200 protein-coding genes and 1 tRNA gene (1 of these 201 cut by a window edge) are annotated in these 230686 nt (G+C 60.2%); 101 read left to right on the forward strand and 100 right to left on the reverse strand.

All coding sequences use genetic code 11. The features are described from left to right. Positions 1-868, forward strand: partial view of a sigma-54-dependent transcriptional regulator gene (locus tag M5B44_RS11475; RefSeq protein WP_248739221.1) — the 3' portion only. The gene continues 461 nt to the left of window position 1, outside the view; only the last 868 of its 1329 coding nucleotides appear in the window; its start codon lies beyond the left edge, outside the window; its stop codon occupies positions 866-868. A 165-nt stretch (positions 869-1033) separates the two neighbouring features. Further along, positions 1034-2353 carry an MFS transporter gene (locus M5B44_RS11480; protein ID WP_192552272.1) on the forward strand — a complete coding sequence of 440 codons (1320 nt, stop codon included), beginning with the start codon at positions 1034-1036 and terminating at the stop codon, positions 2351-2353. A 63-nt stretch (positions 2354-2416) separates the two neighbouring features. Here the strand turns inward: M5B44_RS11480 and M5B44_RS11485 are convergent, their stop codons facing one another. Then, on the reverse strand, positions 2417-3175 hold the full coding sequence (locus M5B44_RS11485; protein ID WP_119427823.1) for a hypothetical protein: 759 nt from the start codon (positions 3173-3175) through the stop codon (positions 2417-2419). Positions 3176-3522: 347 nt separating this feature from the next. On the opposite strand from M5B44_RS11485, the gene M5B44_RS11490 reads away from it, so the two are divergent. Together M5B44_RS11490 and M5B44_RS11495 are read left to right on the forward strand one after the other, a co-directional pair. Next, positions 3523-3840: a hypothetical protein gene (locus M5B44_RS11490; RefSeq protein ID WP_114885136.1), complete on the forward strand. Its 318-nt coding sequence runs from the start codon at positions 3523-3525 to the stop codon at positions 3838-3840. A gap of 136 nt (positions 3841-3976) precedes the next feature. Then, a complete protein-coding gene (locus M5B44_RS11495) occupies positions 3977-4606 on the forward strand; it encodes a flavin reductase family protein (protein ID WP_114885139.1) in 630 nt (209 codons plus the stop codon). Between the two features lie 6 nt (positions 4607-4612). Here the strand turns inward: M5B44_RS11495 and M5B44_RS11500 are convergent, their stop codons facing one another. Further along, positions 4613-4855: a hypothetical protein gene (locus M5B44_RS11500; protein ID WP_065258578.1), complete on the reverse strand. Its 243-nt coding sequence runs from the start codon at positions 4853-4855 to the stop codon at positions 4613-4615. A 43-nt stretch (positions 4856-4898) separates the two neighbouring features. Next, on the reverse strand, positions 4899-5252 hold the full coding sequence (locus tag M5B44_RS11505) for a putative quinol monooxygenase (protein WP_085709576.1): 354 nt from the start codon (positions 5250-5252) through the stop codon (positions 4899-4901). A gap of 335 nt (positions 5253-5587) precedes the next feature. Between M5B44_RS11505 and M5B44_RS11510 the strand changes: the two genes are divergently transcribed. Next, complete coding sequence (locus M5B44_RS11510; RefSeq protein WP_248739222.1) at positions 5588-6529, forward strand: AraC family transcriptional regulator; 942 nt, start codon at positions 5588-5590, stop codon at positions 6527-6529. 112 nt (positions 6530-6641) lie between these two features. Here the strand turns inward: M5B44_RS11510 and M5B44_RS11515 are convergent, their stop codons facing one another. The 6 genes from M5B44_RS11515 to M5B44_RS11540 form a co-directional block, all read right to left on the reverse strand. Continuing rightward, positions 6642-7697 (reverse strand): ABC transporter ATP-binding protein, encoded by a 1056-nt coding sequence (locus M5B44_RS11515; RefSeq protein WP_248739223.1) that lies wholly within the window; start codon positions 7695-7697, stop codon positions 6642-6644. Between the two features lie 16 nt (positions 7698-7713). After that, positions 7714-8562, reverse strand: coding sequence for an ABC transporter permease (locus M5B44_RS11520; protein ID WP_248739224.1), 849 nt, complete (start codon positions 8560-8562; stop codon positions 7714-7716). Continuing rightward, on the reverse strand, positions 8559-9467 hold the full coding sequence (locus M5B44_RS11525) for an ABC transporter permease (RefSeq protein WP_007960163.1): 909 nt from the start codon (positions 9465-9467) through the stop codon (positions 8559-8561). The genes M5B44_RS11520 and M5B44_RS11525 overlap by 4 nt, the downstream gene beginning before the upstream one ends. Positions 9468-9538: 71 nt before the next feature. After that, positions 9539-10642 (reverse strand): ABC transporter substrate-binding protein, encoded by a 1104-nt coding sequence (locus M5B44_RS11530; RefSeq protein ID WP_085730221.1) that lies wholly within the window; start codon positions 10640-10642, stop codon positions 9539-9541. Positions 10643-10858: 216 nt separating this feature from the next. Continuing rightward, positions 10859-12307 carry an aldehyde dehydrogenase family protein gene (locus tag M5B44_RS11535; RefSeq protein WP_248739405.1) on the reverse strand — a complete coding sequence of 483 codons (1449 nt, stop codon included), beginning with the start codon at positions 12305-12307 and terminating at the stop codon, positions 10859-10861. Then, a complete protein-coding gene (locus M5B44_RS11540; RefSeq protein WP_248739225.1) occupies positions 12307-13944 on the reverse strand; it encodes a 5-guanidino-2-oxopentanoate decarboxylase in 1638 nt (545 codons plus the stop codon). Before M5B44_RS11540 ends, M5B44_RS11535 begins: the two co-directional genes overlap by 1 nt. A gap of 139 nt (positions 13945-14083) precedes the next feature. On the opposite strand from M5B44_RS11540, the gene M5B44_RS11545 reads away from it, so the two are divergent. Next, positions 14084-14962, forward strand: coding sequence for a LysR substrate-binding domain-containing protein (locus M5B44_RS11545; protein WP_248739226.1), 879 nt, complete (start codon positions 14084-14086; stop codon positions 14960-14962). A gap of 53 nt (positions 14963-15015) precedes the next feature. Here M5B44_RS11545 and M5B44_RS11550 read toward each other — a convergent pair whose 3' ends face one another. After that, the gene (locus M5B44_RS11550; protein ID WP_248739227.1) at positions 15016-15630 is read right to left on the reverse strand and encodes an NAD(P)-dependent oxidoreductase; all 615 of its coding nucleotides are present in this window, start codon (positions 15628-15630) and stop codon (positions 15016-15018) included. A 46-nt stretch (positions 15631-15676) separates the two neighbouring features. Next, positions 15677-16555 (reverse strand): MBL fold metallo-hydrolase, encoded by an 879-nt coding sequence (locus M5B44_RS11555; RefSeq protein WP_096818389.1) that lies wholly within the window; start codon positions 16553-16555, stop codon positions 15677-15679. Between the two features lie 114 nt (positions 16556-16669). Here M5B44_RS11555 and M5B44_RS11560 point away from each other — a divergent pair, with 114 nt between their 5' ends. Beyond that, positions 16670-17575, forward strand: coding sequence for a LysR family transcriptional regulator (locus tag M5B44_RS11560; protein WP_085709566.1), 906 nt, complete (start codon positions 16670-16672; stop codon positions 17573-17575). 92 nt (positions 17576-17667) lie between these two features. Beyond that, entirely contained in the window at positions 17668-17844 is a 177-nt protein-coding gene (locus M5B44_RS11565; protein ID WP_167443786.1) for a hypothetical protein, read from the forward strand. 9 nt (positions 17845-17853) lie between these two features. Here M5B44_RS11565 and M5B44_RS11570 read toward each other — a convergent pair whose 3' ends face one another. Continuing rightward, positions 17854-18750 (reverse strand): helix-turn-helix domain-containing protein, encoded by an 897-nt coding sequence (locus tag M5B44_RS11570; RefSeq protein WP_248739228.1) that lies wholly within the window; start codon positions 18748-18750, stop codon positions 17854-17856. Between the two features lie 178 nt (positions 18751-18928). Here M5B44_RS11570 and pobA point away from each other — a divergent pair, with 178 nt between their 5' ends. Both pobA and M5B44_RS11580 read left to right on the forward strand, forming a co-directional pair. Further along, positions 18929-20122, forward strand: a complete 1194-nt coding sequence (pobA, locus tag M5B44_RS11575) for a 4-hydroxybenzoate 3-monooxygenase (RefSeq protein ID WP_248739229.1) — start codon at positions 18929-18931, stop codon at positions 20120-20122. Positions 20123-20201: 79 nt separating this feature from the next. Continuing rightward, a complete protein-coding gene (locus M5B44_RS11580) occupies positions 20202-21719 on the forward strand; it encodes an MDR family MFS transporter (RefSeq protein WP_248739230.1) in 1518 nt (505 codons plus the stop codon). 43 nt (positions 21720-21762) lie between these two features. Here the strand turns inward: M5B44_RS11580 and M5B44_RS11585 are convergent, their stop codons facing one another. The 4 genes from M5B44_RS11585 to M5B44_RS11600 form a co-directional block, all read right to left on the reverse strand. Beyond that, positions 21763-22608, reverse strand: coding sequence for a cache domain-containing protein (locus tag M5B44_RS11585; protein ID WP_248739231.1), 846 nt, complete (start codon positions 22606-22608; stop codon positions 21763-21765). Between the two features lie 132 nt (positions 22609-22740). Beyond that, on the reverse strand, positions 22741-23595 hold the full coding sequence (locus tag M5B44_RS11590) for an ATPase (RefSeq protein WP_248739232.1): 855 nt from the start codon (positions 23593-23595) through the stop codon (positions 22741-22743). Between the two features lie 105 nt (positions 23596-23700). Then, positions 23701-24693, reverse strand: coding sequence for an NAD-dependent epimerase/dehydratase family protein (locus M5B44_RS11595; RefSeq protein WP_085709559.1), 993 nt, complete (start codon positions 24691-24693; stop codon positions 23701-23703). Positions 24694-24747: 54 nt separating this feature from the next. Further along, positions 24748-25641 (reverse strand): LysR family transcriptional regulator ArgP, encoded by an 894-nt coding sequence (locus tag M5B44_RS11600; RefSeq protein ID WP_065258594.1) that lies wholly within the window; start codon positions 25639-25641, stop codon positions 24748-24750. 96 nt (positions 25642-25737) lie between these two features. Between M5B44_RS11600 and M5B44_RS11605 the strand changes: the two genes are divergently transcribed. The 10 genes from M5B44_RS11605 (at position 25738) to M5B44_RS11650 (ending at position 39588) form a co-directional block, all read left to right on the forward strand. Continuing rightward, positions 25738-26139, forward strand: coding sequence for an ACT domain-containing protein (locus tag M5B44_RS11605; RefSeq protein ID WP_248739233.1), 402 nt, complete (start codon positions 25738-25740; stop codon positions 26137-26139). A gap of 5 nt (positions 26140-26144) precedes the next feature. Further along, positions 26145-26747 (forward strand): LysE/ArgO family amino acid transporter, encoded by a 603-nt coding sequence (locus tag M5B44_RS11610; protein WP_085709557.1) that lies wholly within the window; start codon positions 26145-26147, stop codon positions 26745-26747. A 176-nt stretch (positions 26748-26923) separates the two neighbouring features. Beyond that, positions 26924-27520: a superoxide dismutase gene (locus tag M5B44_RS11615; protein ID WP_016773431.1), complete on the forward strand. Its 597-nt coding sequence runs from the start codon at positions 26924-26926 to the stop codon at positions 27518-27520. Positions 27521-27874: 354 nt separating this feature from the next. Continuing rightward, a complete protein-coding gene (locus tag M5B44_RS11620; protein WP_085709556.1) occupies positions 27875-29926 on the forward strand; it encodes a putative bifunctional diguanylate cyclase/phosphodiesterase in 2052 nt (683 codons plus the stop codon). 192 nt (positions 29927-30118) lie between these two features. Continuing rightward, the gene (locus tag M5B44_RS11625) at positions 30119-31462 is read left to right on the forward strand and encodes an imelysin family protein (RefSeq protein ID WP_085709555.1); all 1344 of its coding nucleotides are present in this window, start codon (positions 30119-30121) and stop codon (positions 31460-31462) included. A gap of 154 nt (positions 31463-31616) precedes the next feature. After that, entirely contained in the window at positions 31617-33044 is a 1428-nt protein-coding gene (locus M5B44_RS11630; RefSeq protein ID WP_248739234.1) for a di-heme oxidoredictase family protein, read from the forward strand. Between the two features lie 26 nt (positions 33045-33070). Then, complete coding sequence (locus M5B44_RS11635; RefSeq protein ID WP_248739235.1) at positions 33071-34135, forward strand: imelysin family protein; 1065 nt, start codon at positions 33071-33073, stop codon at positions 34133-34135. Positions 34136-34149: 14 nt separating this feature from the next. After that, positions 34150-35250, forward strand: a complete 1101-nt coding sequence (locus tag M5B44_RS11640; protein ID WP_248739236.1) for a DUF1513 domain-containing protein — start codon at positions 34150-34152, stop codon at positions 35248-35250. A 146-nt stretch (positions 35251-35396) separates the two neighbouring features. Beyond that, positions 35397-36545: an efflux RND transporter periplasmic adaptor subunit gene (locus M5B44_RS11645; protein WP_085730202.1), complete on the forward strand. Its 1149-nt coding sequence runs from the start codon at positions 35397-35399 to the stop codon at positions 36543-36545. A gap of 13 nt (positions 36546-36558) precedes the next feature. Then, positions 36559-39588 (forward strand): multidrug efflux RND transporter permease subunit, encoded by a 3030-nt coding sequence (locus M5B44_RS11650; protein ID WP_248739237.1) that lies wholly within the window; start codon positions 36559-36561, stop codon positions 39586-39588. Positions 39589-39655: 67 nt separating this feature from the next. Here the strand turns inward: M5B44_RS11650 and M5B44_RS11655 are convergent, their stop codons facing one another. The 5 genes from M5B44_RS11655 to colR all read right to left on the reverse strand — a co-directional run bounded on the left by M5B44_RS11655 (position 39656) and on the right by colR (position 43380). Then, a complete protein-coding gene (locus M5B44_RS11655; protein WP_114885184.1) occupies positions 39656-39883 on the reverse strand; it encodes a hypothetical protein in 228 nt (75 codons plus the stop codon). A gap of 2 nt (positions 39884-39885) precedes the next feature. Next, complete coding sequence (locus tag M5B44_RS11660) at positions 39886-40599, reverse strand: lipopolysaccharide kinase InaA family protein (RefSeq protein ID WP_119427800.1); 714 nt, start codon at positions 40597-40599, stop codon at positions 39886-39888. A gap of 4 nt (positions 40600-40603) precedes the next feature. Beyond that, positions 40604-41272: a class I SAM-dependent methyltransferase gene (locus tag M5B44_RS11665; RefSeq protein WP_085709742.1), complete on the reverse strand. Its 669-nt coding sequence runs from the start codon at positions 41270-41272 to the stop codon at positions 40604-40606. 124 nt (positions 41273-41396) lie between these two features. Further along, on the reverse strand, positions 41397-42707 hold the full coding sequence (locus M5B44_RS11670; RefSeq protein WP_248739238.1) for a sensor histidine kinase: 1311 nt from the start codon (positions 42705-42707) through the stop codon (positions 41397-41399). Further along, positions 42697-43380 (reverse strand): two-component system response regulator ColR, encoded by a 684-nt coding sequence (gene colR, locus M5B44_RS11675; protein ID WP_085709546.1) that lies wholly within the window; start codon positions 43378-43380, stop codon positions 42697-42699. Before colR ends, M5B44_RS11670 begins: the two co-directional genes overlap by 11 nt. Positions 43381-43583: 203 nt before the next feature. On the opposite strand from colR, the gene M5B44_RS11680 reads away from it, so the two are divergent. Together M5B44_RS11680 and M5B44_RS11685 are read left to right on the forward strand one after the other, a co-directional pair. Continuing rightward, on the forward strand, positions 43584-45533 hold the full coding sequence (locus M5B44_RS11680) for an LTA synthase family protein (protein ID WP_248739239.1): 1950 nt from the start codon (positions 43584-43586) through the stop codon (positions 45531-45533). Between the two features lie 52 nt (positions 45534-45585). Beyond that, a complete protein-coding gene (locus tag M5B44_RS11685; protein ID WP_248739240.1) occupies positions 45586-46329 on the forward strand; it encodes a phosphatase PAP2 family protein in 744 nt (247 codons plus the stop codon). Positions 46330-46405: 76 nt separating this feature from the next. Here the strand turns inward: M5B44_RS11685 and groL are convergent, their stop codons facing one another. From groL to M5B44_RS11705, 4 genes are all read right to left on the reverse strand, one after another. Further along, complete coding sequence (groL, locus tag M5B44_RS11690) at positions 46406-48052, reverse strand: chaperonin GroEL (protein ID WP_248739241.1); 1647 nt, start codon at positions 48050-48052, stop codon at positions 46406-46408. Between the two features lie 51 nt (positions 48053-48103). After that, a complete protein-coding gene (locus M5B44_RS11695; protein ID WP_011335724.1) occupies positions 48104-48397 on the reverse strand; it encodes a co-chaperone GroES in 294 nt (97 codons plus the stop codon). Between the two features lie 259 nt (positions 48398-48656). Further along, the gene (locus tag M5B44_RS11700) at positions 48657-49133 is read right to left on the reverse strand and encodes an FxsA family protein (RefSeq protein WP_248739242.1); all 477 of its coding nucleotides are present in this window, start codon (positions 49131-49133) and stop codon (positions 48657-48659) included. Between the two features lie 65 nt (positions 49134-49198). After that, entirely contained in the window at positions 49199-49930 is a 732-nt protein-coding gene (locus tag M5B44_RS11705) for a HugZ family protein (protein WP_248739243.1), read from the reverse strand. Between the two features lie 162 nt (positions 49931-50092). On the opposite strand from M5B44_RS11705, the gene M5B44_RS11710 reads away from it, so the two are divergent. Next, positions 50093-50851, forward strand: a complete 759-nt coding sequence (locus tag M5B44_RS11710) for an SDR family oxidoreductase (protein WP_011335726.1) — start codon at positions 50093-50095, stop codon at positions 50849-50851. Positions 50852-50919: 68 nt separating this feature from the next. Here M5B44_RS11710 and apbC read toward each other — a convergent pair whose 3' ends face one another. Further along, positions 50920-52014, reverse strand: coding sequence for an iron-sulfur cluster carrier protein ApbC (apbC, locus tag M5B44_RS11715; protein ID WP_248739244.1), 1095 nt, complete (start codon positions 52012-52014; stop codon positions 50920-50922). A gap of 155 nt (positions 52015-52169) precedes the next feature. On the opposite strand from apbC, the gene metG reads away from it, so the two are divergent. The 8 genes from metG (at position 52170) to M5B44_RS11755 (ending at position 59205) form a co-directional block, all read left to right on the forward strand. Further along, the gene (gene metG / locus M5B44_RS11720) at positions 52170-54221 is read left to right on the forward strand and encodes a methionine--tRNA ligase (protein WP_248739245.1); all 2052 of its coding nucleotides are present in this window, start codon (positions 52170-52172) and stop codon (positions 54219-54221) included. A gap of 131 nt (positions 54222-54352) precedes the next feature. After that, the gene (locus tag M5B44_RS11725; RefSeq protein ID WP_248739246.1) at positions 54353-54922 is read left to right on the forward strand and encodes an electron transport complex protein RnfA; all 570 of its coding nucleotides are present in this window, start codon (positions 54353-54355) and stop codon (positions 54920-54922) included. Further along, positions 54919-56139 (forward strand): electron transport complex subunit RsxB, encoded by a 1221-nt coding sequence (gene rsxB / locus M5B44_RS11730; RefSeq protein ID WP_248739247.1) that lies wholly within the window; start codon positions 54919-54921, stop codon positions 56137-56139. Before M5B44_RS11725 ends, rsxB begins: the two co-directional genes overlap by 4 nt. After that, on the forward strand, positions 56126-57109 hold the full coding sequence (locus M5B44_RS11735; protein WP_248739248.1) for an RnfABCDGE type electron transport complex subunit D: 984 nt from the start codon (positions 56126-56128) through the stop codon (positions 57107-57109). The genes rsxB and M5B44_RS11735 overlap by 14 nt, the downstream gene beginning before the upstream one ends. Beyond that, positions 57106-57711: an RnfABCDGE type electron transport complex subunit G gene (locus tag M5B44_RS11740; RefSeq protein ID WP_248739249.1), complete on the forward strand. Its 606-nt coding sequence runs from the start codon at positions 57106-57108 to the stop codon at positions 57709-57711. The genes M5B44_RS11735 and M5B44_RS11740 overlap by 4 nt, the downstream gene beginning before the upstream one ends. After that, the gene (locus M5B44_RS11745; protein ID WP_248739250.1) at positions 57708-58289 is read left to right on the forward strand and encodes an Rnf-Nqr domain containing protein; all 582 of its coding nucleotides are present in this window, start codon (positions 57708-57710) and stop codon (positions 58287-58289) included. Before M5B44_RS11740 ends, M5B44_RS11745 begins: the two co-directional genes overlap by 4 nt. Then, complete coding sequence (nth, locus tag M5B44_RS11750; RefSeq protein WP_085709532.1) at positions 58286-58924, forward strand: endonuclease III; 639 nt, start codon at positions 58286-58288, stop codon at positions 58922-58924. The genes M5B44_RS11745 and nth overlap by 4 nt, the downstream gene beginning before the upstream one ends. 107 nt (positions 58925-59031) lie before the next feature. Next, positions 59032-59205: a PA3496 family putative envelope integrity protein gene (locus M5B44_RS11755; protein ID WP_167443787.1), complete on the forward strand. Its 174-nt coding sequence runs from the start codon at positions 59032-59034 to the stop codon at positions 59203-59205. An 87-nt stretch (positions 59206-59292) separates the two neighbouring features. On the opposite strand, the gene M5B44_RS11760 is transcribed toward M5B44_RS11755, so the two are convergent. Continuing rightward, a complete protein-coding gene (locus tag M5B44_RS11760) occupies positions 59293-59919 on the reverse strand; it encodes a response regulator transcription factor (RefSeq protein WP_085730184.1) in 627 nt (208 codons plus the stop codon). Positions 59920-60254: 335 nt separating this feature from the next. On the opposite strand from M5B44_RS11760, the gene M5B44_RS11765 reads away from it, so the two are divergent. Beyond that, positions 60255-60812 (forward strand): hypothetical protein, encoded by a 558-nt coding sequence (locus M5B44_RS11765; protein WP_248739251.1) that lies wholly within the window; start codon positions 60255-60257, stop codon positions 60810-60812. Positions 60813-60996: 184 nt separating this feature from the next. On the opposite strand, the gene M5B44_RS11770 is transcribed toward M5B44_RS11765, so the two are convergent. Together M5B44_RS11770 and M5B44_RS11775 are read right to left on the reverse strand one after the other, a co-directional pair. After that, positions 60997-62214: an argininosuccinate synthase gene (locus M5B44_RS11770; RefSeq protein WP_007963976.1), complete on the reverse strand. Its 1218-nt coding sequence runs from the start codon at positions 62212-62214 to the stop codon at positions 60997-60999. A 129-nt stretch (positions 62215-62343) separates the two neighbouring features. After that, positions 62344-63252, reverse strand: a complete 909-nt coding sequence (locus tag M5B44_RS11775) for a flagellar protein MotY (RefSeq protein ID WP_248739252.1) — start codon at positions 63250-63252, stop codon at positions 62344-62346. Between the two features lie 160 nt (positions 63253-63412). On the opposite strand from M5B44_RS11775, the gene pyrC reads away from it, so the two are divergent. Together pyrC and rnt are read left to right on the forward strand one after the other, a co-directional pair. Continuing rightward, on the forward strand, positions 63413-64459 hold the full coding sequence (gene pyrC / locus M5B44_RS11780; RefSeq protein ID WP_047296199.1) for a dihydroorotase: 1047 nt from the start codon (positions 63413-63415) through the stop codon (positions 64457-64459). After that, positions 64456-65130, forward strand: coding sequence for a ribonuclease T (rnt, locus tag M5B44_RS11785; RefSeq protein WP_085709496.1), 675 nt, complete (start codon positions 64456-64458; stop codon positions 65128-65130). Before pyrC ends, rnt begins: the two co-directional genes overlap by 4 nt. Positions 65131-65204: 74 nt before the next feature. Here the strand turns inward: rnt and M5B44_RS11790 are convergent, their stop codons facing one another. After that, complete coding sequence (locus M5B44_RS11790) at positions 65205-65807, reverse strand: peroxiredoxin (RefSeq protein WP_007963972.1); 603 nt, start codon at positions 65805-65807, stop codon at positions 65205-65207. A 291-nt stretch (positions 65808-66098) separates the two neighbouring features. Between M5B44_RS11790 and M5B44_RS11795 the strand changes: the two genes are divergently transcribed. Next, complete coding sequence (locus tag M5B44_RS11795) at positions 66099-66317, forward strand: bacterioferritin-associated ferredoxin (RefSeq protein ID WP_003227725.1); 219 nt, start codon at positions 66099-66101, stop codon at positions 66315-66317. Positions 66318-66517: 200 nt separating this feature from the next. Continuing rightward, positions 66518-66994, forward strand: coding sequence for a bacterioferritin (bfr, locus tag M5B44_RS11800; protein WP_114885214.1), 477 nt, complete (start codon positions 66518-66520; stop codon positions 66992-66994). A 106-nt stretch (positions 66995-67100) separates the two neighbouring features. Here bfr and grxD read toward each other — a convergent pair whose 3' ends face one another. The 3 genes from grxD to M5B44_RS11815 form a co-directional block, all read right to left on the reverse strand. Further along, positions 67101-67442 carry a Grx4 family monothiol glutaredoxin gene (grxD, locus tag M5B44_RS11805; RefSeq protein ID WP_039765841.1) on the reverse strand — a complete coding sequence of 114 codons (342 nt, stop codon included), beginning with the start codon at positions 67440-67442 and terminating at the stop codon, positions 67101-67103. 97 nt (positions 67443-67539) lie between these two features. Continuing rightward, a complete protein-coding gene (locus M5B44_RS11810; protein ID WP_248739253.1) occupies positions 67540-69645 on the reverse strand; it encodes a molybdopterin oxidoreductase family protein in 2106 nt (701 codons plus the stop codon). A 137-nt stretch (positions 69646-69782) separates the two neighbouring features. Further along, positions 69783-70073, reverse strand: a complete 291-nt coding sequence (locus M5B44_RS11815) for a hypothetical protein (RefSeq protein WP_085730176.1) — start codon at positions 70071-70073, stop codon at positions 69783-69785. Positions 70074-70466: 393 nt separating this feature from the next. On the opposite strand from M5B44_RS11815, the gene argF reads away from it, so the two are divergent. Continuing rightward, complete coding sequence (gene argF / locus M5B44_RS11820; protein WP_085709493.1) at positions 70467-71387, forward strand: ornithine carbamoyltransferase; 921 nt, start codon at positions 70467-70469, stop codon at positions 71385-71387. Next, entirely contained in the window at positions 71384-72493 is a 1110-nt protein-coding gene (locus M5B44_RS11825; RefSeq protein WP_248739254.1) for an ABC transporter ATP-binding protein, read from the forward strand. The genes argF and M5B44_RS11825 overlap by 4 nt, the downstream gene beginning before the upstream one ends. A 44-nt stretch (positions 72494-72537) precedes the next feature. On the opposite strand, the gene M5B44_RS11830 is transcribed toward M5B44_RS11825, so the two are convergent. Together M5B44_RS11830 and ybaK are read right to left on the reverse strand one after the other, a co-directional pair. Further along, entirely contained in the window at positions 72538-73320 is a 783-nt protein-coding gene (locus tag M5B44_RS11830) for a PhzF family phenazine biosynthesis protein (protein WP_248739255.1), read from the reverse strand. 89 nt (positions 73321-73409) lie between these two features. Further along, complete coding sequence (gene ybaK / locus M5B44_RS11835; RefSeq protein ID WP_085709490.1) at positions 73410-73880, reverse strand: Cys-tRNA(Pro) deacylase; 471 nt, start codon at positions 73878-73880, stop codon at positions 73410-73412. Between the two features lie 361 nt (positions 73881-74241). Between ybaK and M5B44_RS11840 the strand changes: the two genes are divergently transcribed. From M5B44_RS11840 to M5B44_RS11905, 14 genes are all read left to right on the forward strand, one after another. Continuing rightward, positions 74242-75093, forward strand: a complete 852-nt coding sequence (locus M5B44_RS11840) for an MIP/aquaporin family protein (protein ID WP_248739256.1) — start codon at positions 74242-74244, stop codon at positions 75091-75093. Between the two features lie 78 nt (positions 75094-75171). Next, complete coding sequence (gene glpK / locus M5B44_RS11845) at positions 75172-76674, forward strand: glycerol kinase GlpK (RefSeq protein ID WP_085709488.1); 1503 nt, start codon at positions 75172-75174, stop codon at positions 76672-76674. A 95-nt stretch (positions 76675-76769) separates the two neighbouring features. Beyond that, positions 76770-77525 carry a DeoR family transcriptional regulator gene (locus tag M5B44_RS11850; RefSeq protein ID WP_085709487.1) on the forward strand — a complete coding sequence of 252 codons (756 nt, stop codon included), beginning with the start codon at positions 76770-76772 and terminating at the stop codon, positions 77523-77525. A 199-nt stretch (positions 77526-77724) separates the two neighbouring features. Further along, complete coding sequence (glpD, locus tag M5B44_RS11855; RefSeq protein WP_248739257.1) at positions 77725-79260, forward strand: glycerol-3-phosphate dehydrogenase; 1536 nt, start codon at positions 77725-77727, stop codon at positions 79258-79260. Between the two features lie 342 nt (positions 79261-79602). After that, positions 79603-80529 (forward strand): glutamate/aspartate ABC transporter substrate-binding protein, encoded by a 927-nt coding sequence (locus tag M5B44_RS11860; RefSeq protein WP_085709739.1) that lies wholly within the window; start codon positions 79603-79605, stop codon positions 80527-80529. A gap of 192 nt (positions 80530-80721) precedes the next feature. Continuing rightward, positions 80722-81468 carry an amino acid ABC transporter permease gene (locus M5B44_RS11865; protein WP_085709477.1) on the forward strand — a complete coding sequence of 249 codons (747 nt, stop codon included), beginning with the start codon at positions 80722-80724 and terminating at the stop codon, positions 81466-81468. Then, the gene (locus M5B44_RS11870; protein ID WP_248739406.1) at positions 81468-82139 is read left to right on the forward strand and encodes an amino acid ABC transporter permease; all 672 of its coding nucleotides are present in this window, start codon (positions 81468-81470) and stop codon (positions 82137-82139) included. The genes M5B44_RS11865 and M5B44_RS11870 overlap by 1 nt, the downstream gene beginning before the upstream one ends. Continuing rightward, positions 82136-82870, forward strand: coding sequence for an amino acid ABC transporter ATP-binding protein (locus tag M5B44_RS11875; RefSeq protein WP_085709475.1), 735 nt, complete (start codon positions 82136-82138; stop codon positions 82868-82870). Before M5B44_RS11870 ends, M5B44_RS11875 begins: the two co-directional genes overlap by 4 nt. 65 nt (positions 82871-82935) lie before the next feature. Then, positions 82936-84849, forward strand: coding sequence for a sensor histidine kinase (locus tag M5B44_RS11880; protein WP_248739258.1), 1914 nt, complete (start codon positions 82936-82938; stop codon positions 84847-84849). Then, positions 84846-86174, forward strand: a complete 1329-nt coding sequence (locus tag M5B44_RS11885; RefSeq protein WP_102620771.1) for a sigma-54-dependent transcriptional regulator — start codon at positions 84846-84848, stop codon at positions 86172-86174. Before M5B44_RS11880 ends, M5B44_RS11885 begins: the two co-directional genes overlap by 4 nt. A gap of 20 nt (positions 86175-86194) precedes the next feature. Continuing rightward, entirely contained in the window at positions 86195-86524 is a 330-nt protein-coding gene (locus M5B44_RS11890) for a GlpM family protein (RefSeq protein ID WP_167443801.1), read from the forward strand. 121 nt (positions 86525-86645) lie between these two features. Beyond that, the gene (locus tag M5B44_RS11895; RefSeq protein ID WP_248739259.1) at positions 86646-87566 is read left to right on the forward strand and encodes an arginase; all 921 of its coding nucleotides are present in this window, start codon (positions 86646-86648) and stop codon (positions 87564-87566) included. Then, the gene (locus tag M5B44_RS11900) at positions 87563-87937 is read left to right on the forward strand and encodes an EamA family transporter (RefSeq protein WP_085730163.1); all 375 of its coding nucleotides are present in this window, start codon (positions 87563-87565) and stop codon (positions 87935-87937) included. Before M5B44_RS11895 ends, M5B44_RS11900 begins: the two co-directional genes overlap by 4 nt. 31 nt (positions 87938-87968) lie before the next feature. Beyond that, positions 87969-88352 (forward strand): EamA family transporter, encoded by a 384-nt coding sequence (locus M5B44_RS11905; protein ID WP_371856504.1) that lies wholly within the window; start codon positions 87969-87971, stop codon positions 88350-88352. A gap of 45 nt (positions 88353-88397) precedes the next feature. Here M5B44_RS11905 and M5B44_RS11910 read toward each other — a convergent pair whose 3' ends face one another. Further along, positions 88398-89264, reverse strand: a complete 867-nt coding sequence (locus M5B44_RS11910; RefSeq protein ID WP_248739260.1) for a fatty acid desaturase family protein — start codon at positions 89262-89264, stop codon at positions 88398-88400. Positions 89265-89331: 67 nt separating this feature from the next. Further along, positions 89332-90093 carry a MipA/OmpV family protein gene (locus M5B44_RS11915; protein WP_248739261.1) on the reverse strand — a complete coding sequence of 254 codons (762 nt, stop codon included), beginning with the start codon at positions 90091-90093 and terminating at the stop codon, positions 89332-89334. Between the two features lie 218 nt (positions 90094-90311). Here M5B44_RS11915 and M5B44_RS11920 point away from each other — a divergent pair, with 218 nt between their 5' ends. From M5B44_RS11920 to M5B44_RS11945, 6 genes are read left to right on the forward strand one after another with little or no spacing between them, the layout of a single operon-like run. Further along, positions 90312-91025 carry an HAD-IB family phosphatase gene (locus tag M5B44_RS11920; RefSeq protein ID WP_248739262.1) on the forward strand — a complete coding sequence of 238 codons (714 nt, stop codon included), beginning with the start codon at positions 90312-90314 and terminating at the stop codon, positions 91023-91025. After that, the gene (locus M5B44_RS11925) at positions 91018-92412 is read left to right on the forward strand and encodes an aspartate aminotransferase family protein (RefSeq protein WP_085709465.1); all 1395 of its coding nucleotides are present in this window, start codon (positions 91018-91020) and stop codon (positions 92410-92412) included. Before M5B44_RS11920 ends, M5B44_RS11925 begins: the two co-directional genes overlap by 8 nt. Next, positions 92409-93290, forward strand: a complete 882-nt coding sequence (locus M5B44_RS11930; RefSeq protein ID WP_134827970.1) for an alpha/beta hydrolase — start codon at positions 92409-92411, stop codon at positions 93288-93290. The genes M5B44_RS11925 and M5B44_RS11930 overlap by 4 nt, the downstream gene beginning before the upstream one ends. 42 nt (positions 93291-93332) lie before the next feature. Continuing rightward, positions 93333-94460, forward strand: a complete 1128-nt coding sequence (locus tag M5B44_RS11935) for a GNAT family N-acetyltransferase (protein ID WP_248739263.1) — start codon at positions 93333-93335, stop codon at positions 94458-94460. A 6-nt stretch (positions 94461-94466) separates the two neighbouring features. Next, on the forward strand, positions 94467-96242 hold the full coding sequence (locus tag M5B44_RS11940) for a sensor histidine kinase (RefSeq protein ID WP_114885259.1): 1776 nt from the start codon (positions 94467-94469) through the stop codon (positions 96240-96242). Next, entirely contained in the window at positions 96232-97620 is a 1389-nt protein-coding gene (locus tag M5B44_RS11945) for a sigma-54-dependent transcriptional regulator (protein WP_248739264.1), read from the forward strand. The genes M5B44_RS11940 and M5B44_RS11945 overlap by 11 nt, the downstream gene beginning before the upstream one ends. Before the next feature lie 37 nt (positions 97621-97657). Here the strand turns inward: M5B44_RS11945 and M5B44_RS11950 are convergent, their stop codons facing one another. Continuing rightward, complete coding sequence (locus M5B44_RS11950) at positions 97658-98323, reverse strand: DsbA family oxidoreductase (protein WP_114885263.1); 666 nt, start codon at positions 98321-98323, stop codon at positions 97658-97660. A 251-nt stretch (positions 98324-98574) separates the two neighbouring features. Between M5B44_RS11950 and M5B44_RS11955 the strand changes: the two genes are divergently transcribed. Next, on the forward strand, positions 98575-100908 hold the full coding sequence (locus M5B44_RS11955; protein ID WP_248739265.1) for a hypothetical protein: 2334 nt from the start codon (positions 98575-98577) through the stop codon (positions 100906-100908). Positions 100909-101015: 107 nt separating this feature from the next. Here M5B44_RS11955 and M5B44_RS11960 read toward each other — a convergent pair whose 3' ends face one another. Next, positions 101016-102050 carry an alpha/beta fold hydrolase gene (locus M5B44_RS11960; RefSeq protein WP_248739266.1) on the reverse strand — a complete coding sequence of 345 codons (1035 nt, stop codon included), beginning with the start codon at positions 102048-102050 and terminating at the stop codon, positions 101016-101018. Between the two features lie 207 nt (positions 102051-102257). Here M5B44_RS11960 and M5B44_RS11965 point away from each other — a divergent pair, with 207 nt between their 5' ends. Continuing rightward, complete coding sequence (locus M5B44_RS11965) at positions 102258-107783, forward strand: dermonecrotic toxin domain-containing protein (RefSeq protein WP_248739267.1); 5526 nt, start codon at positions 102258-102260, stop codon at positions 107781-107783. A 43-nt stretch (positions 107784-107826) separates the two neighbouring features. Here the strand turns inward: M5B44_RS11965 and metE are convergent, their stop codons facing one another. Beyond that, the gene (metE, locus tag M5B44_RS11970) at positions 107827-110139 is read right to left on the reverse strand and encodes a 5-methyltetrahydropteroyltriglutamate--homocysteine S-methyltransferase (RefSeq protein WP_248739268.1); all 2313 of its coding nucleotides are present in this window, start codon (positions 110137-110139) and stop codon (positions 107827-107829) included. A gap of 111 nt (positions 110140-110250) precedes the next feature. Between metE and metR the strand changes: the two genes are divergently transcribed. Both metR and M5B44_RS11980 read left to right on the forward strand, forming a co-directional pair. After that, entirely contained in the window at positions 110251-111168 is a 918-nt protein-coding gene (gene metR / locus M5B44_RS11975; protein ID WP_096818509.1) for a transcriptional regulator MetR, read from the forward strand. A gap of 135 nt (positions 111169-111303) precedes the next feature. Continuing rightward, positions 111304-112809 carry a hypothetical protein gene (locus M5B44_RS11980; RefSeq protein WP_248739269.1) on the forward strand — a complete coding sequence of 502 codons (1506 nt, stop codon included), beginning with the start codon at positions 111304-111306 and terminating at the stop codon, positions 112807-112809. A gap of 40 nt (positions 112810-112849) precedes the next feature. Here the strand turns inward: M5B44_RS11980 and M5B44_RS11985 are convergent, their stop codons facing one another. From M5B44_RS11985 to M5B44_RS12000, 4 genes are all read right to left on the reverse strand, one after another. After that, positions 112850-113365, reverse strand: a complete 516-nt coding sequence (locus tag M5B44_RS11985) for a GNAT family N-acetyltransferase (RefSeq protein ID WP_248739270.1) — start codon at positions 113363-113365, stop codon at positions 112850-112852. Positions 113366-113367: 2 nt separating this feature from the next. Next, a complete protein-coding gene (locus tag M5B44_RS11990) occupies positions 113368-114006 on the reverse strand; it encodes a LysE family translocator (protein ID WP_248739271.1) in 639 nt (212 codons plus the stop codon). Positions 114007-114029: 23 nt separating this feature from the next. Further along, a complete protein-coding gene (locus tag M5B44_RS11995; protein ID WP_248739272.1) occupies positions 114030-114464 on the reverse strand; it encodes an NUDIX hydrolase in 435 nt (144 codons plus the stop codon). Positions 114465-114536: 72 nt separating this feature from the next. Then, the gene (locus tag M5B44_RS12000; RefSeq protein WP_248739273.1) at positions 114537-115892 is read right to left on the reverse strand and encodes an HD domain-containing phosphohydrolase; all 1356 of its coding nucleotides are present in this window, start codon (positions 115890-115892) and stop codon (positions 114537-114539) included. 248 nt (positions 115893-116140) lie between these two features. On the opposite strand from M5B44_RS12000, the gene M5B44_RS12005 reads away from it, so the two are divergent. Genes M5B44_RS12005 through M5B44_RS12025 form a run of 5 tightly spaced genes read left to right on the forward strand, consistent with a single transcriptional unit; the run spans position 116141 to position 124065 of the window. Further along, entirely contained in the window at positions 116141-118015 is a 1875-nt protein-coding gene (locus tag M5B44_RS12005) for a putative bifunctional diguanylate cyclase/phosphodiesterase (RefSeq protein WP_248739274.1), read from the forward strand. Further along, positions 118012-119886: a putative bifunctional diguanylate cyclase/phosphodiesterase gene (locus tag M5B44_RS12010; protein WP_085709450.1), complete on the forward strand. Its 1875-nt coding sequence runs from the start codon at positions 118012-118014 to the stop codon at positions 119884-119886. Before M5B44_RS12005 ends, M5B44_RS12010 begins: the two co-directional genes overlap by 4 nt. A 41-nt stretch (positions 119887-119927) precedes the next feature. Beyond that, entirely contained in the window at positions 119928-120851 is a 924-nt protein-coding gene (locus M5B44_RS12015; RefSeq protein ID WP_248739408.1) for a cytochrome-c peroxidase, read from the forward strand. Further along, a complete protein-coding gene (locus M5B44_RS12020) occupies positions 120851-122665 on the forward strand; it encodes a DAHL domain-containing protein (RefSeq protein ID WP_248739409.1) in 1815 nt (604 codons plus the stop codon). The genes M5B44_RS12015 and M5B44_RS12020 overlap by 1 nt, the downstream gene beginning before the upstream one ends. Then, a complete protein-coding gene (locus M5B44_RS12025; protein WP_248739275.1) occupies positions 122662-124065 on the forward strand; it encodes an ATP-binding protein in 1404 nt (467 codons plus the stop codon). The genes M5B44_RS12020 and M5B44_RS12025 overlap by 4 nt, the downstream gene beginning before the upstream one ends. Here M5B44_RS12025 and M5B44_RS12030 read toward each other — a convergent pair whose 3' ends face one another. Both M5B44_RS12030 and M5B44_RS12035 read right to left on the reverse strand, forming a co-directional pair. After that, positions 124066-125391, reverse strand: coding sequence for an APC family permease (locus tag M5B44_RS12030; RefSeq protein ID WP_248739276.1), 1326 nt, complete (start codon positions 125389-125391; stop codon positions 124066-124068). Between the two features lie 117 nt (positions 125392-125508). Next, on the reverse strand, positions 125509-126330 hold the full coding sequence (locus tag M5B44_RS12035) for a carbon-nitrogen hydrolase family protein (RefSeq protein ID WP_248739277.1): 822 nt from the start codon (positions 126328-126330) through the stop codon (positions 125509-125511). A gap of 125 nt (positions 126331-126455) precedes the next feature. Between M5B44_RS12035 and M5B44_RS12040 the strand changes: the two genes are divergently transcribed. Together M5B44_RS12040 and M5B44_RS12045 are read left to right on the forward strand one after the other, a co-directional pair. Further along, the gene (locus M5B44_RS12040) at positions 126456-127256 is read left to right on the forward strand and encodes a helix-turn-helix transcriptional regulator (RefSeq protein WP_085709445.1); all 801 of its coding nucleotides are present in this window, start codon (positions 126456-126458) and stop codon (positions 127254-127256) included. A 37-nt stretch (positions 127257-127293) separates the two neighbouring features. Continuing rightward, positions 127294-128913, forward strand: coding sequence for an FMN-binding glutamate synthase family protein (locus M5B44_RS12045; protein ID WP_248739278.1), 1620 nt, complete (start codon positions 127294-127296; stop codon positions 128911-128913). Positions 128914-128950: 37 nt separating this feature from the next. Here the strand turns inward: M5B44_RS12045 and M5B44_RS12050 are convergent, their stop codons facing one another. The 3 genes from M5B44_RS12050 to M5B44_RS12060 all read right to left on the reverse strand — a co-directional run bounded on the left by M5B44_RS12050 (position 128951) and on the right by M5B44_RS12060 (position 132551). Further along, a complete protein-coding gene (locus M5B44_RS12050; RefSeq protein WP_248739279.1) occupies positions 128951-129325 on the reverse strand; it encodes a GtrA family protein in 375 nt (124 codons plus the stop codon). A 108-nt stretch (positions 129326-129433) separates the two neighbouring features. Continuing rightward, on the reverse strand, positions 129434-130939 hold the full coding sequence (locus M5B44_RS12055) for a glucosyltransferase domain-containing protein (protein WP_248739280.1): 1506 nt from the start codon (positions 130937-130939) through the stop codon (positions 129434-129436). Positions 130940-131132: 193 nt separating this feature from the next. Beyond that, entirely contained in the window at positions 131133-132551 is a 1419-nt protein-coding gene (locus M5B44_RS12060; protein WP_085709436.1) for an amino acid permease, read from the reverse strand. A gap of 496 nt (positions 132552-133047) precedes the next feature. Between M5B44_RS12060 and M5B44_RS12065 the strand changes: the two genes are divergently transcribed. Both M5B44_RS12065 and M5B44_RS12070 read left to right on the forward strand, forming a co-directional pair. Next, positions 133048-136191, forward strand: coding sequence for a transglycosylase domain-containing protein (locus tag M5B44_RS12065; protein ID WP_248739281.1), 3144 nt, complete (start codon positions 133048-133050; stop codon positions 136189-136191). A 150-nt stretch (positions 136192-136341) separates the two neighbouring features. Further along, positions 136342-141363, forward strand: a complete 5022-nt coding sequence (locus M5B44_RS12070; protein ID WP_248739282.1) for an NEL-type E3 ubiquitin ligase domain-containing protein — start codon at positions 136342-136344, stop codon at positions 141361-141363. Between the two features lie 54 nt (positions 141364-141417). Here M5B44_RS12070 and M5B44_RS12075 read toward each other — a convergent pair whose 3' ends face one another. The 7 genes from M5B44_RS12075 to M5B44_RS12105 form a co-directional block, all read right to left on the reverse strand. Then, positions 141418-142671, reverse strand: coding sequence for a hypothetical protein (locus M5B44_RS12075; RefSeq protein WP_248739283.1), 1254 nt, complete (start codon positions 142669-142671; stop codon positions 141418-141420). 44 nt (positions 142672-142715) lie between these two features. After that, positions 142716-143219 carry a CS1 type fimbrial major subunit gene (locus tag M5B44_RS12080; RefSeq protein WP_248739284.1) on the reverse strand — a complete coding sequence of 168 codons (504 nt, stop codon included), beginning with the start codon at positions 143217-143219 and terminating at the stop codon, positions 142716-142718. A 113-nt stretch (positions 143220-143332) separates the two neighbouring features. After that, positions 143333-143833: a fimbrial assembly protein gene (locus tag M5B44_RS12085; protein ID WP_248739285.1), complete on the reverse strand. Its 501-nt coding sequence runs from the start codon at positions 143831-143833 to the stop codon at positions 143333-143335. 15 nt (positions 143834-143848) lie between these two features. After that, positions 143849-144592 carry a molecular chaperone gene (locus M5B44_RS12090; protein WP_248739286.1) on the reverse strand — a complete coding sequence of 248 codons (744 nt, stop codon included), beginning with the start codon at positions 144590-144592 and terminating at the stop codon, positions 143849-143851. Positions 144593-144636: 44 nt separating this feature from the next. Beyond that, entirely contained in the window at positions 144637-145857 is a 1221-nt protein-coding gene (locus M5B44_RS12095) for a hypothetical protein (RefSeq protein ID WP_248739287.1), read from the reverse strand. Positions 145858-145861: 4 nt separating this feature from the next. Next, the gene (locus tag M5B44_RS12100) at positions 145862-148384 is read right to left on the reverse strand and encodes a TcfC E-set like domain-containing protein (RefSeq protein ID WP_248739288.1); all 2523 of its coding nucleotides are present in this window, start codon (positions 148382-148384) and stop codon (positions 145862-145864) included. A gap of 103 nt (positions 148385-148487) precedes the next feature. Next, complete coding sequence (locus M5B44_RS12105) at positions 148488-148982, reverse strand: CS1 type fimbrial major subunit (protein WP_248739289.1); 495 nt, start codon at positions 148980-148982, stop codon at positions 148488-148490. Positions 148983-149477: 495 nt separating this feature from the next. Between M5B44_RS12105 and M5B44_RS12110 the strand changes: the two genes are divergently transcribed. Next, the gene (locus tag M5B44_RS12110; protein ID WP_102620803.1) at positions 149478-150053 is read left to right on the forward strand and encodes a PadR family transcriptional regulator; all 576 of its coding nucleotides are present in this window, start codon (positions 149478-149480) and stop codon (positions 150051-150053) included. Then, on the forward strand, positions 150050-150835 hold the full coding sequence (locus M5B44_RS12115; RefSeq protein WP_248739290.1) for a siderophore-interacting protein: 786 nt from the start codon (positions 150050-150052) through the stop codon (positions 150833-150835). Before M5B44_RS12110 ends, M5B44_RS12115 begins: the two co-directional genes overlap by 4 nt. Positions 150836-150937: 102 nt before the next feature. Here M5B44_RS12115 and M5B44_RS12120 read toward each other — a convergent pair whose 3' ends face one another. Together M5B44_RS12120 and M5B44_RS12125 are read right to left on the reverse strand one after the other, a co-directional pair. After that, a complete protein-coding gene (locus M5B44_RS12120; protein WP_248739291.1) occupies positions 150938-151576 on the reverse strand; it encodes a Pr6Pr family membrane protein in 639 nt (212 codons plus the stop codon). Position 151577: 1 nt separating this feature from the next. Next, a complete protein-coding gene (locus tag M5B44_RS12125; protein ID WP_007956650.1) occupies positions 151578-151808 on the reverse strand; it encodes a VF530 family DNA-binding protein in 231 nt (76 codons plus the stop codon). 300 nt (positions 151809-152108) lie between these two features. On the opposite strand from M5B44_RS12125, the gene M5B44_RS12130 reads away from it, so the two are divergent. The 11 genes from M5B44_RS12130 (at position 152109) to cmoB (ending at position 166095) form a co-directional block, all read left to right on the forward strand. Beyond that, complete coding sequence (locus tag M5B44_RS12130) at positions 152109-153470, forward strand: carbohydrate porin (protein ID WP_248739292.1); 1362 nt, start codon at positions 152109-152111, stop codon at positions 153468-153470. Between the two features lie 92 nt (positions 153471-153562). Then, complete coding sequence (locus tag M5B44_RS12135; RefSeq protein WP_114885323.1) at positions 153563-155974, forward strand: glucose/quinate/shikimate family membrane-bound PQQ-dependent dehydrogenase; 2412 nt, start codon at positions 153563-153565, stop codon at positions 155972-155974. Between the two features lie 166 nt (positions 155975-156140). Further along, a complete protein-coding gene (locus M5B44_RS12140) occupies positions 156141-157367 on the forward strand; it encodes a hydroxymethylglutaryl-CoA reductase (protein ID WP_248739293.1) in 1227 nt (408 codons plus the stop codon). 4 nt (positions 157368-157371) lie between these two features. After that, complete coding sequence (locus M5B44_RS12145; RefSeq protein WP_248739294.1) at positions 157372-158427, forward strand: mevalonate kinase; 1056 nt, start codon at positions 157372-157374, stop codon at positions 158425-158427. Further along, positions 158424-159425: a diphosphomevalonate decarboxylase gene (gene mvaD, locus M5B44_RS12150; RefSeq protein WP_248739295.1), complete on the forward strand. Its 1002-nt coding sequence runs from the start codon at positions 158424-158426 to the stop codon at positions 159423-159425. Before M5B44_RS12145 ends, mvaD begins: the two co-directional genes overlap by 4 nt. 314 nt (positions 159426-159739) lie before the next feature. Continuing rightward, positions 159740-160114, forward strand: coding sequence for a DUF6124 family protein (locus M5B44_RS12155; RefSeq protein ID WP_065258705.1), 375 nt, complete (start codon positions 159740-159742; stop codon positions 160112-160114). Positions 160115-160725: 611 nt separating this feature from the next. Continuing rightward, a complete protein-coding gene (gene lon / locus M5B44_RS12160) occupies positions 160726-163149 on the forward strand; it encodes an endopeptidase La (protein ID WP_248739296.1) in 2424 nt (807 codons plus the stop codon). Positions 163150-163273: 124 nt separating this feature from the next. Beyond that, positions 163274-163666 carry a protease inhibitor I42 family protein gene (locus M5B44_RS12165; protein WP_248739297.1) on the forward strand — a complete coding sequence of 131 codons (393 nt, stop codon included), beginning with the start codon at positions 163274-163276 and terminating at the stop codon, positions 163664-163666. 2 nt (positions 163667-163668) lie between these two features. After that, positions 163669-164313, forward strand: coding sequence for a lysoplasmalogenase (locus M5B44_RS12170; RefSeq protein ID WP_248739298.1), 645 nt, complete (start codon positions 163669-163671; stop codon positions 164311-164313). Between the two features lie 121 nt (positions 164314-164434). Then, complete coding sequence (gene cmoA / locus M5B44_RS12175) at positions 164435-165142, forward strand: carboxy-S-adenosyl-L-methionine synthase CmoA (protein ID WP_219737186.1); 708 nt, start codon at positions 164435-164437, stop codon at positions 165140-165142. Further along, positions 165139-166095 carry a tRNA 5-methoxyuridine(34)/uridine 5-oxyacetic acid(34) synthase CmoB gene (gene cmoB / locus M5B44_RS12180; protein WP_248739299.1) on the forward strand — a complete coding sequence of 319 codons (957 nt, stop codon included), beginning with the start codon at positions 165139-165141 and terminating at the stop codon, positions 166093-166095. The genes cmoA and cmoB overlap by 4 nt, the downstream gene beginning before the upstream one ends. Before the next feature lie 122 nt (positions 166096-166217). Here cmoB and tadA read toward each other — a convergent pair whose 3' ends face one another. Next, positions 166218-166715: a tRNA adenosine(34) deaminase TadA gene (gene tadA / locus M5B44_RS12185; protein ID WP_248739300.1), complete on the reverse strand. Its 498-nt coding sequence runs from the start codon at positions 166713-166715 to the stop codon at positions 166218-166220. After that, a complete protein-coding gene (locus M5B44_RS12190; protein ID WP_248739301.1) occupies positions 166715-168091 on the reverse strand; it encodes a multicopper oxidase family protein in 1377 nt (458 codons plus the stop codon). The genes tadA and M5B44_RS12190 overlap by 1 nt, the downstream gene beginning before the upstream one ends. A 264-nt stretch (positions 168092-168355) precedes the next feature. On the opposite strand from M5B44_RS12190, the gene M5B44_RS12195 reads away from it, so the two are divergent. Continuing rightward, entirely contained in the window at positions 168356-172684 is a 4329-nt protein-coding gene (locus M5B44_RS12195; RefSeq protein ID WP_248739302.1) for a membrane-targeted effector domain-containing toxin, read from the forward strand. A gap of 81 nt (positions 172685-172765) precedes the next feature. On the opposite strand, the gene guaA is transcribed toward M5B44_RS12195, so the two are convergent. The 4 genes from guaA to M5B44_RS12215 form a co-directional block, all read right to left on the reverse strand. After that, positions 172766-174343, reverse strand: coding sequence for a glutamine-hydrolyzing GMP synthase (guaA, locus tag M5B44_RS12200; protein ID WP_085709414.1), 1578 nt, complete (start codon positions 174341-174343; stop codon positions 172766-172768). A gap of 99 nt (positions 174344-174442) precedes the next feature. Next, the gene (gene guaB / locus M5B44_RS12205) at positions 174443-175912 is read right to left on the reverse strand and encodes an IMP dehydrogenase (RefSeq protein WP_085709413.1); all 1470 of its coding nucleotides are present in this window, start codon (positions 175910-175912) and stop codon (positions 174443-174445) included. A gap of 115 nt (positions 175913-176027) precedes the next feature. After that, positions 176028-176576: a sugar ABC transporter ATPase gene (locus tag M5B44_RS12210; protein ID WP_248739303.1), complete on the reverse strand. Its 549-nt coding sequence runs from the start codon at positions 176574-176576 to the stop codon at positions 176028-176030. 73 nt (positions 176577-176649) lie between these two features. Continuing rightward, positions 176650-177417, reverse strand: a complete 768-nt coding sequence (locus M5B44_RS12215; protein WP_248739304.1) for a sulfite exporter TauE/SafE family protein — start codon at positions 177415-177417, stop codon at positions 176650-176652. A 100-nt stretch (positions 177418-177517) separates the two neighbouring features. On the opposite strand from M5B44_RS12215, the gene M5B44_RS12220 reads away from it, so the two are divergent. The 4 genes from M5B44_RS12220 to leuA all read left to right on the forward strand — a co-directional run bounded on the left by M5B44_RS12220 (position 177518) and on the right by leuA (position 182665). Next, the gene (locus M5B44_RS12220) at positions 177518-178405 is read left to right on the forward strand and encodes a LysR family transcriptional regulator (RefSeq protein ID WP_248739305.1); all 888 of its coding nucleotides are present in this window, start codon (positions 177518-177520) and stop codon (positions 178403-178405) included. Between the two features lie 10 nt (positions 178406-178415). After that, on the forward strand, positions 178416-179795 hold the full coding sequence (gene xseA / locus M5B44_RS12225) for an exodeoxyribonuclease VII large subunit (RefSeq protein WP_248739306.1): 1380 nt from the start codon (positions 178416-178418) through the stop codon (positions 179793-179795). A 3-nt stretch (positions 179796-179798) separates the two neighbouring features. Then, a complete protein-coding gene (locus tag M5B44_RS12230) occupies positions 179799-180620 on the forward strand; it encodes a peptidoglycan DD-metalloendopeptidase family protein (protein WP_248739307.1) in 822 nt (273 codons plus the stop codon). 365 nt (positions 180621-180985) lie between these two features. Then, a complete protein-coding gene (gene leuA, locus M5B44_RS12235) occupies positions 180986-182665 on the forward strand; it encodes a 2-isopropylmalate synthase (RefSeq protein ID WP_085709408.1) in 1680 nt (559 codons plus the stop codon). A 99-nt stretch (positions 182666-182764) separates the two neighbouring features. Here leuA and M5B44_RS12240 read toward each other — a convergent pair whose 3' ends face one another. The 21 genes from M5B44_RS12240 to trmJ all read right to left on the reverse strand — a co-directional run bounded on the left by M5B44_RS12240 (position 182765) and on the right by trmJ (position 201488). Then, positions 182765-183556, reverse strand: a complete 792-nt coding sequence (locus M5B44_RS12240; protein ID WP_248739308.1) for an amidohydrolase — start codon at positions 183554-183556, stop codon at positions 182765-182767. Next, a complete protein-coding gene (locus M5B44_RS12245) occupies positions 183544-184692 on the reverse strand; it encodes a pyridoxal phosphate-dependent aminotransferase (RefSeq protein WP_248739309.1) in 1149 nt (382 codons plus the stop codon). The genes M5B44_RS12240 and M5B44_RS12245 overlap by 13 nt, the downstream gene beginning before the upstream one ends. Positions 184693-184809: 117 nt before the next feature. After that, complete coding sequence (gene der, locus M5B44_RS12250) at positions 184810-186282, reverse strand: ribosome biogenesis GTPase Der (RefSeq protein WP_248739310.1); 1473 nt, start codon at positions 186280-186282, stop codon at positions 184810-184812. 140 nt (positions 186283-186422) lie between these two features. Beyond that, a complete protein-coding gene (gene bamB / locus M5B44_RS12255; protein ID WP_248739311.1) occupies positions 186423-187574 on the reverse strand; it encodes an outer membrane protein assembly factor BamB in 1152 nt (383 codons plus the stop codon). After that, positions 187567-188208 carry a tetratricopeptide repeat protein gene (locus M5B44_RS12260; RefSeq protein WP_085734102.1) on the reverse strand — a complete coding sequence of 214 codons (642 nt, stop codon included), beginning with the start codon at positions 188206-188208 and terminating at the stop codon, positions 187567-187569. Before M5B44_RS12260 ends, bamB begins: the two co-directional genes overlap by 8 nt. A gap of 41 nt (positions 188209-188249) precedes the next feature. After that, positions 188250-189539, reverse strand: a complete 1290-nt coding sequence (gene hisS / locus M5B44_RS12265; protein ID WP_085709403.1) for a histidine--tRNA ligase — start codon at positions 189537-189539, stop codon at positions 188250-188252. Positions 189540-189561: 22 nt separating this feature from the next. Continuing rightward, the gene (gene ispG, locus M5B44_RS12270; RefSeq protein ID WP_007956680.1) at positions 189562-190671 is read right to left on the reverse strand and encodes a flavodoxin-dependent (E)-4-hydroxy-3-methylbut-2-enyl-diphosphate synthase; all 1110 of its coding nucleotides are present in this window, start codon (positions 190669-190671) and stop codon (positions 189562-189564) included. A gap of 3 nt (positions 190672-190674) precedes the next feature. After that, on the reverse strand, positions 190675-191709 hold the full coding sequence (locus M5B44_RS12275) for a helix-turn-helix domain-containing protein (RefSeq protein WP_248739312.1): 1035 nt from the start codon (positions 191707-191709) through the stop codon (positions 190675-190677). After that, on the reverse strand, positions 191709-192467 hold the full coding sequence (gene pilW, locus M5B44_RS12280; protein ID WP_134828012.1) for a type IV pilus biogenesis/stability protein PilW: 759 nt from the start codon (positions 192465-192467) through the stop codon (positions 191709-191711). Before pilW ends, M5B44_RS12275 begins: the two co-directional genes overlap by 1 nt. A 12-nt stretch (positions 192468-192479) precedes the next feature. Next, positions 192480-193628 carry a 23S rRNA (adenine(2503)-C(2))-methyltransferase RlmN gene (gene rlmN, locus M5B44_RS12285; RefSeq protein ID WP_119427715.1) on the reverse strand — a complete coding sequence of 383 codons (1149 nt, stop codon included), beginning with the start codon at positions 193626-193628 and terminating at the stop codon, positions 192480-192482. Between the two features lie 28 nt (positions 193629-193656). Then, positions 193657-194082, reverse strand: coding sequence for a nucleoside-diphosphate kinase (ndk, locus tag M5B44_RS12290; RefSeq protein WP_003227894.1), 426 nt, complete (start codon positions 194080-194082; stop codon positions 193657-193659). An 88-nt stretch (positions 194083-194170) separates the two neighbouring features. Next, positions 194171-194371, reverse strand: coding sequence for a Fe-S cluster assembly protein IscX (gene iscX, locus M5B44_RS12295; protein WP_085709399.1), 201 nt, complete (start codon positions 194369-194371; stop codon positions 194171-194173). Between the two features lie 14 nt (positions 194372-194385). Then, entirely contained in the window at positions 194386-194727 is a 342-nt protein-coding gene (gene fdx, locus M5B44_RS12300; RefSeq protein ID WP_041071821.1) for an ISC system 2Fe-2S type ferredoxin, read from the reverse strand. Next, positions 194727-196592, reverse strand: a complete 1866-nt coding sequence (gene hscA / locus M5B44_RS12305; RefSeq protein ID WP_085734097.1) for a Fe-S protein assembly chaperone HscA — start codon at positions 196590-196592, stop codon at positions 194727-194729. The genes fdx and hscA overlap by 1 nt, the downstream gene beginning before the upstream one ends. A gap of 51 nt (positions 196593-196643) precedes the next feature. Continuing rightward, the gene (hscB, locus tag M5B44_RS12310; protein WP_169431784.1) at positions 196644-197165 is read right to left on the reverse strand and encodes a co-chaperone HscB; all 522 of its coding nucleotides are present in this window, start codon (positions 197163-197165) and stop codon (positions 196644-196646) included. A gap of 8 nt (positions 197166-197173) precedes the next feature. Continuing rightward, the gene (gene iscA, locus M5B44_RS12315; protein WP_003227904.1) at positions 197174-197497 is read right to left on the reverse strand and encodes an iron-sulfur cluster assembly protein IscA; all 324 of its coding nucleotides are present in this window, start codon (positions 197495-197497) and stop codon (positions 197174-197176) included. Positions 197498-197525: 28 nt separating this feature from the next. Continuing rightward, the gene (gene iscU / locus M5B44_RS12320; RefSeq protein WP_003227907.1) at positions 197526-197912 is read right to left on the reverse strand and encodes a Fe-S cluster assembly scaffold IscU; all 387 of its coding nucleotides are present in this window, start codon (positions 197910-197912) and stop codon (positions 197526-197528) included. A 101-nt stretch (positions 197913-198013) separates the two neighbouring features. Then, a complete protein-coding gene (locus M5B44_RS12325; protein ID WP_085709396.1) occupies positions 198014-199228 on the reverse strand; it encodes an IscS subfamily cysteine desulfurase in 1215 nt (404 codons plus the stop codon). Positions 199229-199278: 50 nt separating this feature from the next. After that, positions 199279-199770, reverse strand: a complete 492-nt coding sequence (gene iscR, locus M5B44_RS12330) for a Fe-S cluster assembly transcriptional regulator IscR (protein ID WP_007956690.1) — start codon at positions 199768-199770, stop codon at positions 199279-199281. Positions 199771-199938: 168 nt separating this feature from the next. Then, positions 199939-200715 (reverse strand): serine O-acetyltransferase, encoded by a 777-nt coding sequence (gene cysE / locus M5B44_RS12335; protein ID WP_085709395.1) that lies wholly within the window; start codon positions 200713-200715, stop codon positions 199939-199941. A gap of 2 nt (positions 200716-200717) precedes the next feature. Next, positions 200718-201488, reverse strand: coding sequence for a tRNA (cytosine(32)/uridine(32)-2'-O)-methyltransferase TrmJ (gene trmJ / locus M5B44_RS12340; protein WP_007956692.1), 771 nt, complete (start codon positions 201486-201488; stop codon positions 200718-200720). Between the two features lie 145 nt (positions 201489-201633). On the opposite strand from trmJ, the gene suhB reads away from it, so the two are divergent. Then, the gene (suhB, locus tag M5B44_RS12345) at positions 201634-202452 is read left to right on the forward strand and encodes an inositol-phosphate phosphatase (protein ID WP_085709393.1); all 819 of its coding nucleotides are present in this window, start codon (positions 201634-201636) and stop codon (positions 202450-202452) included. Between the two features lie 115 nt (positions 202453-202567). Here suhB and M5B44_RS12350 read toward each other — a convergent pair whose 3' ends face one another. From M5B44_RS12350 to queA, 6 genes are all read right to left on the reverse strand, one after another. Further along, positions 202568-203116, reverse strand: a complete 549-nt coding sequence (locus M5B44_RS12350; protein ID WP_085709392.1) for a glycine zipper 2TM domain-containing protein — start codon at positions 203114-203116, stop codon at positions 202568-202570. A 121-nt stretch (positions 203117-203237) separates the two neighbouring features. After that, the gene (gene secF, locus M5B44_RS12355; protein WP_085709391.1) at positions 203238-204152 is read right to left on the reverse strand and encodes a protein translocase subunit SecF; all 915 of its coding nucleotides are present in this window, start codon (positions 204150-204152) and stop codon (positions 203238-203240) included. 9 nt (positions 204153-204161) lie between these two features. Beyond that, a complete protein-coding gene (secD, locus tag M5B44_RS12360; protein WP_248739313.1) occupies positions 204162-206030 on the reverse strand; it encodes a protein translocase subunit SecD in 1869 nt (622 codons plus the stop codon). 64 nt (positions 206031-206094) lie between these two features. Further along, entirely contained in the window at positions 206095-206430 is a 336-nt protein-coding gene (gene yajC / locus M5B44_RS12365; protein ID WP_065257675.1) for a preprotein translocase subunit YajC, read from the reverse strand. Between the two features lie 43 nt (positions 206431-206473). Beyond that, positions 206474-207589, reverse strand: coding sequence for a tRNA guanosine(34) transglycosylase Tgt (gene tgt / locus M5B44_RS12370; RefSeq protein WP_248739314.1), 1116 nt, complete (start codon positions 207587-207589; stop codon positions 206474-206476). 14 nt (positions 207590-207603) lie between these two features. Further along, a complete protein-coding gene (queA, locus tag M5B44_RS12375) occupies positions 207604-208668 on the reverse strand; it encodes a tRNA preQ1(34) S-adenosylmethionine ribosyltransferase-isomerase QueA (RefSeq protein ID WP_248739315.1) in 1065 nt (354 codons plus the stop codon). Between the two features lie 108 nt (positions 208669-208776). Here queA and M5B44_RS12380 point away from each other — a divergent pair. Next, a tRNA-Leu gene (locus M5B44_RS12380) sits at positions 208777-208861 on the forward strand. Positions 208862-208864: 3 nt separating this feature from the next. Here M5B44_RS12380 and M5B44_RS12385 read toward each other — a convergent pair. Next, entirely contained in the window at positions 208865-209326 is a 462-nt protein-coding gene (locus M5B44_RS12385; RefSeq protein WP_248739316.1) for a hypothetical protein, read from the reverse strand. A gap of 18 nt (positions 209327-209344) precedes the next feature. On the opposite strand from M5B44_RS12385, the gene M5B44_RS12390 reads away from it, so the two are divergent. Further along, positions 209345-209917 (forward strand): hypothetical protein, encoded by a 573-nt coding sequence (locus M5B44_RS12390; RefSeq protein ID WP_248739317.1) that lies wholly within the window; start codon positions 209345-209347, stop codon positions 209915-209917. A gap of 514 nt (positions 209918-210431) precedes the next feature. Here M5B44_RS12390 and M5B44_RS12395 read toward each other — a convergent pair. Further along, positions 210432-214178: a zinc chelation protein SecC gene (locus tag M5B44_RS12395; protein WP_248739318.1), complete on the reverse strand. Its 3747-nt coding sequence runs from the start codon at positions 214176-214178 to the stop codon at positions 210432-210434. A gap of 94 nt (positions 214179-214272) precedes the next feature. Then, the gene (locus tag M5B44_RS12400) at positions 214273-215955 is read right to left on the reverse strand and encodes a hypothetical protein (RefSeq protein ID WP_248739319.1); all 1683 of its coding nucleotides are present in this window, start codon (positions 215953-215955) and stop codon (positions 214273-214275) included. A 303-nt stretch (positions 215956-216258) separates the two neighbouring features. Between M5B44_RS12400 and M5B44_RS12405 the strand changes: the two genes are divergently transcribed. Then, positions 216259-216588, forward strand: coding sequence for a hypothetical protein (locus M5B44_RS12405; protein WP_085709387.1), 330 nt, complete (start codon positions 216259-216261; stop codon positions 216586-216588). A gap of 7 nt (positions 216589-216595) precedes the next feature. Here M5B44_RS12405 and M5B44_RS12410 read toward each other — a convergent pair whose 3' ends face one another. Beyond that, positions 216596-217342, reverse strand: coding sequence for a hypothetical protein (locus M5B44_RS12410; protein ID WP_248739320.1), 747 nt, complete (start codon positions 217340-217342; stop codon positions 216596-216598). Between the two features lie 121 nt (positions 217343-217463). On the opposite strand from M5B44_RS12410, the gene M5B44_RS12415 reads away from it, so the two are divergent. The 3 genes from M5B44_RS12415 (at position 217464) to M5B44_RS12425 (ending at position 220678) form a co-directional block, all read left to right on the forward strand. After that, the gene (locus tag M5B44_RS12415; RefSeq protein WP_248739321.1) at positions 217464-217826 is read left to right on the forward strand and encodes a hypothetical protein; all 363 of its coding nucleotides are present in this window, start codon (positions 217464-217466) and stop codon (positions 217824-217826) included. Between the two features lie 116 nt (positions 217827-217942). Next, positions 217943-218686, forward strand: a complete 744-nt coding sequence (locus tag M5B44_RS12420) for a hypothetical protein (protein WP_248739322.1) — start codon at positions 217943-217945, stop codon at positions 218684-218686. Positions 218687-218758: 72 nt separating this feature from the next. Further along, positions 218759-220678 carry an alkaline phosphatase D family protein gene (locus M5B44_RS12425; RefSeq protein WP_248739323.1) on the forward strand — a complete coding sequence of 640 codons (1920 nt, stop codon included), beginning with the start codon at positions 218759-218761 and terminating at the stop codon, positions 220676-220678. Between the two features lie 309 nt (positions 220679-220987). Here the strand turns inward: M5B44_RS12425 and M5B44_RS12430 are convergent, their stop codons facing one another. Beyond that, entirely contained in the window at positions 220988-222160 is a 1173-nt protein-coding gene (locus tag M5B44_RS12430; protein ID WP_248739324.1) for an aspartate aminotransferase family protein, read from the reverse strand. A 102-nt stretch (positions 222161-222262) separates the two neighbouring features. Between M5B44_RS12430 and M5B44_RS12435 the strand changes: the two genes are divergently transcribed. Both M5B44_RS12435 and M5B44_RS12440 read left to right on the forward strand, forming a co-directional pair. Beyond that, the gene (locus tag M5B44_RS12435) at positions 222263-223168 is read left to right on the forward strand and encodes a LysR family transcriptional regulator (RefSeq protein WP_248739325.1); all 906 of its coding nucleotides are present in this window, start codon (positions 222263-222265) and stop codon (positions 223166-223168) included. An 85-nt stretch (positions 223169-223253) separates the two neighbouring features. Further along, positions 223254-223769 (forward strand): DUF6622 family protein, encoded by a 516-nt coding sequence (locus tag M5B44_RS12440; RefSeq protein WP_248739326.1) that lies wholly within the window; start codon positions 223254-223256, stop codon positions 223767-223769. An 18-nt stretch (positions 223770-223787) separates the two neighbouring features. On the opposite strand, the gene msrA is transcribed toward M5B44_RS12440, so the two are convergent. Genes msrA through msrB form a run of 3 tightly spaced genes read right to left on the reverse strand, consistent with a single transcriptional unit; the run spans position 223788 to position 226878 of the window. Continuing rightward, entirely contained in the window at positions 223788-224492 is a 705-nt protein-coding gene (gene msrA, locus M5B44_RS12445) for a peptide-methionine (S)-S-oxide reductase MsrA (RefSeq protein WP_248739327.1), read from the reverse strand. A 15-nt stretch (positions 224493-224507) separates the two neighbouring features. Further along, positions 224508-226316, reverse strand: coding sequence for a cytochrome c biogenesis protein DipZ (locus tag M5B44_RS12450; protein ID WP_248739328.1), 1809 nt, complete (start codon positions 226314-226316; stop codon positions 224508-224510). Between the two features lie 43 nt (positions 226317-226359). After that, a complete protein-coding gene (gene msrB, locus M5B44_RS12455; protein WP_248739329.1) occupies positions 226360-226878 on the reverse strand; it encodes a peptide-methionine (R)-S-oxide reductase MsrB in 519 nt (172 codons plus the stop codon). 151 nt (positions 226879-227029) lie between these two features. Here msrB and M5B44_RS12460 point away from each other — a divergent pair, with 151 nt between their 5' ends. The 3 genes from M5B44_RS12460 (at position 227030) to M5B44_RS12470 (ending at position 230088) form a co-directional block, all read left to right on the forward strand. Then, entirely contained in the window at positions 227030-227746 is a 717-nt protein-coding gene (locus M5B44_RS12460; protein WP_248739330.1) for a response regulator transcription factor, read from the forward strand. After that, positions 227743-229263 (forward strand): sensor histidine kinase, encoded by a 1521-nt coding sequence (locus M5B44_RS12465; protein ID WP_248739331.1) that lies wholly within the window; start codon positions 227743-227745, stop codon positions 229261-229263. Before M5B44_RS12460 ends, M5B44_RS12465 begins: the two co-directional genes overlap by 4 nt. 120 nt (positions 229264-229383) lie before the next feature. Next, positions 229384-230088, forward strand: coding sequence for a hypothetical protein (locus tag M5B44_RS12470; RefSeq protein WP_248739332.1), 705 nt, complete (start codon positions 229384-229386; stop codon positions 230086-230088). A gap of 69 nt (positions 230089-230157) precedes the next feature. Here M5B44_RS12470 and M5B44_RS12475 read toward each other — a convergent pair whose 3' ends face one another. Continuing rightward, positions 230158-230649, reverse strand: a complete 492-nt coding sequence (locus tag M5B44_RS12475) for a RidA family protein (RefSeq protein WP_248739333.1) — start codon at positions 230647-230649, stop codon at positions 230158-230160. Positions 230650-230686: the final 37 nt, after the last annotated feature.

Consider the following 230686-nt stretch of genomic DNA (forward strand, 5'->3'; position numbering starts at 1 on the left):
GCGCCGGCAGGTGCTGGATCTGGCGACGCTGCCGGTCAACGTGCTGATCCGTGGCGAGACCGGCAGCGGCAAGGAGCTGGTCGCCCGCTGCCTGCACGACTTCGGCCCGCGCGCCGACAAACCCTTCGTGGCGCTGAACTGCGCGGCGATCCCCGAGCAATTGTTTGAAGCCGAGTTGTTCGGGCATGAAAGCGGCGCGTTCACCGGAGCCTCCGGCAAGCGCATCGGCAAGCTGGAATACGCCGACGGCGGCACGCTGTTTCTCGATGAAATCGAAAGCATGCCGCTGGCCCAGCAGGTGAAACTGCTGCGGGTGTTGCAGGAGCAGAAGCTCGAGCGGCTGGGATCGAACCAGAGCATTCGGGTGGACTTGCGCATTGTTGCGGCGACCAAACCGGATCTGCTCGATGAAGCCCGGGCCGGGCGTTTTCGCGAAGACCTGGCGTATCGCCTGAACGTCGCCGAATTGCGCCTGCCGCCGTTGCGTGATCGTCGGGAAGACATTCCGTTGTTGTTCGAGTCCTTCGCCCAGAGCGCCGCCCAGCGCTTGGGCCGGACTTTCCCGCCGCTCAGTGGCGCGCAATTGAGCCACCTGCTGAGTCATGACTGGCCGGGCAACGTTCGCGAGTTGGCGAACGTCGCCGAACGGCAGGTCTTGGGACTGGATGAACCGGTGCAGGGCATCGATCCGGGCCAGTCGCTGGCGGCGCAGCAGGAGGCGTTTGAAGCGCAGTGTTTGCGGGCGGCGTTGACCCGGCACAAGGGAGATGTGAAAGCCGTACTTGAAGAGCTGCAACTGCCGCGTCGCACGTTTAATGAAAAGATGCAGCGACATGGACTGACCCGGGAAATGTTCGTACCTGAATGAGCGGAAATCCGCTCATTCATTCCGGTCCATCGGCAAAATCCCGCTCAACCCATCTCCCCACCCCCTCTAAACCGGCCCTCTCCCCGTTGGCACAGCTCCTGCTATAGCCCCCGCAGGCTGCGTTTCAACGCGCTCCACAAAAACAATTAAACGAAGGATCCTTCAATGGATAACTCCAACGCCCTGCCTCTTGGGTCGGCTGCCGTGCCGGTCAAAGAACGAACCACCGCCAGTCGCATCAAGTCGATCTTCAGCGGTTCCGTCGGCAACATGGTCGAGTGGTACGACTGGTACGTCTATGCCGCCTTCTCGCTGTACTTCGCCAAGACCTTCTTCCCCGCCGGTTCCACCACCGCCCAGTTGATGAACACCGCCGCGATCTTCGCCGTGGGCTTTCTGATGCGCCCGATCGGTGGCTGGCTGATGGGCCTGTACGCCGACAAGGTCGGACGTAAAAAGGCACTGATGGCCTCGGTGTACCTGATGTGCTTCGGCTCCCTGCTGATCGCCCTGAGCCCGAACTACGAAACCATCGGCATCGGCGCACCGATCCTGCTGGTGTTCGCCCGTCTGCTGCAAGGCCTGTCGGTCGGTGGCGAATACGGCACCTCGGCCACTTACCTGTCGGAGATGGCAACCAAGGAACGTCGCGGCTTCTTCTCCAGCTTCCAGTACGTGACCCTGATTTCCGGCCAGCTCATCGCGCTGGGCGTGCTGATCGTGCTGCAGAACATGCTGACCACTGAACAGCTGTACGCCTGGGGCTGGCGTATTCCGTTCGCCATCGGCGCGCTGTGTGCAATCGTCGCGCTGTACCTGCGTCGTGGCATGGAAGAAACCGAGTCGTTCACCAAGAAAGAGAAGTCCAAGGAAAGCGCCATGCGCACCTTGCTGCGCCATCCGAAGGAATTGCTCACCGTGGTCGGCCTGACCATGGGCGGTACGCTGGCGTTCTACACCTACACCACCTACATGCAGAAATACCTGGTGAACACCGTCGGCATGAGCATCTCCGACTCCACCACCATTTCCGCCGCCACGCTGTTTCTGTTCATGTGCCTGCAACCGATCATCGGCGGCCTGTCCGACAAGATCGGTCGTCGTCCGATCCTGATTGCCTTCGGCGTGCTGGGGACGATCTTCACCGTGCCGATCCTGATGACCCTGCACACCATCCAGACCTGGTGGGGTGCGTTCTTCCTGATCATGGCGGCGCTGATCATCGTCAGCGGCTACACCTCGATCAACGCCGTGGTGAAGGCCGAGCTGTTCCCGACCGAAATCCGCGCCCTGGGCGTCGGCCTGCCGTATGCACTGACCGTGTCGATCTTCGGCGGCACCGCCGAATACATCGCGCTGTGGTTCAAGAGCATCGGCATGGAAACCGGTTACTACTGGTACGTGACCGCGTGCATCGCGGTGTCCCTGCTGGTGTACATCACCATGAAAGACACCCAGAAACATTCGCGCATCGTCACTGACTGATCGCAAAAAAAACGCGCGAAGGTGCAAGACCTTCGCGCGTTTCTTTCCTGTCCGATTTCCCGATCAGGACAACTCGGCAACGCCCTGTTTGCCGCCATAGCGCTTCTGCGCATAAGACGCGCCCACAATCATCACCAGCAGAATCCCCGCCAGCACCGCCGACGAACCGATGGTGCCGAAGTCCAGACCGCCCTTCTCATGGGACTTGGTCATCAGGTCGCCCAGGGTCGCGCCAAACGGCCGGGTCAGCACGAACGCCACCCAGAACAGCGCCACCGACGAAATCTTCGTGAAGTACTTGAGCAGTACCACCACGGCAATCGCCGAGCCGATCAACAGCGCGCCACCGGCAAAGCCCAGGCCCGAATCGTCCGCCAGGTAATCGCCGAGCGCGGTGCCCAGGGTGTTGGAGAACAGAATCGCCATCCAGTAGAACATCTCGCCGCGAAAGCTCTGCACCTTGGTGACGTTGAGCGAGTCGCCGCTCAGGCGCCACGCCGCGAAGATCGCCAGCAGGATCGCGATCAGGATCATGGAACCGGTGGCGTAGCCCAGCTCCAGCGTGCGGTCCATGAAGTCGGACATGGTGGTGCCGGCGGTGCTGGTCGACAGGATCACGATCCAGTACAGCAGCGGCTTGTAAGTCTTGGACATCAGTTGCGTGACCAGCGTCAGGACGAACACGCTGATCAGGATCAGCGAGCTCATGGCGTAGCCGACGTTCAAGGTCATCGACAGCAAATCCCCCGCGGTTTCCCCCAGGGTCGTCGCGCAGATTTTCATGACCCAGAAGGCCAGGGTGATTTGAGGCAGTTTGTTCATTGCAGGTAAAGCTCCAGTGTGTGACGGCCGGTTCTTGGTTTTCTGGCCGCCGGCAGACTGGCGTTACGAGGGTGAAAAACCGGTCGGGAATGTATGAAAAATCTGTCACACACGCCAAAAGCGGCGATTAATCACCGGTTAATGCCCCTGCCGCATCCTGCACTTACCTGATCGATTGACTGCGCGTCGCTCGCTCCCACGACGAGACGAATTGAATGCCTCGCCCTTAACATCAAGTTAATCGATTGTTTTTAGCATTATTTTGCGCTTTTTAATCAATTTAGTTGGCGTAGCATGAACCCCATGCAAGACACACCGCCAACGAATATCGAATCTGGAGAACGACCATGAAAACCAAACTGATCCTCGCCCTGACCCTGTCCGTACTGGCCGCCAACACCTTCGCCGCCGATGGCTCGGACAAAACCAAATCCGCCGATTTCATCAACGGCGCCAGCGCCGCCATCGAAACCAGCCACTCCGGCGCCTACGCTGCCGATGGTTTCGATAAAACCAACGTCGGCAAAGCCGTTGCTGCCGATGGCTTCGACAAGACCGGCACCGCCGCTGCCATCGCGGCTGACGGTTTCGATAAAACCGGCACTGCTGCTGCCATCGCTGCCGACGGTTTTGATAAAACCGGTACCGCCGCTGCCATCAGCTGATCAGCTGATCAGCAGAATGCAGACACCAAAGCCCGGCGATTGCCGGGCTTGTTCATTTCCAAAGGTCGGCATTTGATCTTCGCGGACCGGACTTGCACTATTGACCGCTTATAAAAGCCTTCAGGAACACCCCGCCATGCCCGATGACATCCATTTCTACGAACCGGCCAACGGCCATGGTCTGCCGCACGATCCGTTCAACGCGATCGTCGGTCCGCGTCCCATCGGCTGGATTTCTTCGCAGGATGCCGAGGGCAAGCTGAACCTGGCGCCCTACAGCTTTTTCAACGCGTTCAACTACATTCCGCCGATCATCGGTTTCTCCAGCGTCGGGCGCAAAGACAGCCTGAACAACATCGAGCAGACCGGCGAGTTCGTCTGGAACCTCGCCACCCGCCCGCTGGCCGAGCAGATGAACCAGAGCTGCGCCGCCGTCGCGCCCGAGGTCAACGAGTTCGAACTGGCGGGGCTGACGCCGGTGGCGTCGAAGGTGATTGCCGTGCCGCGCGTGGCCGAAAGCCCGGTGTCCTTCGAGTGCAAGGTCACGCAGATCATTCAGTTGCAGCGCGCCGACGGCGAGACGGTGCCGAGCTGGCTGGTGCTCGGCGAAGTGGTCGCCGTGCACATTGCCAAATGGCTGTTGAAGGACGGGATCTACGACACCGCCGCCGCAGAACCGATTCTGCGTGGCGGCGGGCCGGCGGACTACTTCCAGCTGGGGCCGGAGGCATTGTTCAAGATGTGGCGCCCGGGCGCCGTCAAGTAAACGGAGTTACCAGATCAGCTCGGCGTCATCAGTGACGCCCTTGAGCTTGTCCAGCTCATTGATGGCCGCTTCATCGGCGGCAATGGCGCCAGGGAAGACCTGGTCATTCAACAGTTTGTGAAAGCGTGGCGCACCGCCGTCCACCAGGGCCTTGACCGCGATTGCCGCGAAATAACCCTTGTTGCTGCCCAATTCGACGGGGACTACAGCGGAAACCGCTTCGAAGTGTTCGAACTCTTTACGTGCCATGTCGCAGGTCCTGGCTCAGTCAGATAGGCCGGCCATTAAACCCTCAACCGGCGAGTTTGTGTATCGGCGCGCAACTCTGGCCCAGCGCCTGCGCTGCCGACACGTCTTTAAACGTGTGGAAATCCAGGCTGTTGACCACCAGGTCCTGCACCAGCTCGGCAAACACTTCCATCGACGGGCTGCTGAAATAGGCGGTCATCGACTGCTGGTTATTCCAGAAACCGGAAACCAGCCACAACTCCGGATCACACTGTGAATGCTGCAGGGAAAAGCTCAGGCAACCGGCGGCGGCGCGGGACGGCTCGATCAGTGCGCTGAGGCGCATGCCGAGTTCCGCCGAGCGCCCGGCGCGCGCTCGAACGAAGGCCATATGACTGACGGGAATCTGCTTGGACATGTTCAACCCTCCCAGGGAGTCGCGTGGCAGCCGGGGACGGGCTGCGACAGGATCCAAGGTTAAGGGCCGGGCAATGCTCGCCGTTAGTCGATTCCTGCCGTCGCGTTGCACAATCCTGCGAGACTGTCTTTCAGACCTGTAACAGATCGTGAATTGCTGTCACCGTCCTGTCACACCGGTTTCGAGCAAGTTTTCCGGGAGGCGCCCTGTCATGTCTGGACGGGCCAGCAACGCCATGCAGGATCAGGCAAGCATTTCGCAGGATGTGTCTACCGCTTGCGCTTGCACAAACTTATGCTCTGCTCCCATTCCATCCCTTGCCGAGGAGGCTGTGCATGACGTCATTCGATCGTTTTCAGGCGCCGCGCGATGCCGACATGGAAGCCGACATGGAAAAGCAGCGCGAGGAACTGGCGGCGATCATTCGCCGCAACACCTCCGAAGATGGCAGTTATGCCACCGCCGTCGGCTCGCTGTTCATGTCGCGCCACACCAAATCCCACGATTTCGCCCCGGTGCTCGCGCAACCGGCGCTGTGCATCATGGCCCAGGGTCGCAAGGAGGTACGGCTGGCTGACGAGTACTTCAATTACGATCCGCTGAATTATCTGGTGGTCTCGGTCTCGATGCCGTTGAGCGGTCGGGTGGTGAATGTCTCGCCCGAGGAGCCGATCCTCGCCGTGCGCCTGGATATCGACCCGGCGGAAATCACCGCGCTGATCGCCGATGCCGGCCCGATGGGTGTACCGACCCGGCCGACCGGGCGCGGTCTGTATGTGGAAAGGATCGACAGCGCGATGCTCGATGCGGTGTTGCGCCTGGCGCGTCTGCTCGACACGCCGAAAGACATCGCCATGCTCGCACCGCTGATCCGCCGGGAAATCCTCTATCGCCTGCTGCGCAGCCCGCAGGGCCATCGGCTGTACGAAATCGCCATCGCCAACAGCCAGAGCCATCGCATCAGCCAGGCGATCAAATGGCTCAACGGCAACTTCGAACAGCCGTTGCGCATCGATGACCTGGCGAAAGAAGTGAACCTCAGCGTCTCGACCCTGCATCACCGTTTCAAGGCGATGACGGCGATGAGTCCGTTGCAGTATCAGAAGCAACTGCGCCTGCAAGAGGCGCGGCGCCTGATGCTGGCTGAAGGGCTGGAGGCATCGGCGGCGGGGTATCGGGTGGGGTATGAAAGTCCGTCGCAGTTCAGCCGCGAGTACAGCCGGTTGTTCGGCGCGCCGCCGTTGAGGGATCTGGCGCGGTTGCGGCTGACGGTCTGATCCGATTTTTTATAGCGGCCGCTGGCCCCATCGCGAGCAGGCTCGCTCCCACATTGGATCGGCGTACAACTGAACCTGTGGGAGCGAGCCTGCTCGCGATGGGGCCTTTGATTCAAGCACCCAACACCCGACATGCCTCACTCGGCAACGTCACCGAAACCGGATGCCCGATCCCCAGCCCGATGCCCTGACACGGCGTGCTCAGCGCCGTGAAGGTCACCCCGGAACATTCCACCGTGGTCTCGATGGTCGCGCCGATATCCCGCACGAACGTCACCTTGCCCAGCAGGCGATTGCCCGCCGTGGCCTGGGGCGCCGACAGTTGCAGGTCTTCGGGGCGGATCAGCATTTTCACTTTCTGCCCGACCACGATGCTGCTGCAGATCGGCACCTGCAGGGCATCGCCGCCCGGCAGTACGACCTTGCCATCGCCCAGCGCGGTGGCCGGGAAGATATTGCCGGAGCCGATGAAGTCCGCCACGAATTCGTTGGCCGGATGGCGGTAGATTTCGATCGGCGTGCCCACCTGCTGTACCCGATGTTCACCGAGGACCACCACGATATCGGCCATGGTCATGGCCTCGCGCTGGTCGTGGGTGACCATGATGGTGGTGATGTTCAGGCGTTGTTGCAGTTGGCGGATTTCCACCTGCATCGACTCGCGCAACTTGGCGTCCAGCGCCGACAGCGGTTCGTCCAGCAGAAGGATTTTCGGGTGCGAGGCAATGGCCCGGGCAATCGCCACCCGCTGACGCTGGCCGCCGGAGAGCTTCGCAACCGGACGGTCGATCATCGGTTGCAGCTGGATCAGTTCCAGCAACTCCACCACCCGCGCCTGTTGATCGGCCTTGCTCACGCCCCTCAGTTTCAGCGGATAGGCGATGTTCTCGCCCACGGTCATGTGCGGGAACAGCGCCAGCGACTGGAACACCATGCCGAAGTTACGCAGGTGCGCCGGCGTGTGGCCGATGTTCTCGCCGTCCAGGCGGATCTCGCCGCCGGTGAGGGTTTCCAGCCCGGCGATCATTCGCAGCAAGGTGGTCTTGCCGCAGCCCGACGGGCCGAGGAAGCACACCAGTTTGCCCTCGGGCAAATGCAGGTTGACGTCTTTTACCGCGCAGGCCGAGCCGTAGTGTTTCTCGACGTTTTCCAGAATCAGACCAGACATAAATCACCTCAAGAAATCAGAACGAAACGCCACCTTCACCGACCAGTTTCTCCAGCGCCCAGATCAGGACGAAGTCGATCAGCACGATCAGCACGGCAAACGAGAACACGGTAGGGTCAAGCGATGACACGGTGCGGCTGTACATCCAGATCGGCACGGTCATGACGTCGATGGTGTAGAGGAAATAGGTCACGGTGAATTCGTTGAACGAGACGATGAACGCCAGCAGCATCCCCGCCAGAATCCCCGATTTCATCAACGGCACCACCACATCGACGATGGCCCGCAGCGGCGAAGCGCCGAGCATCTGCGCGGCCTCTTCGACTTCACTGCCGATGGAAAGCATGGCCGCCGTGCAGTTCTTCACCACGAACGGCAGCGCCAGAATCACGTGGGCAATCACCAGCCGCGAAGTGGTCATGTGGAACGGCAGGCTGTCGAACACCAGCAGCAAGGCCAGCCCCAGCACCACCATCGGAAACACCAGCGGCAGCGACATCAGTTGCAGCGCCACGCCCTTGCCACGGAACTCGCAACGGGTCAGCGCATAAGCCGCCGGCACCGCGATCAGCGTGGCGAAAATCATCGTCAGGCAAGACACCAGCAAACTGGTGCCCATGGCCTGGCCGAGGCTCAGCACATCGCTGGCGTCCGGCGAAACGAAGGTGTGCCACGCGGCCTTGTACCACTGCAGGCTGTAGCTGCTCGGCGGGAAGTCGAGGTTCGACGCGCCGCTGAACGACATCACGATCATGGTCAGGATCGGCAACACCGCCAGGAACAAAATGATCCCGGAAAGAATGCCGGCAAACTTGCCGGTATCGCCCGGCAACAGCGACTGGCGCTTCTTGATCAGGACACTCATTGCGAAGCCTCCAGCAGTCGGCGACGGCGGCCGGTGATGTATTCGGACAGGGTCATGATCGCCAGGGTGGTGACGATCAGCACCACCCCGGCAGCGGACGCGGCGGGCCAGTTCATCAGCGGGGCGATCTGGTCATGCACCATCACCGCCAGCATCGGCACGCGCCGACCACCGAGCAACAACGGCACCACAAAGCTGCTGGCGTTGTAGGCGAACACCAGCGTCGCGCCGGTGATGATCCCCGGCAGGCTCATCGGCAACACCACCTGACGGAAAACCTGGAAACGACTGGCGCCAAGCGTCGCGGCAGCTTCTTCGTAGCTGCGGGCGACACCGCGCATGGCGCTGGCAATCGGCAGCACAGCGAGCGGGAACGCGGTCTGCACCAGGCCCATCAACACGCCGTTCTGGTTGTAGAGCAACATGATCGGACGCTTGATCAGACCGAGGCCCATCAGGGTCTGGTTGAGCATGCCGCCGGGGCCGAGGATCACCAGCCAGCCGTAGCTTTGCAGCAACAGGTTGACCAGCAACGGCAACAGCACCGCCGCCAGAAAGATCCGCCGCACGAACGGCGAGGTCAGGCGGGACATGGTGTACGCCACCGGGATTGCCAGCACCACGGCGATCACCGCGCTGATCAGCGCCAGACGCAAGGTCAGCAGCAACGATTTGAGGTAGTAGGGCTCGAGCAACTGCGCATAACTGGCCAGGCTGAAACCGGACCACTCCGCGCCCTTGGTGCCGACGCTCATGCGCAGCACCAGCAGGCTGGCGGCAATCAGCACGCCGAGAAACAGCATCGACGGCGTGAGGAAAAACCACGCCCGCGCAGTCGGCGAAACACCGCGCGCCGGGCGCACGTCACCCGCGCCGACCGGTTGGGTCAGGGATTGATGTTCCATAGCAATGATCTCGTCAATGGAAAACGAATCTCCCGGGCACCCCGATCATGCGGTGCCCCGGAAGGTCGGCGTCAGGAAGAAAAGATTTCCGTGTAGCGACGAATCCACTGGTCATGCACGGTCGCCAGGAAGGCGTTGTCATGCATGATCGCCTTCTCCGCGATCTGCTCCGGGGTGAGGATGAACGGGCTCTTGCGCGCTTCGGCGGAGATGATCGCCTTGGCGTTGACCGGGCCGTTGAAGATGTCTTCGGCCATCTTGCCCTGCACCAGCGGGTCGAGGGAGTGGTCGATGAAAGCGTAGGCCAGGTCGGTGTCGCCCGGGCGGTTCTTCGGCATCACCGAGAGCATCAGGTCGGTGTAGAAACCTTCCTTCATGCCGAACGTGGCGCCGAGGCCATAGTTCGGATCGCGGATCTGCTTGGGGAAAAACGCCGGGGCGTAGAGCCCACCCATGTCCAGGGAGCCGGTGCGGAAGAGCTCGGCAATCTGGTTGGGGTTTTCGCCCAGAGTTACCACGCGTTCCTTGAGTTCGGCGAGTTTCTTGAAGCCCGGTTCGATGTTGTGCTCGTCACCACCGGCCAGTTTGGCGGCGATGATGATCAGGTCCATCGCCTCGGTCCAGTTCGGCGGTGGCAGGAAAATATTCGGTGCCAGATCGGCGTCCCACAGCGCGGCGTAACTGTCCGGTGCTTCTTTCTGGGTGCGGGTGCTGTAGACCAGACTGTTGCACCACAGCAGGTAACCGATGCCGTGACCGTTGGCCCCGGTGCGGTATTTTTCCGGGACATCGATCAGGTTGGGAATGCGGTTGAGGTCGGGTTTTTCCAGCAGTCCGGCAGCTGCCAGACCTTCGGCGCCAACGCCGGCCAGAGTGATGATGTCGTACTGCGGACGGTCGCCGCCGGCCTTGAGTTTGGCGACCATTTCCGACGTACTGCCGGTGCGGTCGGCAATCACTTTGGCGCCGGTCTTCGCTTCAAACGTTGCAGCGATGTTGCGCAATGCGGCCAGGCCCGTGTCATCGGACCAGGTCAGCAGGCGCAGGGTCTTGCCGGCAAATCGGGTGTCGCTGGCACTGGCCCGGATGAAGGGCATGCTCATGGCCGCCGCAGCCACCGAGGCCACGCCGACGGTTTTGATGAATTGACGCCTGTTCAGATCGTGCTCGCCCATTTGGGACTCCCATTATTCTTGTAAGTATGAGATTGACCGCAACCCTTGCCGTGCGTGATCGGAACCGCTCAAGCCCCCGGTTTCAAAGGGCTTTAATGTGATCAGCGGGTTCATCCTGAGGTCGTGCAAAACACCTGACTATCGATAAAAACTCATTGGAGCCATGACGCCGGCGCATGCCTCGTTGCGAGGCATGCGCTGACCTTTTTCGGGCATTCAGCGCGCGCGGATCACGTGCTTGATTTCCTGAAATGCCGCCAGACCCCACGGCCCCAATTCGCGACCGATGCTGCTCTGCTTGTAGCCGCCCCATGCGGTCTGCGGGAAGATCACCTGCGGTGCGTTGAGCCACACCAGCCCCGCCTGCAAGGCGTTGGCGACCCGATCCGCAGTCTCGGCATTACGCGTGACCACGCTGGCCACCAGACCGAACTGACTGTCGTTGGCCAGGGCAATCGCCTCGGCTTCCGAAGCAAAACTGCGAACGCAGATCACCGGGCCGAAGATCTCTTCACACCACAGCGCACTGTCGAGGGGCACTTCGGTGAAGATCGTCGGCTGCAAGAAATATCCGCGCGGCAGATCTGCAGGACGATTGCCGCCACAGATCAGCTTGGCCCCGGCGCTCAGGCCACGGTCGATGTGACCGAGCACACGCTGGTACTGCGCCTGATTGACCAGCGCGCCCATCTCGACTTCAGGATCGAACGGATCGGCCACACGGATTTTTTCCGCACGGGCCTGCAAACGAATCAGGAATTCGTCCGCCAGTTCATCGGCGACCAGCACCCGGCTGGTGGCCGAGCACATCTGCCCGGCGTTGAAAAAACCGCCGCCGCAGGCCAGTTCTACCGCCAGATCAAGGTCGGCATCTTCCAGAATCAGCAGCGAGGATTTGCCGCCCAGTTCCAGGCTCACGCCCTTCACGGATTCGGCGGCGCGCTGCATCACTTGCACACCGACGGCGTTGCTGCCGGTGAAGGAAATCTTGGCGATGCGCGGGTCCGCCGACAGCGGCGCACCGACCGCCAGACCGGTGCCGCACACCAGATTGAACACGCCTTTGGGCAGGCCGGACTCGGCGATGATGGCTGCCAGTTCCAGCTCCGGCAGCGGCGTGACTTCCGACGGTTTGAGCACCACGCAGCAACCGGCGGCCAGGGCTGGCGCGAGCTTCCACGCGGTGGTGACCATCGGGAAATTCCACGGCACGATCAGCCCGACCACACCGCACGGTTCGCGGCGCAGGCGTGCGCTGAAGTCGTCGCTCGGCAGCGGCACATCGCTGTCCTGTTTCGCATCGAGGCCTTCGGCGAGTTCGGCGTAATACTCGAACGTGGCGATCACGTCATCGACATCGATGCCCGCTTCGAACTGCGGTTTGCCGTTGTTGCTCGACTGCAACTTCATCAAGTGATCACGGCCATTGCGCACGCCATTGGCGATGTTGCGCAGGATTGCACCGCGCTCGGTGCCGGTGGTTTTCGACCAGTCCTTGAAAGCTTCGGTCGCTGCCGTCACCGCTTGGTTGACGGCGCGTTCGTCACCGCCATTGACCGTGGTCAGCAGCGCTTCGGTAGCCGGGTTGATCACGCGCAGGTGCTCGCGGCCGGCGGACCATTGGCCGTTGATGTACAGGCCATCGAGTGTGGTCGGGAAATTCATCATTTGGCCACCGCCTTCATCCATTGGGTCTGGTCGATTTCGATCAGGGTCGGGCCCTGACGATCGGTGGCGGCGCGCAGGGCGCCACGCAAATGTTCAGCCGAGCTGATCGCTTCCGCCGCGCAACCCAGGGCCTTGGCCACACCGATGAAGTCCGGGGTGTAGATGTCCACGCCGACCGGTTCGATGGCGCGGTTGACCATGTATTTCTTGATCTCTTCGTAACCCTGGTTATTCCACAGCAGGATGATCACCGGGGTGCGGGCTTCCACGGCGCTGGCGAGTTCCGGCAGGGTGAATTGCAGACCGCCGTCACCGATCAGGCACACCACCGGCGGACGTGCGCCGTGTTCGAGGTTGCCGCCGAGCCACGCGCCAATCGCCGCCGGCAGAGCGTAACCGAGGGTGCCGTAACCGGTGGACGAGTTGAACCAGCGGCGCGGACGCTCCGGGTTGAACGTCAGGTTGCCGGTGTACACCGGTTGCGTGGAGTCGCCGACGAATACCGCGTCCGGCAGTTCGTGGAGCACGGTTTCGAGGAACCGGGTCTGAGCCAGGGTCGGCGCGTCCCAGGTTGCGGCCAGGTCTTCACGCAGACGCGCGGCGCGTACCTGCCCCCAATCGTTACGGCGTTCGGCCAGCGGCTTGTGCGACAGCGCGCTCAGCAATGCTTGTGCAGCGTTGCGTGAGTCGGCGACCAGCGCCACGTGCGGCGGGTAGTTGCGCACGGTCTGGTCGGGATCGATATCGACGCGCAACAACTTGCCGGGGATTTCGAAACCGCCGGCGAAGGTGACGTCGTAGTCGGTTTCCGCCAGTTCGGTGCCGATCGCCAGGATCACGTCGGCGTCGGCCACCAGGGCGCGGGTCGCCACCAGGCTCTGGGTCGAACCGATCAACAGCGGATGGCTGGACGGCAACATGCCCTTGGCGTTGATGGTCAGGGCCACCGGCGCATCGAGCAATTCGGCCAGCTCTGTGAGCTCGGCAGCCGCATCGATAGCGCCGCCGCCGGCAAGGATCAGCGGACGCTGAGCGCCGGCCAGCAGTTCAGTCATGCGGCTCACGGCGGCCGGCGCAGCACCGGCGCGGTCGATGTTGACCGGCACGCTGGTCAGCAGTTCGTCGGCTTCTTCGACCAGCACGTCCAGCGGAATTTCGATATGCACCGGACGCGGACGCCCGGCCTGGAACAGCGCAAACGCACGGGCCAGCACGCCCGGCAATTCGGACGCCGACATCAAGGTGTGGGAGAACGCCGCCACGCCGCCGACCAGCGCGCTCTGGTTCGGCAGTTCATGCAGCTTGCCGCGACCGCCGCCCAATTGGCTGCGCGACTGCACGCTGGAGATCACCAGCATCGGGATCGAATCGGCGTAGGCCTGGCCCATGGCGGTGGTGATGTTGGTCATGCCCGGGCCGGTGATGATGAAGCACACACCCGGTTTGCCGCTGGTGCGGGCGTAGCCGTCGGCCATGAAGCCGGCGCCTTGCTCGTGACGCGGAGTCACATGGTTGATGCTCGAACGGGCCAGCCCGCGATACAGCTCCACGGTATGCACCCCGGGAATGCCGAACACCTGCTCGACCCCGTAACCTTCGAGTAACTTGACCAGTACTTCGCCACACGTCGCCATGTCTTTGCCCTTCTTGTTCGTTGAGGCACCGGGCCTTGAGGGAACCGGTGATTGGCCTCATTGAAACGGGCGACCCGTAGCCGCAACAATCGATAAAAGCTCATACTAGCCATGTCCTCACGTCATACCTTGGATCCACATGAAACGACTGCCTCCCCTGCCCGCCCTGCACACGTTTCTGATTACCGCGCAGTGCTGCAACTTCACCCGGGCCGCCGAGCAGTTGCACATCACTCAAGGTGCAGTGAGCCGGCAGATCGCCGGGCTGGAGGAGCATCTGGGTTATGAGCTGTTCATTCGCCTGGCCCGGGGCCTGGAGCTGACGGCCGAAGGTCGCGAATGGCTGCCACGGGTGCAGCAGGTGTTCAGCCTGATCGGCGATTCGATGGAGCAGATCGGCGCCAAGCGCGAGACCCTGCAACTCAAGGCCCCGAGTTGCGTGATGCGCTGGCTGTTGCCGCGACTGCTGCAATGGCAGCGCGAGCGCCCGGACGTGCCGGTGAAACTCACGGCGTCGTTGCAACACGGCGTGGACTTTCATCGCGAGCAGTTCGACGCGGCGGTGATCTACGGCACCGCGCCCCACGATTCCCCTGCCACGCTGCATCTGTTCGATGAACAACTGACGCCGGTCTGCTCGCCGACGCTGCTCAACGGCGGGCCGACTCTGCACACACCGGCGGATCTGCAACAACACTTGCTGCTGCACCCGACCCACACCGATGACGACTGGACGCTATGGCTTGAAGCCGCCGAACTGCACTTGAGCAACATCAGCAGCGGTCAGCATTTCGAAACGCTGGATCAAGCGATGTCGATGGCGTCCCACGGGACAGGGGTGGCGATTGGCGACTGGTCGTTGATCGGCGATGACTTGAACGCCGGGCGGCTGGTGATGCCGTTCGATCTGAAGGTGAAGACGGGATTGGGTTATTACATCGTGGCGCCGGCGTCGGAGCCGTCGGCGAAATTGCAGGAATTGATGGGGTGGCTGGTGGAGCAGGCTCATACGCGGTGAGCCTGTTACTGCACGCTCCCACGCAAGGCGCGGGAACGTTTGATCGGGTTACATCAGTAACCGACAGTAAACCGCTGACGCGAATGCTTCGGCGTTTCCACTTCGTCGATCAGCGCAATCGCATAATCGGCAAAGCTGATCGAGCTCTGGCCTTCGGCGCTCACCAGCAAGTCATCCTTACCGACGCGGAATTGGCCGGTGCGCTCGCCTTCGAAGAACAGCGCCGACGGCGACAGAAACGTCCAGTCCAGTTCCTTCTCCTGACGCAGGGCATCGAGAAACGCCGCACCGGCGCTGGCCTCGGCCTTGTACTCGGCCGGGAAACCGGCGCTGTCGATCACACGGGTGCCGTCAGGCAACAACAGCGAACCGGCACCGCCGACCACCAGCAGGCGTTTTACCCCGGCCTGTTTCACCGGGCCGATCAGCGCGCTGGCCGGCACCGTGGCGAAATGCGCGGCGCTGATCACCACATCGTGACCGGCGACTGCCGCTTGCAGCGCGGCGGCATCCAGCACGTCGACATTCTTGCTGACCACACCGGCGCGGGCGCCGATCTTCGAGGTATCCCGAGCGATAGCGGTGACGCTATGGCCGCGACGCAGGGCTTCTTCCAGCAATTGGCTGCCGGCACGGCCGGTGGCACCAATGATTGCGATCTTGCTCATGACATTCTCCAGTTGGCTTGAGAGTGCTGCGTTTTTCAGAATCGGGTTACCACTTCATCTCGCCCTTGGCGACTTTGGCGCTCAGTTCCAGCGAGCTTTCTTCGCCCAGTTTCGGGTAGCGTTTTTTCATCGCTGCGATCAGCGCGGCAGAGTCCTTGGCCTTGGCGGTTTCTTCGTCGAAGGCCTTGATGTAGTCGGCAGTGAATTTCACCGCTGCCAGCGAACGGGCGCTGTCACCCAGGTAGTGACCCGGCACCACGGTTTTCGGCTTCAGGGTTTCGATCGAGTGCAGGGTTTCCAGCCAGTCGGCGTGGGATTGCGCGGTCTGGGTATCGGCCATCCAGACGTGGATGTTCTCGGCGACGACGACACCACCGACCACGGCTTTCAGCGATGGAATCCACACGAAGCTGCGATCCGGTTGCTTGCCTTCCAGGCCGACCACCTGCAGTTTCTGGCCTTCGAGCATCAGGCTGTCGCCCTTGAGCACACCCGGCACGATGGTTTTGGCCGGCACGTCGGCGCCCATTTTCGGGCCCCAGAAGGCGAGTTTGCCGTCGACGGTTTGCTTGATGTGATCAACGGTCGGCTGCGAAGCCAGTACCTTGGCATTCGGGAATGCCTTGGTCAGGGTGTCGAGGCCGAAGTAGTAATCCGGGTCACCGTGGCTGATGTAGATGGTGGTCAGTTGCTTGCCGCTGGCGCGGATCTTTTCCACCACTTGCTCGGCCTGGGACTTGCCGAACTGTGCGTCCACCAGAATCGCGTCTTTCTCGCCGCTGACCAGCACCGAGGTCACCGGGAAGATTGCGTTGGTGCCCGGGTTGTAGACGTCGAGGCTCAGGTTCGCGGCCGCTGCGTGGGCAGCAAAGCCGAGGGTGGCGGTGGCCAGTAAAACGCGCTTGAGAGTGGTGAAGCCGATCATGGGTTGCTCCGCTGTTCGAATGCCGTGCTTGGCGATGGGACAGAGCTTAGTTGCCAGACTCGTTACAAAAAATGCGATGCTTAAACATAGTTTGTTTCTGAAAGCGGGCAAATCATGGATCGTCTCCAAGCAATGCGGGTGTTTGTCACGGTGGTGGATCTGGGTAGCCAGTCGGCGGCGGCTGATCATCTGGACCTGTCGCGGCCGGTGGTGTCGCGGTATCTGGCGGAACTGGAAGACTGGGTCGGCGCGCGCCTGATGCACCGCACCACGCGCAAACTGAGCCTGACCGCCGCCGGCAACGAAATCCTGCCGCGCTGCCGGCAGATGCTGGAACTGTCGAGCGACATGCAGGCCGCCGTCAGCGAGCCCGACGATGCACCACGGGGTCTGCTGCGAATCAGCGTCAGCACCTCGTTCGGCCAGGCGCAACTGGCCGATGCCATGGCCGCGTTCGTCAAGCGCTACCCGGGCGTCAACATAGACCTGCAAATGCTCGATCGCACCGTGAACCTGGTGGACGAGCGCATCGACCTGGCGATCCGCACCAGCAACGACCTCGATCCCAACCTGATCGCCCGGCGCCTGACGGTCTGTCGCTCGGTGGTCTGCGCCGCTCCCGCCTATCTGCAGGAACATCCACAGCCGCAGCGCGTAGAAGACCTGAGCCGGCACAACTGCCTGACCCACTCCTATTTCGGCAAGAGCCTGTGGCATTTCGAAGAGGATGGCGAGCCGGTCTCGGTGCCGGTGCAGGGCAACATCAGCGCCAACGAGGCCAGCACCCTGCTGCGCGCCACACTGGCTGGCGCCGGCGTGGCGATGCTGCCGACCTATCAGGCCGGGGTGCATATTCACAGCGGCGAACTGGTGCGCCTGCTGCCCAACGCCGAGCCTCGGAGGATGAACATCTACGCGGTGTACGCCTCACGCAAGCACATGCCGGCGGCACTGCGCAGCATGCTGGATTTCCTGGTACTGCGCTTTCCCGAAAACCCGCAATGGGATGTCGGATTGTAAACCCGTTCGCCGCGCGGCTGGCAACTCCCCGGCGCTGACCTATGCTGAAAGTAGTACCCAAGGGTATTCGTTCAGAGGTCAACGTCATGATCATGAGCACCAGAACAAGAAGATACCTCGCGATTTTCATCACCTGCGCGGCCACGCTGGCGCTGTACGGCACCGCGGCATGGCGCGTGGAGCAGTTGCGACAACTGCCCCGTGAGTACGCGAGCTGCAACTTCGAGCGCTGCATCCCTCACAACGCCACCCTCAACGCCCTGCGCTGATACAGGACGTCAGACGTCGTCGTTCTGCTCGGCCTTCAAGCGGTCGCGGAACGCCTTTGGCGAGATCCCCACACGGCGCCGAAACAGGCGCGTGAAGTTGGTCGGATCGGAAAAACCCAACACCTCGGACATCTCGTAAATCGTCATGCTGGTGTACGTCAGCAGACGCTTGGCTTCCAGCAACTGACGCTCATGCATGATCTGCAACGCCGGTTGCCCCGCCAGTTCGCGACAAGTGCCGTTGAGATGCGAGACGGAAATCCCCAGACGATGGGCCAGGTCCTCGACCTTGACGTGCTGGCGGTACGTCTCTTCCACCAACTGGATAAAACCGTTGAGGTACTCACGTTGACGCTGCGGGCGTTGGCTCGCGTTATGACGGCGGATCGCCTGACGGCTGACCCAGACCATGATCACGCTCACCAGCGAATGCATGAGCATTTCCCGCGCCGGTTGATGGCCGTTGTACTCGGCCTGCAATGCGGCAAACAGACTGTTGAGGTACTCCGCGTCCTGCCCCGCCGGATAGCTTTCGGCCTGGGCCAGGGCCTGCACCGCGCTGCCCAGTTGCGCCTGCAAATGGTTGATCAACGGTGTGGCGAGGGTGACGACGAATCCTTCGACGTCCTCGGAAAAACGGAATCCATGCACCGATAGCGGTGGCAGGATCTGGATCGCGGCTTCGTTCAGTTGCGTGCGTTGACCTTCGATTTCAAGCTCTGCCTGACCTTTGAATACGAAGAGCAACTGGCACAAATCGGCGTGGCGGTGGGGTTTGATTTCCCATTGATGTTCGCGGCTGCGTTTGGAAATGGTTTCACAGTGCAGCAAGTCAGGGGTCGGCCAGTCCAGGCTTTCACCGTAGAGCTTGAACACCGGAATCGAAGGCAGGTCAGGCTTGTTCATCACTTCAATCCAGGCCTCGAAGGTTGCGGGCGATAATCGCACCGATTGGCAGAATGTACAGGTATCGGCTCAGTTTTCACCTTCAATTGACAGACCCGCAAGGGAAAAATGCAAGCACTCGAATCCTGAAAATCATTCACCGGCCGTTGTCGCGTGAAGCTTGCGAGTCATAAAAACAATGAAAACGCTGAAAACCCAAGTCGCCATCATTGGCGCCGGTCCGTCCGGATTATTGCTCGGCCAACTGCTGCACAACGCCGGCATCGACACCCTGATCATTGAGCGTCAGACACCTGACTATGTGCTCGGCCGAATTCGCGCCGGAGTCCTTGAACAGGGCATGGTAGAGCTGTTGCGCGAGGCTGGCGTGGGTCAGCGGATGGGCGCCGAAGGGCTGGTCCATGGCGGGTTCGAACTGGCCCTCGACGGGCGTCGGGTACACATCGATCTGCAGGCGCTGACCGGTGGAAAAACCGTGATGGTCTATGGCCAGACCGAGGTCACCCGCGACCTGATGGCCGCTCGTCGGGAGACCGGCGGACAGACCATCTACGAAGCACGCGATGTCGTTCCCTGTGGCATGAAAAGCGACGAGGCCTTCGTCACGTTTGAAAAGGACGGCGAAACCTGGCGCGTCGATTGCGATTACATCGCCGGTTGCGACGGTTTCCACGGCGTGGCGCGTCAGTCGATTCCAGCCGAATGCCTGAAGATTTTCGAACGGGTCTATCCGTTCGGCTGGCTGGGAATTCTCGCCGACACGCCACCGATTCACGACGAACTGGTCTACGCCCGCCACGAACGCGGCTTCGCCCTGTGCAGCATGCGCTCGGCAACCCGCACTCGCTATTACCTGCAAGTGCCGGCCGAGGAAAACGTCGACAACTGGTCGGATCAGCGTTTCTGGGATGAACTGCGCAATCGTCTGCCGGAGGATCTGGCGCAGAAACTCGTGACCGGTCCTTCGATTGAAAAGAGCATCGCGCCGCTGCGCAGCTTTGTGGTCGAGCCGATGCAGTACGGGCGCATGTTTCTGGTGGGCGACGCGGCGCACATCGTTCCGCCGACCGGCGCCAAGGGTTTGAATCTGGCGGCCAGCGACGTCAGCACGCTGTTCAGGATTCTGCTCAAGGTCTACCGCGAAGGGCGCACTGACTTGCTGGAGAAGTATTCGCAAATCTGCCTGCGTCGGGTGTGGAAAGCCGAGCGGTTTTCGTGGTGGATGACTTCGATGCTGCACCGTTTCGACGAACACGACGATTTCAGTCAGCGCATCAGCGCCTCGGAACTGGACTACTTTGTCAGTTCAGAAGCGGGACAAAAAACCATTGCAGAAAATTACGTCGGACTTCCTTATGAGGCTATCGAATAGCCTGCTACCGACTTACACTGGCGAGCATCCCCGCTCGCCTGACGATCTGCGGGACCCTCACTGCCCGCAGGTTTTGCCCGTGACCAATCTCAACCACCCCGAAACGCCCAAACCGGCCATTCGCAGCGTGCTGGTCGCGCTGATGCTGGCGATTTTCCTCGGCGCACTGGACCAGACCATCGTCGCCGTTTCCATGCCGGCCATCTCCGCCCAGTTCAAGGACGTCAGTCTGCTGGCCTGGGTGATTTCCGGCTACATGGTGGCAATGACCGTGGCGGTGCCGATCTACGGCAAGCTCGGTGACCTGTACGGGCGGCGCAAACTGATGCTGTTCGGCATGGGCCTGTTCACCCTCGCCTCACTGTTCTGCGGCATGGCGCAGAGCATGGAGCAACTGGTGCTGGCACGGATTTTCCAGGGCATCGGCGCCGGCGGGATGATTTCGGTGAGCCAGGCGATCATCGGCGACATCGTCCCGCCCCGTGAGCGCGGGCGCTATCAGGGTTACTTTTCCAGCATGTACGCGGTGGCCAGCGTGGCCGGCCCGGTGCTCGGAGGTTACATGACCGAGTACCTGTCGTGGCGATGGGTGTTCCTGATCAACCTGCCGCTGGGCCTTGGCGCGTACTGGGTGGCGCGACGCAATCTGGTCGGTCTGCCGATTCCCCAGCGCAAACCGGTCATCGACTACCTCGGCACACTGCTGATGATCATCGGCCTGACGGCGCTGTTGCTGGCGATCACTCAGGTCGGCCAGGGTCATGCGTGGCGCAGCAGCGAAGTGCTCGGTCTGTTCGCTTGCGCGGTGGCGGTGCTGGCGGTGTTCGTCTGGCATGAGCGCCGTGCCCGTGAGCCGTTGCTGCCGATGCACCTGTTCACCAACCGCAACGCTCTGCTGTGCTGGTGCACGATTTTCTTCTGCAGCTTCCAGGCGATTTCGTTGATTGTGCTGATGCCGCTGCGCTTCCAGAGCGTGACCGGTGCCGGCGCCGACAGCGCGGCGCTGCACTTGCTGCCGCTGGCGATGGGCCTGCCGATCGGCGCGTATTTCGCCGGTCGTCGCACCTCGATCACCGGGCGCTATAAACCGCAGATACTCACCGGCGCGCTGCTGATGCCGATCTCGATCCTCGGCATGGCCTTCAGCCCGCCCGATGCGACGCTGATCAGCAGCCTGTTCATGTTGCTCAGCGGTATCGCCGGCGGCATGCAGTTCCCGACCTCGCTGGTCGGCACGCAGAACTCGGTGGAACAAAAAGACATCGGCGTCGCCACCAGCACCACCAACCTGTTCCGCTCCCTGGGCGGCGCGGTGGGCGTGGCGTTGATGTCGGCGCTGCTGCTGGCGTTGTTGCAGGACTCCAGCTTTGCCCACCTGACCGGCGCATCGTTGATCGGCGAAGGTCACTCCGGCAACGTGCTGCTCGATGGCCTGAACGCGGCGCCCGGCGATGCGCAGAATGCCTTGCGCGCCGAGTTGCTGGTGACGTTCCGGCACTTGCTGATGGTCAGCGCCGGGGTGTCGCTGCTCGGGCTGGCGGCGGCGATCGCGATGCCGAATCGCTTGTTGCGCGGGCGTGAGCACGGCGCCCGCTGACCGATACCATTGGCTCCCTCGCAGTGCGCGGGAGCCACAGGGATCAAGCGCTGTAATAACCGACCGCCACCAGGAACCCGCCGACCTTCTTCAGGTAGGCATGCTTGTCCTCGACCTTGCCGGTCACCGGGTTCTTCCAGCGGTATTCGTACTCGCCCTCATCCTGCTTGCCGATCAACGACAGAATCGGCTCGCCCACCGGTTTGCCTTCCGGGTCCTTGACCTTGGCGAAGTCGGTGTTGATCAACCGCAGGTTGGTGCCATGGGCGACGTAGCGCTGGGTGTTCAGATCCACCACGAACACGTACAGGTCATCCTGCAGGTAACCGCCCTTGAGCGAATTGATCGCCGTCAGCGTGCCCTTTTCGTCCTTGGTCAGATCGGTGGCGGCTTTGTCGAGCAATGATTTCGCCTGCTCCGCCGAGGCTCGCGGCAAGTAGTAACCGACCGCCAGAATCCGCTGGCCGATGCGCTGATAGAACACATGCTTGCGCTCGACCTTGCCATCGGCCTGGTTCTGCCAGCGATACTCGGCCTGCTGGATGCCGTTGCCTTCCGGCACTTTCAACGCGTCCTTGAACGCTTTCTGCAAATCCGGGCCAAGCACTTCACTCACATCCCGGCCGATCAACGCCGAGGACGGCCCGCCGCTGGCGAGCATCACGCCCTTGGTATCGACCACGAACACGTAACGATCCTTGTCGACGAATTCGCCCTGGCGGCTGAAGGCCGCGAACGCCTTGTCGCCGTTGTCGTGATAGTAGGCCAGAGCCTTTTCCAGCAAGGCAATGGCGGCCTTGCTGTCGTCCTTTTCCGTGGCCGCATTGGCCTGTCCGAAACTCAACAACAGCACCGCGCCGAGCCAGGCCAGTTTTTGCACAAACCCCATGACGCATCCCTCGTTCTTGTTGGTGTTTCAAGAGCGTAGACGGCCTGAAGGCAGGTATGGATATTCAGAAAGCTTCTGAATGTTGCGAGAGGGTTGCGGCGAGGGAGCACGTTCCCTCGCCACAGAAGGGGCTTACGGCCGGGCGTTGAGCTGCTGTTGCAGGTTCTGGATCTGCGCCTGCAGGGTGTTGATGTTGCGGGTCATCTGCCCACGGAACGCGTCAAACTCGGCGGTGCTGGAGCCGCCCTGTGCAGCGGCAGGGCGGTTGTCCTGCTCGCTCTTGAGCACGACGATTTCCTGTTCCAGACGCTCGATGGCGGCGTTCGAACTGCCTTGCTTCTTCAGCGCCGTGATGTCGGCGCCAAGGCTCTTGAACTGCGCATCGAAACCCTTGAGTTGCGCGTCGACCTTGCTGGTATCTGCCGGTGTGCTTTTCAGCGTCGCCAACTCGGCACTCAGGGCTTTGACCTGGGCTTGCAACTGGGTGTTGGCGTTCTGTTGCTCAGTGGTCTGGGCAGTCATCAGCGCGAGGCGCTTGTCCAGATCCGTAGCCTGTCCGGCCACGCCCTGCTGCTGTTTGCTCTGATCCTGCAGTGCGCTTTGCAACTGCTTGATCTGCAGTTTCAGCGCTTCGCTGTCGGTGTTGACGTTGGTCTGGCTGGCCACGACCTTGCCGGAAATGTCCTGCAGGCGCCCCGCCGCTTCTTCACTGATCCGCGCGAAGCTTTCCTGGGTCGCCACCAGTTGCTGCTCCATCAGCGAGATCTGCTGGAAACTCCACCAGGCCAGACCGATGAAGGCAAAGAACAATGCGCCAACCAGCGCCCACAATGGCCCGGTGCTGGCCGACTTGACCTTGGCCACCGGCGGTGTGCGCGAATGCACGGAAGTGCGGGCGGTGGTCGGGAAATCGTCGTCATCGAGTGTGTCGGCGCGCAGGCTCGGAACATCGTCGAAATCGTCGTGTGCATCGTTACGCATGGACATTGAGGCAACCTTTGTGAAACCCGGTAATGGCTGATTGCGGCGCAGTATAAACCCCGCAGCCGCAGGGATTGACCCCCAACCTGCGGCGGGGTTCAGCACTTGGTATCAACGAATGTCCTGGGCCTTCCACCAGCCACAGAACTCATCGAGGGCCGTCCAGAGACTGACTTTCGGATCGTAGTCCAGATAATGCCGGGCGCGACTGATGTCGAGGGTGAAATTTTTGTTCATCACCTGCATGCCCAGGCGCGACAGGGTCGGCTCGGGCCGTCCCGGCCAGAGTTTGCATGCGCCTTCGTTGAGCGCCGCCACACTGTAGGCCAGCCCGTAGGATCGGTACTTGGTGACCTGCGGGACTTCCATCTTGCGCATCACGTAATTGACCACATCCCACAACGGTACCGGCGCACCGTTACTGATGTTGTAGGCCTTGCCCAGCGCCGAACCGGCCGCCAGCAGACTGCTCAGCAAGGCTTCGTTGAGATTGTGCACGCTGGTGAAGTCAACCTTGTTCAAGCCGTTGCCGATGATTGCCAGACGCCCCTTGCGCTGCATCTTCAGCAGACGCGGGAAGATGCTCATGTCGCCGGCGCCGGTGACGAAACGCGGGCGCAGGGCCAGGGTTTCGAGGCCGAATTCCTGGGCGCCGAAGACTTTCTGTTCGGCCAGGTATTTGGTCGCCGCATAGTGGTGTTTAAAGCGCTTGGGTACTTGCTCTTCGGTCAGGCCGAGGTGGTCGCGGCCGTCAAAGTAGATCGACGGCGACGACAGATGCACCAGACGCCGCACCCGTTGCTTGAGGCAGGCTTCGACCACGTTTTCGGTGACCTGCACATTGCCCTGATGAAAGTCCTGATAGCGCCCCCACAGTCCGACCGCGCCGGCGCAATGCACCACGGCTTCGACGTCGGTGCAGAGCGCACGCACCAGGTCCGGGTCACTCAGATCACCCTGAACGAACTCGGCGCCGCGACGCACCAGATGCTCGACACCTTCGGCCCGGCGGCCGTTGACCCGCACGTCCAGGCCCTGCTCCAGGGCAAAACGCGCAAAGCGTCCGCCAATGAAGCCGCTTGCGCCGGTGACCAGAATTTTCATGTAGAGCTCCGCTGTCTTTCGTTTTGCCTGATTCGTGAGTCTTGACGCTGGCCGTCAGTCCAACGGCACCAGCCATTGCGACGACGAACGCACCAATTGCTCGGTCAACAACCCCAGCAACTGGCCGCCATTTCGCCAATGATGCCAGTACAACGGCACGTCGATCGGTTTATCTGGCAACAGTTCGCGCAACACGCCGCGTTCCAGTTGCTCGCGCACCTGCAATTCCGGCACCAGCCCCCAGCCGAGCCCGGCTTCGGTCAGACGGATGAAACCTTCGGACGACGGGCACAAATGATGTTCGAAACCACCATCGACGCCCAGGGACGCGAGATAACGATGTTGCAGAAAGTCGTCCGGGCCAAACACCAGCGCCGGAGTGCGTGGCAATTGTTCAGCCCGCACGCCATCGGGGAAATGCCGCTCAATGAATGCCGGGCTGGCCAGTGCCCGATAACGCATGGCGCCGAGCAGCACGCTGCGGGCGCCCGCCACAGGTCGTTCACTGGCACACAGGCAGGCGGCGACTTCACCGGCACGCATGCGTTTGAGGCCGACGGTCTGGTCTTCGACGATCAGGTCCAGCAACAGGTGTTGTTCGGCGCAGAAGTCGCCCACGGCCTCGGCCCACCAGGTGGCGAGGCTGTCGGCGTTCAGGGCGATGCGCAGCCGTTCCGGCAGGCCCTCTTCGTCCAGCGCCGGCACCAGCGTCTGCAGATCCCGCTCGAGCAGGCGCACCTGCTGCACATGGTTGAGCAGACGGCGACCAATTTCAGTTGGCGACGGCGGTGTCCCGCGCACCAGTACCGGTTGGCCGACCCGCGCTTCCAGCAGTTTGATCCGCTGGGAAATCGCCGATTGCGAAAGGCCCAGCACCTGCGCCGCCCGTTCGAATCCAGCCTGCTCGACCACGGCGGCCAGAGCGGAAAGCAATTTGTAGTCGAACATCAGTTTTCCTAATGAGCGATCAGCACTATTGTTTTTTCTTATACAGCGTCTGCCCGGAGAATAGCCAGCAAGCACTCTTTATCAAGGACCTTCCCCATGGCTGGCGAAACCTCGTTGTCCACCCTGCTGCGCAGCATGAGCCCGCAGCTCAATGCCGGCGAATATGTGTTCTGCACCTTGCGCGACGGGCAGTTGCCGAGCGGCCTGGAAATTGTCGGAAGTTTCCGTGAACAGGAAGGCCTGACGGTGATACTGGAACGCTCCCACGCCGAACGCGCCGGTTTCAGCTTCGACTACGTCGCGGCCTGGATCACGTTGAACGTGCATTCGGCGCTGGAAGCCGTCGGCCTGACCGCCGCATTCGCCACCGCACTGGGCAAGGCCGGCATCAGCTGCAACGTGATTGCCGGTTATTACCACGACCATTTGTTCGTCGGTCAGGCCGACGCCGAACGCGCCATGCAAGTGCTGCGCGATCTCGCAGCCAACGCGGAGTAATTGTCATGTGGCAAAGCTATACCAACGGTTTGCTGGTGGCGTTCGGGCTGATCATGGCGATCGGCACCCAGAATGCTTTTGTCCTGGCCCAGAGCCTGCGTCGTGAACACCACCTGCCGGTCGCCGCGCTGTGCGTCGCCTGCGATGCGCTACTTGTGGCGGCAGGCGTCTTCGGTCTGGCCACGGTGCTGGCGCAGAACCCGACGCTGTTGGCAGTCGCCCGTTGGGGCGGTGCGGTGTTCCTGATCTGGTACGGCAGCCAGGCGTTGCGCCGGGCGTTCTCGAAACAGAGTCTGCAACAGGGTGAGAATCAAACCGTGCGTTCATTGCGGGCGGTGATGCTCAGCGCATTGGCGGTGACCCTGCTCAACCCGCACGTCTATCTGGACACCGTGCTGCTGATCGGCTCCCTCGGTGCGCAACAGTCGGTGCCGGGCGCCTATGTAGTGGGCGCGGCGAGTGCTTCGCTGCTGTGGTTTTTCACTCTGGCGTTCGGCGCGGCATGGCTGGCACCGTGGCTGGCGCGGCCGGGGACCTGGCGAATTCTCGATCTGTTGGTGGCGGTGATGATGTTCACGGTAGCCGGGCAATTGATATTGGCTTCGTGATTTATTCCAAAAGGCTCTGGAACCTCTATCCCACACAGTTGTTGCGTGGTTATGCCGCACCCCCGGTGCTATGATCCGAACCCTGCGCCGCAAAGAGTAAAAACTCGCCGGTGCATTTCTGGCCGCCCGTGATCGGCCTTGCGCTCACCGCAACAGACCTGATTAGGAGAATCATCATGGCTTTCGAATTGCCGCCGCTGCCTTACGCACACGATGCCCTGCAGCCGCACATTTCCAAGGAAACCCTGGAATTCCACCACGACAAGCACCACAACACCTACGTCGTGAACCTGAACAACCTGGTGCCAGGCACCGAGTTCGAAGGCAAGACCCTGGAAGAGATCGTCAAGACTTCCTCGGGCGGCATCTTCAACAACGCCGCTCAGGTCTGGAACCACACCTTCTACTGGAACTGCCTGGCGCCAAACGCCGGCGGTCAACCAACCGGCGCACTGGCTGATGCCATCAACGCGGCTTTCGGTTCGTTCGACAAGTTCAAGGAAGAGTTCAGCAAAACCTCGATCGGCACCTTCGGTTCCGGCTGGGGCTGGCTGGTGAAAAAGGCTGACGGTTCCCTGGCCCTGGCCAGCACCATCGGCGCCGGCAACCCGCTGACCAGCGGCGACACCCCGCTGCTGACCTGCGACGTCTGGGAACACGCTTACTACATCGACTACCGTAACCTGCGTCCAAAGTACGTCGAGGCGTTCTGGAACCTGGTCAACTGGAAGTTCGTGGCCGAGCAGTTCGAAGGCAAGACCTTCACCGCTTAAGCTGCGCGCCAGACAAAAACCCGGCTATTGCCGGGTTTTTTTATATCTGTGCAATCAGGTCGGCGAATCCCGTCACAAACAAGGCCATTTCCCACACGCAAAGCAGCCCTTGCCCCCTTGCTCCCAAGCCACAGCGGACTAACATCAAACAGAGGAAAAATTGTCCGACGCCCCTCAAGTTGGAGAGCAAAACTACCGACACAGTACAATCAGGGCCAATACTCCAGGCAGCCGCATTTCGGCCAAGGCCACGGACAAACTTTCCGCGGTTCGATTGTCCCTTTGACTGCCAACACGGGATTGCCAATACTCATGGCAACTTGACGCTACCCGCACGGAACAAGGAATAACCCTTTGAAGCTGGAACTCAAGAACAGCTTGTCGGTGAAGTTGCTCCGGGTCGTGCTCCTGTCGGCATTGATCGTCGGCGTGGTCTTGAGCTGCGCGCAGATTGTCTTCGATGCCTATAAAACCCGTCAGGCCGTCGCCGGCGATGCCGAACGCATCCTCGACATGTTCCGCGATCCCTCGACCCAGGCGGTCTACAGCCTGGACCGGGAAATGGGCATGCAGGTAATCGAAGGCCTGTTCCAGGACGACGCCGTGCGCCAGGCCTCCATCGGGCATCCCAACGAAGCGATGCTCGCGCAGAAATCCCGTGAATTGCAGCAATCCAGCAGCCGCTGGCTGACCGACCTGATCCTCGGCCAGGAACGCACCTTCACCACCCAACTGGTGGGGCGCGGTCCCTACAGCGAATATTACGGCGACCTGAGCATCACCCTCGACACCGCCACCTACGGCCAGGGTTTCATTGTCAGCTCGGTGATCATCTTCATTTCCGGCGTACTGCGCGCCCTCGCCATGGGCCTTGTGTTGTATCTGGTCTATCACTGGCTGCTGACCAAACCCCTGTCGCGGATCATCGAACACCTCACCGAAATCAACCCGGACCGCCCCAGCGAACACAAGATTCCGCAGCTCAAGGGTCACGAGAAGAACGAGCTCGGGATCTGGATCAACACCGCCAACCAGTTGCTCGAATCCATCGAACGCAACACCCATCTGCGCCACGAAGCGGAAAACAGCCTGCTGCGCATGGCCCAGTACGACTTTCTCACCGGTCTGCCGAACCGCCAGCAGTTGCAGCAGCAACTGGACAAGATTCTGGTGGACGCCGGCAAGCTGCAGCGCCGGGTCGCGGTGTTGTGCGTCGGGCTGGATGATTTCAAAGGCATCAACGAACAGTTCAGCTACCAGACCGGCGACCAGTTGCTGCTGGCCCTGGCGGATCGACTGCGTGCCCACAGCGGACGCCTCGGCGCCCTCGCCCGCCTGGGTGGCGACCAGTTCGCCCTGGTGCAGGCCGACATTGAGCAGCCTTACGAAGCAGCGGAACTGGCGCAAAGCATCCTCGACGACCTGGAAGCTCCGTTCGCCCTGGATCATCAGGAAATCCGCCTGCGCGCCACCATCGGCATCACCCTGTTCCCGGAGGATGGCGACAGCACCGAGAAGCTGTTGCAGAAAGCCGAGCAGACCATGACCCTGGCCAAGACCCGCTCGCGCAACCGCTATCAGTTCTATATCGCCAGCGTCGACAGCGAGATGCGCCGCCGTCGCGAACTGGAAAAAGACCTGCGCGATGCCCTGCTGCGGGATCAGTTCTACCTCGTCTATCAACCACAGATCAGCTACCGCGATCACCGTGTGGTCGGTGTCGAGGCGCTGATTCGCTGGCAACACCCGGAACATGGTCTGGTGCCGCCGGACCTGTTCATTCCGCTGGCTGAACAGAACGGCACGATCATCGCCATCGGCGAATGGGTGCTGGATCAGGCGTGCAAGCAACTGCGCGAATGGCACGATCAGGGTTTCGTCGACCTGCGCATGGCAGTCAACCTGTCCACCGTACAACTGCACCACGCCGAGCTGCCGAGAGTGGTCAACAACCTGTTGCAGATGTACCGCCTGCCACCGCGCAGCCTGGAACTGGAAGTCACCGAAACCGGCCTGATGGAAGACATCAGCACCGCCGCCCAGCACTTGCTGAGCCTGCGCCGCTCCGGCGCACTGATCGCCATCGACGACTTCGGAACCGGCTACTCCTCGCTGAGTTATCTCAAGAGTCTGCCGCTGGACAAGATCAAGATCGACAAGAGCTTCGTCCAGGACCTGCTGGATGACGACGATGACGCGACCATCGTTCGCGCCATCATTCAACTGGGCAAGAGCCTGGGCATGCAGGTGATCGCCGAAGGTGTGGAAACTGCCGAACAGGAGACCTACATCATCTCCGAAGGCTGCCACGAAGGTCAGGGCTATCACTACAGCAAGCCGCTGCCGGCGCGGGAACTGAGCGTGTATCTCAAGCAGGCGCAACGCAGCAACGCCGCGATTCTCTGAAACTTCCGGCACAGGACTCCCCGCCACCGATACCGGGAAGAATCCGCGCCGTTGATCCAGCGCAACCCCTGCGCAAACAGGAAATATTTCCAGCTACAACCCTTTACACATAATGCGAAAGATTTGCATTATGTCGCAGCTTTTGCGCACCCCCGCGCCTGTCCACTCAATTACCGAAGCAGGATGTTCGCCATGATTCGTATGCCTCTGGCTACCGCCAGTCTGCTGGCCATCGCCATTTCCCTCGCCGGTTGCGGCGAAGGTAAAGACAAGGCCGCCGCTCCAGCTGCGCCGACGCCAGCCGCCAGCACCGCCGCACCGGCGACGCCTGCCGCTGCCGGTAAAGTCGACGAAGCCGCTGCCAAGGCTGTGGTCGCGCACTACGCCGACATGGTCTTCGCCGTTTACAGCGATGCCGAATCCACCGCGAAAACCCTGCAGACCACTATCGACGCTTTCCTTGCCAAGCCGAATGCCGAGACACTGAAGGCCGCCCGTGAAGCCTGGATCGCCGCCCGCGTTCCTTACCTGCAGAGCGAAGTGTTCCGCTTCGGCAACACCATCATCGACGACTGGGAAGGTCAGGTTAACTCCTGGCCGCTGGACGAAGGCCTGATCGACTACGTCGACAAATCCTACGAGCACGCACTGGGCAACCCGGGCGCCACCGCCAACATCATCGCCAACACCGAAGTACAGGTCGGCGAAGACAAGGTCGACGTCAAGGACATCACTCCGGAAAAACTCGCCAGCCTGAACGAACTGGGCGGTTCCGAAGCCAACGTTGCCACCGGCTACCACGCCATCGAATTCCTGCTCTGGGGCCAGGACCTGAACGGCACCGGCCCTGGCGCCGGCAACCGTCCGGCGTCGGACTACCTGGAAGGCGCCGGCGCTACCGGCGGCCACAACGATCGTCGTCGTGCCTACCTGAAAGCCGTGACCCAACTGCTGGTCAGCGACCTGGAAGAAATGGTCGGCAACTGGAAGCCGAACGTGGCCGACAACTACCGCGCCACCCTGGAAGCCGAACCGGCTGAAAGCGGCCTGCGCAAGATGCTGTTCGGCATGGGCAGCCTGTCCCTGGGCGAGCTGGCCGGCGAGCGCATGAAAGTGTCCCTGGAAGCGAACTCCCCGGAAGACGAACAGGACTGCTTCAGCGACAACACTCACAACTCGCACTTCTACGATGCCAAAGGCATTCGTAACGTCTACCTGGGCGAGTACACCCGCGTCGACGGCACCAAAATGACCGGCGCCAGCCTGTCGTCGCTGGTGGCCAAGGTTGACCCGGCTGCCGACACCGCCCTGAAAAACGATCTGGCCGCTACCGAAGCCAAGATCCAGGTCATGGTCGATCACGCCAACAAGGGTGAGCACTACGACCAGTTGATCGCCGCCGGCAACACCGCCGGTAACCAGATCGTCCGTGACGCCATCGCTTCGCTGGTCAAGCAGACCGGTTCGATCGAAGCGGCTGCCGGCAAACTGGGCATCAGCGACCTGAACCCGGACAACGCCGATCACGAGTTCTGATCGACAGTGTCTGACTGAACAAGGCGACCTTCGGGTCGCCTTGTTCGTTTCGGCCGGCCTGACTTGTATCAAGCAAACGATAATTCCTCTTATTCAAACCCCCTCGCCCTGTTAGACTTTGCGCCTTTATTTTTGCCCGTCCGCAGGAAGTCTGATGCCGTCGTTGCCTCTTCCCTTGTCCGCACTGTTTCTGGCCCTGGGCCTGAGTGCCTGCGATGACGCCCCGCGTTTCACCAAGGCCGAGCCCGGCGAAGCCCGCTCCGGCGGTGCCACGACCGTGCGCAAGACCGATCAGAATTCATTTTCCCTGCCCTCGGCCAACCTGCCTCCTTCGCGTCGGGTGGACTTCAGCGTCGGCAACAGTTTCTTTCGCAGCCCCTGGGTGATCGCACCGTCGACCACCACCGCCCGCGATGGCCTCGGCCCGTTGTTCAACACCAACGCCTGCCAGGGTTGCCACATCAAGGACGGTCGCGGCCATCCGCCGCCCCCGGATGCCCCAAACGCCGTATCGATGCTGGTGCGTCTGTCGATTCCCGATGCGCCGCAATACGCCAGATTGATCGAGCAGGTCGGTGTGGTGCCGGAGCCTGTCTATGGCGGACAGTTCCAGGACATGGCCGTGCCTGGCGTCGCGCCGGAAGGCAAAGTGCGGGTCGATTACACGCCAGTACCGGTGCGTTTCAAGGACGGCACCGAAGTCGAACTGCGCAAACCGGTGTTGCAGTTCTCTCAGCTTGGCTACGGCCCGATGCACCCGGACACTCGTTTCTCCGCACGGGTTGCTCCGCCGATGATTGGCCTGGGTCTGCTCGAAGCGATCCCCGAAGAAGCCATCCTCGCCAACGCTGTCGCGCAGGCCAACGAGAACAACGGCATCAACGGCCGGCCCAACCGGGTCTGGGACGATGCGCAGCAAAAGACCGTGATGGGCCGATTTGGCTGGAAAGCCGGACAACCGAACCTCAATCAACAAAATGTTCACGCGTTTTCTGGTGATATGGGCCTCACCACGAGCCTGAGACCGTTTGATGACTGCACCGACGCGCAAATCGCCTGCAAACAGGCGCCCAATGGCAATGGCCCGGACGGCGAACCTGAAGTCAGCGACAACATCCTGCGCCTGGTGCTGTTCTACACCCGCAACCTCGCCGTTCCCGCACGCCGTGGCGTCAACGATGCTCAGGTGCTGGCCGGCAAGAACCTGTTTTTCCAGGCGGGGTGCCAGTCCTGTCACACGCCGAAATACACCACCGCCGCCAACGCGGCCGAACCTGAACTGGCCAATCAAGTGATTCGCCCGTACAGCGATCTGCTGCTGCATGACATGGGCGAAGGCCTGGCTGACAACCGCAGCGAATTCCAGGCCAGCGGCCGCGACTGGCGCACCCCACCCCTATGGGGCATTGGTCTGACGCAGGCAGTCAGCGGTCACACTCAGTTTCTGCACGACGGCCGCGCCCGCAACCTGCTCGAAGCCGTGCTCTGGCATGGCGGCGAAGCCCGGGCGGCGCAGCAACAGGTTTTGTCTTTCAATGCCGAGCAGCGTGCCGCGCTGCTGGCGTTCTTGAATTCACTTTAAACACTTAAAAGAATCGGGAGCCCGACATGTTCCGTCCCAAGCTGTTGTTCACCAGCCTTGCCGCACTGGCCCTCGGCGCCTGCTCACCGCAGGATCCGCAAGCCGTCACCTCGGCCGCCATCGCCAAATCGGTGATCCTGCCGACCTACACCAGCTGGGTTGAAGCTGACCGGCAACTGGCCGTCAGCGCCCTCGCCTACTGCCAGGGCAAGGAAAACCTGGAGACCGCCCGCGCCGACTTCCTGCACGCACAGAAAGCCTGGGCCGAGCTGCAACCGCTGCTGATCGGCCCGCTGTCCGAGGGCAACCGCTCGTGGCAGGTGCAGTTCTGGCCGGACAAGAAAAACCTCGTCGGCCGTCAGGTCGAGCAACTGGTCACTGCCCAACCGCAGATCGATGCCGCCGCCCTGGCCAAGTCCAGTGTTGTGGTGCAAGGCCTGTCGGCCTACGAATACATCCTGTTCGACGCCAAGCCTGACGTGGCCAACGACGAACAGAAAGCCAAATACTGCCCGTTGCTGGTGGCCATCGGCGAGCGCCAGAAACAACTGGCCGAAGAGATTCTGAGCAACTGGAACAACACCGACGGCATGCTCGCGCAGATGAGCAAGTTCCCCAACCAGCGCTACGCCGATTCCCACGAAGCGATCGCCGATCTGCTGCGGGTACAGGTCACCGCCCTCGACACCCTGAAGAAAAAACTCGGCACCCCGATGGGCCGCCAGAGCAAAGGCGTGCCGCAACCGTTCCAGGCCGATGCATGGCGCAGCCAGTCGTCGCTGACGGCGATGGAAGCCAGCCTCGCCGCCGCCAAGACCGTGTGGGAAGGCGTCGACAACAAAGGCCTGCGTGGTTTGCTGCCGGCCGAGCAGAAACCGTTGGCGGACAAGATCGATGCGGCGTACGCAGCCTCGCTCAAACTGTTCGGCAGCACTCAGCGCTCGCTGACCGAAATGCTCGAAGACGACGCCGGTCGCCAGCAGCTCAACGACATCTACGACAGCCTCAACGTCGTCCATCGCCTGCACGAAGGCGAACTGGCCAAGGCGCTGGGCATCCAACTGGGCTTCAACGCCAACGACGGTGACTGATGAGGGCATCTGCCATGCTGCGACGCCAGGCTCTGACTTTAGGTAGTTTGCTGCTGGGAGCAGTGACACTGGGCGGCTGGACGCTGTTCAAGCGCAAGGATCAGAGCCCGCTGCTGCTGTCGGCGCGGGACGACACCGACGGCAAGCACTATGCCGTCGGTTATCGGCTGGACGGCACCCGGGTGTTCGCCACCGAAGTCGGCCAGCGCTGCCACGACATCATCAATCATCCGACGCTGCCGATCGCGCTGTTCGTCGCCCGGCGTCCGGGTACCGAGAGCTACCTGATCGACCTGCGCGACGGTGCATTGCTGCAGACCGTGACATCGCAGCCGAACCGGCATTTCTACGGCCACGCGGTGATCCACCACAGCGGCGACTACCTGTACGCCACCGAGAACGACACCACCGATCCGGGACGTGGCTTGCTCGGGGTGTACAAGTTCGAGGGTGAACGGCTGGTGCACAGCGACGAGATTTCCACCCATGGTCTCGGTCCACATCAGGTGTCGTGGATGCCCGACGGCGAAACCCTCGTGGTGGCCAACGGCGGAATCCGCACCGAGGCCGAAAGCCGGGTCGACATGAACCTCGACGCCATGGAGCCAAGCCTGGTGCTGATGCAACGCGACGGCACCCTGTTGAGCAAGGAAACCCTCGCCCAGCAGATGAACAGCGTGCGGCACCTGGGCATCGCCAGCGATGGCACCATCGTTGCCGGCCAGCAATTCATGGGACCTTCCCAGGAGCGTTCCGAGCTGCTGGCGATCAAGCGTCCGGGCCAGCCGTTCGTGGCGTTCCCGGTGCCGGAGCATCAGTTGCAGTCGATGGGGCACTACACCGCCAGCGTCGCCGTGCACAGCGAACTGCGTCTGGTGGCACTGACCGCACCGCGTGGCAACCGCTTCTTCATCTGGGATCTGGACAGCGGCGAAGTGCGCCTCGATGCACCGTTGCCCGACTGCGCCGGCGTCGGTGCGGTGAAGGACGGATTTGTCGTGACGTCGGGGCAAGGACGTTGCCGCTACTACGATTGTCGCCAGGATGAACTGCTGGCCAAACCGCTGGATCTGCCCGCAGGGCTCTGGGACAACCATCTGCACCTGATGGCCTGAAAACCGCCGCCGGCCGTTCGGTCGGCGGCGCTCCCCTCCTCCACCTCATCCCCTCCTACCCTGTAAAAACTGGCAGTTGGAATCCCTGCCGGAGTCGGGGTAATGTTCCCGCCTGTCTCGCCTGATTTTCTCCAAGGAACTGGAATATGCTGCGTCGCCGCATGCTGATCATGTTGGGTGTTGTACTGCTGATCGTTCTGCTTCTCGCCGGTTACAAGGCCTTCTCGATCTACACCATGATCCAGGGCTTTGCCAAACCGAAACCGCCGATCAGCGTCGCCGTGGCCACAGCCGCCGAGCGCCCGTGGCAGATGCGCCTGCCCACCGTCGGCACGCTAAAGGCACTGCAAGGTGTCGAGCTGAGCCTGGAAGTGGCCGGCACCGTGACCGAGCTGAAGTTCGAATCAGGCCAGAAGGTCAAGGCCGGGCAACCGCTGCTGCAACTCGACAGCGCCGTCGAATCCGCCTTGCTGGAAACCGCCAAGGCCGACCTCGGACTGGCGCAACTGGACTTCGGTCGCGGCAGCCAGCTGGTGGGCAGCAGCGCCATCTCCAAGGGCGAATTCGACCGACTCTCGGCGGTGCTGCAGAAGAACCGGGCCACGGTCAATCAGCTCAATGCGTCGCTGGCGAAAAAACGCATCGTCGCACCGTTCAGCGGCACCATCGGCATTCGTCAGGTGGACGTCGGCGACTACCTCGCCAGCGGCACGAAAATCGCCACCCTGCAGGATCTGAGCAGCCTCTACGCCGACTTCTATGTGCCCGAACAATCAGTGCCGAAACTGGCCATCGGCCAACCGGTACAGATTTCGGTAGCCGCGTATCCCGGCCAGAATTTTCCCGGCGCCATCAGCGCAATCAACCCGATTGTCGAAAGCACCACCCGCAACATTCTGGTTCGCGCGACGCTGGCCAATCCGGATGGCAAGTTGCTGCCGGGCATGTTCGCCAGCCTTGAAGTGCTGCTGCCGGATCCGCAGAAACACATCGTCGTGCCGGAAAGCGCGATCACCTACACCCTGTACGGCAACTCGATTTACGTGGTCGGGCAGAAAAAGGCCGAGGACGGCAGCGTCGAAAAAGACGACAAGGGCCAGCCGGTGCTGATCGCCGAGCGCCGTTTCATTGAAACCGGTGAGCGTCGCGAGGGCCTGGTGATGATCAACAAGGGCGTGCAGAGTGGCGAGCAAGTGGTGACGGCCGGCCAGATCAAACTGGACAACGGCGCCCACATCGCCATCAGCGAAGACAAGACCCTCGGCGAGCAGAACAGTCCGCGTCGCGCCGACTGATCAAGGAATCCTCATGGCCTTTACCGATCCGTTCATTCGCCGCCCGGTGCTCGCCACCGTGGTCAGCCTGCTGATTGTGCTGCTGGGCTTCCAGGCCTGGAGCAAGCTGCCGTTGCGCCAGTATCCGCAGATGGAAAACGCCCTGATCACGGTGACTACCGCCTATCCCGGGGCCAACGCCGAAACCATCCAGGGCTACATCACCCAGCCGATGCAACAGAGCCTGGCGAGCGCCGAAGGCATCGACTACATGACCTCGGTCAGTCGCCAGAACTTCTCGGTGATTTCGATCTACGCACGCATCGGCTCCAACAGCGACCGACTGTTCACCGAACTGCTGGCCAAGGCCAACGAGGTGAAGAACAAGCTGCCGCAGGATGCCGAAGACCCGGTGCTGAGCAAGGAATCCGCCGATGCCTCGGCGCTGATGTACATCAGTTTCTTCAGCAAGGAATTGAGCAACCCGCAGATCACTGACTACCTGTCGCGGGTGATCCAGCCAAAACTGGCGACACTGCCAGGCATGGCCGAAGCCGAAATTCTGGGTAACCAGGTGTTCGCCATGCGCCTGTGGATCGACCCGGTGAAGCTCGCCGGTTTCGGCCTCAGCGCCAGCGACGTGACCAACGCGGTGCGCCAGTACAACTTCCTCTCCGCTGCCGGTGAGGTGAAAGGCGAGTACGTGGTCACCAGCATCAACGCCAACACCGAACTGAAGTCTGCCGAAGCCTTCGGCAAGATTCCGCTCAAGGTCAACGGCGACAGCCGCGTACTGTTGAGCGATGTGGCGCGGGTGGAAATGGGCGCGGAGAACTACAACTCCATCAGCTCCTTCGGTGGCACACCCTCTGTGTACATCGGGATCAAGGCAACCCCCGGCGCCAACCCGCTGGACGTGATCAAGGAAGTACGCAAGATCATGCCGGAGCTGGAAGCCCAGTTGCCGCCCAACCTCAAGAGCGAGATCGCCTACGACGCCACGCTGTTCATCCAGGCCTCCATCGACGAAGTGGTGAAAACCCTGTTCGAAGCCGTGCTGATCGTGATCGTCGTGGTGTTCCTGTTTCTCGGCGCCCTGCGTTCGGTGGTGATCCCGGTAGTGACCATTCCGCTGTCGATGATCGGCGTGATGTTCTTCATGCAGATGATGGGTTACTCGATCAACCTGCTGACCCTGCTGGCGATGGTGCTGGCCATCGGTCTGGTGGTGGACGATGCCATCGTGGTGGTGGAAAACATCCACCGGCATATCGAGGAAGGCAAGACCCCGCTGGAGGCCGCACTCGAAGGAGCCCGGGAAATCGCGATGCCGGTGGTATCGATGACCATCACCCTGGCGGCGGTGTATGCGCCGATCGGTTTTCTGACCGGGTTGACCGGGGCGCTGTTCAAGGAGTTCGCGCTGACACTCGCCGGGGCCGTGGTGATTTCCGGTATCGTCGCCCTGACGCTGTCGCCGATGATGTGCGCCCTGCTGTTGCGTCACGAGGAGAACCCCAGCGGACTTGCCCACCGACTCGACCGGATCTTCGATAACCTCAAGCGACGCTACCAGAGCATGCTCCACGGCACGCTCAACACCCGGCCGGTGGTGCTGGTGTTCGCAGTGATCGTGCTGTGCCTGATTCCGGTGCTGCTCAAGTTCACCAAATCGGAACTGGCGCCGGACGAAGACCAGGGCATCATTTTCATGATGGCCAACGCGCCGCAACCGACCAACCTCGATTACCTGAACACCTACACCGAAGAATTCGTGAAGATCTTCAAGGAATTCCCGGAGTACTACTCCTCGTTCCAGATCAACGGCTACAACGGTGTGCAGAGCGGCATCGGTGGTTTCCTGCTCAAGCCATGGAACGAGCGCAGCCGCACACAGATGCAGATTCTTCCCGAAGTACAGGGCAAGCTCGGCAGCATCCCGGGTCTGCAGATCTTCGGCTTCAACCTGCCCTCCCTGCCCGGCACCGGCGAGGGCCTGCCGTTCGAATTCGTGATCAACACGGCCAACGACTACGAGCTGTTGCTGCAGGTGGCTGACCGGATCAAGAAGCGCGCGATGGAGTCGGGCAAGTTCGCCTTCGTCGACCTCGACCTGGCCTTCGACAAACCGGAAGTGGTGGTCGATATCGACCGCGCGAAAGCGGCGCAGATGGGCGTGTCGATGCAGGATCTGGGCGGTACCCTCGCGACTTTGCTCGGCGAGGCGGAGATCAACCGGTTCACCATCGAAGGTCGCAGCTACAAGGTGATCGCCCAGGTTGAACGGGCCTATCGCGACAACCCGGACTGGCTGAACAACTACTACGTGAAAAACACCCAGGGCGAGCTGTTGCCACTCTCGACCCTGATCACCGTGACCGACCGGGCACGCCCGCGACAGCTCAACCAGTTCCAGCAACTCAACGCGGCGAAGCTGTCCGGGTTCCCGCTGGTCAGCATGGGCGAGGCCATCGACAGCGTCGTGCAGATCGCCCGGGAAGAAGCACCTGCCGGTTTTGCCTTCGACTACGGCGGTGCCTCGCGGCAGTTCGTGCAGGAAGGCAGTGCGCTGTGGGTCACCTTCGCGCTGGCGCTGGCGATCATTTTCCTGGTGCTGGCGGCGCAGTTCGAAAGCTTCCGCGACCCGTTGGTGATCCTGGTGACCGTACCGCTGTCGATTTGCGGAGCGCTGATTCCGCTGTTCCTCGGCTGGTCGAGCATGAATATCTATACCCAGGTCGGGCTGGTGACACTGATCGGCCTGATCAGTAAACACGGAATCCTGATCGTCGAATTTGCCAATCAACTGCGCAAGGAAAAGGGCCTGACGGCCCGCGAGGCCGTTGAAGAGGCGGCGGCGATTCGCTTGCGGCCGGTGCTGATGACCACCGCAGCCATGGTGTTCGGCATGGTGCCGCTGATCATCGCCAGTGGCGCGGGTGCGGTGAGCCGTTTCGATATCGGCACGGTGATTGCCACCGGGATGTCGATCGGGACCTTGTTTACGCTGTTCGTCCTGCCGTGTGTCTACACCGTGCTGGCCAAACCCGATCCCGCCCCATAGCTGCCGTTTTCACACGCGCACAAAAAAGGCCTCGCATCTGCGAGGCCTTTGGCACTCTTCAATCGATTCAACTCTGCGGCCTCATCCCTTGAGAAAGCCCGAACATGAACAGCAGCAAATCATGGTCGGGTTTGGTTGCCACGGAGGCTTTCGCCACCCGCGGCATCGGACAATGGGCATCGCTGCTCGATGCCCCGATCACTTGCATGCGTGGCTGTTCCCAGGCCGCCACCGCCAAAGATGCAACTGCCAAGGCTCCTACCAGAAACAAACCTCGCGCAATTTCTAGTTTCATCGCTATAAACCCTTGATAGCGCTGCCAAACGCCGTCTCATAAAAATAGACGAGTTTTTTCCAGTCCGTAGGGCTGAACGACGAGTGGCGGCGCAATTGTTTCATGTCATGGGAGGCCGCACGGTAAGCGGTCAGGCGCTGACGGCATTTTTCCAGATCGATCAGGGCCACTTCGACCTTGGCCGAGTCGCCTTCGCCGGTGACGCGGACAAAGACGTGCTTGATGTAAATGCAGCTGTGCTGCCAACGGCCCTTGTGCATGCGGGCCAGGTTTTCGGCGAGGTCCTTGAGCACGCGTTCATACACGGCTTCACCGTACTGCTCGCGGCCACCTGCCGCTTCCCACTGTTCAAGTTCCTGGAAACCGTCCAGTGACTTGGTGACCAGCAACGCCCGCCACTTGTGCTGCGGATCAGGCTGGGCCCCGCAAAAAACGATTTCCGGCACCCGGACGCCAAGTCTGGCTACGCCGGTCAGTGCATCCAGTTCACGCAATACGGTCGGCCGCCCGAACGGATGCAACCAGCTGCGATAGATATGTCCTGTCTGGCGTTTGGCATACAGCAGTTGACCATCGCGCCCCACCACCCGCTGTACGCCACTTTCGCCACCACGACGCACGTTGGGTTCTTCCACCCACTCACCGCGCTGGTTCCAGTAGTAGTCAAAGCGATCCTGGGGAGCGACTCCCGTTTCTGCTGCAAATTGCACTGCCATCCTCTTACCTCTTGCGTAATACGTAAACTCGCCACATGGCATAGAGCGGAATGAAGTCCAGTTGTTCCTGGATCCTGAATCCTGCCTCTTCGAATTCCTTTTCGACCGTAGCGGCCGGTAACACAAACCGGTTCTGATAACCTTCCTGGCCGCGGCGTTTCTCGGCACGCTTGCGTTTCCAGGCCTTGAAATTGCCGTCTACCCACAACGAAACGATCACACTGTCCCGGGTAACGCGTTCGAACTCGCGCAAAATCGTCCGCCGATGCTCGGCCTCGCCGATGTGATGCAGCAGACGCATGCAGAAAATGCTGTCCACGGAGTTGTCAGGCAGCGCGATATCGAACGCCGAGGTGTGCAAGGGTTGTACCCGCTTCACCACATCCGCCGGCTGGGCCTGCATCGCCGTCTTGATCATCGACTCGGAATTGTCTGCCCCGATGATTACCCGATTGGGCTTTTCTGCCAGCAACGGCCAGAAACGTCCGGCACCGCACGGCAGATCCAGCACCAGACCCGGTTCGCCAACCAGCGTCAGCGCCTTGCGGGCCAACTGCTGATCACGCCAGTTGGACAGGCGACGCCCCAGACCATCCTGGTGCTTGCGCAGATACTTCTGCGCATGGTTGTCGTCGTACTTCTCGGAAAAATCGAGTTTTATCGGGCCGGCCATCATCGGGACTCCTGAATTGCTGATATCCCCACCTTATGCAGGGGCGTGTCAGCGTCAGGTCATCCCTTTGTGAAAAAAACGTCGCGTAAACCCACGAACTATTTCAAGGTTATACAGGTTTTGTTCAGGTTGGCAGCTTTTTTGTGCCATTTGGGAGGGATTCTTGTTTGCCCAGATCTACCTCGAAACGGCAGCCATTGGGATCCATCGTACTCAAAGTCACGCTCCAGCCCTGGTTTTCACAGATGCGCTGCACCAATGACAACCCCAGTCCAAGGCCTTCTCCGCGTTTTTCATTGCCACGCACGAACGGTTTGAACATTTCCTCGCGCTTTTCCTCGGGAATGCCTACACCCGAGTCCTCGACCACGAAGCCGTTGTCGTTGAGCGTCAGCCGGATGAAACCCTGCTCGGTGTAGTGCAGGGCATTGCGCAGCAGGTTACCCATCACGGCATTGAGCAGTGTGGCGTTGTAACGGGTGTCCGGCGGGTTGCCCGGCTCGAAAATCAGCTTCAACCCTTTGGATTCGATCGGCTCGCGCCACACGCCCAGCAGATTGTCCGCCACCTGACCCAGACTGTGCCGAGGCGCCGCCCCCGCATCTTCGCGCTGGGCACGGGCCAGCATCAGGAAGGTCTGCACCAGTTCACGCATTTCTTCGCTGGCACGAGCAATTCGCTCGACCTGGGCGCGGCCGCGCTGATCGATGCCAGGGTTTTCCAGCAGCAGTTCACAGGAGGTGGCCAGAACCATCAGCGGTGTGCGCAATTCGTGGCTGACGTCACTGGTGAACAACCGCTCACGAGTCAAAGCCTGACGCAAACGCCCGAGCGTCGCATCGAAGGCCACCGCCAGTTCACCCACTTCGTCAGCGGCATAGTCCGGCGCCAGCGGCGGTGCCAACCCCAGCAACTGATCGCGATGACGTACCTGACGCGCCAGCCGGACCACCGGCGCCATCACCTTGCGCGCCAGCACCCAGCCAAGGAAAACCGCCAGCGCCAGACTGAGCACGAAGCCCACCAGCACCACGGCAAACAGTACGCGCTCGCGCTCTTCGAAATCGCTTTGATCCTGCAGCAACACATAACGCCGGCCGTCGACGATTTCGACCATCGCGTGATAGGACAGCTGTTCGCGGAAGACTTCGTGGAAACCCGAATCCAGATGCCGCAGATCCTTGGGCAACTCGAAGTCCCCCGGACCACCGCTGAAATAGAACAACTGGTCCGGCTCCGGCCGATGGCTCCAGTCCGAAACGTTGTCCATCAGCAACAGACGCTGCAGGTCGCCGCCCAGTCCGGCAGAAATCAGTTTCTCTTCCACCAGGTGCACGGTCGCGACAATGCCCATGGCGAAGGCCCCCGCCACCAGTGCGCTCATCAGCGCAAAGGCGATGATGATCCGCTGGGCAAGGCTCTGCTTAAACTCCATCGCGGCCCTCGGCCAAGCGATAACCCACGCCGTGCACCGTGTGCAGCAGTGGTTTGGCGAACGGTTTGTCGATCACCTGACGCAATTGGTGGACGTGGCTGCGCAGGCTGTCGCTGTCCGGGCAATCGTCGCCCCACAGGGCTTCTTCGAGAATTTCCCGACGCAGGACATGCGGGCTCTTCTGCATCAGTACCGCGAGCAGTTTCAGGCCCACCGGGTTGAGCTTGAGCAGCTTGCCTTCGCGGGTCACTTCCAGTGTGTCGAGATCGTAGCTCAGATCACCGACCTGCAAGGAGCGACGACCGCCGCCCTGGGTGCGGCGCATCACGGCTTCGATTCGTGCAGCCAGTTCCGACAGCGCGAAAGGCTTGACCAGGTAATCGTCAGCCCCGGACTTGAAGCCCTGCAAACGATCATCGAGCTGATCGCGGGCGGTGAGCATGATCACCGGCGTGTCGCGGCGGGCGTCTTCACGCAGGCGTTTGCACAGGGTGTAGCCGTCGATGCCCGGCAGCATGATGTCGAGCACGATCAGGTCATAGTGCTCGGTGGCTGCCAGATGCAGGCCCGACAGACCGTCCTGGGCGCAATCGACGGTATAGCCCTTCAGGCCCAGGTAATCGGCCAGGTTGGCCAGGATATCGCGGTTGTCTTCGACCAATAGAATTCGCATGGGCACCTCTTCCGTACACAGTAACGGCCGTCATGGCCCGCGCAGCTTAAGGCCTGTTTCGGCTCAGGGCCAGCGCTGGTGCCCCGGCGGATGAAATTGTCCGGACGAAATAAATCTTTAACAAAGTTTTCACTATCGATTCACAACCTGACTACAGTGGCGCCGCGAAACTCCCGCGCCATTGATAAAAGGAAAAGAAAACAATGGGTTTCTTCAAGACAGCGCCTATGCGCTATCTGTTGTTGGTCACCGGCGCCTGGCTGGTCGTGTTTCTCCTCACCCGCACCGTATTGCTGCTGACTCATATGGATGAGGCCGGTGGCGGTGCGCTGTCCGTGTTCGGCGTCGGCCTGGTCTACGACCTGGGCTTTCTCGCCTACGCAGCCTTGCCGATGGGCCTGTATCTGCTGCTGTGCCCGCCGGGCCTGTGGCGGCGGCGCGGTCACCGCTGGTTCCTGCAGGGACTGTTGACCGTCAGCCTGTACGCCATGCTGTTCACGGCGGTGGCCGAGTGGCTGTTCTGGGATGAGTTCGGGGTGCGCTTCAATTTCATCGCCGTCGATTATCTGGTGTATTCCGACGAAGTGCTGAACAACGTGCTGGAGTCCTACCCGATCGGCAAGTTGCTGAGCATCCTGGCGGTGCTGGCCATCGCGTTGAGTTTCGCACTGCGCAAACCGTTCAACGCGGCGCTGGATGCCCCGCTGCCGCCATTGCGCGGGCGGCTGTTCAATGCATTGGTCTTGCTGGTGGTCGCGGGTCTGAGTCTGCAACTGATCAGCCAGGACTCCCCGCGCGCCCAGGGCGGCAATGCCTATCAGAACGAACTGGCGAGCAACGGCCCGTATCAGTTCTTCGCCGCGTTCCGTAACAACGAGCTGGACTACAGCCAGTTCTACAAGAGCCTGCCAGCGGACAAGGTCGCCGGTCAGATGCGTGCCGAACTGAACGAGCCCAATGCCCGCTTCGTCGGTCAGGATCCACAGGACATCCGTCGCGATATCGACAACCCGGGCGTTACCCGCAAGCCGAACATCGTGCTGGTGACCATCGAAAGCCTCAGCGCCAAATACCTGGGCAGCAATGGTGATGGCCGCAACCTGACGCCGAACCTCGACGCGTTGCGCAAGCAGAGCCTGTACTTCAACAATTTCTATGCCACCGGCACCCGCACCGACCGGGGTCTGGAAGCCATCACTTTGGCCATTCCACCGACGCCGGGCCGTTCGATCGTCAAGCGCATCGGTCGCGAAAGCGGCTTTGCCAGCCTCGGCCAGCAATTGAGCGCGGTCGGCTATGACAGCGTGTTCGTCTACGGTGGCCGTGGTTACTTCGACAACATGAACGCGTTCTTCAGCGGCAACGGCTATCGCGTTGTCGACCAGAGCAGCGTCGACGAGTCGGAAATCCACTTCAAGAATGCCTGGGGCATGGCCGACGAGGATCTGTACAAGCAGACCCTGAAACTGGCGGACGCCGACTACGCCAAGCAGCAACCTTTCCTGTTGCAGTTGATGACCACCTCAAACCATCGCCCGTACACCTACCCGGAAAACCGCATCGACATCAAATCCGGCAACGGGCGCGATGGTGCGGTGAAGTACACCGACTACGCCATCGGTCAGTTCCTGGAGCAGGCGCGGCAGAAACCGTGGTTCGACAACACGATCTTCATCTTCGTCGCCGACCACACCGCCGGCAGCGCGGGCAAGGAAGACCTGCCGATCACCAACTACCAGATCCCGCTGTTCATCTATGCACCGAAGCTGATCGAGCCACGGGAAAACGCACAACTGGCCAGCCAGATCGACCTCGCGCCGACTCTGCTGGGGCTGCTGAACCTGGACTACCAATCGACGTTCTTCGGTCGCAACCTGCTGGCGGACAACCCGCTGCCACCTCGGGTCGTGGTGGGCAACTATCAGCATCTGGGACTGTTCGACGGCAAGGATCTGGCGATCCTCAGCCCGCGCCAGGGTCTGCGTCGGCATGACGACGCACTGACCGAAAGCCGCGAGTCCCGGGTCAACAGCGACGACCCGCTGGTCAGCCGCGCCATCTCGTATTACCAAACCGCCAGTTATGGCTTCAAGCAACAGCTGCTTGGCTGGAAAGCACCCAAGGAGGGTGCCGCGCAAGTCAGCGATCGTTAATCGAAGCGCCCCGGACTGATGCTCCGGGGCGTTTTCCCGTTCTGGACCCGTCATGTCATCAAGCGTTGTACGCCCTGCCCCTCGCCCGCTGAACTTCTGGCTGTGCCTGGGGATTCCCGCCGTCGCGGCCGCCATTCTGGTCTTGCTCGAACTGACCGATCTGGACATGAACCTGGCCCGGATGTTTTACGACCCCGCCGCCGGCGACTTCATCGGGCGCCACAGTTACTTCCTGGAAAACATTCTTCACGACCGCGCCAAACAGGTGGTGATCGCGTTTTCGGTGTTTTCCGTCATCGGTTTCATCGGCGCGTTTTTCATCGACCGGATCAAACCGTGCAAGCGTGAACTGGGCTGTCTGGTGCTGTCCCTGGGCCTGGCGACCTCTTTCGTGACACCGATGAAAGCCGTCACCGCCGTGCAGTGCCCGTGGAGCCTCGAGCAGTTCGGCGGCCATGAAACCTACAGCAAACTGCTGGATCACCGCCCGCCGACCGACAAGCCCGGCCGCTGCTGGCCCGGTGGTCATGCGGCAACGGGGTTCACCCTGTTTGCGCTGTTCTTCGTGCTGCGTGACCGTCGCCCGCGACTGGCGCGGCAGGCATTCATCTTTGCCTTTGCGCTGGGCTCGGTGTTCTCGATCAGCCGGATGATGCAGGGCGCGCACTTCTTTTCGCACAACGTGTGGACGGCGATTTTCTGCTGGCTGATCTGCCTGGGGTCGTATTACTGGGTGCTGTATCGCCCGACCGTGAAAGCTGAAGCGGTCATGAAGGCACAACCGGTAAACGCCTGATTACTCAAACTGCGGACATTAAAAAACCCCGCCTGCGATGAGCAGGCGGGGTTTTTCTTTCGCGGTTAAGGCTGGCTTACATGCCCATACCCATACCACCCATGCCGCCCATGTCCGGCATACCGCCGCCTACTGCACCTTCTTTCTTCGGTGCGTCAGCAACAGCGGCTTCGGTGGTCAGGATCAGACCGCCGATCGACGATGCAGCTTGCAGAGCGGAACGGGTTACCTTGGTTGGGTCCAGGATGCCCATTTCGATCATGTCGCCGTACTCGCCAGTCGCAGCGTTGTAACCGAAGTTACCTTTGCCGTTCTTGACTTCGTTGACCACAACGCTTGGCTCGTCGCCGCTGTTGGCAGCGATCTGACGCAGCGGAGCTTCAACGGCGCGACGCAGAACAGCGATACCTACGTCCTGGTCGGCGTTGTCGCCTTTCAGGTTGATGATCGCGTTCAGAGCGCGGATCAGCGCAACGCCACCGCCAGGTACCACGCCTTCTTCAACGGCTGCGCGGGTTGCGTGCAGGGCGTCTTCAACGCGGGCTTTCTTCTCTTTCATTTCAACTTCGGAACCGGCGCCAACCTTGATCACTGCAACGCCGCCGGACAGCTTGGCCAGACGCTCTTGCAGTTTTTCACGGTCGTAGTCCGAGGAAGTTTCGGCAACCTGGGCACGGATCTGAGCGATACGCGCCTGGATGTCGCCTTCAACGCCGGCACCGTCAACGATGATGGTGTTTTCCTTGGACAGGGTCACGCGCTTGGCGCTGCCCAGGTGTTCCAGGGTGGTGCTTTCCAGGCTCAGGCCGATCTCTTCGGAGATAACGGTACCGCCGGTCAGAACGGCGATGTCCTGCAGCATGGCCTTGCGACGGTCGCCGAAGCCTGGAGCCTTGACGGCTGCGACTTTGACGATGCCACGCATGTTGTTCACAACCAGAGTCGCCAGGGCTTCGCCTTCAACGTCTTCGGCAACGATCAGCAGTGGACGGCCGGCTTTGGCAACGGCTTCCAGCACTGGCAGCATTTCGCGGATGTTCGAGATCTTCTTGTCGACCAGCAGGATCAGCGCGCCTTCCAGCTCGGCAACCATGGTTTCCGGCTTGTTGACGAAGTACGGGGACAGGTAGCCACGGTCGAACTGCATGCCTTCTACAACCGACAGTTCGTTTTCCAGGCCCGAGCCTTCTTCAACGGTGATCACGCCTTCTTTACCGACTTTTTCCATGGCTTCGGCAATGATGTCGCCGATGGAGTTGTCGGAGTTGGCGGAGATGGTGCCAACCTGAGCGATCGCTTTGGTGTCGGTGCATGGTGCGGACAGCTTTTTCAGCTCGGCAACGACAGCGATGGTCGCTTTGTCGATACCGCGCTTCAGGTCCATCGGGTTCATGCCGGCAGCGACGGCTTTCAGGCCTTCGTTGACGATCGACTGAGCCAGAACGGTAGCGGTGGTAGTACCGTCACCAGCGTCATCGTTGGCACGGGAGGCAACGTCTTTGACCAGCTGCGCGCCCATGTTTTCGAAACGGTCTTCCAGCTCGATTTCCTTGGCAACGGAAACGCCGTCCTTGGTGATGGTCGGAGCGCCGAAGCTCTTCTCGAGGATCACGTTACGGCCTTTCGGGCCCAGGGTCGCTTTTACCGCGTCAGCCAGGACGTTTACGCCAACCAGCATTTTCTTGCGGGCGGAATCGCCGAATTTAACTTCTTTAGCAGCCATGATCGATATTCCTTAAATACTTTGTAGTAGCGGGAAAATGAACGGGGGTAATCAGCCTTCGATAACGGCGAGGATTTCGTTCTCGCTCATTACCAGCAGGTCTTCGCCGTCGACTTTCACGGTGTTGCTGCCGGAGTACGGACCGAACACAACCTTGTCGCCCACTTTCACGGACAGTGCGCGCACTTCACCGCTTTCCAGTGCCTTGCCCGGGCCTACAGCCAGAATCTCACCGTGGTTGGCTTTTTCAGCAGCCGAACCTGGCAGGACGATACCGCCAGCGGTTTTCTTTTCTTCTTCGCTGCGACGGATGACGACGCGGTCATGCAGAGGACGAAGCTTCATTGTCGATCTCTCCTAATTGTGGTTTTCATCGGCCGGTGTAGTCCCGGCGGGTTTAACGAATCCGGCCTGCGCCGGTTGCGGCTCGTCGAGCGAACCGCGGAAGTCTGTCCGGTTCAAATACCGGAAACCTTTCGGTGACCGATACATAAGGGCGCATAAGCTTATTACAAGGGCAGGCCTAAAATTTTTTCATCGCGGCTCGTCATGTGCACGGCCATAAACGAACACGGCACCCGAAGGTGCCGTGTGAGTGCAGAAGTTACTTGGTGTCGCGGTGTTCGAACTCGCCTTCGATCACATCGCCTTCGCGGCCCAGAGGCTGGCGCGGTGCGGGACCGCCGCGAGGTTGCAGGTCATCGGCGAACGCACGCTGACGCATGGCCTGTTCTTCGGCGCGCTGGCGCATCTTGTTGGCGAACAGGCGACGGCTGAACGGCAACAGCAGCACCAGACCGACCACGTCGCTGATGAAACCCGGCAGGATCAGCAGGCCACCGGCCAGGGCCAGCATCAGGCCTTCGAGCATGGTCTGCGCAGGCAGTTCGCCGCGGTTCAGGCTTTCACGGGCACGCAGGGCGGTGGCCAGTCCGGCGATACGCAGCACGAATACGCCGAACATCGAGCCGAGAATGATCAGAAGCAGGGCCGGGAAAAATCCGATCGAGCCTGCCACTTTGACGAATACGAACAGCTCCAACACCGGGAACAGCAGAAAGAGCAACAAAAAAGGGCGCATCAAAGTTTCCTCAACGCAAGAAATGCCTTGCAGTAAGCCTTAGATGACGTCGCCCTTTCGTGAATTCAAGCGTCGGCCACCGCATTTTTTGGCCAGATCTCGGCGTGAGCCAGAGAAACCAAGGCTTCGCGCACTTGTATCGGCGTATGACAAGGCGCTTGAAACGGCAGCCAGTACAGCGCCTGACCGATGCGCAGGTGCATGCCTTCGGTGTCAATCCCGGCCATTTGTGCCGGTACGTTTTTCGGCAGCCCGGCGAGGTCGACGTAATGCGCGATGGCCTTGGCGTGGTCGCTGTTCATGTGCTCGACCATGCTGATTTCGGCCTTGCCGGCGAACGGGTTGGCCAGGGTCAGGTGATCGACCCAGTGGATCGCGCCGAAACCGCCGATGTAACGATGACGCACGGGCTTGAGCACCCAGAAATCGAAATCGTGGGCCTTGTGGTAATTCTGCGAATCAGGGAAATAGCGGTAGTAACGCTCGGCGGCGGCTTCGATGGCGGCTGCGTCTTCGAGTTTTTCCGCTTCCGCCAGATAGGTCAGGCGACCAACGGCTTGCACATCGTCAGCCTCGCGCTCACCCACCAGCAGCGAACATTTCGGATCTTTCTGCAGGTTGTGGGTGTGCTGGGCGATGCGGCTGATCAGGATCAGCGGCCGGCCCTGCTCGTCCAGGCAGTAGGGAACGACGGAGCCAAACGGAAAACCGGGCATTGATTTGGAGTGGGTCGACAGCACGCCACGGTATTCCTTGAGAAGCAATTCTCGGGCATTCTTAGCCGCTTCAACGCTCAATTTATGACTCCTTAAATAGAATCCGTCGAAAAAACGGACGGGCGACACGGATAAGTATCAGTCGCCACAGGGGCAGTTCTCATGTGCAGCCGGGCCATGTCAGGCGCAGATCGAGAGGCTCTCTAAAGGACACCACTCTGACCTGCTCTCGGGGACATGCGAATGCAACTCAACGACAAAGTAATCATTATCACTGGCGGTTGCCAAGGCTTGGGCCGCTCGATGGCCGAGTATTTCGCAGGCAAGGGCGCGAAGCTGGCACTGGTCGACCTGAACCAGGAAAAACTCGACGACGCCGTCGCGGCCTGCAAGGCCAAGGGCGTCGAGGCCCGCAGCTATCTATGCAACGTCGCCAACGAAGAACAGGTGACACACATGGTTGCCCAGGTCGCCGAAGACTTCGGCGCGATCCACGGCCTGATCAACAACGCCGGGATCCTGCGCGACGGCCTGCTGCTCAAGGTCAAGGACGGCGAAATGACCAAGATGAGCCTGGCCCAGTGGCAGGCGGTGATCGACGTCAACCTGACCGGCGTGTTCCTCTGCACCCGTGAAGTCGCTGCAAAAATGGTCGAGCTGAAGAACAGCGGCGCGATCATCAACATCTCGTCGATCTCCCGCGCCGGCAACGTCGGCCAGACCAACTACTCCGCCGCCAAGGCCGGTGTGGCGGCAGCGACCGTGACCTGGGCCAAGGAACTGGCGCGCTACGGCATCCGCGTGGCGGGCATTGCACCGGGCTTCATCGAAACCGAAATGACCCTGGGCATGAAGCCGGAAGCGCTGGAGAAAATGACTTCGGGCATTCCGCTCAAGCGCATGGGCAAGCCGGAAGAGATCGCCCATTCGGCGGCGTACATCTTCGAGAACGACTACTACACCGGCCGGATTCTGGAGATGGATGGCGGGTTGCGCATCTGACGTCTGTCGCGCAATGAAAAACGCCCCGGTGCACTGGCACCGGGGCGTTTTTGTTTAAACCACAGGCATCAATCGTCGCTGATGGTGATGTTCGGCATCGCCGGCGACGCCGCTTCCTGCAACACGATCCGCGCGCCGACGTGGCGTGCCAGTTCCTGATAGACCATGGCGATCTGGCTGTCCGGCTCGGAAATCACTGTCGGCTTGCCGCCATCGGCCTGTTCGCGGATCAGCATCGACAGCGGCAGCGACGCCAGCAGTTCGACGCCGAACTGGGTCGCCAGCTTCTCGCCACCGCCCTCACCGAACAGATGCTCGGCATGCCCGCAGTTCGAGCAGATGTGTACGGCCATGTTTTCCACCACGCCCAGCACCGGAATGTTGACCTTGCGGAACATCTCCACGCCTTTGCGCGCATCGAGCAGCGCCAGATCCTGCGGCGTGGTGACAATCACGGCACCGGCCACCGGGACTTTCTGCGCCAGGGTCAGCTGGATGTCGCCAGTGCCGGGCGGCATATCGATGACCAGATAATCGAGGTCGCCCCAGGCGGTTTGCGTGACCAATTGCAGCAGCGCGCCGGAGACCATCGGCCCGCGCCAGACCATCGGCGTGTTGTCGTCGGTCAGGAACGCCATCGACATCACTTCCACGCCATGGGCCTGCAGCGGCACGAACCACTTCTGGTCCTTGACCTGCGGACGGGTGCCCTCGGGAATGCCGAACATGATGCCCTGGCTCGGGCCGTAGATATCGGCGTCGAGAATCCCGACCTTCGCGCCTTCACGGGCCAGTGCCAGCGCGAGGTTGGCGGCGGTGGTGGATTTGCCCACACCGCCCTTGCCGGACGCCACGGCGACCACGTTCTTGACGTTGGCCAGCCCCGGAATCTGCGCCTGGGCCTTGTGCGCGGCGATCACGCTGTTGACCTCGACCTTGGCCGACACCACGCCGTCGAGGTTTTCGATGGCCAGTTGCAGCAATTGCGCCCAGCCGCTCTTGAACAGACCGGCGGCATAACCGATTTCCAGCTGCACGCTGACGCGGTCACCGGCGATTTCGATGTTGCGCACGCAACCGGCGCTGACCGGGTCCTGGTTCAGGTAAGGGTCGGTGTATTGGCTGAGGACGGCTTCCACCGCTGCGCGAGTGACGGCGCTCATGGGCAACTCCGATAACAAGACTGGGAAAAGATGGCGGGTATCCTACCCCTTCTGTCCTCCGGACGGCATGCCCGGCAACGATTTGCAGGGGTGAAATATCTTTCCCGGCGCTTTATAGTGGCCGACCTCCGTTTCATCAAGTAGCGAAGCCCCACATGTCCGAACCACGCAAGATTCTCGTCACCAGCGCCCTGCCCTACGCCAACGGTTCGATCCACCTTGGCCATATGCTGGAGTACATCCAGACCGATATGTGGGTGCGCTTCCAGAAGCATCGCGGCAATCAGTGCATTTATGTTTGCGCCGACGACGCCCACGGTTCGGCGATCATGCTGCGTGCGGAAAAAGAAGGCATCACCCCGGAACAACTGATCGCCAACGTCCAGGCTGAACACAGCGCCGACTTTGCCGAGTTCCTGGTGGACTTCGACAACTTCCACTCCACTCACGCCGAAGAAAACCGTGAGCTGTCGAGCCAGATCTACCTGAAGCTGCGTGACGCCGGGCACATTGCCCAACGTTCGATCACCCAGTATTTCGACCCGGAAAAGAAAATGTTCCTGGCCGACCGCTTCATCAAGGGCACCTGCCCGAAATGCGGCACCGAAGACCAGTACGGCGACAACTGCGAAAAATGCGGCGCGACCTACGCGCCGACCGACCTGAAGGATCCGAAGTCGGCAATCTCCGGCGCCACTCCGGTGCTCAAGGATTCCCAGCACTTCTTCTTCAAGCTGCCGGACTTCCAGCAGATGCTGCAGACCTGGACCCGCAGCGGCACCCTGCAGGACGCCGTGGCCAACAAGATCGCCGAATGGCTGGACGCCGGCCTGCAACAGTGGGACATCTCCCGCGATGCGCCGTACTTCGGTTTCGAGATCCCGGGCGAGCCGGGCAAGTACTTCTACGTGTGGCTGGACGCGCCGATCGGCTACATGGCCAGCTTCAAGAACCTGTGCAACCGCACGCCGGAGCTGGACTTCGACGCGTTCTGGGGCAAGGACTCCACCGCCGAGCTGTACCACTTCATCGGCAAGGACATCGTCAACTTCCACGCCCTGTTCTGGCCGGCGATGCTCGAAGGCGCGGGTTTCCGCAAGCCGACCGGGATCAACGTGCACGGCTACCTGACCGTCAACGGTCAGAAGATGTCCAAGTCCCGCGGCACCTTCATCAAGGCCCGTACCTACCTGGATCACTTGTCGCCGGAATACCTGCGCTACTACTACGCGGCCAAACTGGGCCGTGGCGTGGATGACCTCGACCTGAACCTCGAAGACTTCGTGCAGAAGGTCAACTCCGACCTGGTCGGCAAAGTCGTCAACATCGCCAGCCGTTGCGCCGGTTTCATCCAGAAGGGCAACGCCGGCCTGCTGGTGGACAACAACGCCGCGCCGGAACTGACTGAAGCGTTCCTGGCTGCTGCGCCAAGCATCGCCGACGCCTATGAAGCCCGCGATTTCGCCCGTGCCATGCGCGAAACCATGGCTTTGGCCGACCGCGCCAACGCCTGGATCGCCGACAAGGCGCCATGGTCGCTGAACAAGCAGGAAGGCAAGCAGGATGAAGTCCAGGCGGTCTGCGCCACGGCGATCAACCTGTTCCGCCAGTTGGTGATCTTCCTCAAGCCGGTGCTGCCAGTGTTGGCCGCCGATGCCGAGGCGTTCCTCAACGTCGCCCCGCTGACCTGGAACGACCACACCACCCTGCTGGCCAACCACCAGTTGAACGAATTCAAACCGTTGATGACCCGCATCGACCCGGTAAAAGTGCAAGCCATGACCGACGCCTCGAAAGAAGACCTGACCGCCAGCCAGACCGACACCGGCGACGCCGCGCCTGCCGGCAACGGCGAACTGGCCAAGGATCCGCTGTCGCCGGAAATCGACTTCGACACTTTCGCCGCCGTCGACCTGCGCGTGGCGCTGATCGTCAAGGCCGAACACGTGGAAGGCGCGGACAAGCTGCTGCGTCTGACCCTGGACATCGGTGACGAGCAACGCAACGTGTTCTCCGGAATCAAGAGCGCTTACCCGGACCCGTCGAAACTCGACGGTCGTCTGACCATGATGATCGCCAACCTCAAGCCACGGAAAATGAAGTTCGGCATCTCCGAAGGCATGGTGATGGCAGCCGGCCCTGGCGGTGAAGAAATCTACCTGCTGAGCCCGGACAGCGGCGCCAAGCCGGGTCAGCGCATCAAGTAAGGTTCTGCACTGACCGATCCCACAGGCGTCCCCCGTGCGCCTGTGGGATTTTTCATATCTGGCCCACCCGTCATGGCCGCCGGATAATGCCTAATCTTAAGTGACACCCGCCCGCTCTCACCGGCAGAACCATGACCGAACTCGTGCTTACGCTCTTCAGTGCTGCGCTGATCAACAACTTCGTGTTGCACTGGCCGCTGGGCGTCGATCCGCTGCTGGGCAGTGATCGTCGTCAGGTGCATGCGCTGGGGCTGGCGACGTTGTGTCTGATGCTGATTGTCGGTGTGGTGGGTTACGCGATCTGGCATTGGCTGCTGGTGCCATTGCAACTGGAATTCCTGCGTCTGTTTGTCTTCCTGCCGCTGAGCGTGCTGCTGATCGCGCCGTTGCTGAAGTTGCTGACGCGATGGCGACCCGATATGCCGTTCGACGGCTTGTGGCCGCTGCTGCTGGGCAATGCCGGTGTGCTGGGGCTGACGCTGATCAACGCGCAAGCGGATAAAGGCCTGTTTCATGCAGCGGCGCTGAGCCTGGGCGCCGGCCTGGGTTTCTGGCTGGTGCTGAGCCTGTTCAGCGATTTGCGCGAACGCACAGCCGACAACGATATTCCCCTGCCCTTTCGTGGCCTGCCGATCCAGTTGATCGGCGCCGGACTGTTGGCCGTGGCCTTTCTCGGATTCAGTGGACTGATCAAAACATGAGTCTGATTCAACGCATCGATTCCCTGCTGCCGCAGACCCAATGCGGCAAGTGCGGCCATCCCGGATGCAAACCCTACGCTGAAGGCATCGCCACCGGCGAGCCGATCAACAAGTGCCCGCCGGGTGGCGACGAAACCATCGCGGCACTGGCCGAACTGCTGAAAATTCCGGTGCTGGAACTGGATATCAGCCGTGGCACCGCACCGCCGCAAGTGGCGTTTATTCGCGAGGCCGAATGCATTGGCTGCACCAAGTGCATTCAGGCCTGCCCGATCGATGCCATCGTCGGCGCGGCGAAACTGATGCACACGGTGATCATCGACGAGTGCACCGGTTGCGACCTGTGCGTAGCGCCGTGCCCGGTGGATTGCATCGAGATGCACCCGCTGCCGATCGGAACGCTGCCAGTGGTGGGCGGCCTGGCCACCAGCCTCGAAGAGCAACAGGCACGCACCGAAAAGCGCGATCACGCCCGCCAACGTTTCGAACGGCGTAATGCCCGGCTGCAAAAAGAAGAACAGCAGAAGCAGGCCGAACGTGAGGCCCGGGCGCAGCGAGCGGCACAGGTTGAAGTTGCGTCCGCCACGCTAGATCCGGTGCAGGCAGCACTGGAACGGGTGCGCGCGCAGAAAGCCGCAACCGCCGACGCCGCGCTGAAAAAGGCCAAGATCGACGTGGCGATGAGCCGCGCCCAGTTGCACAAATCGCTGAAAGCCTTCGGCCATCCGCCGACCTTCGAACAGCAGTCGCAACTGATCGTTTTACAGCAGCAATTCGAAGCCGCCGAACAGGCCCTGTCCAAACTGGAAAGCCAGGCTATTCCTGCCCCAGCGGCACCGGCACCGGCACCGGCAAAGGATGCAGACCTGAAACGAGCGAAAATCCAATTGGCGATGCGCCGTGCCGAGCTGAAAAAGGCGCAGACCGCAGAGGCTCCGCCAGAGCAGATCGCCGTACTCGAACAAGCGCTGCGTGACGCTGAACAAGCGCTGCACGCTGCAGAAGCGGCCAGCGATCAACCGGCCCCCGACCTTGTGCGTGTGGAGAAACGTCCGATCGACAATCAGCTTCGTCAGCTGAAAACCGAACTGGCCTACGCGCGCGCCGACCTGAACAAATTGCAGCGACGCGACGGCACGCCAGCCGAGGTCCTCGACAAGGCCCGCACCCGCCTGCAAGAGGCGGAGCGGCAGGTAGAAGCCCATGTCATCCATTGAAACCAGGGACGAGCGCCTGCAACAGGCGATGAAGCTGGTTCTGCTGGCGACATTGCCGGGGTTGTTGGCGTTGTTCTGGTTTTACGGCTGGGGCGTGTTGATCAACCTGATCCTGTCCGTCGCCACAGCCTTGAGCGTCGAAGCCGCCGTGACCTCTCTGCGCCGGCAGCCGCTGCAAGCGACCCTGACCGATGGCAGCGCGGTGGTCAGCGCCACGCTGCTGGCCATCGCACTGCCGCCTTATTGTCCGTGGTGGCTGACGGTCACGGCGATCGCCTCAGGCCTGCTGTTGGGCAAACACTTGTACGGCGGCGTGGGCCGAAACCCTTTCAACCCGGCCATGCTCGGCTTTGCCTTGGTGATGGTGATGTTCCCGCAGCCGATGACTCATTGGCCTGCCCATGGGATGGATCTGACGGCGGCTTTTGGCCAAGTGTTCAATCTGGGCACGCAGCCGGACGCCTGGGTTCAGGCCACTGCACTGGACAGTCTGCGCATCAACAAAAGCCTGACCATGGACGAACTGTTTGCCGGCAATCCGGCATTCGGTCGCTTTGGCGGGCACGGCGTCGAATGGGCGAACCTGGCATTCCTCGCCGGCGGGCTGTTCCTGCTGCAGCGTCGGGTGATCGGCTGGCAGGCGCCGGTTGGCATGCTCGCCAGTCTGTTCGTCATCAGCCTGCTGTGCTGGAACGGTTCGGGCTCCGACTCCCATGGCTCACCGCTGTTTCATCTGCTGAGCGGCGCCACCATGCTTGGCGCGTTCTTCATCGTCACCGAGCCGGTTTCCGGTGCAAAAAGTCCACTCGCCCGCTTGTTGTTCGGCGTGGGCGTCGGCCTGCTGACCTATCTGATTCGCACCTGGGGCGGCTATCCGGATGGTGTGGCGTTCGCGGTATTGCTGATGAATCTGTGCGTGCCGGCGCTGGAACGCCTTGCAGTCGCTCGTCAGACGCAGGTGAAACCATGAACCGTACGAACAGTTTGATAACCCTGGCGTTGCTGGCAACGATAGGCGTCAGTGTGACCTGTGTTGTGCAACGCAGTAACGCACCGCACATCGCCGCCGAGCAGCGCCAGCTCGAAAGTCGCAAACTGCTGGACGTGCTTTCGGTCGATGCGTACGACAATCAGCCTCTGGAACAACCTCTGGAGCTGGCCGACACCCACTTGAGCCACAGCGAGTTGCTGGGTGGTTATCGGGCGACCAAGTCTGGTCAACCGGTGGCGGTGCTGCTACGCACCCGGAGCGAGGGCTATGCGGGTCCCATCGAATTGCTGATTGCCATCGATGCCAATGGCCGGTTGCTCGGCGTGAAAACCCTGGAGCAAACTGAAACGCCGGCGCTGGGCGGACATATTGGCGACTGGCCAAATAGCTGGTTGCAGGCGTTTATCGGTAAATCCGGCAGCCAACCGACCGATGCCGGATGGGCCCTGAAAAAGGATCAGGGACAATTCGACCAGATCGCTGGTGCAACCATCACGTCCCGCGCAGCCATCAACGCCATCCACGATGCCCTGCGTTATTTCGATGATCACCGGACGACCCTGCTCGGGAGCGCGCCATGAACACGTCAGCGACACTGTCGAACTCAATGATGCTGGTGCTGTTGATCGGCGCCACTGACTCAGTCGCGGGCGCGCTGGCGATTGTGCTGATGTTCGCTGTTGTGGTGAGCCTGTACGGCGTGTGCATGGCAGCGCTGCGGGCACGTCTGAGCGGCGAGAGCCTGTTACCGGTCAGCCTGGTACTGGCCGCGACGCTGGCGGGGTGCGCCGATATTCTGCTGCAACGCAGCGCTGTGCAGTGGCATCAACTGGTCAGCCTTTACGTCGGGCTGATCGGTTTGCAGTGCGTCATATTCGAACACAATGGATTCTTTCGACTGCCAGCCCGAGGACGCCTGAAACTGTGCGGCTTGTTCATCGCACTGATGACCGTGCTGGCGGTGTTGCGCGAGCTGCTCGGTCAGGGCAGCATCGGCCATCACCTGTCGGATCACTGGCAAGGTTTGATTCTGTTCGGCGACGGCCTGCATTTCGCGACGCTGGCTCCCGGCGCCTTCATATTGCTGGGGCTGTTACTGGGCGCCCGTCAGGCCTGGACTCGCCCCGCCGCCCCACCCGAGGAAACGCATCACCCATGAATGCCGCAAAACGTCTGGAGATCTTCCGCCGGTTTCACGAGGACAATCCCGAACCCAAGACCGAACTCGCCTACTCTTCGCCTTTCGAATTGTTGATCGCGGTGATTCTGTCCGCCCAATCGACCGACGTCGGGGTGAACAAGGCGACGGCAAAGCTTTACCCGGTGGCCAACACACCGGCCGCCATTCATGCCTTGGGCGTCGAAGGATTGTCCGAGTACATCAAGACTATCGGCCTCTATAACAGCAAGGCCAAAAACGTGATCGAAACCTGTCGCATGCTGGTCGAGCTGCACAATGGCGAAGTCCCGCAGACACGCGAAGAGCTGGAGGCATTGCCCGGCGTTGGCCGCAAGACCGCCAACGTCGTGCTCAATACCGCGTTCCGACAGTTGACGATGGCGGTGGACACCCACATTTTCCGGGTCAGCAACCGCACCGGCATTGCCCCTGGCAAGAATGTGGTCGAAGTGGAAAACAAACTGATGAAGTTTGTGCCAAAGCAATACCTGCTCGATTCACACCACTGGCTCATTCTTCACGGTCGCTATGTGTGCCTGGCCCGCAAGCCGCGGTGTGGCAGCTGTCGGATCGAAGACTTGTGCGAATACAAGGCCAAAACTTCGGACGATTGAGCGCCTATTGGAATTATTGATATTGCGATTGAAAAAATCTTTTTTACGATCTGCCGGAATGTCGATATAAGGAGCGCCAAAGGCAGTCTTAGCCTGGAGTTAACCTTATGAGCACCAGCAAAGAGCAAGTGGACGTAGAAGACGATTTCGTCGCGGATGCGGACGACGAACCGGTGGTTGAGGTCGCCAAGACCAACCTGAGCAAACGCCGGACCATCGATAACATGCTTGAGGAACGCCGACTGCAAAAGCAATTGGCCGATTACGACTTTGATCTCTGACATTTAAAAGCCTCCGCAACGGAGGCTTTTTCGTTTCTGCTGCATGCTGATGCCGATCTGCCCATGATCCGTCAGCGACTGAAGCGGTCAGACCAGGCCATTACGCTGGGCCAGTTCGATCAGATCCACCAGCGAACGCGCGTTGAGCTTCAACAACAGCCGTGTCTTGTAGGTGCTGACAGTCTTGTTGCTGAGAAACATGCCATCGGCGATTTCCTTGTTGGTCTTGCCGCGTGCCAGTTGCTGCAACACCATCATCTCGCGCCCGGAAAGGCGATCGACCATATCCGCTTCACTGGCATTTCCCAGGCTGGTGCGTACGGTGTGCAACGCCTGATTCGGAAAATAACTGTACCCGGACAGCACAGCCTTGATAGCGCTGAGCAGTTCGGTCAGATCCTGTTGCTTGCAAACATATCCTGCTGCCCCCGACTGCATGCAACGCATGGAAAAATGCCCCGGGGCCTGGGAGGTCAGCACCAGCACTTTCAGGGGCATCGCGCTGGTCGTCAGCCGCGCAATCACTTCCAGACCATCGAGTTTCGGTATACCGATATCCAGAATGACGATATCGGGCATCTGGTCACGAGCCAGTTGTAATGCATCCACTCCGTTATCCGTTTCTGCAATGACTTCGTAGCCATGACGCTCCATCAGCATACGCACCGCAAGACGAATGACAGGATGATCATCCACGATCAGCACTTTATTCATGGGCAAGTCCAGTTTCGCTGTTCGAATTTTTAGAACCGGCACAATAACGTAGTCATTTCATCCATGGCATAGCGAAGTTCCCTTGCATCAGTAGCGAGAGACACTTCCTACAGGCAATAAAGATTTATCCTACAGAAAAGGCTCACTGGCATGACTGCTTGATAGCGAACCTTGAAAAAGATGCACTCAATACGAAAAAAAAGCCGAAACAACATACTTATACCCATCCAGCCTTTTTTACTATAAACACCAAATACCGGGAAGCACATTCTCCCAACTACAACAATTCAAACCACCCAACATGACGAGAACGATCACACTCATGAGTAAAGGATATGTTAAAGATCAACAGAAAAATCACCAACCCCATCAGTGTCATTGCCATATTCGCATTCATCTCCGAAACGTCCGCGGCGGTGTCCTTGCCCTTCCTTGACCAGGATGAAAGGGAAATCTACATCTGGTTTCTGATCAGCTTTCCATTCTATTTGCTATTCCTGTTCTTCATCACATTGAACTTCAACTACCGCTCCCTTTATGCGCCCTCCGACTTTGATAACGACAAGAACTTTCTCAAGGCTTTCAAAGATCAACCCCCTGACTTTCTCGGCGAACTTACAGTTCAATCGAATACAGGATCACACACCGTAAAACTACCAAAACCACTGCACACGCTGTGCATCATTGATACTCGAGGACCGAATACCGAATCAAAAATCGACACGTTATTGAAAAAAATCCCACATCCCGGTGAGAACTTACCAAGAATACTCCTCGTTTTAACCGACGACATGTCGGATATTTTACCGAAAGAAAATTTCGCCAAAACGCTAAAACAAGGAAAAAAACCACGGGAACGACGCATTGTATTATTTACGACGTCCAATCGCTGAACATCACTGTATTGGGAAAAGTTTAAATTGAGGCGCGGATACACGAAGCACATCAATGCGATGCACAAAGTGCCAATTAATTCGGAAACGCTGATCGGCAACGATCAGGTAAACAGAAGGGTTTTCCAGCATAGCGGCCTTGTCACAACGACAAGGCCGCTATTTCACATCAGGCCCGAGGGGCTCAGAACAGCTTGCGGCCCTTGTTGGCAGCAATCCGCATGCGCAGCGCATTGAGCTTGATGAAGCCCGCCGCGTCGGCCTGGTTGTAAGCGCCGCCGTCTTCTTCGAAGGTCGCGATGTTGGCGTCGAACAGCGAGTCGTCGGATTTGCGGCCGGTCACGATCACGTTGCCCTTGTACAGTTTCAGGCGCACGACGCCGTTCACGTTGACCTGGGAGGCGTCGATCATCTGTTGCAGCATCAGACGCTCAGGGCTCCACCAGTAGCCGGTGTAGATCAGGCTGGCGTACTTCGGCATCAACTCGTCTTTCAGGTGAGCGACTTCGCGGTCCAGGGTGATCGATTCAATGGCGCGGTGAGCACGCAGCATGATGGTGCCGCCCGGGGTTTCGTAGCAGCCACGGGACTTCATGCCGACGTAACGGTTTTCAACGATGTCGAGACGGCCGATACCGTGTTGACCACCGATCTTGTTCAGGGTCGCCAGTACGGTGGCCGGGGTCATTTCGACGCCGTCCAGCGCGACGATGTCGCCGTTGCGGTAGGTCAGTTCCAGGTATTGCGGGGTGTCGGGAGCCTTCTCCGGGGAGACGGTCCAGCGCCACATGTCTTCTTCGTGCTCGGTCCAGGTGTCTTCCAGCACGCCGCCTTCATAGGAAATGTGCAGCAGGTTGGCGTCCATCGAGTACGGGGATTTCTTCTTGCCGTGACGCTCGATCGGGATCGCGTGCTTCTCGGCATAATCCATCAGCTTCTCGCGGGACAGCAGGTCCCACTCGCGCCAAGGGGCGATCACTTTTACGCCTGGCTTGAGCGCGTAGGCACCCAGTTCGAAACGTACCTGATCGTTGCCCTTGCCGGTCGCGCCGTGGGAAATGGCGTCGGCGCCGGTTTCGTTGGCGATTTCGATCAGACGCTTGGCGATCAGCGGACGCGCGATGGAAGTACCCAGCAGGTACTCGCCTTCGTAAACGGTGTTGGCGCGGAACATCGGGAACACGAAGTCACGCACGAATTCTTCGCGCAGGTCGTCGATGTAGATTTCTTTGACGCCCATGGCCTGCGCCTTGGCGCGAGCCGGCTCGACCTCTTCGCCCTGACCCAGGTCAGCGGTGAAGGTCACGACTTCACAGTTATAAGTATCCTGCAGCCACTTGAGGATCACCGAAGTGTCCAGGCCGCCGGAATACGCCAGAACGACCTTGTTTACGTCCGCCATGCCATCACTCCACGGGGTTCTACGGAAAGCCGAGGAGTCTACCGCTCAAACGCGATAATTTACAGAGGCGCGACAGCTTAAGACGACAAAGCGACAGAATCTGTCGAGAGCGCGACGATGACCGACAGGTCAGGAAGTCGCCGCGGCGTTGGCAGGCGTACTGGCTTGAGGTGCTGGAGCGGCAACCGGTGCCACCCGGGCCAGCTTCACGCTGACCCGCCGGTTTTTCGCCCGGTTGGCGGCGTTGGTGTTCGGTACCAGCGGGTATTGCTCGCCGTGGAAACGCACGGTGATCTGCGATTCGGCGATGCCGTTGGCCTTGAAGAAATCGACCACCGCCAGCGCACGACGGCGCGACAGCTCACGATTGGTCAGGCGATTGCCGCTGTTGTCAGAATAGCCATCGAGCTCAATGTGATTGACCGTCGGATCGGCCTTCATGAACTCGAGCATCACTTGCAGTTTGGCTTTCGCGGCGGCGTCCAGATCGGTGCCTTCGCCCGGAAAGCCGACCTGCGAGTTTTTGACCTGATCGAAATTCTGCGGGAGCAGTTTCGCCACGCAGGTCTGATAGTCATTGAACGCCTTGCTGAATTTGACCGGCAGCAGGCGCACTTCGGAGACCCGCCCATCGCCGGAGGCACGTCGCACCACCGGGCTGCGACCTTCCAGCAAACCACTGATCAACCCGCCGGCCTGCGATTGCGAACTGTTGAACAGCACGTTGCCGGTGCCGATCCTGACGCTGCCCAGGTTGATGTCATTGCGTCCCGGCTGCCAGGGCGCTGCCGCCGCCAGCAAGGTTGCCGAACCACCGCCCAGCATCGCGTTGTAGGCATTCAGGCGAAAGATCGCCTGCTCGCCGGCCTTGCGCACGAACTGGCCCGAGCCGAAATCGGTGATCGGCTGCGTCAGGCGGCATTCGAACTTGTCGCCTTCGACCGTCCACTCAATGTTCTCCAGACGGGTCTGGTAGGTCAGTGCCATCGCGGGAAGACTGGCAAACACACTGAGCAAGGCTAAATAACGCTGGCGCACGGGAGGCTCCATTGGCTTCTACAACAAAAAAGACCGATACATACATGTTTACGGCATACCTATGGGATATCGGACGCTCGTCGCAAAACTTGATAGCGAGTGCCTGCAAGAGTCTTTTCCGGTAGCATTCGCCTCAGTTTGACCCGCCTGGAATCCCCTCATGTCCGACCGCCTGACCCTGCTGCGTCCCGACGACTGGCACATTCATCTTCGCGATGGTGCCGTGTTGACCAATACCGTTGCAGATGTTGCGCGCACCTTTGGTCGCGCCATCATCATGCCTAACCTGGTACCTCCGGTGCGCAACGCCGCTGAAGCCGACGGCTATCGCCAGCGGATTCTCGCTGCCCGCCCGGCCGGCAGTCGTTTCGAGCCGTTGATGGTGCTGTACCTCACCGACCGTACCCAGCCCGAAGAAATTCGTGAAGCCAAGGCCAGCGGTTTTGTCCACGCGGCCAAGTTGTACCCGGCCGGCGCCACCACCAACTCCGATTCCGGGGTCACCAGCATCGACAAGATCTTCCCGGCGCTGGAAGCCATGGCCGAAGTCGGCATGCCGCTGTTGATCCACGGTGAAGTCACCCGTGGCGACGTCGACGTGTTCGACCGCGAAAAAATCTTCATCGACGAGCACATGCGCCGCGTGGTCGAGCGTTTCCCGACGCTCAAGGTCGTGTTCGAACACATCACCACCGGCGATGCCGTGCAGTTCGTCAACGAGGCTTCGGCCAACGTCGGCGCGACCATCACCGCGCATCACCTGCTGTACAACCGCAACCACATGCTGGTGGGCGGGATCCGGCCGCACTTCTATTGCCTGCCGATCCTCAAGCGTAATACGCATCAGGAAGCTCTGCTCGACGCGGCCACCAGTGGCAGCGCGAAGTTCTTCCTCGGCACCGACTCGGCGCCGCACGCCCAGCACGCCAAGGAAGCCGCCTGCGGCTGTGCCGGCTGCTACACCGCGTACGCCGCCATCGAGCTGTATGCCGAAGCCTTCGAGCAGCGCAATGCGCTGGACAAGCTCGAAGCCTTCGCCAGCCTCAATGGCCCGCGCTTCTACGGTCTGCCGGCCAACACCGACCGTATCACCCTGGTTCGTGAAGAATGGACCGCCCCGACCAGCCTGCCCTTCGGCGAGCTGAACGTTATCCCGCTGCGCGCCGGTGAAAAACTGCGCTGGCGCCTGCTGGAGGAACACGCGTGAGTGAAGACCATTTCGACGACGAACTGGACGGTCAAGGTGGCGGCGGTTCGCGCCATCCGATGGCAGCACGCTTTCGCGGCTACCTGCCGGTTGTCGTCGACGTAGAAACCGGAGGCTTCAACTCGGCCACCGACGCTCTGCTGGAGATTGCCGCGACCACCATCGCCATGGATGAAAAGGGTTTCGTCTACCCGGATCACACCTACTTCTTCCGTGTCGAGCCGTTCGAAGGCGCCAACATCGAAGCGGCGGCGCTGGAGTTCACCGGAATCAAGCTCGATCACCCGTTGCGCATGGCGGTCAGCGAAGAGACGGCCCTGACCGATATCTTCCGAGGCGTGCGCAAGGCCTTGAAGGCCAACGGTTGCAAGCGGGCGATCCTGGTCGGCCACAACAGCAGCTTCGACCTGGGCTTCCTCAACGCTGCCGTCGCGCGGCTGGACATGAAGCGCAATCCGTTCCACCCGTTCTCCAGCTTCGACACCGCGACCCTCGCGGGTCTGGCGTACGGTCAGACCGTACTGGCCAAGGCCTGTCAGGCAGCCGACATCGATTTCGATGGCCGTGAAGCGCACTCCGCGCGTTACGACACCGAAAAGACTGCCGAGCTGTTCTGCGGCATCGTCAACCGCTGGAAGCAGATGGGCGGCTGGGAAGACTTCGACGACTGATGGTCGTCGGGTTAAACCCCACGCATGAAAAAACCGGCTCAAGAGCCGGTTTTTTTGTACCTCGACGTTGCGCCTTACAGGGCAGCAGCGTTCTCGGTCAGGTAAGCCGCAACGCCTTCCGGCGAAGCGTTCATGCCTTTGTCGCCTTTTTTCCAGTTGGCAGGGCAGACTTCGCCGTGCTCTTCGTGGAATTGCAGAGCGTCGACCAGACGGATCAGCTCTTCCATGTTACGGCCCAGTGGCAGGTCGTTGATGATCTGCGAGCGGACAACGCCCTTGTCGTCGATCAGGAACGCGCCACGGAAAGCCACGCCGCCTTCGGATTCAACGTCGTAGGCCTTGGCGATTTCGTGCTTCATGTCGGCAGCCATGGTGTATTTCACCTGGCCGATGCCGCCATTGTTGACCGGGGTGTTGCGCCAGGCGTTGTGGGTGAAGTGCGAGTCGATCGACACAGCGACCACTTCTACGTTGCGCGCCTTGAAGTCAGCCATGCGGTTGTCCAGAGCGATCAGCTCGGACGGGCAGACGAAGGTGAAGTCCAGCGGGTAGAAGAACACCAGGCCGTATTTGCCTTTGATGGCCGAGGACAGGGTGAAGCTGTCAACGATCTCGCCATTGCCGAGTACGGCCGGGACGGTGAAGTCAGGGGCTTGTTTGCCTACGAGTACGCTCATTGATATCTCCTGGTGTAGAAACTTGAAGTTCAGGGTCCGCGCCAGCCTGTCACCCTCAGGCGACAGCCCTGTGACACGAACCCCCTTCGCAAGGGCCGACCATCATACACTGCGTTTTTCGACTGTCCTCAAAGGTTTTTCGCGAAATCCCGGCTGGCATTCAGCCATTCACCACCGTTCGTCAGTCACAGCCGTTGGCGATGAAAACCGTTGGGAAAGCACTTTGACAATCATTCTCGTTAACATTAAGATCCATCGCAATTGAGCCACAACCAGCGACGGTTCTCACTTATGTATGTTTGCCTCTGCACTGGCGTCACCGACGGACAGATCCGCGAAGCGATCTATGAAGGTTGCTGCAGCTATAAAGAAGTCCGTCAGGCCACCGGCGTAGCCAGCCAATGCGGCAAATGTGCCTGCCTCGCGAAGGAAGTGGTACGCGAAACCCTGACCAAGCTGCAAACCGCCCAGGCCGCGATCCCCTACCCTGTAGAATTTACTGCAGCGTAATTGCACCCAATTCGAAGAACCGGACTAATGTCCGGTTTTTTTTATGCCTGCAAATCAATTGCTTAGCGACTAGACGCGGAACACAAACATTCTTATTCCGATTAATTTTCATATATTATTCAATAACTTAGGTTTGACACTTATAAATACCAAGCTCAAACTCTGCCGTATATACCGCTACTTAGGGCAGGACTCCCATCATGAAAGGCGACGTAACAGTCATCCAGCATCTCAACAAGATCCTTGCCAATGAGCTGGTCGCGATCAATCAGTACTTCCTGCATGCGCGCATGTATGAAGATTGGGGCCTGAACAAGCTGGGCAAGCACGAGTACCACGAATCCATCGACGAGATGAAGCACGCGGACAAGCTGATCAAGCGCATCCTGTTCCTCGAAGGCCTGCCGAACGTGCAGGACCTGGGCAAGCTGCACATCGGCGAGCACACCAAGGAAATGCTGGAGTGCGATCTGCGCATCGAGAAGACCGGCCACGCCGATCTGAAGGCCGCCATCGCTCACTGCGAATCCGTTGGCGACTTCGGCAGCCGCGAACTGCTTGAAGACATTCTCGAATCCGAAGAAGAACACATCGACTGGCTGGAAACCCAACTGGGCCTGATCGATAAAGTCGGTCTCGAGAACTATCTGCAATCGCAGATGGGTGACGACGAGTAATCAGCAAGCGCTGAACTCGAGACATTAAAAAGCCCCGCCCTCTTTCGAGAGGCGGGGCTTTTTATTGCCCGGACTTCAGACTCGCCGAAATCCGGGCTGAAACCGGTCAGGCTTCGGACTTGGCCGCAGCAGCCTTGGCGGATGCTTCCTTGACCAGAGTCTGCAGTTCACCGTTGGCGAACATTTCAGCCATGATGTCGCTGCCGCCGACCAGTTCACCGGCTACCCACAGCTGCGGGAAAGTCGGCCAGTTGGCGTACTTCGGCAGGTTGGCACGGATTTCCGGGTTCTGCAGGATGTCGACGTAGGCGAACTTCTCGCCACAGCCCATCACAGCCTGCGCAGCTTTCGCGGAGAAGCCACACTGCGGGGCATTCGGCGAGCCTTTCATGTAAAGCAGAATGGTGTTGTTGGCAATCTGCTCTTTAATCGTTTCGATGATATCCATGGAGCACCTCGGCTGAACTTTCCGACTCATGGGTCGGCACGGTGGCGCATTGTAACGGAATCCCGAGCGCGCTGCTCGGTCTCCCCGACAGACATGCTCAAGCCGCCGCCACCGTCACCGGCACGCCGTTGAGCGCCGCATTGCCCGACAACTCGTCGAGCTGGCATTCATCGGTCAGATCGTTGGCGCTGGAGCCCGGCTGGCCGCTGGCAATCGCCATCTGCACACCCGGTCGGGCATGGCCCCAGCCGTGGGGCAGGCTGACCACGCCCGGCATCATGTCCGCACTGCCGAGCACCTCGACCTCGATCTGCCCGACCCGTGAGCTTACGCGCACAAGCTGGCCATCAGTGAGCCCGCGACTGGCAAGATCCTCCGGGTTCATCAGCAACTGATGACGCGGCTTGCCCTTCACCAGTCGATGATAGTTGTGCATCCAAGAGTTATTGCTGCGCACGTGACGACGACCAATCATCAACAGTTCACCGGCAGCCGGCGCCTGCAAGGCAGAGAACCGCGCCAGGTCGGCGAGAATCTCCGGCGGCGCTGCCTGAACGCGTTGATTGGCAGTCTTCAATCGCGATGCCAGGTTGGGTTTCAGAGCCCCCAGATCAACGCCGTGCGGATGATCGAACAGCGTCGCCAGCGACAACTTGTGCTCGGAGGCGTCGCCATACAGGCCCATGCGCAGGCCCATATCGATCATCTTCGCCGGCGGCATGGTCGGCTTCAGTTCCTTGTCGGTCTTCGCCGCAAAAGCCTTGGCCAGGCCGACGAAGATTTCCCAGTCATGCAACGCGCCCTCGGGTTTGGCGAGGATCGCCCGGTTGAAACGGGTGACGTTGCGCACCGCGAACAGGTTGAACGTGGTGTCGTAGTGATCGTTCTCCAGCGCCGAGGTGGACGGCAGGATCAGGTCCGCGTAGCGCGTGGTTTCGTTGATGTACAGGTCGACGCTGACCATGAACTCCAGCCCGTCCAGCGCCTGCTCCAGTTGCCGGCCATTGGGCGTGGACAGAACCGGGTTGCCAGCGACGGTGATCAATGCGCGAATCTGGCCCTCGCCTTCGGTGAGCATCTCTTCGGCCAGCGCCGAGACCGGCAGCTCACCACCGTACTCCGGGCGACCCGAGACACGGCTTTGCCATTTGTTGAAATGCCCGCCCGAGGTGGACGCCACCAGATCCACCGCCGGCTCGGTGCACAGAGCGCCGCCCACCCGGTCGAGATTGCCGGTCACCAGGTTGATCAGTTGCACGACCCAATGGCACAGCGTGCCGAAGGACTGGGTAGAAACGCCCATCCGGCCGTAGCAGACGGCGCTTGGTGCAGCGGCGAAGTCCCGGGCCAGTTGGCGGATCTGTTCGGCGGGAACGGCACACAACGGGCTCATGGCTTCGGCCGTGAACGCCGCCACCGCTGCGCGCACGTCGTCGAGACCGTCCACCGGCAGATGGCTGTCCGACGTCAGTCCTTCGCTGAACAGCGTATTGAGCACGCCAAACAGCAACGCCGCATCGCCACCCGGACGCACGAACAGATGCTGATCGGCCATCGCCGCCGTTTCGCTGCGCCGCGGATCGACCACCACCACTTTGCCGCCCCGGGCCTGAATCGCCTTCAGACGCTTTTCCACATCCGGCACGGTCATGATGCTGCCGTTGGACGCCAGCGGGTTGCCGCCCAGGATCAGCATGAAGTCGGTGTGATCGATGTCCGGGATCGGCAGCAGCAAACCGTGGCCGTACATCAAATAGCTGGTCAGGTGATGGGGCAGTTGGTCGACAGAAGTGGCCGAGTAACGATTGCGGGTTTTCAGCAGGCCCAGAAAGTAATTGCTGTGGGTCATCAACCCGTAGTTGTGCACGCTCGGATTGCCCTGATACACGGCAACCGCGTTCTGCCCATGACGCGCCTGGATGGCCGAGAGCTTCTCAGCCACCAGCTCAAAAGCCTCTTCCCACCCGATCGGTAACCATTCACTGCCGACCCGACGTATGGGTTGGCGCAGGCGATCCGGATCGCTCTGGATATCTTGCAGCGCCACAGCCTTGGGGCAGATGTGCCCGCGACTGAAGGTATCCAGTGCGTCACCCTTGATCGAGGTGATCTGCACATGGCCGTCGGTTTCAGTGGTTTCGATGCTCAGGCCACAAATGGCTTCGCACAGGTGGCACGCACGGTGATGGAGAGTCTTGGTCATGGCCAGTCTCTGTCTTGTTCTGGGCAGGCAATAACGCCTGCGGGAACAAAACTATGGCGCGTGGCCGGGCGTGGCGCCAGCGACGTTCGTCTTGTGAATCGACGACTATCAGGCGAGCCGATAGCCCTTCATCGCGATCAACTGGAGGGCAACTGGGGTGGCGCCGCCAGCTGGATTTCCTGAATGGTTTCGATCTGCTCGTGGGCGACGTGCACGCCGGTGAGTTCGCCGATCAGTCGCCAATGCTCGTCGAGCCCGGTGCTGATGGTCGCCATGCGATCGATCATGTGGCGGCCGGCGGTCTTGACCACTTCGTCTTCACTGCGCAGCAGCTCGAAGGACAGGGAGGTGACCGATGCGGTCAGATGAGTCAGTGAGCGTGCCGTGTGGCCCAGCAATTCCATTAACAGTTTTTCTTTCGATTCCATGCGGAGGCTTCCTGCGTCGCTCGTGAGTTATTTATAACCCAGCACTTTGCTTTAGCAAATGTTTCAGGTCTGACATCCGACCGGCGCTTCCATGGCCGACCGGTCGCAAACCGACCAGGTCTGCTCCATCCCCGCCCCGCCTGATTGCCAAGCCCTGCGGCGCCAGTGTACAAAGGTCGGGAAATCCGGCTTCAAACAAGCGCTTCGTGTGACCTCGTCACCCCCGCAAAATCCGCAAAAATCGTAGCCTATTGGAAAAACGCGACATTTAGTGTCAATATCGCGCCTCCCCCTATTTCGTCGCCCCGTGCGGCTTACGCCGCAGGTCTCGCCCGTTGTTCCGATAAACAAGGCTTTGAGCATCTGCGGTTTGTAGCAAAAAGGTAGTCAATGATGAGCGCAAGGCACTTTCTCTCCCTGATGGATTGCACGCCCGAAGAGCTGGTCAGCGTGATCCGTCGAGGCGTTGAGCTCAAGGACCTGCGTAACCGCGGCGTACTGTTCGAGCCTCTGAAAAACCGCGTCCTGGGGATGATCTTCGAGAAATCCTCGACCCGTACCCGGATCTCCTTCGAGGCCGGCATGATCCAGCTCGGTGGCCAGGCGATCTTCCTTTCGCCGCGCGACACCCAGCTGGGCCGTGGCGAGCCCATCGGCGACTGCGCCATCGTCATGTCGAGCATGCTCGATGCGGTGATGATCCGTACCTTTGCCCACAGCACCCTGACCGAATTCGCCGCCAACTCCCGCGTGCCGGTGATCAACGGCCTGTCCGATGACTTGCACCCGTGCCAGTTGCTGGCCGACATGCAGACGTTCCTCGAACACCGTGGCTCGATCCAGGGCAAGACCGTGGCGTGGATCGGCGACGGCAACAACATGTGCAACAGCTATATAGAAGCGGCGATCCAGTTCGACTTCCAGTTGCGTGTGGCCTGCCCGGAAGGCTACGAGCCGAATCCCGAGTTCGTGGCCAGGGCCGGTGATCGCGTAACCATCGTCCGCGACCCGAAGGACGCCGTGCGCGGCGCGCATCTGGTGAGCACCGACGTCTGGACCTCCATGGGCCAGGAGGAGGAAACCGCCAAGCGTCTGCAGCTGTTCGCGCCGTTCCAGGTCAATCGCGCCCTGCTCGACCTGGCCGCCGAGGACGTGTTATTCATGCACTGCCTGCCCGCCCATCGCGGGGAGGAAATCAGCCTCGATCTGCTCGATGACCCGCGCTCCGTCGCCTGGGATCAGGCAGAAAACCGTCTCCACGCACAGAAGGCCCTGCTCGAGTTCCTCGTCGAACCGGCATATCACCACGCATGAGTCATGAATTACTGCTGAACCTGCGCAACCTCGCTTGCGGCTATCAAGATCAACGTGTGGTGCAGAACCTCAATCTGCACCTCAACGCCGGTGACATCGGTTGCCTGCTCGGCTCCTCGGGCTGCGGCAAGACCACCACCCTGCGCGCCATCGCCGGTTTCGAACCGGTCCACGAAGGGGAAATCCAGCTCGGCGGTGAAATCATCTCCAGCGCCGGTTTCACCCTCGCCCCGGAAAAACGCCGGATCGGCATGGTGTTCCAGGACTACGCGCTGTTCCCGCACCTGAGCGTCACGGACAACATCGCCTTCGGCATTCGCAAGCACCCGAACAAGGAGCGCGTCGTCGAAGAGTTGCTGGAACTGGTCAACCTGAAAAACCTCGGCAAGCGCTTTCCGCACGAGTTGTCCGGCGGCCAGCAGCAACGTGTCGCCCTCGCCCGCGCCTTGGCGCCGGAGCCGCAACTGCTGCTGCTCGACGAGCCGTTCTCCAACCTCGATGGCGAACTGCGCCGCAAGCTCAGCCATGAGGTGCGCGACATTCTCAAGGCCCGTGGCACCAGTGCGATTCTGGTGACTCACGATCAGGAAGAAGCCTTCGCCGTCAGCGATCACGTCGGCGTGTTCAAGGAAGGCCGGCTGGAGCAGTGGGATACGCCGTACAACCTCTACCACGAACCGGCAACGCCGTTTGTGGCCAGTTTCATCGGTCAGGGCTACTTCATTCGCGGCCAGCTCGGCAGCCCGGAGTCGGTGCACACCGAACTCGGCGAACTGCGTGGCAATCGCGCCTACACCTGGCCGACCGGCGGCGCGGTGGATGTGCTGCTGCGTCCGGATGACATTGTTTATGCACCGGACAGCGGCTTGAAAGCACGGATCGTCGGCAAGACATTCCTCGGCGCCTCGACTCTGTATCGCCTGCAGCTGCCGACCGGAGCGCAACTGGAATCGATCTTCCCGAGCCATGCTGACCATCAGGTTGGTGCGGATGTCGGGATTCGCGTGGCGGCGGAACATCTGGTGCTGTTCCAGGCGTCCGGCAGCACTGCTGCGCAGATTCCGGCCGTGGAAAACGGTGTTCGCCGGTATAGCACTGCCCACTGACCCGCATAAAGAAGAGGGAGCCTGATGGCTCCCTTTTTTTGGCTTCACCCCAGCATCAAGGTGCCGCTCGCAACGAGCGTCGCATTCCCGCCAATCTTCACCCGCTCGCCTTCCAGCCGACAGAACAACTCCCCGCCTCGCGCCGAACGTTGGCAAGCGGTCAGGCTCGACTTGCCCAGACGTTTTGACCAGTACGGAATCAGGCTGCAATGAGTCGACCCCGTGACCGGGTCTTCATTGATGCCGATGGCCGGAGCGAAATAGCGCGAGACAAAATCATGCTGATTGCCCCGGGCCGTGACGATGGCGCCGAGCCAAGGAAGCTTGGCCAGGGCGACCATGTCCGGCGTGCAATCGAGCACCGCCTGCTCGGACTCCAGCACCACGAACAGCTCGTTGGAACTCAGAACATCCACCGCCTGGACATTCAACGCCCGCTCGATCTCCACGGTGACGCCTTTCTCCACCGCTTCAATAGCCGGGAAATCCAGCCACAGCCGGCCACCTTCACGGCTGACACTCAACGGCCCGGACTTGCAGGTGAAGTCCAGACGCTCGGCGCTTTCCTTATAGATCTCGAACAGCACATAGGCACTGGCTAGCGTCGCGTGACCGCACAACGGCACTTCGGTGGTCGGCGTGAACCAGCGAATATGCCAGGCCTGGCCTTCGCGCACCAGAAATGCGGTTTCCGCCAGGTTGTGCTCGGCGGCGATCTTCTGCATCAAGTCGTCCGCGAGCCAGGCGTCGAGCCGATAAACCATCGCCGGGTTGCCACTGAAGGGCCGATCGCTGAATGCGTCGACCTGATGAAACTCGAGCTGCATAACCTTCTCCCTGTGTCAGTCGAAAGAGCATGCCGCTACGGCTTGTTCATCGCCAGTGACAGAACCGGTCAATTTTTCTCATACAGAACTCAGGCTCGACCAATGTCGGCGAACTTCGCCTGGGTGTGCTCGGCGAGGACGGCGGGCGCCAGTTCGACCTCCAGGCCACGTCGACCGGCACTGACATAAATGGTCGCAAAACCTTGGGCGGAATTATCAATAAAGGTGCGCAGGCGTTTTTTCTGCCCCAGCGGGCTGATGCCACCCAACAGGTAACCGGTGGAACGTTGGGCAGCGGCCGGGTCGGCCATTTCCACTTTTTTCACTCCAGCGGCGTGGGCGAGTCCCTTGAGGTCGAGGCTTCCGACGACCGGCACCACCGCGACCAGCAATTCACCTTTTTCACTGGCCGCCAGCAGCGTCTTGAATACCTGCGCCGGTTCCAGCCCCAGTTTTTCCGCGGCCTCCAGCCCATAGGACGCCGCCTTGGGGTCATGTTCGTAACTGTGCACGCGATGTTCGGCACGAACTTTTTTCAACAAGTCCAACGCAGGGGTCATGGCAGCTCCGGGCTCGGCAGTGACAAAAAATCCTGCGCCGGATTCTAGGCCATCGCCACGCAAAAGGCTCTACTGCACGCCACGTTTCCCGGGGCTTGCAGGCTGACAGCGGGATTGCCCGGGGAGTACCCCGCAGAATCATTCACCTGGCTGATAGTTTATTTGTGACCGATGGTTCACTTTCGACCTTTGACAGCTTTGTTTCTTGTCTATATTTTTTCGAATCTGAATAATGTAAGAATTATCGTCACCGCAGCACCCAGCAGTAAACCGGGAACAGGATGGGGATCCTGCCCCGGCGAAAATCGCGCCTTGCCCTGTCGGCAAACGCGCCAGACAACAACAAAAACCGAGGTTTTCAATGACAACTGCGTTACAGCAACCATCGCTCTCGAGCCAGTGCCTGGCCGAGTTTCTGGGTACTGCACTTCTGATCTTTTTCGGTACGGGCTGCGTCGCTGCGCTCAAGGTCGCGGGCGCAAGCTTCGGTCTGTGGGAAATCAGCATCATCTGGGGTGTCGGCGTGAGCATGGCGATCTACCTCACCGCCGGGGTTTCCGGTGCGCACCTGAACCCTGCCGTCAGTATCGCCCTGAGCATTTTCGCCGACTTCGAAAAGCGCAAACTGCCGTTCTTCATCCTTTCCCAGGTTGCCGGCGCCTTCTGCGGCGCGCTGTTGGTTTACACGCTGTACAGCAACCTGTTCTTCGATTTCGAACAAACTCACCATATGGTTCGTGGCTCGGCCGCCAGCCTGGAACTGGCCTCGGTGTTCTCCACCTTCCCGAACCCTGCGCTGTCGACTGCCCAGGCGTTCCTGGTCGAGGTGATCATCACCGCGATCCTGATGGGCGTGATCATGTCCCTGACCGACGACAACAACGGCCTGCCGAAAGGCCCGCTGGCGCCGTTACTGATCGGTCTGCTGATTGCCGTGATCGGCAGTTCGATGGGCCCGCTGACCGGTTTCGCGATGAACCCGGCCCGTGACTTCGGTCCGAAACTGATGACTTTCTTCGCAGGCTGGGGTGAAATTTCCTTCACCGGCGCCCGTGAAATCCCGTACTTCCTGATTCCGATTTTTGCACCGATTGTCGGTGCCTGCCTCGGCGCTGCCGGGTATCGCGGGCTGATTGCCCGTCACCTGACCGGCGCCACACCTGCTACAAAGGACGCAGAACCGGCCATTGACGGCAAACCAAGAACTTCTTGAAACAGTCGGCGCGGGTTCCTGCCCATTTCGAGCCCGCGCCACGGCCCACTCACCCTTATTTCGTCCAAGGCAATCGACATGACCGACATTCAGAATAAGAACTACATCATTGCCCTCGATCAGGGTACGACCAGCTCCCGCGCGATCATTTTCGACCGCGATGCGAACGTGGTCTGCACCGCGCAGCGCGAATTCGCCCAGCATTACCCGCAAGCCGGCTGGGTCGAACACGACCCGATGGAAATCTTCGCCACCCAGAGCGCGGTGATGGTCGAAGCGCTGGCCCAGGCTGGCCTGCATCACGACCAGGTGGCCGCCATCGGCATCACCAACCAGCGTGAAACCACCGTGGTCTGGGACAAGACCACCGGCCGCCCGGTCTACAACGCGATCGTCTGGCAATGCCGCCGCAGCACCGAGATCTGCCAGCAGCTCAAGCGCGACGGTCATGAAGACTACATCCGTGAGAACACCGGCCTGGTCACCGACCCGTACTTCTCCGGCACCAAACTGAAGTGGATCCTCGACAACGTCGAAGGCAGCCGCGAACGTGCACGCAACGGCGAACTGCTGTTCGGCACCGTCGACAGCTGGCTGATCTGGAAATTCACCGGCGGCAAGGTGCACGTCACCGACTACACCAACGCCTCTCGCACCATGCTCTTCAATATCCACTCGCTGGAGTGGGATTCGAAGATGCTGGAGATCCTCGACATCCCGCGCGAGATGCTGCCGGAAGTCAAAGCCTCCTCGGAAATCTACGGTCGCACCAAGAGCGGCATCGCCATCGGCGGTATCGCCGGTGACCAGCAGGCTGCACTGTTCGGCCAGATGTGCGTCGAGCCGGGCCAGGCGAAAAACACCTATGGCACCGGCTGCTTCCTGCTGATGAACACCGGCGACAAAGCGGTGAAATCCCAGCACGGCATGCTCACCACCATCGCCTGCGGCCCCCGCGGCGAAGTGGCTTACGCGCTGGAAGGTGCTGTGTTCAACGGCGGTTCGACCGTGCAATGGCTGCGCGATGAACTGAAAATCATCAACGACGCCCACGACACCGAATACTTCGCCAATAAAGTGAAGGACAGCAACGGCGTCTATCTGGTGCCAGCCTTCACCGGTCTTGGCGCTCCGTACTGGGACCCGTATGCCCGTGGCGCGCTGTTCGGCCTGACTCGCGGCGTACGTGTGGATCACATCATCCGCGCCGCGCTGGAATCGATCGCCTACCAGACCCGCGACGTGCTCGACGCCATGCAACAGGACTCCGGCGAACGCCTGAAAGCCCTGCGCGTGGACGGCGGTGCGGTAGCGAACAACTTCCTCATGCAGTTCCAGGCCGACATCCTCGGCACTCAGGTCGAGCGCCCGCAAATGCGCGAAACCACTGCACTGGGCGCAGCTTATCTGGCCGGTCTGGCGTGCGGTTTCTGGGGCAGCCTGGAAGAACTGCGCGGCAAGGCCGTGATTGAGCGCGAGTTCGAACCGAGCCTGGACGAAGCGGCAAAAGAGAAGCTGTATAAAGGCTGGAAAAAAGCCGTCAGCCGTACCCGTGACTGGGAACGTGAGGACGCTGAATAAGCCAGTCTGAGGACTGGTAACGGCATGTAACTGGTCGGGAGCGGATTCCTGCGGCATCATGGGCAAATTTTGCACGGCAGCCCAAAGGAAGCCCCATGAATCTGCCTCCCCGTCAGCAGCAAATCCTCGAGCTGGTCCGCGAACGCGGCTATGTGAGCATCGAGGAAATGGCCACGCTGTTCGTTGTTACCCCTCAAACCATCCGCCGCGATATCAATCAACTGGCGGAAGCCAATCTGCTGCGTCGCTACCACGGCGGCGCCGCCTATGATTCCAGCGTCGAAAACACTGCCTATGCGATGCGCGCCGACCAGATGCGCGACGAAAAACAACGCATCGGCGAAGCCATCGCCGCACAGATTCCCGATCACGCCTCGCTGTTCATCAACATCGGCACCACCACCGAATCCATCGCCCGCGCCCTGCTCAACCACAGTCATCTGAAAATCATCACCAACAACCTGCACGTCGCTTCGATGCTCAGCGCCAAGGATGATTTCGATGTGCTGCTGACTGGCGGCAATGTCCGTCGCGACGGTGGCGTAGTCGGTCAGGCGAGCGTGGACTTCATCAACCAGTTCAAGGTCGACTTTGCGCTGGTGGGCATCAGCGGCATCGACGAAGACGGCAGCCTGCTCGATTTCGATTACCAGGAAGTGCGGGTGTCCCAGGCGATCATCGCCAATGCCCGGCAGGTGATCCTGGCGGCGGACTCCAGCAAATTCGGCCGTAACGCGATGATCCGCCTCGGTCCGATCAGCCTGATCGATTGCCTGGTCACCGACCAGCAGCCGGTGCCGGCCCTGGCGCAACTGCTGAGCCAGAACAAGATTCGTCTGGAAGTCGTTTAACTCCTCCTCCCGCATAAGGCGCCTGCACCGGCGCCTTATGCGCATCTGATGTTCGAATATTTTCTTTTAGCCGCCCTTCGATGAGTTTTTTCAATCGAAGTCGACTGGCTGCGCGCGTCTTTATGGGCTACCATTTTCGCAAATGAACATTCATGTTCGATTTCAAAGACAGAAAATCAAAAGAGCCCGAGGCCAGCCGATGTCCACCTCTACCTTGCGTACGCCCCCTATCTCCGAGATCTACGATATCGCCGTCATTGGCGGCGGGATCAATGGCGTGGGGATCGCAGCGGATGCCGCCGGTCGCGGTCTTTCGGTGTTCCTTTGCGAAAAGGACGACCTGGCCAGCCATACCTCGTCGGCCAGCAGCAAGCTGATCCACGGCGGTCTGCGCTACCTCGAACATTATGAATTCCGTCTGGTGCGCGAAGCCCTGGCCGAACGCGAAGTGCTGCTGGCCAAGGCCCCGCACATCGTCAAGCCGATGCGTTTCGTGTTGCCACACCGCCCGCACCTGCGCCCGGCGTGGATGATCCGTGCCGGCCTGTTCCTGTATGACAACCTCGGCAAGCGCGAAAAACTCGCCGGTTCGAAAAGCCTGAAGTTCGGCGCCGACAGCGCGCTGAAAAGCGAAATCACCAAAGGCTTCGAATACTCCGACTGCTGGGTCGATGACGCCCGCCTCGTCGTATTGAACGCCATGGCCGCCCGTGAAAAAGGCGCCCATGTGCACACCCAGACCCGTTGCGTCAGCGCCCGCCGTGCCAAAGGCCTGTGGCACCTGAACCTGGAACGCGCCGATGGCAGCCTGTTTTCGATCACCGCCAAGGCACTGGTGAACGCCGCCGGCCCGTGGGTCGCCAAGTTCATCCGTGACGACCTGAAGATGGAGTCGCCGTACGGCATCCGCCTGATCCAGGGCAGCCACATCATCGTGCCGAAACTGTACGAAGGCGATCACGCGCACATCCTGCAAAACGAAGATCAGCGCATCGTCTTCACCATTCCGTACCTGAACAACCTGACCCTGATCGGCACCACCGACCGCGAGTACACCGGCGATCCGGCCAAAGTGACGATCACCGACGGCGAAACCGATTACCTGCTGAAAGTGGTCAACGCCCACTTCAAGAAGCAGATCAGCCGTGACGACATCCTGCACACCTACTCGGGTGTCCGTCCGCTGTGCAACGACGAATCCGATAACCCTTCGGCCGTGACCCGCGACTACACCCTGGCGCTGTCCGGCAGCACCGAAGAAGCACCGCTGCTGTCGGTGTTCGGCGGCAAGCTGACCACCTACCGCAAACTCGCCGAGTCGGCGATGGCACAACTGATGCCGTTCTTCACCCAGATGCGCCCAAGCTGGACCGCCAGCGCCACGCTGCCGGGCGGCGAAGACATGACCACGCCGCAGGCCTTGAGCGCGCTGATCCGCGACAAGTTCGACTTCGTCCCGAGCGAAATCGCCCGCCGCTGGGCCACCACCTACGGCAGCCGCACCTGGCGCATGCTCGAAGGCGTGGACAGCCTGGCCGACATGGGCGAACACATCGGCGGCGGTCTCTACACCCGTGAAGTCGATTATCTGTGCGCCGAAGAGTGGGCCACCACCGCTCACGACATCCTCTGGCGCCGCAGCAAACTGGGCCTGTTCACCACCCCGGCCGAACAGGAAAAGCTGGCGGCGTACCTGAACCAGGTCGAGCAGAACCGCAAGATCGAAGCAGCCTGATCGATCGGCCCGTAAAAGGAAAAGCCCCTGAATCGCGAGATTCAGGGGCTTTTTGCATTCAGGCTGAAACGAGGCCCGCCTTATGGCATTCGGTTTTCCGAACGCGACCTGTCGGTCGGTTCGGATAACCGGATCAGAAACGCTGAAAAACACCATCACAAAACTTTAATCACCAGCAAAATCAACCAGTTAACTTGTTGCAACTGGTCTGGCACGACTCATGCTCTACACTCCTTCGACGAATGCCTGTTGCGCCAGCACAACAGGAGCCGTCAGGCATTCGAAGCACAAAAGGGCCCGCTCAACCGGCTCCATAAAAAAAACAATGTCGAGGAAAATTTGATGCGCATCGTTCCCCATATCCTGGGCGCAGCCATTGCTGCCGCTCTGATCAGCACACCAGTTTTCGCTGCCGAGCTCACCGGCACCCTTAAGAAGATCAACGACTCGGGCACCATCACCCTCGGGCATCGTGACAGCTCCATTCCTTTCTCCTACATCGCCGATGCTTCGGGCAAACCTGTGGGCTACTCCCACGACATTCAGGTCGCTATCGTCGAAGCCCTGAAAAAAGACCTGAACAAGCCTGACCTGAACGCCAAGTACAACCTGGTCACCTCGCAAACCCGTATCCCGCTGGTGCAGAACGGCACCGTGGACATCGAGTGCGGCTCCACCACCAACAACGCCGAACGCGCCCAGCAAGTCGACTTCACCGTCAACATCTTCGAAATCGGCACCCGTCTGCTGGTCAAGAAAGACAAGGAAGGCAAGCCGTCCTACGCTGACTTTGCCGACCTGAAAGGCAAGAACGTCGTGACCACCGCCGGCACCACCTCCGAGCGCATCATCAAGGCGATGAACGCTGACAAGCAGATGGGCATGAACGTCATCTCCGCCAAGGACCACGGTGAATCCTTCCAGATGCTGGAAAGCGGCCGCGCCGTCGCCTTCATGATGGACGACGCCCTGCTGGCCGGCGAAGAAGCCAAGGCCAAGAAGCCGGACGACTGGGTCATCACCGGTACTCCACAGTCCTTCGAAGCCTACGCGTGCATGGTTCGTAAAGACGATCCGGCCTTCAAGAAGGCTGTAGACGACGCCATCGTCGCGCTCTACAAGTCCGGCGAGATCAACAAGATCTACAGCAAGTGGTTCGAGAGCCCGATCCCGCCGAAGGGTCTGAACCTGAACTTCCCGATGAGCGAAAAGGTTAAAGAGCTGATCGCCAATCCGAGCGACAAGCCTGCGCCAGACGTAAAAATCTGACACTGATCTAACCTTGTCACCTGAGGGAGCCAACCCTCCCTCGGGCGACAGTTAATACCTGCTGGTTTCAACTGGAACACTCGACCTGGTGGTTTTCGAGCCGATCGCGTGTGCCTGACGTTCAACGTCAGACGGGAAAGGATCTTCCCCAGGCGGGCACTTGTACATCGATCGAATCGAGGGGAGACCCTAATGAATTACAACTGGGACTGGGGCGTGTTCTTCAAGTCCACCGGCGTGGGCAGCGAGACCTATCTCGACTGGTTCATCTCCGGCCTGGGCTGGACCATCGCCATCGCCGTCGTGGCCTGGATCATCGCCCTGCTGCTGGGCTCGCTGCTGGGCATCATGCGCACCGTGCCGAACCGCATCGTGGCGGGCATCGCGACCTGCTACGTCGAACTGTTCCGCAACGTGCCGCTGCTGGTTCAGCTGTTCATCTGGTACTTCCTGGTACCCGACATGTTGCCGCAGAACCTGCAGGACTGGTACAAACAAGACCTGAACCCGACCACCTCGGCCTACCTGAGCGTTGTCGTGTGCCTGGGCCTGTTCACCGCCGCCCGGGTCTGCGAACAGGTTCGCACCGGTATCCAGGCGCTGCCGCGCGGCCAGGAATCCGCCGCCCGCGCCATGGGTTTCAAGCTGCCGCAGATCTACTGGAACGTGCTGCTGCCCCAGGCCTACCGGATCATCATTCCGCCGCTCACCTCGGAATTCCTGAACGTGTTCAAGAACTCCTCCGTGGCCTCGCTGATCGGTCTGATGGAACTGCTGGCGCAAACCAAACAGACCGCCGAGTTCTCGGCCAACCTGTTTGAAGCCTTCACCCTGGCGACCCTGATCTATTTCACCCTGAACATGAGCCTGATGCTGCTGATGCGCATGGTCGAGAAGAAAGTCTCCGTGCCCGGCCTGATCTCCGTGGGGGGTAAATGATGGAATTCGATTTCAGTGGCATCGTCCCGGCCATTCCCGGCCTGTGGAACGGCATGCTGATGACCCTAAAGCTGATGGCGCTGGGCGTGGTCGGCGGGATGATCCTCGGTACCATTCTTGCGTTGTGCCGTCTGTCCCACAACAAACTGCTGTCGAACCTCGCTGGCGCCTACGTCAACTATTTCCGTTCGATCCCGCTGCTGCTGGTGATCACCTGGTTCTACCTGGCGGTGCCGTTCGTGCTGCGCTGGATCACCGGCGAAGACACCCCGATCGGCGCGTTCACCTCGTGCATCGTGGCCTTCATGATGTTCGAAGCGGCGTACTTCTGCGAAATCGTCCGTGCCGGCGTGCAGTCGATTCCGAAAGGCCAGATGGGCGCCGCCCAGGCACTGGGCATGACCTACGGCCAGATGATGCGCCTGATCATCCTGCCCCAGGCGTTCCGCAAGATGACCCCGCTGCTGCTGCAGCAGAGCATCATCCTGTTCCAGGACACCTCGCTGGTCTACACCGTGGGCCTGGTGGACTTCCTCAACTCCGCCCGCTCCAGCGGCGACATCATCGGACGCTCGAATGAGTTCCTGATCTTCGCCGGTGTCGTCTACTTCATCATCAGCTTTGCCGCCTCGCAGCTGGTCAAGCGTCTGCAAAAAAGGTTCGCCGTATGATCTCTATCAAGAACATCAACAAGTGGTATGGGGACTTCCAGGTGCTGACCGATTGCAGCACCGAGGTCAAAAAGGGTGAAGTGATCGTGGTCTGCGGTCCGTCCGGTTCGGGCAAGTCGACCCTGATCAAGTGCGTCAACGCACTGGAGCCATTCCAGAAAGGCGACATCGTGGTCGACGGCACCTCGATTGCCGACCCGAAGACCAACCTGCCGAAACTGCGCTCGCGCGTCGGCATGGTGTTCCAGCATTTCGAACTGTTCCCGCACCTGACCATCACCGAAAACCTGACCATCGCGCAGATCAAGGTATTGGGCCGCAGCAAGGAAGAAGCGACCAAGAAAGGCCTGCAACTGCTTGACCGCGTCGGTCTGTCGGCTCACGCCCACAAGCACCCGGGCCAACTGTCCGGCGGTCAGCAACAGCGTGTGGCGATTGCCCGTGCGCTGGCGATGGACCCGATCGTCATGCTGTTCGACGAACCGACCTCGGCGCTGGACCCGGAAATGGTCAACGAAGTGCTCGACGTGATGGTGCAACTGGCCCACGAAGGCATGACCATGATGTGCGTGACCCACGAAATGGGCTTCGCCCGCAAAGTGGCCGACCGCGTGATCTTCATGGATGCCGGCAAGATCATCGAAGACTGCAAGAAGGAAGAGTTCTTCGGCGACATCAGCCAGCGCTCCGAACGCGCGCAGCATTTCCTCGAGAAAATCCTGCAGCACTAAAAAACTGCCGGATTCCCCGACAGCAACTGTCGGGGAATCCGGGTGGTTGACCCAAGGCATCTGTGATGAAATGCGACCCCAATCTCTATCGCGCAACCACGCCATCACTTGCCGTGAAACCCCGTCTGATCCGCCATTTGTTCCTGCCGCCGCTGATCATCATCCTGATGGTCGGACTGGGTTACGCCGGCTTCTGGATCAGTGAACGCTTCGGCATTCGCAGCCTCAGTGAAAACGGCCAGCGCCAGCTCGAACTGAACGCCCGCGCCGTCGAAAGCGAAATCAGCAAATACACCTACCTGCCCAGCCTGCTGGAACTCGAATCGAGCGTTTCGCAGTTGCTTGGCGACCCGACCCCGGAACACCGGCAAACGGTCAACGATTACCTGGAAGGCCTGAACCGGCGCAGCCGCAGTCGGGCCATCTATGTCATGGACACCACCGGCCGGGTCATGGCCACCAGCAACTGGCGCGATGTCGACAGTTACCTCGGCGAAGACCTGTCCTTCCGCGCCTACTTCCAGAAAGCCGTGCGTGGCGAACCCGGACGCTTCTACGGGATCGGCAGCACCAATGGCGAGCCCGGCTATTACCTGGCCCACGGCCTGGAAGAACACGGCAAGATCATCGGCGTCGCGGTGGTCAAGGTGCGCATGGAAGCCATGGAGGAGCGCTGGCAACGGGCGCGCCTGGAAGCCTTCGTCAGTGACGAGAACGGCATCATCATTCTCTCCAGCGACCCGGCCCGACGTTTGAAATCCGTGGTACCGCTGAGCGACGAGACCAAGGAAAAACTCGCCCGCAGCCTGCAGTACTACTGGTTCCCGCTCAACGAACTGCAACCGCTGGCCCGGGAAACCCTGGCCGAAGGCGTGGAGAAACTCACCTTCCCGGCCAACAGCGAAGTCCTGCCGCAACAGGACCGCGACGAAGAGAACATCAGCTACCTGGCGCAGACCCGGCCATTGAGCGACACGCCGTGGAATTTCACCCTGCTCACGCCATTGCAGGACCTGCGGCGCGAGGCAATCAATCAGGGAATCCTGGTGGCGGTCGCCTTTGCGCTGGTGGCGTTCCTGCTGATTGCCTGGAACGAGCGGCGCAAGGTCATCGCCACCCGCCTCGCTGCCCGGGAAGCCCTGCAGGAAGCCAACAATCAGCTGGAGCGTCGGATTACCGAACGCACCGCCGACCTGCGTGCCAGCAACGAACGGCTCAAGAGTCAGATCCGCGAACGCCGTCAGGCCGAAGAAACCCTGCGCCGGGCCCAGGACGAACTGGTACAGGCCGGCAAACTCGCGGCCATCGGCCAGATGTCCACCAGCATCGCCCACGAACTGAACCAGCCACTGGCGGCGATGCGCACCCTGTCGGGCAATACCGTGCGTTTCTTGGAGCGCGGCCAGCTGGATGTCGCCAGCACCAACCTCAAGACCATCAACGACCTGATCGACCGCATGGGCCGGATCACCGCCAGCCTGCGCTCGTTCGCCCGGCGCGGTGACGACAAGGGCCGCGCGAGCCTCGGCAAAGCGGTGGACGCGGCACTGCAAGTGCTCGGCGCCCGTGTCGAAAAAGCCGCGCTGCAAGTGCATCGTCAGTTCATCGATGAACAAGTGCAGATCGACCAGACGCGACTGGAACAGATTCTGGTCAACCTGATCGGCAACGCCCTCGACGCCATGCAGGCACAACCGCTGCCGGAACTGTGGCTGGAAGGCGAAGAATTCGACGGCAAATATCGCCTGCGAGTGCGCGACAACGGTCACGGCATCGACGCCGAAGCGCGCAAGCATCTGTTCGAACCGTTCTTCACCACCAAACCCGGCGAACAGGGTCTGGGCCTCGGCCTGACCCTTTCCGCCAGCCTGGCCGCCGCCACCGGCGGACATCTGGGTGTCGAGCACCCGGCCGGCGGTGGTACCACCTTCGTCCTCAGTTTACCGTTGGTAAGCCCTACTCCTGCCGAGCCAATATGAACAACGACCTTAGTGTGCTGATCGTCGAAGACGATCCCCATGTGCTGCTCGGCTGCCAGCAGGCGCTGACCCTGGAAGACATCCCCTGCATCGGCGTCGGCAGTGCCGAAGAAGCGCTGGAGCGGGTCGGCGACAATTTCGCCGGCATCGTCATCAGTGACATTCGTCTGCCCGGCATCGACGGTCTGGAACTGCTGACCCGCCTCAAGCAACGGGACCGCAGCCTGCCGGTGGTGCTGATCACCGGTCACGGCGATATCTCCATGGCGGTCGGCGCGATGCAGAAAGGCGCCTACGACTTCATGGAAAAACCGTTCTCCCCGGAACGGCTGGTGGATGTGGCCCGGCGTGCTCTGGAACAACGTAGCCTGGCTCGCGAAGTCTCGTCCCTGCGCCGGCAACTGGCCGAACGCGATTCCCTTGAAGGACGGATCATCGGTCGCTCGCCGGCCATGCAGAACCTGCGCGAACTGATCGCCAACGTCGCCGACACTTCGGCCAACGTGTTGATCGAAGGCGAAACCGGGACCGGCAAGGAACTGGTCGCCCGGTGCCTGCATGACTTCAGCCGCCGCCACACCAAACAATTCGTCGCGCTGAACTGCGGCGGCCTGCCGGAAAACCTGTTCGAAAGCGAGATCTTCGGCCACGAGGCCAACGCCTTCACCGGCGCCGGCAAACGGCGGATCGGCAAGATCGAACACGCCGACGGCGGCACGCTGTTCCTCGATGAAGTGGAAAGCATGCCACTGCCGTTGCAGATCAAACTGCTGCGGGTGTTGCAGGAGCGCACCCTCGAACGCCTCGGTTCGAACCAGAGCGTGGCGGTGGATTGCCGGGTGATCGCGGCGACCAAATCCGACCTCGACGAATCGAGCAAGGCCGGGGAGTTTCGCAGCGACCTGTACTACCGCCTCAACGTGGTGACGCTGGAACTGCCGCCCCTGCGCGAGCGCCGCGAAGACATCCTGCAACTGTTCGAACACTTCACCCAGCAATCGGCCCTGCGCTTCGACCGCGCATTGCCGGAGCTGGACAACCAGACGCTTTCGAGCCTGATGAGCCACGACTGGCCGGGCAACGTGCGCGAATTGCGCAACGTCGCCGAGCGCTTCGCCCTCGGTTTGCCGGCATTCAAAAAGTCCGGCGCCAGCAGCGGCGGTCAGGGTCTGGCGTTCGCCGAAGCGGTGGAAGCCTTCGAACGCAACCTGCTCAGCGATGCCCTGCAGCGCAGCGGCGGCAACCTGACCCAGGCCAGCCTGGAGCTGGGCATGGCCAAGACCACGCTGTTCGACAAAGTGAAAAAATACGGCCTGAGCCATTAAGCGAGAACGACGTGGATCTGATTTTCAAAGCCTTTCTGGGTGCGGCGGTGGTGGTGATCCTCGCCATGCTGGCCAAGACCAAAAACTACTACATCGCCGGTCTGGTGCCGTTGTTTCCGACTTTCGCCCTGATCGCCCACTACATCGTCGGCAAGGGCCGTTCGGTCGATGACCTGAAGACCACCATCGTGTTTGGCATGTGGTCGATCATTCCCTACTTCGTTTATCTGGCGACGCTGTATGTGATGGTCGACCGGATGCGCCTCGAAGCTTCGCTGGCCGTGGCAGCTGTCGCGTGGCTGATGGCGGCGACGGTGCTGGTCAGCGTCTGGGTCCGCCTGCACGCCTGAGCTGCCGTGCGGGAGAGAGTCTGGCCCGTCCCTTGCATTTACCCCCGAAAGCCCGCCCGGCCGGCGCTCATGTTCGATGAGGCCGGTGTCTGGGAGGGTCTGCCAAGGGTGAATTGCGACCTTGAATATTTTAGATCTCGACCACAGCCTGACCGCTCAGGCGTCCATCGCGCGGCTGCTCGACAGCGGCCGCGCCCGGCGCCTGGACCTGCTCGACCTGGGCCCGAAACTGCGGCTCTGGTCCAGCGAACGCACCTTCCGCCGCTTTGCCGAACGCCTGCGTGAGCGGCCCCGGCACAATGGCCCCACGCCGGAAATCTTTTTCGTCGGCTCCGGCGATTATCACCATCTGACACCCGCGTTCCTGACTGATTTGCCGGAGCCGGTAAGCCTGATCCACTTCGACAACCACCCCGACTGGGTGCACTTCGCGCCCCGCCGGCATTGCGGTTCGTGGGTCAATCAGGCCCTGAAACTGCCGAACATCGAACGCATCGTCACCCTCGGCCCGTGCAGTGACGACCTGCAAAATCCGCAGATCAAGGGCGGCAATCTCGGGGCCCTCAAACGCGGGGTGTTGCAGCTGTTCCCCTGGCAGCACCCGCCGTCGAAAGTCTGGGGCCGGGTTGGCGATGGCGCCGGTCATCAGCAACAGGAGAATCTGCTGCACTGGAACAATCTGGCCGATCAGGACTGGTCGGCGTTTCTCGAGCGGATGATCGCCAGCCTTCCGACCCAAGCCGTGTGGATCACCATCGACAAGGACGTGCTGGCCAGCGAAGACGCCGCGACCAATTGGGATCAGGGCCAGATGCGTCTCAGCCATTTGCTCCAGGCCATTCGCAGCCTGGCTGCCAGCAAGCGCGTGATCGGCATCGACATCTGTGGTGAGTTCGCCCGCCCGGCCTTCAGCAACGCGTTCAAACGCTGGGAAGCCAAGTCCGACCAGCCGCCGGCCGAACGCTGGAGCGAGACCGATCTGCTGCGCAACTCGGCGACCAATCAGGCGCTGATCGAGTTGTTCGAGGAGCTGTTCCCATGACCTTGACCGTGATTCTGCTGGTGGCGTTTTCCATCGTGCTCGACGTGATCGGCCAGCTCTGCTTCAAGCTCGGCCTGGATCGTTTGCCGGAACTGGAAGGCGGTTTTCGGCTCGGTGCGTTCTGGGGCCAGGTGTTCAACGCACCGCTGCTGTGGTGCGGGATCGGCGCCTACGTGATCGAGTTTTTCGTCTGGCTCGAAGCCCTGTCCCGGGCGCCGCTGAGCCTGTTGTTCCCCGCCGCCGCGCTGGCGTATTGCGGCGTGGTGCTGGCTGGCAAACTGTTCCTTGGCGAGACCGTCAGCCGCCGGCGCTGGATGGGCACACTGGTGATTACGGCGGGCGTGATGCTCGTGTGTGTCGGCCATGCCTGATTCTCAACTGATACTCAAAAGGAATGGCTCGATGGATTGGCTGCACGGCCGCCTCGGCACCGTGGTGCTCTGGGCGTTGCTGATCATTCTGGAAAGTGGCGGGCAGATCGCGACCAAGGTCGGCGGCGATCAACTGGGGCAGATGGACTTCACCCTGCAATGGCTGCTCAGCGTCGCCCAGGCGCCGGGAGTGCTGGTGGCAATTGCCTGCTACATCGGCGCGTTCTTTGTCTGGATGCTGATTCTGCGGCGCAGCAGCCTGTCCCTGGCGTTTCCGCTCAGTTCGCTGGTGTTCGTCGGTGTACTGCTGGGATCGTGGCTGGGGCTCGGTGAAGAGATCAGCCTGCTGCACTGGGTGGGCGTGGCCGTGATCATGGGCGGCATTGCGCTGCTGGCCGAGGGCGAGGAAAACTGAGGTGAACGGTCGTGGGAGCCTGCGGGCTCCCACCTTTTTTAAGGTTCAATCCTTGCGATGCGCCACCAGAAATCCGAGGCCATGGGCCACCGGAATATCCTTCACCCCCGCCTCTCGCTGCTGCCCGGCGATTTCCCGGTGAAACGCCTTGACCCGGGTCCAGTGCATTTTCGGCCGGTAGTGATGCTCGGCGTGGTAGCCGTTGTTCATCCACAGCAGGTTGTAGAGCGGGCTGTAGGCGCTGACGCCCCAGGCGATGGGCGAATCCGGGTTGCCGCCGAAATGCTCGTAGTAACCATTGAGCGATGACAGCGCCTGACCCAGATACCAGAACGGCAGCAACACCAGCACCGCCCGCCAGTCACAGATCGCCAGCCCCAGATAGAACGCCACTGTCACACCGATCTCCACCTTGACCCAACGCGCATCGGCGGGACGTTTGCGCTGCATCTCGTCGTAGATCGGCTTGGGGTCGTCGCGAAAGAAGCTCAGGAAGGTGTAGGCCCATGGATTCTCGGGCTGACCGTCCTTGCCGCGCTGATAGATCGACAACGGATCGATGGTCTTGCCATCCGCCCCCGGCCGGTCCGAGTTGCCGCGGTGATGGCGGTTGTGGATATCGCGATAAAGGGTCTGGGAAAAACCGATGGTCACCGACAGCAGCAGGTCAAAGGCCCGATTGAGCCACGCCGGGGTGAAGTAGGCGTTGTGGATCTGGTTGTGGGAAATGCTGTTGATGCTCCATGACAGGCTCACCGCGTAAACCAGCGCCAACGGCACCAACGCCCACCAGGACAACGCATGAAAGGCCAGGACCAGCCACACCACGAAGGCGAAATGGGCCAGTCCGAGGGCCACGGGAATCAGGTCCCACAACGAATGGGCCAGCAAACGGTAAGCAGGGCGAGCCATGAAGAACATCCTGAAACAATGGGTTCGTCACGGCTGTTTGCAAAGGCCAGACCAGTTCCCGTCGGGCTTACTTGAATTTATAGGCGATCGCCATCTGCACCTCGCCCTGATTGGTGTCGCCGACGCTTTTGACGATGCTGCTGTCGGCCGCCGAACCGGTCAGGTGAATCCAGCTGGCGCTGGTCACCAGCGACCATTGCGGCCCAAGCGGGAACTCGAAGCTCTGGGTCAGCGCGATGTTCTGCAGGCCACCACCGGCGTTGTAGGCGCGGATGCCGGACGCTTGGGCTTCCTTGTCGCTGACACCAAAGAAGGTGTTGTTCTGCCGGGCGTTGGCGAAATGCGCGGTCAGATTGCTGCTGCCAATCACGCCGCCGCCCAGTGGATAACCGATCTCGCCACCGACCCGACCGAGCACGCCGCCCTGCCCGCCATTGCCGCCGATGGCCTGGCCGACGGAGGCAAACACCCGCCAGAAGTCGGCCGGCGCGTATTGCACGAAACCACCGGCCTCGGCCATGTCGGGCACATCGCGCAAGCCGCGCAGTTCGCCGTTGGACGTGCGGCCCGGCAGGTAATTCACATAAGGGCCGGCGCTGAAGCCGTTGGTCTTCAAGGCGCTCCAGGTCAGGCCGTCGTCGGTGCTAAGGCTGACGTCACCCCAGTCCAGATCCAGATACGGTATCGGCCGTGTTTCATAACGGCTGCCACTCGGGTCGTGAGGCTGATAACCCAGGCCCACGCCCGCCTCCCCGGTGATGCCGTCCGCCATGGCGCTGGCTGAGAAAGCGCCCAGCGCTGCGAATAAAAACAGTGTCTTCCTCATCATGAGGCCATTCCTTTAATTGAACATGCGCGCATCAATCCCCGGATGCCACCCACCGCGCAAGCACTCATGTTGTTTGTAGCAAGCTACAAAAATTGTAGCTTCAAATTACCAAAGCACCTCACCGGCCCCGCCGGCAAGGGGCTGATGGCACTTGGCACAGTCCCTGCTCTACCCCTCGGCAAGCGCACACAACGCGCTCTGACCAATAGGTAATGCAGATGATTGACTGGCATATCGTGTGTGATTTCGACGGGACCATCACCCGCACCGACGTGATCGACAGCATCCTCGAACGCTTCGCCGACCCGAGTTGGGAAACGATCGAAAACCAGTGGCTGGCCGGTGAAATCGGTTCCCGTGAATGCCTCAGCCGCCAGCTATCGCTGGTCAAGGCCACGCCCGGCCAATTGCTGGAGTTCTTCGACAGCATCGAGATCGATCCGGACTTCCCCGACTTCGTCGACCACGCCATCGGCCTGGGCGCTTCGTTCGAAGTGGTCAGCGACGGCATCGAGCAAGGCATCGCGCGGATCCTGTCGCGCAACTACGTGACCCTGCTGCCGATCCTCGCCAACCGCCTGCGACAGCTCGACCACGAAAGCTGGCGCATCGACTTCCCGCATTCCAGCGACGCCTGCCGCGCGGCCTCCGGCAACTGCAAATGCAAATCCACGCCGGGCAACAAGCGAGTGCTGGTGATCGGTGACGGCCAGTCCGACATGTGCGTGTCGTCCACTGCCGACTTCGTCTTCGCCAAGGGTCGCCTCGCCGAGTACTGCGAACGCAACGCGATCCCTTACGCGCGCTTCGACAGCTTCGCCGAACTCCCGGCGCTGCTGGCGCTGCTGCCAAAAGCCAGCGCGGCCAACGCCACCGTTTTCAACTCCGACACCTTCAATACCGAAACCCAGGAACTCTTCCACCATGTCTGATATTCGAATCGCTACCCAGGAAGACCAGATCCTTCTGGAAAAAGAAGCCAAGTACTGCTCCTACGGCGACACCGTTCACTACATCGAACCGCCGCGCATCTTCAGCCGCTGCGAAGGCTCCTACGTCTGGGACACCGAAGACCAGGCCTACCTCGACCTGCAAATGTGGTACTCGGCGGTCAACTTCGGTTACGCCAACCCGCGCCTGAACAACGCGCTGAAACAGCAGATCGACACCCTGCCGCAGATCGCCAGCCAGTACCTGCACAAAGGCAAGATCGAGCTGTCGGAAATGATCGCCGTGGACGCCAAGAAGAAGTTCGGCCTCGACGGTCGCGTGCACTTCAACGTCGGCGGTTCGCAGTCCATCGAGGACTCGCTGAAAGTCGTGCGTAACGCCAGCAACGGCAAGAGCCTGATGTTCGCCTTCGAGGGCGGTTACCACGGACGTACCCTCGGCGCTTCGTCGATCACTTCCAGCTACCGCTATCGCCGCCGCTACGGCCACTTCGGCGAACGCGCCAACTTCATCCCGTTCCCGTACCACTTCCGCGGCCCGAAAGGCATGACCAAGGAAGAGTACGGCAGCCACTGCGTGCAGCAGTTCGCCCGTCTGTTCGAAACTGAATACAACGGCGTCTGGGACCCGAAAGTCGGCGCCAGTGAATACGCCGCGTTCTACGTCGAGCCGATCCAGGGCACCGGCGGCTACGTGATTCCGCCGATGAACTTCTACAGCGAACTCAAGCATGTGCTGGACCAGCACGGCATCCTGATGGTGGTCGACGAAATCCAGATGGGCTTCTACCGCACCGGCAAGCTGTGGTCGATCGAGCACTTCGACGTCAAACCGGACGTGATCGTCTTCGGCAAGGCACTGACCAACGGCCTCAACCCGCTGGGCGGCATCTGGGCCAAGGAAGAACTGATCAACCCGAAAGTCTTCCCGCCAGGCTCGACCCACTCTACCTTCGCCTCCAACCCGCTGGGCACCGCCGTGGGCCTGGAAATGTTCAAGATGACCAGCGAAGTCGACTACGGCGCGATGGTCATGGCCAAGGGCAAATACTTCCTCGAAGGCCTGCAGGACCTGCAGAAACGCTACCCGATCATCGGCGACGTCGATGGCCTGGGCCTGGCCCTGCGCTGCGAAATCTGCGCCCCGGACGGTTTCACCCCGGACAAGGCCACCCTGGACTTCATGGTCGAGGAAGGCATGAAGGGCGACATCGAGATCGACGGCCGCAAACTGGGCCTGATCCTCGACGTGGGCGGTTACTACAAGAACGTGATCACCCTCGCGCCGTCGCTGGAAATCAGCTACCCGGAAATCGACCTGGGCATCGCCCTGCTCGACCGTCTGCTGGCCCGGGCGATGAAACGATGAACGCGGCCGGGATCGATCTGGGCGAAGGCGACGCCGGTTTCGTTCTCGGCACAGGGGAGGTCGCGGTGTTGTTGATCCACGGCCTCACCGGCACCCCGACGGAGTTGCGTCGGGTCGCCGTGGGACTGGCCAAGGCCGGTTGCACGGTGTACGTGCCGACCCTGGCCGGGCACTGCGGCGGCAATGCCGACCTGCAGGCCACCGGCTGGCGCGACTGGTACGAAGGCGTGCGCAAGACCTTCGTCGGCATTCGTCGTCAGCACAGCAAGGTATTTGTCGGCGGCCTGTCGATGGGTGCGGTGATGTCGATGTACGTGGCGTCCGAACACCCGGGCCAGGTGGCCGGGTTGCTGATGTATTCCACGACTTTGAAGTACGACGGCTGGAGCATCAACAAACTGGCGTTCCTCACGCCATTGCTGATGAAAATCCCGTTCGGCGTGCACATCTGCAAGTTCGAAGAGAAACCGCCCTACGGCATCAAGAACGAGCGCCTGCGGGCCATCGTCGAACGGCAGATGAAGGAAGGCCACAGCAGTGAGGCCGGCCTGTTGACCATGGAAGGCGTGACCGTACGCGAACTGCACAGGATGAACGCCGTGGTGCGCAAGCGCATGCCTTCGATCACCGTGCCGGCGCTGGTGCTGCATTCCATCGAGGACGACATCACCAGCCGCTGGAATGCCGACTACGTGGAACGCAAGCTCGGCGGCGAAGTGGTGAAAATCCTGCTGGACGACTGTTATCACATGATCACCGTCGACCTGCAGTACCGACGCGTCGTGGAACTGAGCGTGCAGTTCATCAACAACCACCGCACCGACCTTGCGCCAACCGCTGATTCCCTGCCAACCGAGGAATACCGGCAGCGAGCGTGAAACGCCTGCAAAACGACATGCCATGCCGGTTAAGGAAACGACGTGATCACGGCCCAAGCCTTTTCAACCATCGAAGCGATTGATCGCGACGCGTGGAATGCCTGCTTTCCCGAGGAGCTCGAAGACTGGGCCTATTATCGCGCCGTGGAACAGGCCGGCATCGACGGCTTTCACTGGCGCTATCTGGCGCTGTTTGAAGACAACCGACTGATTGCGGCGGTCGTGGCCTTCACCACGGCTTATTCTCTCGACACCACTCTGCAGGGCACCGGCAAACGCTTGAGCCAGTGGCTGCGCAGTTGCTGGCCGGGGCTGTTCGACATTCGTCTGTATGCCCTCGGCTCGCCAGTGGCGGAGCAGTGCCATGTCGGCACGCACCCATCGCTCGATCCGGCACGTTTGCCGGCGCTGTTTGCACGCCTGCTGCAACTGGCCCGCGAGGACGCGGACCAGGCCGGCGTCGGCCTGCTGGCGGTCAAGGACGCTTCCCACCGCAATCCGCAATGGCTCCAGGCCTGCCGCGAGGCCGGTTTGCAAAGCATGCCGGGATTGCCCGGTGCCGAGCTGCCGATCAAATTCGCCTCGGTCGACGCTTACCTCGGCACCCTGGGCAAATCCACCCGCAAGGACCTGCGCCGGACCCTGCGCGGTTCGGGCCCGCGCATCGAATGGCGACGTTCGGTGGACGACCTGCTGCCGACCATGATGCGGCTTTACGAAGCGACACTGGCGCGCAGCGACCTGACCTTCGAATGCCTGCCGGCTGCGTATTTCCGCCAGGTGCTGGAACACCTCGACGAGCGTGCCGCCTGCGTTTTGTACTGGGTGGACGATGAGCTGGTGGCGTTCAATCTGGTGCTGCTGGACGAGCAGCGGCTGGTGGACAAGTTCTTCGCCCACGATCTGGCCCGCACCCGCGAGCACAAGCTGTACATGCGCAGCTGGCTGGCGAATGTCGGCTACTGTATTGAGCACCGGATTCCGATCTACGCGTGCGGCCAGGCCGGTTATGCCAGTAAGCTGCGCCTGGGCTGTTCGTTCATCGGCAATACGGTGTTTTTCCGCCATCGCCACCCCGTACTCAATCACCTGCTGCGGCTGGTGAAGATTTTCATCCGCCCGGACCGTACCGATCCGGCCATGGCGACTGCGATAAGCGAACAACAATAAGCGAGCATGATGAGCAAAGACCGACGCGCCACCGCCCGACCCTTCGCCCTCTCCGGCTGGAGCCTGCAACGCAAACTGGTGCTGGCGTTCTGGCTGGTCAGCGTGATTCCGACCATGATCGCCGCGGAACTCGCGGCCACCACCCTGTCGCAGATTTTCGACAGCAACGTGCGGATCTGGCTGCAGGAATCGACCAAGATCGTCGAGGACGAGATCCGCGAGATCGTGCGTGACAATGCCCGGATCGCGCAGTTGTTCCTGCGCTACACCCGGCCGCCCACGGACCGGCAGTCGGCCCGGCGCGACAAGCTCACCGCCGACATTGCCGACTCCATGGGCATCGACGTAGTCGCGCTGGTGCGCAACAGCGATCACAAAGTGGTGTTCAGCACCGCCGCCGATGACATCGTGCGGCAGATCAGCACCGCGCCCAAAGCCGTGCTGCAAACCCTGCAGGTCGGCGGCGTGGCGACCGGCGCCGTGGTGTCGACCTTCGAGAGCGAGCAGGACGGCACCGACTACAAACTGATCGTGGTGACCTACCTCGATAACAGTTTCCTCACCAGCGTCGCCGACGTGCACTCTCTGGACCTGCGCCTGTACCTGGCCAGGGACGCCGATTTCTCCGAGATCTTTTCCACCCAGCGCTTTGAAGATCACCCGGCAATCGTGCCTGCGAAAATCGAGGATCAATTGCGCAGCACCAAGCTGCCGATCGAGCAGTCGACCAAACGCTACAGCGGCATCTACCGACCGATTCTCAACGAAAACGGCGAACTGCAAGGCGTGGTGTTCAGTGGTCTGCTGCGCCACACCACGCTGGTCGGGCTGGTGAACCAGAGCAACCTGTTCATCCTGATCTTCATCCTCAGCTCGGCGGCTTCGCTGGCGGTGGGCTGGCTGGTGTCGGAGCGCATGACCAAGCCGCTGCGCGGTCTGGCCAAAGGTGTACAAGCGGTAATTGCCGGGGATTACCGCCAGCGCCTGCCGGTCACCGGCGGCGATGAACTGGCGGAACTGAGCAGCATCTTCAACCACATGAGCGAACGCCTCGGCGAGTTGCAGCATCTGGAGTCGCAACTGCGACGCCGCGACCGCCTGCATGCGCTGGGCGAAGTGGCGATGGGCCTGGCCCATGAAATCCGCAACCCGTTGGGCATCATCAAGACCGCCACGCAACTGCTGCACCGACGCGCGGACCTGCCGGAGACCGACAAGCGTCATCTGGAATACGTGGTCAGTGAAGTCAGCCGCATCAACGACCTGATCACCGAATTTCTCGACTTCGCCAAGCCCAGTGCGCCACTGCGTTCGACCCAACTGGCACGGCCATTGGTGGATGAACTGGTGGGCTTCTGCGCCCCGGAACTGGCCAGCCACAACATCGATGTGCAGATCGAGGACCGCGCGCCGGGTGCGACCCTGTACGCCGATGCCCGGCAACTCAAGCAGGCGGGCCTGAACCTGATCGTCAACGCCATCGACGCCATGCCCGACGGCGGCCGCCTGACCCTGGGCATCCACAGCGATCAACACAACACGGTCATCAGCATCAGCGACACTGGCCAGGGCATCGAAGCGGACATGCTCGAGCGGATTTTCACGCCGTTCGTCACCACCAAGGCGTCCGGCACCGGGCTCGGTCTGGCCAAAGTCTTCTCGATCATGGAAAACCATGACGGACGCATCGAATGCGTCAGTGAAAAAGATGCCGGAGCCACCTTCAGCCTGTACATTCCGGCCAACGGTGAAGATTTCGACGAGGACAGCGATGACGCATAACGTACTGGTGGTGGACGACGAGCCCAAGCTCTGCGACCTGCTGGCATCGGCCTTGAGTCAGAACGACATTGTGGTGTTCACCGCCGGCAACGGCCTGCACGCGCTCAAGGTGCTGGAGTCCGAAGACATCGATCTGGTGATCAGCGACTGGCGCATGCCCGGCATGGACGGCCCGCAACTGCTGGCGGAAATCAAGAACCGCTATCCGCAGTTGCCGGTGATCGTGATGACCGCCTACAGCACGGTGAAGAATGCCGTGCAGTCGATGCGCAACGGCGCCTTCGACTACATCGCCAAACCCTTCGACATCGATGAGCTGGACATCACCGTCAGCAAGGCCCTGCAGTTTCGCGACATCCTCAAAGACAACCTGCGCATGCGCGCCGAACTCGACGAGCACCAGCAGATCGACAGCCTGGTGGGCGACAGCCCGAGCTTTCGCCGGGTCTTGAGCGCGATCGATTCGGTGCGCGAAAGCAACGCTACCATCCTGCTGACCGGCGAAAGCGGCACCGGCAAGGAAATGGTCGCCCGGGCCATCCACAAACACGGCAACCGTGCCGACAAGCCGTTTGTCGCAGTCAACTGCGCGGCGATCCCGGAAGGGCTGCTGGAAAGTGAAATGTTCGGCCACCGCAAAGGCGCATTCACCGGTGCGGTGGCGGATCGGGTCGGGCGTTTTCAGCAAGCGGACAAGGGTACGCTGTTTCTCGACGAGATCGGCGAAATGCCTTTGGCACTGCAGGCGAAAATCCTCCGCGCCCTGCAGGAACGCATCATCGAACCGGTAGGCGATCCACGCGAGCGCAAGGTCGATGTGCGGGTCATCGCCGCGACCAACAAGAACCTGCTGGACGCGGTGGCCAACAAGGAATTTCGCGAAGACCTGTATTACCGCCTCAACGTGTTCCCGATTCCGTTGCCGGCCCTGCGGGAACGGGTCGAAGACATTGCGCCGTTGGCCCGGCATTTCGCCCACACGCTGGGCGCTGCGGCGGGCAAACGCTTCAGCGGTTTCAGTGCCGAAGCGTTGCAGGCAATGGCCCGCTATTCGTGGCCGGGAAACATTCGTGAACTGCAGAACTGCGTCGAGCGCGCGACCATCGTGGCGTCCGGCGCCGAGATTGAAGAGCAGGACTTGCCGGCCTATCTGTTCGCCTCACAACCGACCCAGCCGGGAGCGCTGGTTGCCGAAGGCAGCGTGCCGGCCGACCTGGAAGCGGCGCTGGCAGAGGTGGAAAAAGCCTACATCCTCGCCGCGCTGGCCCAGAGCAACGGTGTGCAGGCTGCGGCGGCGCAACTGATCGGGATTTCCGAGCGCAGTTTCTGGTATCGCCTGAAGAAACTGGGGATTCACGTCGACAAGATCGTCCGCTGATCCGGGTTCCCGGGCGTTGCCCGGGAACCTCGCGGCCTCAATTCACCGTGCCGCCCTTCGCCTCGCTCATGATCTGCCGGATCGCCCCGACAAAGGTGTCCACCGGCTGCCCGCCAGTCACCGCGTATTGCCCGTTGAACACCACGGTCGGCACCGAACTCACGCCGCGCGACAGCCACAGTTGTTCTTCCTCGCGCACGTCGCTGGCGAACTCGTCGGACGCCAGAATCGCCTCGGCACGCTGTCGGTCCAACCCCACGCTTTCGGCGATCTGCGCCAGTTGCCCGTGATCGGACGGGTTGCCGCCATCGGTGAAATACGCCTTGAACAGCGCCTCTTTCAACGGCAACTGCAAACCCTCCTCGCCCGCCCAATGCAGCAACCGATGCGCATCGAAGGTGTTGTAGATGCGGCTGTTGGAATCGGTGCGGAAGGCGAAACCGACATCGGCGCCACGGGCGCGGATCACTTCACGGTTCTTCTGCGACTGCTCCGGGGTCGAGCCGTATTTTTCCTGGATGTGCTCGCCGATGTTCTGCCCTTCGGCGCCCATCTTCGGATTCAACTCGAACGGCTGGAAACGGATCTCGGCCTGCACCTCGTCGCGCAGAATCTCCAGCGCCCGCAGCAAACCGTACAGACCGACGACGCACCACGGGCAGGACACGTCGCTAACAAAATCGATTTTCAGGGCAGAACTCATCGCGCACCTCGCACATTTGCTTTAGCTGAAAGCCTGCACGATACACCTCATATGAATGGGGTGTCAGACAGCTCCGGGACACATGAAGATGTCGGACGTATCCGCATGACTGAACCAGGCATACCGCTAGTCTGAAAAGTACCCTGACCTGTAAGTTCTGACAGTCGACAGTCATCAGCAGCAACCGTCCAATCAGATCTTGTACGCCATCCCGTGTTGAGAGCATGGCGCTATCTCTTGGAGGCAACCGCATGGTCAGTTTATCGAGCAACACCAACGCTTCGACTCAGACACTTGTCTTTTCAACGGATCCAAATCCCTTGGGCACAATGGCGGATGTCCCTCCGTTCATCCCGGGGGCGAAAGCGCTGGCAAATAACGTCTACGGCGTGAACCGCAACATGGTGAATAGCGATCGTCGGGGGTTATTGGGTTACTTTCTTCCGTACCCAGCCATGGACAGTCTGGACTCCATACAGTTACGCATCGGGACACCTCCCAGACCTGTCGGAGCCCCCATCCCGGTGGGACTAAACGTCGACAAACCTGTACCGTTTTACCTGCCAACTGATCTTCTGAATCAGTTGTATTCCTTCCCAATCCCCATGCCTGATGCGTTGCCGCTGGTATTCACTGTCACACGCCCCAGCGGAAATACAAATACCTCTCCACCCCTGCCTCTGCTGTTCAAACCCTTCGGTCCTGGCGAAGCAGATACCCGGCCCGATCTTCCCAACAACCAGGGGCTGGCACTGCCGATTCCCTCGGAGACGGTAATCGACAAACCCGTGCTGGACAACGGCATGATCGTCACCGTGCCGCAGTACCTGTATCAGGCAATCGGCGACACGGTTTATCTGATGGTAGGCCCGCTTGTCGTGAGCGTAACGGTCAGCGCTCTGGGGGATGTATTTTTTGACTTGCCACCCGACTTCCTGGCCAGACTGCCCAACACCGACAAGGTGCCGGTCAGTTATGAAATCGTCGATCTGGTGGAGAACGGCAGTGGATGGTCAAGCGCAGTCATGCTTTCCCTGAAGCCTACCGATGTGCTTCTCGCGGCCCCTCTGGTGGATGAAGCGGATGCTGCAAACAATCTTGACTACAGCAGTCTGGCCGGCGCTGCAGCAACGGTTCTTTTGACGGACCAATTCAGCATTGGCGATTATGTAGTACTCACCATTGCCCTGTTTACTTCAGGGGGTGACCGGGTCGAACATGCGATCGAAAGGACGGTGGCGGCCAACAGCCGGCTTTTGCAAATACCGTTGCCAAACGAGCTCATTCGAAACGTCATCAAAGGTCTGTTTACGCTCAGCTATACGAAAGAACGCGGCACGATCATCCAAAACTCCAAGTCCGCTACCGTGACCGTCAGCGCAAGCAAATCCGAAAGCCCCGCCGCCGCCCCGACCATTACCGAACAGCAAGGAGGCGAACTACCTGCGGACACCCCGCTGGCGCATGTCGTGATCCCCAGATACTGGCCATTGGTCAACGGTGCAACGATTACGATGATCTGGCAGATAACCGGATCAGACGGGGTGGTGAACATGTATATGTTCAGTCAATTCATTGTCGATGCAACCCAGGAGGTTGTCTTCACCGTGCTTGCCGAGTACATCGAACGGTTCCCTGGCAAACCATTGATCGTCACCTACAAAATCGAAAAACCGGGAGCGCCCTCAGTCCAGTCCGAACCGTTGCAGCTTCAGATCGGTGCCCCACAAACACAGACGCCTACAATTACCGCTGCAATCAACACCCAGACAAACCAGCCTGTACCTGATGGCGGTACCACGACGGCAGGTAGTGTGACCGTGAGCGGGGATGCATCAGCAAATGAAAACCTGGAGATCCGAAACGGAACGATACTCCTAGATAACACCACGGCGGGATCGAATGGCACTTGGCGCTTCACATTTGCAGTCAGCGGATCCAACAGTTATCAAATAATGGCTAAAGCGCAGTCTGGCGGCCAACCTGTATCGAACACTTGGAGTTTTCGCGTTAGCGCACCTCTTTATCTGGGCCCCAACCATCACCTCCCCTTGTCGAACTATTTTCTGGTGCCCAACCAACCACCAATGTCACCGCCTGCCCAGGGAACCTATCTCCGCACCGCCTCAGGAGGCAGTGGAGGCTTCAACTATCAGTCCTCAAATACCTTAGTCGCGAGAGTGAACCCGACTTCGGGGCTGATAACGGCTTGCGGCAATGGCTCAGCGACAATCACAGTCAGAGACAGCTCGGGTCAAACAGCGTCCTTTGTTCTAACCATATCCGGCATTACCCTGGTGACGCTTGGTGGTCTGGTGAGCTGGCCGGGTTATCCAAATCACATAGAGGGCCAGCGCTGGCGGGCGACAGCACTTTCCGTTACAGAGATGGCTGTATTTCGAGCGATCTACTTCAACGGAACGCCAGTCGCTTCATTTCTCGGTTGGCCCGCAGGTTTGTATTGGTCAAATACCAACAATGATCAAGTGGGAGGTATAGCCTATGCCTATGATTTGAATGCGACGTATGACCGAGGCGCTATCGCCCACCCTGACACCCCTCTCTACCATGTCAGGAAAATCTGATCAGAAGCTCGTCATATCGGTTTCCGATCAGAACAAAAGCCCATCACCGTCCACTGATGCGATGGGCTTTATCGGAGGCCCTGCCCCTGCGCGCGACGGCGCCCTTACTAGAGCAGATTGCGCTCGCCCACCGGTTCGATCTGCGCCCAGTGCGAAGTGTCTTCACGATGTTGCTGCAAATACGGCAACACCGCCGCCAGCAATGGCGCCTTGAACGCCTCCTGAAAGCGATGGGCCAGCCCCGGAATCAGCTTCAACTGGCTGCCGCGAATGTGCGCCGCCAGATGTACGCCGTGCATCACCGGCAGCAACGGATCGGCGGTGCCGTGCACCACCAGGGTCGGCACCCGCAACTGATTGAGCAGCGCCACCCGGCTCGGTTCGGCGAGGATCGCCATGATCTGGCGCTTCACGCCTTCGGGGTTGAAGGCCCGGTCATAGGCCACCGCGGCCTGATGCAGCAGCATCTGACGATCATCGGTAACCATCGGACTGCCCAGCGCTGCCAGTAGATCCGCCTGTTGTTCCAGCGCCACTTCGCGATTGGGGGCACCGCGCCGCGACAGCAACTGCACCAGCGCCGCGCTCGGTGCCGGCAGGCCTTCGGCACCGGAGCTGGTCATGATCAGCGTCAGGCTTTCGACCCGTTGCGGCGCCATGGCCGCCAGGTGTTGGGCGATCATCCCGCCCATGCTCGCGCCGAGCACGTGGAATTGCTCGACGTGCAACGCGTCCATCAGGCCCAGCGCATCCTCGGCCATGTCGGTCAGGCTGTAAGGCGCCGCCACCGGCAGGCCGAGTTTGTAGCGCAACACTTCAAACGTCAGGTTGGCCTCGGCCGGTGCCTGGCGCCAGGTGGACAGACCGACATCTCGGTTGTCATAGCGGATCACCCGGAAACCCTGCTGACAGAGGGCGACCACTACTTCGTCCGGCCAGTGGATCAACTGCCCGCCCAGGCCCATCACCAGCAGCAACGCCGGATCCGACGCACGACCGATGCTCTGGTACGCCAGGCTCACCTGTGCCAGATCGACCCGTTCGGTCGGAACATTGACATCACAACGCGACGCCGCAGAAGACGCCGGAACGAAAAAAACCGCGGCCAACAACGCCGCGATTGCAAAAATTCCCTTGAACATGAAAAACACCGAAACGCAGAACCCCAGTAGAGCGCGAGTCTGATGAAGTTTGTTCAAGCGCGCTGCCACAGTTCGATGACAGTTTGATGAAGAGTGCCGAGCGGTCGAACGGGCCGATAACTATGTAGCACCCGGGCACCCGCTGATTTTCCTTGAATGGCGCTTGAGTGGAGCGGATCCGCCGCCCTTCCCTTGAGCTCCATTGCCATGATCGAACGCTTCTTTCTAGTGAACACTCCTGCGCCATTACCAGCGTTTCCCGGTTTTGCCGCCCTGCCCGCGTCTGTCGATGAAAGCCTGCTGCACAGTGCGGCCACCCGCCGACAGACGTGCAGCGAAGGATTGCGACAACTGTGTGCCGGCGTACCGTCGGTACGCGAGACGCTCAACCGGTTGCTCCGTCAGGAACTGGACCTGGACGGTGAGCAGGCTGGTTTGTCGTTCCCCCCGGGCGATGGATACCCGGAGCGCCGGGTCAGCCTGGTGACAGCCTGTGCCTTCGTCACCCAATCCCCGCGACCAGAGGAATGGCTCGACAGTCAATGCCGGGTGACCGGTGTGAACAGCAGTCATGCATTGGCGGCACTCCCCCCGTCGCAACTGCTCGCGCGGATCAAAGCCCTCGAACCGGCACTGGCGCTCGATGAGCGCTGGAATGCCTACTGGCAAAGCCGCGCTCCGGGTACGCCCCGTTCCCGCCGGGAACAGGCCAGCCGGTTGTATCGCGGGCATATCGAGGCGGCCGCGCAAATGGCCTTCGCCCGACGCACAGTGACAGCCGACCAGCTTCAGCCACTGTGGTCGCTGATGGGGGAGCCGGGTACACGGCCTGCGGCTGACGATACCCTCGGCGTCGAGCTGCCGACCTTGTGCCTGCACAATGGCGTGCGGGTGAAACCGCCGGCGGCCTGGGTCATCAGCCGTGGAGACGACGCCGCACAGTTGCTGTACGTGCCTGATCAAGCGGACGCGATCCAGGCTTTCGCCCGGCGTAGTGATCTGCATACCTGGCTGGCACAACAGCCATTGGTGCCCGCTGGCCTGCCGCTCGAAAACCTTCAGGTCGAATACATTCCGGCCGGGCAATCGCTGGTCACGGCGGTCAACGAATGGCTGTTGCAGCAGCAAGTCGCGCAGGTTGCTGCCCTGCGCAACGGCACGGATGGAACGCGCGGTCTGGCCGAACAGGGCCTCCACGCGCTGGACCTCGCCGACAGGGTCGACCGGCAACGCAGCATGGCCGTCTTCTGCGCCCCGCCCGGCCTGGACAATCAACCGCCCGGCGCCCAGCCAGCGGAGGAAGACGAAGTACCGCTGTTCGGCAGCCTGCACCCCGATATTCCCCGTTCCCTGCGACAGGCCAGCGTCACCCGGGCACACGATGCGCTCGAGGCATCAAGCGATGGCGACACCCTGAAATCGTTCGAGGCGCTGCAAACGACACTGGAAACGGCCGAACAGGCCGCCGATCTCGCAGCACGCGCCCTGCTCTATCGCGAACGGGTGCTGGACCTGACCAGCTTCAACCGCCAGTTCACCGCGCTGTACGACGCGCACATGCAAGGTCTGCGGGCGGAAGCCGGGATGCAACGGGCACTGAATCGCCTGAGTGTCGAAGAGCATGACCGGCTCATCGCATGGCTCGATGCACCTGACCGAACCGATGCCGACTGGGTGGTGAAAAGCCTGACACTGTCACTGACCGAATCCGCAGGAGGCAAAGTCACCAACCATCGCCAGACACTCCATGGCCCGCTCGTACTGATGTCCATGAGCTCGATTCAGAGCCTGTTGCTTTACTGGCCCGGCAGCGGTGGCGGCCTGCAGCGATTCGCCAATCGCCAGGCACTTGAACGGCACGTGTTCAAGCTGCACGCCAATGACGCACAGCAAACCTTGCAATTGAACACCCTGACCGGTGACCCGTTACTCTCTATGTTGAATCAGTTGACCGGCGAGTTTGAAACCCGGGCGGCAACGATTCGCCAGCGATACAGCGAGCCATCACAGGCACAACGGCGTGCAGATGAACTGGAGCAACTGCGCCGCAAGACACTTCCCCTGCTACAGGTGCCTGTCGATGCCGCACGACGCCTGGCGCTGCTTTATCGAATCCAGCAGGAACGCAGCGCGACCCTTGCCACACAGGCACCCGCCTGGCTGGCCAACCTGAGAGACAACGAACAAAGCACGCTCAAGACGCTGATCCAGGCCTGGATCAGCGCGATGCACCGCAGTCATGAGCTGCTGACCGTCGCGTTGCCACCCCGGGAGGACTTCACTCGCCAGCATTTGTACGCCCGACTGCGTCGGGACTTTTCTCTCAAGGGGCACTTTTCGGTACAGCTGGATCTGCCGGAGTCGGTTGCGCTGCAAAAACAGGCCTTCAGTGCCTCCGGTGCACCAGGCACCCCGCAAAAAGTGGTCGCCATCCCCAGCGCCAGCCGCAGCCGGATGTCCCTCGAAACCCTGGCCCAGCTCAATATCGACAACACCCCGTCGATGAACCTTGAACAACTGCCACTGCGCCTTGGCTTCATGCGCGTCGAAGTCAGCGCCACCGATGAGCAGGAGCGTCAGACCCTCACTGCTGGTATTACCCAGGCCTACCTGCGCAAACTGATACCGGAGCTGGACCTGCCCAAGGCCTACGAACAAAGGATTTACGACACCTTCAAAGGCACGACCGATGAACCACCGTTCCAGCGCGAGCACCGTCAGGAGTGCCTGCTCGAACCCTGGCGGGTGATGCTCAGGCTGCAAGGCCGATGCGCACAGTTGCAGCACCACATTGGCGGCTCTGACCTGAGCCTGTTCGAAACTGCAATCGATGCCGACACAGCCGACGCCTGGACCACCGCCGGTCGACGCATTGCGTTGCTTCCGGCATTCCTCGCCGCTGGTGGCACTGATACACCGAATGAAGGCCCCACCACGCTGTCGGGAGTGACCTTCATCGAAGAACAATACAGCGGTACGACGCTGCTCTATCTGCCGGACGCTCCCGACGCGAGGTTTCTGCGCCGATACGACAGCCTTGAAGCCGCCCGTAAGGATCTGTTCAATCGTTGTAGCCAGGACGAGATGATCCACTATCTGGCCGACCGGGCCTTGCAAGGCAGCGTAAACGCCCACGAACGTCGCATCGCTCAGGCGGTGGACAAACGCTTCGATGCCATGATCGGTGTCGGCCCGCGCTGGCCGGTAACCACGTCGCTGGCCGCTCATCTGCTCAATGCGCACATGGGGCGTCTGATCGAGGTCCATCGCGGCTCCTCGCGCTCCAACGATGCGTTGTATCGGGAACGTTATGCCCTGCAGGGCACACGGGTGTTCGATTACCTGAAAATGGCCCTCGGCATGCTGCCATTTGTTGGCAGTGCCATCGCCCTGTACGACGCCTGGAACGCGGCCAACCAGGCAGTAGCCGCTTTTTTGCGAGGCAGGCTCGGCGACGGCCTGGCCGAAGTCGAATCGGTGTTGCTGTGCCTGATCGACGCGCTGATCGACATCGTGCCTGGCGCCGGTGCAGCCCTGACGGCCCGCTCGGCCACCCGTGCCCGCCTGCTGCGAAATCTGATCCCGGAGGTCGGTACGCTGACCGTTCCCGATGCCCGACAGGCCCGGCGCATCGTTGAGCGTTTTGCCGGTTACGAATACGAGCATCCCATTTCGCTGGCAGGCCTGCGAGCGGCCGAGGGAGGCGTCTGGCGCAACATTTACCGCCACGCCGACGGTGATTTCATCGTCCGGCAGGGCCGGATCTATCAGGTCGAATGGAGCCGCGATTCCCGCAACTGGCGCCTGCGCGGTACTTCGCAGAATACCTACAGGCAACCCATCGCCCTGAACGAGGCCGGAGAGTGGGACACCTGGTTCGGCGTCTACGGCACCACCTTCGAAGGCGGGGGTGTCGGTGGTGGCAGCGTGCTCGGGCATATGGCCGATACACTCGACCCGCTCTGGCCACTGGCAATCCGTGAGCGTTTTCCGCGCTGGCTGGTTGACCGGACCTATCGTCGACATCATCAACTGACGCTTGAATGCGATGACCTGAGTTACCGTCTCGATCTCCAGATCGAGCGAAGCGACAGGGCGATCAACGCTTACTGCCAGGCCCCCGATGACGCTCTGCTGAGAAACGTCGCACAGAAAGCCTGCGACGAGGATATCGCCCTGCTCACCCGGCAGTACCAGACAGCCGCCGAGCTGCGCGTCCTCACCCATGGCAACAAGTTGCGCGCCCTGCTTGAAATACAAAGCCAGGACGCCGCAAGGGTGACCGACCGGCTCAAGCACCGTGTCTATATGGCCAACCACCGGATCTACAAATGGCTCGACGAGATCGACACCCGGCACGCAACCCTCGATGCCCTGCCGGACAACTCGATTGCCGAACGCCTGGCTCTTCTGCAGGAAATGCGCAGATTGCGCGTCGATGTGACCACCGCCATTGAAGAAGTCGAAGCGCTCATGGGCGATATGAACCGCTGGTACGCGCTGATCGGGGTACGTGCGGACAAGGCCAGACTGACCGAGGCCGTCACCTATTTGAACGGGCGCATGAACGACTTCAATCTGGGTTACCTGAAGACCGCTCACCGCCTGGAGTCCATCAAGAATTTCGAAAACACCGGTGATGTTTCCTGGCTCTACCTGCAACAACGGTCCTGGCAACTGCGTGTGGACATGGATCGGGCCCTCTTCACCCAGTTCAGCCTGTCCGAAGTCAGCGCCAACCGGGCGCAGCGCATGCAGATCCTGGGCAACTGTCTCGACACCTACGCCCGATACTGCCGGGAAATGAATCAGTGGACGACCAGCTATCCACAGTACTTTCACATGGAAGAATTCGAACCGTTGATGGCCGGCATCGAAGCCATGGCCGAACGCGCCAGGAAGGCTATCGATCATCCCGCACCACCTCGTACAGCGGGACAAAGCGAGAAGAAGATTTTCCAGACCGAAGACCAGCAATGGCTGATCGGGGTGGAAAACTGGGAACCCAGAACCCGCAAGCGGCAGTTCGTGCTGAACCACGGCAAAGCGGGCCGGGAAGTCTGGGAGCAGGCTGACAACGGCAAATTCCGCCTGCTGGCGGTGAACACACCGCAGCCCGCGCCTTCCCGGAACCTTGCATCGTTGCTGGCCGACGCTCGCAAGCGTCTGGACGGGCAAGCGGCCTATCAGGTCAAGGTGCAGGGACACGCCGAGCGCGACATGCTCCCGGTGGATCTGGAACACATGATGGTCAGCGAAGCCGATGACCTGAGCCATCGGGCCAGAGACATTGAAGCGATATCGGCAGAGAACCCGATCATCGGCGAACTGAAATCGAAGGCCGACGAATTGCGCCTCACCGGGCGGCAGCTGCGTACCCGGCAAACCCTGATGAGTCGAAAACTCACAGACGGCATGCTCGATGACCTGCTCCGGCAGAACGCCGTGGAAGTGCGCAAGGTGGCCCTGATGAAACAACTGCGCAATCGCGCCGACGGTCGTCCCGACCATCTGCAGGAATACGAAATCCACGACCTGAGTGCCCGACCGCCGCGTCTGCTGTGGTATGCGCATTTCCACTACAACAAACCCAGGCCGTCATTCGCAGAGTTCGAGAAAGCGCATCTGAAACTGCCGGAGCACCGCTACCTCACTCACGCCGACAATGCGGCGCTGCCGTATGCCGACATCGGCAAACGCTCGCCGGTTCTGCCCTGGTTCGAAGCGTTGTAAAACAAAAAGGGGAGCGGTTGGCCGCTCCCCTTTTTGCTGTGCGTCAAGCCAGCTGACTGCGCAGCTGCCGCGCCGCCGCGACCATGTTGACCAGCGCTGCTTCCGTCTCCGGCCAGGCACGGGTTTTCAGCCCGCAATCGGGATTGACCCACAACCGCGCTGCCGGAATCCGTTTCACGGCCTTGCTCATCAGCTTGACCATTTCCGCCGTGTCCGGCACCCGTGGCGAGTGGATGTCGTAGACGCCCGGGCCGATGTCGTTCGGATAGTCGAACGCTTCGAAGGCATCGAGCAATTCCATGTCCGAGCGCGAGGTTTCGATGGTGATCACGTCGGCGTCCATGTCGGCAATCGCCTTGATCACGTCATTGAATTCGCTGTAGCACATGTGAGTGTGGATCTGGGTTTCATCCTTCACGCCCGAGGCGGTCAGGCGGAACGCTTCCACCGCCCAGTCGAGGTATTCCTGCCATTGTGCGCGGCGCAGCGGCAGGCCTTCGCGGAACGCGGCTTCGTCGATCTGCACGATCTTGATCCCGGCGTTTTCCAGATCCACCACTTCGTCCCGCAGGGCCAGCGCCAGCTGCTGCGCCTGGACTTTACGCGACACGTCTTCGCGGGGGAACGACCACATCAGCATGGTCACCGGGCCGGTCAGCATGCCTTTCATGACCTTGTCGGTCAGGCTCTGGGCATAAGTGATCCAGTCCACGGTCATGGCGCTCGGACGGCTCAGGTCGCCGTAGATCACCGCCGGTTTCACGCAGCGGGAACCGTAGCTCTGGACCCAGCCGAAGCGCGTGAACAGGTAACCGTCGAGCTGCTCGGCGAAGTACTCGACCATGTCGTTGCGCTCCGCTTCACCGTGCACCAGAACGTCCAGACCCAGGCGCTCCTGGACCTGCACCGCGTGGCGGATTTCGCTGCGCATGGCATCGTGGTAATCGTTGGCCGACAGCTTGCCCTGCTTGAACGCCTGACGGGCCAGACGGATCGAACCGGTCTGCGGGAACGAGCCGATGGTGGTGGTCGGGAATGCCGGCAATTTCAAACGTGCCTGTTGCGCAGCGATGCGCTTGGCGAACGGCGAATGACGCTGGCTGTCGCTGGCGTTGATCGCCTCGATCCGCGCCTGCACATCGGCCTTGTGGATACGCGGCGAGCGAGCGCGGCTTTCCTGAATGGCGCGGCTTTCGGCCAGTGCGTTTTGCACTTTCGGTGCTTGAGGATCGTTCAGCGCATCACGCAGCACGGAGATTTCGGCGCACTTCTGCACGGCGAATGCCAGCCAGCTTTTCAGTTCCGGATCGAGCTTGTCTTCGCGCTCGACATCCACCGGACTGTGCAGCAACGAGCAGGAACTGCTGACCCACAGATTGTCGCCAAAGCGTTCCTGCGCCGGTTGCAACTGTGCCAGTGCCTGCTCCAGCTCGCAGCGCCAGACATTACGACCGTTGACCAGACCCACCGAAAGAATCTTGTAAGTCGGCAGACGATCCAGCACCTGACCGAGCTGATCCGGCGCACGCACGGCATCGATGTGCAGGCCTTGTACCGGCAGGCCGACGGCGAGGCCGAGGTTGTCTTGCAGACCGCTGAAATAGGTCGCCACCAGTTTTTTCAGCGGCGAGTACTGAAGGATGTGATAGGCGCGTTCGAAGGCGTTTTTCCAGGCCTGCGGCAGGTCAAGGGTGAGGATCGGTTCGTCGATCTGCACCCACTCCACGCCCTGTGCGGCAAGCCGCCCGAGGATTTCGTTGTACACCGGCAGCAGGCGCTCGAGCAGGTCGAGCTTGTCGAAGTCGTTGCCTTTCGCCTTGCCCAGCCAAAGGTAAGTTAGCGGGCCGATGATCACCGGTTTGACGTTGTGACCGAGGGCCTTGGCTTCTTCGACTTCATCGAACAACTGCTCCCAGCTCAGCTTGAATTGCTGGTCTGCGCTGAACTCCGGGACCAGGTAGTGGTAGTTGGTGTCGAACCACTTGGTCAGCTCTTGGGCGTATTGGGTCTTGCCGTGCTCACCGCCGCAGCAGGACGACGTGGCGCCTCGGGCCATGGCGAACAGCGTGTCGAGGGTCGGCAGGCCGCGTTCGTCGCGCACACCGTCAAAGCGCTCGGGGATCACACCGAAGGTCAGCGAGTGGGTCAGCACCTGGTCGTACCAGGCAAAGTCGCCGACCGGCAGCAGGTCGATGCCGGCGTCTTTCTGCAACTGCCAGTGAGTGGCACGCAGTTCACGGCCGACCTGATTCAGGGCGGCCTGATCGAGATCGCCTTTCCAGTAGGCTTCGAGGGCTTTTTTCAGTTCGCGGTCAGCGCCGATGCGCGGGAAACCAAGGGTGTGGGCCACGGCCATGTCGAGTGTTCTCCATTGCGTAAAAGATGGCGCCATTGTCGACAGCCAGGGCAACATGAGACAAACTCAACCTTTTCGTGTTGATCACAAATTTTCCTCATGGAGCCTGCGGTGCTTGAGATCCGTCACCTGAAAACCCTGCATGCGCTGCGCGAAGCTGACAGCCTGGTGGATGCGGCCGACCGCCTGCACCTGACCCAGTCCGCGCTGTCCCACCAGTTCAAGGAACTGGAAGAACGCATGGGCATGCCGTTGTTCGTGCGCAAGACCAAACCCGTGCGTTTCACCAGTGCCGGCCTGCGCCTGCTGCAACTGGCGGACGCGACCCTGCCGCTGCTGCGTGGTGCCGAGCGCGATATCGCGCGCCTGGCCGGTGGCACCGCCGGGCGTCTGCACATGGCCATCGAATGCCACAGCTGCTTCCAGTGGCTGATGCCGACCATCGACCAGTTCCGCGATGCGTGGCCGGAAGTCGAACTCGACCTGGCCTCGGGGTTCTCCTTCGCCCCGCTGCCGGCGTTGGCCCGGGGTGACCTGGATCTGGTGGTGACCTCCGACCCGCTGGAAATCGCCGGCATCACCTACGTGCCGCTGTTCACCTACGAAGCGATGCTCGCGGTCGCCAACCAGCATGCTCTGGCGAGCAAACCGTACATCGTCCCCGAAGACCTGCTGACGGAAACCCTGATCACTTATCCGGTTGAACGCGATCGGCTGGACATCTTCACCCGCTTCCTCGAACCGGCCGACATCGAACCGGCGCAGGTACGCACGTCAGAGCTGACGGTGATGATGATGCAACTGGTGGCCAGTGGTCGTGGCGTCTGCGGCATGCCGCACTGGGCGCTGCATGAATACAGCTCACGCGGTTACGTGAAGGCCAAGCGGCTGGGTGAGAAAGGTCTTTTTGCAACGCTGTATGCGGCGATCCGTGCCGACATGCTGGACGCGCCGTACATGCGCGATTTTCTGCTGACGGCCAAGGACACGTCGTTCTCGACGCTGGATGGGGTCAGCGCGGTTCGTTGAGGCGTCATACCGAAACGGGTGGCAACCGTTCGTCTTGAAACCACGTTCACCTGTCAGATCTGACAGTAGGCGGCTATGCGTTTTCGCTGTGTGATGGAGGCCTGACTCAATTGGCCGACCTGCCGGGAGACCGCAATGAATCTTCAATCACAAGCAGTGAGCGCCGCGCTGGCCCTGTTTCCGGTGTACCCGCCGCAATGGGTAACCCCGGTGCAGCCGCCGTCGATTGCCCATGGTGGCATTCCCCTTTCTGCAATCACGCCGCAGGGGCTGGAGGTCATCATCGAGCCGATCACCGGTTTGCGGAATTGGGGCATGGCGGCTTTTGATGTCGCGACGTTGTTCGTCAACAGCGTTCGCACCAACGTCAGCAAAACCATCATGCCGGGTGAGGAAGGCAATCGCTTCCTTCTGCACCTGCCGGAGCTCTGGTTCACCAACGGTGTCAACGACGTGTTTTACCGAGTGACTCGGATCAGTGGCAATACAGATGACTCGCTCACGCTCCAACTGCTGTACCACAAGCCCGCGCCCACCATCACCGTCAGCCATCCTCCCAGCATCGGTCCGGGACAGCCAGCGGTCATCACCCTCACCGTCGGTTACGCACGGCCTTACGACACGGTCACTTTGACCATTGGCACCTGGAGCATCACGTTCACCAACCCCGATCACACCAAACCGATCACGCATACCCTGACCGCCGCCGAACTCCAACAGATCGGCGACGGCACTCATCCGGTGAGTGCCCGGGTGATTGATCAATTGACCAACAGCAATGTGTCGGCGACGACCACTATCACCATCGGTACGAAACAGGTGGTGGAACCAAGAATCACATCGCTGACAGACACTTCCGGGGCAAGCCTGCCCAACGGCGGTTCAACCATTCAGACCGGTGTCACATTGAGAGGGACTGCTGCCCCCAATCAAACGTTGCAAATTCTGCTCAACGGCACGGTGAGGCAAAACGTCACCGCTGACAACAGTGGTAACTGGAACTACAGCATTTCGGGGCTGGCGGTTTTTTCTCACACGTTCATTGCCAGGCCAGTGCCCGCCGGCGCGCCGGATTCAGCGCCATGGCGAGTCAATATCGTGTCGGAATGGAAAGATGATTACACCGACTTTCAGAACGGCTCTTACAACGGCTGGCTCCTGCATAATGCGGCCCGCTCCGGCTATATCCGGATACACGCAGGCGTGCAGGCATTCTTCAATTTCACAGATCAAGGTTCGATAAAAGGATTTGCCGGGACGGTGATGTACAAGGACTTCGATTGTCTGCCGGGAACCTATTCCTTCCGGATGCAAGCCTGCCACGTTGCCGATAGCCCTGCACCCGGTATTCCGAACCCGATCCTGCAATTGCAGTGCGGCATCGAGGGAGGTGATGGCGCGATACGCGAAGTACCGAAGAACGGTGTCTGGTATGACTTTCTGTTGAACATCAATGTCCCCGCCCGCCGTATCGTCCGCTTCTACATCCAGAACCATCAAGACAACGGCTACGGTAATGACTTCGGTATTCGCAACATCAGCGTGATCCGCAGCAGTGGGGGTGGCGGCGGAATCATGGAGTCAATGGACGAGGCCCCGCTCTATAGTGGCCCGCCTCTTCCAGCACTACCATTGGTCTGAAGCACGAACAAGGGTGAGGCCAGGCGTCTCTCTCGTTCATTCATTGCGCTAGACGTGAACTCGCCTCACACCACATATGGATCTTGTCGAAGTAATCCTCGCCGACCCGCACCGCCATCGGTTCCAGGCCGAACTGGATGAAGCCGCAGCGCTGGTACAGCTTGAACGCCGCGTCATTGCCGGCGGTGACGGTCAGTTGAATGACCTTCAGCGCCGGATGCTGCTGCGCTTCCACCAGCACCGCCTCCATCAACTTCAGGCCCAGCCCGCGCTGACGAAATTCAGCCGACACATACATGCCGAACACCGTTGCCTTGTGCCGGGCCTTTTCCCGAGGCTCGAACGCCAGGCCGACGATGCCCGCCAGGCGGCCTGCTTCGAACGCGCCAAACACCGCGTCGAGCTTGCTGGTCAGGCGCGACTCCCACCAGCTCAGCGGCATCGCCGCTCGCTCGCGCACGCTGGAGGTGAAGGCCTGCGGATGCCGGTCATACGCTTCCAGCATCAATTCCCGATAGGCCAGCGCATGACTGGCATCCAGCCGTTCGATCCACATGCTCAAGCTGCCTTGCGCTGCTCAAGCATCAGGCGCACCGCCAGGCCGCCGAGCACGAAGCCCATGAAATAACGCTGCGCCGCCAGCCATGACGGGTTGCTGGCGAACCACGAGGCGATTCCCGCCGCCGACAGGGCGATCAACAGGTTGACGCTGAAACTGACGCTGATCTGGGTCAGGCCGAGGATGATGCTCTGGCTGAACACCGAGCCGTGTTCCGGCGTGATGAACTGCGGAAACACCGAGAGGTAGAACACCGCGATCTTCGGGTTCAGGGCGCTGGTGAGAAAGCCCATGGTGATGAGTTTGCGCGACGAGTCCGCCGGCAATGCCTGCACTTCGAACGGCGAACGCGCACCGGGTTTCACCGCCTGCCAGGCCAGCCACAGCAGGTACAGCGCACCGGCCCACTTCAACACTTCATAGGCCATCGGCACCGCGAGAAACACCGCCGTCAGACCGGCTGCCGCCGCGAACATATGCACGAAGAACCCGGCCACCACGCCGAGCAGCGACGTGACCCCGGCCTTGCGCCCCTGACAGATCGAACGGGAGATCAGGTAAATCATGTTCGGCCCCGGCGTCAGTACCATCAACAACGCAGCAGCGGCAAAAATCAGCAGGTCTTGAAGCGGGATCATGACGAAGTCCTTTGTACGAATGATCAGGCGATCGCGGTCAGCGAGGCTCGATAAAACGGCAGGATCAGGTCGCGTGTCAATGGGGCGAGAACCACATCGCCGTCAGTGGCCGGGTCGATCCAGATCACCTCTTCGATCTCGGCCGCCGGGGAGACTTCGGTGTCGATGGTCAGTTGAAAGATCTCGGCCTGCACGACGAATCCTGGCTCGTTGGCGGCCGGTGCCGAGAACTGGCCGAGAAAACTCGCCTGCGCCGGATCGATCACCAGCCCCAGTTCTTCTTCCAGCTCGCGGGCCAGCGCATGCACCGGCAGTTCATGGGCCTCGATCTTGCCGCCCGGTTGCATGAACGCGGTGGTATCGCGCTTGCGCACCAGCAGGGTCTGGCCTTCGGGGTTGAGCAGCAGCGCGGCGGCAATGCGAATGGTGCGGGGGGAAACAGCGGATACAGAGGTCATGGGTCAGCCACCGGCCTTGGGAAAAACCGCAAGGATCCCATGCCGGCCGCGCCAGCGTCACCTCATACGGTCTCAAGACTGGGCCAGAAGCGCCGCTTCGCCCTCCTCCGGGACTTTCACGAACACCTTGTATTTGGCCCCCTCCATGGCTTCGAAACTGATCAGTTTGTCCACCAGCAGCGCACTCAGCACCTTACCGGCATTGAGCAGCAACATGCCGTTGTCGGCATTGAGGTTGCGCGCCAGGATCATCCCCGCCGCCAGCTCCCGGGTGCCCAACACCTTGACGCTCGGATCGGTCAGGGTGATGTCGCTGACCATCGCGCAGACCTTGATGAAGTCCTCGATCAGCTCGGGATCGTAAAGTCTGCCGGCATACTGGCGCAGGTACAGCAACGCCTCGTCGCTGTTCATCTGCCGTTCGAGAATCAACCCGCGCTGCAACTCGACGAAATCCACCGCCAGTTTCAACAGCCGCGAACCCAGGGGAATGGCCTCGCCCTTGAGCCGGTCGGGAAACCCGCTGCCGTCCCAGTGTTCCTGATGATGCAGGATCAGTCGTGCGGCATCCTTCATCGGGTCCAGGGTCATCAACAGCGACTCGCTCTGTTTCGGATAACCCCGATAGCGGTCGCGGTTAGTGCTGTGCAACAGGTCCGACGGGGTGGTCATCATGCTGTCGGTCCAGCTCAGCTTGCCGATGTTGTACAGCGCGGCGGCCATGGTCAGGTCGCGGCTGGCGGCTTCGTCCAGCCGATGCACCTTGCAATAGCCGCGTACCAGTTCGATGATCTGCCGGTTGGTCTGCTTGGCTGGCGGCAGGCGCAGGTTGGCCAGCAGCGAGAACACCTCGGTGCCGGTCACATAGCTGTGCTTGAGCTCCTCGTAGGCCAGATCGAGCATGTCGGCGGTCTGCTGCAACTCGGCGGTACGAGCGCTGACATGTTTTTCCAGGGTGCTGTTGAGCAGCTTCAACTGATCGTTCTGCACCCGGGTCAGTTGCTCCAGACGCTCGCGCTCGCGGGCCAGATGCTGATGTTCCAGGGCCTGGCGCAGGATCAGCAGCATCTCCTCGTCGTTCCAGGGCTTGCTGATGTAGCGGTCGATCTGGCCCTCGTTGATGGCCTTGATGATCGCCGAAGGGTCGGCATAGCCCGTCAACATGATCCGCGTGGTCGCCGGGTACAGCTGACGAACGCTGGCCAGCAGCGTGGCGCCGTCCATATTGGGCATCCGCGCGTCACTCATCACCAGATCGACCGGGCGTTGCGCCAGCATTTCCAGCGCCTGGGCACCGCTGCTGGCGAGCAACACCTCATAGGGCTGGCCACGCAGCAGGCGGCGCAGGCTGTTGAGGATCGACTCCTCATCATCGACCAGCAACACGGCAGGCCGATGGACCGGAGTCGGGGCGGATTGCTCTTCCATGGCGTGGCCTCGCGAAAGACGATGGACGTGGCAGGCGTGTCGACAGACCTCCTCCCTTGCCCGCGCCTGAGTGACAGGCTAGATGATTTTTGCGCCGGGACCGCGCAAGTCATCGGGTAAGGCGAAGTCCCCACAGGGCAACTATGCTCAAGTCGCTGGACGACACCATCAGCCTGCGCGCAGGCCTGTGATGAGGGGAAAAGGATGCTCCCGATGACGATCGTGCGTGAACTTGCGGGTATGGCGCCATGAGTGCGCCACCCGGACCCATCAATCGCCGTGTGCTGATCGTCGACGATACCGCGTCGATCCACGACGACTTTGCGAAAATCCTCAAGTCATCCACGGTTGAAGACGACAGTCTGGGCGAAACCGAAAGCCTGCTGTTCGGTACCCCGCCCGGCGCGTCTGCCACACAGAACGAAATTTTCGAACTGGATTCGGCCTTTCAGGGGCGCGAAGCACTGGACAAGGTCGAAGCCGCGCTGGCCGCCGGTCGCCCCTACGCCATGGCCTTCATCGACATGCGCATGCCACCGGGCTGGGACGGCCTGGAAACCATCGAGCGGCTCTGGCAGGTCGATCCCAAGCTGCAAGTGGCCCTGTGCACCGCTTATTCCGATTACTCCTGGGAAGAGATCGATCAGCGGTTGCCGCTGAATGATCGCCTGCTGATCCTGAAAAAACCCTTCGATGCGATCGAAATCCGCCAGATGGCCAGCGCCCTGACGGTCAAATGGCAAATGACCGAAGACGCCGCGCTGAAAATGAATCAGCTGGAACAAAAGGTCACCCTGCTGGCCCGCACGGACGGCCTCACCGGGCTGGCCAACCGCGCCACGCTGATCGAGCGTCTGCACCAGGCCTTCGCTGCCGCGCGCCGGGGGGCGGCGCCATTTTCGGTGTTTTACCTGGACCTGGATCACTTCAAACGGGTCAATGACACCCTCGGTCATCCGGTCGGCGACCTGCTGTTGCAGCAAGTGGCACAACGGATCAAGGCCGTGGTCCGGGAAAACGACGTGGTAGCGCGTCTGGGTGGCGATGAGTTCGCGATCCTGCAACTGGACGTCAGCGAACCGACACAGTCCGCCGCCATGGCCACCAAGATCCTTGAAACACTGCAGGCGCCCTACCAGCTGGGCGGCAACGCCGTGCGCATTTCGGCCAGCATCGGCATCAGCAGCTATGCGCCCGTCAGCTTCGATGCCGACAGCCTGTTGGGGCAAGCCGACATGGCGCTGTACCGCGCCAAGGAGTCCGGACGCGATCAGTTTCACTTCCACTCAGAGGACATCACTCGGGAGGTGGCCGAGCGCATGGTCCTTGCCGAGGAGTTGACCACCGCCCTCACCCAGGGAGGACTGAAGCTCGATTACATGCCGGAAGTGGACCTGCACAGCGGCAGGATTCTCGGCATGGCCGCACAGGTCAGTTGGCAACATCCCCGGCTTGGCCTGCTGCCGGCGTCAGCCTTCGTTCCGGCGGCGGAAAAGACCGGTGCAATCATTCCCCTCGGACGCTGGATTCTGGATCAGGCCTGCTGGCAGATGCACCGGTGGCAAAACGACGGGGTGGCTCCTTCGGTGATGGCGATCAAGATTTCCCTGGCGCAGCTCAAGTCCGGCCCCGAACTCATCTACGACGTGTTGCGCACCACGGCGCGCTGGGAACTGGCGCCATGGGACCTGCGTTTCGATGTCACCGAAGCCACCCTGGCCCAGACCCAATGGACCCACAACGATGCGTTGCCGCGCCTGCGCGAGCTGGGTGTGACCATCGCCATCGATGATTTCGGCACCGAATACTCCTCGTTCGATTACCTGAAAACCTACCGGGTCAATCACCTCAAACTTGCCCAGTCCCTGATCGACAATGCGGCCCGGGATGAAGACGGCGCCAACCGGCTGCGGGCGATCGTCAATTTCGCCCGGGACCTGGCCATCGACATCAGCGCCGAGGGCGTCCGGCCAGACGCTCAGGGCACCGCCCTCGTGCCCGGCGCACCGTTGAAAAACGTGCAGGGCTTTTGCCTGAGCGCGGCGGTCAGCCCGGAACAGGCCGCCCGACTGCTGAAGGACGCCAGCGCGGCCGCCCCGCTGCCCAGGGAGGATGAAGGATGAAAACGCCTTTTCCCCAGACCAACCGGCGCATTCTGATCGTCGACGATACGCCGGCGATCCATGCCGATTTCCGCAAGATCCTCGCCCCCGAGACGGCGGCTGAAGCGGATCTGAGCGGTCTTGAACAGACGCTGTTCGGCACCCGTCAATCGCCGCACCTGACCTTTCAGCTCGATTCCGCCTATCAGGGCCAGGAAGCGTTGAAACTGGTGCAACACGCGCTGGACGAAGGTCGCCCCTATGCCCTCGCCTTCACCGACATGCGGATGCCGCCCGGCTGGGACGGCCTGGAGACCATCGAAAAACTGTGGGAGGTCGATCCGAACCTGCAAATCGCCTTGTGCACCGCCTACTCCGACTACAGCTGGGAAGCCATGGCCGAACGGCTGGAATTCGGCGATCAGTTGCTGATCCTGAAAAAGCCGTTCGACACCCTGGAAATCCGTCAGATGGCCAATGCCCTGACCTGGAAATGGCAACTGGCCCAGGACGCGGCGCTGAAGTTGCTCAGCCTTGAGCAGACCGTCGAAGCCCGGGTGCATGAGCTGCTCAAGGTCTCGCGCCTGTTGCAGTACGACAGCCTCACTGGCCTGCCCAACAGCACGTTGCTCGGTGACCGTCTGACTCAGTCGCTGGCCGCTTGCCGGCGCCATGACAAACAACTGGTGGTGATGTTTCTCGGCCTGGATCGCTTCAAACGCATCAACAATGCCCTGGGCCATCCGGCGGGCGACGAGATGCTCAAACGGGTCGGCCAGCAACTGCTGGCCTGCGTGCGCGAATCGGACTCGGTGTTTCGCTATGGCTCCGACGAGTTCGTGGTGATGCTCAGCGACATCAATCACCCGCAACAGACCCGCAGCATCGCCGAAAAACTGCTGGCGGCCATCCGTGAGCCACAGACGATTGTCGGTCACGACGTCAGTGTCACCGCCAGCGTGGGCATCAGCCTTTATCCGGACGACGGGCTGGAAGCCATCGACCTGATCAAAAAAGCCGAGACGGCCATGCGCAATGCCAAGGAAAGCGGCCCGAACGAGATCGGTTTCTTCATCGAGGCCATGAACCAGCGCGCCCGGGAACAGCACGGCATCGAGTCGGGCATTCGCCTGGCCCTGCAACGGCACGAATTCGTCCTGCACTACCAGCCGAAAATCGATCTGGGCAGCGGCCGGGTGGTGGGCGCCGAGGCACTGGTGCGCTGGCAGAAACCGGGGCATGGCTGGGTGTATCCATCGGAGTTCATCCCCGTGGCCGAAGACAGCGGCCTGATCGTGCCGCTGAGCAAATGGGTGCTGGGTGAGGCGTGCCGTCAGACGCGGGACTGGCAAAAAGCCGGGTTGCCGCCGATCCGCATGTCGGTCAACACCTCGGCCATCGACTTCCGTCAGCGCCTGTTTGTCGAGGGCATCGAACAGGTGCTCAAAGAAACCGGGCTGGATCCCGCCCTGCTGGAACTGGAGATCACCGAAGGCGTACTGATGCAGAACGTCGACGCGACCATGAGCGCGTTGAACCGGCTCAAGGCGCTGGGTGTCAGGCTGGCCATCGATGATTTCGGCACCGGCTATTCCAGCCTGAGTTACCTGCGGCGGTTCCCCATCGATGTGCTGAAGATCGATCAGTCGTTCATCCGCGGCCTGAGCCATGACAGCAGCGATGCCGCGCTGGTCGGCGCGATCATCAGCCTGGGCAAGAGCCTGAACCTGAACGTCATCGCCGAAGGCGTGGAGACCGCACAACAACTGGCCTTTCTCAGGGCCCACGACTGCGAGGAGGGCCAGGGTTTCCATTTCAGCAAGGCCTTGCCGGCGGACGCCTTCGCCCGCCTGCTGGTGGCCGGGGTGCCTGGTCCCTGGAGCGTTGCATGAACACGCCGACGACAGGCCTGTCGCGCAGTGTTTTGTTCCTGATGCTTTTCGCACCCTGGGCCCATAGCGTTGCCGCGCCGCTGGACGAGCCACTGAAACCGCTGCCCGACATTCCAAAACAGGATCCGAAACGCGTCGAGCTGGGCCGCCGGCTTTTTCTCGATCCACGGTTATCCCTCAACAACACCCTGTCCTGCGCCAGTTGCCATCAACTGGACAAGAACGGCGCTGACAGCCGGGCCCTTTCCCTGGGCTTCGATGGCCAGCCGGTGGCGGTCAACACCCCGACCGTGCTCAACGCCAGCCTCAATTTCCGCCAGTTCTGGGACGGTCGCGTGGAAACGCTGGAAGAGCAGACCAGCGGCGTCATCACCAGCCCCCACGAAATGGGCAGCGACTGGAACACTGTCGTGCAACGGATTGCCGACGATTCCGGCTATCGCCAGTCTTTCAGTGCCGCCTACCCGGATGCCGTGACGCAAGCCAATATCCAGAACGCCCTGACGAGCTACGAACGCACGTTGCTGACACCCGGCTCTCGCTTCGATCAGTACCTGCTCGGCAACACCGAGATCCTGACCCTCGATGAGAAATACGGCTATCAACGCTTCAAGGATTACGGCTGCATTGCCTGCCATCAGGGCGTAAACATCGGCGGCAACATGTACCAGAAGTTCGGAGTGTTCGGTGACTACATCGCCGATCGCGGCAACCCGACGGTGGCGGATCAGGGCCGGTACAACGTCACCGGCGACGAAAACGATCGGGCCGTGTTCAAGGTTCCGAGCCTGCGCAATGTCGCACTGACCGCGCCGTACTTCCACGACGGCTCGGCGCCCACCCTCGAACGGGCGGTGGACGTGATGTTTCAGTATCAGTTGGGTCGCATGCCGAGCGAGGAAGACAAGGCGCTGATCATCGAGTTTCTCAAGACCCTGACCGGGCACTGGGAGGGTCAGTCATGATGACCACCGTCTCGGGGCGGCGCAGCCTGCTGTTGCTCAGCCTCCTGGCCGTATTGCTGGCCTCGGTCCTGGTGTTTCTCTACCTCAAGTCCAGTTCCGAGCAGACCACCACCTACACCGAATCCCGGGACCTGATCCGTCAGATCAAGCAACAGGATTCGCAGTGGGAAAGTGAAGTCCTCAAGGCCCGGGTGGCGATCACTCACAATTACGACCCGCTGGTCTCGCCGATGAACGAGATGAATCGCCTGTGGGCACGTTTCGAATCCATGGAATCCGGGCATGGACGCGACGAATCCAGGCAATGGGACCATGCCCACGAACGCTACCTGGACGCCATGCAGGAAAAGACCCGTCTGGTGGAACAGTTCAAGTCGCACAACGCGCTGTTGCGCAACTCCCTGGCGTTTCTGCCCAGCGCCGAGGATGACATTCAGGCACAACTGGCCAATCTGTCCGACCTCGACAAGATTCAATTGCAGAACATCGTCACCGACACCTATGACCTGTTGCTCAGTGCACTCGAATTTGCCCAGGTCGCCTCCGACGACAAAGCGTCCGACATCGAGGTGGGTCTGAATAAACTGGCGGTGAACGCGCAACGCCTGCCGGCGAATTTTCAGACCCCGATCCGGATCCTGAGCAATCACATTGCGCTGATCCTGCGCGAGCAACCGATCGTCAATCGCCTGCTCGATCAGATCGAGGTCATTCCCGTGGCCGAGCGTCTGGACACCATCACCAACATGCTCGACCTGGATCAGCAACAGGCCGAACGCACCGACCAGAAATACCATTTCTACCTGCTGCTGTTTTCTGTCCTGCTGATGTTGTCGCTGCTGTGGCTGGCCATCCGCCTGATCCGCAGTTTTGCCGAGATCAACCGGGTCAACGCGGCCCTGCAAACGGCCAACGATGTGCTCGAACAACGGGTCGACGAGCGCACTCGCGAACTGAAGAACGTGCAGAGCGAATTGCTCGATGCCGCGCGCCAGGCCGGCATGGCGGAAATCGCCACCAACGTGTTGCACAACGTCGGCAACGTGCTCAACAGCGTGAACATTTCCTCCGACCTGATCTCGCGAAAACTGCGCAGCAGCAAAGCCCTGGGGTTGGGCAAAGCGATGCAACTGATCAACGAACACCCGGACGACCTCGGGCCGTTCCTGACGGAGGACGCCAAGGGCAAGCTGCTGCCGGGCTACCTCAACCAACTGGTGGGCGCCATCGCCCAGGAACAGCAGGAAATGGCCGACGAACTGGCGCAGATGAACAAGAGCGTCGATCACATCAAGGACATCGTCGCCACCCAGCAATCCTATGCCGGCGCCAACAGCCTGACCGAGCCGCTGTACATCAACGAACTGCTCGAAGACGCCCTGCGCATGAACGCCGGTGCGCTGACCCGGCATCACGTCACGGTGTTCAAGGATTACGGCGACGTGCCCCAGGTGATGGGCGACAAGCACCGTCTGCTGCTGATCCTGATCAACCTGATCAGCAACGCCAAATACGCGATGTCCGACCTCAGCAACCGCCCGCGGACCATGACCCTGGGGGTGAAGATCGTCGATGAAGGTTTTCTGGAGATCAGCGTCAAGGACGATGGCGAGGGTATCGCACCGGAGAACATGACGCGGATCTTTGCCCACGGCTTCACCACCCGCAAGGATGGCCACGGCTTCGGCCTGCACAGTTGCGCCCTGGCGGCCATCGAGATGAACGGCCATCTCACCGCCCACAGCGATGGGCCTGGCCTGGGCGCCCTGTTCACTTTGCAGATCCCGCTGATCACGGTAACGGAGAACGCATGAGCGAACTGTCGAACCGCCGCATCCTGCTGATCGACGACATGCCGTCGATCCACGAAGACTTTCGCAAGATCCTCACCCCGAACCGGGCGCAGTCGGCGGAACTGGACGAGATGGAAGCGGCCCTGTTCGGCGCCCCCGCCAAGCCCCGACGGACGATGTTCGAACTGGACTCGGCCTATGGCGGCGAAGAAGGCCTGGCCAAACTCAACCTGGCCTTGCAGGAGCAATGCCCCTACGCCCTGGCGTTTGTCGACATGCGCATGCCCGACGGTTGGGACGGAGCGAAAACCATCGAGCAGTTGTGGCTGCAGGATCCGCAATTGCAGGTGGTGGTCTGCACCGCTTATTCCGACTATTCCTGGGATGAACTGCTGGATCGCCTGCACGCCCATGACCGGCTGCTGATCCTGAAAAAGCCCTTCGACAACATCGAAGTCCAGCAGATGGCCAACACCCTGCTGACCAAATGGCAGATGACCGAGCGCGCCTCATTGCAGATGCATCACCTGGAACACTTGGTGGACCAGCGCACCGCCCAGTTCAAGCAGGCCAGCGAAGCCTTGCAGCGAGAGATCGATGAGCGCAAGCAACTGGAAGGCCAGTTGGTGCAGTCGGAAAAACTCGCCTCGCTGGGGCAACTGGCCGCCGGGGTCGCCCACGAAATCAACAACCCGATCGGCTTCATTTCCTCCAACCTCGGCACCCTCGACGGTTACTTCCAGCAACTGCTGGCCATGCTCGGCGCCTACCACTCAGCGGGGCAGGCCCTGGCTGCCGAGCCGGCTGCGCAGTTGCAACAAATGCGCGAGCACTTGGAAGTGGATTTTCTGCTGGAAGACATTCCGGTGCTGATCCGCGAATCCAAGGAAGGCATCGGCCGGGTCGGGCAGATCGTCAAGGACCTCAAGGACTTTTCCCGCGTAGACACCCAGCAGCAATGGCAGTGGGCGAACCTGCAACAGGGCATCGAGTCGACCCTGAACATCGTCGCCAGCGAACTCAAGTACAAGGCCGATGTGGTCAAGGAATATCAGGACCTTCCGGAGATCGAGTGCCTGCCCTCGCAGATCAATCAGGTCATCATGAACCTGGTGATCAACGCGGCGCAGGCCATGGGTGCCGAGCGCGGCACCATCACCCTGCGCACTGCGGTGCAGGGCGAGTCGGCGATCATCGAAGTGGCTGACACCGGCTCGGGCATTGCCCCCGACACCCTGCAGAAAATCTTCGACCCGTTTTTCACCACCAAACCCGTAGGCCAGGGGACAGGGCTGGGCCTGTCCCTGTCCTATGGCATCGTGAAGAAACACGGCGGGGACATCTCGGTCAGCAGCACTTTGGGCGCCGGCACCACGTTTCGCGTGCAACTGCCATTACGCCAGACCCGGCCTGCGGCCTGATCAGGTCGCTTCCTGAAAATCCATTTCCGGTGGCTGGCGGCGGAAACCGCCGGTCAGCACCGCCAGATACACCACGCCAATCGCCAGCCAGCTCAGGCCCAGATACACCGCCAGATGATCGAGGCTGACCATCAGCCACAAGTCCGCCACCAGACCGATGAACGGGAACACCAGGAACAGCAGCAGCTCGCGCGGGCCTTTTTTCTCGCCACCGATCCAATAGTGAAAAATCACTGACAGGTTGACCAGGCTGAAGGCCAGGAACGCGCCGAAGTTGATGAACGAGGTCGAGGTGGTCACGTCGAGTTTCAGCGCCAGCAACGCCACCACGGCGCAGAGCAGGATGCTGTTGACCGGGGTGCCGAAGCGCTCGTGCAAGGTGCCGAAGAATGACTTGGGCAACACGCCGTCACGGCCCATCGCAAACAACAGCCGCGAACCGCTGGCCTGCGCCGATAGACCCGATGCGAATTGACCGACGATCAGACCGATGAGGAAGATCGACACGAACAGATCGCCACCGATGTTGCGCGCAATCTCGTAGGCCGCCGAGTCGACGTTGTCGAACTGGAACGACGGATGCGCGACCTGCACGAAGTACGACACACCGACGAAAATCAGCCCGCCGATCAGGGTGATCAGCATGATCGCCCGAGGGATGGTGCGACGTGCATCGCGGGTTTCTTCGGTGAGGGTGCTGACTGCATCGAAACCGAGGAACGAGTAGCAGGCGATGGCCGCGCCGCTCATGATCAGCGGCATCTGCATGTCGCCGTTGAAGAACGGTTTGATCGACCACAACGGCGTGCTGGCGTCGCCGCCGATGTAATGCACGCACAGGGCGACGAAGGCGACCAGCACCAGGAACTGCACCAGCATCAGCAAGGCGTTGATGCCGTTGGCCAGCTTCAGGCCGATGATGTTGATCGCACTGGTGATGCCGATGAACGCCAGCACCCAGATCCACTGCGGGATCGAGGGGAAGGCGGAAGCGAGGTACGCGGCGCCGATCAGCCAGATCGCCATCGGCAGAAACAGATAATCGAGCAGCACGGCCCAACCGGCGATGAAGCCGAGTTTCGGGCTGATGGCCTTGCGCACATAGCTGTAGGCCGAACCAGCCACCGGGAACGCGGCAGCCATGCGGCCATAACTCATGGCGGTGAAGAACATCGCCACCAGCGCCGCCAGATACGCGGCAGGCACCATGCCGGCGGTAGATTGAGCGAGGATGCCGAACGTGCCGAGGACAATGATCGGCGTCATGTAGGCGATGCCGAACAGCACCACCGACCCCAGTGAAAGGGTGCGTTGCAAACGAGCCATGGGCGACTTACTCCGGATTTTATTGGATTTATGGCAGAGGCCGAGTTCGGCGAATATTCCGGGTGTTGCTGATCGTTCCCACGCAGAGGGTGGGCACGATCGGATATCTCTTGTTCTTTAGCGCGAAGGAATCAGCAACTCCCGCAGGCCAGAAGCGTGTTCAACCACCGCCCCCGGCAACTTCAACCGCTGATCATCCAGATACCGATAATCCTTGCGCGCCAGCTCCAGCTGACCGAAATCCAGTTCAATGCTGATCCGCCCTTCCTCACGCCCGGCCTCGAACAGCACCGTACCCAGCGGATCCACCAGCGCACTGCCGCCGGCGAACATCAGCCCGTCATCCCCGGCTTCCACGCGGTTGACCATCAGCGCAAACGCCTGGTTTTCCTGGGCCCGGGCCATGATCGCGGTGCGGTGGGTCGGGCCGTAAGGGTCCATGTTGCCGTTGGTGACGATCAGCAATTCAGCGCCCAGTTGCGCCAGGGCACGGGCCGATTCCGGGAACTCGATGTCGTAGCAGATCAGCAGACCGACACGCACGCCGTTCCACAGACACGTGGCGTAACGATCGCCGGCCTCGAACACACCGCGATCGGAGGCCCAGAGGTGGGTCTTGCGGTATTTCAGGGCGATGCCTTCGGGGGTGATCAGCAGCGTGGTGTTGTAGAAACGGCCGTTGTCGTTTTCGGCCATGCCGATCACCACGGCGAGGTTGCGTTCGCGGGCTGCGGCCTGCACCGCGCTGACGGTCGGCCCGTCCAGCGGCTCGGCGATTTGCGCCACGGTGTCGGCGCTCGGGAAGCCCATCAGGTGGGTCTCGGGGAACACGATCAGTTGCGTGTCGGCCGGGCACCCGGCAATCGCCGCCAGGGCGCGTTCGAGGTTGTACGCCGTGTCTTTGTCACGGCCCGCCAGTTGGGCGAGTTCGACTTTCATGGGGAGTCCTTGTTATGAGCGCCGGGCGCCGAAAGATTGCCCGGCGACTGTCTGTGGGCCAGTATGCTCGGCATTCGACCGGCCAGGGAATTACGCGGCCGGGGTAACCCGATAGGGGTAGAGGCATGACTGTTTCGTTTGACGACATCACCTGGCACCGCGCCGTCGGGCAGTTGATCGACGCCCTCGACAAGCCGAATTTCTGGGCGCAACTGGTGCGCCTGCTCGACCAGTACGTCACGTTCGATAGCTGGGTAGCCCTGCTGTTCAGCGCCGACCGTCACCCGCAGGTGTTCGCCGAATGCCCGGGGGAAGACGGCAGTCCCGACCAGTTGTTCCAGGATTACCTGCGCGGGTTGTATCTGCTCGACCCGTTCTATATCGCCTGCCGCGAGCAATCGCGCACCGGGTTGTACCGCCTGTCGGAGGTCGCGCCGGAGCATTTCGAGCTGACCGAGTATTACCAGCGATACTTTCGTCTGAATGTGGTCGCCGACGAAATCCAGTTCAATTGCCAGCTCGAAGGCGACCGCACGCTGTGCCTGTCACTGGGCAGCAAGCAACGCTTCAGTGGCGAGCAGATTGCCCTGCTGTCGCTGATCCAGCCGTGGGTGCTCGGCCTGCTGCGCCAGCGCCTGCCTTACGAAATCAATGAAATCGTCGCCCTCGCCCCGTCACCGGCGCAACCGGACTGGCGGGTGCAGCTCGAAGCGTCGGTGCAGCAACTCAAGGGCGCGCAACTGACCGCCCGGGAACTGGATGTCGGGCGTTTGATGCTCAGCGGTTGCTCCAGTAAAGAAATCGCCCGTAAGCTGGAAATCTCTGTTGAAACCGTGAAAGTCCATAAGAAACACATGTACAGCAAGCTGGGGATCAAATCCCAGTCGGAGCTGTTTTCGATCTTCCTGCAGGCGCAGAACGCCTGACTGCCGCAAAAAAATCTGTCCGAACCAAGGAAACCGTATGAGCCTGTCACTCCTGAGCCGCTACGCCTTCTTTGCCGTCTGCGTGATTTTCACCCTCGCCAGCCTGCCCTTTCTCGACCATGACTGGCTGTGGCCGATCACCGCCGTCACCGGGGTGCTGAGCCTGCTCGGCCTGTTCGATCTGATGCAGAGCCCCCACGCGGTGCGCCGCAACTACCCGATCCTGGGCAACATCCGTTATCTGGTCGAGGGGATTCGCCCGGAAATCCGCCAGTACCTGCTGGAATCCGACAGCGACGCCCTGCCCTTCTCCCGCGCCCAGCGTTCGCTGGTGTATTCGCGGGCCAAGAATGAAAGCGCCGACAAACCGTTCGGCACCCTGATCGACGTGTATCAGTCCGGTTTCGAGTTCATCGGCCACTCGATGCGCCCGGCGCCGCTGAGCGACCCGAACAGTTTTCGCGTCACCGTTGGCGGCCCGCAATGCACCCAGCCGTATTCGGCGTCGGTGTTCAACATCTCAGCCATGAGTTTTGGCTCCCTCAGCGCCAACGCGATCCGCGCGCTGAACCAGGGTGCGAAACTCGGCAACTTCGCCCACGATACCGGCGAAGGCAGCATCAGCCCGTATCACCGCGAACACGGCGGCGACCTGACCTGGGAACTGGGCAGCGGCTATTTCGGCTGCCGCACCAGCGACGGCCGCTTCGACCCGGAACGTTTCGCCGCCCAGGCACAGACGCCGCAAGTGCGGATGATCGAAATCAAGATGAGCCAGGGCGCCAAACCCGGCCACGGCGGGATTCTGCCCAAGCACAAGGTGACCCAGGAAATCGCCGATACCCGTGGCATTTCCATGGGTGAAGACTGCATCTCGCCGTCCCGCCACAGCGCGTTTTCCACACCGATCGAGATGATGCATTTCATCCAGCAACTGCGTGAGCTGTCGGGCGGCAAACCGGTGGGCTTCAAGTTCTGCCTCGGCCATCCGTGGGAGTTCATGGGCATCGCCAAGGCCATGCTGGAAACCGGCATCCTCCCGGACTTCATCGTGGTCGACGGCAAGGAAGGCGGCACTGGCGCGGCACCGGTGGAGTTCACCGACCACATCGGTGTGCCGATGCGCGAGGGCCTGTTGTTCGTGCACAACACGCTGGTGGGCCTGAACCTGCGGGACAAGATCAAGCTCGGCGCCAGCGGCAAGATCGTCAGCGCCTTCGACATCGCCAGCGTGCTGGCCATCGGCGCCGACTGGGCCAACTCGGCGCGGGGCTTCATGTTCGCCATCGGCTGCATCCAGTCGCAAAGCTGCCACACCAACAAATGCCCGACCGGCGTCGCCACCCAGGACAACCTGCGCCAGCGTGCGCTGGTGGTGCCAGACAAGGCTCAGCGGGTCTATAACTTCCATCGCAACACGTTGAAGGCGCTGGCGGAAATGCTCGCCGCCGCCGGCCTCGATCATCCGTCGCAGCTCTCGGCCAAACATTTGGTACGGCGCATGTCGGCCACCGAGATCAAACTGTTTTCACAGCTGCACGTGTTCCTGAAACCGGGGGAATTGCTCACCGGGGAAGTGAACGGCGAGTTCTATTCGCGGATGTGGCAGATGGCGCGGGCGGACAGCTTTGAGCCGCAGGACATCGCGGCGGCCTAGTCGATGTCAAAGCGCTAGCCGGATCAGGCTGGCGCTTTCAGGTCCGAGAGCGGCGAAACAATACAAACCGGAAAAAACAGTACCCCAGCAACAGATTCAACAGCGAAAACACAGACACCGTCGCCAGCCCCGGCAAATTGCGCGTATCACCAAACACACCCGTGCCATAACTCACAACACCCATCACGCCCATGAACCCCAGGTACTCCAACACAGACGTTCCGGTCTCGAAGGTGTAGAGCGCGTTCATGTAAAACGAGAAAGCGGCGGCGATGCAAAACGCGGCGAAGTTACTCGCCGACTGAGTCGCCTGAACGGCGCTGGTCAATACGAAAAAGATCTGCCAGTGAATCAACGTGCCGGCAAGGCCGATTGCCGTTTGTGCGGAAAACCCTTTCCACAAGATTCTCATCGCCAATCCTTGCTGTCGCGGCAACCGTCGAGCGTTTCAAGTTAGGGCAGCGCGTGGGCGGGGTCTACTGTCAGAAATTACAGGTCGGCGGTGGTTTCTGACCAACGGTCACCATTGCAGCAATCGGCCATGAGGCGGCTCTTTCATGACGATGAAACCGTAATCGCCGATCAGGTAGATGCGGTAATAGAGGCTGTCCACAAGAGCTGGAAAACCCTGATAGCCGACGCGGGTGGCGTTGCGTCGTTCGCGTTCGGCTACCACGTTGGTGATGCCGGCCGATGGCAGGTTTTCCGCGAGCATGAAGTAGTCGATGTTCAGCAGGTAACGCAGTACCGGCAGCTGTTTGAACGTGCCCGTCGCACTTGCCAGCCAGCGGTCGGAGTAAGTGACCGACATATAAATCCGCTTGGCGTCACGCAATTCGCGATGGGAGGAAATGTCATGACTCAGGCTGTAGAGAGCACTGCTGGCGAAGGTTTTTTCCATCGTCAGCACCTGCCCGTACGCAAAGGACAGCGACAGCGTGGCCAGAAGAGGAATCGCCAACAGCAGGGGCAGCCGCGAGTGCAGCGACGTCAATCCGATACAGGCAAGATAGAACAGCAGCATCAGCAGCACGCCGAACCCCATCAAGGTTCGTGCACCTTCATTGAAGTCGCGAAACAACAGCGTCATGCCCGGCACGAGCAGCACAATCAGCGGCAAGGTCAGCAGGCAGCCAAAGCTCAGGAGCAGGGCCTTTGCGGGTGGTTCCCGGCGCAGGCGAATCTGCCGTCCTATTCGCACACCACCGAATAAGGCACACACCAGCAACACGACGAACACTGCCGTGTAGCCACCGTGAAACAGCAGCGCCACCTTCTCCAGAACCCGGCCAGAATTGATGCCGATCTGCAACAGTGGATCAGCACTGAAGTCGAGCAATTCGGTGCGTGTGGAATCCGTGAACGGATAGGCCGTGATCGCGTAGATCGACACGCCCAGCACCAGTTGCGCCAGCTTCCAGCCCGCCAGTTGCCAGAGGTCTGCCCAGGGCATGTGCCGATGAACAGCCCTGAGCAATTCCACACAGCACAGTCCGAGAAACACGTTGAGGCTGATCTGATACAGCCCGATCGCCAGCGCCAGCAACACCGATGGCACCAACCATCGCTGTATCCGGGAAGTGCCGCCAAAAGTAATCGCGTAAATCACCGCGACCAGACTCAGAGCCATGCCGGCCCCGTCGTATTGATAGGACAGGTTCTGCAACAGGAACGGGTTGTACCAGAGCGGCAACGGCACCAGACAACAGGCCAGCGTCGGTTCGGGGAAATAGTGAAAGGTCAGGCGGGTCAGGGCCAATGACATGGCCAGTGTGGCGAGCAGCAGCGGCAAGGGAAAGATGTTCGGCGCAGCGCCGGTGAACGTCAGCGCTTTATACAGCCAGTCCATGAACAGGCGCCCCTGCCCGGCCCACACATTGCCGGCAGCCAGGGTGCGCCAGTTGTCGTCGATATAGGGGAAGTCGGCGAGGAGCAGCGGCAGGATGTACAGCGTCGTGGCGAGCAGGAAAAACAGCACGACCTGACGGCGGCCGAGTTCGCGGTCGACAAAATCACTCATCCTCATGTCCGTGCCTCTGAAATCGTTGCCACCGATTCGATCACTAAACGTTGGAAAGCCGCTACTGTCAGGAATTACAGGTTAGCCGCCCTTTCAGACGAGCGGATGGGCATGTCCGAGCCATTGAATATCCTCATCCCGGAAAAACAAAAGCCCCGATCATGATAATCAGGGCTTTTGGCACAACAGGCATTACGCCTTACGAAGCCGAACGCACCGCACCTTGCGACGCATCGGTCGGTTGCAGCTTGAACACGTAGAACAGAACGGTCAGCAGCACCAGGAACGCCGGGCCGACATACAGCGCCACGCGGGTATCCGGGAAATACGCCATCAGGCCCACCACCAGCACCAGGAACGCCAACGCCAGATAGGAGCTGACCGGGAACAGCCACATCTTGTATTTCAGGCCGGCACGTTCGCTGGCACTCAGGCCTTTGCGGAATTTCAGCTGGGCCAGCAGGATCATCACCCAGGTCCAGATCGCGCCGAAGGTGGCGATGGACGTCACCCAGACGAAGACTTTTTCCGGTACGAGATAATTCAGCAGTACGCCCAGCAGCAGGGCGAAAATCGACAGCAGCAACGCCCGACGCGGCACGCCGTTGGAGGTCTTGGCGAAGGCGGCAGGCGCCTGGCCGTTCTGCGCCAGGCTGTAGAGCATGCGCCCGGTGCTGAAAATGCCGCCGTTGCACGACGACAGTGCGGCAGTGATCACCACGAAGTTAATGATGCCGGCGGCAGTCTTGATGCCCAGACGTTCGAAGGTCATCACGAACGGGCTGCCCTGCGTGCCGATTTCATTCCACGGGTAGATCGACAAAATCACGAACAGTGCGCCGACGTAGAACAGCAGAATCCGCCAGAACACCGAGCCGATGGCACCGGGAATGGTCTTCTGCGGGTTCTTCGCTTCACCGGCGGTCAGGCCGATCATCTCAACGCCCAGATAAGCGAACATCACCATCTGCAGCGACATCAGCACGCCCGTCACGCCGTTGGGCATGAAGCCGCCATGGGTCCACAGGTTGGAAATCCCCAGCGCCACACCGTCGTTACCGAAACCGAAGGCGATGATGCCGATGCCGCCGAGCACCATGGCGATGATGGTGACGATCTTGATCAGGGCGAACCAGAACTCGAATTCACCGAAGGCCTTCACCGCGATCAGGTTGATCGAGCCCATGCTGACCAGCGCCGCCAGCGCCCAGATCCAGCGCGGCACATCGGGGAACCAGATGCCCATGTACACCGCCACCGCCGTGATTTCCGCGACGCAGGTCACCAGCCACAGGAACCAGTAGTTCCAGCCGGTGAGAAAGCCTGCCAGCGGGCCGAGATAATCCTGTGCGTAACGGCTGAAGGAACCCGCCACCGGGTTGTGCACGGCCATCTCGCCGAGGGCACGCATGATCACCAGGATCGCCAGACCACCGATGATGTAGGACAGCATGATCGCCGGGCCGGCCATTTCGATGGCCTTGGCGGAACCGAGAAACAGACCGACACCGATACAGGCGCCGAGCGCCATCAGACGGATATGCCGTTCGCCGAGTTCGCGTTTGAGTGGACCGCCGTTCGCGGTCTCGCCATGGGGCGGGTGATTGCCGACTGGCATGGGGGACTTCCTCGTCTTGTTATTGGATAGACCACCGAGTGTCGAAGCGTCGGCCGATAAGCCCTGGCTTCCCGACACCGCGCCGGCCTCGTGGGCGGACGCGTCCTTCAGGTCCGGGCCTGAGGATCAGAGGGGCTGGCAGTATAAAAAGCTTCCGGCAGGATATTTCACTCTAAAAGACGCGATATTCAGCGACAAAATTCGCCAACCATCGAACTTTCGAGACAAAAACTCCTGAAAAAAACGGATTATTCACTGCCGAAATGGGCGCCGAGTATTGCACAGCAATGGTGCAGCGTCATGCCCCTACCCAAGTCGTATTTACCCGCGAACCGCTCTGATCCGCCATTTTCCGGGACCTGAACAGGCGTTGCTGCCGGATTGCCCACTGCGCAGATTTGTTCAGGGTCGAAGCTTCACAATTTTTTCACCCGCGCCAACCACCGACTAAGCTTCAGTCAAGTCCGATCAATCTGCGTGAATGGATCAATCGACTATGGGCGCTTTGTGGCAAACCGATTCGAGTGAAAAAGTGGTTCCGACTGAACGTGTGGATGAAGCGCCTGTCCCTGAGAAACCCCGTCGTAACCGGCATGGGTGGAAGGCTTTCTGGCTGTTGCTGGTGATCATTGCGATTGTGGTGGGCCTGGCCGCGATGAAGGAAATGCGCACCTCGCGTTTTCAATCCCGCGAGGTCAGCCAGTACGCCGCCAGATTGACCTATGAACTGCAACCGGGCCCCAGCGAAGCCATTCGTTATCCGGGCAACGGACCATTCGATCTGCGTCTGGGCTACAGCTCGCTGGACGAATTTCTGCCACGACTGCTCAAGCGCAATTACGTGATCACCGAACAGACGCGCTTCTCGCCAGCGCTGCTCGGCTATACCGACAAGGGCCTGTTCGTGCCCTACTCCGAGAAAATCCAGGCCGGGCTGTCGATCACCGATTGCCGCGCCGCGCCGCTGTATCAGTACAACTATCCACAGCAGCTGTATTCGAGTTTCGAGTCGATTCCGCCGGTGGTGGTCAACAGCCTGTTGTTCATCGAAAACCGCTTCCTGCTCGACCCCAAACAACCGCTGGCCAACCCGGCGGTGGACTGGCCGCGCTTCGGCATGGCGGCGTGGTCGCAGGTTGCCAAGTTGCTGCACTTGCCGGGACAGTCGGCGGGCGGCAGCACGCTGGCCACGCAGCTGGAAAAGTATCGCCACTCGCCCGACGGACTGACGGTGAACGGTGCCGAAAAAATCCGCCAGATGATTTCCGCCAGTGTGCGCGCCTATCAGGCCGGTCCGGATACCTTGCCGGCGCGGCGCAACATCATTCGCGACTACCTCAACAGCGTGCCGTTGTCAGCGGTGCCGGGGCATGGTGAAGTCCACGGCATGGCAGAAGGCTTGCGGGTCTGGTACGGCGCCGATTTCAACGAAGCCAACAAAAAACTCGCCAGTACCGCGACCGATCCACAGACCCTCGCCGACAAGGGCCTGGCCCTGCGCGAAATGCTCTCGCTGATGATCGCCCAGCGCCGTCCGTCCCATTACCTGACCAAGGGCCGGGAAGAGCTGGCCGATCTCACCGACAGTCACCTGCGTCTGCTCAAGCAGAATGGCGTGATCGACAACGCGCTGGCCGATGCCGCCCTCGCGAGCAAGGTCACTTACCGCGACTGGCAGACCCAGCCGACGATCCAGCCGATCGAAACCAACAAAGGCATCAGCGTCGCCCGCAGCCGTCTGGCCTCGATGCTCAATCGTCCGCTGTACGACCTCGACCGCCTCGACCTCTCGGCCACCAGCACCCTGCAAGGCGAGCTGCAAACCCAGGCCACCGCCTACCTGAAAAAACTCGCCGACCCGGCCTACGCCGCCGAAATCGGTCTGCTCGGCGAACGTCTGCTGACGCCCACCAGCACCACTCAAGTGCGCTACAGCTTCACCCTGTTCGAACTGACCCCGGACGGCTCGCGGGTGCGGGTACAGACCGACAGCACCGACCAGCCGTTCGACATCAACGAGGGCAGCAAACTGGAACTGGGCTCCACGGCGAAGATGCGGGTGCTGACCACCTACCTGCAAATCATCTCCGAGCTGCATGACAAGTACGGCGCCATGAGCGTGCCGGAACTGAAGAAAGTCGACGTGCCGGATCAGGACCGCCTGACCCAGTGGGTGATCGATTACCTGATCCAGAACAAGGATCACGATCTGTCGAAGATGCTCGGTGCCGCCCTCGACCGCAAATATTCCGCCAGCCCCGGCGAGGCGTTTTTCACCGGTGGCGGGCTGCACGTGTTCCATAACTTTCGCAAGGAAGACAACGGCCGCATGCCGACCTTGCGCGATGCCCTGCGCGAGTCGATCAACCTGCCGTTCATTCGCCTGATGCGCGATCTGGTGCGCTACACCACCTACTCCGGCCCCAACAACAGCGCCGAGCTGCTCAAGGATGATCGCGACCCGCGGCGTCAGGAATACCTCGCTTCGTTCGCCGACCGCGAAGGCACTTCGTTCCTGCTCAAGTTCTGGAAGAAGTACAAGAACAAGGACACCCAGGCCCGCCTCGACACCTTCCTCGACAGCATGCGCCCGACGCCGATCCGCATGGCCGCGGTACACCGTTACCTGCTGCCCAACGCCAGCCAGGAAGACTTCAACAGCTTTGTCCGCTCGCATCTGAAAGGCGTGAAAATCACTGAAAAACTCACCGACGAGCGCCTCGAGCGGCTTTATCTGGCCTACGGCCCCGGCACCTACGATTTGCCCGACCAAGGCTTCATCGCCAAGGTCCACCCGCTGGACCTGTGGCTGATCGGCTACCTGCTCAACCACCCGGACGCGACCTGGGGCCAGATCGTCAAGGCCAGCCAGTTCGAGCGTCAGGAAGTCTACAGCTGGCTGTTCAAGAGCAAGCACAAGGGCGCCCGGGACAGCCGGATCCGCACCATGCTGGAGATCGAAGCCTTCCTCGATATCCATCAGCGCTGGCAGAAAGTCGGCTATCCGTTCGATCACCTGGTGCCGTCGCTGGCCACCGCCATCGGCAGCTCCGGCGACCGCCCCGCCGCGCTGGCCGAGTTGATCGGCACCATTCTCAATGACGGCGTGCGCATGCCGACCCTGCGCATCGACAGCCTGCATTTTGCCGCCGGCACGCCTTACGAAACGAAACTGGTCAATGATCCCCATGTCGGCAAACGGGTGATGCCGTCGGAAGTGGCCACCGCCATGCGCGAGGCACTGTCGCAAGTGGTGGACTCGGGAACCGCCAAACGTGTTTCCGGCAGTTTCAAACTGAACGATGGCACACCGCTGACCATGGGCGGAAAAACCGGTACCGGCGACAACCGCATCGAGGCCATCGGTTCCGGCGGGCGCATTTTGAGTTCCAAGTCGATCAACCGCACGGCAACCTTCGTGTTTTACATCGGCGATCACCATTTCGGCACGCTCACCGCGTTCGTTCCGGGACGCTCGGCAGAGAACTTCAAATTCACCTCGGCCCTGCCGGTGCAGGTGCTCAAGGGCATGGCGCCGATCCTGATGCCGTATCTGCAACCGGGCAGCGATTCGCAATGCCGGCCACCGCAGGCTCCCCAGGTGGCGCTGACGAACCCGCCGTCGCTTAACCCCGATTGAAGTTGTGGAGGCAATAACTAATTATTTTATGCATTCCAATATTCAATGTTTCGCCTGCCAGGTTCGCACTCGAACAGCAGGCTTTTGAACTAATTTTCTGCCCCCTTGAACGTTAGGCTGAATCTTCCTGACTTATTCAAGGCTGTACCCATGACTGCAACAACTGAATACAAAGGGCAACATTACGAATTAATCAAATCGCGGATCGATCCGGTATTTATCGATATGAAACCGCAACACGGCGAAGCGTTGAGAAAGATCAAACCTCGCCGTGAGTCGTGGATGACGCCGCCACTGGCCCGGGTCAATAAAAACGCCTGGGCAGCCCGTAACAGTGCCGACAAGGCACTGAACCGACTGAAAGACATTCACTCGTTTGCCAAACCGCTGCTGAAAACCCGTTTGCGGGAAAGAACCGGCATCGACGTCGATATCGAGAACACGGTTCTGATGCTGTACCGCGAAGCCAGATCGCCCTGGTACGTGATAGAAACATTGAGTGGTTCAACCACAAGAAAAGTGTCATTGCTCGAAGCCGCATTGAACAACTTTTCCCATAACGAAACTTACGCCTCGAACTCCGCGTTTCTCGTCAAAAGAGAACATGTGAACGATCAGTACGATATTTCGCCACTTGATCGGCTGATGACCGTTGCCCAGTTCCAGACGCTGTGTCGGGAACTGGATATCGGCAGGCTCTATCAAGCGCACCTGCAGGACATGCTGTTGAACGACGAGCCGGTGGCGCGCAGCTATATGCAGTCACTGATTGTGCAGAGTCACAAGGCCACGCTGCAGGCAGCCGCGCACATGGCGTTGGCGCGAAAGGAGATCAGCCGCGAAGGCTTTCAACTGATCCGCGCCCTGCTCGATGGTCGCGTGGCGCTCAAGCTCGGCCAGCAGCCGATGCACGCCTGCGAACTGAACATCATGGATCTGAAGCTGACCGGCATCCTGATCCTGCGTCCCGATCCCGCTCAGCCGCTGCATTCCTCGCGGGTCATCGTCTACGTCCCCCACGACCCCGAACATCCGTTGAAGGAATACGACTCCCACCTCGCCTTTCTCAAGGAACTGTCTGCTCAGTTGCAGAGGAACGAAACCCTGGCCTCCACCGGTGGCAATTACTGGCAGTTCTTCAGTCAGTTCGTCGATCACCATGAGCGCGGGCACTTTTTTGCCGATCTCAAACAGCGTCTGACGCATGTGAATTGGTATCCACACGAACGCGGAGACTCGCGTCCGTCCTGGCGCGAAACACCGATCAGCAACCCGAACCTGCAATACGGCGCAACAGCCATCACCGGGGCACTGTGGGAGTCCCTCTATCAGCGGCAGCTCGACAAGATCCTCAACGATGCACGCAACATCGCCGTGCCTACCGCCGATGCAGACAAAAATGCTCGCGCAGACTGGTGGGCGAACATCTTCAAGATTGCCCAGGACATCCTGAACGTGGCGGTGATGGTGGCTGCGCCCTTCGTGCCTGTCGTCGGCCTTGCAATGCTCGGCTACACCGCCTGGCAATTGACCAACGAGGTCATCGAAGGTGTGGTGGATCTGACACTGGGCCATTGGGAGGAAGCCGCGGAGCATGTGGTGGGGGTGGTCAACGATGTATTGCAACTAACGGCTTTCGCCATTGGCGGCGTCATCGCCAAGCCGTTGCTGCTGAAGCTGTCTCCCTTGATTGAAAACATGAAAACGATACGTTCGTTCGATGGCAGCACACGCTTGTGGCACCCGGATCTCAAACCGTACGAGCAGTCGCAACTGACGCTGCCGGGTGGCTCAAAACCTGATGCTCTGGGCCTGCATCAACATGCAGGCAAGACTGTTCTGCCGCTGGAGGGCAGGCACTATGCGGTCAGGTTCGATCGCCACAGCGGTCACTATCGTGTCGAGCACCCTTCCCGACCGCAGGCTTATTCACCACGACTGCAGCACAACGGTCGGGGGGCCTGGACTCACGAGGCCGAGTCACCCCATGAGTGGGAAGGCGCGCGCCTGATGCGCCGGATCGGGCATTCGGTCGACGGTCTGAGTGACGCCGAGCTGGAACAAATACGCCACATCAGTGGCACGCCGTTCGACTCGCTGCGCCGGATGCATGTGGAAAACACCCCGCCACCGCCGTTGCTGGACGATACGCTCACCCGCTTCAAGACCTGGCAGGAAGCCAGAAACATCGGCGAACTCATTCGTACCGGGCAGCCGCTTTATCCGGAGTCGCACTGGTTCGACCGGACAGTCCCTGACATGCCGGGCTGGCCTGCCGACAAGGCCCTGAAGGTCTGGCAAAACAACGATCTGACCGGTGCTTACAGGCTATACGGCAATCCCCGGGCTTCTGACGGTCAGACACTGTCCATCGGCATCGACGATGTAATGGACAACAAACTCCCTGAACGGCTGGTGGACTTTCTCGGCGACGCCGACATGCAATCCCTGCTCGGCGGGAACTATCCGAAAGCCCGACGAGCGCAAATCCTGCGCATCCGCCTGGCCGATATCGTGCGAACCCGGGAAGGCGAAATCTTCGATTATCACTACCGTTTCAAGAGTCGCACTGTCGATACGCTGGCCCAGATAGTCCAGCGCCGGTTCCCGCGCTTGTCCGCACGGCTTGCCGAATCGGTGGCCAGCGAGGCGACAGCTGCCGAACACAGCATCATGACCGACCAGCAACGCATCCCGTTGCGACTGAAGAGTCAGGCTCGCGAAATCGAATTCGAGGTTCTGGCGACCCGGGCAAACGAGGTGATGCACGATCCGGCGTTGTTGACACCCGGCAACGAACGGCTCGCCCTCAATGCCCTGAAAATTTACACCAACGTCTTCGAAAACCTGCGCATTGAGGTGCGAGATGGCTCTGATGACGGCCCGTTGCGGTGCAGCGCCGGCCGAGAGGATGCCGCCACGGTGCACAGGCTGATCAGGAATGAACACGGCCGTTATGAAGTGCATGACCGCGCTGACAACAGGCTCCAGGACGCCAGCGATTTCTATGAAGCCGTTCTGTCGGCCATTCCCGAAACCAGGCGCACGGCGCTGGGCTACCGCACAGGTCAAGGGAGAATGCTCAAGCGATGGGTGATGGAATTGACGGAGGCGCCAGCCGAGCGCCGGATCGTGCTGGCGCGCCCTCCCATCCGCCCGTTCGTACCGCTGGAAACCGAATTGTTGTTGCGCGGCCCGAGGCTTTCCAAGGCGCCGCTGACCGTGGAAGAGAAAGTCAGAAACCTCTACCCGCATTTCAGCGAAACAGAGGTGGCGACGTTCACCCGGTCATTGCACTCCACGGGGGATGCACACTGGAAAATCGCGCGGCTTGAAAGTGAACTCAAGACGTTGAAGGAAAAACTGGAAACCTGGAGACAGAGCTTCCTGAACAACTGGGATGCCGACACCCCCGATGCCAATCTGCCCCGCGCCTATCATGACTATCAGCACAACGGCGGTCGCTTCATCGCCGACCGCCTGCTGGAGTGTTTCGAACGCAGATCAGAAGTGTTCCTGGAGCGCAGCACCAGTCTTGAGAGCGGCTACGCGCTGGACTTGTCGAAAGAGATGCGGCCCCATGACCTTCAACACTGGTGGGGCCAGTTGCCCGACGGCCTCAAACCCTGGCTCGATCAGATCACGACACTGAACCTGGATGGTCAGAGATTCTCTTCGACCTCCAGCGGGCTGTTGAAGGATTTCCCTCAGTTGCGTCAACTGAGCGCCAGACACTGCGGTCTCAAGACCCTGCCGGTCGGCATCGGTCAGATGCAGCGTCTGGAAACCCTGCGTCTGAGCGACAACCAGCTGCAACTGACACCCACCAATGCGCAGCAACTGAACACGCTGACACGCCTGGAAACCCTGAGACTGGACAACAATCCTGTCAGCATGCCGCTGTCGGTCGGGCGTATGCCGAGGTTGCGAATCCTGAGCCTGATCAATACGCAGATCGACGCCTGGCCGCTGGGCCTGTTCGATGTTCCACGCCCCCGAGGATTTTTTCTCGATCTGGGCAACAATCCGCTCAGATACATCCCCGAAGTACGGCCCGGTTCCGATAAGGCACGATTGATCGCCCGTACCCGCGTCCATCTGGATCAACTCACCCGACGAGCCCGCACCACCTACGAGCAATATCGAAGGTCAGTGGGTATGCGCCCTTCGCAAAGCTACGCGACCATTGCCGAAGACTTGCTGGAGCAATGGCCGGTTTCCGTGGACACCGAACTGGCTGATGAAACACCCGGCATCGGGGCTCTTCGCCCCGAGGCGTGGCACGAACTGGCAAGCGAACCCGGCTCCGATGGTTTTTTTCAGGTGCTGCAGGATCTGACCCGTTCTGCCGATTACGAACAGGGTGGCGAGGCACTGGATCAGTTGACCGACCGTGTCTGGCGCATGATCGACGCCATGGACATCGACACCCGGCTGCGCGAAGAGCTGTTCCTGATGTCGACCGATCCCGAAGGTTGCGAAGATGCCGGAGCCCAGTTGTTCAACAGCATGGGGATTCGCGTACTGGAGTCGGAGGCACGCACTTTTTCCAGTTCTCCCGAGGAGCTTGAACGCCGATTGGTGACACTGGCCAAAGGTGCTGCGCGACTCAGGCAGGTCAACGAGATTGCCCGGGCCGATATCGCCGGCCGGCAAGGAGAACCGGATGAGGTGGAAGTCCATCTGGCCTATGAAACGGGTCTGGCCAGACGCCTTGAACTGCCCTGGCAGTCCGAAGCCATGAAATTCCGTCAGGTCGCCGGGGTCAGCGATAAAACCATCGATGCCGCCTACGACCGGATCATCGACGATGAAGCCGGTGACGGATTGGTAGAGCAGATGATCGACCAGCCATTCTGGGAGCGTTATCTGCGGGAAACCTGGTCAGGGGAGCTTGCAGCCAATACCCGCCGGTTTCAGGAAAAGGCCGATCTGCTGATCGATCTGCAGACGGCCCAGGAGCGCTGGGTCGAGTCGGCCGACCGTTCACCGCCACTCAGGCAGGCGCTCGCCGAACTGGCGCGCCGATTGTCCATACCGGACGCGGTCGTCTTCACACCGGAAAAGATGAGCCAGCAGACCTTCGACCGGCTGCTGGAGGACTTGGGCAAGCAGGAGAAAGCGTTGAACAGAAGACTGACACGCGAAGCGATGACACGCGCAGGTATCTGAGCCCTTGAACGGCATCCTGAAGACAACCCTTGCTGGTTGTCTTCAGGACCTGCGCTACACCTCCGAATCCCAGATCACCGTGACATTACCGGCGTATCGCCTGGCCTGGCCGGGCTGCAACATCTGTTCGACATACTCCCTGGGTACTTCGAAATGCAACGTGCCCGCGGTCCGGTCCAGAAACCGGTCCGGTTGAAATCCCGGAGCATTAGGGCTGGAGGTCAGCGGCCGACGGCGCACCGGCTGGCCTGCATGGTCGGTGATACTGTCGGGCAGGCTGACGCTCACGAACACCTGTGCATCGGCTCCGCCGCCCTCCGTGTCCCGTAACCCGCAGGACTGCGCGCCGCCATGCTGGCATTCGATAAACATCTTGAACCGCGACGACGACGAAATATTGAAGGTCTGATCGCGGAACAATCGAACCGGTTTGCGCCCCTGCTGCAGCCAGGTCTGCCAGCCGCCTTGTGGCACTAGTACGACCTTGTTGCCGCCGGGGGGAATGTCGACCTTGAGCACATGCTGCACATCCAGTACGAACCTGAAGGTCACGGCAGAATTGTCCGGCAACAGATTGTCGCCGGTATCGATGTCCATGCCGGGGCCGACGCCATAAGTCAATGCGCCGGTGTACAGGCCGGCCGACATCTGCAGCGGGTTCGGCGTACGCAGCTCATAGGCCACATCCAGATAACCGTACGACATCCACGGGATCATGAACGCCGTCTGTTTGGCACACGTCCCTTCGACGGGAGTTTTCCAGAAGAAACGGTAGAAGTCCGGCCCGTAGGATGACATCGCAGCGGCGCGGCATGGTAACGGCGCAAATCCCCAACTGGTTCCCCACAGTCTGTGATGCGCCTGCTGATCGCTGGCTTCACCCGTCAGGTTGACCGCCGTGTCGCTCAGGACGTACTGAGAGCCGAAACCGCCGATGCGCATTTCCACCGTCGCCGACTCACCCGTGAACACATTGGTGACCACCAGGCTTCGCCATTGTGCGGGCATGCTGAACATCGCACCGTTGCGCTCGGACGCCCCCGGTTCGACCGCCTGAACCGAGGCGAAACGCAACGGCAGCCTGACACCGGACAAAGGTTTGCAATCATTGGGGTAATTACCGCAATAACCACTCTGGGGTGTCTGGTTGATGAAGGTGTTGGTCTGTGGATTGGCCGGATCGGGGATGTAGACCGCACGAATTTCCTGCGTCACCGCCAATGCCGCTGACGACAACAGTCCTGCGCACACACCGAACCACCCTTTTGCCTGATTGAACCTGTTGATCTTGCGCAACCCTGAAACCATTACCAGCTCCTTGCTCAGCAATCGGTCTGTTGTACTCCAAACGATCAGCCCGCCGGGGCCGCCACGTTGAAAATGATGTTGACGCTGCCGTAGTAATCGCCGGGCTTGTATCCGTCCGGGAGGGCCCGTGGTTCGATTTCCAGTTGCACCCGTTTACCCGCCACCGCCTCCTCGCGGGACACGACCTGACGCGGCACCGGATGATTGCTCAGTTCCGTGCCGTTGAAAGTAACGCGCAGGCTGATGTCGTTCCGTGAGTCCTGGCCGCTGGAGAGAATGGCGAAGCTTTCGAGACGGGCTTCGATGGCACTGCTGTCGGTGCGCACATCGAAGTTCTTGCGCAAGCCACCCAGGGTTGAAGTCGTCAGGTTCCAGGGCAATGTCTGCTGAAGGTGAATCCAGTCCGCTTCAGTGGGGATCACGTAGAACTCTAGGGTCGGAATATCCACGGAGACTTCAAAGATGTGTTTCTCCTGGGCCGCAAATACGCCTCCCACCATTGGCGCCGAAGCGCCGAGGGTCACGGCAATGACCGCTTGCTTGATCATGTCACTTCCTTTTGCGTGGATAAAAAACCGCCTCCCTGGCGGCACCCTTGACTGGCGATAACCGTGATTTTTGCTTTATCCGCAAACGAATACCGATAGCGGGCCGCTGCCAGTCATTCGCCAGGCGCACGTGCGTTGAACAGCACCAGGACGTTGCCGAAATATTCTCCCGCCTTGTAACCGCCTGCGGGAGCGATCGGGTCTATCTCCAGCGGAACACGCTTGCCTGTCGCGGCCTCCTCTTTCGACAGCACCTGACGGAATGCCGGATCGGCACTCAGCTCTACGTTGTTGAAACGCACACGCAGGTCGATGTTTTCGCCGGGTCTGCCTGTCGACAGGTAAGGCGCACTTTCCAGGCGTGCCTCGATGGCGCTGGTGTCATGCCGCACATCGAAGTTCTTGCTGAAGCCGCCGAGGCTTGAATCCGGGTAGTTCCAGAGCAGAACCTGTGGCCGGTGGATCCAGTCCGGTTCTGACGGCAGGATATAAAACGATCGGCTGGGGATCGTCAGCGTGACTTCGAATTGCAGCGTTTCCCGCGCGGCCCAGGCCGTAGCACCGGTCAATGCGCTGATTACCGCCAGTGCAGCGGCCACACAATGCTTGTTCATGGTTTTTCCCGTCTGTCAGCGACTGACAACCTTGAGATCCTTCTTGCGCTCGCCTTCGACGAGCTTGAAGCGGTATTCGCGGCCTTTTTCCTTGTCGAAACCGAACGTACGGCCGGCCATGACGTGGTGTTTGACGGTCGCACCGCAATCGGTTTCCTTGTCCAGGGAGCAGCTCTTGAACTCATCGACCACCACCACCGTGTTGCCGTTGTTGCGCACTTCATACCGACTACCGGTGTCATTGAGAACGGTGTCGTAGCGCGCATCTTTCGGGCGCACGAAAAACACCGTGCCGAATCCGGTCATCACATTGACGCCGGCCGACAGCGTCTTCTTGTAGTCTTCGCGCTCCTCACTGGAGACCACGAAGTCGTCCTCCTTCTCCGGCACAACCGGTACGAAACGTACCCGGAAATAGCGCTCACGATCGCGCTCGCCCATGTACAGCAAGCGCGTGCCCTGCATGCCCTGAGCCGGAATGATCAGCCGCGCCGGGCTGGCCATCAGGCCGTTGCGCGACGCACCATCAGCGGCGTTGGTGATCGGGACTTCCTTGGGCAGACCGTCGTTGCCGTAAACGATTTCCAGCACGTTGACCTTGACGAACGCGGTGCTGTCACCGCTGTTGAACACCCGTTTCAGGTAGGTGCTCTTCTCACCGTCCAGGTAGTCGTACACCGTTCCCACATTGATCTGCGGCCCGGCGTTGGCCGTCGTACAGAACACCGCGCACAGCAACAACAAAAACAGACGTGTCATCGTTTCAACCTCATGAAAAACCGGAATGGCCGCGTGTCGGACACTCATACTTCCGAATCGAAAATGATCGTGGCGTTGCCCGTCAGCGTGCCGTTCATGCCGGGCCTCAGAAAATCCATGTATCGGGGGGAAATGAAGAAGCGCAGCATTCCCTGTTTGCGGTCGATGTAACGGCTCGGTTCGAACGGACCGAGCCACTGGTTATGGATGAGCGTGCCGAACCAGCCGTCGTGATTGCCCGGGCCGACAACTCCCGGTGGCATCGTTAGCCGTACCTGAAACGTGGAATAGCCCACCTGGTTATTGCCGATATCGCACTCCGAACCACCCAGAGAACTGCATTGCAGCATCACCTTGAATCGCGAGGACGAGGACAGGAAAAATGGCTGATCACGAAAGATCTCGGTGGGCCGGCGGCCGCTGTCGATCCAGCGTTGCCAGCCTCCTGCGGGCTCCAGCGCAATCTTGTTCCCACCGGGCGGAAGATCGACCTTCAGCGTGTGTTGCACGTCCAGTACGAAGTCCAGGGTCAGATTGCCGTCGTCCGGCACCATCATCGGCCCCATCTGGAAATCACCGGTGGGACCGAGGGTGTAAGACAGCGATCCGGTGTACAGACCGGAGGACATGCCCAGAGGATTGGGTGTGCGCAGTTCGTAGGCAAAGTCGAGGGTGTCGAAGGACATCGACGGAATCCGGTACGCGGCCACTTTTGTGCACCACGCCTCCTGGGGTGCCTTCCAGAAAAACCGATACGTGTTGGGTGAATAGAACCCGACTCCGCTGTACTGACAAGGGGCTGGTGCGTAGACCCAGCTATTGTTGCTCCAGAGTTTCTGGTGCCCTTCAAGTATGTCCGTCACACCGACAAGGCTGGCGGCAGAATCACTCAGGATGAACTTCGAACCGATGCCGATGATTCGTACTTCAACTGTTTCAGACTCACCCGTATCACGATTGGTGACCATTAACTGTCGCCAGTTGGCCGGCACCTTCAACATCATTGCGTCTGCGGGAGCGCCGGGAATGATCGGGCGGGTGGAGTCAAAACGCACTGGCAACTGAATGCTGAACATGTTGTTGTCAGCGCATTGAGCTGGATCGATGGTGCAATAGCCGCTGTTCGGAGTTTTGTTGACGAACACATTTTTGTTCGGTTGCGAAGAGTCCGGCTGGAACAACGCCCGGATTTCCTGATTGACCGCCTCGGCTGATGGCAGGCTCAGTGCCACCAGCAAACCGAGCCAGTACGAAGTTGTCTTCATGGTCTCATCCCGCCTTCTGCTGGGTAGAGGAGAGATCGGCCAGAGTGTCCGGCGTGCAGCGCAGGTCGCCGATCATCAGCACATTGTTTTCGCTGCGATGCTCCTTCTCGTTGAGGCGGAACTGGCACAGCAGATTGTTATCGCGGCGTACTTCGAGGGTCGGTGAGCCGGCGTTCATTTCCATCGAGAAGAACCCGTCGACCTCGGTGACCCCGCGACTGGCGTGGTTGATCACATGATGTCCCTTGAGAGGCCGCCCCTGCTCATCGAGCAGACGGCCAAGAACGGTGAGGGTTTTCATCACCCGGATATGTCGGTAATCCACACCACCCTTGTTCAGGTGATAGCGGGTGCGGGCCGGAGCGATAGTTGCGGCGGGCACATGATTGCCCTCGAAGTCGAAGCTCACGGAGCTGTTCTGGTAAGCGGTCAGCGGAATGAAATTGCGCCCCGGCTTCAACGCCGCACCGCCGCCGCTGAGATCGTCGGCCCGCAGGACGATCCCGTCGATGTCCGATTCCACGTCGACGATCATGCCGGCCCCGCGCATCTCGTATTCGCTGGTCATCAACATCTTGTCTCCGCCCATCACCAGCGTACTGTCGAGGTTCAGACCACCGGTGAACTTGTTGTTGTAGGACGAGCGCTGAACGAAACCGTCGCCGTTGACCGTGTCGGTGCGGAAATTGGCCAGGCTCGACAGGCCCATGCCGTAGGTGTCGCTCAGCGCGGTGACCGAGACGTTTTGCAGCACGTGATCCTTGAAGTCCTTGCGCCAGCCGAGCGAGGCATTGTTGTCACGGCCGCCGTCGCGATCGGTGCGAGAGCCAATGCTGCCGGTCAACTGCTGGCCCGGTGCGCCGATGGCCAGGTTCAGGCTCAGGTCAACGCCCCGGCTGCGGTCATCACCACTGCTGAAACTGCCCGGCCGGTCGAACAGCGACAGGCGCCAGTTGGCATCGTTGCCGAACAGCACCGCGCGCCGGTTCCAGCCCAGATCCACACCGACGCCTTCGACGTTGCCTTCGCTGTGAGAAACCCGGGCGTTGAGGGAGTTGCGCTGATCGACCCGATGGTTGATCGCCAGTGACGAGTTGCTGGTCTGGCCGACAAACACGTTGCGCTGCCGGATGCGGGTACCATCAGGCAGGGTTTCGTAGAGGTTGGTGGTGTCCAGCCAGCTACGGTTATGGCTGAGGATCAGGCTGCCGGCACCGTAGTTGTAGAGGCTTTGCAGATCCAGACCGGTGCCGTAATCCCGGGTCTGGTAGACGTTGGCATACAGACTGAGGTGATTGGCCAGGGTCCAGTCGATAGACGTGCCATATTGCAGTTTTTCCCGGATCTGTCTTGCCGATAACCCGAGAATCACCCGTGGATGCGCCAGGTAGTTGATCGACGCGCCGGCCGTGGGACTGCCACTGGCCTGTTGATCCCAGTTGCTGAGCAGCTTGCTCTCTTCGCCGGCGAACAGGTTGTAGCGCCAGCGCTCGTCGAGGTTGCGCCAGTTGTTCGGTTTGTAGACCAGCTCTTGAGTGGTGGAGGTGATCTGCCCGTCTTCGATCAGTCGCACTTCCACTTCATAGATGCCTCCGGGTAATGGCCTGGTGTCCAGGGTCTGCAATCCGGCAGGCACCGACTGGGTATTGATCAGCAGGCCGTCGCGGTAGATCTCCACCGACCCCTGACGGTTGGCGGTGACATAAATCGGGTAGACGCTGGGCATCGCATTGTTGATGGCCAGACTGTCGGAGCTGCCGTACATCACACCGACCGCCGTATCGGGGCTGGTGCCGAACGTACGCGGCTGACGGGTCAGGCCTTCGGAATTGGGGGTGAAATAGCCCAGGCGAAAGAAGCTGCCTTGCAGCTCGCGCTGGGTGTAAAGCTCGTGCACGGCGTGGTACAGCTTGTCGTCGGGACCGCCCATGCGCGCCAGTTGCATGTTCAACGTCTGGCTCCAGTTGCCCAGACTGCCGCTGGCCTCCAGGCCATAGCGCCCGCCCAGGTCCTGATCCTGGCCGCCATTGAGATTGAGCTGGTTACGCACCATCAGACCACTGCTGCCTTCCTGAGGCTGGTCGTGATAACGCTTGGCCTCGAGATCGCGCTCGGCATTGCGGGTAAGGATCGAGACCAGGGAGCTTTCCAGGTTGTAGTGCACCGCCAGCACGTCATTCGGGCACGCACCGGTGCAATCGCCCAATGGCACACCGGGCTTGAGATAAGCCGCCCATTTCTCCCGCTCGGCGGGGCCGTAGCGGTTCTCGCTGGTATCGGTGAATTCGAGCAGGGTGATGCGATCATCGCGCGAGAGCACCACCAAAGCCTCGCCCAGCGGTTGTTGATCAAGCTCGACCCGCACCGCCAGGGGTACGTCGAAGAAATGCTCCTCGAAATCCGCCGGCAAACCTTTGGCTTGCGCCAGCAGACTACGAGGTGTCGTACCCGCAGGAGCAGGGGCCGCCATCGCACCAGCACAAAACAGCAGCGCAAGGGCGACCGCGATGGGTGTCATCGGGAACATGAACGCTTACTCTGATTTCGAACGGGGTAAGGTCCGGCGGGACAATCGGGGAGTGCTTGTCCCGCCGGGAAACGCTACTGGACAGTGAGCGTGAAACGCTTGATCAACGCGAACCGCCAACTGGAGGTACGGCGTCGAAGGTCATCGCGACAGTACCGGTGTAATCACCCGGGTTGAATGTCGTGCCCTTGGCCGTGATTTTCAGCGGTGCACGGTAGTTCACATCGGACTCGGACTCGCCCACGACCATTTGTGGAGTCTGGGTCAGGACCTTGTTATTGAACGAAACTTCCAGCGGGATGGTGTCGCTTCCGTAGATCAATTGCGGAACACTTTCCAGACTGGCGTGAACCGAACCGTTGTTGTTGCGCACATCGAAGAAACCATTAATTTCACGCATCTTGCCGGTGCTTGGCTGGAAGCTCATGTCCTGGTCCTTGTTGACCAGATCCGAATCGGTCGGCACCACGTAGAAACCGTTGGTCGGCACGTGAGCGATGAGGCTGATGGAGTGACGCGCTTCACCGGCGGCGAAGGTCACGGAAGAGCTCAGGGCCAGGGCGGCGAGGGAAGCGGTGATTGCGATTTTCTTGAACATCGGTCAGTACCTGTTTTCTTTTTTAAGGAATCGAAACGTTGAAGTTCATGTCACACCGGCCGATAAGACCTGAAACATGAAAGTTCAACGCCGGGGCATGATCGACTCTTGAATCGAGAATGTAAGCAGGCAACTTCCCACGAACGCGTAGTTCAACAACCTCGCAACTTGAAAGAAAAAACATCGAAAATCGAATATATGAAAAAGTGACTGTAAGGAACACCCTACCCACAGTTAAAAAGAAAAAACAATACAGCACTTTCGCCAATATAAAACGGCACTTTCTTCTGCTTTTAGAATATAAGCTCGATTATCAATAGAGTGATAGCTTTAACTTTATGGTCATTGTTGTCTGGATGAACAAGTGACCCCTGTTCGTCCGGCAGGGTGCCCTGCTCAGCCACTGACCGCTCGTCAGCTCTCAGGCCAAAAGACCTTGCCTCGCCGTAAAGATATATCTTAAGTTGTATCTAAACACGACGAGAGAAGACTGAAATGAGAGACCATCATTCCCCCCACCGCGACCACGGCGACAGCCGTGACGGCTTCGAGAAACGCCACGGCCGCGAGCGCGGTGGTCGCGGCCCACGGGTCTTTGCCCCGGGTGATCTGAAATTGCTGTTACTGGCGCTGATCGCCGAGCAGCCGTGCCACGGCTACGACCTGATCCGCCAGATCGAAACCATGTTCGACGGCGCCTACAGCCCCAGCCCCGGCGTGATCTACCCGACCCTGACGTTTCTCGAAGAAAGCGAAATGATCACCGGCGATGCCGAGGGCGGCAAAAAGCGCTATGCCGTCACCGATGCCGGTCGCCAATCCCTCAGCGAACAGGCGGTGGCGCTGGACGGCGTGCGTATGCGCATCGACGTCAGCAAGCGCTCCTTGCGCGGCCACGACCGGCCGCCGGAAATCCATGAAGCGGTGCACAACCTGCGCCACGCCTTGCAGATGCACCACGGGCGCTGGAGCCCTGAAGAAATCCTGCGCGTTCGCGACCTGCTCAACGACACCGCCAAAGCCATCGTCGACGGCCCCGCCGTTCAACCTGCTCCGGAGAAAGCCGAATGACTGAAGTCCAGACCCAAGGCATCCACCGTGTGATGCACGAAATCAAACGCCGCCGGCTCGAAGTTCTGCGCGTGGTCGACCTGACCCCGCGCATGCGCCGCATCACCCTCGGCGGGCCGGAACTGGCCGGGTTCGTCAGCCTGGGCGCCGACGACCACGTCAAACTGCTGTTCCCGCAGAACGCCGAACAGGCAGCCGCGCTGGAGACCCTGGTGCTTGGCGCCGGCAAAAGCGACGTGCCGATGCCCGAAATGCGCGACTACACCCCGCGCCGCTACGACCTCGACAAGCTTGAGCTGGACATCGACTTCGTCCTGCACGGCGACGGCCCTGCCTCGACCTGGGCCGAACAGGCCAAACCGGGGCAGTTCCTGCACATCGGCGGCCCGCGCGGTTCGATGATCGTGCCGGACATCTTCGACAGCTACCTGCTGATCGGCGACGAAACCGCCCTGCCCGCCATCGCCCGCCGCCTCGAAGGCCTGGCGGCCAATCGCAAGGCGCTGGTGGTGGTCGAAGTGGAAAACGGCAAGGAGCAACAAGCACTGGAAAGCGCGGCGCAGGTCAACGTGATCTGGGTGTTGCGCGGCGCGAACAAGGACAGCCTGCTGACCACCGTGAAGCAGTTGCAGGTGCCCAAGGGCAATCTGTATGCGTGGGTGGCGACGGAAACGAAAGTCTCGCGGCAGATCCGCCGGGTGCTGCTCGATGAGCACGGGCTGGATGAACAGTTCGTCAAAGCCGTCGGTTACTGGCGCGCCGAAGGCTCCGAAGAAGAGTGATATCCCCTGTGGGAGCGAGCCTGCTCGCGAAAGCAATTCGTCAGTCACATTGATGTTGCCTGACACTCCGCATTCGCGAGCAGGCTCGCTCCCACAGAGGTCTTAACTTCGTGCGGATTGCCAGCGATCAATCCCGATCACCAGCAACGCAATCAGCACAAACCCCGCCAGAATCCCCCCGGCATTGACGAACACCTGTGGATAACCCAGCAGTGCCACGTCAATGAACGGATACGCGTAAGCCCCCAGCAGATGCCCGCGCAACAGCGCATAGGCGAAATACACCAGCGGATAGATCAGCCACAGCGGCAGATGTTTCAAACGCAAGGTGCCCTTCGGCACGCACACCCACCAATAGGCCAGAAACAGCAGCGGCATCACGTCGTGCAGCAATTCGTCGGCGATAAACTGCCAGCCCTGCGGATGCCACAAATGCCGCAGCAAAATGCTGTAGGCCAGACCGACCACGGCAATGCTCACGGCAATCCCGCTGCTGACCCATGGCTGCATAAACCAGCGGCGGGCAACGGAATCACGATCGGTCACCGCGCAGGTCAGCACCACCGCCACCAGGGTGTTGGTGATCACGGTGAAGTAACTGAAGAAACTCACCAGCCCGCCCAGCAGACTGGCGCCGACACTCAGGCGCGCAAAGAAAATCAGGTACAGCTGAATCCCCAGCCCGGCCCAGCCCAGCACCGCCGCCGAAGTGATCAGGCGTCGCCGCAGCACGGCGTTCATCTCAGAGTGGTCGCTTGGTGCGCATCAGCTTCACGTACAGACGTTCGACCTTTTCCCGCGCCCATGGCGTCTTGCGCAAAAAGGTCAGGCTCGACTTGATGGTCGGATCGCTCTTGAAGCAACGGATGTCGATGCGCTCGGCCAGGCCCGACCATTCGTAATGGGTCACCAGTGCATTGAGGATCTGTTCGAGGGTCACGCCGTGCAGCGGATCGGGGTTGTGGTCGTTCATGCCGGGCCCTTGGGCGAAGTGAAAATGCAGAAGCCGCGCACCTTAGCCGAGGGGCTGAGCCGGTGGAAGGCCTTCCTTCAAATGTAGGTGAACCGCACAAGATCGCAGGCTCGATCAACCCCGGCAATGTGATCGATTGCCGCACTGTTACCGAATCCGAAAGGGTTCATGTCTGCAAAAGCACTTTGTGTTTTTGTAACAGGACATTATCCTGCCGCCCTTCTGCTGAATCGCTTCACTGCCTGCGTCAAATCGTAGCGGTCAGCCCGTCCCCCAAAAAAGATCAAGAAAGACCATTTCATGCCCGATTTTCCGTTCTCCAGAGACAGCGCTATCTCAACCCTGCGCCTGATCGGCGGCTGCACCGCCCTTGGCCTCGCCACCTGCACCCAGGCCGCTCCGGCCTTCGACAGTGAATCACCGTACATGCTCGGTGACTGGAGCGGCACCCGCAGCGAACTCTCGGAAAAAGGCATCGACTTCAAGCTCGACTACACCGGCGAAATGGGCAGCAACCTGCACGGCGGCTACGACCACGACCGCACCGCGCGCTACAGCGACCAATGGGGCCTCGGCACTCATCTGGATCTGCAAAAACTGCTGGGCTGGAACGACGCCGAATTCCAGTTGACCGTGACCAAACGCAGCGGCAACAACATCAGCAACGACCGCATCAACGACCCGCGCGTCGGTGGCTTCACCTCGGCCCAGGAAGTCTGGGGCCGTGGCCAGACCACCCGCCTGACGCAGATGTGGTACCAGCAGAAATTCTTCGACCAGAAGCTCGACATCAAGGTCGGCCGCTTCGGCGAAGGCGAAGACTTCAACAGCTTCCCGTGCGACTTCCAGAACCTGGCGTTCTGCGGCTCGCAGGTCGGCAACTGGGTCGGCGGCATCTGGTACAACTGGCCGGTCAGCCAATGGGCGCTGCGCGTCAAATATCACCTTACGCCGGAGCTGTACGCGCAGGTCGGCGCCTACGAGCAGAACCCGTCGAACCTCGATCGCGGCAATGGTTTCAAACTCAGCGGCAGCGGCACCCAGGGCGCGATCCTGCCGATCGAGCTGGTGTGGACGCCGAAGCTCAACGGCCTGCCGGGCGAATACCGCGCCGGTTACTACTACAGCAACGCCAAGGCCACCGACGCCTATAAAGACAGCAACGGCCAGCCAGCAGCCCTGAGCGGCGAGGCCTATCGCAGCGCTTCGAGCAAGCACGGCGTGTGGCTCGGCGTGCAGCAGCAGATCACCAGCGTCGCCAGCGACAACTCCCGTGGCCTGAGTGTGTTCGCCAACGGCACGATGCACGACAAGAAGACCAACGCCGTCGACAACTACGTCCAGGCCGGCGTGGTCTACAAAGGCTTGTTCGACGCCCGCGCCAAAGACGACATCGGTTTCGCCCTGGCCCGCGTCCACGTCAACCCGGCCTACCGCAAGAACGCCGAAGCGACCAACCAGGCCCGCGCCGTCTACGACTACGACGATCCGTCCTACCTGCCGCCGCAGGACACCGAATACAGCGCCGAACTCTATTACGGCGTGCACGTCACCAATTGGCTGACCGTGCGCCCGAACCTGCAATACATCCGCCATCCGGGCGGTGTGGACAAGGTCGATGACGCGCTGATCGGCGGGATCAAGATCCAGTCGTCGTTCTGATTTCAATTTTGCAATGAACCATGCCCGCGCCCAATCGTCATCTAAAGTGACTACAGCGCGGGACTACTTGAAACGTCACGGAGAACCACACTATGAGCACCGAAAGTGCTTCGAGTCGAGGCCGTCTGCTTCCGAGCCTGCTCGGCATTCTGCTTCTACTGATGGGCCTGGCCATGCTGGCCGGGGGAATCAAGCTGAGCACGCTCGGCGGCTCGCTGTACTACCTGCTGGCCGGCATCGGCATCACGCTGACCGGCATTCTGTTGCTGATGCGTCGCCGCGCGGCACTGGGTCTGTACGCCATCGTGCTGTTTGCCAGCACCGTCTGGGCGCTGTGGGAAGTCGGTCTGGACTGGTGGCAACTGGTGCCGCGTCTGGCGCTGTGGTTCGTCCTCGGTTTCGTGATGCTGCTGCCGTGGTTCCGCCGTCCGCTGCTGCTCAACGGTCCTGCACCGATGGGCACCGGTGGCCTGACCGTAGCCGTGGTACTGGCCGGCCTCACCGCTCTGGCCAGCCTGTTCACCCACCCGGGCGAAACCTTCGGTGAACTGGGTCGCGACACTGCCGACACCACCAGCACCGCGCCAGCCATGCCCGATGGCGACTGGCAGGCCTACGGCCGCACCGAGTTCGGTGACCGTTACTCGCCACTGAAGCAGATCACCCCGGCCAACGTCGGCAAGCTGCAGGAAGCCTGGCGCATCCAGACCGGCGACCTGCCGACCGCTGATGACCCGGTGGAGCTGACCAACGAAAACACCCCGCTCAAAGCCAACGGCATGCTCTATGCCTGCACCGCTCACAGCAAAGTGCTGGCGCTGGATCCGGACACCGGCAAGGAACTGTGGCGCTTCGACCCGCAGATCAAGAGCCCGGTCGGCTTCAAGGGCTTCGCCCACATGACCTGCCGTGGCGTGTCGTACTACGACGAAGCCGCTTACGCCAAGTCTGAAAACGCTGCGTCCGCCGTCATCTCCGAAGCCGGCAAAGCCGTCGCCCAGGCCTGCCCGCGTCGCCTGTACCTGCCAACCGCCGATGCACGCCTGATCGCACTGAACGCCGACACCGGCAAGATCTGCGAAGGCTTCGGCAATAAAGGCGTGGTCGACCTGACCCAAGGCATCGGCCCGTTCACCGCCGGTGGCTACTACTCCACCTCGCCAGCCGCGATCACGCGTGATCTGGTGATCATGGGTGGTCACGTCACCGACAACGAATCAACCAACGAGCCATCGGGCGTGATCCGCGCCTTCGACGTGCGCGACGGTCACCTGGTGTGGAACTGGGACAGCGACAAGCCGGACGCCACCGAGCCTCTGGCCCCGGGTCAGATCTACAGCCGCAACTCGGCCAACATGTGGTCGCTGGCCAGTGTCGATGAAAAACTCGGCATGGTCTTCCTGCCACTGGGTAACCAGACCCCTGACCAGTGGGGCGCCGACCGCACCCCGGGCGCCGAGAAATTCAGCGCCGGCATCGTCGCGCTGGATCTGGCCACCGGTAAAGTGCGCTGGAACTACCAGTTCACCCACCACGACCTGTGGGACATGGACGTCGGCAGCCAGCCAACCCTGCTGGACATGAAAACCGCCGACGGCATCAAGCCTGCGCTGATCGCCCCGACCAAACAGGGCAGCCTGTACGTCCTCGACCGTCGTGACGGCACGCCGATCATCCCGATCCGCGAGATCCCGGTTCCGCAAGGCGCCGTGAAAGGCGACCACACCGCACCGACCCAGGCCCGTTCGGACCTGAACCTGCTGGCCCCGGAACTGACCGAAAAAGCCATGTGGGGCGCCAGCCCGTTCGACCAGATGCTGTGCCGCATCCAGTTCAAGGAACTGCGCTACGAAGGCCAGTACACGCCTCCGTCGGAACAGGGCAGCCTGATCTATCCGGGTAACGTCGGCGTGTTCAACTGGGGCGGTGTTTCTGTCGACCCGGTTCGCCAGATGCTGTTCACCAGCCCGAACTACATGGCCTTCGTCTCGAAGATGATCCCGCGTGCCGAAGTGGCCGCCGACAGCAAGCGCGAAAGCGAAACTGCCGGTATCCAGCCAAACACCGGTGCGCCATATGCCGTGACCATGCATCCGTTCATGTCGCCACTGGGCGTACCGTGCCAGGCCCCGGCCTGGGGCTACGTCGCCGGTATCGACCTGACCACCGGCAAAGTCGTGTGGAAACGCAAGAACGGCACCAGCCGCGACAGCTCGCCAATCCCGATCGGCTTCACCCTGGGCGTGCCAAGCATGGGCGGCTCGATCGTGACTGCTGGCGGCGTCGGCTTCCTCAGCGGCACCCTCGACCAGTACCTGCGCGCCTACGACGTGAACACTGGTAAAGAGCTGTGGAAATCCCGTCTGCCTGCGGGCGGCCAGGCAACCCCGATGACCTACACCGGCAAGGACGGCAAGCAATACGTCCTGCTCGTAGTGGGTGGTCACGGTTCGCTGGGCACCAAGATGGGTGACTATGTGATTGCGTACAAACTGCCGGAATAAGTTTTAGCGGCGCTAAAGAGAAAGGCGATGCCCTGTAAGGGGTGTCGCCTTTTTTGTGGGCGCCAATCGCCAATCGATATAAAAGACTGTCAACTTTGACAGGCGCTGCCCTGCCCGTTTGCTCCGATCATCAACCTCACGCAGCGGTTGAATCTCGGAGCCTTCCATGTCAGATACGCGCTTTGGCAACCACTGGATCGAAGCACTGACCAAAGGGCAGACACGCTTTCACCAGTTGCCCGCCGATCTTGATCACAACGAAGCCGCCCTGATTCGCCGTGAAGCCCTGCAACACATCAGTGGAGCTTCGCTGCGCAGCATTGGCGATTACACCCGCGAACCGCAGCCAGCTCATTGCGAGAACCGGATCGGTTCCATCCAGATTCCGCTGGGCGTCGCCGGACCATTGCTGGTCAAAGGCCAGGCCATCACTGCCCAGGAGCCCGTCTACGTTCCCATGGCCACCACCGAAGGCGCGCTGGTCGCCAGTACCTCCCGAGGGTGCCGGGCATTGCATGCCGCCGGAGGTGCAGTGGTTCGGGTCGAAGAGGTGGGCATTACCCGTGCGCCGGTGTTTCGCTCCAGCGGTATCCTGCAGACCGAAAACTTTCTGGCCTGGATCCGCGACAACTTCCAGCCGATCAGACAGATCTGCGAACAGGGCAGCGTTCATTTGCATCTGCGAGACATCAAGTCTGCGGTGGTCGGTACCACGATCTATCTGCGCTTTCGTTTCCGTACCCACGATGCGATGGGCATGAACATGGCAAGCATTGCCTGTGACCGGGTCATCCGTGAGTTGATCACCCCCGCAACCGGCGTCCCGTGCCTCAGCATTTCGGGCAACTACTGCACGGACAAGAAACCGGCGATGGTCAACTTCATCAACGGACGCGGCCAGCGGATCCACGCCGAAGTCCGGCTGAGCCAAGACATACTGCGCGCCATTCTCAAGACCGACGCCAAGGCACTTTGCGAGCTGCAGTACCGGAAAAACCTCCTGGGTTCGGCCATGGCCGGCACCATCGGCTGCAATGCCCATCACGCCAACATACTCGCCGCGTTCTTCATCGCCACCGGCCAGGACGTCGCTCAAGTGGCGGAAAGTGCCATCGGCATTACCTGCCTCGAAGCCTGTGAACACGACGCCATCTACGCCTCGATCACGATGCCGGACGTGCCGCTGGGCACCGTCGGCGGCGGTACGTCCCTTTGTACCCAACGCGAAGCCCTGGCCCTGATGGGGATCATCCCCGGCAGCAAAAAACCGGGCATCGATACCCGGCGGCTGGCGGAAATTCTCGGTGCCCTGGTACTCGCCGGAGAACTGTCGATCATGGCTGCTCAGGCCTCGCATCAACTGGTCTCGGCCCATCAACGGCTGGGGCGCTGACCCCATGATCCATGCCAGAGCGCCCGGCAAAATCATCCTGATGGGTGAACATGCGGCGCTGCACGGATGCCCGGTGATCGCCTGCTCCGTGGGCCTTTACTGCAACGTGTGGGTCCAGCGGCGCCAGGATCGCGAGCTTCAGTTACAACTGCCTGACCTGCCTTTCCAGCGGACCTACTCACCGTACCAATTGACCGACTACGTCGGCCGCATGCGCCTGGCATCAGAGCACTATCGCGCCGCCCCCAGCGCAAAAAGCTTCGCGCCACTGGGTACCGGCGATCCCGATCATCTGGTCAAGTGCGCCATCGGTGAAATCCTCCACCGACTGCCTCCGCGAAACTGGCGCGGCTTCACCTTGCGAGTGCAATCGCAGATTCCGCCCGGTGCCGGCTTCGGCAGCTCCGGCGCCCTGGCGATCACACTCACGGCTGCGCTGACACAATTGTTCGGGCTGACAGAAACCGACTGCCCGCTCGAACCGCTGGCGATGACGATAGAACGCTATCAGCACGGCGAGCCATCGGGCATCGATCACAACACCAGCCTTCTGGGCTCGGTCATCGAAGGCCGACGCAACGCGAAAGGCGAATTCACTCTGCACACGTTGCCCGCCATCGCCCCGAACCTGCTGCCAGATGCCTTGCGCCTGTTCAACACCGGCACCGCCAACGAGAGCACCGGCCAGGTCATTGCCGCCACCCGACATCGACTGACGGGCGCTGACAATCCCCTGCTGGCCAGCATGCGGCACAACACCGAGCGCTTCGGTTGGTTACTGCGTCAAACACGTCCGATGCCTGAAACACTTCGTGCGGTGATACGCGATTACCAGGCGGATCTGGAATCCCTGGGTGTCGTCCCCGCCACCGTTGCCCAAGTGATTCGCGCGGTAGGAAAAGCAGGCGGTGCAGCGAAGATATGCGGCGCCGGCGCATTGTCCGGAGATCAGGCCGGTGCGCTGCTGGTGATAGGGGCTGCGAATCTGCCGGAGCTGGCGTGCTATCGGCAGATCGACGCCCCTCTCGCGGTGGCAGGTCTCGAGATCACCCGGTCATGAACCGCACCAGCGTCTCCTCCCCCGCCAACATCGCGCTTATCAAGTACTGGGGCATGCGCGACGCACTGAACACACTGCCCAACAACGCCTCGCTTTCAATGACCCTGAGCCGCTGCGTCAGCCTCTGCACACTGGCCCCGCTGGCCAAGGGCACGACCGACGAAATCCTGTGGAAAACCGCGCGCGGTGCACTGGTGCCGGCCGATCCCACCCTGCGAGCCGGGATCGAACATCACCTGCAAGCCTTGCGCGAACACTTCGATCACTGGCAACCGCTGCGCATCGCCACCACCAACAGTTTTCCGACCGGTGCCGGAATCGCCTCGTCGGCAGCCGGTTTCAGCGCCCTCGCGGCGGCATTTGCCATGTATCGCGGACACTCGCTGACGCATCCCGCCCTCAGCGATCTGGCGCGCCTGTCCGGCTCCGGCTCGGCGGCACGCTCGGTAACCGGTGGTTTTGTGCAGTGGCCCGGCAATGCGCAGCTACTTTCGGGGCCGGCCCTGCAAATCGCCCCCGCACGCCACTGGCCGCTGCACGACCTGATCGCCGTGGTCGACGCCCGACACAAAACCATCAGCTCTCGCCAGGGTCACCTGCTCGCCAACAGCAGCGAGTTTTATCCGACCCGCCTGACTCTGCTGCCGGAACGTCTGGAACAAGTGCGCCGCGCCATTCTCGAACGCGACTTCACCCGATTGGCCGACGCCGTGGAACGCGAAGCCATCGAACTGCACCTGATCGCCATGACTTCACAGCCACCGATCTTCTATTGGCAACCGGCAACACTGGCCGTGCTGGAACAGGTCCGCCAGTTGCGTCGCGAAGGCCTGGACGTCTGCGCCACCCTCGACGCCGGCCCCAACGTGCACGTGCTGTGCACGCCGCAACATTCCCCAAAGGTGTTTGCCGCGCTGCGCAAACTGCCTGACATCCAGCGCTGGATACTCGACAGAGCGGGCGATGGGGCCCGGCGGCTGGAACAGCATCTGTTTTGAATCTTGCGTCCTACAGACGAGGTGTTTTTCGGGGACGATTCCGACAAGTCGCGTCGGTTGTCCCTAGGAAACGGGGTGGATAGGCTTTGGCGGTCGCTGCAAATTCAGCGATGGGGCGTCGCGGCCCGACTTCTGAGGCATAATTGCCGCCGCTAAATAGCAGCACCTCAAGTGCTTGTTTATGGTGGCTGTGCGCGGGATACCTTCGGGTATGCCGAATGCCTCAGGTCGGTCCGCGAACCCGCGTACAGCTGCCACCCCTCTTTTTGCGTCGCGGCAATTAGAGGATTGGACCCATTCCTGAGGAGTAAAAAATGAAAAAACCAACACCGAATCCCCCCGAATCAAACGACGCGTCGCCCTACGAATCGCCAGATTCCAAAAAACTCCACGAAGCCGCCGAGCGCGCGCTCGACCACTACCTGAAACCCAACGCCACCACCCTGCGCTTCCACAAACCCAGCACCATGTTCCAGGTCGCACCCGATCAGGACAGCGAAAGCCTGCTGGTCCACGCCTGCGAATCATTGGCACAGGCCAACCTCATGACCAGCGACATCGCGGCACACATCGACCTCCCGCAGCGGCGGACGATTCTGGCCATTCAGCAAATCATCATGCTGGCCGAGCTGGCGGTGAATCGGGTGCTGGATAACGTCGAAGTACAGCGTTACCCAACACACAGCTGAGCCGCCCTGACGAAACCGACCTGCCAGCGACAGACTGCATTCGCTGGCAGCTCGATAGGGACGCAGAGCGTCCCGGGCTGCATTCCCACGCGGAGCGTGGGAACGATCAAAGCAAAAGCACTCCGTCGCCCTTCGCATCTAACCACTCAAAACGATGAGCGTTAGCTCAAGTACCGCTTTTGACGTGCCGGCCCCGTCGGCAGGCTGAGTGGAGGGGTTCATCCGGGGGTAGGCGCGCAGCGCCGTTCGACGAAGTCGAACACATCGAGAGGAGGTGCAGCGAAGCAAACCGGAGGCGATGCCCCCGGATGAATCCCGGAACGAAGGAACACCGAGCCACAGCGAGGTGCCGAACGTTGGGGCCCAGACCTTTGGTTCCTTTGGGGCGTTTGCCAAAGGGACTCGCTGTAAGAGCGAAACCGCCAGCCGCAACACCCGAAGAAACGGATATGTACACGATAAAACCACAGCCTGGTCGGCCCAGAGGCCGCCAAGCCCACACCCCGAAACCCTGTCAAAACCCTGAACACACAACCAGAAACACCCACCCCCATTGAAACCACCAAACCCCCGCCCCATCTAACACCCATACCCAATTGCGCAGGTGCCCCATGAGCGACCAGCAAGAATTCCCCGAGAACCCCGACGACATCACCGAAACCGACGCCGAACACATCGAACACCACGTCCCCGGCAAAGGCCTCGCCCTGCCCGGCCAGAACCTGCCGGACAAGGTCTACATCATCCCGATCCACAACCGCCCGTTCTTCCCGGCCCAGGTCCTGCCGGTCATCGTCAACGAAGAACCCTGGGCCGAAACCCTCGAACTGGTCAGCAAATCCGAACACCACTCCCTGGCCCTGTTCTTCATGGACACGCCCCAGGAAGACCCGCGCCACTTCGACACCAAGGCATTGCCGCAATACGGCACCCTGGTCAAGGTGCACCACGCCAGCCGCGAAAACGGCAAACTGCAATTCGTCGCCCAGGGCCTGAGCCGTGTGCGCATCAAGACCTGGCTCAAGCACCATCGCCCGCCGTACCTGGTGGAAGTCGAATACCCGCACCAGCCCACCGAGCCGACCGACGAGGTCAAGGCCTACGGCATGGCGCTGATCAACGCGATCAAGGAACTGCTGCCGCTCAACCCGCTGTACAGCGAAGAGCTGAAGAACTACCTCAACCGCTTCAGCCCCAACGATCCATCGCCGCTGACCGACTTCGCCGCCGCCCTGACCTCCGCCACCGGCCCCGAGCTGCAGGAAGTGCTCGACTGCGTGCCGATGCTCAAGCGCATGGAAAAAGTCCTGCCGATGCTGCGCAAGGAAGTCGAAGTCGCGCGCCTGCAAAAAGAAATCTCCGCCGAAGTGAACCGCAAGATCGGCGAGCATCAGCGCGAGTTCTTCCTTAAGGAACAGCTCAAGGTCATCCAGCAGGAACTCGGCCTGACCAAGGACGACCGCAGCGCCGACCTCGAACAGTTCGAGCAGCGTCTGGAGGGCAAAGTCCTGCCGACCCAGGTGCAGAAGCGCCTCGAAGAAGAAATGAACAAACTGTCGATCCTCGAAACCGGATCGCCGGAATACGCGGTCACCCGCAACTACCTCGACTGGGCGACCTCGGTGCCGTGGGGCGTGTACGGCGAGGACAAACTCGATCTCAAGCACGCGCGCAAGGTGCTGGACAAACACCACGCCGGCCTCGACGACATCAAGGACCGCATTCTCGAGTTCCTCGCGGTCGGTGCCTATAAAGGCGAAATCAGCGGTTCCATCGTGCTGCTGGTCGGCCCGCCGGGTGTGGGCAAGACCAGCGTTGGCAAGTCCATCGCCGAATCCCTCGGCCGGCCGTTCTACCGTTTCAGCCTCGGCGGCATGCGCGACGAAGCCGAGATCAAGGGTCACCGCCGCACCTACATCGGCGCGCAGCCGGGCAAACTCGTACAGGCGTTGAAAGACGTCGAAGTGATGAACCCGGTGATCATGCTCGACGAGATCGACAAGATGGGCCAGAGCTACCAGGGCGACCCGGCCTCGGCGCTGCTGGAAACCCTCGACCCGGAACAGAACGTCGAATTCCTCGACCACTATCTGGACCTGCGGATGGACCTGTCGAAAGTCCTGTTCGTCTGCACCGCCAACACCCTGGATTCGATTCCTGGTCCGTTGCTGGACCGGATGGAAGTGATTCGCCTGTCGGGCTACATCACCGAAGAAAAAGTCGCCATCGCCAAACGTCACCTGTGGCCGAAACTGCTGGAAAAGGCCGGCGTGTCCAAGGGCAGCCTGAGCATCAGCGACACGGCGCTCAAGGCCTTGATCGACGGTTACGCCCGTGAAGCCGGCGTGCGCCAGCTGGAAAAACAGATGGGCAAACTGGTGCGCAAAGCGGTGATGAAGCTGATCGACGATCCGAAAGCGGTGATCAAACTCGGGCCGAAAGACCTCGAAGCCTCACTCGGCCATCCAGTGTTCCGCAACGAGCAAGTGTTGTCCGGCACCGGCGTGATCACCGGCCTGGCGTGGACCAGCATGGGCGGCGCGACCTTGCCGATCGAGGCCACTCGCATCCATACGCTCAACCGCGGTTTCAAACTCACCGGGCAACTTGGCGATGTGATGAAGGAGTCGGCGGAGATCGCCTACAGCTACGTCAGTTCGCACCTGAAATCCTTCGGCGGCGATCCGAAATTCTTCGACGAAGCTTTCGTCCACCTGCACGTGCCGGAAGGCGCGACACCGAAAGACGGCCCGAGCGCCGGCGTGACCATGGCCAGCGCCCTGCTCTCCCTCGCCCGTAATCAGCCGCCGAAAAAAGGCGTGGCGATGACCGGCGAGTTGACGCTGACCGGGCATGTGCTGCCGATTGGCGGGGTGCGCGAGAAGGTGATTGCGGCGCGGCGGCAGAAGATTTTCGAGTTGATTCTGCCGGAGCCGAATCGGGGTAACTTCGAGGAACTGCCGGACTACCTGAAGGAAGGCATTACGGTGCATTTCGCCAAGAAGTTTTCGGATGTGGCGAAGGTGCTCTTTTAACCTCCCCTGATGATCGTTCCCACGCTCCGCGTGGGAACGATCACGCCAAGCTTGGCGTTGTCACACTTTGTCTCATCTTCAGTTATGCTCGCCGTTCGTCGCCAACGCCGGAGCCACTGAGCCTATGTCCCCCACTCGCCTGTTTGTCCCCCTGTCCCTCGCCCTGCTGGCCGCCTGCGCCACGCAACCGAAAACCAACGTGACCGTGGAAAAACAGAGCGAGTGCCCGGTACGGCTGAGCAATGGCCAGAACCTGACCGTCATACTGCCAAGCAACCCCACCACCGGTTACCGCTGGGCCATTCAAGACTCGGCCGGCGGCGTGCTGCATGCGCTGAGCCCAGAGGTTTACAGCAGCCCGAAAGATTCCGGCATGGTCGGCGCGGGCGGATTCTCCACCTGGCGCTTCCAGGCCTTTGCTTCCGGCACCGGGCGTCTGCGCCTGACGTCGCAACAACCCTGGGAGCCTGAAGTCGAGCCGGTGGAAACCTTTGACTGCGCGATCTCGGTGAACTGACCGTGGGCTGGCTGATCCTCGCACTGATGGGCGCAGTGACATTTCTCTATGGCGTCAGCACCCATGCGGCGTTGCTGTGTCTGCTGGTCAAACCATTGCCGGTGCTGGCGCTGCTGGGCTGGCTGCACGATGCGCCGCCGAGTGACTATCGCCGCTGGATCAGCCTGGGCCTGATTTTCTCTTTGCTGGGCGATGTGCTGCTGGCGTGGCCGGGGGATCTGTTCGTGTTTGGCCTGGGTGCGTTTCTGGTGGCGCATCTGGCGTATCTCAAGGCTTACCTGAGCGATTGCCGTCGTCTGGCTTTGTTGCCGCTGGTGCTTGCCCTTGGCGTTGGCGCTGTGCTGTTGGGCATATTGATCAGCAGCGGACTCGGACCGTTGACCGTGCCGGTGATCGTCTACGGCACCGCCATCAGCGCCATGCTCTGGCGTGCCCTGGCTCGACTCGGCAGCGGCGTACCGCAACGCTCGGCACTGCTGGCAGCGGGCGGCGCAGTGGCGTTCGTGTTCTCCGACAGCGTGATCGGCATCGATCGGTTTGTCGCACCGTTCCACGCCGCGCCGTACGTCATCATCATTAGCTACTGGCTTGGGCAGTGGGGCATCGCCGCCTCGGCATTTTCCCAGAGCAAACGCCCGGTCCTTTGATCGGGCGGTTTATCAGACAACCCGCGCATCTGCGCGCCAGTTTGGCTAAAATGCCGGCCTTTTCATCGACACCGCCGGAACCGCCGTGAGCAAAGAACCCGATCGCATTTTCGCCCAGCCGATGGCCCAGGTGCCTGACTTCGCCTTCAACGAAGACGTGGTACGGGTGTTCCCGGACATGATCAAGCGTTCGGTGCCGGGTTACCCGACCATCGTCGAGAACCTCGGCGTACTTGCGGCGCAATTCGCCCAGCCGAACAGCGTGCTCTACGATCTCGGTGCCTCGCTGGGTGCCGTGACCCAGGCCCTGCGCCGCCACGTGCGCACCGACGGTTGCCGGGTGATCGCGGTGGATAACTCGGCGGCGATGGTCGAGCGCTGCCGCGAGTACCTCAACGGTCAGGACTCGATGTTCCAGGAGTTGCTGCCGGTCGAAGTGATCGAAGGCGACATCCTCGCCCTCGATTTCAAACCGGCCTCGGTGGTGGCGCTGAACTTCACCCTGCAATTCATCGCCCCCGAGCAGCGCACGGCGTTGCTGTCGCGCATTCGCCAATCGTTGCTGCCCGGCGGCGCGTTGATTCTGTCGGAGAAGCTGCGCTTCAATGACGCCGAGGAACACGCGCTGCTGACCGACCTGCACGTCGCGTTCAAACGCGCCAACGGCTACAGCGAACTGGAAATCGCCCAGAAGCGCAGCGCCATCGAAAACGTCATGAAGCCCGACAGCCTCGAAGAACACCGCGAACGCCTGCTGGCCGCCGGGTTCTCGAAAGTCGTGCCGTGGTTCCAGTGTCTTAACTTTGCCTCGTTGATTGCCTTGCCATGATTGATCTGTCCCCCCTCGCCCGCCGTCTGGCTGGCACGCCGCTGGCCGACTGGGCCAACACCCTGCAAGCGCAACTCGACAAGAAAATGGAGAAAGGCCACGGCGATCTGGAGCGCTGGCAAAGTGCGCTGGACGCCTTGCCGAAGATCCAGCCGACCGAAGTCGACCTGCTCGACGGCCTGAAACTGGACACCGATTGCGACGACGAGACCCGCGCACAGATGCGCACCGCGCTGATGGGATTGTCGCCGTGGCGCAAGGGGCCGTTCGATCTGTTTGGCGTACATGTCGACACCGAGTGGCGTTCGGACTGGAAGTGGTCTCGGGTCGCTCCGCACCTGGACCTGAAGGGCAAGCGTATCCTCGATGTCGGTTGCGGCAACGGCTATTACATGTGGCGCATGCTCGGTGCCGGTGCCGACAGCGTGATCGGCGTCGATCCGAACTGGCTGTTTTTCTGCCAGTTCCAGGCAGTACAGCGCTACCTGTCAGAGCCGAATGCCTGGCACCTGCCGTTCCCGTTCGAAGACCTGCCGCCGAATCTGGAAGGCTTCGACACGGTGTTTTCCATGGGCGTGTTCTATCACCGTCGTTCGCCGATCGAGCATTTGCTGGCGCTGAAGGATTGCCTGGTGAAGGGCGGCGAGCTGGTGCTGGAGACGCTGGTGGTCGAAGGTGACAAACACCAAGTACTGGTGCCGGAAGACCGTTATGCGCAGATGCGTAATGTGTGGTTTTTGCCGTCGGTGCCGGCGCTGGAATTGTGGTTGCGACGTGCGGGGTTCACTGACATTCGTTGCGTGGATGTCAGCATGACAACGGTCGATGAACAGCGTGGGACCGAGTGGATGAAGTATCAGTCGCTGAGTGATTTCCTCGATCCGGAAGATCACAGCAAGACGATCGAAGGGCTGCCGGCGCCGATGCGGGCCGTAATTGTCGCGAAGAAATAATTCCTCCGAACACCCAAAAAACTGTGGGAGCGAGCCTGCTCGCGATTGGATCTGACAGACACCGAAGTATTGAATGTCAGACCGCGATCGCGAGCAGGCTCGCTCCCACATTGGTTTTGTATTCAGTCTGAGGGTTTTGCCCGCCGCGCCCTGAAAAACTCGATCAACACTGCTCCGCACTCCTCCGCCAGCATCCCGCCTTCATACAGCACTCGATGGTTGAGAAAGCCCTGGGTGAAGAACTGCCCCTGACTCTGCACAATTCCGGCCTTGGGCTCCAGCGCGCCGTACACCACGCGAGCAACCCGCGAATGCACAATCAGCCCGGCGCACATGCTGCACGGTTCAAGCGTCACATAGAGCGTGCTGCCCGGCAGACGATAGTTATCCACCGCTTGCGCGGCGGCGCGGATCGCGACCATTTCTGCGTGTGCGCTGGGGTCGCTGGTGCTGATCGGGCAATTGAAGCCGCGACCGATGATCTCGCCATCCTGCACCAGCACCGCGCCCACCGGCACCTCGCCGAGGGCCGCGCCTTGGGCGGCCAGCGCCAATGCTTCACGCATGAAGTCGCGGTCTCGGCTGCGGTCGATGATCGCTGCGGGGCGAATCTGGCGCATCACTTCACCTCGATAGCGGCCATCAGGCCGGTTTCCATGTGATCGATCACGTGGCAGTGGAACATCCAGACACCCGGGTTATCCGCCACCAACGCCACTTGTGCGCGCTCGTTCTTGCCCAGCAGATAAGTGTCGGTGAAGTACGGCACGATCTTGTGCCGGTTCGACGCAATCACCTTGAAGCTCATGCCGTGCAGGTGGATCGGGTGCTGGTACTGGGTCATGTTCTTCAGTTCGAAGATATAACTCTGGCCCAGTTTCAGGCTGGCAATCGGCCGGTCGGCGCAGGTCTTGTCGGTGATGTCCCAGGCTTTGCCGTTGATCTGCCACAGGCTCGGCGGCTTGCCGTTGTCGACATTCACCGACACCGAACCGACCCATTCGAAATTGAAGTTGAGTTTCTCGGCATTGGCCAGATCCGGCTCGGCCACCGGGTTGGCCGGCAGTGCTTTCGGCCAGTCGGTCGGCGCGTCATTGTTGGCCACCGAACGTAAAGTACCGAGGCGAACCGGGCCGTTGCGAAGCGACAGTTCCTCACCGGTCGGTGGTGCCTTGATCGCCAGGCAGATTCGCATGCCCGGGCCGAGCCAGTATTCCTTGCCCAGCGGGCGCGGCTCGACCGGGTTGCCGTCCAGCGCATAGATCTGCGCTTCGACGCCAGGAATATTGATGCGATAGGTCAGGGTGTTGTCGAGGTTGAGCAGGCGCACCCGGGTGATCTGCCCGGCCGGCAACTCGATCACCGGCGCAGGCACACCGTTGATGGTCGACAGCCGCCCCGCCGTGCCGCCACGGGCCGCTTCGCGCGGAATGCTGAACTCGACGAAGTTGCCCTCGTCATCGACGTGCCAGCTCTTCAGGCTCAAGGTCTTTTCGTACTTGAACCCGGTCGGCTCGCGCTCCTCGACGATCAACGGCCCGACCAGCCCGCGACCGAGTTCTTCGCTGCTGCTGACGTGCGGGTGATACCAGTAGCTGCCGGCATCGGGCACACGGAATTTGTAATCGAAATATTCGCCCGGCAACACCGGCAATTGCGAGACGTAAGGCACGCCGTCCATTTCCAGCGGCAGGCGGATGCCGTGCCAGTGAATGGTGGTCGCTACGGGCAGATGGTTGATGAACCGTACCCGCAGCCACTCACCCTGACGCACGCGCAACTCGGTGCCCGGTGCCGACGGACCGAACGCCCAGGCTTCGGTCTTGTGCCCCGGCACCAGCTCGACGTCCAGCGGTGCAGCGATCAACTCGTAGTCGTGGCCCGCATCGGCATCGGCCACCTTGCCCAGCCAGTAACGCGTCGCACCACCGGCTCCCGCGCCCACCACTGCAAGACCGGCCAGGCCACCGAGAATTTGTCGACGGGTAAAGGACATGGACACAACTACCTCACGTATCAGCCGCGGGCCAGGGCGCCCGCAAAAGGCGAATACGATACACCTGCGCTTGTGAAACAGTAAGGGCAGCGCGGCGGATGGCCGCAGACTACAGGCGCGAAGCCTGCTTCCTATGCACCTTTTTCCTTCGGACGACATACAAACAGCTGCGCGTCTGACAGACGAATCCTTCACCCCTTGAAATGATCGCGGTCGTTTTTTATCCACCACGCTCAAGGAAAGATTGTGGACACGACACACGACATGACACTGCCCAACACCGCCGACAGAAACGCCCTCAAGGCACTGGTTCCCGCCCTGGTCCAGGCCTGCCCCGACATGTATGAAATGGCCTGTGCGATTGCCAGAGAGATCCTCGCCAGCCACGACCTCGCTCACCTGGAACCCGAACAGGTTTACTGGCATCGGTTTCACGCCGCACAAAGCAGCCCCCGGACCTTCACCGGTTGGGAGCACCTGTTCGAAACCCCGCGCGAATCGATGACCCTGCCGCAACTGGTGATTCAGCGCTTCAGCGTTCACGACCAGGACAACGCCGACCTGCTCGATTCCGACGCAGGTTTCTACACCGCCGGCCCGGACGCCGGCACCTATAACGAAAGCAACGAAGTGAAGCTGCACAGCAGCGACGTACTCAAAGCGTTCTGGAAGATCAACTTCGCCGACCGCTACCGGAAAAAGGTCGATTCGTTCTGGACCAAGCATGGCAAAACCTTCCGAACCCTGGCCAAGTGCACCTTTCTGGCCAAGGCCATGGAAGACCGGGAAGGTGGTCGGCTGTCGGACGACAATTTCCGCACCGCCGTCAAAGCCATCGCCGGCAATGTCAGCTGGCCGGTGACCCGCGAAATGCTCGAAGAGGAAGCTGCGCAAGCCGATGGCCTGCGTATCGGCTTGCTGAAAATCGGCGATTTCGTCGCCACCGACATCCTGTGCATCACCGATGGCAAGGGCGGCGCAATTCTCTACGTTCCGGGAGAAATCTGGGGCGTGCACGCCCTGCAGAACGCCCGCGACCTGCATTGGTGGGTGCTGTCGCAGATCAGAAATCCGTCCGATCGAAAACGCTTCATGTCGCACTTTCAGGTCGCTGATCACGACATCACGGAAGACACCTCCTGGCGAGCAGTCGCGAAACGGCGCTGGCTCTGGGCTTTCGGTCCGCTGGCGGGGGGCATCTCGGAGCTATGGCGCGCACCGCATATCGAGAACGTCGGGCTGAACCACGTGCTGGACCTGCTCGTCAGCACCTGGGACAGCGACGATCACACGCTGGTGGCTCACACCGGTGTTGCGCTCGATGGCGATATCTTCAGTTTTCTGGCGACCGCCACCCACGCCCGTATGATCAGCGATGCGGAATTCATGCTGCATTCCAATGGTGATCTGCGCAAAAAACTCTGGATCGGTTACCTCAACGCCTTCAACCGCGTATTCGGGCCGATGGCGGCAGTGGGCTGGCCGGTAGCGCTGGCCGTGGTCGGTGCGGGCATCGCCAATGTCGGGTTGCAGATCGATCAGGCGGTCAACGGCAAGACGCCTCAGGCACGCAAGGCCGGCGTGACCGGAGCGATATTCGCTGCCATCGATACGTTGTTCAACGCCACGTTCATCAAAGGCAGCGGACGACTGCCCGAGATTGCCGAGACCGAGACCTTCATCGCGCCGGAGGAGGACCTCGCTAAAACCGGACTGTCCGTAAAACCTGAAGAAAAACTGGCCGAAGCCGCACTGGCGCGTTCACCACTGCCGACACTGGCAGAGATCGCACCGAAGCAAGTCCTGCCGGCAGCGCCGGAGGATTTTCTGGCGTCCTTCAAGACCGAGATCGGTGAAGGTACGCGGATGGAAACCGGTGACCCCAAATTCCAAGAAATCATTCAGACCGCGTCCGGCAAGCACTACATCTACATGCGCCGGGCTTGGGGTAACCAGGGTTTCTACCAGGTACGTTATGTTGAGCAGATGCGCGGTTGGGTCATCGTCGATCCGGCCAGTCCCTATTCGTTTTATCGCAACGTGCCGGTACGCCTGAATGAAGCGTTGAAATGGCAGCCGGTGGCCCGCCCCGGCCTCAGAGGCGGGATGAAATTGTTCGGCGAATGGCCTTGGGGCCATACGGCTGATCCGTTGCCCGAGATGGCAACACAAACGATGCCCTATGACACGTCACCGGGGTCCAGATCGACTCTGCGCCCAGTGGCGGAAAGTCGTGTCGATGACTTTCCGTTGAACAGCCAGACCGGGAGTGACAGCCTTTATCAGGACTTCAAGACGCTTCGACGCAGCCTGTATGACGACGCCATCGATTTTTACAGCGCTCCGAACTCACCGCCACATCCGGCGATATCGCCCCTCAAACCCGCAACACCGTTCGCCGACATGGCCAAGCGCCTGCTCAAGGAGACACCGGGGCTGGTGATCGGACAGGACAGCACCGGCGCGGGTGCCAGAGGCATGCTGATCGACAACTTCAAGGCCTTGAACAAACAGAAGGTTCGAACCTTGTACCTGGACCATCTGCTGAGCGATTTCCACCAGGCGGACCTGGATGCGTTCCACAAGTCCGGCAAGATGCCGCCCGCGCTGGAAGATTATCTGAAATCACTGGATACCCGCTTCGGCACCGACCCGACAGGACCCCACTCGTATACGGAACTGGTCAGGAACGCACAGAAAAACCATATCCGTGTGCAGGCTATCGACTGCATGGCCAGCCGGCGTTTCCCGAACCTGGAACACACGTCTGAAGTCAGCAGCCGCAAGATGCAGAATTATTACTCCGACACCGTGATCAAGGCCGATCAGGCAGCACGGGGCGCTCATCGCTGGGTGGCACTGCTGGATGAAGGGCGCGCCAGCACCTTCGACAAGGTCGCCGGCCTGGGTGAACTGGAAGGCGCGCCAACGCTGCGGGTCGAGGAGATCACCGTAGGTCAGGCGGAAGGCCTGACAACCGATCCGGGCAAAAAGGTACGTGATCTCGTCGGCAACCCCGTCGACCTGCTTAAAAGCGACCTGCGCCTGCAATTGAATGGTCCGCCTCCGTCGATCATCGCCCGAACGGTCGAAGAGGCGTTGCCCAGAAGGGGCATGTTCATGATCCAGGAACCCTCAACACTGATCCATCGCAGCGGCGACGGCACGCTGGTGCAAACCGCGATCCAGCGAGATGCCGGCGGCTTCTTCATCGTCCGCCCCAAATGGATTTCAGTCAGCGATCGGCACTTTGACAGTGTTCAGGAACTGGCCACAGCTCTGAACGATGAGGGCTTGAGTCTTCGGCGCGTGCGCATTGATCCACTGGCAAGCGAGGGACAATCGCCGGGCATCGAGCCGTCAGCATCTGCTTCCGGTGCCACGGTCAATCCTGAAGTGTCGCTGCCTGATACTCCATTGATCAGTTCGCCTTATGAAATTCCCGTGTCGCTTCGCAGTGAACTGAAAAATGTAGCTGTCTTCGGCAACCAGCGAACACTGGGTGACGCTTTCGAGAGCCTGGAAGGTAATCGGCCCCTCGACACGTTCAGAGCGCTGCGCAAACAATTGCGTGAAGCCGCCAACGGCTTTTATGCCCGAGCCAATCCTGCGCCGCGTACGACGCTGGCGCCCATCGATCCGGTCGCGAGCGCCGAATCGCTCATCGAGAAATCCCTGGAGCAGTTCAACGGTCTGGTCATCGGCGAAAGCCATGCAGGCATCGGCAGCAAACAATGGCTTATCGAACAGATGCCAGTGCTCGCTCGAAAAGGCGTGAAGACCCTGTACATGGAACATCTGCTCACGGACTTCCACCAGGCGACGTTGGACAACTTTGCCAGAACCTCGGTCATGCCTCGGGATCATGAGCTGTATCTGGAGGGCCTCGACCAGGGTCACATCACCGATCCCACAAGACGCTACACCTTCCTCAACCTGGTGAAGGAAGCCAACCGTCAAGGAGTGCGCATTCAAGCCATCGACTGCATGGCCAGTTATCGGCTGGAAGGTATGCGAGGCCTGGAGCCAACGAGTCGACAGAAAATGATGAATTTCTATGCCCACACGATCATCGAGGCCGATCAGACCGCGCGCGGACCACACAAGTGGGTCTCGCTCATGGGCAATTCACACTCCAACACCTACGAGGGTGTCGCTGGCGTCAGTGAACTGGAAGATGCCATGGGCCTGCGTATCGAAGACGTTGGCTATGGCAAGTCCCGCGGATTCGAACCGGATCCCGGCAGGACTTTTTTCGATGAAAAGGGCAAGCCAGCCGGGCAGGTAAAAGGTGATTTGCGCCTGCAGGTGCAGACACCGTGGAACGCCCAGACGCAAAAGGAGATCGATCAATTGCTGAATCGTCCGGGCATGTACACCTTGAAACAGGAACCCCGCTCCACCTTGCTGGTTCACCGCAGCCGCGACCATGCACTCGTGCGTACGGAAATCCATTGGGAGTCCGGTCGCTGGTTCATCGAGCGCCCCGCCTGGCCCGCCCTCGATGGGAAACGCTTCAACAGTGTCGAAGACCTGTTCAAGGCACTGGACGACCGGGGCATGACCCTGGCCGGCTGGTCCGGTCCCTTGTAAGCGGCAATAAAAAGGCCGCGTGAACAGTGTTCACGCGGTCTCGGGGTTGCCTGCTCTCACGCCCTCAGGGCGTGTGCGGGATCACTCCCACTCAATGGTCGCCGGCGGCTTGCTCGACACGTCGTAAGTGACGCGGGAGATGCCTTCGATTTCATTGATGATGCGGCCGGAAACGGTTTCCAGCAGTTCGTAAGGCAGGTGTGCCCAACGCGCGGTCATGAAGTCGATGGTTTCCACGGCACGCAGGGCCACGACCCAGGCGTAACGGCGGCCGTCGCCGACCACGCCAACCGATTTCACCGGCTGGAACACGACGAATGCCTGGCTGACCTTGTGGTACCAGTCGGCCTTGCGCAGTTCTTCGATGAAGATGTGGTCGGCGCGACGCAGCAGGTCGGCGTATTCCTTCTTCACTTCACCGAGGATCCGAACGCCCAGGCCCGGGCCCGGGAACGGGTGACGGTAGACCATGTCGTACGGCAGGCCCAGTTCCAGGCCCAGACGACGGACTTCGTCCTTGAACAGTTCGCGCAGTGGCTCGACCAGTTTCAGGTTCATCTCGTCCGGCAGGCCGCCCACGTTGTGGTGCGACTTGATCACGTGCGCCTTGCCGCTTTTCGCGCCAGCCGACTCGATCACGTCCGGGTAGATGGTGCCCTGGGCCAGGTACTTGATGTTGTCCAGCTTGCAGGATTCGGCATCGAATACGTCGATGAAGGTACGGCCGATGATCTTGCGCTTCTTCTCCGGGTCGGCTTCGCCGGCCAGGTTGTTCAGGAACTGGTCTTCAGCGTTGGCGCGGATCACCTTGACGCCCATGTTCTCGGCGAACATGGCCATCACTTGCTCGCCTTCGTGCAGACGCAGCAGGCCGTTGTCGACGAAGACGCAGGTCAGCTGGTCGCCGATGGCCTTGTGCAGCAGTGCCGCAACCACCGAGGAATCCACACCGCCGGACAGGCCCAGCAGCACGTTGTCGGTGCCGACCTGTGCGCGGATGTTGGCGATCGCGTCTTCGGCAATCTTCGACGGGGTCCACAGGGCTTCACAGCCGCAGATGTCGAGAACGAAACGCGACAGGATGCGACCGCCCTGTTTGGTGTGGGTCACTTCCGGGTGGAATTGCACGCCGTAGTAAGCGCGCTCGTCGTTGAACATGCCGGCGATCGGGCAGCTCGGGGTGCTGGCCAGGATGTGGAAATCGCTTGGCATCTTGGTGACCTTGTCACCGTGGCTCATCCATACGTCGAGGCCGAACAGGCCGTCGGCGTCGATGTGGTCTTCGATGCCGTCGAGCAGACGGCTCTTGCCGACCACGTCAACGCGGGCATAACCGAACTCACGCAGCTCGGAACCTTCAACCTTGCCGCCCAGTTGCTCGGCCATGGTCTGCATGCCGTAGCAGATACCGAAGACCGGAACGCCCAGGTCGAACACCGCTTGCGGGCAGCGTGGGCTGTTGGCTTCGTGCACGGACTCGGGACCGCCGGCGAGGATCACGCCTTTTGGAGCGAATTCGCGGATCGCATCCTCGTCCATGTCGAACGGGTGCAGTTCGCAGTACACACCGATCTCGCGCACGCGGCGGGCGATCAGTTGAGTGTATTGCGAACCGAAGTCGAGGATCAGGATGCGGTGAGCGTGAATGTCGAGGGCCATGATTCAGTCTCGTCTAAGTAATTCAGAAACAGTCTTGATTCAGAAACGACTCGGGGCTGAATAAAACAGCCCCGGTCATTTAACGTTTTGCTTGAAGCCTCAACCTACGCGGTAGTTTGGCGCTTCCTTGGTGATCTGCACGTCGTGGACGTGGGATTCGGCCATGCCGGCACCGGTGATCCGCACGAACTCAGGCTTGGTGCGCATCTCTTCGATGTTGGCGCTGCCGGTGTAACCCATCGAGGAACGCAGACCGCCCATCAACTGGTGAATGATCGCGCTCAGGGTGCCCTTGTAAGGAACACGGCCTTCGATGCCTTCCGGAACCAGTTTCTCGGCGCCTGCCGAGGAGTCCTGGAAGTAACGGTCGGAAGAACCTTGAGCCTGGGACATGGCGCCCAGCGAACCCATGCCGCGATAAGCCTTGTACGAACGCCCCTGGAACAGCTCGATCTCACCCGGCGCTTCTTCGGTACCGGCGAACATCGAGCCCATCATCACGCAGGACGCACCGGCCACGATGGCCTTGGACAGGTCACCGGAGAAACGGATGCCGCCGTCGGCGATCAACGGAACGCCGGTGCCTTCGAGGGCAGCGGCAACGTTGGCGATGGCACTGATTTGCGGAACGCCGACACCGGCGACGATACGGGTGGTGCAGATCGAGCCAGGGCCGATACCGACCTTGACCGCATCGGCGCCGGCTTCGGCCAGAGCCTTGGCGGCTGCGCCGGTGGCGATGTTGCCGCCGATCACCTGCACTTCAGGGAAGTTCTCTTTCACCCAGCGAACGCGGTCGATCACGCCTTTGGAGTGACCGTGAGCGGTGTCGACCACCACCACGTCCACACCGGCATTGACCAGCGCGGCAACGCGGTCGCCGGTGTCTTTACCGGTACCGACTGCAGCGCCAACGCGCAGACGACCCTGGTCGTCCTTGCTGGCCAGCGGGTAGGCCTTGGCTTTTTCGATGTCTTTGACGGTCATCATGCCTTTGAGGGCAAACTTGTCGTCGACGATCAGGACTTTTTCCAGGCGGTGCTTGTGCAGCAACTCGCGAACTTCGTTCTTGTTGGCGCCTTCGCGAACAGTGACCAGACGCTCTTTCGGCGTCATCACTTCACGAACGGTGGCTTCCAGACGGGTTTCGAAACGCACGTCACGGGAAGTGACGATGCCGACCAGGTCGCCATCGTGCAGCACCGGAACGCCGGAAATGTTGTGCATGCGGGTCAGTTCGAACAGATCACGAACCGTGGCGTCAGCCTCGATGGTGATTGGATCCTTGACCACACCGGCTTCGAACTTCTTGACCTTGCGGACTTCGGCAGCTTGCTGCTCGATGGTCATGTTCTTGTGGATAATGCCGATGCCACCTTCCTGAGCCATGGCGATTGCCAGACGGGCTTCGGTGACAGTGTCCATGGCGGCAGAAACCAGAGGAATATTCAGTTCGATGCCACGGGTGAGGCGGGTCTTGAGACTGACTTCGTTAGGAAGCACCTCGGAATAACCAGGCACTAAAAGAATGTCGTCGAAGGTCAGAGCTTCTTGGCTGATACGCAGCATCGCGGGGGCTCCCGAGCGGGAAAATGGAAGCGCGCCATTATAGTCAGACACCCCTTCGGGTTCAATGTAAAACTTGTCTTATATCAATGTTGCTGATGTACGGGAAAAGCCGCCCCTACAACTCGACCTTGACCCAGCTCACCGGTTGATCCAGCCAGTCGGCGAATTCGTCGATGAAACTCTGCTTGAACCCCGCCTCCAGCCAGTTGTTGAAGATGAAGCCGAGGTTGGAAAACCCGCATTCCTGCAAATACAGAAAGCCGTTGATGTCGTCTTCATGCCCGCATTCGGGGCAGGTGAAGTTGTCGGTGCGACCCGGCATCCAGTCTTCCAGGCTTTCGAACAGCGCTTCGCCGATTTCCTGGCGACACTCGGCACAACCGGCTTCTTCGAGAAAGCCCCTGGCCGGGGTGTAGATGCAGCGTTTGGTCACGACCTCCAGACCATTGATCGGCTCACCGAACGGCAGCGCCTCGGGGTGCAGCACCACCGCGCGGGCGCCATCGGCGATGGCGTAGGCCATGCGATTGCCGGTGCGCCCGCAGGTGCTCAGCTCTTCCTTGACGATGTTCTTGCGCACCAGCCAGCGCAGGATCGCCCGGGCCCGGGGTTCGTGCACCGGCAGGTTGGAGATTTTCGGGACGATGATGCTTTGGGAATTCATGGTGCAAGCCTGCTGCGTCAAAGGATGTTCTGCGACGAACGCGGCCGGCAGCTTAATCCCTGAGACAATCCGGTCAAGTGCTTAAATAGCGGCCGATCAGCGCCAGACCGCTCGCCAGCACCAGCCAGGTCACCAGCCGCACGAAGGCCTCGCGGGACAAACGCATCGTCAGCCGCCGCCCGATCCACAAGCCCAGCGCCATGGCCGGCAGCAGGCACAGCGCGAGCATCAACAAGGGTAGCTCGGCATACACCCCGGCGATGGCGAACAGACTCAAACGCACCACCGTGCTGCAACTGATCAGCGCACTTTGCGTGGCCCGGGCCGCGTCCTTGGGCAGTCGGCTGTTGAGGTAGATCGCATAAAGAAAGCCGCCACTGCCGAACAACGCCCCGAACAACCCGCCCACCGTGCCCATCGGCAACGCCCACCCGGCGGACAACTGCGCCGGCCGCGCCTTGATCCACAAGCTGTAAACCGCGTAGGCACTGATGAACAGCCCCATCAACAGCAACAACAGGTCGGACTTGAGGTTAAGCAGGAAAATCACCCCCAGCGTGCACCCCACCGCCATGCACGGCAGCAACCTCAGCAATTCCGGTTTCGCCACATCGCGCCGCGACGGCAGCAGATTGCCGAAAGCAGCGACGAAATCCAGCAGCACCAGCAACGGCACGATCTTCGACAACGGCATGAACAGAATCAGGATCGGCCCCGCCACCAGCGCCGTGCCGAAACCGGCAATGCCGAACACGATGTAGGCCAGCGCGATCGCCAGTCCGATCACCACCCAACCCTGCATGCCCCACGACCATTCGCTCAACAACCCCGCCACGCTCATTCGCTCGCTTCCTATATAAGCCTGCGATGACTTTAGCCAGCGCCGAGGGTTGCGACTAATATCATCGAAACCGCCAAGCCATCTCGAAAAGGCATGCCTCGTGCTTTCAACCCGTCAATTACGTTATTTCGTGGAAATCGCCGAGAGCGGCAGCTTTAGTGCCGCAGCCGAACGGTTGTTCATCGCCCAGTCGGCACTGAGCCGGCAGATCAAGGACATGGAAACCCGCCTGCAAACGCCGCTGTTCGAACGCACCGCACGCCAGCCCCGGCTCACTGCCGCTGGCGAAGCATTCCTGCCCCGGGCGAGAAACCTGCTCAACGAATTGAACAAGGCCAGCACCCTGGCCACGGAAATCGGCCAGGGCCAGCGCGGCACGTTGCGTCTCTGCCACTCCAGCACAGTGCCGATCAGCGGCCAACTGTTGCGCGACATGAGCGCTTACCTGGAGCAGCAACCCGGGGTTTCGCTGGACATCGGCACGTTGTCTTCGGAGGCCCAGCTCGAAGAACTGGCCGAGGGGCGGCTCGACATCGGACTGTTGCGCCTGCCGGTGCTGCGCCAGCGCGAAGGTGTTCAAGTTGTTCCGCTCCACACCGAGCGCTTGCTGCTTGCCGTGCCGGCGGATCATCGACTGGCACTGGCTGATGCGGTCAATCTGGCGCAGTTGAAAGACGAAGCGTTCATCTCCATCCCCCATCCGCAACGCGGCGGGTTGAGTTACTTGTGCGCCGACCTCTGCATGCGCCACGGTTTCTTCCCCCAGGCTGCGCGAGTGATGTCGCGCAAGACCACGCAGCTGCAATTGATCCAGGCCGGATTCGGCATCGCTCTGCTGCCGGAGTCGATGCAGGACATCGCGCCCGCCGGTGTGAGATTTGTGCCACTGGCCGGCGATTGCCAGAGCCCTGTCGCCCTCGCGTTTCGGCAAAATCCCACACCCTTGGTGCAACACTTCCTCCAGACATTCACCGGCGAAAGCCTTTAAACTGCGCCCCATGATTAAAGATCCCTTTGCAAGACTCGGCCTCGACCGCGAAGTCCTGACCGTCAGCCAGCTCAACGGCCGCGCGCGGGTGTTGCTCGAAGACGTGTTCAGCAACATCTGGGTCGAAGGCGAAATCTCCAACCTAGCCCGCCCGGCGTCCGGCCACGTGTATTTCACCCTCAAGGACAGCGGCGCGCAGGTGCGTTGTGCGCTGTTCCGCCAGAATGCTGCGCGGGTGCGTCAGGCGCTGAAGGATGGTCTGGCGGTCAAGGTGCGCGGCAAGGTCTCGCTGTTCGAGGGCCGTGGCGACTATCAGTTGATTCTCGACACCGTGGAGCCTGCCGGTGACGGTGCCCTGCGCCTGGCCTTCGATGCCTTGAAGGAAAAGCTCAGCGCCGAAGGCCTGTTCAGTGCCGAGCGCAAAGTGCCGCTTCCGGCGCACCCGCAGCGCATCGGCATCATCAGTTCGCCGACCGGAGCGGTCATTCGCGACATTATCAGTGTGTTCCGACGCCGTGCGCCGCAGGTACAACTGACGCTAATTCCCACCGCTGTTCAGGGCCGCGAAGCCACAGCGCAGATCGTCCGCGCCCTGAAACTCGCGGACGCCCGGGGTTTCGACGCGCTGATCCTGGCGCGCGGCGGCGGTTCGCTGGAAGACCTCTGGTGCTTCAACGAAGAAGCCGTGGCCCGGGCGGTGGATGCCTGCGTGACGCCGATCGTCAGCGCCGTCGGCCACGAAACCGACGTGTCGATCAGCGACTTTGTGGCCGACGTCCGTGCGCCGACACCTTCTGCAGCAGCCGAATTGCTCGCCCCTGATTCCAGCCACCTGATCCGCCAGGTCGAAAGCCTGCATCGCCGACTGGTGATGCGCATGCGTGACCGTTTGATGCGTGATCGTCTGCGGCTTGAAGGAATGGCTCGCCGTCTGCGCCATCCCGGCGAACGTCTGCGCCAGCAGGCCCAGCGTCTGGATGATCTGGACATGCGCCTGCGCCGGGCGTTCGAGCGCCAGCTCAATACCCGCCGCGAACGCCTGATTCGTCTGGAAACCCGCCTCGCCGGGCAACACCCCGGTCGGCAACTGGCCCTGTTGCGCCAGCGTCTCGACAGCCTCGCCGAGCGCCTGCCACGCGCCATGAACGAAGGCCTGAAACGCCGACGCCTGCAGTTGCAAAGCCAGATGCAGACCCTGCACGTGGTCAGCCCGCTGGCAACCCTCGGCCGTGGCTACAGCATTCTGCTCGACGAGCGTGGCAACGCGATCCGCGACGCGGCGCAAACCCACACCGGCCAGCGTCTGAAAGCCAGACTGGGCGAAGGCGAACTGCAAGTGCGCGTCGAGGACAACCACCTGACGCCCGTCACTCTCTCTTTACTGGACTGATCCATGCCGCGCTTTCTCGCTCCGCTGTTGTTACTGTGCCTGACCTTCAACGCCCACGCCGACAGCTACATCACCCGGCTGCTGAACAAACCGGTGCCGGGCGGCGTAGCCGTCGTCGATCTGGGTGCCTCCGCGCAAGCGCCGAAGGCCACGTACCAAGGCAAACCGGTGTTGGTGGTCAAGGAACAGAACAACTGGCTGGCGATTGTCGGCGTTCCGTTGACCGTCAAACCCGGCACCCAGCAGATCAGCAGCGGCGGTCGAAACCTGAATTTCACTGTCGGCAACAAGAAGTACCCGGAACAGCACATCACCCTGAAGAACACGCAACAGGTCAATCCGAACCCGGCGAACCTGAAGCGCATCGAGGGTGAACTGGCCGAGCAGATCAAGGCCTACCGCAGCTTCAGCCCGAACACACCGAGCAACCTGTTGCTGGACAAACCGGTCAACGGGCCGCTGTCGAGCAAGTTTGGCGTGCGCCGCTTCTTCAACGGTGAAGAGCGCAATCCCCACGCCGGCCTCGACTTCGCGGTGCCGGCCGGCACACCGATCAAGACCCCGGCGGCGGGCAAGGTGATCCTGATCGGCAACTACTTCTTCAATGGCAACACCGTGTTCGTCGACCACGGCCAAGGCTTCATCAGCATGTTCTGCCACATGTCGAAGATCGATGTGCAAAACGGCCAGCAACTGGCTCGCGGCGCGGTGGTTGGCAAGGTAGGTGCCACAGGTCGGGCGACCGGGCCGCACATGCACTGGAACGTCAGCCTGAACGATGCGCGGGTCGATCCGGCGATTTTCATTGGGGCTTTCCAGCCTTGATTTGCGGGTGAGGCGACTGGCCTCATCGCGAGCAGGCTCGCTCCCACAGGGATTGCGCGCGACGAATGGTCCGCGCAATCCCCGCCAACAATAACCGCCATATCAAGAATAAAATCTCGGAAAAAAGCGCTTTCCGGGTATTCCTCTCAATTTTTTTCGACTGCTTGCCATCCTCATCCCCCGCGGTTAGGGTTGAAGGCATGAAAACCTCTCACACCCTTATTCAGCTTCGCCAGCACCGCAGCCTGTGCCTTGTCAGCGCACGACTGCCGGGCTGAATCGCTGCGCCTCGTCCCAAGCTTCTCCGAACATTCGTTCCACCGGCAGGCCGCCTCTTTTCGGCCCAGACAATAAGGAATTTCCCGATGAGCATGCTCAAAGACCCGTCTTCGAAATACCGCGCGTTTCCTGTGATCAACCTGCCGGATCGCACCTGGCCGTCGAAAACCATCGATGCCGCGCCGATCTGGTGCAGCTCCGACCTGCGTGACGGCAACCAGTCGTTGATCGAGCCGATGGACGCGGTGAAAAAGCTGCGCTTCTGGAAAACCCTGGTGCAGGTCGGTGTGAAAGAAATCGAAGCGTCGTTCCCGGCCGCTTCGCAAACCGACTTCGACTTCGTGCGTACCCTGATCGAAGACGGCCACATCCCGGACGACACCACTATTCAAGTGCTGACCCAGGGCCGTGAAGATCTGATCGAGCGCACCTTCGAATCCCTGCGCGGGGCGAAAAAGGCGATCGTTCACCTGTACAACGCCACTTCCCCTTCTTTCCGTCGCATCGTGTTCAACCAGGACAAGGACGGCATCAAGGCCATCGCCGTGAACGCCGCCAAGCTGTTCGTCAAATATGCTGCCATGCAGCCGGACACCGAGTGGACCTTCGAATACTCGCCGGAAACCTTCAGCGCCACCGAGCTGGAGTTCGCCAAGGAAGTCTGCGACGCGGTGATCGAGGTCTGGAACCCGACGCCCGAGCACAAGATCATCCTCAACCTGCCGGCCACCGTTGAGTGCGCGACCCCGAACGTCTACGCCGACCAGATCGAGTGGTTCCATCGCAACATCAACCGTCGTGACAGCGTGATCATCAGTCTGCACACCCACAACGACCGTGGCACCGGCGTGGCCGCCACCGAGCTGGGCCTGATGGCTGGCGCCGACCGCGTCGAAGGCTGCCTGTTCGGCAACGGCGAGCGTACCGGTAACGTCGACCTCGTAACCGTGGCACTGAACATGTACACCCAGGGCCTCGACCCGCAACTGGACTTCTCCGACATCGACGGCGTGCGCAAAGTCGTCGAAGAATGCAACCAGATTCAGGTACACCCGCGTCACCCGTACGTCGGCGATCTGGTGCACACCGCGTTCTCCGGCTCCCACCAGGACGCGATCCGCAAGGGCTTCGCCCAGCAGAAACCGGACACCCTGTGGGAAGTGCCGTACCTGCCGATCGACCCGGCCGACATCGGCCGCAGCTACGAGGCGGTGATCCGCGTCAACAGCCAGTCGGGCAAGGGCGGCATCGCCTACCTGCTGGAGCAGGAGTACGGCATCAGCCTGCCGCGTCGCATGCAGATTGAGTTCAGCCAGGTCGTGCAGCGTGAAACCGATCGTCTGGGCCTGGAAATGACTGCCCAGCAGATCCACTCGCTGCTGCACACCGAGTACCTGCAAGCCAACACCCCGTATGCGTTGGTCAGCCATCGCCTGCAGGAAGAAAACGGCCACAGCGCCGTCGAAGTGGAAGTGGCGAGCAAGGGCCAGGGTGAAACCAACCTGCACTGGCGCGGCAAGGGCAACGGTGCGCTGGAAGCACTGGTGGCCGGTCTGCCGATCCCGGTGGAGATCATGGACTACAACGAACACGCCATCGGCGCGGGCACCAACGCCAAGGCAGCGGCTTATATCGAGCTGCGTGTGAATGGCGAACGCGCAGTGCACGGCGTGGGTATCGATGAAAATATCACCACCGCCAGCTTCAAGGCACTGTTCAGCGCGCTCAACCGCTCGCTGAGCCAGCCGGAAGCGAAAGCAGCGTAACTGACCGCTGAAATGCAAAAGGCCCCGGAGCTTACGCCTCGGGGCCTTTTTTGTTCTGATCATTCCCACCCTCAACGTGGGAGTGATCAGATTCGGGTATCAGGTGAACTCGAACGTGTCCGCATCCAGATTCGCCGGAAACCGCTCGCGGTAAGCCGCCAGCGGTGCCGCTTCCAATACCGCCTTGAACACCCCGTCCGCCTCCCCCGCCGCCAGCAAGGTCTCGCCCTGGAAGTCCAGCACCTGACTGTCGCCGGTGTAGGCAAACCCCTTGCCGTCAGTGCCGACACGATTCACGGCTGCCACATAGCACAGGTTTTCAATCGCCCGCGCCGGCAGCAAACGGTTCCAGTGCAGACGCCGCGCCCCCGGCCAGTTGGCGGTGTACAGCAGCAGGTCGGTATCTTGTGCATCGCGGCTCCACACCGGGAAACGCAAGTCGTAGCAAATCAACGGCCGGATGCGCCAGCCCTTGAGCTCGAACTGCACCTGGCGTTCGCCAGGCGTGTAGTGATTGTGCTCGCCGGCCATGCGGAACAGGTGGCGCTTGTCGTAATGCCACACTTCGCCGTCCGGGCGTGCCCATAGCAGGCGATTGCGATGGCTGCCGTCGGCGGCCTGGATGATCACGCTGCCGGTGATCACCGCATTGAGCTTCGCCGCCTGTGCCTTCATCCATTTGCTGGTCGGGCCATGCTCGGCTTCGGCGAGGGTTTCGGATTCCATGGAGAATCCGGTGGTGAACATCTCCGGCAGGATAATCAGATCCGCACCACGCGCCTGCTCCAGCAAAGCGTCGAAATGCTCGAGATTGGCCTGACGATCATGCCAGGCCAGGCTGGTCTGGATAAGCGCCAGGTTGAGATCGGGTAAAGCACTCAAATCACGCATAGTTTTGCCGCCGCTTCCCGCAGCGTCTCCTCGCGTTTGGCGAAGCACAGGCGCACCAGGCGCTGGCCTTCAGGTGGATTCTGGTAGAACACCGACACCGGGATGCTCGCCACACCATGTTCGCGAGTCATCCACATCGCCATCTCGACGTCGTTCAGGTCGGGACGGATCTGCGAGTAATCGACCAGTTGGAAATAAGTGCCGGTGACCCGGGTGAAGCTGAATCGCGACGGCTCCAGCAGATCACAGAACAGATCACGCTTGGCCTGATAGAAACCCGGCAGTTCTTCGACGTGTTCCGGATGTTCGGCCATGTAATCGGCCAGCGCATATTGCAGCGGCGTCACGCCACAGAAGCTGACGTACTGGTGCACTTTGCGCAGCTCGGCAGTCAGCGCTGGCGGCGCCACGACGTAGCCGGTTTTCCAGCCAGTGACGTGATAGGTCTTGCCGAACGAGCTGACCACGAATGCGCGCTGATACAACTCTTCATGGGCCAGCACGCTCACATGCGGAACGCCGTCGTACACCAGGTGTTCGTAGACTTCGTCGCTGATCACATAGATGTCGCGATCGCGGATCAGCGCCGCCAACTGGTCGAGCTCTGCGCGACTGATCAGGGCTCCGCTGGGGTTGTGCGGGGTGTTGAGGATAATCATCCGCGTGCGTGGGCTCAGCGCTGCACTGAGCTTGTCGAAGTCGATGGAGAAATCCTCCAGACCGAGTTGCACATGCACGCAGCGCCCACCGGCCAGCTCCACCGACGGCTCGTAGCTGTCATAGGCCGGGTCGAACACGATGACTTCATCGCCGCTGTGGATAACCGCCTGGATTGCACAGAAGATCGCCTGGGTCGCGCCGGGGGTGACGGTCACCTCGTGATCGGCATCGACATTCACGCCATAGCTGCGGGCGATCTTCGCTGCAATCTGTTGGCGCAGGGCCGGCAGACCGGTCATGGGCGAATACTGGTTATGGCCGCTGGCAATGTGCCGACCGACCGCATCGCGCAGCGACTGCGGGCCGTCGAAATCGGGAAAACCCTGGGACAGGTTGATGGCTCCGGTCTGTGCCGCGAGCTGAGACATCTGCGTGAAAATAGTGATGCCGACATTCGGCAGCTTGCTGTTGATCATCGGGGTTCCCTGCTCTGCCCCGGCACTGACGACGGCGCGGGAGAGCCCGAGGATAGCCCATCCGGCGCCCATAAAAAAAGGGCGCCAGACGGCGCCCTTCTCTCTTGATGACCGGGATCAGCGCTTGTCGCGGCGCTTCTTGCTGGCCTTCTTGTTATGCGACATCAAACGACGCTTCTTGTTGACCTGGCGGTCGGTCAGCGTGTTCTTGTTGCCTTCGTACGGGTTCTCGCCGCCCTTGAACTCGATACGGATCGGCGTACCGACCAGCTTGAGCACACGACGGTAAGTGTTTTCCAGATAGCGCACGTACGAGTTCGGCACTTTCTCGATCTGGTTGCCGTGGATCACGATCAGCGGCGGGTTGGCGCCACCAAGGTGGGCATAACGCAGCTTGATCCGGCGGCCGTTGACCATCGGTGGCTGGTGCTCGCTGACCGCGTCTTCGAGGATCTGGGTCAGGCGGCTGGTCGGCCAGCGGGTGACCGCCGACTTGAACGAGTTCTGCACCGAAGCGTAGAGGTTGCCCACGCCGGTACCGTGCAGGGCCGAGATGAAGTGGATGTCGGCGAAGTCGACGAAGAACAACCGGCGTTCAAGCTCGGTCTTCACGTAGTCGCGCTCGCCCGGAGTCATGCCATCCCACTTGTTCAGCGCGATGACCAGCGCACGGCCGGACTCAAGGGCAAAGCCCAGCAGGTTGAGGTCGTGGTCGACCACACCTTCGCGGGCGTCCATCACGAAGATCACCACGTTGGCGTCTTTGATGGCCTGCAGGGTTTTGACCACGGAGAACTTTTCGACTTCTTCGTGGATCTTGCCGCGCTTGCGCACACCGGCAGTGTCGATCAGCGTGTACTTCTCGTCGTTACGCTCGAACGGGATGTAGATACTGTCGCGGGTGGTGCCCGGCTGGTCGTAAACGATCACCCGCTCTTCACCCAGCATGCGGTTGACCAGCGTCGACTTGCCGACGTTCGGCCGGCCGATGATGGCGATCTTGATGCCGTCCTTTTCGCTCGGACCTGGAATGCGCTTGGCTTCCTCGCCTTCGGCGACTTCTTCCTGCTCTTCGCCTTCCGGCAGCTCGTCCTCATCTTTCGGGAACGAGCTCAGGGCAATTTCCAGCAATTGCGTGATGCCGCGACCATGGGCGCCGGCAATCGGGATCGCATCGCCCATGCCCATCGGCGCGAATTCGGCGCGAGCCATTTCCGGATCGATGTTGTCGACCTTGTTGGCGACCACGTAGGAACGCTTGTTACGTTTGCGCAGGTGTTCGCCGATCATCTGGTCGGCGGCGGTGAAACCGGCCTTGGCATCTACCAGGAACAGAACGACATCCGCTTCTTCGATGGCCAGCAGCGACTGCTCGGCCATTTTTTCGTCCATACCATGCTCGTCACCGGAGATACCGCCGGTGTCGATCAGAATGTAGGAACGCCCTTGCCACTTGGCCTCACCGTACTGGCGATCACGGGTCAGACCGGACAGGTCGCCGACGATAGCGTCGCGAGTCCTGGTCAGGCGGTTGAACAAGGTGGACTTGCCGACGTTCGGTCGGCCCACCAGGGCGATTACGGGAACCATGCGGCTCTCCACTTCGTTATTTCAGAAAATACAAAAGCCGCTGCGAGGCAGCGGCTGGTGCTCGGGGCAACACCCATGGGTGCTGCAAACCCTGCCGGAGCAGGGCCGCTTGGGGATCAACCCCAAGCATAGTCAAACCATTACTTGATGGTCAGGGCTTCCAGTTTGCCGCTGTTGCCATACACGTAAATCGTGTCACCCACCACCAGCGGACGGGCACGCAGGCCGTCGCTGTCGATGCGCTCGCGGCCGACGAAACGACCGTCCACCTGACTCAGCAGATGCAGGTAACCTTCCAGGTCACCGACTGCAACGTAGCTGGAGAACACTTCCGGAGCCGACAGTTGACGGCGGGCCAGCGAGTCGTTGGTCCACAGTGCAGTGGTCGAACGCTCGTCGACGCCTTCAACGGTGCCCGAAGACAGGCTCACGTAGACGTTGCCGAAACCCTGGGCGATACCGGCGTAGCTCGACGCATCGCGCTGCCACAGTTGACGACCGCTTTCCAGGTCCAGTGCCGCAACGCGACCCTGATAGCTGGCAACGTACAGCGTGCCACCGGACAGCAGCAGACCGCCGTCGATGTCGACCACGCGCTCCAGTTCCGAACGACCTTGTGGAATCGCGATCCGTTGTTCCCAGACCGGCACGCCGTTGGAAATGTCCAGAGCGACCACTTTACCGGTCGACAGGCCAGCCACCGCGAGGCGGTTGGTCGCGAGCGGTGCACTGGTGCCACGCAGGGTCAGTACGGCCGGGGTGCTGTCATACACCCAGCGCTGGTGACCGGTGGATGCATCCAGACCGATCAGACGATCGTCCTGGGTCTGCACGACCACGATGTCGCCGTTGCTGGCTGGTGGCGCCAATACTTCACTGGTCACACGAGCGCGCCACTTCTCTTCACCATTGATGGTGTCGAGGGCGATGACGTCGCCACGCAGCGTGCCGACCAGAACCAGACCGTAACCCACGCCGACGGCGCCGGAGACTGGCACATCCAGTTCTTTCTTCCACTTCACGTCGCCGTTGCTGCGATCCATGGCCATCACGATGCCGGTCACGTCGGCGGCGTAGATGGTGTCACCATCGATCGCCGGTACCAGCATATTGTAGGTTTCGCCCTGACCGTCACCGATCGAACGGCTCCACACTTTTTGCAGAACCACTTCTTCCTTGAAGGAAGTCAGTTCGGCTGGTGGCAGTTCTTTTGTGCTGTTGCTGCTGCAACCCGTGGCCAGAATGGCCAGAGCCAGCAATGCTGCATGCTTCCAACCGATCACGTCACGCATCCCCTTTGGCCAGGTCGTCCAGCTTGATTTGAAGGCCGCCGACTGCCGCTTCATCCGACAGTGCCGCCTTGGCTTTTTGATACGCCGCGTTCGCTTCGTCAGTGCGGCCCAGCTGTACCAGCAGGTCGCCCTTGAGTTCTTCGCGAGTGGCCAGGAACGACTTGTCGGCATCGCCTTCAAGCAGTTTCAGGGCTTCATCCGCCTTGTTCTGTGCACCCAGCACCTGCGCCAGACGCTGACGGGCGATTTCGCCCAGCGCCGCGTTGGCCGGTTTGGCAACGATGGCCTTGAGTTCGGTCGCTGCGTCATCCAGCTTGCCGCTGTCGACCGCAACCTTGGCCACGAACAGGCTGCCGTACTGCGCGTAGGCAGTACCACCGAATTCGCTGTTGAGCTTGCCGGCCAGATCCGCGACGCGCGCAGCGTCAGGCTTGCCGTCCGGGGTCAGCGTGGTTTCCAGCAATTGCTGATAGAGCACCGAGGCGCCTTGCGACTGGTTGCTCTGATACTTGTGAAATGCCTGCCAGCCGAACACGATGACCAGCGCCAACAGGCCGCCAGTGACCAGAGGTTTGCCGTTGCGTGTCCACCAGTCCTTCAAATCCGCCAACTGTTCGTCTTCGGTACTCGACACCCCAATACTCCTTAATCGCTAAATCGGCTGTTTAAACAGCTTCAACCCTGCACGACGCAGGTGGCCAGGTGAGCGGCAAGCGCATCCCAGGCAATGCTTTGTTGTTCGCCCTGGCCACGCAGGGGTTTGAAACCTACCACTTGCTGGGCCATTTCGTCGTCACCGAGGATCAGCGCGTACAGCGCACCGCTCTTGTCGGCTTTCTTGAACTGGCTCTTGAAGCTGCCGGCACCGGCATTGACCTGCAGGCGCAGGTTCGGCAACTGGTCGCGTACACGCTCGGCCAGGGCCAGACCGGCGAGTTCCGCCTCTTCGCCGAAGGCGCATAGGTAGACGTCGACCTGACGGGCGAGTTCTTGCGGGATCTGCTCCAGGGTTTCCAGCATCAGCACCAGACGCTCGATGCCCATGGCGAAACCGACGCCCGGGGTCGGCTTGCCGCCCATCTGCTCGACCAGACCGTCGTAACGGCCGCCCGCGCACACAGTGCCCTGGGCGCCGAGCTTGTCGGTGACCCATTCGAATACGGTTTTGCTGTAGTAATCGAGACCGCGCACCAGTTTCGGGTTGAGCACGTAAGGAATGCCGACGGCATCCAGACGCGACTTCAGACCTTCGAAATGGGCACGGGACTCTTCATCCAGGTAATCCGCCATTTTCGGCGCATCGACCAGCACGGCTTGCGTGTCGGCGTTCTTGGTGTCGAGCACGCGCAGCGGGTTCGTCTTCAGGCGACGCTGGCTGTCTTCGTCCAGCTTGTCGTGGTGCGCCGAGAGGTACTCGACCAGCGCTTCACGATAACGGCCACGGGACTCGCTGGTACCCAGGCTGTTGAGTTCGAGCTTGACCGCATCACGGATGCCCAGCTCGCCCCACAGGCGCCAGGTCATGATGATCAGCTCGGCGTCGATGTCCGGACCGTCGAGGTTGAAGACTTCCAGACCGATCTGGTGGAACTGGCGATAACGGCCTTTCTGCGGACGCTCGTGACGGAACATCGGACCGATGTACCAGAGTTTCTGCACCTGGCCACCGCCGGTGATGCCATGCTCGAGCACGGCACGCACGCACGCAGCAGTGCCTTCCGGACGCAGGGTCAGGGAGTCGCCGTTGCGGTCGTCGAAGGTGTACATCTCTTTTTCGACGATGTCGGTCACTTCGCCGATCGAGCGCTTGAACAGCTCGGTGAATTCGACGATCGGCATGCGGATCTGCTTGTAACCGTAGTTATCCAGCAAACGCGAAACGGTGCCTTCGAAGTAGCGCCATACCGGGGTCTGTTCCGGCAGGATGTCGTTCATGCCACGAATGGCTTGCAGGGACTTGCTCACAGAAATTCCTTAATTCGTTCGATCAGCCGCGCGCGATGACCGCTGCGTCGGCTTCGACCTTCTCGGCCGCCTTCTCGCGGATCAGCTTTTCCAGCTCGTCCACCAGATTGTCATTCGTCAGTTTCTGCGACGGCTTGCCGTCGATGTAAATCAGGTTTGGCGTACCGCCGGTCAAGCCGATATGGGCTTCCTTGGCTTCGCCGGGGCCGTTGACCACGCAACCGATCACCGCAACATCCAGCGGCACCAGCAGGTCTTCAAGCCGCCCTTCCAGCTCGTTCATGGTCTTGACCACATCGAAGTTCTGCCGCGAGCAGCTCGGGCAGGCGATGAAGTTGATGCCACGGGAACGCAGATGCAAAGACTTGAGGATGTCGTAACCGACCTTCACTTCCTCGACCGGATCGGCCGCCAGCGAGATGCGGATGGTATCGCCAATCCCCTCGGCGAGCAGCATACCTAGGCCCACGGCGGATTTCACTGTACCGGAGCGCAATCCACCGGCTTCGGTGATGCCCAGGTGCAGCGGCTGGACGATTTCCTTCGCCAGCAGGCGGTAGGCTTCGACGGCCATGAACACGTCGGAAGCCTTCACGCTGACCTTGAAGTCCTGGAAATTCAGGCGTTCGAGGTGTTCGACGTGACGCAGTGCGGACTCGACCAGCGCGGCCGGGGTCGGTTCGCCGTATTTCTTCTGCAGGTCTTTTTCCAGGGAACCGGCGTTGACACCGATGCGGATCGGAATCCCGCGGTCACGGGCGGCATCGACCACCGCACGCACGCGGTCTTCGCGACCGATGTTGCCCGGGTTGATGCGCAGGCAGTCCACACCCAGTTCGGCCACGCGCAAAGCGATCTTGTAGTCGAAGTGGATGTCGGCAACCAGCGGCACCTTGACCAGTTGCTTGATCTTGCCGAACGCCTCGGCGGCGTCCATGTCCGGCACCGATACGCGAACGATGTCGACGCCAGCGGCTTCCAGACGGTTGATCTGGGCGACGGTGGCCGCGACATCGTTGGTGTCGCTGTTGGTCATGCTCTGCACCGCGATAGGTGCATCGCCGCCCACAGGCACGTTACCGACCCAGATCTTGCGCGATTCGCGACGTTTGATTGGAGATTCGCCGTGCATGACTTATTGACCCAACTTCAGGCGAGCAGTCTCGCCACTGGTGAACGGAGCGACATCGACCGGCTGGCCGTTGTAGCTGACCTGCGCTGCCCGGGCAACACCCAGACGCACAGCCAGCGGTGGCTTGCCTGCCACGGAGACGCTGTCGCCTTTATGTTTCAGACCGCTGAACAGAACCTTGCCGCGACCATCGGTGACCTGTGCCCAGCAATCAGCGGTGAACTGCAGTTGCACCTGACCTTCGCCTGCTGCCGGAGCAGCGGTTTCTGCGGTGGGTGCCGGGGTGGCCGGGACAACGGGTGCGGCGACGGTCGGTGCCGGAGTCGCAGGAACATTGAGGGCAGGTGCAGCCGGAGTGGCGACAACCGGGGCCGGGGCATGGGCCGGAGCAGCTGGCGTCGCCGCCGGGGCAGCAGGTACGGCTGCGGGAACGACTGGCTCGGCACCGGTCGACTCTGCAGCGGTTTCCGATTGGGGCAGTGCCAGCGCCGTCGCGCCCTCGGTCTGACCTTCGGTAACGGCCTGGTCTTCCGGCTCGTCGATCGGATGAATCTGCGTGGTGCCATCGGCGCCTTCGACTTCAACGTGCTCCGGGGCCAGACTGGTCAGGTCCTTGGTGCGCAACGAGGTCTGATCCTGCCACCAGACGAAACCGCCGCCGATGACCGCGATCAGCAGCAACAGGCTGACGATCCGCAAAATGGTATGGGAAACACGAACCGGCTCTTCGATCCGGCCCAGAGCGTGGACATTGCTGCCCTGGGAATCGGTGCCGGTGGACTGGTCGAACTGCTGGACCAGGACCGCCTGATCCATGCCGAGCAATTTGGCATAGGCGCGAATATAGCCGCGAGCGAAGGTATGCCCCGGCAACTTGTCGAACGCACCGGCTTCGAGGTTGGTCAGGGAAGTCACGGTGAGGTTGAGCTTGAGGGCCACTTCGGCCAGCGACCAGCCATTGCTTTCGCGGGCCTGGCGCAAGGTCTCACCGGGGTTAACGCGATTCGCTGCTACAACTTCGGGATGCGCCGCTTTCATCATTGCTCCGACAGGTATTGCTGATATTCCGGCGTACCGGGATAGAGTCGTTTTAATTGCAGGCCCGCACTGGCGGCCTTGTCGCGATCTTCAAACACTTTTGCCAACCGAACCGCGAGCAACAGACTACGTGCATTTTGCTCGGACAGCTGGCTGAAACGGTCGTAATAGTCACGCGCGGGCACATAATGCCTGTCTTCGAATGACAACTCAGCCATTTCCAGCAACGCCCGTGGTTGCTGACGGTTCAAACGCAATGCTTTTTCCAGTTGCTGCCGGGCCAGATCACGCTGTCCAAGCTTGGACGCCGTCATGCCGAGGTTCTCGAACACACGGGAACGCTCAGGATACAGGGTATCGGCGGCGGCCTGTTCAAAACGCTCGTAGGCTTCCTTGTAACGCTGTTCTTCGTAGAGAAAACTGCCGTAATTGTTGAGGATGCGGGCATCGGCGGGACGGGAGGACAGTGCCTTGCGAAAGTGTTCGTCGGCCAGCTTCGGCTCCATCTCGGACTGAAAGACCAGCCCAAGGGCGGCGTTGGCGTCGGGATCGGAACCGTCCAGCTCGAGGGCCTTTTTCAAGGGTACCTTGGCCCGCTCCGTCATGCCTTGCTGCAAATACCCCAGCCCCAGCTGCACGTAGGCAGCCCGCGCTTCGTCGCGGCCCTTGCTGGTCTTCATCGGGTTGTAATCACCCGACAGGACACAGCCAGCACACAGGCTGGCCAACAGCAACAGCAGCGCAAAGCGCAGGGACATAGAGATCCTCTCTTAGTTAGTGTTCGCGGCGTTCTGTGCCAGATCGCTGTCGGCGCTCAATTCGCGCACGGCGATGTAACGTTCACTGCGACGGGTGCGATCCAGCACCTGCCCTACCAATTGACCGCAAGCCGCGTCGATGTCTTCACCACGGGTGGTGCGCACGGTCACGTTATAGCCTGCCTGATGCAGCTGATCCTGGAACCGGCGAATCGCGTTGTTGCTCGGCCGCTCGTAACCGGAATGCGGGAACGGGTTGAACGGAATCAGGTTGATCTTGCAGGGAATATCCTTGAGCAGCTCGATCATTTCCACAGCGTGCTCAAGCTTGTCGTTGATGTCCTTGAGCAAGGTGTACTCGATGGTCAGCACACGTTTCTCGCCCAGGGCGGACATGTAGCGCACACACGAATCGAGGAGCATCTTAAGCGGATATTTCTTGTTGATCGGCACCAATTGGTTACGCAATGCGTCATTCGGTGCGTGCAGGGACAACGCCAGGGATACGTCGATGTGCTTGGCCAGCTCATCGATCATCGGCACCACACCCGACGTGGACAGGGTCACGCGGCGCTTGGAGATCCCGTAGCCCAGGTCATCCATCATCAGATGCATGGCGGCCACGACGTTGTCGAAGTTCAGCAGCGGTTCGCCCATGCCCATCATCACCACGTTGGTGATGGCGCGGTCGATGGTAGCCGGAACACTGCCGAAGGATTTGTTGGCAATCCACACCTGGCCGATGACTTCGGCGGCGGTGAGGTTGCTGTTGAAGCCTTGCTTGCCGGTGGAGCAGAAACTGCAGTCCAGGGCACAGCCTGCCTGGGACGAAACGCACAGAGTGCCGCGTTTGCCCTGGGGAATGTAAACAGTCTCGACACAACTGCCGGACGCCACGCGCACCACCCACTTGCGGGTGCCGTCGCTGGAAATGTCCTCGCTGACCACTTCGGGACCGCGAACTTCAGCAACAGCCTTGAGCTTTTCGCGCAAGGCCTTGCTGACGTTCGTCATGGCGTCGAAATCATCGACGCCAAAGTGGTGAATCCATTTCATTACCTGACCGGCACGGAAACGCTTCTCCCCGATTGAGTCGAAGAATTTTTCCATTTCCGGCTGGGTCAGACCCAGCAGGTTGGTTTTAACAGTCGATGTAGTCATGGATTCACCTTCACTCTTAAGCCAATGCTTAGCGAGTGGTTACTTCAGTAGCTGCGAAGAAGTACGAGATTTCGCGAGCGGCAGCGGCTTCGGAGTCCGAACCGTGAACGGCGTTGGCGTCGATCGACTCAGCGAAGTCAGCACGGATGGTGCCGGCAGCAGCTTCTTTAGGGTTGGTAGCGCCCATCAGCTCACGGTTGCGAGCGATGGCGTTTTCGCCTTCCAGAACCTGAACGACAACCGGACCGGAGATCATGAAAGCAACCAGGTCACCGAAGAAACCGCGCTCTTTGTGCTCAGCGTAGAAGCCTTCAGCTTCGGCTTTGGACAGTTGCTTCATTTTCGAAGCAACCACTTTCAGACCAGCCTTTTCGAAACGGGTAACGATTTCGCCGGCAGCGCCTTTTGCAACGGCGTCAGGCTTGATGATGGAGAAAGTACGTTGAACAGCCATGGTGTAACTCCAGAAACGGTAATTTGCGAAAAATTAAACCCGCGAATTATACGCGGGTTCTTGGGTATTGCCTAACCTGCAAGGATGATCAGTCTATTTCATCATTCCAGAGCTGCTGAACCGCTTCCAACACCTTCTCGCCGACCCGGCCAGAGTTAGCGTCGAAGTCAGGCAGCTCCTTGATCCACTGCTGCAACTCGACGAAATTGACAGAATACGGATCTACACCCGGCTTGGCCTCAGCCAACTCTTCTGCAATACGTTGAACATCATTCCAACCGTAGCTCATGACAGTCTTACCAGTCAGTGCGGCGCTTCGGCCGCATGGTTAAGCGAATATTTCGGAATTTCGACGGTGAGGTCTTCCTCGCCGACGATCGCCTGACAGGCCAGGCGCGACTGCGCCTCCAGACCCCAGGCACGATCTAGGAAATCTTCCTCCAACTCGTCAGCTTCTTCCAGCGAGTCGAAACCCTCGCGGATGATGCAGTGACAAGTGGTGCAGGCGCAGACGCCGCCGCAGGCGCTTTCCATCTCGATGTGGTGTTCGTGGGCCAGCTCGAGAATCGAAGTGCCGGGCTCAGCCTCGACCACCATGCCTTCAGGGCAGAACTTCTCGTGGGGCAGAAAAATGACCTGCGGCATCAGATATCCTCGATTTCATTCAGGTTGCGCCCCGACAGAGCGGCTTTCACCGTCTGATCCATACGACGGGCAGCAAAGGCATCGGTCACTTGCGACAGACGCTTGGTCTGCTGCTCGATGGCGTAACCATCGGTACCTTTCATCAGTTCGGTCAGTTCCTGCACCTGCAGGTCGATGACCATGCGCTCTTCGGCGTCGAGCAAACGCTCACCATCCGCCTCCAGAGCGCCCTGCACCGCTTCGATCAGGCGCTGGGCATCGACTTGCTGCTCACGCAGGACGCGAGCGACTTTGTCGTCATTGGCGTGCTGGAACGAATCCTTGAGCATCTTGGCGATTTCGCCGTCGGTCAGACCGTAGGACGGCTTGACCTGAATGCTGGCTTCAACGCCCGAACCCAGTTCGCGGGCAGAAACGCTGAGCAGACCGTCGGCATCGACCTGGAAGGTCACGCGAATCTTCGCCGCGCCCGCCACCATTGCCGGAATGCCGCGCAATTCGAAACGCGCCAGGGAGCGGCAGTCGCTGATCAGCTCGCGCTCGCCCTGCAACACATGGATCGCCATGGCCGACTGGCCGTCTTTATAAGTGGTGAAGTCCTGGGCGCGAGCGACGGGAATAGTGGTGTTGCGAGGAATCACCTTCTCCATCAGGCCGCCCATGGTTTCCAGCCCCAGGGACAGTGGAATCACATCGAGCAGCAGCAGTTCGCCGCCATCGCGCTTGTTGCCGGCCAGTGTATCGGCCTGGATCGCGGCACCGATGGCCACCACTTGATCCGGGTCGATTTCGGTCAGCGGTTGACGACCGAAGGCTTCGGCGACAGCTTCACGAACACGTGGAACGCGGGTCGAACCACCGACCATGACCACGGCATGCACGTCTTCCAGCTCGATACCGGAGTCGCGAACGGCACGGCGGCAGGCTTTCAGGCTGCGGGCAACCATCGGCTCGATCAGTGCGTCGAAGGCTTCGCGAGTCAGTTGTGCTTTCCAGTCACCATAAGCAACTTCAACACTGTCGGCATTAGTCAGGGCTTCTTTGGCCGCGCAGGCGGTTTGCAGCAGATTGCGCTGCGCACCCGGATCGAGATCGGCGGACAGGCCCGCACTCTCGATGATCCAGCCAGCAATCGCGTGATCGAAATCGTCACCGCCCAGGGCACTGTCGCCACCGGTGGCCAGAACTTCGAAGACACCGCCGGTCAGGCGCAGAATCGAAATATCAAAAGTACCGCCGCCCAGGTCATAAATGGCGACCAGGCCTTCGGCATGCTGATCCAGACCATAAGCCACCGCAGCGGCAGTCGGCTCGTTGAGCAGACGCAGCACGTTCAGACCGGCGAGTTTTGCCGCATCCTTCGTAGCCTGGCGCTGAGCGTCGTCGAAATAGGCAGGAACGGTAATCACCGCGCCGACCAGCTCGCCGCCCAAGGTCGCTTCAGCGCGCTGGCGCAGCACTTTCAGGATATCGGCGGAGACTTCGACCGGGCTTTTCGGGCCCTGCACGGTGTCGATGAACGGCATGTGCGATTCGCCGCCGACAAAGCGGTACGGCAGTTGATCGCCCAATTGCTTGACGTCGGACAGGCCACGCCCCATCAGGCGCTTGACCGACAGCACGGTGTTCAGGGGGTCGGAGGACGCAGCCAGTTTGGCCGACTCGCCGACTTCGACGCGATCGGCGTGATAGCGCACGGCGGAAGGCAGAATGACTCGCCCTTCGGCATCGGCCAGCGGCTCGGAAAGACCACTGCGCAACGCAGCGACCAGCGAATTGGTAGTGCCCAAGTCGATCCCCACAGCCAGACGACGCTGGTGCGGTTGAGGACTTTGGCCGGGTTCGGCGATCTGCAGTAGGGCCATCGTGATCAGGACTTATCTGTATATCAGGCGTGCGACCGGAGCGGCACTGGGTTAATCGTCGAGGCGCTCTTCTAACTGGCGCACTTCGTAGGTGAGCTTGTCGAGGAACTGCATGCGTCGCATCAGGCGCTCGGCCTGTTCGCGTTGCGCTGCATCATCCCAACAGGCTGCGAAGCTTTCGTTCAGCTGCTCCTGGGCGGTCTTCAGGCGACGCTTGAAGGCAGCGACGCCGGCCAGGTCGGCACTGTCCTGCAGATCTTCGAGCTCTTCGCGCCACTGCATCTGCTGCAACAGAAACTCGGGATCATGGACCGTGACTTCCATCGGCACTTCATGACCGCTGATCGTCAGCAGGTAACGTGCTCGCTGGGCCGGGCTCTTGAGCGTCTGGTAAGCATCGTTGAGCCGAGCGGACTGTTCGAGCGCCGAGCGCTGCTCACGCTCGGAAGCGTCGGCAAAACGATCGGGATGAACGCCGCGCGCCAGCTCGCGATAGCGCGTGGCCAGTTGCTCGAGATCCAGACGAAAGCCCGGTTGCAGCTCGAATAAAGCGAAATGACAAGGAGTTCCCACGACCAGCCTCAGATGTTGAAGCTTTCGCCGCAGCCACACTCACCGCGCACGTTGGGATTGTTGAACTTGAAGCCTTCGTTCAACCCTTCCTTGACGAAATCGAGCTCGGTGCCGTCGAGGTAAGCCAGGCTCTTGGGGTCGATGATCACTTTTTCGCCGTGACTCTCGAACACCTGATCTTCTGCAACCACCTCGTCGACAAACTCCAGCACGTAGGCAAGGCCGGAACAGCCCGTGGTGCGAACACCCAGACGAATCCCTTCACCCTTGCCGCGCCCGTCGAGGGAGCGTCGCACGTGTCGAGCAGCCGCTTCTGTCATGCTGATAGCCATCGTTGACTCCTTACTCGTCGCCCAATGCTTAGATCAAGCCTTTCTTCTGCTTGTAGTCGCGAACGGCCGCCTTGATGGCGTCTTCAGCGAGTACCGAGCAGTGGATTTTCACTGGCGGCAGGGCCAGTTCTTCGGCCAGCTGGGTGTTCTTGATGGTTTCCGCTTCGTCCAGGGTCTTGCCCTTCATCCACTCGGTGGCGAGGGAGCTGGAAGCGATAGCCGAACCGCAGCCATAGGTCTTGAACTTGGCGTCTTCGATAACGCCCTGGTCGTTGACCTTGATCTGCAGACGCATCACGTCGCCGCACGCCGGAGCGCCGACCATGCCGGTGCCGACATCTGGATCTTCCGCGTTCATCTTGCCGACGTTACGCGGGTTTTCGTAGTGGTCGATGACCTTTTCGCTGTAAGCCATGATTCTCAATCCTCACTCATCAGGGCCGCTCTTGAGACCCTGCAACTGCGCTGCGCAAACCGCCGCGTCGCTACAGGATCCGTATCCGGCGGCTTCTATGTTTAGTGTGCCGCCCACTCGATTTTCGAGATATCGACGCCGTCTTTGTACATGTCCCACAGCGGCGACAGAGCGCGCAGCTTGGTAACGGCCTCGCAGACTTTCTGCGCGGCGTAATCGATTTCTTCTTCGGTGGTGAAACGGCCGAAGGTGAAGCGGATCGAGCTGTGTGCCAGTTCGTCGTTGCGGCCCAGGGCGCGCAGCACGTACGAAGGCTCAAGCGACGCCGAGGTGCAGGCCGAACCGGACGAAACCGCCAGATCCTTGAGCGCCATGATCAGCGACTCGCCTTCAACGTAGTTGAAGCTCAGGTTCAGGTTGTGCGGAACGCGGGCGGTCAGGCTGCCGTTGACGTACAGCTCTTCCAGGTGCTCGACCTGCTTGTAGAAGCGATCGCTCAGGGCCTTGATGCGCACGTTTTCGGCAGCCATGTCTTCCTTGGCTACACGGAACGCTTCGCCCATGCCGACGATCTGGTGGGTCGCCAGGGTGCCGGAACGCATGCCACGCTCGTGACCGCCGCCGTGCATGGTCGCTTCGATGCGCACACGCGGCTTGCGGCTGACGTACAGCGCGCCGATGCCTTTAGGACCGTAGGTCTTGTGGGCAGAGAACGACATCATGTCGACTTTCAGCTTCTGCAGGTCGATTTCGACCTTGCCGGTGGACTGAGCGGCGTCGACGTGGAACAGAATGCCTTTGGAACGGGTCAGCTCGCCGATGGCGGCGATGTCGTTGACCGTGCCGATTTCGTTGTTCACGTGCATCACCGACACCAGGATGGTGTCTTCGCGCAGCGCGGCTTCGATCATGGCCGGGGTGATCAGGCCATCTTCGGTCGGCTCGAGGTAGGTGACTTCGAAACCTTCGCGCTCCAGTTGGCGCATGGTGTCGAGGACAGCCTTGTGCTCGATCTTGGAGGTGATCAGGTGCTTGCCCTTGGAGGCGTAGAAATGTGCCGCACCCTTGATTGCCAGGTTGTCGGACTCGGTGGCACCGGAGGTCCAGACGATTTCGCGCGGGTCGGCGTTGACCAGGTCGGCCACCTGACGACGAGCGTTTTCGACGGACTCTTCGGCCTTCCAGCCGAACACGTGGGAACGGGACGCCGGGTTACCGAAGTTTCCGTCGACCAGCAGGCATTCACTCATCTTTTGCGCAACGCGCGGATCGACCGGGGTGGTCGCAGAGTAATCAAGGTAAATCGGCAATTTCATGGACTATCTCCTAAATCAGGCTGGCTGGCGTGCCGCTAGCTCTCTGGCTGTCATTCGACGGCGGACGCTTCAATCTTGTCCAGGCGCGGCGCCTTGCCATTGCAACGACGCTGATCCTGACGCTGGGCCACTTCCTGCACCTCACGGCGAGTTACGAGGTCGGCCAAGCTGATACCGCTGAGAAATTCGTGAATCTGCAGGCTCAGGTCGCACCACAGGTGATGGGTCAGGCAGGTGTCGCCGGAATGGCAATCGCCCTGACCCTGGCATTTTGTTGCATCGACCGATTCGTTCACCGCATCGATCACCTGGGCGACCTGGATGCCCTGCATGTCGCGGGACAACTGGTAGCCACCGCCCGGACCGCGAACACTGGAAACCAGGTTGCTGCGGCGCAGCTTGGCGAAAAGCTGTTCGAGATAGGACAGGGAGATGCCTTGGCGCTCGGAGATATCGGCCAGGGACACGGGCCCGTGCTGCGCGTGCAACGCCAGGTCAAGCATGGCGGTCACGGCGTATCGGCCTTTTGTAGTCAGTCGCATGGACAATTACCACGGAGTTCGGAATGGGCGGGAGTATGCAATTCCCGAGCATTTAAGTCAACTATAAGACCTAGTGCTTTAGTCGGGTTTACCCGCAAAAGAGCGCGCGAATGATAGCAGGGTCTGCGGCTTAATGGCACACCGGCCGGCAGCAGCCCTGCAGGAGCGTCAATGCGTCGTGGATTCGTCCTTGCCCTTCACGCAGGCGAAGTCTTCTTCGCGCAGTTCAGGCAGATCTTTCGCACAATAATTGCTGCCCAGATCCTTCAACGCCCCGCACATCCCTTCCAGACGGCCATCCACCGCCTGCAGGTGATCGAGCAATTGGCCGATGGCACGCGCCACCGGGTCCGGCATGTCACCGCTCACGCCATAGGCATCGAAACCGATCTTTTCGGCCATCGCCTTGCGCTTGGCATCGGCTTCATCATCGGACTTGACGATGATCCGCCCCGGAATGCCCACCACAGTGGCGCCCGGCGGCACTTCCTTGGTCACCACCGCATTGGAACCGACCTTGGCGCCGGCGCCGACCGTGAACGGACCCAGCACCTTCGCGCCAGCCCCCACCACAACGCCATCACCCAGCGTCGGGTGACGCTTGCCCTTGTTCCAGCTGGTACCGCCAAGGGTCACGCCTTGATAGATGGTGACGTCATCGCCGATTTCTGCGGTTTCGCCAATGACGATGCCCATGCCATGGTCGATAAAGAAGCGTCGACCCACCTTGGCGCCCGGATGAATCTCGATACCGGTCAGCCAGCGACCGAAGTTCGACACCAGCCGCGCCAGCCATTTCAGATCGTTGCGCCAGAGCATGCCGGCCAGTCGATGAATCCAGATCGCATGCATGCCGGGGTAGCAGGTCAGGACTTCAAAAGCGTTACGCGCCGCCGGGTCTCGGTGGAATACGCTCTGGATATCTTCACGCAAACGCTCGAACATCATTAATCCTTCCGCTTAAGGAGCTCGCCACGGGCCGCTTTCTGGGTTTCCGTGAGGATGCCACGCAAAATATTCATTTCCGCCCGGCTGACCGAGCTGCGTCCGTACAACCGGCGCAGGCGCGCCATCAAGTGCCGCGGTTTTTCCGGATCGAGGAATTCGATGGCCACCAGGGTCTGCTCCAGGTGCTCATAGAACCGCTCCAGCTCATCCATGGTCGCCAGCTCGGCGCTTTTCACGGAGGCCACTTCTTCTTTCTCGATCTTGGTCGGCTGACCTTGTGCGGCCAGCCAGGCCATGCGCACTTCATAGCTCAACACCTGCACCGCCGCCCCGAGGTTCAGCGAACTGAATTCAGGATCGGAGGGGATGTGCACGTGATAGTGACATCGCTGCAGCTCGTCATTGGTCAGGCCGGAATCTTCACGCCCGAACACCAGCGCGATTTCCGCGCCCTGCCCGGCCTCCTCGACCACTTTGGTCCCGCATTCGCGCGGATCCAGCAGCGGCCAGGGAATTCGCCGGTCGCGAGCACTGGTGCCGAGCACCAGATTGCAGCCGACCAGGGCGTCCTCCAAGGTGGCGACGACTTGCGCGTTTTCAAGGATGTCACCGGCACCCGAGGCGCGAGCATCGGCTTCGTGGTGCGGAAAGACTCGCGGATCGACCAGCACCAGCCGCGACAAACCCATGTTTTTCATGGCGCGCGCGGTCCCGCCGATGTTTCCCGGGTGGCTGGTATTGACCAGGACGACACGAATATTTTGCAGCACGGCGGGCGCTCTCGGACTGGGGAAAGGGGTGCAAATCTTACAGAACAGCCTACCGTTAAGCTATGAAAGCGAACAGCGACCTTCACCTGAAGAAAAGTTCTGATAGAATGCGCGGCTTTCTTTAACAACCTTAGGTGACACATCCATGCAGCCCATGCTGAATATCGCGCTGCGCGCCGCCCGCAGCGCCAGTGAACTGATCTTCCGCTCCATCGAGCGCCTGGATACCATCAAGGTCGACGAAAAAGACGCCAAGGATTATGTATCCGAGGTCGATCGCGCCGCCGAACAGAAAATCATCGACGCCCTGCGCAAGGCTTACCCGAATCACTCGATCATGGGTGAAGAGACCGGCATGCACGCCGGCAGCGGCATCGAAGGCGAAGAATACCTGTGGATCATCGATCCACTGGACGGCACCACCAACTTCCTGCGCGGCATTCCTCACTTCGCTGTCAGCATTGCCTGCAAATATCGTGGTCGCCTGGAACACGCTGTTGTTCTGGACCCGGTTCGCCAGGAAGAATTCACCGCCAGCCGTGGTCGCGGCGCTCAACTGAACGGCCGTCGTCTGCGTGTCAGCGGCCGTACCAGCCTGGACGGCGCTCTGCTCGGTACCGGCTTCCCGTTCCGTGACGACCAGATGGACAACCTCGACAACTACCTGGGCATGTTCCGCGCCCTGGTTGGCCAGACTGCCGGCATCCGCCGCGCCGGTTCGGCGAGCCTGGACCTGGCCTACGTTGCTGCCGGCCGTTTCGATGCGTTCTGGGAATCGGGCCTGTCCGAGTGGGACATGGCTGCAGGCGCCCTGCTGATTCAGGAAGCCGGCGGTCTGGTGAGCGACTTCACCGGCGGTCACGACTTCCTTGAAAAAGGCCACGTCGTTGCCGGCAACACCAAATGCTTCAAGGCTGTTCTGACGGCGATCCAGCCGCACCTGCCGGCCTCGTTGAAGCGCTAAGCTTCCCGCGAAACCAGAAAAGCACCCTTCGGGGTGCTTTTTTTATGCCTGTCATCACGTTAATCCCGGGCACAAAAAAGCACCCCGAAGGGTGCTTCTTTTTTACCGCAACCGCTTATTGCCCAGGCTGCGCCTGCGACAGGATCAGCTTGCCTTCCTTGTCGACCGGAATCTGGTTGCCCGGATCACGATCCATACGCACTTTGCCTTCCTTGCCGTCCAGCGAGTAGCGGACGTCATAACCTACGACCTTGTCGCTGATGTCATTCACCGTATTACAGCGAGTCTGGGTGGTGGTGTAGGTATCGCGATTCTGCATGCCTTCCTGCACCTTGTTGCCGGCATAACCGCCACCGACCGCGCCAGCTACCGTGGCAATCTTCTTGCCGGTGCCGCCGCCGATCTGGTTACCCAGCAAACCACCTGCCACGGCACCGATGGCGGTACCGAGAATCTGGTGTTGATCCTTGACCGGCGCCTGCCGGGTCACAGCGACATCCTTGCATACTTCACGTGGCGTCTTGATCTGTGTCTTGACCGGTTCAACGGCCAGAACCTGCGCATACTCAGGGCCGCTTTTAACCAGGCTGTAGGTGGCAACAGCGCCCCCGGCAGTCACACCGACAGCACCCAGTACCGCACCAACCAGCAACGACTTGTTCACATGAACCTCCTGACCATCACATGCGGGACGCGCCCGCGCTTCTCCCAGCCTTGGAGCAATAAAAAAGGCGCGAGTTCAACTCGCGCCTTTTTTTGACTGACAACCGGGGAAACGATGGCCGTTATGGACGGTCGTCGACTTCCTTCTCGGTATTGGCCGGCGGAATCAGGTCTTCCGACGACAGGTTCAGCCAGATCAGCACCACGTTGGCGATGTAGATCGACGAGTAGGTACCCGCCAGAACACCGATGAACAGGGCGATCGAGAAGCCGAACAGGTTGTCGCCACCGAAGAACAGCAGTGCCGCGATCGCCAGCAAGGTGGAGATCGAAGTCGCCATGGTGCGCAGCAGAGTCTGAGTGGTCGAGATGTTGATGTTCTCGATCAGCGAAGCCTTGCGCAGCACGCGGAAGTTCTCACGCACCCGGTCGAACACGACGATGGTGTCGTTCAGCGAGTAACCGATGATCGCCAGTACCGCCGCCAGCACCGTCAGGTCGAAGGTGATCTGGAAGAACGACAGGATACCCACGGTCACGATCACGTCGTGAATCAGCGAAACGATGGCACCGACCGCGAATTTCCACTGAAAGCGGAAAGCCAGGTAGATCAGGATGCCGCCGAGCGCCAGCAGCATGCCGAGGCCGCCCTGGTCGCGCAGCTCTTCACCGACCTGCGGGCCGACGAACTCGACGCGCTTGACCGTCGCCGGGTTTTCACCGCCGACCTTCTGCAGCGCTTCCGCCACCTGATGGCCCAGCTGCGGGTCTTCACCCGGCATGCGCACCAGCAGGTCGGTGGTCGCACCGAAGTTCTGCACGACCGCTTCGTGATAACCGGCGGTAACCAGTTGCTCACGCACCTTGGTGACGTCGGCCGGACGCTCGTAGGTCAGCTCGATGAGCGTACCGCCGGTGAAGTCCAGGCCCCAGTTCATGCCCTTGTGGAACACGCTGAACAAGGCCAGCACGGTAAGGAACAATGTGACGCCGAACGCGAAGTTGCGAACGCCCATGAAGTTGATTGTACGTAACATGGCAGCCCCTTAAATCCACAACTTCTTGAAGTCACGACCGCCGAAGATCAGGTTGACCATCGCGCGGGTCACCATGATGGCCGTGAACATCGAGGTAAAGATCCCGAGGGACATGGTCACTGCAAAACCCTTCACCGGGCCGGTGCCCATGGCGAAGAGGATGCCGCCGACCAGCAAGGTGGTCAGGTTGGCGTCGAGAATCGCGGTGAATGCCCGGCCGAAGCCTTCGTTGATTGCACGCTGCACGGTCATGCCGGCGGCGATCTCTTCACGGATCCGCGAGAAGATCAGCACGTTGGCGTCGACCGCCATACCCATGGTCAACACGATACCGGCGATACCCGGCAGGGTCAGGGTCGCACCCAACAGCGACATCAATGCCAGCAGCAGCACCATGTTCACCGCCAGAGCGACGGTGGCGATCAGGCCGAAAAAGCGGTAGATGGCGATGATGAACAGCGAGACGAACAGCATGCCCCACAGCGATGCATCGATACCCTTGGTGATGTTGTCCGCACCCAGGCTCGGGCCGATGGTACGTTCTTCAGCGAAGTACATCGGAGCCGCCAGACCACCGGCACGCAGCAGCAGCGCCAGCTCGGACGATTCGCCCTGGCCGTTCAGGCCGGTGATACGGAATTGCGCACCCAGCGGCGACTGGATGGTCGCCAGGCTGATGATCTTCTTCTCTTCCTTGAATGTCTGCACGGCAACGTCTTTCTCGACGCCGTCGACCATCTGCTTGACGTAGGTGGTCACCGGACGCTGTTCGATGAAGATCACCGCCATGCTGCGACCGACGTTGCTGCGGGTCGCGCGGCTCATCAGCTCACCACCGTGGCCATCCAGACGGATGTTCACTTCAGGTGTGCCGTGCTCGCCGAAACCGGCCTTGGCATCGGTCACCTGGTCACCGGTGATGATCAGGCTACGCTCGATCTGTGCCGGAGGACGCTTGCCTTCGCGGAACTCGAAAGTCTCGGAAGTGGCTTTCGAAGCACCCGGCTCGGCGGCCAGACGGAATTCCAGGTTGGCGGTCTTGCCGAGGATTCGCTTGGCTTCGGCAGTGTCCTGCACGCCCGGCAGCTCAACCACGATGCGGTTGGCGCCCTGACGCTGGACGATCGGTTCGGCAACACCCAGCTCGTTGACGCGGTTACGTACCGTGGTCAGGTTCTGCTTGATGGAGTATTCACGGATTTCCGCCAGCTTGGCCGGGGTCATCGCCAGACGCAGCACCGGTTGACCGTTGAGGTCGGCCGGAACAATGTCGAAATCGCTGAAGTTCTTGCGGATCAGTGCACGGGCCTGTTCGCGGGAGTCAGCATCGCTGAAGCCCAGCTGAATGGCGCCATTGAGCTGCGGCAGGCTGCGATAGCGCAGCTTCTCTTTGCGCAGCAGGCTCTTGACGTCGCCTTCGTAGACTTTCAGGCGTGCGTCGAGGGCTTTGTCCATGTCCACTTCCAGCAGGAAGTGCACACCACCGGACAAGTCCAGACCCAGCTTCATCGGGTGCGCGGCCAGGCTGCGCAGCCATTGCGGAGTGGTCTGTGCCAGGTTCAGCGCGACGACGTAGTCATCACCCAATGCCTTGCGCACAACGTCTTTGGCCGGCAACTGGTCTTCAGCCTTGGTCAGACGGATCAGGCCGCCCTTGCCGTTCGCTGCCAGACTCGAAGCCTTGACGTTGATCCCGGATTCCTTGAGCGCGGTGCTCACGCGGTCCAGGTCGGCCTGGTTGACCTGCAGGGCCGTGCTGGCGCCGCTGATCTGGATGGCCGGGTCATCGGGGTATAGATTCGGAGCGGAATAAATCAGACCGATCGCCAGCACCGCCAGGATCAGAATGTATTTCCACAGAGGATATTTGTTCAGCATCACGCCGCCCGTTATGACGCGGGGCGCCTTGCGCGCCCCGTCGATTGAGTAGAAGTTGTTGCCCTTAGATCGCTTTCAGCGTGCCTTTTGGCAGCGTGGCGGCGATGGCGCCCTTCTGGAACTTCATTTCCACGGTGTCGGAAACTTCCAGAACCACGAAGTCATCGGCCACTTTGGTGATCTTGCCGGCGATGCCGCCGGTGGTGACCACTTCGTCGCCCTTCTGCAGGCTGTTCAGCAGGTTCTTCTGCTCTTTGGCGCGCTTGGCCTGTGGACGCCAGATCATCAGGTAGAAGATGACCAGGAAGCCGACCAGGAAAATCCACTCGAAGCCGCCGCCCATAGGCGCTGCAGCCGGTGCAGCCGCGTCAGCCATGGCGTTAGAGATAAAAAAGCTCATTTAGCACTCCAGTTGCAAATGTTGAATCTTGGGGTCAGAAAACTCAGTCCAAAGGCGGAACGGGGAGCCCGCGTTTGGCGTAGAAGGCATCGACAAAGGCGGCCAATGTACCCTGTTGAATAGCCTCGCGCAAACCAGCCATCAGCACCTGATAATGGCGCAAGTTATGGATGGTATTGAGCATGCTTCCCAGCATTTCGCCGCACTTGTCCAGGTGATGCAGATAAGCGCGGGAGAAGTTCTGGCAGGTATAGCAATCGCAGGTCGGATCCAGCGGCGAATCATCATGGCGATGGAACGCGTTACGGATCTTCAGCACGCCTGCATCAATGAACAGATGCCCGTTGCGGGCATTACGGGTTGGCATCACGCAATCGAACATGTCCACACCGCGGCGCACACCCTCAACCAGATCTTCCGGTTTGCCAACGCCCATAAGGTAACGAGGTTTGTCAGCCGGCATCATGCCCGGCAGGTAATCGAGCACCTTGATCATTTCGTGCTTCGGTTCGCCCACCGACAGACCGCCGATGGCCAGGCCGTCGAAGCCGATCTTGTCCAGGCCTTCCAGCGAGCGCATGCGCAGGTCCTGGTGCATGCCGCCCTGAACGATGCCGAACAGCGCCGCCGTGTTGTCGCCATGGGCATTCTTCGAACGCTGGGCCCAGCGCAGCGACAGCTCCATGGACACGCGGGCGACGTCTTCGTCAGCCGGGTACGGGGTGCATTCGTCGAAGATCATCACGATGTCCGAGCCCAGATCGCGCTGGACCTGCATCGATTCTTCCGGACCCATGAACACTTTCGAGCCATCGACCGGAGAGGCGAAAGTCACGCCCTCTTCCTTGATCTTGCGCATGGCGCCGAGGCTGAACACCTGAAAACCGCCGGAGTCGGTCAGGATCGGGCCTTTCCACTGCATGAAATCGTGCAGGTCGCCGTGGGCCTTGATCACTTCAGTGCCCGGGCGCAGCCACAGGTGGAAGGTGTTGCCCAGAATGATTTCCGCGCCAATCGCCTCGATATCCCGCGGCAACATGCCCTTGACCGTGCCGTAAGTACCCACCGGCATGAAGGCCGGGGTCTCGACGGTGCCACGGGGGAAGCTCAGGCGACCACGACGAGCCTTGCCATCGGTGGCCAGGAGTTCAAAGGACATGCGACATTCGCGACTCATTCTGTTTCCTCTGGGCCTGTCTGTTCAGGGGCAGTCGGTGCGGGATTACGGGTGATGAACATCGCATCACCGTAGCTGAAAAAGCGGTAACCGTTGTCCACGGCGGCCTTATAGGCGGCCATGGTTTCCGGGTAACCGGCAAACGCCGAAACCAGCATCAACAGCGTGGATTCGGGCAAATGGAAATTGGTCACCAGGGCATCGACCACATGGAACGGCCGGCCCGGGTAGATAAAGATGTCGGTGTCGCCGCTGAACGGCTTGAGCACGCCGTCGCGGGCGGCGCTTTCCAGCGAACGCACGCTGGTGGTGCCCACGGCAATCACTCGACCGCCGCGCTCACGGCAAGCGGCAACGGCATCGACCACATCCTGGCCGACTTCCAGCCACTCGGTGTGCATGTGGTGGTCTTCAATCTTCTCGACCCGCACTGGCTGGAAGGTACCGGCACCAACGTGCAGGGTGACGAATGCAGTCTCGACGCCCTTGGCGGCAATCGCTTCCATCAGCGTCTGGTCGAAGTGCAGCCCGGCGGTCGGTGCAGCCACCGCGCCCAGCTTCTCGGCATAAACGGTTTGATAACGCTCGCGATCCGAACCTTCGTCCGGGCGATCTATATAAGGAGGCAGCGGCATGTGCCCGACACGGTCGAGCAACGGCAGCACTTCCTCAGAGAAACCCAGCTCGAACAGCGCATCGTGACGCGCCAGCATCTCGGCTTCGCCACCACCGTCGATGAGGATCTTCGAGCCCGGTTTCGGCGACTTGCTGGAACGCACATGGGCCAGCACGCGGTACGTATCGAGCACCCGCTCGATGAGGATTTCCAGCTTGCCGCCGGAGGCTTTCTGCCCGAACAGCCGCGCCGGAATCACCCGGGTATTGTTGAACACCATCAGATCGCCCGGGCGCAAATGCTCAAGCAGATCAGTGAATTGACGGTGTGCCAGGGCGCCGCTGACCCCATCCAGGGTCAACAGGCGACTACCGCGACGCTCGGCCAAAGGGTGGCGGGCGATCAGCGAATCAGGTAGCTCGAAGGTAAAGTCAGCAACGCGCATGATGGGGTTCGTCTAGCAGGGCCGGAAAGTCTAGCGGAAATATCGAAAATTGACCATGAAACGTGATTGACCAACGGTAGGCACCTCTCTATACTTCGCCGCCATTGAGCCCTGATGGCGGAATTGGTAGACGCGGCGGATTCAAAATCCGTTTTCGAAAGGAGTGGGAGTTCGAGTCTCCCTCGGGGCACCAAAATTAAGAAAGGTCTTGCTTTGCAAGGCCTTTTTTTTTCGTCTGAAGAAAAGTGATGGCAGGGAAGATTGACTGCACACTGTTCTTCTCGACGTCGAATTCAATAACCGCAAATATTCCCTCCCGACGCCGTTCGACTCGTATTTTTTTATCCAGCAACTTGCCTGACTGCCCCATTTGCAACCATCCCTTAAATCCAAGTCGGCCAGTCGAAATCGCCTCCCTCCTTAATCGCCCAGCACTAAAGGAAGCCAAGCGCTTCTTTGCAAAAACCGCATCAATAGAGCGCCTTATCCTCACGAAACCGTTGATGCGTTTGATGACGCTAAATCCGCTATCGAGGGCCATGCCACCGAGATCAAGCGTATTCAAAGGCTTATCGCCTGGGATGATGGCACCCGGCTCGCGAGCACCAATATCAAAAAGGCTCAGAAAGAAATCAGCCAGGTAGAGAGCGATCTGCAAAAGCTGCAGGACAAACGCTTGAAACTATCGACCAAGCTGCAAAAGTTGGAGGATGAGAAACGAACCGAAGTCGAGAAAGCCCAATATGCAGAGAAACAAGCAGCAGTGAGCTATGCGGTAGCTCTCAGCGATGGAGACGAGGTAGATGAGCAGCGTGCGGGGAAGGCACTGCGTCTGACCTCAGAAGCGCTATCAGCGGCGACACGAGGCAAGCGGGGAGTGGCAACGACCGCGCAAGCCTTGAAAAATGAAGTTGAAAAGCTCGATGAGGAAATCAAAGAAATCAAAGAAATCAAAGAAATCAAAGAAATCAAAGAAATCAAAGAAATCAAAGAGGTTCTGAAAGATCTCCGTCAGCAGCAACTACGGGTAGCGCGAATCATGTGGGCTGACCGCTTGGACAAGGCCGCTCTGGAGTTTGCCGCCGTCGCAGCACATTTGGAAGCCACCGAGAAAGCTTTGGGTTGGACAAGCTCGATGAGTGAGCTCTACGTACCATTGCAAACCCCTCACGGCCCTGCGTGCATCTGCCAGCAGACAATCAGCGATAAAGCCCACGCACTGTCTATGGAGCAATTGCTAGCCGCCTGACTCACCGCATCGCCGCTAACTTAGATGATGCATTTCCTCCCCTAACCGGATCACCAATTGCGGAACACCAAACGTGTTCCGCGCAACTGGTGTTCCGGTTATTTGCATTTGGTGTTCCACCTCTGGAAGCCACGTAATTCATGACCTCCAGCGTTTCTGGAACACATGGAACACACGGAACACCGCCTTTTCGATACCTACTGATGAGCCTTCCCCTCGCCCCTTTTCACGGCGAGAACCTTCAGCGCTAACGGACGCGGCGGATTGCTCCAGATCCTACTGACCGTTGTGCCCGATTCGTCCCAGGCAAAGGAGCCGTAGCGGCAGAATTCACGGGTCCTCCCTAAGGGGTACCTCCTACACGGGTTATCAGACTCGCAGGTTTCCTCTAGCTAAGATATTTACATGGATGTTCGTCTTTGATAATTATCGACCATCCTAATAAAAACCAAAAACTTCCAAACCTGATCCCGAATTTCAAACTAGAAAAAACAGCCGCACCTTATTGAGTGAATCAGATCTGATGCAACTCATCATATATATATAGATCAGCATGTTCCCTAACTGGCCCCTCGGCTGACTGCATAGGAACTGGGTGCCTAAAAACAATTATGCTTTCGATTAAAGCATTGTCACTGCAACCAACAAACCTTCTAACTTCTTGAATATTCTCCGTGAGAACAGAAACCCTATCCAAATGCTTTCTAAGCAAATCTCTCCGAGAACCATCACTTGAACACTCCCCACGAAAATCACTGAGTTGCTCGGCAATTTCACCGTATGTTTTCCGGAATTGGAGATCCTTGCACTCAATGACTAATATACGGCCGCGCTCCTTACTCCAAGCAAGAACGTCGACATCTCCATAATTCCGTTCGAGAGCCCGAGATAAAATTTTTGTTACATTTACTTCAGGCTTACTTTGCCAGCCAAGTTCCGCCATCCGACTTGCAACCTGAGTATTAAAACTCATTCCATCTCTGTTTCGGGCGTACCCTGCGTAGCGCCTCATGGCAGGACCCAGGTGCCAGTCTGGGTATGAAGCACGATAATAATTCCAAAACATCGAACTAAAACCATCTCGAAGAAGCCCTGGCGCTACGAGAAATGCCGAATCGTCCTCTTTTGAAAGTTTAAACAATGGCCGTCGCAAAGCGCTTAACCTACGTCGAAAACGCCAAGGAGCGATATCTTTTTCATCGTAACCCTCAGGTAGATCACGCCAAGTGGAACGAGGATGAAGAGTCAAATCTTCTACAATTTTTCTCCCTACTTCCTCTGTGTCAGCCAACGCAATTAGCTGGGCTACCGTCATACTTACGACTGAGGACTGCTTTTCAATTGCCGTATTTTCAACCGCATCTATGAAACGCCTATACTGATCAATAGTTACCCCAAACTCTTGCATCCACGCTTCAACAAACTTACCGTCCAACTTCTCCTCTGCGTTAACTATAACCTCTTGCTTATCTAGATTCTGAGAATACCCTTCAATTGATGTTTTATAGCGATACTCACTAGCAGCGCGCCCGAAGCCTTCCATCACCGTATCCATAAACTCATGTTTAGCATGTACATCACCCAAAGGCTGAACGATAAGCAATGGCTCAAGCAGATCCCAACGAATAAGATCAGACCATCCTCCGAAGTGATATAGTCTTGAGGCCTTTGCTAGCAACCTAGATAGATCCAAGTCACCTAACACGTGCCCTCCCTCTACAGGCGACTCACATATAACCATCTCTATTAGATTGCGTGTCGGCTGGAACACAGCATTAAGTTTGAACTCATGGTCACGCATGGTTTGTAACGCAGCGACTTTATCTTTACGCAAAGCCACAACAGCAGCTGCTGTTCTATGCCAACGATCCCTCGATGCGGCGGCAACCTCATGATTAACAATCAACTTCTCTAAGAAGCTCTTTTTATTAAATAAACGTAGTTCCGCACATAGCTCAGATTCAAGTCGACGAATCAAACCATTCAGAAAATCTCGACAGTTCTCTTTTCCTACGATCCGCCCACCTTCAGATGGACTACGGAACAGCCACCCCATTCCAATCTTATTCGCCGCGTCATCGATTTTATTAATTTCGACAAGATTAAGCTTATGAATTTCAGGAATAAAATCTCTAAACTGCCTCTGAGGAAACATATGCGAATGGCGAGCGTAAACGTCGGGTATTACTTTTTTGATCAAGTCACTGATATCGACAACATCAGGCGAAGCAAGCTCAGCAACTCCTCGTAAAAAAGTAGTAACTAAAGCACGCTCTGCGATATTTTCTTTATGATAAATCGCCCTTTCAAACCCTGATCCAATATAAAGCTCGATAATTCTCGATTCTTTATTTACCACTAAATCGATCGATTCTGTTGCGTCTCGTTCCTCTCCTGGATTTTCGACCTGAACACTGCCCTGAAGGTTTTCAAAGATGCACCTCCATAGTATTGGTCCACTTCCAAGCTTCAATCTGAAAAAATCATCCAGAGGATTTGCTGCGAGCTTTAACCATGTCCCCACCATCTTCCATCTATCATATGTCCCCGTGTCCAGCCCCGTCTTTGGCGAGGATAACTCATACCACCAACATCTGGATTTAGTAATGAACGCTCCTAATGGCGATACGCCCTGTTCCAACTGAACGCTACCATACAAAGGAAATTCATCATCTTCAGAAAAATAGCTATTACCCTCTTTTCGCAACAACCGCCAAGTACCATCAATAAATCTTTGAACATGAGCATCTACACTATTAACAATTTCATAGCGAATATCCAAAATGGCATTCTGCGTTATTGCCATATGAAGCATCGTAAACTCTTCTGAACTCTCTGGAACCTCACCGTGAGGGACGAGATGTCCACCTAAAGATTCAGCCCAGGCATACAAATTTAAAAAACCATTAACATTCTGGATCCAAACTCCCTGTTCAGCGAGTCGATCTCTCGCCTGCAGCATTCTCCACAGGTCCAGTGAATTTATACCTCTAACCTTACTTAGCGAACAGAAATCATGCGCGCTTAAAAACTCAAACCCCCACTTATCCGTTTGTTTCAACAGACAATCTATTGCTACTCCCCGCCCTACACCGCAACAAATCAATAAAGTTAACCCATCACGAAAGCCCGGTCGCCCTGAGGCATAGTCTTGCATTTCCGTAATGGCGCGCTTAAGCTCGGAACTCAACGTTGGATTACCCGTAAACATTCCAGAAAACTTATTACTTGGGTAATCTTCGATCGCATCTATCACAAATATTAAATTCAAATATCTCCCAACATCGACCTGGCGAGACATACAACACACGGACCCCCAGTCCATATGAGAAAACGGAATTGGTTCTAGGTGTTCCCCCAAAAGAGTAGATTCATCAAAAGCCCTGGAATATTCATTTCCTAGGTGATAGAGAAAACTTCTCCTGCCTTTCCCCGTACCTAATGACTCGATAAAATACCGGCGCACCGCTATAGATACAGCGGTGGGCAAAACCAAGTAAATAGAGTCATCCAACTTCGCTAGTGGTCGAGCCTCAAGATCTGTATTAGATATAACTTGCCCCAAGAGCTCAGCCCGTGAACGAGGATCAAATAAAAACGGAAGCAAGTCATCAAAATCAATCCCTAGCGCTTCAAGCTCGGAAATCTTGAACTTTATGTGTTGCCTATATTTTCCTGTATCCGTGTATTTCTTGGGAAGGCTTTCTTCACCATGTGGATCACCCAGCTCATTGCGAACCAGTCCTGCTCTAGAACAAGCAACATCCGACAGCTTCAACAAAGCATGGATAGACTTAGTTATTTCCGACAACTCCTCTGGAAGCTCATCTGCTAAATTCACGAACCGCTGGAGATAAAATGTCCCACCTTCCCAAATCCCCTCTAAAACCTTGTAGTTACCCACCTTTGAAGAAACATTCCCTACAAATATATCTTCTGGAGGATCCTCCATTGCTCCACATGCATCTCCAACAGTGGAGTAGCCTTGCATTATTTTTGCTGGTGATAACGTCCGTTCCCCCTGCCCCTTTGCCAGACTCAAATGAACTAAAACCTCAAGCCTAAGACAGTTAGGTTGAAGTTTTTTTTGCAACAAAAGACATCCAAAAGCCGCGGCCGCTTTTACTGGATGAACCCCTTTCAGATCCTCCATAAACGACGGACACTCTTGCGCGACAGCTCCTAAAGTTACTTGATTCAAAGCTGCCATAAGAATTGCTTCTGTCGACATATCAAAAATATTAACTTCGTCTTCTGTCACACCCCATCCCCTTATGAAAGAACGCACTTACAAAATTCGGCTAACTTATTATTCGTTTCAAAAAAAAACCAAATCAGCAGTCAATCCCTCACATCTATTTCTGACCACCAATTGTAAAAAGTATACCTACTGGCGAAAGATTCAATTTAGCTGACTCAGCAGCAAGCTCCTTAATTGACTTAGGAATATCTCTAAGTTTTGGTGAAGGCAGCAACTGATCGGCTGCAAGCGCCGCGAGCCCCCATACTGGTGCACCAGTAGCAGCTGCAGTAACGGCCAGCGTTCCGACTACCAACCACGATCCAATTTCGGTACCCGCAAACTTCCACTTTTTATCAGATAATGTCTTTATATTCTCTCTATGCGTAGAAAAAGCGGAATTAATATTATCGAAAACTCTATCACTAGTACGATGAAAATTTTTCGGATTGGAGTGTGCAAGCGCATCCACGCCTTTCGACAGAATTTCGCGAACCTCCGCTAACGCTCCAGACTTCCTCACTTCGATTAGTGCCCTTGGAGGAATATTTCCAAGCCATTGCATTTCACTTCCTGAAAGGGTTTGCAATCCTCGTACAACATGCAGCTGATCTATACCTTCCAATTCCTCCGCATGAACGGCATCATATTCCATCTTCCATGCGAGATATTGCCACGAAGTTGGTGCATCGATAATTGGTGTACCCCGGAGCCTCCGTGCTTTAATCAGAAGTTCATTGCTGGTACTCATCCGACCTAACCCTTGCGAAGCGATTATTAGTCCCGGGTTAGTCGTACCTAATAGACCAGAATGATTTGGATCTTGTAAAAACCTACTAAACTGCTCGCGGAGATCTCCTTTCCAATCGGTATCAAAAAGAATTCTGCTTGGATCCCTTATCTCTTCCTCCACTCGCTCAATCGTATCGAGTTCCTGGCAAAACTCTAACAGCTCCTCAAAATCTCCAAATGCTCTTCCAAACACCTTACCGCCATGGACCACTGCATCTTCTCGACCCAAGCTGTAATAGTATTCTTTCTCTGCTGACTCTAAAGCTGAAGTATCAGGCAACACTACGACAATGGGTGGAACTACATCTGCGCATGCCAACTCTTTGTACTGCAACAAGTTCAATGCGTGCTTTATTAAATAATATGCTTTCTTCTCGTCAGATACAGACTCAAAAACATGCCTTGACCTAAGGTAGGGATCAGGCAGCACAATTGTATCGGTGTACAGCCCGCATTTAGATGCGATGTTTTCTACTGGAGATGGAAACAAATCTCCTCCAAAAACACCTTTTAGGGAATCATTCATATCCTCTACATGGGCAATAGCAATGGACCCGAGCTCATCCCAAAACTCATTAATAGTTTTTAGAAAATCAGGCAGAATTTTTATAAGTTCAGCGACACCCTCGCCGCTCTTGGATAATGCAAGTCCAGCATCATGGGGACTTAAATTCTTTTTGAGCATTATTTTGTAAAAATGTCCAAAATTTCGTTCAATAAATTCAAAATAAGTAGATTGTATTTCAGATAAGGGAGCGGATTTCTTAGACTCTTCTCTATCGTGCATGGCTTCTACGGCGAGGGCCATTGACCTCACTAAACCGTCGACCGTGTCAAGGTCAACTGAGCCATCAGATGCATAACGTACTTTCTTAAGGCTCTCTACGACCTGGAGACCTTCATTGATGAAAACCTTTCCACCCTCCATCTGTTGCGCAAGCATCTTCAAACGTCGCTGGAGGCGGGTTTCATAGTCTTGATCGCCTGACGATTTTTCATCACTCATATCAATGCTGCTCCCTTTGATGGTCTCGTAACGACTTATCGTGGCTGAGTAGAATCATAGATTGCTTGCAGCATAAAACCGATCAAGATCAAAGAAATGGGAGAAAAAAATCAGCATCTGATTTCTTGTATCCCGCCATGTATCCCATTATATTAATCTCTTCTTAAGACCTTGATTTATATGGATCGCACGAGCCTCCCTCGGGCACCAAAATCAAGAAAGGTCTTGCTTAGCAAGGCCTTTTTTTTCGCCTGCCGGAAAGTGCCGCTGGCCCTCCGGCGAGATCTCACACAGGTTCACCCCATGGAAACGTCACTGGAAACAGTCGCCCTTTTCTCCCTGAAACTCGCGTACGAGGAAGAAGGCCTGAGCCCGATTTTGCGGGATGATCTGGTCATGGGCGATTACCAGCGGGATGTGTTCGAGCTGCTGGTACGCCGGGAGGATGTCGAAACCATTCAGTTCAAGATGAACGAATGCCTGGGCCTGGCGATGGATGCCCTGGGCGGTATCGAAAAACCGTTGGGGCGTGAATTGAACAGGTTGTCGGTTGATTTCGGCCAGGCACGATCGGTGGCGCAGATGGATGCACCACTCCTCGCCCTTAAAAGCTACCTGAAGGACATCCTGTAATTCGTCATCAGCGCAGCGCTTTAACGACACGGATATCTGTGGGAAAGCCATCCGGGCCAACCAGTTTCTTCCATCCCACGTACTGGAACGTCCCGCGTTCATCGATGTAATCGCCCTTCTCCACGGACCTGCCTCCCAGTACCGCCACGCGTTTTTCCTCACCGCACCCGCCATCCGATGGTCTGACGGTATAGATCACATACGGTTTCACATACTGCGTGGCACGGAAGTGTCGGCCACAGACTGCATCGACGGTGATCATCATGGTCTTGAGGCGAGCTTCGCCATCCATGTCCTCATGCAGCTTCAGGAATGAGAGCTCACCCACATCGCTGAATCCCAGAGAGCGGGCGCGCTGGTACTCGGGGGAGTTCTCGTGAGCGATCCGGCCTTCCTGCACGGCACGTTCGTTTTGCGCGGCATAATCAGCCTTGCCTTGGGCGATCATCGATTCGGCTTGCGCGATGGTGCTGTCGCACTGGGCGTATTCGCGGGAATAGAGATATTCGGGCGTCAGGTTCGGGCGGCGTTCATCGAGGACTCGCAGGTTATCCTCCAGGGCAAACATAATCTCGAAGGCCGTCGTGCGACCGCTCTGGACGTCAGCCATTTTTTCCTGCATTCGCTGACAGTTGGCGCTGTAGTACTGCCAACTGGCCTGTGGAGCTTCTGTCCAGGCTGCGAACGCCGGGGTTACCGCGAAAACGAGTGTGATCGCGCCGAGCAGACGCGAGGCATTGAAGGCGGCAAACATAGGTAGTCCATTACAGGAGAGAAGTGGCGCGACGCTACTATTTTGATATCTTCTCGTCCACTGCTGACAAACGCATCAACAGCACCTCACTCCAAAAAATCGCATTCAAGGAACGAACCGCATGTTTGCCTTGTTTTACTTCTTCGCTTGGGCCGCCATGTGGGTTTGGGTCGTGAAGACGCGTGGCAACTGGAATCTGCTTCTGGCCAATCTGGCAGGCGCAGCCAGCGGTTTCCTGGTGGCGTTGGCCATCTCGATTGTATGTTCCGGACTTTTCCCCTCAGCCGTCCCTCCGTCCTCCGCAAATTTGCTCCGCGACCTGCTGGAGGTGATGACAACCGCCGGGGCGATTGCGGGAGTCTGGATGTGGATGCTCCGCCGCCCTCAACCCGAACAACCACTGGCGCGTCACCTGCTCGCTGGCCTGTGCGGACTGACTGCCGGCGTCACGACGCTGATGTTTTTCGTACTCAACTTTCGCTGAACAACGCTTACGTCACTGGTATCACGCTTCTATTTTGATATCTTGCCGTCCATCTTCAGCGCTCATCGTCGGGGCGACGCTGATTTCCGGTTTTTGAAGGTTAAGGAAAGGATCGAATGGAGTTTCTGCGTTTTCTGGCATTTGTCGCGGCCTGGGGTTTCATGTGGCGCTGGGTGGTGAAAAACCGCGGCAGCTGGCATCTGTTTTACGGCAATCTGGTCGGTGCGGCGGGCGGCTTCATTGTGGCGATGGTGGTGCTGTCGATCACGCTTTCACTGTTCCCGTCAGCCCATCACGACGAAGCCGAGCAGACTGAAAACGTTGTGACACGGGAAGCAGAGCCAACCTCGTTGCTGCCGGAAGCCGAGTCGGCTGCAAGCCCCGATGCGCTGAAAGCCGCGCCAGTGTTTGCCGCTATCGAGCCAGACGACAAACCCTCGCCACCGGACTCAGCCCTGCTGCCGAACTACGCCAGTCGGGCGCCGAAAACCCTGTCGGTGCAAACCGTGATTGACCAGAGTGACGACCAGGGGCGCAAAGCCCTGACAGCCCTGAGCAAAAAACTGCGCAGCGACGCGCAGGGTGACAAGTCGATGCTCGCGTATGTCATGTGCAGCCCGTTCGTGACCAGTACCTTGCGCTTTCCCGCTTCCGCGCGGTTTGCCGATAGCAAAGGCATCGCACCGCAACGCTTCAAGGATCAGGTCTACACCTTCAGCAATACCGTCACCGCGCGAAACATGAACGGCGACGACGTCACTTACCGTTTCGACTGCTCCGTGCAGGAACAGCCAAGAGTCGACGCGACGCCTGCCGAATGGCGTCTCTTGGCGCTGAAGCTGCAAAAGTCGGACTCTTAAGCCTCGCTTAAGGGTTGAAAGCACGGGCTGAGCTATCATCGCCAGCTTGTGCGACCTGAGTTCTGCCCTCCGATGTCTCGAATGTCTGCTGACCTGCCTCCGCTGCCTCCTGTATTGGCCGGCCCGCTATTGCGACGGCTGGAACCGACACGCGTAGCGCTTTGGTTGGTCGGCAGTCGCGAGCTGGCGCTGACCTTACGCCTGCAAGGTGTAGGAGACATTCCACTGGATGCCGGGAAATGCACGGTCATTCCTGTAGGCATTCATGCATTCATTCACCTGATAGACGTCACGCTCGACAGCCCCCTGCCTTTAGACACACAAGTCGATTACGACTTGCTGATCGATGGCCAACATTCCGTCACCGACTGGGCGCCGCATCTGCTGTACGGCAAAGTCACGTGCCCGAACCTTGTGGTGCGCTCACGCATCGATCAACTGCTCCACGGCTCGTGCCGCAAACCGCATCACCCTGCAGCGGACGGTTTGCTCTGTGTCGATCAACTGCTCGCGGCTGAAAGCGAGCCACAGCAGCGCCCTGCCCTGCTGATGATGAGCGGCGATCAGATCTACGCCGATGACGTTGCCGGTCCGATGTTGCGGGCGATTCATGCCTTGATCGAGCGACTCGGCCTGTTTGGTGAGCAACTCGAAGGCGCGGTGGTCAGCGACAGCGCCCGACTCTACGAACACCCGGCCAGTTATTACCACCGTGCGGATCTGTTACCGGCGCTTGAGAGCAACGAGACATTGCGTGAGCGATTTTTCGGTGGAGCGCGCAAGCCGATTTTCACCAGCAGCAGCGCCGACAACCATCTGGTGACGTTTGCCGAAGTCATGGCCATGTACCTGTTGGTGTGGTCGCCAACACCATGGACGCTGATCGATCCACAAGTCCCGAACCTGACGCCCGAACGCCGCCAGCGCTATGCACTGGAGCAGACCCGGATCGATGGCTTCAAGGCAGGTCTGGGCAATGTCGCCCGAGCGTTGGCACACTTGCCGAGCCTGATGATCTTCGACGATCACGACATCACCGATGACTGGAACCTGTCCGCACAGTGGGAAGAAACCGCCTATGGTCATCCGTTCTCCAGACGCATCATCGGCAATGCGCTGATCGCCTATCTGTTGTGCCAGGGCTGGGGCAACAACCCGGATGCATTCAGCGGTTTATTGGAGAAAACCCGGCAACTGAGCGCCAGCGGTAATGATCGTTATCTCGACTCCCCGGTACAGGACGAACTGATCGATGAGCTGCTGCGCTTTCAGCACTGGCATTTCGTGCTGCCGACCAGCCCGGCTCTGGTGGTGCTCGACACCCGCACCCGGCGCTGGCGCAGTGAGATGGCGCTCAAGCAACCTTCCGGTCTGCTGGATTGGGAAGCCCTTTGCGAACTGCAACAGGAATTGCTCGATCATCCGTCGGCGATCATCGTCTCGCCGGCACCGATCTTCGGCGTGAAGCTGATCGAAACCGTGCAGAAGGTCTTCAGCTGGTGCGGTTATCCCCTGTTGGTGGACGCGGAAAACTGGATGGCCCATCGCGGCGCCGCCCAGGTGATCCTGAATATTTTCCGACACACCCGTACACCCGGCAGCTACGTGGTGCTGTCAGGGGATGTGCATTATTCCTTCGTCTACGAAGTGCTTATCCGACACCGCAAGGCCGGCCCGCGCATCTGGCAGATCACCAGCAGCGGCATCAAGAACGAATTCCCGCCCACCCTGCTCGAATGGTTCGACCGCTTGAATCGCTGGCTCTACTCACCCCGCTCGCCGCTGAACTGGCTGACCAAACGTCGACGCATGCGCATCGTGCCGTACGTTCCCGAGCATGCCGAAGCAGGTGAACGGCTATGGAATTCGGCGGGGATCGGCCAGGTGTTTTTCAATGAGCAAGGACAGCCCCGGGACATCATTCAGCACAACTCGAACGGCGCACCGAAGACCCGGATGCTGGCGCCGGATCTGACGGATTATCCTGATTAAGGTCTTTCTAATTTCCTACATGAGACTGCACGGCTCTTTGGAAAAGGATCACTGAATTTACAGAAACGTCTTTTGAAATTTCGTTTGATACTGGCTGCTAATTAAATTGGAGCCAGTCGATGCAAGCCAAAAACAACGATGAGCCTGAAAAATCAACCAAAATGCCGAAATCCGCATGTCAGGTGATGGATGAAACAGAGTACCTACTGAGCTCCCCGGCCAACGCCCAGCGGCTCTTCAATTCGATTGCCCAGATGAGAAAAATGGTTGCCGCAAAAGCGGCAACCACTTCGGACCAAATCACGACAGTTACTTCACCTCAAGCATCCGCCCCACTCCCCTCACAATCATCCCCACCTCCCGCTCATCAATCGTCAGCGGCGGCAGCAGCCGGATCGTCTTGCCGCGGGTGACGTTGATCAGCAACCCGTGATCCCGCGCGGCAATCAGGGTCAGGTCGCGGATCGGCTGTTTCAGTTCGATACCGATCATCAACCCCAGCCCACGAATCGCCAGCACATTCGGGTTGTCCGCCAGCTCCGCCCGCAGGCGGCTGAGCAAGCGCTCGCCTTGTACCCGGGCATTTTCCAGCAGGCCCTGTTCTTCGATGATGTCCAGCACGGTGCAACCCACCCGACAGGCCAGCGGATTGCCGCCGAAGGTGCTGCCATGGCTGCCTGGCGTAAACAGTTCCGACGCCCGGCCCCGCGCCAGACAGGCACCGATCGGCACGCCGTTACCCAGGCCTTTGGCGAGGGTCATGACGTCGGGAACGATGCCTTCGTGCTGGAACGCGAACCAGCGACCGGTGCGACCGATGCCGGTCTGGATTTCGTCGAGCATCAGTAGCCACCCGTGACGATTGCACTGTTCGCGCAGGGCTTTCAGGTAACCCGGCGGCGCCATTTGCACGCCACTTTCGCCCTGAATCGGCTCGACCAGAATTGCCACGATCCGCTCGCCATGTTGCTGCCGCACCAGCTCCAGAGCTTCGAGATCACCGAACGGCACTTTGACGAAATCCCCCGGCAACTCGTTGAATCCCAGGCGCACCGCCGGGCCATCGCTGGCTGACAAGGTGCCCAGAGTCCGGCCATGAAAGGCGTTGGCCATGACCACCACCAGCGGCTGCTCAATCCCCTTGCGCCAGCCATGCAGGCGCGCCAGTTTCAGCGCGGTTTCGTTGGCCTCGGCGCCGGAGTTGTTGAAGAACGCCCGCTCCATCCCCGACAACTGCGTCAGTTTGAGCGCCAGTTGCTGCTGCCAGTCGATGCTGTAGAGGTTGGAGGTGTGCAACAGCAATCCCGCCTGCTCGCTGATCGCCGAAACAATCCGCGGATGCGAGTGGCCGACATTGGTCACCGCTACACCCGCGACGGCATCGAGGTATTCACGACCGGCCTGATCCCACAGACGGGTGCCCAGGCCTTTGGTGAAACTCAAAGCCAGCGGTTGGTACGTGTTCATCAGGGCGGCGGTCATGACTTCAAACTCCAGTGAAGGTCGGTGTGTTTGCAGTATGGTTAGCCACCAGAGCTGGATAAACTCGGCAAAACTTCAATCATTTATAAGCAGGACTTGATAATGGATCTGTTCCAGTCGATGAGCGTCTACGTCAAGGTCGTGGAAAGCGGCAGCATGACGGCCGCCGCCCTGCAGTGCGAAATGTCCACGACCATGGTCGGCAATCACCTGCGGGCACTGGAGCAGCGCCTCGGCGTACAACTGCTGCAACGCACCACACGGCGTCAGCGGCTGACCGAATTCGGCACGGTCTATTACCAGCGCTGTCTGGAAGTGCTGGGGCTGGTGCAAGACTCCGAACGACTCGCCGAGCAAACCCTGGATGAACCGCGCGGCCTGTTGCGCATCACCGCGCCACTGACCTTCGGTGTTGAACGCCTGGCTCCGGCGCTCAGCGAATTTTCCCTGCAGTACCCGCAAGTCAGAATGGATGTCGTGCTGACCAACAGTCGCCCGGATCTGCTGGAGAGTGGTCTCGATGTGGCGTTCCGCCTCGGCCATTTCGAGCAATCGAACCTGATCGCCCGCCCCCTGATCGACTACACCCTGACCGTGTGTGCATCTCCGGATTACGTGGCCCGGCGCGGCATGCCCCTGACACCTGAAGACCTGCAACAGCACGATTGCCTGTCGTTCGCCTACCCCGCCGGCGATGACTGGCAATCGGTGGAAAAGCGCTGGCGACTGAGCGGCCCTGACGGTGAAATCATGGTCGATGTCAGTGGGCCGATGCTGATGAACACCTCCGCCGGTTTGCATCAGGCCGCCCGCACTGGCATGGGCATCGTGATGCTGCCGGATGCGCTGGTGGAGCAGGATCTGCGCGACGGAAAACTCGTCGCAGTGATGCCTGACTACCAGCCACCGAGCCGTCCTCTGCATCTGCTTTATGCACAGGATCGTTATCGGCTGCCGAAGCTTCGGCGCTTCGTCGAGTTTGCGATGCGGACATGGGGGAAAAGCTGATCAGCCCGGGTTCAACAAAAAGCCGACGGCTGCAGCGACCACGACTATTATCCACCTTCCTCTTTTCCAGCATGGATGCTGCGCGATGCTCACGATTCTGCAAAACACTCCGATTCGGGCCTACGTGTTTTTTCTGCTTGTGGTTTATTTCGGCATCAAGGCGTTTTCTCCCCGCCGTGAAAGCCGGCTCTCGATGCTCATCACACCGCCGGCGTTTCTTGCGTGGTCGCTGTACTCCGTGAACTTGTCGATCGACCCGGTCTTGTTCCTTGGCAGTTGGTTGGGCGCGCTGTTGCTGGGCAGCCTCTCGGCCTGGCTGGTTTTTTCCCGCAAGGGCGTGGCACTCGACGATACCGCGACGGGGTTGATCATGCCGGGCACCGTGAAAATCCTGATCATGTTCCTGATGTTCTTTTTCGCGAACTATTACTTCGGCTATCAGGATGCGGTAAATCCGCAGCTGGCCGCTTCCCCCGACATGCTGCTGCTCAAGTCCACGGTATCGGGGTTCATGTGCGGCCTGATCAGCACCCGTTCGCTGAAACTCTACTGGACACTGCGAGCCCTCGCCGCTCGACAGTCGCCAGTGACCGCACAATAACCATTGCATAACCGTTGATCACGACCCGTTTTTCACCAGCACCGGTTTCTCCTGATAACGCTCGGCGAACAGCTGCTTCAACTGTGCCACTTTCGGCAGGTCGTTGATCACGATGTACGGATAGGTCGGGTGTTCGGTGAGGAAGTCCTGGTGATAGTCCTCCGCCGGATAGAAGCCGTTATAGGTTTCCAGTCGGGTCACGATGGGTTTGCTGTAGGCATGCGCCGCATCAAGCTGGGCGATATAGGCCTGCGCGACGCGTTGCTGATCGGCATTGACCGGGAACAGCGCCGAGCGATATTGCGTGCCGCTGTCCGGCCCCTGACGGTTGAGCTCGGTCGGGTTGTGGGCCACCGAGAAGTAAATCTGCAACAGGCTGCCGTAGCTGACCTGGGTCGGGTCGAAGGTGACTTGGACCGACTCGGCATGGCCCGTGTCGCCCTCGCTGACCCGTTCATATTCCGCTGTGTTGGCCGCGCCGCCGGCGTATCCGGAGACGGCTTTCTGCACACCTTTGACGTGCTGAAAAACACCCTGTACACCCCAGAAACAGCCGCCGGCGAAGACTGCCGTTTCGCTGTGTGCCTGGGTGTTTTCATCAAGCGCTGGCGGTGGAATGACCACGCCTTCCTCGGCACCGAAGGAAAACGCCGAGCACTGTCCGATCACTCCGGCCGCCGCGACGCCCAACAACAGACGACGCCAGATAATTCGAGTTTTCATGTCACGCACTCCTGATCAGCCGAAGGTAAAGGCGTAGGCCGACACGCCCGGATCGAGAAACTCGATGCTGAAGGTTCGGTCCTTAACCCCATCGTTTTGCCGCACCAATTGATACAAGCGCTGTTCGGTGACCCGACCGCTGCCGTCAGGCGCCACGTCGACACCGTGGGCATCGCCCGGCGCCTGACCGTCGATGGTCACTTTGAAGCGCACCGGTTTGCCGTCCGTTCCCGGCCCCAGCACCAGATGCAGATCGCGGGCATGGAAGCGGTAAACGATACGGCTGGCCGGCGCACTTGCGGTGGCGCGCTCGGCACCGACTGCCCATTGCCCGCCGAGGCTCCAGTCATTCAGAGCCAGGTTCGTCGGCGCCGTGTAAGCCGCCACCTTGTCAGGCACAAGGCTGGTTTCCGGTACGAAATGTTCCGCACGCTGGTAGCCGACGTAGGTTTCCGGCGACAGCACCTGATTCATGTCCGGCGCCAGCTGCACGCCTTGGGCATCGGCATTGATCAAACCGTCGGCGACGGTTTTCGCACCGGCCTCACGCAGCAGTTGCTGGATGACGCGTTCCGACTCGGCGTAGTCCCCTTCGCCAAAATGGTGGTAACGAATGCGCCCCTGGGCGTCGGCAAAGTAATGCGCCGGCCAGTATTCATTGTTGAAAGCGCGCCAGATCTTGTAGTCGTTATCGATGGCTACCGGGTAGTTGATACCCAGTTCCTTCATGGCTTTGGTGACGTTGCCTACATCACGTTCGAAGGCAAATTCCGGGGCATGCACGCCGATCACCACCAGGCCCTGATCCTTGTACTTCTCGGCCCAGGCTTTGACGTAAGGCAAGGTGCGCAGGCAGTTGATGCAGGAGTAGGTCCAGAAATCCACCAGCACCACTTTGCCCTTCAATGCCTGTGCATCCAGGGGCGCGGAGTTGAGCCATTGCACCGCGCCATCGAGCGGCGGCAACTGACCTTCGACCGGCAGCGAGCCCGGTGCCTTGGCGGCCATTTTCATCGCGCCGCCAGCAGCCATCATGCTGCCGTTCGCCGCGTCATCCGCTGCAGGAATCTGCGCCATCATCGTGCCGTTGCCTTGAGGGGATTTCCCCGACAGTTTGCCGACCAGTGCCTGCTCCAGACCTCCGGTGGAAGCCGTCGACACCCGCGCCAGAATCCCGGTATCGAGGCCCAGCGCGATGGCGGCCACACCGGCCAGCATCGCAGCGCCGAGCCCGCGGCGGATCCACTCGCCGGTGCCGATCGAGCGCTTCATCAGCGCGAAAACCTTACCGCCCAGCAGCAGCGCCGCAGCCAGCGACGTAGCCGCGCCCGCCGCATAAGCGAGCAACAACAGCGTGGTGGCGATGCTTGCCCCTTGCAGCGCGGCACCGGTCAGAATCAAGCCGAGGATTGGCCCGGCGCAAGGCGCCCACAGCAACCCCGTGGCGACACCGATCAGAAACGACGCGCCGGGACGCGGACGATTGTCCTGGCCGGCGGCCTCCGACAGGCGACTGCCGGCGGACACCAGCGGCCGGGTCAGGCGCTCGGCCAGACGCGGCAGCAGCAAGGTCAGCCCGAACAGTGCAACGAACAGCAACGCGAGCCAGCGACCGTACTGATTGACTTGCACCACCCAACCGCCGCCCACTGCCGCCAGTGTCGCGACGAGGGCGAAGGTCAGTGCCATCCCGGCCAACAGCGGCAAGCCACTCTTGATAAACGGCTGCCCGGTGCGAGCGAAGACAAAAGGCAGAACCGGCAGGATGCACGGGCTGACGATCGTCAGCACACCGCCGAGATAAGCGAGAACCAAGAGCCACATGGTGTCGTCCTGTAGTGAGTGAAGATTGCAGGCGGGCCATGACTCAGGCCGCCACGGGTTTGAAGGTCATGGCCAGACCGTTCATGCAGTAGCGCAGACCGGTGGGTTTGGGTCCGTCGTCGAACACATGGCCGAGGTGACCGCCGCAACGCCGGCAGTGGACTTCCTCCCGGGTCATGCCGAAGGACCGGTCCTGGCGGGTGGCCACGGCGTGTTCCAGCGGCGCCCAGAAACTCGGCCAGCCGGTGCGGCTGTCGAACTTGGTGTCCGACGAAAACAGCGCCAGATCGCAGCCGGCACAGGCAAAAGTGCCGGTCCGATGCTCGTTGTTCAGGGGACTGCTGTAGGCCCGTTCCGTGCCTTCCTTGCGCAGCACGTCGAATTGCTCGTCGGTGAGCAGCGCATGCCATTCACTGTCGCTGTGGGTCACTTCGAACGCTTCGTCGGCAAACGCCTCGCCGACCAGCGCCGAGCCCGTGGATAACTTTGGCAATACACCCGCCAGCAATGCTGCAAGCCCCAGCCCGCCGCCCGTTGCCAGAATCTGTCGCCGTGAAAACATGGCCGTCTCCCAAAATTCCAGATGCCTGTCGTGGAACACAGCCTAGGCTTGGGTTGATCGCCAAATCCTCACGGGAAGTTAAACAATTCGTGATAACTCGCCCGGAGGAAAACCCGCACAATGCGCACATTGCGCCGAAGGATTGAGCTTCATGGAACAGACCAAACGCGTCCTGGTGGTCGAGGACGACCTGCACATCGCCGACCTCATTTGCCTGCATCTGCGGGATGAGCAATTCGAGGTGGTCCACAGCGCCGACGGCGACGAAGGCATGCGCCTGCTGCAGCAAAGTCACTGGGATGCACTGATCCTCGACCTCATGTTGCCGGGCGTCGACGGCCTGGAAATCTGCCGCCGCGCCCGGGCCATGGCGCGCTACACACCGATCATCATCACCAGCGCCCGCTCCAGCGAACTGCACCGCATCCTTGGCCTGGAACTGGGTGCCGACGACTATCTCGCCAAACCATTCTCGATGCTGGAGCTGGTGGCCCGGGTCAAAGCCCTGCTGCGCCGGGTAGACGCCATGGCCCGCAACCTGAAGATGGACGCCGGCAGCCTGAGCCTCGACGGCCTGACCATCGACCCGATCACCCGTGACGTCGCCCTCAACGGCCAGCGCCTGGACCTCACCCCGCGGGAATTCGACTTGCTGTACTTCTTCGCCCGCCAGCCGGGCAAGGTGTTCTCGCGCATGGATCTGCTCAACGCGGTCTGGGGCTACAGCCACGAAGGCTACGAACACACGGTCAACACCCACATCAATCGCCTGCGGGCGAAGATCGAGGCGGATCCGGCACAACCGGTGCGCATCCTCACGGTGTGGGGCCGTGGCTACAAATTCGGCACGAGTACAGAACAACCATGAAACTGACCCTGACGCAGCGCCTGTCCCTGGTATTCGCCGTGTTGCTGCTGGCGTGCTGCGGCACGTCGGCGTGGTTGCAGGTGCGCTCCAGCCAGATGCATGAGCTGGAGGTGGTGCAGGGTCTGTCCCGGGATCTGGCGCAACACATCGCCCACGACACGGTGCTGATGGACAGCAACGGCCTGATGCCCGGCGCGGTGCGCGAACTGTTCAGCCAGTTGATGCTGGTCAACCCGAGTGTCGAGGTGTATCTGCTCGACACCGAAGGCCGGATCGTCGGCAACGCGGCGCCGGAAGGACGCCTGCGTCGGCAGGCTGTCGACCTGCAACCGATTCGACGACTGCTCAATGATCAACCGCTGCCGATCCTTGGCGACGACCCGCGCAGCATCGACGGGCGCAAGGTCTTCAGCGCCGCGCCGTTGCAGGTCAACGGCAAGCCGGCCGGTTACCTTTACGTGGTCCTGCTCAGCGAAGCGCACGACCGTTTCGCCGAACGCGGCGCCACCAGTGCAGCGCTGAATACGGCGTTGCTGTCCATCGGGCTGGTGGCGTTCCTGTGCCTGATTGCCGGTCTGACGGCATTCAACCTGATCACCCGGCCATTGCGTCGGTTGACCGAAACCGTGAGTCGCTTCGACATCGACGGCGCACCGCAATCGCTGCCAGCCGCACCGTCACCTGTGGACAAGTCCGCTGACCCGGACGAAATCGCCGTGCTCGACGCAGCGTTCCGGCAAATGCAAAACCGCCTCGGCGAACAGTGGCGCTCTTTGACCCGTCAGGATCAGGAGCGCCGGGAACTGGTGGCGAATATTTCCCATGACCTGCGCACACCGCTGGCTTCGCTGCATGGTTACCTGGAAACGCTGTCACTCAAGGACGCCACCCTGTCTCCGGAAGAACGCCGCCGCTATCTGGGGATCGCCCTGGATCAGAGCCGCAAGGTCGGCGGGCTCGCGCAGTCGCTGCTGGAGCTGGTGCGCCTTGAGCATGGCTTCGTGCAGCCTGTGCTGGAGCAGTTTTCCCTGACCGATCTGGTCCAGGACATCTTCCAGAAATTCGAATTGGGCGCCGAGGCCCGGAACGTCGAGCTCAAGGCCAGTTTCAGTGCCAACCTGCCGACCGTCTGCGCTGACCTCGGACTGATCGAACGGGTGCTGACCAACCTGTTCGATAACGCCTTGCGCCATACGCCGCCGGGGGGTGAAATCGAACTTGGCCTGAAACCCCGGGGTGCACTGGTTGAAATCACCGTCAGCGACACCGGCCCCGGCATTGCTGCCGAGTTGCGTGAGGGTTTGTTCCTGCGTCCCTTCAATATCGGCGGCGCGCGACGCGACGGCGGACTGGGCCTGCGGATCGTGCACCGGATCCTGCAACTGCACGGGCGCGAAATCCAGTTGCTCGATGTCGCAGGACGAGGCGCGACCTTTCGCTTCTCCCTGCCGGTGGATCAACAGAATGCCGAACTGTGGATCGTGCGTTCGATGAACCTGAATACGCCGGGCAAATAATCAACTCCATCGGGCCGTTGCTCCGTGACAACACTGCCCCGCTCCCCTAAATTAGTCGGCCTGAAAAAGCCCCCCATGCTTTCTCGTCTTATCCCAAGTTAAAAAAGTAGTGAAATTTCAATGTCCGATTTCAACACCGCTGAATCCGTAGTCACCCTGTCGTCCAAAGCGGAATACGAAAACTCCATCAATCTTTCACAACACATTCCACAAGCGAAGATCATCAGCGAGATGGTGCTCGACGCGTTCCAGTCGACCCGCGAGAGCGATCAGATCCGTGAACTGCGCGCCGCGATCCGCCAGGCTCACGATCGCTTCGATGACGATCAGGCCTACGAGTTGATGGGCCAGCTCAAGCGCCTGAAGGACGCCGAGGCGGCCGACATCGCAGCCCTCGAAGACCTGAGCAGCAAGTTCCCGATCAGCCGCATCCTGTCCAGCTTCAAGGACGATCCGGCATTCCAGGAAATCGTCTACGGCCTGGCCCTCAAGGTGCTGAACCAGACCCATCAGGCGATCAGCAACCCGAGCGGCGGCAAGAGCAAAGCCGCACGCGCCAAGAAAGACGTCGAAGTGTTCAGCATCAGCAAGGACGGCATCAGCGTGACCCTGCCAATGCGCACGCCGCGTTCGCGCCTGAGCGTGGATCGTGAGGCACTGGAGTTCCTCGGTTTCACCTTCGTCGGTGAAGGCGAAGAAGCAGAAATCGAAGGCGAGACCTTCGTCGACAACACTGGCACCGAACACGCGATCAACCGCAAGAACATCATCACTGCCCTGCAACAGCAGACCGCATTCGACGGTTACAGCATCGCCGCCCAGTAAGCGCAGCGCTGACGAAAAAGCCCCGCTCTGAATCTCAGGCGGGGCTTTTTGTTGCGCGGCTTTCAGCGATTACGCCGACGGATGTACCGCTGCGATCATGTCGACTTCGATGGCCGCGTTTTTCGGCAACTGATAGACGCCGACGGTGGTGCGTGTATGCCGACCTGCATCCCCCAGCACATAACTGAAAACGTCGGATGCGCCGTTGGCCACTTCGCTGAGGTCGACAAAGTCCGGTGTCGACTTCACATAGACCGTGACCCGCAACAACTCCCTGACCTTGTCCAGCGAACCGACCGCATCGACGATGAACGCCAGGCAACGCATGGCGCTGATGCTCGCGGCGGCTTGCGCGTCCTTGAGCGTCAGCTCCAGCCCGACCCGGCCGGGATACTGAATCTTGCCCTCGGTGCGCGGCACCATGCCGCTGATGTACAGCTCATCGTGATGACGCACCAGCGGCGCGTAATTGCCGCCCACCGTGTTCTCGCCATTGATGTCGTAATTCAGCTCTTTTGCCAGGGCAATGAAGCGTTCGTCGCAGGTCATCCTCTCAGTCATTTCGCCCAGCCTCTTGATCGATGCGTGAAGAATTGCA

The sequence above is a fragment of the Pseudomonas sp. MWU12-2029 genome (assembly GCF_023242425.1).
Classification (GTDB): Bacteria; Pseudomonadota; Gammaproteobacteria; order Pseudomonadales; family Pseudomonadaceae; genus Aquipseudomonas; species Aquipseudomonas kribbensis.

Coding starts and splice junctions, on each gene's coding strand:
- M5B44_RS11980 (WP_248739269.1), top strand. CDS start 111,304: ATGAATCTTCAATCACAAGCAGTGAGCGCCGCGCTGGCCCTGTTTCCG.
- M5B44_RS12075 (WP_248739283.1), bottom strand. CDS start 142,671: ATGGTTTCAGGGTTGCGCAAGATCAACAGGTTCAATCAGGCAAAAGGG.
- iscR (WP_007956690.1), bottom strand. CDS start 199,770: ATGCGACTGACTACAAAAGGCCGATACGCCGTGACCGCCATGCTTGAC.
- bamB (WP_248739311.1), bottom strand. CDS start 187,574: ATGCGTGACGTGATCGGTTGGAAGCATGCAGCATTGCTGGCTCTGGCC.
- guaB (WP_085709413.1), bottom strand. CDS start 175,912: ATGCTGCGTATCAGCCAAGAAGCTCTGACCTTCGACGACATTCTTTTA.
- M5B44_RS12165 (WP_248739297.1), top strand. CDS start 163,274: ATGTCCCCCACTCGCCTGTTTGTCCCCCTGTCCCTCGCCCTGCTGGCC.
- M5B44_RS12465 (WP_248739331.1), top strand. CDS start 227,743: ATGAAACTGACCCTGACGCAGCGCCTGTCCCTGGTATTCGCCGTGTTG.
- M5B44_RS11535 (WP_248739405.1), bottom strand. CDS start 12,307: ATGAATTTCCCGACCACACTCGATGGCCTGTACATCAACGGCCAATGG.
- M5B44_RS12145 (WP_248739294.1), top strand. CDS start 157,372: ATGATCCATGCCAGAGCGCCCGGCAAAATCATCCTGATGGGTGAACAT.
- tadA (WP_248739300.1), bottom strand. CDS start 166,715: ATGCGCCAGATTCGCCCCGCAGCGATCATCGACCGCAGCCGAGACCGC.
- M5B44_RS11840 (WP_248739256.1), top strand. CDS start 74,242: ATGACAACTGCGTTACAGCAACCATCGCTCTCGAGCCAGTGCCTGGCC.
- M5B44_RS12115 (WP_248739290.1), top strand. CDS start 150,050: ATGACTGAAGTCCAGACCCAAGGCATCCACCGTGTGATGCACGAAATC.
- M5B44_RS12435 (WP_248739325.1), top strand. CDS start 222,263: ATGGATCTGTTCCAGTCGATGAGCGTCTACGTCAAGGTCGTGGAAAGC.
- M5B44_RS12450 (WP_248739328.1), bottom strand. CDS start 226,316: ATGTGGCTCTTGGTTCTCGCTTATCTCGGCGGTGTGCTGACGATCGTC.
- M5B44_RS11790 (WP_007963972.1), bottom strand. CDS start 65,807: ATGAGCGTACTCGTAGGCAAACAAGCCCCTGACTTCACCGTCCCGGCC.
- M5B44_RS12040 (WP_085709445.1), top strand. CDS start 126,456: ATGACTGTTTCGTTTGACGACATCACCTGGCACCGCGCCGTCGGGCAG.
- M5B44_RS12100 (WP_248739288.1), bottom strand. CDS start 148,384: ATGTTCCCGATGACACCCATCGCGGTCGCCCTTGCGCTGCTGTTTTGT.
- M5B44_RS11875 (WP_085709475.1), top strand. CDS start 82,136: ATGATCTCTATCAAGAACATCAACAAGTGGTATGGGGACTTCCAGGTG.
- M5B44_RS12045 (WP_248739278.1), top strand. CDS start 127,294: ATGAGCCTGTCACTCCTGAGCCGCTACGCCTTCTTTGCCGTCTGCGTG.
- guaA (WP_085709414.1), bottom strand. CDS start 174,343: ATGGCCCTCGACATTCACGCTCACCGCATCCTGATCCTCGACTTCGGT.
- M5B44_RS11665 (WP_085709742.1), bottom strand. CDS start 41,272: ATGGCCGGCCCGATAAAACTCGATTTTTCCGAGAAGTACGACGACAAC.
- M5B44_RS11745 (WP_248739250.1), top strand. CDS start 57,708: ATGAACACGTCAGCGACACTGTCGAACTCAATGATGCTGGTGCTGTTG.
- M5B44_RS12070 (WP_248739282.1), top strand. CDS start 136,342: ATGACTGCAACAACTGAATACAAAGGGCAACATTACGAATTAATCAAA.
- hscA (WP_085734097.1), bottom strand. CDS start 196,592: ATGGCCCTACTGCAGATCGCCGAACCCGGCCAAAGTCCTCAACCGCAC.
- M5B44_RS12420 (WP_248739322.1), top strand. CDS start 217,943: ATGGAGTTTCTGCGTTTTCTGGCATTTGTCGCGGCCTGGGGTTTCATG.
- M5B44_RS12015 (WP_248739408.1), top strand. CDS start 119,928: ATGCTTTTCGCACCCTGGGCCCATAGCGTTGCCGCGCCGCTGGACGAG.
- M5B44_RS11560 (WP_085709566.1), top strand. CDS start 16,670: ATGGATCGTCTCCAAGCAATGCGGGTGTTTGTCACGGTGGTGGATCTG.
- M5B44_RS11605 (WP_248739233.1), top strand. CDS start 25,738: ATGGCTGGCGAAACCTCGTTGTCCACCCTGCTGCGCAGCATGAGCCCG.
- metG (WP_248739245.1), top strand. CDS start 52,170: ATGTCCGAACCACGCAAGATTCTCGTCACCAGCGCCCTGCCCTACGCC.
- M5B44_RS11545 (WP_248739226.1), top strand. CDS start 14,084: ATGAAACGACTGCCTCCCCTGCCCGCCCTGCACACGTTTCTGATTACC.
- M5B44_RS12215 (WP_248739304.1), bottom strand. CDS start 177,417: ATGAGCGTGGCGGGGTTGTTGAGCGAATGGTCGTGGGGCATGCAGGGT.
- M5B44_RS12230 (WP_248739307.1), top strand. CDS start 179,799: ATGCCGCGCTTTCTCGCTCCGCTGTTGTTACTGTGCCTGACCTTCAAC.
- ybaK (WP_085709490.1), bottom strand. CDS start 73,880: ATGACCCCTGCGTTGGACTTGTTGAAAAAAGTTCGTGCCGAACATCGC.
- M5B44_RS11770 (WP_007963976.1), bottom strand. CDS start 62,214: ATGGCGGACGTAAACAAGGTCGTTCTGGCGTATTCCGGCGGCCTGGAC.
- glpD (WP_248739257.1), top strand. CDS start 77,725: ATGTCCACCTCTACCTTGCGTACGCCCCCTATCTCCGAGATCTACGAT.
- suhB (WP_085709393.1), top strand. CDS start 201,634: ATGCAGCCCATGCTGAATATCGCGCTGCGCGCCGCCCGCAGCGCCAGT.
- M5B44_RS11900 (WP_085730163.1), top strand. CDS start 87,563: ATGACCTTGACCGTGATTCTGCTGGTGGCGTTTTCCATCGTGCTCGAC.
- yajC (WP_065257675.1), bottom strand. CDS start 206,430: ATGAGCTTTTTTATCTCTAACGCCATGGCTGACGCGGCTGCACCGGCT.
- M5B44_RS11640 (WP_248739236.1), top strand. CDS start 34,150: ATGCTGCGACGCCAGGCTCTGACTTTAGGTAGTTTGCTGCTGGGAGCA.
- M5B44_RS11505 (WP_085709576.1), bottom strand. CDS start 5,252: ATGTCCAAGCAGATTCCCGTCAGTCATATGGCCTTCGTTCGAGCGCGC.
- M5B44_RS12140 (WP_248739293.1), top strand. CDS start 156,141: ATGTCAGATACGCGCTTTGGCAACCACTGGATCGAAGCACTGACCAAA.
- M5B44_RS11710 (WP_011335726.1), top strand. CDS start 50,093: ATGCAACTCAACGACAAAGTAATCATTATCACTGGCGGTTGCCAAGGC.
- M5B44_RS11880 (WP_248739258.1), top strand. CDS start 82,936: ATGAAATGCGACCCCAATCTCTATCGCGCAACCACGCCATCACTTGCC.
- M5B44_RS12440 (WP_248739326.1), top strand. CDS start 223,254: ATGCTCACGATTCTGCAAAACACTCCGATTCGGGCCTACGTGTTTTTT.
- M5B44_RS11555 (WP_096818389.1), bottom strand. CDS start 16,555: ATGATCGGCTTCACCACTCTCAAGCGCGTTTTACTGGCCACCGCCACC.
- M5B44_RS11540 (WP_248739225.1), bottom strand. CDS start 13,944: ATGGCGACGTGTGGCGAAGTACTGGTCAAGTTACTCGAAGGTTACGGG.
- M5B44_RS11480 (WP_192552272.1), top strand. CDS start 1,034: ATGGATAACTCCAACGCCCTGCCTCTTGGGTCGGCTGCCGTGCCGGTC.
- M5B44_RS11995 (WP_248739272.1), bottom strand. CDS start 114,464: ATGACCTCTGTATCCGCTGTTTCCCCCCGCACCATTCGCATTGCCGCC.
- M5B44_RS11635 (WP_248739235.1), top strand. CDS start 33,071: ATGTTCCGTCCCAAGCTGTTGTTCACCAGCCTTGCCGCACTGGCCCTC.
- M5B44_RS11950 (WP_114885263.1), bottom strand. CDS start 98,323: ATGAGTTCTGCCCTGAAAATCGATTTTGTTAGCGACGTGTCCTGCCCG.
- tgt (WP_248739314.1), bottom strand. CDS start 207,589: ATGTCCTTTGAACTCCTGGCCACCGATGGCAAGGCTCGTCGTGGTCGC.
- M5B44_RS12090 (WP_248739286.1), bottom strand. CDS start 144,592: ATGACACGTCTGTTTTTGTTGTTGCTGTGCGCGGTGTTCTGTACGACG.
- M5B44_RS12155 (WP_065258705.1), top strand. CDS start 159,740: ATGAAAAAACCAACACCGAATCCCCCCGAATCAAACGACGCGTCGCCC.
- M5B44_RS12095 (WP_248739287.1), bottom strand. CDS start 145,857: ATGAAGACAACTTCGTACTGGCTCGGTTTGCTGGTGGCACTGAGCCTG.
- M5B44_RS12460 (WP_248739330.1), top strand. CDS start 227,030: ATGGAACAGACCAAACGCGTCCTGGTGGTCGAGGACGACCTGCACATC.
- bfr (WP_114885214.1), top strand. CDS start 66,518: ATGAAAGGCGACGTAACAGTCATCCAGCATCTCAACAAGATCCTTGCC.
- der (WP_248739310.1), bottom strand. CDS start 186,282: ATGGTTCCCGTAATCGCCCTGGTGGGCCGACCGAACGTCGGCAAGTCC.
- M5B44_RS12035 (WP_248739277.1), bottom strand. CDS start 126,330: ATGAAAGTCGAACTCGCCCAACTGGCGGGCCGTGACAAAGACACGGCG.
- M5B44_RS12240 (WP_248739308.1), bottom strand. CDS start 183,556: ATGCGTGATTTGAGTGCTTTACCCGATCTCAACCTGGCGCTTATCCAG.
- M5B44_RS11645 (WP_085730202.1), top strand. CDS start 35,397: ATGCTGCGTCGCCGCATGCTGATCATGTTGGGTGTTGTACTGCTGATC.
- M5B44_RS11520 (WP_248739224.1), bottom strand. CDS start 8,562: ATGAGTGTCCTGATCAAGAAGCGCCAGTCGCTGTTGCCGGGCGATACC.
- M5B44_RS12410 (WP_248739320.1), bottom strand. CDS start 217,342: ATGTTTGCCGCCTTCAATGCCTCGCGTCTGCTCGGCGCGATCACACTC.
- M5B44_RS11590 (WP_248739232.1), bottom strand. CDS start 23,595: ATGTCCATGCGTAACGATGCACACGACGATTTCGACGATGTTCCGAGC.
- M5B44_RS11920 (WP_248739262.1), top strand. CDS start 90,312: ATGATTGACTGGCATATCGTGTGTGATTTCGACGGGACCATCACCCGC.
- M5B44_RS12400 (WP_248739319.1), bottom strand. CDS start 215,955: ATGAGTGATGAAAAATCGTCAGGCGATCAAGACTATGAAACCCGCCTC.
- M5B44_RS11960 (WP_248739266.1), bottom strand. CDS start 102,050: ATGTTCAAGGGAATTTTTGCAATCGCGGCGTTGTTGGCCGCGGTTTTT.
- M5B44_RS12190 (WP_248739301.1), bottom strand. CDS start 168,091: ATGTCCTTTACCCGTCGACAAATTCTCGGTGGCCTGGCCGGTCTTGCA.
- ispG (WP_007956680.1), bottom strand. CDS start 190,671: ATGCACGGCGAATCTCCAATCAAACGTCGCGAATCGCGCAAGATCTGG.
- M5B44_RS12125 (WP_007956650.1), bottom strand. CDS start 151,808: ATGAACGACCACAACCCCGATCCGCTGCACGGCGTGACCCTCGAACAG.
- iscU (WP_003227907.1), bottom strand. CDS start 197,912: ATGGCTTACAGCGAAAAGGTCATCGACCACTACGAAAACCCGCGTAAC.
- pilW (WP_134828012.1), bottom strand. CDS start 192,467: ATGTCCCTGCGCTTTGCGCTGCTGTTGCTGTTGGCCAGCCTGTGTGCT.
- M5B44_RS11940 (WP_114885259.1), top strand. CDS start 94,467: ATGATGAGCAAAGACCGACGCGCCACCGCCCGACCCTTCGCCCTCTCC.
- groL (WP_248739241.1), bottom strand. CDS start 48,052: ATGGCTGCTAAAGAAGTTAAATTCGGCGATTCCGCCCGCAAGAAAATG.
- M5B44_RS11600 (WP_065258594.1), bottom strand. CDS start 25,641: ATGTTCGACTACAAATTGCTTTCCGCTCTGGCCGCCGTGGTCGAGCAG.
- M5B44_RS12430 (WP_248739324.1), bottom strand. CDS start 222,160: ATGACCGCCGCCCTGATGAACACGTACCAACCGCTGGCTTTGAGTTTC.
- pyrC (WP_047296199.1), top strand. CDS start 63,413: ATGTCCGACCGCCTGACCCTGCTGCGTCCCGACGACTGGCACATTCAT.
- M5B44_RS12105 (WP_248739289.1), bottom strand. CDS start 148,982: ATGTTCAAGAAAATCGCAATCACCGCTTCCCTCGCCGCCCTGGCCCTG.
- M5B44_RS11725 (WP_248739246.1), top strand. CDS start 54,353: ATGACCGAACTCGTGCTTACGCTCTTCAGTGCTGCGCTGATCAACAAC.
- lon (WP_248739296.1), top strand. CDS start 160,726: ATGAGCGACCAGCAAGAATTCCCCGAGAACCCCGACGACATCACCGAA.
- M5B44_RS11485 (WP_119427823.1), bottom strand. CDS start 3,175: ATGAACAAACTGCCTCAAATCACCCTGGCCTTCTGGGTCATGAAAATC.
- fdx (WP_041071821.1), bottom strand. CDS start 194,727: ATGCCGCAGGTCATTTTTCTGCCCCACGAGAAGTTCTGCCCTGAAGGC.
- M5B44_RS11945 (WP_248739264.1), top strand. CDS start 96,232: ATGACGCATAACGTACTGGTGGTGGACGACGAGCCCAAGCTCTGCGAC.
- M5B44_RS11610 (WP_085709557.1), top strand. CDS start 26,145: ATGTGGCAAAGCTATACCAACGGTTTGCTGGTGGCGTTCGGGCTGATC.
- M5B44_RS12080 (WP_248739284.1), bottom strand. CDS start 143,219: ATGATCAAGCAAGCGGTCATTGCCGTGACCCTCGGCGCTTCGGCGCCA.
- M5B44_RS11955 (WP_248739265.1), top strand. CDS start 98,575: ATGGTCAGTTTATCGAGCAACACCAACGCTTCGACTCAGACACTTGTC.
- M5B44_RS11765 (WP_248739251.1), top strand. CDS start 60,255: ATGTTAAAGATCAACAGAAAAATCACCAACCCCATCAGTGTCATTGCC.
- M5B44_RS11490 (WP_114885136.1), top strand. CDS start 3,523: ATGAAAACCAAACTGATCCTCGCCCTGACCCTGTCCGTACTGGCCGCC.
- M5B44_RS12085 (WP_248739285.1), bottom strand. CDS start 143,833: ATGAACAAGCATTGTGTGGCCGCTGCACTGGCGGTAATCAGCGCATTG.
- M5B44_RS11660 (WP_119427800.1), bottom strand. CDS start 40,599: ATGGCAGTGCAATTTGCAGCAGAAACGGGAGTCGCTCCCCAGGATCGC.
- M5B44_RS11570 (WP_248739228.1), bottom strand. CDS start 18,750: ATGAACAAGCCTGACCTGCCTTCGATTCCGGTGTTCAAGCTCTACGGT.
- M5B44_RS12275 (WP_248739312.1), bottom strand. CDS start 191,709: ATGAAAGCGGCGCATCCCGAAGTTGTAGCAGCGAATCGCGTTAACCCC.
- M5B44_RS12415 (WP_248739321.1), top strand. CDS start 217,464: ATGTTTGCCTTGTTTTACTTCTTCGCTTGGGCCGCCATGTGGGTTTGG.
- M5B44_RS11755 (WP_167443787.1), top strand. CDS start 59,032: ATGAGCACCAGCAAAGAGCAAGTGGACGTAGAAGACGATTTCGTCGCG.
- M5B44_RS11905 (WP_371856504.1), top strand. CDS start 87,969: ATGGATTGGCTGCACGGCCGCCTCGGCACCGTGGTGCTCTGGGCGTTG.
- M5B44_RS12030 (WP_248739276.1), bottom strand. CDS start 125,391: ATGGCTCGTTTGCAACGCACCCTTTCACTGGGGTCGGTGGTGCTGTTC.
- metE (WP_248739268.1), bottom strand. CDS start 110,139: ATGGCCGTGGCCCACACCCTTGGTTTCCCGCGCATCGGCGCTGACCGC.
- M5B44_RS12325 (WP_085709396.1), bottom strand. CDS start 199,228: ATGAAATTGCCGATTTACCTTGATTACTCTGCGACCACCCCGGTCGAT.
- M5B44_RS11700 (WP_248739242.1), bottom strand. CDS start 49,133: ATGCGCCCTTTTTTGTTGCTCTTTCTGCTGTTCCCGGTGTTGGAGCTG.
- M5B44_RS11910 (WP_248739260.1), bottom strand. CDS start 89,264: ATGGCTCGCCCTGCTTACCGTTTGCTGGCCCATTCGTTGTGGGACCTG.
- M5B44_RS12210 (WP_248739303.1), bottom strand. CDS start 176,576: ATGAATTCCCAAAGCATCATCGTCCCGAAAATCTCCAACCTGCCGGTG.
- M5B44_RS11870 (WP_248739406.1), top strand. CDS start 81,468: ATGGAATTCGATTTCAGTGGCATCGTCCCGGCCATTCCCGGCCTGTGG.
- mvaD (WP_248739295.1), top strand. CDS start 158,424: ATGAACCGCACCAGCGTCTCCTCCCCCGCCAACATCGCGCTTATCAAG.
- M5B44_RS12195 (WP_248739302.1), top strand. CDS start 168,356: ATGACACTGCCCAACACCGCCGACAGAAACGCCCTCAAGGCACTGGTT.
- M5B44_RS11630 (WP_248739234.1), top strand. CDS start 31,617: ATGCCGTCGTTGCCTCTTCCCTTGTCCGCACTGTTTCTGGCCCTGGGC.
- msrB (WP_248739329.1), bottom strand. CDS start 226,878: ATGTTTTCACGGCGACAGATTCTGGCAACGGGCGGCGGGCTGGGGCTT.
- M5B44_RS11740 (WP_248739249.1), top strand. CDS start 57,106: ATGAACCGTACGAACAGTTTGATAACCCTGGCGTTGCTGGCAACGATA.
- apbC (WP_248739244.1), bottom strand. CDS start 52,014: ATGAGCGCCGTCACTCGCGCAGCGGTGGAAGCCGTCCTCAGCCAATAC.
- colR (WP_085709546.1), bottom strand. CDS start 43,380: ATGCGAATTCTATTGGTCGAAGACAACCGCGATATCCTGGCCAACCTG.
- pobA (WP_248739229.1), top strand. CDS start 18,929: ATGAAAACGCTGAAAACCCAAGTCGCCATCATTGGCGCCGGTCCGTCC.
- M5B44_RS12065 (WP_248739281.1), top strand. CDS start 133,048: ATGGGCGCTTTGTGGCAAACCGATTCGAGTGAAAAAGTGGTTCCGACT.
- grxD (WP_039765841.1), bottom strand. CDS start 67,442: ATGGATATCATCGAAACGATTAAAGAGCAGATTGCCAACAACACCATT.
- M5B44_RS11885 (WP_102620771.1), top strand. CDS start 84,846: ATGAACAACGACCTTAGTGTGCTGATCGTCGAAGACGATCCCCATGTG.
- leuA (WP_085709408.1), top strand. CDS start 180,986: ATGAGCATGCTCAAAGACCCGTCTTCGAAATACCGCGCGTTTCCTGTG.
- M5B44_RS11850 (WP_085709487.1), top strand. CDS start 76,770: ATGAATCTGCCTCCCCGTCAGCAGCAAATCCTCGAGCTGGTCCGCGAA.
- M5B44_RS11985 (WP_248739270.1), bottom strand. CDS start 113,365: ATGTGGATCGAACGGCTGGATGCCAGTCATGCGCTGGCCTATCGGGAA.
- M5B44_RS11695 (WP_011335724.1), bottom strand. CDS start 48,397: ATGAAGCTTCGTCCTCTGCATGACCGCGTCGTCATCCGTCGCAGCGAA.
- M5B44_RS12405 (WP_085709387.1), top strand. CDS start 216,259: ATGGAAACGTCACTGGAAACAGTCGCCCTTTTCTCCCTGAAACTCGCG.
- nth (WP_085709532.1), top strand. CDS start 58,286: ATGAATGCCGCAAAACGTCTGGAGATCTTCCGCCGGTTTCACGAGGAC.
- M5B44_RS11965 (WP_248739267.1), top strand. CDS start 102,258: ATGATCGAACGCTTCTTTCTAGTGAACACTCCTGCGCCATTACCAGCG.
- iscX (WP_085709399.1), bottom strand. CDS start 194,371: ATGAGCTACGGTTGGAATGATGTTCAACGTATTGCAGAAGAGTTGGCT.
- M5B44_RS12050 (WP_248739279.1), bottom strand. CDS start 129,325: ATGAGAATCTTGTGGAAAGGGTTTTCCGCACAAACGGCAATCGGCCTT.
- M5B44_RS12060 (WP_085709436.1), bottom strand. CDS start 132,551: ATGCCAGTCGGCAATCACCCGCCCCATGGCGAGACCGCGAACGGCGGT.
- M5B44_RS11530 (WP_085730221.1), bottom strand. CDS start 10,642: ATGGGCGAGCACGATCTGAACAGGCGTCAATTCATCAAAACCGTCGGC.
- M5B44_RS11915 (WP_248739261.1), bottom strand. CDS start 90,093: ATGATGAGGAAGACACTGTTTTTATTCGCAGCGCTGGGCGCTTTCTCA.
- secF (WP_085709391.1), bottom strand. CDS start 204,152: ATGTTACGTACAATCAACTTCATGGGCGTTCGCAACTTCGCGTTCGGC.
- M5B44_RS11735 (WP_248739248.1), top strand. CDS start 56,126: ATGTCATCCATTGAAACCAGGGACGAGCGCCTGCAACAGGCGATGAAG.
- cmoA (WP_219737186.1), top strand. CDS start 164,435: ATGGCCCAGGTGCCTGACTTCGCCTTCAACGAAGACGTGGTACGGGTG.
- M5B44_RS11495 (WP_114885139.1), top strand. CDS start 3,977: ATGCCCGATGACATCCATTTCTACGAACCGGCCAACGGCCATGGTCTG.
- M5B44_RS11685 (WP_248739240.1), top strand. CDS start 45,586: ATGTCATCAAGCGTTGTACGCCCTGCCCCTCGCCCGCTGAACTTCTGG.
- ndk (WP_003227894.1), bottom strand. CDS start 194,082: ATGGCTGTTCAACGTACTTTCTCCATCATCAAGCCTGACGCCGTTGCA.
- M5B44_RS12475 (WP_248739333.1), bottom strand. CDS start 230,649: ATGACTGAGAGGATGACCTGCGACGAACGCTTCATTGCCCTGGCAAAA.
- M5B44_RS11585 (WP_248739231.1), bottom strand. CDS start 22,608: ATGGGGTTTGTGCAAAAACTGGCCTGGCTCGGCGCGGTGCTGTTGTTG.
- M5B44_RS11565 (WP_167443786.1), top strand. CDS start 17,668: ATGAGCACCAGAACAAGAAGATACCTCGCGATTTTCATCACCTGCGCG.
- M5B44_RS11615 (WP_016773431.1), top strand. CDS start 26,924: ATGGCTTTCGAATTGCCGCCGCTGCCTTACGCACACGATGCCCTGCAG.
- M5B44_RS12025 (WP_248739275.1), top strand. CDS start 122,662: ATGAGCGAACTGTCGAACCGCCGCATCCTGCTGATCGACGACATGCCG.
- M5B44_RS12135 (WP_114885323.1), top strand. CDS start 153,563: ATGAGCACCGAAAGTGCTTCGAGTCGAGGCCGTCTGCTTCCGAGCCTG.
- M5B44_RS11925 (WP_085709465.1), top strand. CDS start 91,018: ATGTCTGATATTCGAATCGCTACCCAGGAAGACCAGATCCTTCTGGAA.
- argF (WP_085709493.1), top strand. CDS start 70,467: ATGAGCGCAAGGCACTTTCTCTCCCTGATGGATTGCACGCCCGAAGAG.
- rsxB (WP_248739247.1), top strand. CDS start 54,919: ATGAGTCTGATTCAACGCATCGATTCCCTGCTGCCGCAGACCCAATGC.
- M5B44_RS11760 (WP_085730184.1), bottom strand. CDS start 59,919: ATGAATAAAGTGCTGATCGTGGATGATCATCCTGTCATTCGTCTTGCG.
- rlmN (WP_119427715.1), bottom strand. CDS start 193,628: ATGACTACATCGACTGTTAAAACCAACCTGCTGGGTCTGACCCAGCCG.
- M5B44_RS11865 (WP_085709477.1), top strand. CDS start 80,722: ATGAATTACAACTGGGACTGGGGCGTGTTCTTCAAGTCCACCGGCGTG.
- M5B44_RS11830 (WP_248739255.1), bottom strand. CDS start 73,320: ATGCAGCTCGAGTTTCATCAGGTCGACGCATTCAGCGATCGGCCCTTC.
- M5B44_RS11550 (WP_248739227.1), bottom strand. CDS start 15,630: ATGAGCAAGATCGCAATCATTGGTGCCACCGGCCGTGCCGGCAGCCAA.
- M5B44_RS12425 (WP_248739323.1), top strand. CDS start 218,759: ATGTCTCGAATGTCTGCTGACCTGCCTCCGCTGCCTCCTGTATTGGCC.
- secD (WP_248739313.1), bottom strand. CDS start 206,030: ATGCTGAACAAATATCCTCTGTGGAAATACATTCTGATCCTGGCGGTG.
- M5B44_RS12005 (WP_248739274.1), top strand. CDS start 116,141: ATGAGTGCGCCACCCGGACCCATCAATCGCCGTGTGCTGATCGTCGAC.
- M5B44_RS11655 (WP_114885184.1), bottom strand. CDS start 39,883: ATGAAACTAGAAATTGCGCGAGGTTTGTTTCTGGTAGGAGCCTTGGCA.
- M5B44_RS11525 (WP_007960163.1), bottom strand. CDS start 9,467: ATGGAACATCAATCCCTGACCCAACCGGTCGGCGCGGGTGACGTGCGC.
- M5B44_RS12020 (WP_248739409.1), top strand. CDS start 120,851: ATGACCACCGTCTCGGGGCGGCGCAGCCTGCTGTTGCTCAGCCTCCTG.
- M5B44_RS11795 (WP_003227725.1), top strand. CDS start 66,099: ATGTATGTTTGCCTCTGCACTGGCGTCACCGACGGACAGATCCGCGAA.
- msrA (WP_248739327.1), bottom strand. CDS start 224,492: ATGAAAACTCGAATTATCTGGCGTCGTCTGTTGTTGGGCGTCGCGGCG.
- M5B44_RS11680 (WP_248739239.1), top strand. CDS start 43,584: ATGGGTTTCTTCAAGACAGCGCCTATGCGCTATCTGTTGTTGGTCACC.
- M5B44_RS12000 (WP_248739273.1), bottom strand. CDS start 115,892: ATGGAAGAGCAATCCGCCCCGACTCCGGTCCATCGGCCTGCCGTGTTG.
- M5B44_RS12120 (WP_248739291.1), bottom strand. CDS start 151,576: ATGAACGCCGTGCTGCGGCGACGCCTGATCACTTCGGCGGCGGTGCTG.
- M5B44_RS11625 (WP_085709555.1), top strand. CDS start 30,119: ATGATTCGTATGCCTCTGGCTACCGCCAGTCTGCTGGCCATCGCCATT.
- glpK (WP_085709488.1), top strand. CDS start 75,172: ATGACCGACATTCAGAATAAGAACTACATCATTGCCCTCGATCAGGGT.
- M5B44_RS11670 (WP_248739238.1), bottom strand. CDS start 42,707: ATGGAGTTTAAGCAGAGCCTTGCCCAGCGGATCATCATCGCCTTTGCG.
- iscA (WP_003227904.1), bottom strand. CDS start 197,497: ATGGCTATCAGCATGACAGAAGCGGCTGCTCGACACGTGCGACGCTCC.
- M5B44_RS11930 (WP_134827970.1), top strand. CDS start 92,409: ATGAACGCGGCCGGGATCGATCTGGGCGAAGGCGACGCCGGTTTCGTT.
- M5B44_RS11500 (WP_065258578.1), bottom strand. CDS start 4,855: ATGGCACGTAAAGAGTTCGAACACTTCGAAGCGGTTTCCGCTGTAGTC.
- M5B44_RS11595 (WP_085709559.1), bottom strand. CDS start 24,693: ATGAAAATTCTGGTCACCGGCGCAAGCGGCTTCATTGGCGGACGCTTT.
- M5B44_RS11510 (WP_248739222.1), top strand. CDS start 5,588: ATGACGTCATTCGATCGTTTTCAGGCGCCGCGCGATGCCGACATGGAA.
- M5B44_RS11650 (WP_248739237.1), top strand. CDS start 36,559: ATGGCCTTTACCGATCCGTTCATTCGCCGCCCGGTGCTCGCCACCGTG.
- M5B44_RS11990 (WP_248739271.1), bottom strand. CDS start 114,006: ATGATCCCGCTTCAAGACCTGCTGATTTTTGCCGCTGCTGCGTTGTTG.
- M5B44_RS11515 (WP_248739223.1), bottom strand. CDS start 7,697: ATGTCTGGTCTGATTCTGGAAAACGTCGAGAAACACTACGGCTCGGCC.
- M5B44_RS12055 (WP_248739280.1), bottom strand. CDS start 130,939: ATGAGGATGAGTGATTTTGTCGACCGCGAACTCGGCCGCCGTCAGGTC.
- xseA (WP_248739306.1), top strand. CDS start 178,416: ATGATTAAAGATCCCTTTGCAAGACTCGGCCTCGACCGCGAAGTCCTG.
- M5B44_RS11815 (WP_085730176.1), bottom strand. CDS start 70,073: ATGGAATCGAAAGAAAAACTGTTAATGGAATTGCTGGGCCACACGGCA.
- M5B44_RS11860 (WP_085709739.1), top strand. CDS start 79,603: ATGCGCATCGTTCCCCATATCCTGGGCGCAGCCATTGCTGCCGCTCTG.
- M5B44_RS12110 (WP_102620803.1), top strand. CDS start 149,478: ATGAGAGACCATCATTCCCCCCACCGCGACCACGGCGACAGCCGTGAC.
- M5B44_RS12130 (WP_248739292.1), top strand. CDS start 152,109: ATGCCCGATTTTCCGTTCTCCAGAGACAGCGCTATCTCAACCCTGCGC.
- queA (WP_248739315.1), bottom strand. CDS start 208,668: ATGCGCGTTGCTGACTTTACCTTCGAGCTACCTGATTCGCTGATCGCC.
- M5B44_RS11825 (WP_248739254.1), top strand. CDS start 71,384: ATGAGTCATGAATTACTGCTGAACCTGCGCAACCTCGCTTGCGGCTAT.
- M5B44_RS12010 (WP_085709450.1), top strand. CDS start 118,012: ATGAAAACGCCTTTTCCCCAGACCAACCGGCGCATTCTGATCGTCGAC.
- M5B44_RS12245 (WP_248739309.1), bottom strand. CDS start 184,692: ATGATCAACAGCAAGCTGCCGAATGTCGGCATCACTATTTTCACGCAG.
- cmoB (WP_248739299.1), top strand. CDS start 165,139: ATGATTGATCTGTCCCCCCTCGCCCGCCGTCTGGCTGGCACGCCGCTG.
- M5B44_RS12470 (WP_248739332.1), top strand. CDS start 229,384: ATGTCCGATTTCAACACCGCTGAATCCGTAGTCACCCTGTCGTCCAAA.
- cysE (WP_085709395.1), bottom strand. CDS start 200,715: ATGTTCGAGCGTTTGCGTGAAGATATCCAGAGCGTATTCCACCGAGAC.
- M5B44_RS11810 (WP_248739253.1), bottom strand. CDS start 69,645: ATGACCAAGACTCTCCATCACCGTGCGTGCCACCTGTGCGAAGCCATT.